The organism is Enterobacter cloacae complex sp. P47BA, assembly GCF_014930485.1.
GTDB lineage: Bacteria > Pseudomonadota > Gammaproteobacteria > Enterobacterales > Enterobacteriaceae > Enterobacter > Enterobacter bugandensis.
Genome location: NZ_JADBRF010000001.1, coordinates 457574 through 686179, shown reverse-complemented (window position 1 = coordinate 686179; position 228606 = coordinate 457574). Strand labels below are relative to the sequence as shown.

The following is a 228606-nucleotide window of genomic DNA, read 5'->3' as shown; positions in this document are numbered from 1 at the left end:
CTGCATCAAGCCAATGAACTGCCCGGGTCACGTTCAGATCTTCAACCAGGGTCTGAAATCCTACCGCGACCTGCCGCTGCGTATGGCGGAGTTCGGTAGCTGCCATCGCAACGAGCCATCGGGTGCGCTGCACGGTCTGATGCGCGTGCGTGGCTTTACGCAGGATGATGCGCATATCTTCTGTACTGAAGATCAGGTTCGTGATGAAGTTAACGCCTGTATTCGTATGGTCTACGATATGTACAGCACCTTTGGCTTCGAGAAGATCGTGGTCAAACTCTCAACGCGTCCGGAAAAACGTATCGGTAGCGATGAGACCTGGGATCGCGCAGAAGCGGATCTCGCCGTAGCGCTGGAAGAGAACGGTATTCCGTTCGAATACCAGCTGGGCGAGGGCGCATTCTACGGTCCGAAAATTGAATTTACCCTGTATGACTGCCTCGATCGCGCATGGCAGTGCGGTACTGTACAGCTGGACTTCTCCCTGCCGCAGCGTTTAAGCGCCTCTTATGTTGGCGAAGACAACGAGCGTCAGGTACCGGTCATGATTCACCGTGCTATTCTCGGTTCTCTGGAGCGCTTCATCGGCATCCTGACCGAAGAGTTCGCGGGCTTCTTCCCAACCTGGCTTGCGCCAGTGCAGGTCGTGGTGATGAACATTACCGATTCTCAGGCAGATTACGTTAAAGAATTGACGCAGAAACTACAAAATGCGGGCATTCGCGTAAAAGCAGACTTGAGAAATGAGAAGATTGGCTTTAAAATCCGCGAGCACACTTTACGTCGTGTCCCGTATATGTTGGTCTGTGGTGATAAAGAGGTGGAAGCAGGCAAAGTTGCCGTTCGCACCCGCCGTGGTAAAGACCTGGGCAGCCTGGACGTAAGTGAAGTGATTGAGAAGCTGCAACAAGAGATTCGCAGCCGCAGTCTTCAACAACTGGAGGAATAAGGTATTAAAGGCGGAAAACGAGTTCAAACGGCACGTCCGAATCGTATCAATGGCGAGATTCGCGCCCAGGAAGTTCGCTTAACAGGTCTGGAAGGCGAGCAGCTGGGGATTGTGAGTCTGAGAGAAGCGATCGAAAAGGCTGAAGAAGCTGGAGTAGATTTAGTTGAAATCAGCCCTAACGCCGAACCGCCAGTTTGTCGTATCATGGACTACGGCAAGTTCCTTTATGAAAAGAGTAAGTCTTCTAAGGAACAGAAGAAGAAGCAAAAAGTTATCCAGGTTAAGGAAATCAAATTCCGTCCTGGTACCGACGATGGCGATTATCAGGTAAAACTCCGCAGCCTGATTCGCTTTCTGGAAGATGGCGATAAGGCCAAGATCACGCTGCGTTTCCGCGGTCGTGAGATGGCCCACCAACAGATTGGTATGGAAGTGCTTAACCGCGTCCGTGAAGATCTGAGTGAACTGGCAGTAGTCGAATCCTTCCCTACGAAGATCGAAGGCCGCCAGATGATCATGGTGCTCGCTCCTAAGAAGAAACAGTAAGGCCTTCAAGCAGCAAAATCTGTGGAGCCTTCGGGTTTCATAGGTTTTGTTCGCCTATGTTTCGTTTATTTAACAATGCGAAGTGGAAGTTATTAAGATGCCAAAAATTAAGACCGTACGCGGTGCTGCTAAGCGCTTCAAAAAAACCGGTGGTGGTGGATTTAAGCGTAAGCACGCAAACCTGCGTCATATTCTGACCAAAAAATCTACTAAGCGTAAACGTCACCTGCGTCCAAAAGGCCTTGTTTCTAAAGGCGATCTGGGTCTGGTTATCGCGTGCCTGCCGTACGCATAAGCCGTTAACGTTTAATTTTTTACTAAGAATATAGATACAGGAGAGCACATATGGCTCGCGTAAAACGTGGTGTAATTGCACGTGCACGTCACAAGAAAATTTTGAAACAAGCTAAAGGCTACTACGGTGCGCGTTCACGCGTATACCGCGTTGCCTTCCAGGCTGTTATCAAAGCAGGTCAGTACGCTTACCGTGACCGTCGTCAGCGTAAGCGTCAGTTCCGTCAACTGTGGATTGCGCGTATCAACGCAGCAGCACGTCAGAACGGTATTTCTTACAGCAAATTCATCAACGGCCTGAAAAAAGCCTCTGTTGAAATCGACCGTAAGATCCTGGCTGACATCGCAGTATTCGACAAAGTAGCGTTCACCGCTCTGGTCGAAAAAGCGAAAGCAGCACTGGCATAAGCCAGTTGAGAGAGGGGGCCTGGCTCCCTCTTTTCATTTAACACCATCAGAAGATTGACATTTATCCGTGCAGGCTTTTCAATAAGGTCTTACCGGTTTTTACCCAACAAGGTAACGCAAGCATGAATGCTGCTATTTTCCGCTTCTTCTTTTACTTTAGCACCTGACTCCAGGAGGCTAGCGCGTGAAAGATGAAACGAAAAACAGCGCCAGATAAGCCTCCCGATGGAGGCTTTTTTTGTGCCTGAATTTGAGAGAATAACTCCACCAAATCGGTGTCTGCACCGACATAATGAGGAAAATCATGTCACATCTCGCAGAGCTGGTTGCCAATGCAACAGCCGCCATTAATCAGGCCTCAGATGTTGCCGCGTTAGACAATGTCCGCGTCGAATATCTTGGGAAGAAAGGGCACCTGACCCTTCAAATGACAACCCTGCGTGAACTGCCGCCAGAAGAACGCCCGGCAGCGGGTGCGGTGATTAACGAAGCCAAAGAGCAGGTTCAGCAGGCGCTGAACGCGCGTAAGGCCGAGCTGGAGAGCGCGGTACTAAACGCGCGTCTTGCGGCAGAAACCATCGACGTTTCTCTGCCGGGTCGCCGTATTGAAAACGGTGGTCTGCATCCGGTTACCCGTACTATCGATCGTATTGAAAGTTTCTTCGGTGAGCTCGGCTTTACCGTGGCGACTGGCCCGGAAATCGAAGATGATTACCACAACTTCGACGCCCTGAACATTCCTGGCCATCATCCGGCACGCGCTGACCACGACACTTTCTGGTTTGACGCGACGCGTCTGCTGCGTACCCAGACCTCTGGCGTTCAGATCCGTACCATGAAGGATCAGGAACCACCAATCCGCATCATCGCGCCGGGCCGCGTGTATCGTAACGACTACGATCAGACCCACACCCCAATGTTCCACCAGATGGAAGGTCTGATTGTTGATAAAAACATCAGCTTCACCAACCTGAAGGGCACGCTGCACGATTTCCTGAACAACTTCTTTGAGGAAGATCTGCAGGTTCGTTTCCGTCCGTCCTACTTCCCGTTCACTGAACCGTCTGCGGAAGTTGACGTGATGGGTAAAAACGGCAAATGGCTGGAAGTGCTGGGCTGCGGCATGGTGCATCCAAACGTGCTGCGCAACGTGGGTATCGATCCGGAAGTATACTCCGGCTTTGCCTTCGGCATGGGCATGGAGCGTTTGACCATGTTGCGCTACGGCGTGACCGACTTACGTGCATTCTTCGAAAACGATCTGCGTTTCCTCAAACAGTTTAAATAAGGGCAGGACAGAACAATGAAATTCAGTGAACTGTGGTTACGCGAATGGGTTAACACCACGCTGGACAGCGAAGCGCTTTCCAACCAGATCACCATGGCGGGCCTGGAAGTTGACGGCGTTGAGCCGGTTTCCGGTGCCTTCAACGGCGTCGTGGTGGGTGAAGTAGTCGAGTGCGGCCAGCACCCTAACGCTGACAAACTGCGCGTGACAAAAGTGAACGTAGGCGGCGACCGTCTGCTGGACATCGTCTGCGGTGCGCCAAACTGCCGTCAGGGCCTGAAGGTGGCCGTGGCGACCGTCGGTGCCGTACTGCCGGGTGATTTCAAAATCAAAGCGGCCAAGCTGCGCGGTGAGCCGTCTGAAGGCATGCTGTGCTCCTTCTCCGAGCTGGGTATTTCCGACGACCACAACGGCATCATCGAGCTGCCGCTGGATGCGCCAGTGGGCACCGATATCCGTGAATACCTGAAGCTTGATGACAATACTATCGAAATCAGCGTCACGCCAAACCGTGCCGACTGCTTAGGTATTATCGGCGTGGCGCGCGACGTGGCCGTACTGAACCAGACCGAACTCAACGCGCCGGAGATTGTGCCGGTTGAAGCGACCATCAGTGACGTGCTGCCGATTCAGGTTGACGCTGCTGATGCCTGCCCGCGCTACCTCGGTCGCGTGGTAAAAGGCATTAACGTTAAAGCGCCAACCCCGCTTTGGATGAAAGAGAAACTGCGCCGCTGCGGTATCCGCTCAATCGACGCCGTGGTTGACGTCACTAACTACGTTCTGCTGGAGCTGGGCCAGCCGATGCACGCGTTCGATAAAGATCGTATCGACGGCGGCATCGTTGTGCGCATGGCGAAAGAGGGGGAAACCCTGGTGCTGCTGGATGGCACAGAAGCCAAACTGAACGCCGATACCCTTGTGATTGCTGACCACAGCAAAGCGCTGGCGATGGGCGGTATCTTTGGTGGCGAACACTCTGGCGTCAACGACGAAACGCAAAACGTCCTGCTGGAATGTGCGTTCTTCAGCCCGCTCTCCATCACCGGCCGCGCGCGCCGTCATGGCCTGCACACCGACGCGTCTCACCGCTACGAGCGCGGCGTTGACCCGGCGCTGCAGTACAAAGCGATGGAGCGTGCAACCCGCCTGCTGATCGACATCTGCGGCGGCGAAGCGGGCCCGGTTATCGACGTCACCAACGAAGCGACCCTGCCGAAGCGTGCGACCATTACCCTGCGCCGCAGCAAGCTGGATCGCCTGATTGGTCACCACGTTGCCGACGCGCAGGTGACCGACATCCTGACGCGCCTGGGCTGCGAAGTGACCGAAGGTCAGGACGAGTGGAAGGCCGTTGCGCCATCCTGGCGTTTCGACATGGAAATTGAAGAAGATCTGGTGGAAGAAGTGGCCCGTGTTTACGGCTACAACAACATCCCTGACGAGCCTGTGCAGGCGGGTCTGGTGATGGGTACCCACCGTGAAGCCGACCTGTCCCTGAAGCGTGTGAAAACCATGCTGAACGACAAAGGCTATCAGGAAGTGATCACCTACAGCTTCGTTGATCCTAAGCTGCAGCAGCTGATCCACCCGGGTCAGGAAGCGCTGATCCTGCCAAGCCCAATCTCCAGCGAAATGTCCGCGATGCGTCTGTCCCTGTGGACGGGCCTGCTGGGGACTATCGTTTACAACCAGAACCGCCAGCAAAACCGCGTGCGCATTTTCGAAAGCGGTTTGCGCTTTGTGCCGGATAATCAGGCAAATTTAGGCATCCGTCAGGATCTCATGCTGGCTGGTGCCATCAGCGGTAACCGCTACGAAGAGCACTGGGACCTGGCAAAAGGCACGGTTGATTTCTACGATATGAAGGGCGATCTGGAAGCGATTCTGGATCTGACCGGTAAATTATCTGAAATTGAATTCCGCGCGGAAGCGATTCCTGCGCTCCATCCGGGCCAGAGCGCGGCGATTTATTTAGACGGCAAACGCGTTGGTTTCATTGGCGTTGTCCACCCGGAGCTGGAGCGTAAGCTGGACCTGAACGGCCGTACCATCGTGTTCGAGCTGGAGTGGAGCCCGGTTGCAGACCGCGTCATTCCTCAGGCGCAGGACGTCTCCCGCTTCCCGGCGAACCGCCGTGATATCGCGGTTGTGGTCGCTGAAAACGTGCCCGCAGCAGATATTTTGGCCGAATGTAAGAAAGTTGGCGTAAATCAGGTAGTTGGCGTAAACTTATTTGACGTGTACCGCGGCAAGGGCGTAGCAGAAGGTTTCAAGAGCCTCGCTATCAGTCTTATCCTTCAGGATACCAGCCGTACACTCGAAGAAGAGGAGATTGCCGCTACCGTCGCCAAATGTGTAGAGGCATTAAAAGAGCGATTCCAGGCATCATTGAGGGATTGAACCTATGGCGCTTACAAAAGCTGAAATGTCAGAATATCTGTTTGATAAGCTTGGGCTTAGCAAACGGGATGCCAAAGAGCTGGTAGAGCTGTTTTTCGAAGAGATCCGTCGTGCTCTGGAAAATGGTGAGCAGGTAAAACTCTCCGGTTTTGGCAATTTTGATTTGCGAGACAAAAACCAACGTCCGGGCCGTAACCCGAAGACGGGGGAAGATATTCCCATTACAGCCCGCCGCGTGGTGACCTTCAGACCCGGCCAGAAGTTAAAGAGCCGCGTCGAAAACGCAACGCCTAAAGCAGAGTAATATGAACTAACCAAAAAGGCCGCCCATGCGGCCTTTTTTCTTTGCGCTCTCCGGCAAACACGCCGTAAAATCAAATACATCACTCGCTAACAAACCGTACACATGCTTGATTATGCTCATCGCCAGCACCGTTCCGATCGGCGTCGCCTGCTTCTGCTGGCGCTGCTGCTTATTCTTGCCGCGGGTATTAGCCTCTGCGCAGGCGACAGCTGGATCGGGCCTGAAAGCTGGCTGGGGCCTGACGGGCAGCTCTTCGTCTGGCAAATTCGCCTGCCGCGCACCGTCGCGGTGATCCTGGTCGGCGCCGCGCTGGCGCTGTCTGGCACCATTATGCAGGCGCTGTTCGAAAACCCGCTGGCGGAGCCCGGCCTGCTGGGGGTGTCGAACGGTGCAGGCGTCGGGCTGATTGCGGCGGTGATGCTGGGCGGGGGAGAACTCTCCGGCTGGAGCATTAGCCTGAGCGCCATTCTCGGCGCACTGCTAATCACAGTCATTCTTCTTCGCTTTGCCAGACGGCACCTGTCGACCAGCCGGCTGCTGCTTGCCGGCGTGGCGCTGGGGATCATCTGTAGCGCGCTGATGACCTGGGCGGTCTACTTCTCGACCTCCTTTGACCTGCGTCAGCTCATGTACTGGATGATGGGCGGCTTTGGCGGCGTCGACTGGCACCAGGGCTGGCTAATGGCGCTGCTGGTGCCGGTCATCGCGTGGGCTGCGCTGCAGGCCCAGCCGCTGAATCGGCTCGCGCTGGGGGAAATCTCTGCCCGCCAGCTCGGCATGCCGATTGGTTTCTGGCGTAACGTACTGGTCATTGCCATTGGCTGGCTGGTAGGCGTGAGCGTGGCCCTGGCGGGGGCGATTGGCTTTATCGGGCTGGTCATTCCGCACATGCTGCGTCTTTGCGGCTTCACGGATCATCGAACCTTGCTTCCGGCCTCGGCGGTTGCCGGGGCAGCCACGCTGCTGGTGGCCGACATCATCGCCCGTCTCGCCCTGACGGCCGCAGAATTGCCTGTTGGCGTGGTGACCGCAACGCTGGGCGCGCCAGTCTTTATCTGGCTACTATTAAAAGCTGGACGTTAAATCGACAACCTGAGGAAATGCTATGCAGTCAGATATCCTGAATACCGAAGTGACCACCATTGATGGGGATAACACCACGCTGGAAAGCTACAAAGGCAAGGTGTTGCTCATCGTCAACGTGGCATCGAAATGCGGCCTGACGCCGCAGTACGAGCAACTGGAGAATATTCAGAAGGCCTGGGAGAAAGACGGTTTTACCGTGCTGGGCTTCCCGTGCAACCAGTTCCTGGGCCAGGAGCCGGGCAGCGAAGAAGAGATCAAAACCTTCTGCAGCACCACTTATGGCGTGACGTTCCCGATGTTCAGCAAAATTGACGTCAACGGTGAAGACCGCCATCCGCTGTATGCGAAGCTGATTGCCGCCGCGCCGAAGGCCGTTGCGCCGGAAGAGAGCGGTTTTTACGAGCGCATGGCCAGCAAAGGCCGCGCGCCGCTCTATCCGGACGATATTCTGTGGAACTTCGAAAAATTCCTGATTGGCCGTGACGGCCAGGTCGTTCAGCGTTTTTCGCCGGATATGACGCCTGAGGACCCGATCGTCATGGAATCTATTAAGCTGGCGCTGGCGAAATAATGTCGCTGCTGATGCAGCTCACGGACGTTGCCGAGAAGGGGCGTCTGGAGCCGGTAACCTGCGACATCAATTCGGGTGAAATCCTGCATCTCGTCGGGCCAAACGGCGCGGGTAAAAGCACGCTGCTGGCGCGGATGGCGGGGCTGGCCACCGGGCCAGGGCAGATTACGCTGCTGGAACATGCTTTGGTCGACTGGTCACCCGCCTCGCTGGCCCACCGGCGCAGCTACCTGGTGCAGCAGCAGGTACCGCCTTTTGCGATGCCGGTCTGGCATTATCTGATGCTGCATCTGCACGACAAACAGCATACGGCACTGCTGGAGGAAGTGGCTGCGGCGTTAGGGCTGGAAGATAAACTGTCCCGGCATGCCAGCCAGCTTTCCGGGGGGGAATGGCAGCGGGTGCGTCTGGCGGCGGTCATTCTGCAGATCCATCCCGCGAGCAATCCTCACGGGAGGATGCTGCTGCTGGATGAACCGATGAGCGGTCTGGATGTTGCCCAGCAGGCGGCGCTGGATAGCCTGCTAAGCGCTCTGAGCAGAAAAGGTATCGCCGTAGTGGTGAGCAGCCACGATCTTAACCATACGTTACGTCACGCCCATCGCGTGTGGCTCCTGTCGCGCGGCAGGATGATCGCCAGCGGTACGCGGGATCGGGTCCTTACGCCGCCAAATCTTGCCCGCGCCTACAACATGTCGTTCCGCAGGCTGGATATAGAGGGACATAAGATGCTGATTTCTACCGGGCAGGAGTAACCGTTTCTTGCCTGCGAACACAATTGCACGCTAAATTACCAAAAGAACAATAAAAGCAGAGGATTCGTCTGAAAATGCGATTCTGGTTTCTCTTCGTGGCGGCACTCTTTCTTGCGGGATGCAGCAGCCATCGTGCACCGCCGCCTAATCCGCGGCTATCGGATTCTATCACCGTTATTGCCAGCCTTAACGATCAGCTGAGCAACTGGCGCGGCACGCCTTACCGCTACGGCGGCATGAGCCGCGGCGGGGTGGACTGCTCTGGCTTTGTCCTGATGACGTTTCGTGACAAGTTTGATTTACAGCTTCCGCGAGACACGCGCAAGCAGGCGGAAATAGGCACTGAAATTGATAAAGACGATCTCCTTCCCGGTGACCTGGTCTTTTTCAAAACCGGCTCGGGAGAAAGCGGACTGCATGTTGGGATATATGATACAGACAACCAGTTTATTCATGCTTCTACCAGCCGCGGCGTGATGCGCTCTTCTCTCGATAACGTGTACTGGCGTAAAAATTTCTGGCAGGCGCGACGTATTTAGAGTGCCCGAACACGTTTCTTATGTCGGCATGGTAACTATTAAACCATGCCGTTTTTCTCAAATAAGCTGATTAAAGTTAAATTTACCTAAATTAGCAACATCCTTATGTGTCTGTTTTATCTAAAACTGGCTATTATTCAGTAACCAGGATAAGATTATTTTAGATTCAGGGATAAATCTGAAAATTAATACGGAACTAATGAAATTAAACTTATTAAAATCAAGACAGTGGAATTGTGTCAGCAATTGCTCCAGGATGTCCTCTCTCATCTTTAATGCGGGGCGAGTGCAATGATTATTACGCTAGATAATGCTTACCAGTCTGAACTGATGCTTCTGCCTGCCCGTAATAGCGCAGGTGAGCTAAAAGGTTTAGAAATACTGGTTAACTTTACTGGCGTCGGCACCGATGTGAGGATCCCCACTGAGCTCGTTATCCCTCGGCTTTCAGCGGCAGAGGAGTTAGCGCTGTTTAACGAAAAACTGCAATTGCTTGATACCTGTAAACTGTTTTTTATTCAGCATCAGTTAATTGCATGGATCAATATTACACCAGCAATTGTTGAGTTTTTATTAAGTAATGGGAATGCTGTTTCAATTCTTGAGCGTTATCCGTTTCTTGAGTTTACTGTTAATGAGAACTATCCAGGTTTAAATAACGGAAAGGACGATCTGCAGCTGGCAAGAATGGCGATCCATTTTCCGCTGGTGCTGGCAAACTTTGGAGCCGGTGCTGCATCGCTCAAGGCCGTCTATGATGGATTATTTAAACGGGTTATTCTTGATAAAGGATTCATCCAGCAGCGTGCTTCTGAGCTTTCTTTCGAGCCTTTTATGCGCGCGATCCTCTGGCAAATAACGCCGCACTGCCAGTCGGTGATCGTCTCCGGCATTGACGACCACGGTTTGCTGCAGCGCGTTCTGTCCTTCAATTTTGGTGCCATGCAGGGTGCGCTCTGGCCAGCCGTCTCGGCGGAGCACGTCACGACGCTCGTTCAGCAGCGATAACCCTGCCTTTCGCCCGTGTTTAAGTCTGGGTAAACCCTCTACACTAAAGGCAGGAGGACTTATGACCCTGTCTTTTACTGCTCACTGGCATGACGAGTTGCCTGGCTTTTACACCGCACTCAAACCAACACCGTTACATAACTCACATCTTATCTGGCATAACGAACGGCTGGCCGATGAGCTGGCCATTCCGCCCGATCTGTTTCAGCGTTCAGACAGTGCTGGCGTCTGGGGAGGTGAAACGCTTCTTCCCGGTATGCAGCCTCTGGCTCAGGTCTATAGCGGACACCAGTTTGGCGTCTGGGCGGGGCAGCTGGGTGACGGCAGGGGGATCCTGCTCGGCGAACAACGGCTTCCCAACGGGGAGACGGTTGACTGGCATCTGAAAGGCGCAGGTCTTACCCCTTACTCACGGATGGGCGACGGGCGCGCGGTATTGCGGTCAACGATACGCGAAAGTCTAGCATCCGAAGCGATGCATGCGCTGGGGATTCCCACCACCCGCGCGCTGTCGATCGTCACCAGCGACACGCCGGTGACGCGCGAAACGGTGGAAAAGGGGGCGATGCTGATGCGCATAGCGCAAAGCCATCTCCGCTTTGGTCATTTTGAGCACTTTTACTATCGCCGCGAGCCGGACAAGGTTCGCCAGCTCGCGGACTTCGCCATTCGCCACCACTGGGCGCATCTGCAGGATGAGGCGGATAAATACGTTCTCTGGTTCCGGGACGTGGTTGCCCGTACCGCCACGATGATTGCGCGCTGGCAAACGGTAGGCTTTGCTCACGGGGTCATGAACACGGACAATATGTCGATTCTCGGCCTGACCTTTGATTACGGTCCGTTTGGTTTCCTCGACGATTATCAGCCGGGGTATATCTGCAACCATTCTGACTATCAGGGGCGTTACAGCTTTGATAATCAGCCGGCGGTTGGGCTGTGGAACCTCCAGCGTCTTGCGCAAACTTTGTCGCCGTTTATTGACGTCGATGCCCTGAATGACGCGCTCGACAGCTATCAGGACCTTTTGCTGTGGGAATACGGCACCCTGATGCGTAACAAGCTGGGGCTGATGACCCAGGAGAAAGGCGACAACGACATCCTCAACGGCCTGTTTGCCCTGATGGCGCGTGAAGGGAGCGATTACACCCGCACCTTTAGAATGCTGAGCCAGACGGAGCAGCACAGCGCCGCCTCGCCGCTGCGCGACGAGTTTATTGACCGTCAGGCGTTTGACGACTGGTTTGCACAGTACCGCACGCGGCTGCAGCAGGAGCAGGTAGACGACGCTACCCGTCAGGCGCAGATGAACGCAGCGAATCCCGCGATGGTATTACGCAACTGGCTGGCGCAGCGGGCGATTGAGCAGGCAGAGCAGGGTGAGTACGACGAGTTACACCGGCTGCATCTGGCGTTGCGCACGCCGTTTGCCGACCGGGATGATGACTACGTCAGCCGCCCGCCCGACTGGGGCAAGCGGCTGGAGGTCAGCTGCTCAAGCTAGCGATTTTAGCCGGGCGGCGACGTTGCCTTACCCGGCCTGTTCATCACTGAGCAACCCAGCCGCCATCCATATTCCACGCAGCGCCGCGAACGTTCACGGCGCCGTCGCTGCACAAAAACAGCGCCAGCTCGCCCAGCTGTTCCGGGGTAACAAACTCCCCTGAAGGCTGTTTCTCCGCCAGAAGCTGTTCGCGAGCCTGCTCCGGCGGTACGCCGTCCGCGATACGTTTGTCGATTTGCTGCTGCACCAGCGGGGTCAGTACCCAGCCGGGGCAAATAGTATTGGCGGTAATACCCGTGCGGGCGGTTTCCAGCGCCAGGGATTTGGTAAAGCCCACCACGCCGTGCTTGGCCGCAACGTAGGCCGATTTCTCTTTCGACGCGACCAGCCCGTGAACGGAGGCGATATTGATGACGCGCCCCCAGTTTTTATCCCGCATGGTCGGCAGCGCCAGCCGGCTGGTGTGAAACACCGCGGAAAGATTAATGGCGATAATGTCGTTCCATTTCTCCACCGGGAAGGCGTCAACCGGCGCAACGTGCTGGATCCCGGCGTTATTCACAAGAATGTCTACGCCGCCAAACTGCGATTCGGCGTAGCGCATCATGGCCTCAATCTGCAATACGTCCCGCAGATCCGCATCGTGATAGCCCGGCTTTTTGCCCAGTTGCGCAATCTCTTCCCGTGCCGATGCGCTGTCGCCGAAGCCGTTGAGGATCAGCTGCGCGCCCGCCTTCGCCAGCACGCGGGCGATCCCCAGACCAATGCCGCTGGTCGAGCCGGTTACCAGGGCGGTTTTACCGTTCAGATTCATTTTTCTCTCCTTACACAATGCCGGTCAGATAGAACACGGCAATGACAAAAAGTACTGCCAGACTTTTAATGATGGTGATAGCGAAAATGCCGCCGTAGGCCTGGCGATGGCTCAGGCCGGTGATAGCCAGCAGGGTAATCACCGCGCCGTTATGGGGAAGGGTATCCATCCCGCCGCTCGCCATCGAGGCCACGCGGTGCAGCACCTCAAGCGGGATATTGGCCGCATGGGCGGCGGCGACAAACGAGTCGGACATGGCGGCAAGGGCAATACTCATCCCGCCGGACGCCGAACCGGTGATCCCCGCGAGCACGGTCACGCTGATGGCCTCATTTAGCAGCGGATTCGGAATGGCCGCCAGCGCTTTGGATAACACCAGGAACCCAGGCAGCGCCGCGATAACCGCGCCGAAACCGTATTCCGAGGCGGTATTCATCGCCGCCAGAATGGCTCCGCTCACCGCCGTTCGGCTGCCTTCAGCCAGACGCCCCCGGATATTGCGAAAGCCAAAAATCAGCACCAGCACGATACCGGCGATCAGCGCCGCCTCCACGGCCCAGATGGCGGTGATCTTGCCCACCTCGGTCACAATCGGTTTCGCCAGGCCGGGCAGGGTAAGCTCGTGACTCACGCCGTACCAGCCGGGGATCCAGCGGGTAAACAGCAGGTTCAGTATGCCCACCACCAGCAGCGGGGAGATAGCAATCAGCGGATGCGGGAGATTAATGTTATCCGGCGTCTCGGGTTCATTTTTCAGATCCGTGCCGTAACCTTCATTATTATTGAGCGCCTTCCGGCGCTGGCGCTCCAGCCAGAGCAGGCCAAAGACGATAATAAACAGAGAGCCGATAAGCCCCAGCCACGGGGCCGCCCAGGCGTTCGTGCCGAAGAAGCTGGTGGGGATGATATTCTGGATCTGCGGCGTGCCGGGCAGGGCGTCCATGGTAAACGAGAATGCCCCCAGCGCCACGGTGGCCGGGATCAGCCGCTTAGGGATGCCGCTCTGGCGAAACAGCTCGGCGGCAAACGGGTACACCGCAAACGCCACCACGAACAGCGAAACGCCGCCGTAGGTTAACAGCGCGCATACCAGGACAATCACCGGGATGGCGTGTCGACGCCCGAGGATCTGGATTGCGGCGGCGACGATGGAGCGTGAGAAGCCGGAAAGTTCAATCAGCTTGCCAAACACCGCCCCCAGCAGGAACACCGGGAAGTAGAGCTTGACGAAGCCCACCATCTTTTCCATAAACAGGCCGGTAAACGTCGGGCCGACGGCACCCGGATCGGTCAGCAGCACGGCACCGAGCGCCGCGATCGGCGCAAACAAAATAACGCTGTATCCGCGGTAGGCCGCCAGCATCAGCAGTGCCAGCGCCGCCAGGGCTATTAACACACTCATTATGACTCCTCACTTTACTTATTATTCGGGTACCAACGAGAGGTTTAACGCTCGACGGTCATGGCAATGCCTTGTCCGCCGCCTACGCACAGGGTGACGAGCCCTTTTTTAACGTCACGGCGCTGCATTTCGTACAGCAGGGTCACGAGGATTCGGCAGCCGGAAGCACCAATCGGATGGCCCAGGGCGATGGCACCGCCGTTAACGTTGACCTTGCGCTCATCCCAGCCGAGCTGCTGGCCCACCGCCAGCGCCTGGGCGGCAAAGGCTTCATTGGCTTCAATGAGGTCCACCTCGTCGAGCGTCCAGCCCGCCCGCGCCAGCGCCGTCCGGCAGGCGCTGACCGGGCCCATGCCCATTACTGACGGGTCAACGCCCGTCACGGCGTAACTCACGATGCGGCCAAGGACAGGCAATCCGCTCTCCCGCGCCTTTTCCTCGCTCATCAGCAGCACCGCGGCGGCACCGTCGTTGAGCGTGGAGGCATTCCCCGCCGTGACGGTGCCTTCCTCGTGCAAAAAGGCGGGACGCAACTGCGCAAGCTGCTCTGCGGTAGTGCCTGGTCGGGGCTGTTCGTCACGATCAATAACCAGCGGCGGCTTTTTACCCTGTTTCACCGTCACCGGGGCTATCTCGGCGTCAAGCCGGCCGGACTCAATGGCGGACGCCGCTTTTTGCTGCGAGCGGGCGGCGAAGGCGTCCTGCTGCTCGCGGGAAATGTCATACTCGCGGGCGACGTTTTCAGCGGTGATCCCCATGTGGTAATCGTTGAATGCGTCCCACAGGCCGTCGGTAATCATGCTGTCCTTGAGGCCCGCATGCCCGAAACGCAGCCCGGCACGTGCGCCGTCCAGCAGATATGGGGCGTTGCTCATGCTCTCCTGACCGCCGGCGATAACCACCTCCGCGTCGCCGCAGCGGATCGCCTGGGCGGCGAGCTGGACCGCTTTTAAGCCCGCGCCGCACACCAGGTTGACGGTGGTCGCCGGCGTGCTGACGGGCAATCCGGCGCCGATGGCCGTCTGGCGGGCGGGGTTTTGCCCGCATCCGGCCGTCAGCACCTGTCCGAAAATCATTTCATCTACCTGTTCGGCGCTGAGACCACTGTTCTCCAGCAGGTGCCGTACCGTGACGGCCCCAAGCTCAACCGCAGCAAGGGACGAGAGCGATCCGCGAAAACTGCCAATGGGGGTTCGCGTTGCCCCGACAATCATGACCTTTTTCATGCTGACCCCTCAGGTGAAGCGCATCTCGCGCACGTCGTCCGCCACAATGATTTTCCCTGCCGTTTTACGCACGATCTCGTCAATACTGACGCCCGGGGCGTATTCCCGCAGGATGAACGCGCCGTCCTGAATTTCCAGCAGCGCGAGATCGGTCAGGACCCGACGGATACAGCCCGCGCCCGTGAGCGGCAGCGTGCAGCGCGGCAGCAGCTTCGACTCACCGCTCTTTGAGGCGTGGGTCATCACCACAATGATGTTCTGCGCCCCGGCAACGAGATCCATCGCGCCGCCCATGCCCTTCACCATCTTCCCGGGGATCATCCACGAGGCGATGTTGCCCTCCACGTCCACTTCAAATGCGCCCAGCACGGTCAGGTCCACGTGGCCGCCGCGGATCATGGCAAACGACTGGGCCGAGTCGAAAATGGCCGCGCCGGTCCGCGCGGTCACGGTCTGTTTACCGGCGTTGATCATGTCGGCGTCAAGGCTCTGCTCGTCGGGAAAAGCCCCCATCCCCAGCAGGCCGTTTTCCGACTGCAGCATCACGTCCATCCCGTCCGGAATGTAGTTCGCCACCAGGGTAGGGATGCCGATCCCCAGGTTGACGTAATAACCGTCGCGCAGCTCGCGGGCGACGCGCATGGCCATCTGTTCACGGGTTAACATCGTCACACTCCTTGCGCGCGCAAGGTGCGCTGCTCAATGCGTTTTTCAAACTGGCCGACAATCAGCCTGTCGACGTAAATTCCCGGGGTGTGAATGGCCGACGGGGGCAGTTCACCCGGCGGAACAATCTCTTCCACCTCCACCACCGTGATCCGGCCCGCCGTTGCCATCAGCGGATTAAAGTTTTGCGCGGTATGGCGATAGATGACGTTGCCGTACCAGTCCGCTTTCCACCCCTTGATCAGCGCGAAGTCACCGACGATCGCCTCCTCCAGGATGTAGTGCTTCCCCGCGAACTGGCGCACGTCCTTGCCGGTCGCCACGGGCGTGCCGTAGCCGGTGGCCGTATAAAACGCCGGAATACCGGCCCCGCCCGCGCGCACCTTTTCCGCCAGCGTGCCCTGCGGCGTAAGCTCAATTTCCAGCTCGCCGCTCAGCACCTGCTGCTCAAACAGCACGTTCTCGCCGACGTAAGAGGCCACCACTTTGCGAACCTGCCGCGTTTCGAGCAGTATCCCCAGGCCGAATCCATCCACGCCGCAGTTGTTTGACACCACGGTCAAATCTCTCACCTGGCGGCGTCGGACCTCCGCAATCAGGTTCTCCGGAATGCCGCACAGGCCGAAGCCGCCCGCCAGCAAGGTCATTCCGTCCGTCAGCCCGTCCAGCGCCTGCGCATAGCTGCCGACGCGCTTATCCAGTCCTGCCATAGTCATCCCTCCCGTTAACCGTGCCGGTATCATTAGGGGCGGCGACTCATTTGTTAATTTTGAATTTGTGACCCACTCATTTGGTTTTCTTATTAATTTCCTGTTAACTAATTCTTTTCAATTAGTTAACAGGATGAAAAATGAGAATGAGTGTCAAACAGTTACGCGCGTTTTTAGCGGTAGCTCACACTCTCAATTTCGCGCACGCCAGCGAACGCTTAAATCTCTCCCAGCCGGCCCTGAGCCTGACGATTAAAAGTCTGGAAGACACGCTCGGCGGCCCGCTGCTGCAGCGGAGCACGCGCAAGGTTGCCCTCACGCAGGAAGGAGAGACGTTTCTGCCGATGGCGCGGCAACTCCTTGCCGACTGGGATAATGTGGAGGAGGCGATGCACCAGTGCTTTACCCTGCAGCGCGGCAAAATCTCGGTCGCGGCGATGCCGTCATTTGCCGCCAACGTTTTACCGGAGGTGCTCAAGGCGTTTCGCGATCGTCACGCCGGGATCAACGTCACCGTGCATGACGTCATTAACGAGCAGGTGATTGAGATGGTGCGGGAAGGGCGGGTTGAGATGGGGATCGCCTTTGAGCCAGCCCCCACGCACAACCTGCTGTTTACACCGCTGGGGCTCGACAGATTTGTCGCCATTGTGCCGAAGGACTCCGCGCTGGCGGGCAAAAAGCGGCTGGCCTGGGAAGAGCTACTGACGCTGGATTTTATTACCCTGCAGCGCCCGTCGGCGGTACGTCTGATGATGGAGGAGGAGCTGGCCCGAAGCGGCAGAAAGCTGGACGTGGCGCTGGAGAGTCATCAGCTGGTGACGGTAGGTCGCATGGTCGCCAGCGGGCTGGGCGGCAGTGCCGTACCGGCGCTCTGCGAAGCGCAGATGACGGCGCTGGGCGCGGTCTGTATACCGCTGGATAACCCGCCCATTGAAAAGTGCATCGGAGCAATCCATCCGGGGCACACGCAGCTCTCTAAAGCGGCGCATGCCCTGCTGGAAACGCTGAAGGATTTTTACCAGCCCGCTCACGGGGCGAGAAATACCTGCGGTACGGGGTGATCCGGATGGCTGCCGACGCGCACCTGCGCGCCGTACCAGCGCGCCAGCGTCCCGGCCTGCAGCACGTCCTCCGGTGTGCCACTGGAGACCAGCCTGCCGTTGTGCAACAGCAGAATGCGATCCGCCCACAGCGCCGCCAGATTGAGATCGTGCAGCACCACGCACACGTGGAGATGACCCCGACGGGTCAGGGATCTCATCAGGCGCAGCAGATGCTGCTGGTGGTAGAGATCCAGCGCGGAGGTGGGCTCATCAAGAAACAGCCAGCCGCGCGGGGCTCCGTCGCACCAGAGCTGGGCCAGCGCGCGGGCGAGCTGGATCCGCTGCTGCTCGCCGCCGGAGAGCGTCGAATAGCGTCTGCCCGCCAGCGGTAGACAGCCCGTTATCGCCATCACTTCCTCAACTACCGACGCTTCAGGGGAGCGAGTCCAGGGCGCGCGTCCCATACCGACCACCGCGTCCACCGGCCAGTCGAATCCGGGCTGAGTATTCTGGCGCATCACCGCCCGGTAGCGCGCGAGGGTATCTGGCGGCCAGTCCGCAAGCGGCGTCCCGGCCAGAGTGCAGCGTCCGCTTGCGGGCTTGAGATAGCCGGTAAGCAGCCGCAATAACGTCGATTTCCCGGCACCGTTGGGGCCAATCAGGGCGACCAGCTCACCCTGAGAGAGGGTAAGCGACACATCGTCGATCAGCGTCCGCTGCCCGGCGTGAAAGAAGATTTTCTCTGCACAATAGCGTTCAGCCATGCGTACCTCCGCGACGAAAGATAAGCCACAGGAACCACGGCGCGCCGAGAAGGCTGGTCAATAACCCGACGGGCATCTCCGCCGGAGAGACCAGGGTGCGCGCCAGCGTGTCGGCAACCAGCAGCAGCAGCGCACCGGCCAGCACCGAGCCGGGTACGACGGCCCGGTGGTCGGCCCCCAGCCACATGCGCATCAGGTGCGGCACCACAAGGCCAATAAAGCCGATCACGCCGCTGACGGCTACCGCCGCGGCAACCAGCAGGGCGCTGCACAGCAGCAGGATCCGCTGTACCATCGCGACATCCACCCCGAGATAGTGCGCCTCTTCATCGCCCAGCTGCAGCAGGTTGAGCGGGGCGGCCAGCCGCCAGATAATCAGCACCGCGGGCACCATCAGCGACGTTACCGCCAGCAGGGTGGACCACTGCGCCTGCCCGAGGCTGCCCATTCCCCAGAGGGAAAGCTGGCGAAGCTGGGCATCGTTGCTGAGCCATGAGAGCACCCCGACGGTCGCGCCGCACAGGGCGTTGATGGCGATCCCCACCAGCAGCAGGCGGGACAGGGAGCCGTGACGCTGCTGGCTGAGCAGGAAGATAATGACGGTTGCGGCCAGCGCGCCGAGGAACGCCGCGAGCATCGGGGCATACAGCATCAGCAGGGCAGGTAACGCGGCGGGAATGACCACCCACAGCGCCACCGCCAGCGCCGCGCCGCTGCTGATCCCCAGCAGACCCGGGTCCGCCAGCGGGTTGCGGAACAGCCCCTGCATCACACAGCCGGCCAGCGCCAGCGCTCCGCCAATCACCAGCGCCAGCAGTACGCGGGGCAGGCGAATGGTAAGCCAGATCTGACGCATGGCCTCATCGCTGCCGCTCCACAGCAGGCTGACCGGCAGGTGCAGTGCCCCAAACCCGGTCGCGGTGAGCGTCATGATGCTCAGGATAGCGGCCAGCATCCACAACGACAAGGCGATCCGCCGGGACATCAGGGCAGTTGCTCCGCTTTGGCGCGCAGCTGCTGGATGGCATCCGGCGTTCGCACGCTGAAGCCCAGCAGCGCCATATCATCAATCGCCAGCACCTGCCTGTTCCGTCCCGCCGGGGTTTGCGCCAGACCGGGCAGCTTCCACAGGTTTTCTTCGCCGCCCAGCGCGTTCACGCCGTCCTGCGAAATCACCACCAGATCGGGCTGGCTGGCAATGACCCCTTCCTGAGACAGCGGCTGATAGCGGGTGAATCCCTGCATCGCATTCTGCAGCCCGGCTGCACGGATGGCGGCGTCTGCGCCGGTCTGCTGCCCGGCGGCCATTGCGGTCATTCCCCCGTGGTTGAGGATAAACAGCACCCGCTTGTTGAGGGGCGCGGAGGGCAGGGCCGCCAGCGCCTGACGCAGCGTGTGGCGCAGGGCTTCCCCCTCGGCTTCACGGTGCGTAGCGTTGGCAATCACCCGAACCTTTTCGTCAATGACGCTCAGGTCGTTGCGGCCGGGAACGGTTACTACCCTGACGTGACTTTGTTCGACCTGCTTCAACGCCAGAGACGGCTGCGCCTGGTCGCTGGCCAGCACCAGCGTGGGGCGCATGGACAAAATGCCTTCGGCGTTAAGCTGGCGTAAATATCCCACGTCAGGCAGATCGTTTGCCGCCTGCGGCCACTGACTGGTGCTGTCGCGCGCGACCAGCGAAGACTGCGCGCCAAGCGCGTAGACAATCTCCGTCACGTCGCCGCCAAGGGCGACAATTTTCTCCTGCGCGGCGGCAAACGCCACCAGAGGCAGGGCGCTCAGCAGGGCTAACCACGTTTTCATGCGGCCAGCCCTTTTGGCGTCAGGGCGTCAATCTGGCTGCGCCACTGGCTCTGCTCCGGCTCACCTTCGGTACGCTGGCCGTAAAGCTGGGCGATTTGCGTGCCGTCGGCGGCAAACAGCTCCAGGCTCGTGACGTGGCCGTCAGCCGTGGGCTTGCGCGTCACCCAGCTCTCTGCAATCGTCTCCTCCAGCAGATGCAGGGTAAAGGCAGGGTTAAAGACGTTCAGCCAGCCTTTCATCGGCACGACTTTTTCCACCGCGCCGGTGAAGATCTGCACGCAGCCGCGGTTGCCGACGAAGACCATGATTTCGTTGCCGTCCCGGCGAGCCGCTTCCAGCAGCTGTGCCAGCGCGCTGTTCTCCACCTTACAGGCCAGGTCGTCGCCCACCAGGCGAAACGCCTGCTGACGGCTGAGATTGTGGCGCTTGAGCAGGCTGAAGAACTGATGCACGTCGGTCATGGCGCGCCACTCCTTGTCCACGAGCGCGGCATCCGCGTTTTCGGCGTGAGCCGGGACATCCCCAGCGCTCAGCTCAAGCGGCGGGTTATCGGCAAAGATAAAGCGGGTCAGCACGTCGCCCCAGGCGGCGAGGTCGGTGTTGTCCGTGGTGTAGACCTTCAGCACCGCATCGCCCTGACGATCGAAGAACTGAATGCTCTGTCGCTCGCCGCGGGCGGTGGTTTCGCTGAGGTGAAACGCGCTCGCCCACTGGTTGAGGAACAGGCGCAGATCCAGCGCGCGCGGGTTCAGCACCAGCCCGGCGTGGCCGTTCAGGTGCTGGTTGGTGAAGCTGCCCACCTGCTCGTGAACAGCATACTCGTTGCGGCAGATGCACTTGGTTTCACCCACGGCTTCCAGCGCGCCCAGAATATCGCGGATTTCGCCGCGCAGTCGCCAGGCGTCATGGCCCACGCGGGAAAAGGCCAGCTCCGCTTCGCTGATGTTCATTAACCCTGCGATGTCTCGCGCATACTTACCCGGATTTTCTTCTTTTAGCTCAAGCCAGCGTGCGTAGTGATGCATTGTCTTATCCTTCTGAAGAGTGGCCCCGAAGGGAATTACCACTGATAGCTTACGAAAATCTTGCCGTTACGACCGTCCTGCGGAATACCCTGCGGAGACCAGTACTCCTTATCGAAGGCGTTGCCGAGCACCAGCGTGGTGGTGACGGCCTTGAGCTGCTCCTGGCCCTTATAGCTGACGTAGAAATCGTTAACCGCATAGCCCGGCTGTTTGCTGTAGCTGCTGCTGACGTGGGTTGAGCGATCGGCAAAGGTGCCGATCCAGCCCACGGAGAAACCGCTTTGCGCCACCGGAACGTCCAGCTTGCTGGTGACGGTGTCCGGGTTGATGCTGGAGATGTACTCCCCGGTATCGGTATCTTTCCCGCGGGTGCGGTTATAGGCCACGTCGAGGCTAAACAGATCGGCCGAGTATTTTGCCATCACGTCCCAGCCCCAGATTTTGGCGTTCGGAACGTTGTACGACATGGTGGTCGCGGCGGCAAAATTGACGGTGGTGGAGATGTAGTCTTTGGCTTTGGTATCGAAATAGCTGGCCTTAAACTCCAGCGCGTCGTTGGCAAGCAGCAGATCGTCAAAGCGCAGGCCAAAACCAAACTCCTGCGTTTCGTTGGTTTCCGGGCGCAGGTTCGGGTTCGGCACCCAGTAGTTGGTGTAGAAGCGGCCAATGGAGAAGTGTTTGGCGTCATTATACATCTCACCCATGGTCGGCGCGCGGAAGGCCTGCGCGTAAGATCCGAACAGCATCAGCCAGTCGGTGGGGCTGACGGTTAACCCGGCGCGGGAGGACCATTTATCGGCATCGACATCGTCGTAGCCATTGCTGCTGCCGCGGTAGTTGTCATAGCGCGTGCCACCCAGAAGGGTGACGGGCAGATCGCGCAGGGTGATTTCATCCTGCAGCCAGCCGGAGCTGAAGTCGATTTTCGCCTCCGTGAAGCCGGTCGTGGACCCGCCCGGACGCTGCTCCTGACGATAATATTCTCCGCCGTAGGTCAGCAGGTGAGAGGCAAAAGAGTCGCTGAACAGGCGGGTTCGGTTTTCCACCTTGCCGCCTTTGGTGGTCTGCTTGCGGAACTCGCCGGTGCTGTCGATGTTCTGGGCATTAATGCGCGCTTCGGACCAGTAAACCTTCGCATCGGCGTTCAGCCAGTCGTATCCTTCCGGCGCAATGTGGTAGCCAACCTGCGCATCGCGCTGGATGGTGGAGCGGTCGGTCATCGGGTTGCTGCTATTGGCATCAGAGGTTTGCGGGTTTTTCGGCTCCTGCGCGGCGTTGTTGTAGTAGCGCAGGGCGCCGCTCAGCGTCTGGGCCTGGTCGATTTTCCAGCTGCCTTTCGCCAGCATGTTATTGATGGATTCGTCGTTCGGCGCCGTCGCACCGTCGCTCTGGCGGATATCGCCGCGGTCGCGGCTGGACCACGATACCAGGCCGTCCAGGGTATCGGTACGACCATAGGCGCTGGCCCCCAGGCCGAGGCTGTGGTCCCCCGTTGCGCCGGTACCAAACACGCGATAACCGCTGTTTTTGCCCGGTTCCAGCAGATCTTTGGCGTCGACGGTGTCATAGGAGATGACACCACCCAGCGCGCCGCTGCCGTAGAGCAGCGCAGACGGACCGCGCACCACTTCAATACGTTTAATCAGCGCCGGATCGAGGAACGTGCTGTTGAGGTGCCCGGTGTCGGTACCCTGGCGCACGCCGTCGACCAGCACCAGAACACCGCGGCGGTCATAGCCGCGAAGGTTAACGTCCTGACCGTTGGTGCGACCGGTGCCGTCCAGCGTCAGACCGGGCACGTTGCGCAGCAGGTCGGCGGCAGAGCTGGCGGTCTGTTTTTCCGGGGCGGTGGCGTCAACCACGCTCACCATCATCGGGGCTTCGAAGGCGCTACGGGCGTTGCCTGTGGCGGTGACGGTTATTTCATCTGCGGCAGCAAACGCGGCGCCAGGCAGGGTGCTGACAATCGCCAGCGCCAGAAGGGACGGGCGTAAACGTGCGTTATGCAGGTGTAGCATAGCAACTCTCCATAAAGTATCGAAAGCGCTGGCTGCCTGGGGATCACCTGGGTGGCTGGCGAAAGTTTTGGTTTATTTTGTGAGGATCAATTTTCCGGCATTCGTCTGGCGTAGCAGATACTGCTGGCCGTCATGCTCGATAATCACCCGGCCCTCATCACCCAGCAGCGTTTTGCTGTCGATGCGGCGATCGGTGGAAGCAGGGGATGGCGCTGTGTGTGTTTTTACTGGCGTTGCCGCGCTGTTATCGGTCGGTGACATAATGTTCATAAATAACAATCAATGTAACAATGATAATCATTATCAATAAACTGCAAATTCACGGCAAGCGTTTTTGTGAAAATTGTGTGACGGGATCAAATTCAGGGGGAGGCGATGCGGCCTGATGCCCTCACCCCAACCCTCTCCCACGGGGAGAGGAAGAAGGGCGCGAACCGTAGGTCGGGTAAGCGCAGCGCCACCCGACAATAACATCAGAAGCGAGAATCAACCGCCGCTGCCAGCTTCTCCAGCAGCAGCTCGCTGTCTTCCCAGCTCAGGCACGGGTCGGTGATCGACTGACCGTATACCATCTGCTGGCCGGCAACGATTTTCTGCGTGCCTTCTTTGATAAAGCTTTCGGCCATGATCCCGGCAACGGCGGTCGAGCCGCTGCGGATCTGCTGACAGACCTCATCGCAGACGTCAAGCTGGCGGCGATGCTGCTTCTGGCAGTTGCCGTGGCTGAAATCTACCACCAGATGTTCCGGCAGGTCGAATTCGGCCAGCGTTTCACAGGCGGCAGCGATGTCTTGTGCATGGTAATTAGGCTTCTTCCCGCCGCGCATAATGATATGCCCATACGGGTTACCGCTGGTCTGGTAGATGGTCATATGGCCGTTCTTGTCCGGCGACAGGAACATATGGCTGGCACGCGAGGCGCGGATCGCATCGACCGCAATCCGCGTGTTGCCGTCGGTCCCGTTTTTGAAGCCGACCGGACAGGAGAGGGCTGAGGCCATCTCGCGGTGGATTTGGCTTTCGGTAGTGCGCGCGCCAATCGCGCCCCAGCTGATCAGATCGGCGATAAACTGCCCGGTCACCATGTCGAGAAACTCGGTGGCCGTCGGCACGCCCAGCTCGTTGACCTGCAACAGCAGCTTGCGCGCCAGCTCGATGCCGTGGTTTACGCGATAGCTGCCGTTAAGGTCAGGGTCGGAAATCAGCCCCTTCCAGCCCACCACGGTACGCGGTTTTTCAAAGTAGGTGCGCATCACAATCTCCAGGCGATGCTGGTATTTTTTCCGCAGCCCCTGAAGTCGTTTTGCATAATCCATCGCGGCATCCAGATCGTGGATGGAGCAGGGCCCAATCACCACCAGAAGACGCTTGTCTTCACCATTGAGGATTTTTTCAATGCGGCGGCGGGAGGCCGTCACATGTTCCGCGACCGCGGCGGAAACGGGGTGCCGCTCGGCCAGTTCAGCCGGGGTGACCAGGCTGTCTATGCGCGCCGTGCGGAGTTCATCGGTTTTATTCATGACTTGTCTCAGAAAATTTTTGCTTCATCGGCAGACTACCGGGAAGTGATGGGCATCACATTAAACCAATCCCTGCTGATTTCAAGTTCGGGGCGACACCGCCCCGCTGTTGAAAAGGATGATACATGAATCTGAGCCAATGTACTAGCGTATTAGTACATGCGGCGATTAAGCCCCATGATGTCGAGAATTTTGGTGGCGATCTCTTCTACCGAATAGTTCGTGCTGTTCAGCCACGGGATCTGGTTTTTGCGGTACAGGGCTTCCACTTCGGAGACCTCCATGCGGCACTGGCGCATCGAGGCGTAGCGGCTGTTCTCGCGGCGCTCTTCGCGGATCGCCGCGAGACGTTCCGGGTTAATCGTCAGGCCGAACAGCTTGTGCTGCAGCGGCTTGAGCGCAGCAGGCAGCACCAGGTTATCCATATCGTCGGCAATAAAGGGGTAGTTTGCGGCGCGGATGCCGAACTGCATCGCCAGATAGAGGCTGGTCGGCGTTTTGCCGCAGCGCGACACGCCGAGCAAAATCACCTGCGCCTGGTCGAGGTTGCGCAGCGAGATCCCGTCGTCGTGCGCCAGGGTGTAGTCGATGGCGGCAATACGCGCGTCATATTTGGTCAGGTTGCCGGGGTTCAGCCCGTGGGTGCGGTGCGCGATAGGCGTCGGGTCAAGCTTAAGCTCGCTCTGGAGCGGGGCCACCAGCGCCTGCACGATATCCTGGCAAAAGCCTTCACTTTGCAAAATGATGTGGCGAATCTCAGGAATAACGATGGAGTAGAACACCAGCGGGCGCACGCCGGTCTGCTGGAAGATGGCGTCAATCTGGTCCTTCACCGCTTTGGCACGGCTCTCATTTTCCACAAACGGCAGCGTGATGCTGTTAATCGAAACGGGGAATTGCGACATCACCGCGTGGCCCAGCACCTCGGCGGTGATCGCCGTACCATCAGAAATATAAAAAACGTGACGATCGACAGCATTATCCATTTTACCCACCCTGAATATCGGACCTAATTGTCTGAAAGCATAAATTAAAAAAGTTAATTGCACAGCAAAGAAGTTATCTGAATTTAAAATGAAATGATGTTTTTGATTTTCCTGAAAAGCGGATTTCATTTTTCAAATAGCGACTTTATTTTTGTGGTTTCTGGCTGAATATAGAGGAATCATCGGGTTAATCGTTGATGGGAAACTATCCGAAAAGTTGAAAATTTAAATTGCTTACACGATTCACCGTTTTTTTAGCGCAAATAATTATGCCAGTATAAATACGTAGTCAGGTGTTACTTACTCCGATCAAATATCACAAAAGGATTGTTTCGATGTCCAACAATGGCTCGTCACCGCTGGTGCTTTGGTATAACCAACTCGGCATGAATGATGTAGACAGAGTTGGGGGCAAAAATGCCTCCCTGGGTGAAATGATTACAAATCTGTCCGGTATGGGTGTCTCCGTACCAAACGGGTTTGCCACGACCGCCGACGCGTTTAACCTGTTTTTAGACCAGAGCGGTGTAAACCAGCGCATTTACGACCTGCTGGATAAAACGGATATTGATGACGTCACCGAGCTTGCCAAAGCCGGGGCGCAGATCCGCCAGTGGATCATCGACACACCTTTCCAGCCGGAACTGGAAAAAGCTATCCATGACGCGTACAACCAGCTCTCCGCTGACGATGCGCAGGCCTCCTTTGCCGTACGTTCTTCCGCGACCGCAGAAGACATGCCGGACGCGTCGTTTGCCGGACAGCAGGAAACCTTCCTGAACGTTCAGGGCTACGATGCGGTGCTGGTGGCGGTGAAGCACGTATTTGCTTCCCTGTTCAACGACCGCGCCATCTCCTATCGCGTGCACCAGGGCTATGACCATCGCGGCGTGGCGCTCTCCGCGGGCGTGCAGCGCATGGTGCGCTCGGACGTGGGTTCCTCCGGCGTGATGTTCTCCATTGATACCGAATCCGGCTTCGACCAGGTGGTGTTCATCACCTCCGCGTGGGGCCTGGGTGAGATGGTCGTGCAGGGCGCGGTGAACCCTGACGAATTCTACGTACACAAGCCTACGCTTGCCGCTGGCCGTCCGGCGGTGGTGCGCCGCACCATGGGCTCGAAAAAAATCCGCATGATTTATGCCCCAACCCAGGAGCATGGCAAGCAGGTTAAGATTGAAGATGTGCCGCAGGAGCAGCGCGACCGCTTCTCCCTGACCGACGCCGAAGTGCAGGAGCTGGCGAAGCAGGCGGTGCAAATTGAGAAACACTATGGCCGTCCGATGGATATCGAATGGGCGAAAGACGGGAACACCGGCAAGCTGTTTATCGTTCAGGCGCGCCCGGAAACCGTTCGCTCTCGCGGCCAGGTGATGGAGCGTTATACGCTGCACGCGCAGGGTAAAATCGTGGCGGAAGGCCGCGCCATCGGTCACCGCATCGGTGCCGGTCCGGTCAAAGTGATCCACGACATCAGCGAGATGAACCGTATTGAGCCAGGCGACGTGCTGGTGACCGACATGACCGACCCGGACTGGGAACCGATCATGAAGAAAGCGTCGGCCATCGTCACCAACCGCGGCGGCCGTACCTGCCACGCGGCGATCATTGCCCGCGAGCTGGGGATCCCGGCGGTTGTCGGCTGCGGTGATGCCACCGAGCGCATGAAGGACGGACAGAACGTGACCGTCTCCTGTGCCGAAGGCGACACCGGCTACGTCTACGCAGATATCCTCGACTTCAGCGTGAAGAGCTCCAGCGTGGATACCATGCCGGATCTGCCGCTGAAGATCATGATGAACGTCGGTAACCCGGACCGCGCGTTTGACTTCGCCTGCCTGCCGAACGAAGGCGTTGGCCTGGCGCGTCTGGAATTCATCATTAACCGCATGATCGGCGTTCACCCGCGCGCGCTGCTGGAGTTTGACGACCAGGACGCGAAGCTGCAGAACGAAATCCGCGAGATGATGAAAGGCTACGACTCGCCGAAAGAGTTCTACGTCGGCCGTCTGACCGAAGGGATCGCCACGCTGGGTGCAGCGTTCTACCCGAAACGCGTGATCGTGCGTCTGTCTGACTTTAAGTCTAACGAATACGCTAACCTTGTGGGCGGCGAGCGCTACGAGCCGGAAGAAGAGAACCCGATGCTGGGCTTCCGCGGGGCCGGACGCTACGTGTCCGACAGCTTCCGCGACTGCTTCGCGCTGGAGTGCGAGGCGGTGAAACGCGTGCGCAACGACATGGGGCTGACCAACGTCGAAATTATGATCCCGTTCGTGCGTACCGTGGATCAGGCGAAAGCGGTGGTGGACGAGCTGGCGCGTCAGGGCCTGAAGCGCGGCGAAAACGGTCTGAAGATCATCATGATGTGTGAGATCCCGTCCAACGCCCTGCTGGCCGAGCAGTTCCTGGAGCACTTCGACGGCTTCTCTATCGGCTCGAACGACATGACTCAGCTGACGCTGGGCCTGGACCGCGACTCCGGCGTGGTTTCCGAACTGTTCGACGAGCGTAACGACGCGGTGAAAGCGCTGCTTTCCATGTCCATCCGCGCGGCGAAGAAGCAGGGTAAATACGTCGGGATTTGCGGTCAGGGTCCATCCGACCATGAAGACTTTGCTGCCTGGCTGATGGAAGAGGGGATTGACAGCCTCTCCCTGAACCCGGACACGGTAGTGCAAACCTGGCTGAGCCTGGCGGAACTGAACAAGTAACGGCAACACGATCGCAAAAAGGCGAGGATTTTATTCCTCGCCTTTTTTATTTCACCTCTAATTTGCTCCCCATCACAAATAATCTAAAAAACCAAATATCATAATTTGTCTGTTAATTAAGACAATTGTTAGTGCGCAACGCGTTGCTAATACTTGAGCCTTACTGCGCATTTCCCTTCAGATGATGCGCAACTGGTTGAAATACGTTTTAACCTGATAAAAAGGCAAATAACAATGACACTCTCCTCTGTATTGCGTACTAAAGATAAAATAGGTTATGGCTTAGGTGATATGGCCAGCGCGCTGGTCTGGCAAACGGCAACGTTATTTCTCGCTTATTTCTATACGGACGTTTTTGGGCTTCCCGCCGCAATCATGGGCACCATGTTTTTAGTGGTACGCGTGGTTGATGCGTTTGTCGACCCGTGCATTGGCGCGCTGGTGGATCGCACCCAGACGCGTCACGGTCGTTTCCGTCCCTGGCTGCTGTGGTTCGCCATTCCGTTTGGCGTAAGCTGCCTTATCACTTTCTATGTACCGGACGTGGGACCGACGGCGAAAATCGTTTATGCCTGCGTGACCTACGCGATTTTAAGTCTGATTTACTCCGCCATTAACGTGCCTTACTGCGCCATGCCGGGCGCGCTGACGCTGGATCCGCGGGAGCGTCACTCCCTGCAGTCCTGGCGTTTTGGCCTGTCATTTATTGGCGGGTTGATCGTAACGGTTATCGCTCTGCCGCTGGTCTCATTGTTGGGCCAGGGCAACGTGCAGAAAGGCTATTTCTTTGCCATGAGCCTGATGGGGCTGCTGGGAATTGTGCTGTTCTTTTGCTGTTTCCTGATGACCCGCGAGCGTTATTCCCCGCGCAATGATACCTCCGGCTCCATGTTCACCGATTTAAAACTGCTGGCCGGTAACAGCCAGTGGCGCATTGTGTTTGTGTTTAATATTTTGCTGTTAACGGCGGTGGTGACGCGCGGCTCTGCCACCATGTATTACGTCAACTATGTACTGTTGCGCCCGGAGCTGGTTTTTGCCTTTATTGTTTCTGGCATGGTGGCCTCGCTAAGCGGCGCGTTATTATCTGAACGCCTGCTGGGGAAATTTGACCGCGTGCGCGCCTATCAGTGGACGATAATGTCCTTCGTCATTTTCGGCGCGCTGATTTTCTTCCTGCCGCCTTCGCAGGTGTGGCTAATCTTTGGCCTTAACATCGTCTTTAGCTTTATTCAAAACCTCACCACGCCGCTCCAGTGGACCATGTTCTCTGATGTGGTCGACTACGAAGAGCATCGTAGCGGCCGCCGTCTGGACGGGCTGGTCTTCTCTACCGCACTGTTCGCCATCAAGTTTGGCCTTGCGCTGGGCGGGGCGGTGGTCGGCTGGGTGCTCGGCATGGTGGATTACGCCCCGGGCCAGGCAGCCCAGGCGCCGCACGTGCTCTCCACCATCAACGCGCTGTTCACCCTTATTCCGTGCGCGCTGTTCCTCTGCATGGTGGCGCTGCTTTCCATCTACAAGCTCAACAGCCGGCTGGTGGATTCCATCGCCCGGGAGCTGGCCAGCAAGCGTGAGGTAAGACCCGACGCGGGGCAGCTCAGCCCGGCAACCCCTTCCGCACTACAGGAGTAAAATATGACTGCTATCTATAAGGACGCGGGACGTCCCGTGCACGAGCGCGTCGCTGATTTACTGGCGCGCATGACCCCGGAAGAGAAGTTCGCCCAGATGCACGCCTACTGGCTGATCCTCGATGAAAACGGCAACCACCGGGAGCGCAGCGATTTGAGCGACGAATTCGCCGGCGTCAGCGAGCAGGCGGCGCTGAGCGAACGGCTAAAACTGGGCGTCGGGCAGATCACCCGTCCGCTCGGCACCCACATCGTTGACGCGAAAACCGGGGTGCGCGCGGCTAACCGCCTGCAGCGCATGATGATGGAAGAGACGCGGCTTGGCATTCCGGCGTTGTTCCACGAGGAGTGCCTGGTGGGGCTGCTGTGCAAAGACGCCACGCTGTTCCCGTCCTCGCTCAACTACGGCTCGACCTGGGACCCGGAGCTGGTGCAGCGCGCGGCAGAGCAGATCGGGAAAGAGGCGCGTTCCGTCGGTTGCCAGCAGGGGCTGGCCCCGGTGCTGGACGTTTCCCGCGACGTGCGCTGGGGGCGTACCGAAGAGACCTTCGGCGAAGATCCCTGGCTGGTGGGCGTGATGGCAACCGCCTGGGTGAAAGGGTTACAGGGCGACAAGCGCGATCTGCTGGCGACGCTCAAGCATTACGTGGGCCACTCGTTCAGCGAAGGGGCGCGCAACCACGCCCCGGTGCATCTTGGCTTTAGCGAGCTGAACGACACCTTCCTGCTACCGTTTGAAATGGCGGTCAAGCTGGCAAATGCCGGTTCGGTCATGCCCGCCTACCACGACATCGATAACCAGCCGGGGCACAGCGACAGCTTCCTGTTGACCACCGTCCTGCGCGAACAGTGGGGCTTCGACGGCATTATTGTGGCGGACTACGGCGGCGTCAGCCTGCTGCACCAGCACCACGGGATTTCCCACGACGCAGCGGAGTCCGCCGCGCTTGCGTTTAACGCCGGGCTGGACGTTGAGCTGCCGAAAGATGACTGCGCACGCCATCTGGAGGAAGCGGTAGAGCGCGGGCTGATCTCTATGGCGAAAGTCGATGAGATCGTGGCGCGTACGCTGACCGAAAAATTCCGTCTCGGCCTGTTTGAGAACCCGTATGCCGATGAAAACGGCATCGATCTGCAAAATGAGAGGACCCGCCAGGTGGCGCGGGAGGTGGCGACAAAATCGGTGACGCTGCTGGAAAACAACGGCATTCTGCCGCTGAACGGTAAACCCCGCGTGGCGGTGGTGGGGCCGACGGCAGACGATCCGCTGGCGTTACTCAGCGGGTATAGCTTCCCGGTGCATCTGATCATCAGCGATATGGTTGAGGAAACCTCGCAGGTGACGACCCCGCGCGCGGCGCTGGAGCAGTACCTGGGGGCATCGAACGTGCGCTACGCGAAAGGGTGCCACATTATTGAAAAACGGATGGCGGGCGCGCCGGTCTTCCCGGGCGACAGCGGCGGCAAGCCAATGCAGCAGTCTCCGGTGTCGCAAAGTACCGCACTTATCCCCGAGGCGGTCAGCGCCGCACAGGAGAGTGACGTGGTGGTGGCCTGCGTGGGCGATCTCGCCGGGCTGTTCCAGAGCGGCACCGTGGGGGAAGGCTCCGATACCGACTCCCTGAATCTGCCGGGCGTGCAGCAACAGCTGCTGGAGGCGCTGGTGGCGACGGGCAAACCGGTGATCGTCGTGATGACCGGCGGGCGTCCGTACAACCTTCAGGGGCTGGAGGAGAAGATTGCCGCGCTGATGATGGCCTGGGCGCCGGGACAGGAAGGGGGCTGGGCGATTGCCGATGTGTTAACCGGTCGCGCGGAGCCGCAGGGCCGGCTGGTGGTCAGCGTGCCGAAAAGCGCCGGGGCGATGCCGTTCTACTATAACCACAAGCTGAAAAGCGGCGGCACGCCGTTCGCGTTCCATTTCGGTGCGCGTTACCCGTTTGGTTTCGGCCTCGGCTGGACGCAGTTTAGCTGGGGCACTGCCCGCGTCGCTGAAAGCAGCGTGCCGGTCGACGGTGAGGTGACGCTAAGCGTGGATATCACCAATACCGGCGAGCGCAGCGGCAGCGAGGTGGTGCAGGTCTACGTGCGGGACAAGGTCGCCACCCAGGTGCGCCCGCTTCAGGAGCTTAAGGCCTTCCAGCGCGTCAATCTCTCACCGGGTGAAACCGCCACGCTCACCTTCACGCTGCCGGTTGAGATGTTCAACTTTACCCGCCGGGACGGGAAACGCATCGTCGAGCCGGGCGAGTTTGAACTGCAGGTTGGCGCATCGTCGGCGGATATCCACCAGGCGGTGACGGTCAATGTGACGGGGGAAACGCGGGTGCTGCCTGCTGAGTGGCGGATGCTCAGTACCTGTAAGGTTAAGCGCGCGTAGTCAGGATAAAAAAAAGCCCATCGTGGGAGATGGGCAAAGACTACACACAGCAATTCGTTGTTTCACTCAGGGGATTTCCATGCTTATAAATCAAGGTGTTGATTTATAACCGTGAGCTAATAGTAGGCATTGTAATTTTTAGCGTCGATCGGATTCGTCTCAATAGTTAAAGAGACGTAAAGATTTCTTGCGGCTAAATGCAGAAACGGCGGGTCAGACCAGTGCATAATGAATAAATACTTTAGCAGGGCTTAAGTATTTGAGGGGGGAGGCCGGGAAGGGGTACCCTCCTTTCTGAGGCACCCTAAAACTTCTCCGGAAGTTTCACAATATTCATCAACACGCCCCTGTTCATCTCGATATACCCGCCTTCTTTTAACGAGGCAAGAATGCGCATGATCCCGCTACGCGAGAGGTGGGTTTTATCGCGGATATAGCGCTCGGCAGTGATGTTTTCTCGCACGGCAGGGGATTCGCTGAGGAGTTCGTTGAGCTGAGCCCGCACGATATCGTAAGCGGAGGGGGCCGACAGCTGTTCACTGGAGTGAAAAAGTTTACCTGCGACCACCATCATATGTTTCGCCAGCGGTTCCCAGAGATGATGGGTGTTAACGGTCGCCTGTACCGCGTCCATGTTAAGAATCGCAATATCGCAGGGAACCAGCGTTTTAATATAACCGTCCATCTGCATTTGCCAGAGGTTGCCGATGCCGACCAAAGAGGGACCCGTGATGGTGCTCATCACAAGATCGTCACTCTGACGGTGGACGGTTACGCGTCCCGTAAGAATAAGGTAGCAAAAACGCTCGCCCCTGATTTGCATGCCCAAACGACGGCGGGGAAGGATGTGTTTTACTTCTGCATCCTGTTTGAGGTAATCCACCAGCAAATGAGCAAAATCTGAAGTGCGAAGGATCCGCGATTGAGATGTCTCTGTGGCCATACGTTACCCATCTATAGCATGCTGCGTTTTGAGGCAAGTATAGTCCTGTCTTAGATCTTGCTCGTCTGAAGTCCGGGAATTCATTCAATATTTTAGCGGTAAGTGATGAAGAGTAACCAGAATACCCCGGTTAAGCTCAATATAACCCGCTTCACGCAACTCTGCGAGAATACGCATAATACCGCTACGCGACAGATAGGTTCGACTTTTGATGTAATTCGCTGCCGTAATGCTGGTGCGGATGCGCTCTGATTCGTTCATCAACTCCTGAAGCTGAAAGCGGATGATCTCGTAGGAGGACATCTGCGAGATTAGCGTGCAATGCTCATAGACGCGTGAAGCGGTATAAACCAGCAGCTTACACAGGCTTTCCCATAGTCCAAAGCTTTCAATCAAAAGGTTAAAACGTTCCAGCGGTAGTCGGCTTATGACCGCATTTTCATTAACGCGGATATAAAGATTTTCTGACTGGGCGAACTGATTGCTCACGCCCAGAATAAAGGGAGCCTGCTCTGAATTAAGCACCATGGCATCTCCCCGACGGTTTAACGTGACGCTCCCTTCGTGAAGAATATAGCACGTTCGTTTACTGCCGGAATAATAACGTAATATTTCACCTTTATTTGCCTTGAAGCTTGTACCGAAAGGGGATGTTTGTTCAATAATAGTATTAATAGACAGGACGGGCTTTACCGCTTGCGCAGATGTAACTTCCGGCGTTGAGCCGGTTGTGATTTTTGTATTCATAATTATTTGCTCCAGACGATCTTTGTATGGGTAAAGATACGTACCGGATTATCGTTCTGCTTTTCAGAGAAGGAAATATGAGCGTGGTGCCATTGTAGACTGATTTTTTAACATGTTAGCAATATTCATGTTGAGGTAAAATAGTGAATATTTGCGGTGTTAATAATGTGTTAATTTTAAAGTCTACGGTTGGTCTAAAAACCGATTGTGCTCAAAATCCAAATTCTATAAATTTCGCTACAGCAAGTGAGGGAGTGTAAACAATTTTATCTAATGAGATTGTTTTATCATTACGCACTGCACACTGAAAATGAAATAACGGGCGCAAAAATATATAGCCATCGCGCTGTCTGGATGTTGCTGTCTGTATTTCATGACCTGATATTATTACTAAGGAATTAACTTCATGAAAAAGAATATTATCGTTGCTGCTTTTACTGCGACTGTCGCATTATCCATGTCTAATGCTTTTGCAGCGGCAGGTACCGTAAACTTTACCGGTGAAATTCTGGACGCAGCGTGCACCGTTGACGTGGGTTCGCAGAACCAGACCGTTGAACTGGGTAAATATAATAAATCTGAATTCTCTGCTGCCGGTGATACCACTGCGGCCAAGAAATTCAATATCGTGCTGAAAGATTGCCCGGATACCATCACCGCTGCACACGTTGCATTCGATGGTAAGCCAGACGCTACGGATTCTAATCTGCTGGCGATCGACAGCTCTGTTTCTGGTGCAGCAACTGGCGTGGCTATCAACCTGATGACCGCTGACAAAGCTGACCTGGGCCTGCACGGCGACAACGGCTACCGTTATACCCTGACCACTGATGACAACACGCTGGATTTCTACGCGCAGTATAAATCCACGTCTGACACTGTGACTGCGGGTCCGGCTAACTCTGTTGCCAACTTCTCTGTGGTTTACAACTAATTTCCCCCCGGAAAATAAGGGCCAGTTATCTGGCCCTTCATCGTGAGATTATTTATGAACTTGATTAGCAAAGTATTTATTGCCTGCACCGCTATGGCTATGGGTTGTTCCGCCGCCAGCGCCGGCGTGGTTATTGGTGGCACACGTGTAATTTATGATGGCAATAAAAAGGAAGCCTCTCTGAGCGTCAATAACCCGGACAGTACGCCGTATTTAATACAGTCATGGGTCGAGGTGCCAGGTAATGGCGCTGAGAAAGCGCCTTTTATTATTACCCCACCGTTATACCGTCTGGATAAAGGCCAGCAGAACGTTGAGCGTATTTTAGTGGCAGGTGCGCTGCCACAAGATAAAGAAAGTCTTTACTGGCTGAATATTAAGGCGATTCCGTCTGCACCGGCAAAAGATAATACCCTGCAAATCGCCGTCAAAACCCGCATTAAACTGATTTATCGACCGGCGGCATTAAAAGGGCAGTTGCCTGAAGAGCAGGCCGATAAATTAACCTGGCAGCGCAGCGGTAATCAGATACAGGTGAATAACCCCACCAGTCTGGTGATGAATTTCAATGAAATAACGGTGAATGGCAAAAAGCTGGATGACGTCAGCTATGTCCTGCCGGGAAGCTCAGCGCGCTTTGCCTTGCCTCAGGGCGTCAGCGGCGGTGCGGTGACATTCAAGGTGATTAACGACTATGGCGGTACCGGCGAAGCCCATAAAGCCAGCATTTAATAAATAAAGGAATAAAGGATTAACAGGCTAATGGTTCAAAAAACGTTATTTCGTCCTGCCCGACTGGCGCTTTTCATCGCTGCGGTTATTGGGGGGTACAGTGGTGTGGTTCAGGCACGAGACTATTTTAACCCTGAACTCTTGGAGCTGGATAATCCGGGCGCAGGAAAAGCGGATCTGGCGGCCTTCGAGTCGGGCTCTCAGGCACCGGGTAAATACCATGTTGATGTGGTACTCGACGAGCAGCAGGTGGACACCCTTGACCTTCAGTTCAACGCGGTGAAACAGGGAGAAGACGGGGATGAACGTCTCCAGCCCTGCCTGAGCGTTGAGCAGTTGAAAAGCTGGGGGGTCAAAACCGAACTGTTTCCTGACCTGAATAAAGGCGGGGAGTGCGTCAACCTGGCGGCGATCCCCCAGGCCTCGGCGGACTTTGAGTTCGGCGCACAGCGCCTGGTGCTGACTATTCCGCAGGCGGCTGTGGCGATGCAGGCCCGCGGGTACGTGCCGCCGGAACAGTGGGATAACGGTATCGCCGCGCTGATGCTCAACTACAGCCTGAGCGGGGCCAACAGCTGGGCGCGTCAGGGAAGCGGGACTGACAGCAGCAGCCAGTACGCGAACCTGCGTCCGGGGCTCAATATCGGCCCGTGGCGGTTTCGCAATTACTCCACCTGGAGTCGCGACAATGACGGCAAGGATAAATGGGATACGGTCTACACCTACGCCCAGCGGGCCGTTGTACCGCTAAAAGCCCAGTTCACCGCCGGCGACAGTTCCGCGCCTGCTGATGTGTTTGACAGCATGCCGTTCCGCGGCGTGCAGCTGGCCTCTGACGACGATATGCTCCCGGATTCGCTGAAAGGCTATGCGCCGGTGGTGCGCGGGATTGCCCGCACCAACGCCCGGGTGGTGGTACGCCAGAATGGCTATCAGATTTACCAGAGCTATGTTGCTCCGGGGGCGTTTGAAATTATCGATATGTACCCGACCGGTGGCGCGGGCGATCTTGATGTCACGGTTAAAGAAGCCGACGGCAGTGAACAGCATTTTACCGTGCCGTTTGCCTCTTTGCCGGTATTGCAGCGTGAAGGTCGCCTGAAGTTTTCAGCGACGGGCGGGCAATATCGCTCGTATGACGGGTCTGTGGACAAGACGCCGTTCGGACAAATGACCGGCATTTACGGTCTGCCGTACGGCTTTACGATCTATGGCGGCTTTCAGGAGTCGAGTAAATACCAGTCTATTGCGGCCGGTGTCGGTAAAAATATGGGGGACCTGGGCGCGGTTTCTACCGACGTGACCCAGGCGTGGTCGACTCCGTACAAACAGGCGAAAGAGAGCGGCCAGTCGTGGCGTATCCGTTACAGCAAAAACTTTGCTGAAACAGGGACAAACTTCGCGATTGCGGGTTACCGCTACTCGACGGCGGGCTACTACGGGATGCAGGAAGTGCTGGATTCGTACGGCGACAGCAGCGCCCTCAGCGACCGCCGCCGCAACCGCGCCGAGATGACCGTCAGCCAGAATCTGGGAGCCAATTTTGGATCGCTGTCGCTGAGCGCCGTAAAAGAGGACTACTGGAATTCCGGCCAGAGCATGGAATCTTACAGCGCCGGGTACAACAACTACTGGGGCGGCATCAGCTACGGGCTGACCTATACCTACAGCAAGAACGGCAGCGCGGGCAGCTACGGCAGTAAAACCAGCTACGACAAAGATCAGATCCTGGCGCTCAACGTCAGCATCCCGCTGGAAAAATTCCTGCCGCAGACGTGGGCCAACTACAGCATGAACAGCAGCAAGAACAGCGGAACAACGCATTCTGTAGGCATCAACGGCATGGCGCTGGAAAACAACGCGCTCAGCTGGAACGTGCAGCAGGGCTACGGCACAGACGGCGTGGGCTACACCGGCAACATGAACGGCGACTATAAAGGCACCTACGGTGAAGTGACGGCGGGTTATGCCTACGACAAGAGCAGCGACCGGCTGAACTACGGGCTGCAGGGCGGCATCCTGGCTCATGCCGACGGCGTAACCCTGTCGCAGCCGCTGGGCGAAACCAACGTGCTGGTGAAGGCACCGGGTGCGAAGGGCGTGGGCATTCATAACCAGACAGGCGCCAAAACCGACTGGCGCGGCTATACCGCCGTCAGTAACGTACAGCCATTCCGCAAGAATGACGTAACGCTGAATACTGAAACGCTGCCGGACGATGTAGAGCTGGAACTAACCACCAAAACGGTGGTTCCGACGCGCGGTGCGGTGGTTAAAGCGGATTATGTGGCAAATGTCGGGATGCGGGTATTAATGACGCTGACTCAAGCTAATGGTAAGCCGGTGCCGTTTGGGGCGATTGCAACCCTTGAAGGAAATAAAGAACAAAGTTTCATTGTTGGGGACGGCGGACAAGTTTATTTATCAGTAGCTTCGCAATCAGGATATTTAAATGTGCGGTGGGGCGATTCTAAAATGAGTTCTTGTACTAGTCATTTTCATATAAATGAAAAAAACACTAATGGTGTGATACTTTCAAGCGAGCGTTGTAATTAATGATAAGTTATGTAGTTGAAGGTGTTTGATATGAAAATTATATATTTATTCGCTTTTTTAATGTGCAATATTGCATCTTCTTATGCAAATACATGTTCTAATTTAATAGGAAGCACTTCTATAAATATCGGTAATATTATTGTTCAACGTGATGCAGTTGTGGGGAGTGCCATTTCGAACGAAATTTATGGTTCTAATGCTCAAACATATAGTTGCCGTACAACAGATTACGGTGGGGACCGTGCCGGAGTAAAAAACTCGTATTCTAGTTACGTTCGTTCAGGCCCCTCAGGAGAAAGAATTTATTCCACCACCCTGTCAGGGTTAGGGATCAGTATCGGTGTTAAGCAATCAGGTGTAGAGCTTTCCACTGGCACAACATATGCCGGTGAAGGAGTCATAGGCGTTCCAGGGTCATATGCTTCACTAGTAGATGCTTGGATTGGCCCAGGGTTTGGAACGTCAAATATTAATACCTATCAGAACTATACTCAGCAACCCAAAATAAGATTATGGAAAACTGCAAACATGATATCAGGCCCGATTTCTGGTCAGGTTGCAGCATTGATTGCTAATAGCAGTAGCAATCTATCTGGGCAATGGGCCACTGAAATACCAATCACTGTATCGGGTAACATAACAGTTGTTGCATGTTCAATAGCAACACCAAATTTAACATTTCCGATAGGGAATATATTGGCCTCAAGTTTTGGAACGGCAGTAGGCACAACGCCTTCGGGTGCACAAAACACCCAGAATCTGGGCCTAAATTGTGATGCAAATGCAAATATCAACGTCACCTTACAAGGCACCCAAAACCCGGATGTCAGCACTACCAGCGTATTAGCACTCAGCGGTCAGGGTAATGCTGATGTCGCAAAAGGCGTTGGCGTGCAGCTCTTATATAACGGCGCGCCGTTAGTATTGAATAATCGGATTGTACTAAAACGATCAGCAGGTGGTCAGGAAACTTTTCCGATTACTGCACGTTATTATCAGACCAAAACAGCGGTCACCACGGGCAAAGCCAATGCCTCTGCCACCCTGGATTTAACATATCAGTAAAAGAGTAATAAAAATGAATATAAAAAATACATTTAACGTCAGCGCAATCATGACCGGCGCATTACTGAGTTGCTCAGCTCTGGCGGGCGATCCTGTGACCCTGAATATCACCGGTAATATTATTGCCTCACCGTGTGAAATCAGCAGTGATAGCGTGACTAAAACGATTGATCTGGGCGGCGGCTCGCCTATTCAGGCCTCCACGCTGCAAACGGCGGGGGCATCAACAAGCTGGATACCCTTTACAATTGGGCTGGTTAATTGCCCGGCGGGAACCACTAAAGCCACTATTCAATTTCATGGTACGCCAGATCCTGATAATCCTGCAGACATGTATAAAAATACGGGTTCTGCCAGCTATGTAGCGGTGCAGCTTCAGGGTTCAGGAGGCGATCAGTTTGGCGACGGAAAATCCTTTACCGGGACCATCGCCAATAATGCCTATACCTATAATCTCCGGACAAGGGCCTATACAAAAAATGGTGGGGTTACGCCAGGTACAATTAGTGCCGTCGTAACGGCAACATTCACTTATCAGTAGCCCAATACGTTCATTTTATGAACCCGGTTTTCGCAACCAGCATGGCGGTGGGCTTAATTCAGGTCGCACCGTCTATGTGCTGGTAATGAACCTCGATGTTACCTGGCAATAATACCTGACCAATCAACAATGCTACAGGATGCTATATGCCTTATCGTTTGCCGCCCGAGAGCGCGGTGCGCGGAATACGCTTTCAGCCTATTTACTCCCTGGCGGATGACACCATTCATGCGTGGGAAGTTCTTAGCTTACTGCATCAGGATTTACAGCATGAACGTTATTTTTCGTCACAGCCGGATGACGTCATCCTGAATATTCTTTGCTGGCAGCTGCTCATCGTTGCCAATATGAAGAACAGACGGCGCTACTATTTCAATATCTCTGCCCGGCTGCTTAGCCAGCCTCGGGTGGTGGAGCGTATCGCCAGATTATTACGTCCGGGTATTGTCATCGAAATTCAGGACCCGCAGGCACTGGTTTCCCTTTCCGCCTCAGAGCGAGAAAGTCTTTATCAGAATAAGGATAAAATTCAGTCTGCCGGTGCGGAAGTCTGGATTGATGATTTATTGCCAGAACATCTTCCCAGCCTGCAGAATAAACTGGCGCTCTTTGATGGTGTGAAAATCGATAAAAGCGTACTGCATTACACTGCGCACGAACCGGAGGTCTTCCCGGCGTTCATTGCATGGTGCATGTCGCGGGTAAAATCCGTTCTGGTCGAAGGGGTAGAAAACAGTCTGCATTTTAAGACCGCGGCCAGCGCCGGTTGTCATTATTTACAGGGGTTTATGTGGCCAGAAGAGCGGTATTCATTACGCTATATGTCGGTGGGCAATGATTAATATTTTGATAAAAGAGACCGATTCACTTTTTATCCTCGGTATGCAGGCTTTTTTTACTGATTTTTTTGCGCGCCGCTTGAACAAGGCCGTAACGTTCCTGCCTGATTATAGCCAGGAAAATATTGCTCTTGCCGAGGTCATCGTTCTCTCATTTCGTAAAGGTGAGCGGTACACCTGTTTTCCTGAACTGCGGGTACGAACGAAGGGGATTATTATCGGTCTTGTTGATGAAAAGGAAACTCACGAACAGTCGCCATCGTGTTTTGCTGATATCTTCTACATTAACCGGCACAGCTCAATGGAGGAATGGACAGATAAAATGGATACCGTCTGGAAAAAGTGGCGAATGTCGCCGACCCCTTTAGCTTATCCTTCCTGCCTGTGGTGCAAAAATCGTCAGATGTCTAATCATCAATTGCGCATTATGGCCCATATTTACCAGGGTAAAACGGTGAAGTGGATATCCAGCTATCTTGGCATTAGCACTAAAACGATTTTTTCTCAAAAATATCTGGTTAGGCATAAATTCAATTTACGCAATGATATTGAGCTGATTGAATTTTTAAACGTGTTAGCAGAAAAAGAGCTGAACTCATCACGCTTCAGCCTGCTGATCAGGCGCTAGTATCACCGGGTGGCACGTACCACCCGGCAGCACGGCTTACTGCGTGTTCTTCTCTTCCAGCTCTTCCAGCTCGCTCAGAATCACGTCCGGGTCGGTACCAGGCGGCGGCACTTCATGAACCCAGGCGGAGAACAGACGCCAGGTAACGGCAAGCAGCACCGGGCCAATGAACAGACCGATCATCCCGAAAGCAATTAACCCGCCGATAACCCCGGAGAGGATCAGGATCAGCGGCAGGTCTGCGCCCATGCGGATGAGGATGGGGCGAATCACGTTATCCATGGTGCCAACCACGCAGCTCCAGACCAGCAGAACCGTTCCCCACGTGGTATCACCCGTCCAGTAAAGCCAGATAATGCTCGGAACCAGTACCAGCAGCGGCCCCAGTTGCGCAAGGCAGGTCATCAGCATGACTACGGTAAAGACGGTGGCGTACGGTACGCCGGAAATCGCCAGGCCGATACCGCCCAGCACCGCCTGCACCAGCGCCGTCACCACGACGCCCAGGGCGACCGCGCGCACGGCCTGCGCGGCCAGCAGCACCGCGGCGTCACCGCGTTTTCCCGCCAGGCGGGTGGCAAAGTGACGAACGCCTAAAGCCACCTGCTCACCGCGCCAGTAAAGCAGGGCGCTGAAGACCAGCATCAGGGTACAGTGCATCATAAACCGGCCGATATGTGCGGCCTGACCGACAAACCAGGTGGTGGTGGTGCCAATATACGGACGCACTTTCGCCATCAGCGCGCTGCCGCCCATCTCCAGCAGGCTATGCCAGCCGCTGTAAAGCTTAGCGCCCACGACCGGAATGCTGTTCAGCCAGCCGAGGTCCGGCAGCGTCAGGTCGCCGCTTGTCACGGCGCGGATCACCGGGCCGCTGGAGTCGACAAGGCTGTTTACCAGCAGCGCAACTGGAATAATAAACAGCAGGAACAGCAGCAGCGTCATCACCAGCACGGCCAGCCCGCGGCGGCCAAACAGCAGTTTCTGCAAGCGCAGCAGCAAAGGCCACGTGGCGACGACAACGGTCGCAGCCCAGGCGAAGCCGAGAATAAAAGGTTGAACAATCCACAGACACGCAATAATCATGAGGGCCAGGAACAGCACCGACAGCAGAATTTGCGCAACATCCCTGGGCTGGCGAAGATTGACCATAAATGAAACTTTCCTTAAAAGAACGCCAGTACCACTGGCGGGAATGGAAAACCGCGTCTCTCTTATCATTAGCGATCGCAGCGGTTTTTGACAGGCGAATTCTGCCTGTAATTCAGCAGAGATTATAAGAAAAAAATGTGATAAAACTTTTAAGATACACGCAAACGATTCCCACAACTCTAATTAGGGTCGACAGTAATGATCCCACAGATTTCTCAGGCACCTGGCGTCGTTCAGCTGGTGCTTAATTTTTTGCAGGCACTGGAGCAACAGGGTTTTACAGGTGATACCGCCACGAACTATGCCGACAGGCTGACGATGGCAACCGATAACAGTATCTACCAGCTTCTTCCCGATGCCGTGGTTTTCCCGCGTTCAACGGCCGACGTGGCGCTTATCGCCCGGCTGGCAACGCAGGAGCGGTTTGCCTCGCTGGTCTTCACGCCGCGCGGCGGCGGCACCGGAACTAACGGTCAGGCGCTGAACCAGGGCATCATTATTGATATGTCGCGCTATATGAACCGCATCATTGAGATCAACCCCGAAGAGGGGTGGGTGCGGGTCGAAGCGGGCGTTATCAAAGATCAGCTTAACCAGTACCTCAAGCCTTACGGTTACTTTTTTGCCCCGGAGCTTTCCACCAGTAACCGCGCGACCCTCGGCGGGATGATCAACACGGATGCCTCCGGTCAGGGCTCGCTGGTCTACGGCAAAACCTCCGATCACGTGCTGGGCGTGCGGGCAGTATTGTTAGGCGGAGATATCCTTGATACCCAGCCGATGCCGGTCGAACTGGCGGAAACGCTGGGTAAAGATAACACCACCAGCGGGCGCATCTACCGCACCGTGCTGGAGCGCTGCCGCGACAACCGCCAGCTTATTCTCGACAAATTCCCTAAACTGAACCGCTTCTTAACGGGCTACGACCTGCGCCACGTGTTTAACGACGACCTGACGCAGTTTGATTTAACCCGCGTGCTGACCGGCTCCGAAGGAACGCTGGCGTTTATTACCGAGGCGCGGCTGGATATCACCCGCCTGCCGAAGGTGCGTCGCCTGGTGAACGTCAAATATGACTCCTTCGACTCCGCGCTGCGCAATGCGCCGTTTATGGTGGAAGCGCAGGCGCTGTCGGTGGAAACCGTCGACTCTAATGTGCTGAATCTGGCGCGGGAAGATATCGTCTGGCACTCCGTGCGCGAGCTGATTACCGACGTGCCGGACAAAGAGATGCTTGGCCTCAACATCGTGGAATTTGCCGGTGATGACGCGGAGCTGATTGAAAGCCAGGTGACGACGCTCTGCCAGCGCCTGGATGAGCTGATTGCTCATGGCGAAGGCGGCGTGATTGGCTGGCAGCTTTGTCACGATCTGGCCGGGATTGAGCGTATCTATGCGATGCGTAAAAAAGCCGTGGGTCTGCTCGGCAATGCGAAAGGGGCGGCGAAGCCGATTCCCTTTGCCGAAGATACCTGCGTGCCGCCTGAGCATCTGGCGGATTATATCGTCGAGTTTCGCGCCCTGCTGGACAGCTACGGCCTGAGCTACGGCATGTTCGGCCACGTCGATGCCGGGGTGCTTCACGTGCGTCCGGCGCTGGACATGTGCGACCCGCAGCAGGAGATCCTGATGAAGCAGATCTCCGACGACGTCGTAGCCTTGACCGCCAAATACGGCGGTCTGCTGTGGGGGGAGCACGGGAAAGGATTCCGCGCGGAATACAGCCCGGCGTTCTTCGGGGAGCAGCTTTACGCGGAGCTGCGCAAGGTTAAAGCGGCGTTCGACCCGGATAACCGCCTCAATCCGGGGAAAATCTGCCCGCCTGAAGGGGTGGACGCGCCGATGCTCCAGGTGGATGCCGTTAAGCGCGGTACGTATGACAGACAGATCCCGATTGCGGTGCGCTCGTCCTGGCGCGGCGCGATGGAGTGTAACGGCAACGGCCTGTGCTTTAACTTTGACGTGAAAAGTCCGATGTGCCCGTCAATGAAAATCACCAGCAACCGCATTCACTCGCCGAAAGGGCGTGCGACGCTGGTGCGCGAGTGGCTGCGTCTGCTGGCGGACCGCGGCGTCGATCCCCTGAAGCTGGAGCAGGAGCTGCCGGAAAAACGGGCCAGCCTGCGCTCGCTGATTGAGCGCACCCGCAACAGCTGGCATGCCAATAAGGGCGAGTATGATTTCTCCCATGAGGTGAAAGAGGCGATGTCCGGCTGTCTGGCCTGTAAAGCCTGCTCTACCCAGTGCCCGATTAAAATCGACGTGCCGGAATTCCGCTCGCGCTTCCTGCAGCTCTACCACACCCGCTATCTGCGCCCGGTGCGCGATCATCTGGTGGCGACGGTGGAAAGCTACGCGCCGCTGATGGCGCGCGCGCCGAAGACCTTTAACTTCTTTATCAACCAGCCGCTGGTGCGCAAGCTCTCAGAAAAACATATCGGCATGGTCGATCTGCCGTTGCTGTCGGTGCCGTCGCTGCAGCGCCAGCTCGTCGGTCACCGCTCGGCGAACATGACCCTGGAACAGCTCGAAGCGCTTACTCCTGAGCAAAAAGCGAATGTGGTGCTGGTGGTCCAGGATCCGTTCACCAGCTACTACGACGCGCAGGTGGTCACTGATTTTATCCGCCTGGTTGAAAAACTGGGCTATCAGCCTGTAGTGCTGCCGTTCTCGCCAAACGGCAAGGCCCAGCACATTAAAGGCTTCCTGAACCGCTTTGCGAAAACGGCGCAAAAAACCGCTGATTTTCTCAACCGGATCGCCGAACTTGGGATGCCGATGGTCGGCGTCGATCCGGCGCTGGTGCTTTGCTATCGCGATGAATACAAGCAGACGCTGGGTGATAAGCGCGGCGATTTCCACGTCATGCTGGTGCACGAGTGGCTGCCGGCAGCCCTGGAAGAGAAGGCCATTCAGGAGGCTGGCGGTGAACCGTGGTATCTGTTCGGACACTGTACGGAAGTGACGGCGCTGCCCGGCGCCCCGGCGCAATGGGCGTCTATTTTTGCGCGTTTCGGCGCGAAGCTGGAGAGCGTCAGCGTGGGCTGTTGCGGCATGGCGGGCACCTACGGCCACGAGGTGAAAAACCACGCCAACTCGCTCGGCATCTATGAGCTGTCGTGGCATCAGGCGATGCAGCGATTGCCAAGAAACCGCTGCCTGGCGACGGGCTACTCCTGCCGCAGCCAGGTGAAACGGGTTGAGGGTAACGGCGTACGCCACCCATTACAGGCTTTACTGGAGATAATTGGATGATCTGGAAACGTGCCGTCACGCTGCAGGCGCTAAACGCCATGGGCGAGGGGAATATGGTGGGGCTACTGGATATCCAGTTCACCCGCATTGGGGAAGACGATCTGGAGGCGACGATGCCTGTCGATAGTCGCACCCATCAGCCGTTTGGCCTGTTGCACGGCGGGGCTTCCGTCGTGCTGGCGGAAACCCTGGGCTCCGTCGCGGGATATCTCTGCACCGAAGGCGAACAGAAGGTGGTCGGGCTTGAGGTGAATGCCAACCACATTCGCTCGGTGCGCAGCGGGCGCGTGCGCGGTATCTGCCGCGCGCTGCACGCCGGTAGTCGCCACCAGGTGTGGCAGATTGATATTCTCGACGAGCAGGATCGCCTGTGCTGCTCGTCGCGTCTGACGACGGCGGTCGTGTAAAGTTTTCAGATGAATTGCCTTTGGTCAAAAACTAGCCAGAATGTTGTGATATACTGGTCAGGATTTGTACATAAGCGAGGACATCATGGATACTGAAATAACCCCAACACAGCTGGCAATTGAATATTTACGTCGCGATAAGAGCAACCTGTCTCCGGCGCAGTACCTGAAAAAGCTGAAACAGCTTGAGCTGGAGTTCACGGATCTGCTGGCGCTCTCTTCGAATGAACTGAAAGAAGAGATCTACTTTGCCTGGCGGTTGGGCGTTCACGTCCATTGAGTGAGTGTTGTTGAACAGGCCGCGAGTGCGGCCTTTTTTGTGTCTGGAATTCAGTATCGGGCGGGAAGCTTGTTGATCCTGATGAGACGGCCTTCTTCTATTTCAATAAAGCCGCCGGTTTTTAAATCCGCCAGAATACGCATTACGCCGCTGCGGGAGAGCTGGGTTTTCTCCCTGATATACCTTTCCGCCGTCACGCTTTCGCGATAGCTTTCATCTTCATCCATCAGCTTTATCAACTGCTGGCGAATCATCTCGTACGCCGTCGGTGCGCCCTGCGGCATGACGTTGTTATACAGACGGTTGTATACAAACATAAGCTGTTTTGAGAGCAGCCCCCACAGCGCTTTTTCTTTAATAATCTCATTCACGCGCTCGGTGGTGAGCGTGCCGATCAGGCACGGGGTAACGGTCTTGAGATAATCATTGAAATAGATATCAGTGAGATTCGCGAGGCCGAAGAGGGCGGGGCTGCGGGCCGTAGAGAGCATCATATCGTCGCTTCTTCTGTAGATGGCGATCGTCCCCTCAAGAATTAAATAGCACATTCCCTGACCGTTGATTTGAAGGTCAAGCCGCTCGCCGCGAACGGTTCTTCGTGTTGTACATTCAGGCAGTAAATAAGAAATAAGCTCTTGTGCGTAGGGCGAGCCACGGTGAGACGTTTCTGGACGGGACATGGTAGCCGGTAACCTTAAAAATAACCTGGCTAATTATAGCGTTTCTCGCCGGGACAGGCACGGTGGCAATCAATATTTGCGTGGCAGATGGTGAATTTCAAGCAGCACGCCGCGCTCCATGGTGATGTACTTCCCGTTCCGCAGTTCCGCCAGGATTCGCATAATTCCGCTGCGCGAAAGATACGTCCGGCTTTTGATGTAGGCCGCTGCCGTTGTATTTTGCCGTACGGCGTCCGGCTCCTGCATCAGTTCAACAAGCTGGAAGCGGATGATATCGTAAGCGGACATTTGCGATATTTGTGCGCAATGCTCGTACACACGCGAGGCGGTATAAATAAGCAGCCTGGAGAAGTGTTCCCATAAATCGTGCTGCGACACAATTTGATTGAAACTCTCCAGCGACACGCGTGCGATCTCGGCGGTCTCCAGCGCCCGGACGTACAGGTGCTCAGAGGAAAACTGGCTGCTGACGCCCAGAATAAACGGCGCAGATTCAGAATTTAACACAATGCCGTCGCCGCGACGATGAAGCGCTACGCTGCCCTGAATAAGCATAAAGCACTGTCGGACATCATCTTTATAATAATGCACCGTCTCCCCCCGGCTGATGATCATTCTGCTGGCCGCGGGCAACACGTGCTTAATCAGCGCGTCTATGTGGGCGAAAGGCTTTAAATCCAGAACGGAGAGCTGGTAATTATCCAGTGGGGTAGACAAGCGTGTATTCATTAAGATACCTCACATCGACTTCGTATGTGATCAAATTTTGATCTGCGAAAAGAATTATCTTAAAAATGAAGAGCTCAGGGAATATTCCGACGAGGTCTAAAAGTAGACCCTCCTGTCCTTGAGGACTAACCTGCTGAATAAAAACAAAAAGCCGGCCGAGTCTAATAATAGACCTTCATTATAAAAGATGAGATTTTCCTGTAGTAGATGTTGATTTTTCGTTAAATCAGAGTCCAGAGCTAGACCATCTAAAAGTTGTATTCATTAAAATGATTATATAAATTTTAACCAGTCAGTCAGGAAGGCCTTAAGCCATCCAGCGAAAAATAAAAGAACCCTTAGCGATTCTTTTATCGGTCTTCTGCTGCTTGAATTTCAATAATAAATAAAGTTATCCCGTGAACAGGAAAATGAACATTATGAAAAAGAGTATTATTTTAGCGATGGTTGCGACGGGTTCAGCATTAATGATGGGCAATGTTCTCGCCGCCGCAGGAACCGTTAATTTTAATGGTAACATCCTGGATTCAGCCTGCGACGTGGCGGTTGCTTCTCAAAACCAGGTGGTCGTATTAGGCGATTATTATAAAACAGAATTCCCGACGACGGGTTCCAGAACGGCGGCAACGAAATTCGATATTATTCTGAAGAACTGCCCGGTTACGGTCACCAGTGCTAAAGTTCGTTTTGACGGTACGCCCGATCTGTCTAATGCCGATCTGCTGGCGATTGATACATCTGTCGCCGGGGCGGCAACGGGTGTTGCCATTAATTTGATGACCGCTGATAAAGACGATCTGCCATTGCACGGCAGCAACGGCTACAACTATGTACTGAGCAGCACTGCTGACAATACGCTGAATTTCTACGCACAGTATATTTCAACGGCGGCATCGGTAACGGCCGGTCCTGCCAACTCCGTCGCTAACTTCTCCGTTGTTTACAACTAGTCATTAAGCAGAACAAGAGTCAGCTCCGCGAGGCGCTGCGCGGGGGGCATAAACTGCCCCCTTGTTTTAAGAGGTCCAAAATGAATTTTATTAGCAAAACCCTGCTGAGTGCGGCGGTTATTACTGTATCTGTTTCGCACGCTTATGCCGGGGTTATTATTGGTGGCACTCGCGTAATTTTTGATGGCGGGAAAAAAGAGGCATCCATCAGTGTAAACAATGCGGATACCGCCCCTTATTTAATCCAGTCCTGGGTCGACATGCCAGAGGGTAATGCTAATAAAGCACCTTTTATCGTCACGCCACCTTTGTACAGACTGAACGGCGGCCAGCAAAATATTGAACGGATTTTACTCTCCGGCTCACTGCCGCAGGATAAAGAAAGCCTCTTCTGGTTAAATATTAAAGCGATACCTTCAGCGAGCAAACAGGCAAACTCGTTACAAATTGCCGTTAAAACACGTATTAAGCTTATTTATCGCCCGACAAGCCTGAAGGCGTCAACACCGGAAGAACAGGCGAATAAATTAACCTGGTCCCGGAGCGGAAACAACCTTCAGGTCACAAATCCTACACCGTATGTGATCAACTTTAATGAAATAAGCGTCGGCGGTAAAAAGCTGGAGGATGTTTCCTGGGTGGCACCTGGCGCAGTGGCAGCATTTCGCTTACCGCCAGGCGTTAATGGCAATCAGATCGTATTTAAAGTGATTAACGATTATGGCAGCCCGGGAATAATACATCAGGCCAGCTTTTAGTTCCTGAGAAAAGTGGCATCCGCAATATCGAGTCAGGTTTATGATGATGGCAACAAGCAATATAAAAATGCAGCCCGCGCGTCTGGCAATGTGTATTGCCTTTGCGCTGGCGAATGCAGTCCCCGTGGTTAATGCCCGTGATTCCTTTAACGCCGAACTGGTGGAGCTGGATAATCCGGGAATGGCTAAAGCCGATTTATCTGCATTTGAATCAGGTTCGCAGGCACCTGGGAAATATCATGTTGACATCATCCTCGACGACCAGCTTATTGAGACCAGCGATATTGATTTTGTTGCCGGGAAAGATGGGCTGGAAAACGATAGCCTGCAGCCCTGCCTGAGCATGGATCAGCTAAAAAAATGGGGCGTTAAAACGGCGCTGTTCCCCAACCTGGTGGTTGAAAGCACCTCCTGCGTCAACCTCCAGGCAATTCCTCAAGCCACTGCGGATTTTCAGTTTGGCGCACAGCGGCTTGTTATCAGCATTCCCCAGGCCGCGATCGACCTGCCTGCGAGAGGGTATGTCCCGCCAGAACAGTGGGACGAGGGGATCGCCGCTGCGATGCTCAACTACAGCCTGAGCGGAGCCAACAGCTGGGCGAAACAGAGCGAGAGTAAAAACAGCAGCAGTCAGTATGCCAACTTACGTCCAGGCCTCAACGTTGGGCCATGGCGACTGCGCAACTACACCACCTGGTCGCGTGATGAGAACGGTCAGGACAAATGGGATACCGTCTACACCTATGCACAGCGGGCCATTATTCCGCTCAAGGCGGAGCTCACGCTGGGCGATAGCTCCGCGCCCGCCGACGTGTTCGACAGTATACCGTTTCGCGGCGGACAGCTGGCTTCCGATGACGACATGCTCCCGGATTCGCTCAAAGGCTACGCGCCCGTCGTGCGTGGGATTGCGCGTACGAACGCTCAGGTCATTGTTCGCCAGAATGGCTATCAGATTTACCAGACCTATGTCGCGCCCGGCGCCTTTGAAATTACCGATATGTATCCCACCGGCGGGGCAGGCGATCTGGACGTCACCATTAAGGAAGCTGACGGCAGCGAGCAGCATTTCACCCTGCCTTATGCCTCATTACCGGTTTTGCAGCGCGAAGGGCGCCTTAAGTATGCGGTGACCGGAGGGCAGTATCGTTCTTACAGCAGCAGCGTGGATAAGACCCCGTTTGGCCAAATCACGGGGATTTATGGTCTGCCATATGGCCTCACGCTCTATGGCGGGCTGCAGGAGTCGAGCAAATATCAGTCGATCGCCACCGGGATCGGGAAAAACATGGGGGATTTCGGCGCGATTTCGGCGGACATGACCCAGGCCTGGTCAACCCCGCAGGGGGAAGAAAAATCCAACGGGCAGTCCTGGCGTGCGCGTTACAGCAAGAACTTTATCGGGACAGGGACCCAATTTTCGATTGCGGGCTACCGCTATTCGACCAGCGGTTACTACGGCATGCAGGAGATCCTTGATTCCTGGGGAGACAGCTCTGCGCTCCAGGACCGTCGTCGTAACCGTGCCGAGCTCACGATGAGCCAGACGTTGGGCAGCAATCTTGGCTCGCTGACGCTGAGCGCGGTCCGTGAAGATTACTGGAATTCGGGCAAAAGGATGGCGTCTTACAGCCTGGGTTACAACAACTACTGGCACAACATTAGCTACGGACTCACCTGGACTTACAGTAAAAACGGCAGCGCGGGCTCATATGACGGCAATAAACGCGACGACAACGATCAGCTGCTGGCCTTTAACGTCAGCATTCCGCTTGAAAAATTCCTGCCGCAGACCTGGGCTAACTATAGCGTGAGCGCCAGCAAGAATAACGGCACCACGCAGAACATTGGTCTGAACGGCGTGGCGCTGGAAAACCATGGGCTGAACTGGAACGTGCAGCAAGGGTATGGGTCGGACGGCGTTGGCTATACGGGCAACATGAACGGGGATTACAGGGGCACGTACGGCGAAGTGACGGCGGGCTATAGCTACGACAAAAACAGCGATCGTCTTAACTATGGTTTGCAGGGGGGCATTCTTGCTCACAGAGAGGGGATTACGCTTTCTCAGCCTCTGGGGGAGACCAATGTTCTGATTAGCGCACCGGGCGCGCATGACGTAGATATCCGTAATCAGCCGGGGGCAAAAACAGATTTCCGGGGATATACGGTGGTCAGTAACCTTTCCGCGTACCGTAAAAATGACATCACGCTTGCCCCGGAAAGTATGCCGGATGACGTTGAGCTGGATATTAATACCCGCACGGTAACGCCGACGCGCGGTGCGATCGTCCTGGCCGACTATAAGGCGAAAGTGGGAAGGCGGGCATTATTCACGTTAATGCATAACGGCCATTTTGTTCCCTTTGGCGCAATCGTGAGCCTGAAAGGCAGCGACAACAGCAGCTTTATTGTTGGCGACAAAGGGCAAGTCTATCTCACTGGCCTGGATTCGGAGGGGACAGTATTCGTTACGTGGGGAGTGGAAAGCGATCGGCAGTGCCGCGCGCCGTTCCGGCTTTCGCCGCAATCTTCGGCAGGCGGAATTACTGAAATTAACGTCACTTGTATTTAGGGTTTTTAAAATGCGCATACTTAACATCCTGTTCCTGCTGTGTATCACCGCTGCCTGGAATAGTGCCCATGCAGGAACCTGCACAACGATTACGCCACAGGAATCCACTTTGTCCATCGGCACAATTACGGTGCAGCGTGATGTCGCGGTTGGCACGGTATTATTTTCAAAAAATGCGTCGGTCACCGGGTCCTATTTAAGCGGCTGTACCAATCCGTTAATGCTCGGGTTTAGCATGCGGTACCTTAATGCAACGCCGAGTACTTACGGTAATCACGTTTATAACACCAATGTAAGCGGTATTGGCGTGCGCTTTTCATCAGGTAATTATTTTGAAAACCCGACCTATACCTTTTCTTATAACGCGCAGACAAGTTATGTCGAATGGTGGGGCGGTAAAATAGAACTTGTCGTTACCGGCCCCGTTGCCTCTGGCTCGCTGACGCCCGGCGTACTGGGTGTCGTTATGCTGCATGGGAGCGATGGTGTGTATCGCGATAGCCTTACGACGACGCTTCTGGACGGGACCATCAACGTGCTGGCCTGCAGCATAACGACGCCTCAGCTGACGTTTCCCATCGGCGATATTTCTGCCGCGACGTTTGGCTCAACGGTCGGAACCACGCCGACGGGCGCTCAGAATACGCAAAACCTGGGTCTGAACTGCGGCCCGGGGGCAAACGTCAACGTTTCGCTCAGCGGCATTCAGAACCCGGACGTAGCAACAACGAGCGTGCTCGCGCTGACAGGGCAGGGTAATACCGGCACGGCGAAAGGGGTTGGCGTTCAGCTGCTCTATAACGGTACGCCTCTCTCGTTAAATACCCGTCTGCCGTTAAATGCCGCCGCGGGTGGGCAGCAGGCATTTCCATTAACAGCGCGTTATTACCAGACCCAAACGACGGTTGAACCCGGTACTGCCAATGCGTCTGCAACCTTAAATTTGACGTATCAGTAAAGGATAAATGATGAATATTCTGCGCACGGCAGCGCTTGCCGCCATATTAGTAAGCTGCAATACCTTTGCGACGGACAGCGTTAGCGTCAGCGTTACCGGAAATATTGTGGCCTCTCCCTGTATCTTTAATGGGGGAAATAACAGTCTGGATATCAACCTTGGCAATATTCAGGCATCCAATATGGCTACGCCGGGGTCATCGTCCGATCCTGTGCCGTTTAACCTGCTGTTTACCCAGTGTCCGACAGGGACGCGCAGCGTGACGGTCTCCTTTACCGGAAACCCCGATCCGGTCGCCGGGGCGGATTACTACATGAACAGCGGTTCGGCCACGAACGTCGCGATTGCGATGAGTGAGGCCGCAACGGGTGCAATGAAGGGAACCGGAACAAGTATTACACAAACTATTGCAGCAGACAGAACCGCAACGATGGCCATGCTGGCATCGGTCAGATCTTCCACGGGCGGCGCAACGCCGGGGAGCATCAGTGCCGTCGTCGTCATGACGATGCAGTACAACTAATCAGTCCATGGGTTGATATTTCTTAATGATTGACGGATGTCGGTAACGGTAATGTTGAATATTCTGATAAAAGAGACAGATTCATTTTTTCGAGATGGCCTAAAGCGTTTTCTGGGGGAGTTCTTCTTACATAATTTCAGACACCAGCTTCATTTTGAGGTTGAACTTACGCCGGAAAATGTCAGCGTTGCGGATATCATTTTTCTCTCTTTATGCCAGGGGGAAACGTTAACCTGTTATCCCGAGCTACAGGCGCGGAAAAAAGGGATTGTGATCGGCCTGGTTGATGATGAGCAGCGTTTCTCGGCATTTCCCTCCTGTTTTCAGGATATGATTTTTATCTCTCGCCGGGCCTCGCTCGATCGGATCGGTGAGGCGCTCTTTATCGCATGGTATCGCACGCAATTACCGGGCTATCGCTGGAAGAATAAAAGCTGCTACGAATGCCAGCACAAAATATTATCGCCGCAGCAGATTCGCGTTATGGTCAATTTTTACCGCGGGTTATCGGTAGGGCAGATTGCGAATAAACTAAACACCAGTGATAAAACCATTTTTACGCATAAATATCTGCTGATGCAGAAATTCGATCTGCGCAGCGATTTTGAACTTATGGCCTTGATTCACCGGATGGTAGAGAAAAATGCCTGTCCGAACCGGCTGCGTGACTATCTGATTAACAGCTTATAACCAGCAATAACGCGAAAGCGTGGCGCTGTTGCCGGGTGGTGCTGACGCCACCCGGCAGGTGCATCAGACGTTCACGGCATTGATCAACCGCGTTTTCATCGTCTGGTAAGACGACGCAGCAAATTCCTCCGCCCAGCGCTGATCCTCAATGGCCTCCAGCTGCACCGCACAATATTTTGTTTCCGGGGTTTTCGAGATGGGGTCGAGATTATCCTGCGTCAGCTCGTTGCAGGCCCCGATCCACCACTGATAGGTCATATAGACAGCGCCCGCGTTGATGCGCTCGCTAATGCTGGCGCGGGTGATCACTTTACCCCGGCGCGAACGTACCCAGACCAGTTGACCGTCGCTAATACCTAGTCTGTCCGCATCGGCAGGATTCACCTGCACCCGTCCCGGCTCATCGGCGAGGCTTTGCAGCGCGGCGCAGTTACCCGTCATCGAGCGGCAGGAGTAGTGCCCAACTTCGCGTACCGTGCAGAGTACCAGCGGATAATCATCATCGGGCGTTTCGGCCGGCGCGCGCCACGGTGCGGCAAAGAGCTGCCCTTTACCGCTCGGGGTATCGAACTGATTATCTTTGTACAGGTACGGCGTGCCGGGGTGATCGAGCGTCGGGCACGGCCACTGCACGTGGCCCATCTCGCCCATTTTTTCATACGTCACGCCGTAGAAGAGCGGGCACAGCTCGCGCATTTCATCCCAGATCTGCTGGTTATCGTCGTAATGCATCGGATAGCCCATCTCGGTGGCGAGCAGGCTGACGATCTCCCAGTCGCGCTTCACGTTGCCTTTGGCCTCAATAGCCTGGCCAAAACGCTGGAAACCCCGGTCGGCACAGGTAAAGACGCCGCCGTGTTCGCCCCATGAGGTGGCAGGGAGCAGAACGTCCGCCACTTCCGCCGTTTTGGTCATAAAGATGTCCTGAACCACGACAAAATCGAGCGCCTCGAAACCGCTGCGGACCAGGCCGAGATCGGCTTCCGTCTGCAGCGGATCTTCCCCCATGATGTAATAGGCTTTGACCTTGCCTTCCAGCGCAAGGTGAGGCACCTCGGTAATGCGCGTCCCGACGCGATCGTCCATGTTATTCACGTCGATCCCCCAGGCATCGGCGAACTTCTGCCGGATAGCCGGATCGGTCACATCCTGATAGCCGGGGAACATATTCGGCAGAACGCCCATATCGCAGGCGCCCTGAACATTGTTTTGTCCGCGCACGGGACCGACACCGACGGCAGGGCGGCCGAGGTTGCCGGTCAGCAGTGCCAGGCTGGAAAGCCCTTTGACGACATCGACGGCCTGGCCAAACTGGGTCACGCCCATTCCCCACATTACGGTGGCGGAAGGGGCCGCCGCGAAGGTGCGCATTGCCTGACGAACGTCGCGGGCGGGGATGCCGGTGAGGTGTTCTACGCGCTCAGGGGCATACTCTTTCACCGTCTGCCGATAGGCCTCAAGTCCTTCGGTAAACCGCGCGACGTAGTTCTTGTCGTACAGCTCTTCTTCCAGAAGCACATAGCCAAAGGCGTTCACCAGCGCCATGTTGCTACCGTTCTTCAATTGCAGATGCTGATCGGCAATGCGCGCCGTTTCGATGCGGCGCGGGTCGCAGACGATGATTTTCGCGCCGTTTTCACGGGCTTTTAGCACGCGCCGGGCGACGATAGGGTGGGAGTCTGCGCAGTTATAGCCAAATACCAGCAGGCATTTGGAGTGTTCAATATCGTTGATAGAGTTGCTCATTGCACCGTTGCCGAGGGTCTCCTGAAGTCCGGCGACGGAAGGACCGTGACAAACGCGCGCGCAGCAGTCGACGTTGTTGGTGTGCAGCACCGCGCGGGCAAATTTTTGCATCACGTAGTTGGTTTCATTCCCGGTACCGCGCGACGACCCGGTGGTCATAATCGAACGCGGGCCGAACTGGGCTTTAATGCTGCTGAGCTTCCGGGCGGTGTAGCGGATCGCCTCTTCCCAGGTCACGGGAGTGAATGTCTCTCCCTTGCGGTAGCGGATCATCGGCTGGGTCAGGCGTGGGGTGAGCAGGCGGGTATCGTTAAGAAAGTCCCAGCCGTAAAATCCTTTCAGGCATAGCGTGCCCTGGTTTGTGGCCCCCTCTGCCGCTTCGGCACGAATGATACGGTTATTCTCAACGACAAGGTTTAGTTTGCAGCCTGCACCACAGTAAGGGCAGACGCTGGCGATTTTTTTCATCAATAACAGACCTGTTAAGAAATGAAGCAAAATGACTGGTAAGCCCAGTCCCGTAACAGGGAGTAAGCAGAAACCATGCCATCTTTATAACGCTTCTTTACAGGGGGTTATGAAGAGAGGGGGGTGTCATCGTCAGCCTGTTCGACAATTCTGACGATGACACGATCGCTGAATGCAGGGCGTTTAAACGTCATCCATGGTGTGGCCCACCACGATTTCCAGCGTCTTGCGAATAACATCCGCCTGCACAACGTCTCTGGTCGCTTCCAGCGTCTGAATGAGCCACAGGATGATCGCTTTATTGGAAATATGACCTTCAGAGGCCAGAACACAGCGTACTGCAGTAGAAAAAATAGCGGACTCTTCAGCAAAACGATCGCCTGCGTGGCGGAAATATTCCGCCAGCGCACTGTCTAAAAAAGCAGAGTGGTATTCGGGTTGAAGCTGAATATTTTGTCTCATTTGTTCTCACCGTAGCTGTTAAAATGCAGTCAATGTATTTTTTTGGGATCGGACGGCTTTCCCTTTCCAAACAACGACACAACATTGCCTCTGTTATCATTGAGAGGTCCCTCTCTGCTTATTCGTCCTTGCGCGGTTCTGCGACGTTTTAATCCGAGGCTTTTTGATCCGATATCGGCAATCGCCTTCGCCAGTGTCTCCCGCCGCCGGGGATTCTTTTCATGAGTTTTCATCTGCCGCAGACGCTGAACCAGAGCTTCAGTTGTAACGGGGCCACGCTCTCTCAAAAGAGAAAGAACGGCTTCGCCAATCAGCTGATCGGCCAGTTTGTCTGCGTCACTGCGGTTCATCACGTTATCGTTCGAAGAGCAAGCCAAGCAGCATATGGTAATGCTGTTCCTCTTCGGGGCCCTCGGCCCTTTCAAGGCGACTTAACAGTTTGGTACAGAGCGATTTGCGATTGAGATTTCGCCCGTCGCTAAGGATCTCAACAACGACCTGACCCAGCGTTTCCTGTTGGGTGGGAAGCGTGGCTTTTTCGAAGTACTGTGCGATCGCTGCTGCGGAATCTGCGACGTAACCTTTCTGCTGCATGTTTCGCTCCTGTAAAATTTTGTAATCAGTAACGTTACATTTAAGGTATACACTTTTTCTAAATCTGTACATTAAAAATGTACAGATTTTTAATAAAATCAGGATATATTTGATAAATGCTCTATTTTTCAATTGCTTGTTTGTTGTTCATGAAACGGTAATGCTACAGAATATATTGTACAAAACGCACGGCCGCTGTTAAGTTGTACAACACTTGTGAGAGTGCCATTAACGGGCGTAAATGATTGAGATGTAAATTATTTGTGAGGCAATTAATGTGCTATAAGAGAAGTCTCTCCACATGTTTTTGTGATCAAAACCCTTAACCCCCAGGAATCGCATGCTTACAACCATCATTTACCGCAGTCATATCTGCGAGGACGTTCCAGTGAAAGCACTGGAAGCTATGGTCGCTGCTGCAAATAATAAAAACCGGCAAGCCAACGTCACGGGGATCTTGCTGTTTAACGGCACACATTTTTTTCAGTTGCTTGAGGGGCCAGTGGAGCATGTTTCTGCTATTTATGAGGAGATCTGCAACGACCCGCGACACCATAACGTAGTCGAGCTGATGCGCGATCACGGCCCCGTCCGGCGTTTTGGCAAGGTGGGGATGGAGCTTTTTGATTTGCGCCAGTTCGACAGGAACGAGGTGCTGCAACAGGTGCTGAACAAGGGAACAACACGCTATCAGCTGACTTACAATGACCGTCCGCTGCAGTTTTTCCGTACCTTTGTCGAGGCCACGGAAAAAGCGAACTATTTTGAACTGCCGCCTGCGGATTCCTGGGAGTTCGTTCGCGAAGAAACACGCTTGTCAGCGCAACCCGAGGTGGTCGCGAAAGGAGCGGATTGCAGCTTTGCTTTCCAGCCGATAGTTGATCCGTTTATGCAGCAGGTTGTCTCCTGGGAGGCGCTTCTGCGCACCCCGTCCGGCGACTCGCCGGGGGCCTATTTCGCCAGCCTTACGCATGATGAAGTTTACGCGTCTGATTTGCAGAGCAAGCAGGTGGCGCTCTCGATGGCCAGCGCGCTAGGGTTACAGGATCAGACGTTATCCCTTAACCTGCTGCCTATGACGCTGGTTAACATTCCCAATGCGGTGGACTTTCTGCTCACCGCAATTGAAGCAAACGGTTTTGTACCTGAACAGATCGTGGTGGAGTTCACCGAGAGCGAAGCCATTTCACGTTTTGAAGAATTCACGGATTCAGTCAGACAGCTAAAAAGTGCAGGCATCAGCGTGACGATCGATCACTTTGGTGCCGGCTTTGCGGGACTACAGCTACTGGCCCAATTCCAGCCCGACAGAATTAAGATTAATCGCGATCTCGTCGCGAACGTGCACAAAAGTGGCCCTCGACAGGCCATTATTCAGGCGATTATCAAATGCTGTTCCTCGCTTGAAATTCAGTTCTGCGCGGTCGGCGTGGAGAAGGCAGAAGAGTGGATGTGGCTGGAATCTGCGGGGATTTCCCAGTTCCAGGGGCATCTTTTTGCCAGCCCCCGGCATGGCGGAATTCCGGCGATTGCATGGCCGGAGAAGAAATTCGATTTTTGATAAAGCTGTACAAAATTCGGCAGACTTAGCTGTACGAGAAGCAAATTTTAGACAACAATGTATTAACAGGTGAAGGGAGAACTACCCCTTTCACCTGTGCAAAATGCGGTCTTAGTTATACAAATGGTTTGTACAATCTGATAAGGTTGGTGTAGTTAGGTATGGAAGTTCTGAGCGTGAGGGAGTTAATGGCCTATTACAGTATCGGCGAAGTGGCCGAACGATGCGGTATCAACCCCGTTACGCTGCGTGCCTGGCAGCGACGTTATGGATTGTTGAAGCCGCAGCGCAGCGAAGGGGGTCATCGTCAGTTTGACGATGAAGATATCCTGCGTATTGAAGAGATCAAACGCCTGATGAAAAGCGGCGTTTCGGTCGGAAAAGTAAAAGCTTTGCTGGAAAATAAAGAAGTCCTGACTCAGGGTAATTGGGTCTCGTTCCAGGAAGAGATGATGACCGTTTTGCGTTATGCCAGCCCGGCAAAGCTGCGTGCCAAAATCGGCGAATTCCGCCGCAATCACGCCATGGATGCGCTGATTGATAACATCATTTCCCCCGTCCGCCAGCGAATGAATCAGGATCAAAATACTGTACGCCACATGGCGAGCATGCTTGACGGCGTCCTGATTGAATTCGCGGTTCTAAGCCTGGCGGAGTCGCGCAAGAAAGCGGGTAAAGATGCGTTGCTTATCGGCTGGGAATGCGATGACCGCACCCATCTTTGGCTTGAAGCCGCGCGGCTGGCGCAGCAAGGCTGGCACATTGACGTGCTGGCGGACCCGATTGATTCTCCGCGTCCTGAACTTTTCCCGGGGCAAAAAATCTTCGTCTGGACGGGAAAAACGCCAACACCGCGTCAGCAGGAACAGCTGGATCACTGGCGTGAGCAGGGTTTTAGCGTTTCATTTCACCAATAATAATCAGAGGCCTTGAGGGCCTTTTATTGTTTTAGACACTTCCAGAACAAAAGCTATCTCAAAAATAGGCATTTCCGATACATATTTTACTTTTCCTCTCTTCACTGTTTTCTCCAACAGATAATCCATTAATTTTCAAAGTATTGAACAATTAAATCCATCCCGCCCGCATCTTCTGACAGGGTCTATGCTTAATAAAAGTAGACAAAAAGGGCGGTTTAGCCGAATGCCCCTGCTGACAGAGGGTTGAAGTGATAATCGTTATCACTAACATGGTGTTATGCCCTGATGGCTAATCAGATGAGGTGGACCTATGGAACTGCATTCAGAAACCTTCAATCCTGCCGATTTCGCCTGGCGAGGATTAACGCTCACGCCTGCGGCGGCGGCGCATATCCACGAGCTGGTGGCAAAAAATCCCGACATTCTCGGCGTGCGCTTAGGCGTTAAGCAGACCGGCTGCGCGGGCTTTGGCTACGTGCTGGATACCGTCACCGCACCGGAAAAGGATGACCTGGTGTTTGAAACCGATGGCGCAAAGCTGTACGTCGCGCTGCAGGCTATGCCGTTTATCGATGGAACCGAAGTGGATTACGTGCGGGAAGGTTTAAACCAGTTATTCAAATTTCATAACCCGAAAGCCCAGAACGAATGCGGCTGCGGCGAAAGCTTTGGGGTATAGGCGGTACTATGTCTCGTAATACTGAAGCAACGAGTGATGTAAACACCTGGAGCGGCGGACACCTCAACTATAAAGAGGGTTTTTTCACGCAACTGCAGACCGACGAGCTGGCGAAAGGCATTAATGAAGATGTGGTGCGCGCCATTTCGGCCAAACGTAACGAGCCCGAGTGGATGCTCGAATTTCGCCTGAGCGCGTTCCGCGCCTGGCTGGAGATGGAAGAGCCGCACTGGCTGAAAGCCCACTACGACAAGCTGAACTACCAGGATTACAGCTACTACTCCGCCCCCTCCTGCGGCAGCTGTGACGATACCTGCGCCTCGCAGCCCGGCGCGGTCCAGCAAACCGGTGCCGAGAACAGCTTCCTGAGCAAAGAGGTTGAAGAGGCGTTTAATCAGCTGGGCGTGCCCGTGCGCGAGGGGAGAGAGGTGGCGGTAGACGCCATTTTCGACTCCGTCTCGGTGGCGACCACCTACCGTGAAAAGCTGGCCGAGCAGGGGATCATTTTCTGCTCCTTTGGCGAAGCCATTCATGACCATCCCGATCTGGTGAAAAAGTACATCGGCACCGTGGTACCGAGCAACGATAACTTCTTCGCCGCGCTGAACGCCGCGGTAGCCTCTGACGGCACCTTTATCTACGTGCCTAAAGGCGTGCGCTGCCCGATGGAGCTCTCCACCTATTTCCGCATCAACGCCGAAAAAACCGGACAGTTTGAACGCACCATTCTGGTAGCGGACGAAGGCAGCTACGTCAGCTATATCGAAGGGTGCTCCGCCCCGGTGCGCGACAGCTACCAGCTGCACGCGGCGGTGGTAGAGGTCATCATTCACAAAGACGCCGAGGTGAAATACTCCACGGTGCAGAACTGGTTCCCCGGCGACGGCAATACCGGCGGTATCCTGAACTTCGTCACCAAGCGCGCGCTATGCGAAGGCGAAAACAGCAAAATGTCCTGGACGCAGTCGGAAACCGGCTCCGCTATTACCTGGAAATACCCGAGCTGTATTCTGCGCGGGGATAACTCCATCGGTGAGTTTTACTCGGTGGCGCTGACCAGCGGGCATCAGCAGGCCGATACCGGCACCAAGATGATCCACATTGGGAAAAACACCAAATCGACGATTATCTCGAAGGGGATCTCCGCCGGGCATAGCCAGAACAGCTATCGCGGGCTGGTGAAAATCATGCCGACGGCCACCAACGCGCGTAACTTCACCCAGTGTGATTCAATGCTGATCGGTGCCGACTGCGGGGCGCATACCTTCCCGTACGTCGAGTGTCGCAACAACACGGCTCAGCTGGAGCACGAGGCGACCACGTCGCGCATTGGGGAAGATCAGCTCTTCTACTGCCTGCAACGCGGCATCAGCGAAGAAGATGCCATTTCGATGATTGTGAACGGCTTCTGTAAGGACGTGTTCTCTGAACTGCCGCTGGAATTCGCCGTTGAAGCACAAAAACTCCTCGCCATTAGTCTTGAACACAGCGTCGGTTAAGGAAAGCACATGTTAAGCATTAAAGATTTACAGGTTAGCGTGGAAGAGAAAGCGATCCTGCGCGGTCTCAATTTTGACGTCAAGCCGGGTGAAGTTCACGCCATCATGGGGCCAAACGGCTCCGGGAAAAGTACGCTTTCAGCGACGCTGGCGGGACGTGAAGATTACGAAGTAACAGGCGGCTCGGTCGAATTTAACGGCAAAGATCTGCTGGAGATGTCGCCGGAAGACCGCGCGGGCGAGGGCATCTTTATGGCCTTCCAGTACCCGGTGGAAATTCCGGGCGTCAGCAACCAGTTTTTCCTCCAGACGGCGCTGAATGCGGTGCGCAAGTATCGCGGCCAGGAGGCGCTGGATCGCTTCGACTTCCAGGATCTAATGGAAGAGAAGATCAAACTGCTGAAAATGCCGGAAGACCTGCTGACCCGCTCGGTCAACGTCGGCTTTTCCGGCGGCGAGAAAAAGCGTAACGATATCCTGCAGATGGCGGTGCTGGAGCCCGAGCTGTGCATTCTGGATGAGACCGACTCCGGTCTGGATATCGACGCCCTGAAGATTGTCGCCGACGGGGTGAATTCCCTGCGCGACGGCAAGCGCTCGTTCATTATCGTCACCCACTACCAGCGCATTCTGGACTACATCAAGCCGGACTACGTCCACGTGCTTTACCAGGGACGTATTGTGAAATCCGGTGATTTTACGCTGGTTAAACAACTGGAGGAGCAGGGTTATGGCTGGCTTACCGAACAGCAGTAATGCGCTCCAGCAGTGGCACCGGCTGTTTGAGGAGCAGGGTAATACGCGCTCCGAGCAGGCGCAGCAGCACCTGCAGCAGATGCTGCGCCTCGGCCTGCCGACGCGGAAGCATGAGAACTGGAAATACACCCCGCTCGACGGCCTGCTGAACGGCGAGTTTGTGACGCGTCTGGCGGAGATTGACCCGGCCCGGCGCGACGCTCTGGCGCTGACGGTGGATGCGGTGCGTCTGGTCTTTGTCGACGGCGTCTGGCGTCCAGAACTGAGTGATGACGCCCGGGATAGCGGGTTCGATATCGTCATTAACGACGACCGCCAGAGCCTGAGCGCCCCGGTTCAGCCGGAAGTTTTCCTCCACCTGACCGAGAGCCTGGCCCGCAGCGTGACGCATATTCAGGTCAAGCGTAACCAGCGTCCGGCAAAACCGCTGCTGCTGATGCACATCACACAGGGCGTGGAGGGCGATGAGATCAACACCGCGCACTATCGCCATCACCTTGAGCTGGCGGAGGGGGCGGAGGCCACGGTAATCGAACATTACGTCAGCCTCAACGAGACCCGCCATTTTACCGGGTCGCGGCTGACGATGAACGTTGCCGCCAATGCGCAGCTTCACCATATTAAGCTGGCGTTTGAGAATCCGCAGAGCCACCATTTTGCCCATAACGATCTTCTGCTGGGCCAGGATGCCGCGGCGTACAGCCACAGCTTCCTGCTCGGTGGCGCGGTGCTGCGCCACAACACTAGCACGAAGCTTAACGGTGAAAACACTACGCTGCGCATCAATAGCCTGGCGATGCCGGTGAAGGCAGAAGTGTGCGACACGCGCACCTGGCTTGAGCACAACAAAGGCTACTGCAACAGCCGCCAGCTGCACAAAACCATCGTCAGCGATAAAGGGCGGGCGGTGTTTAACGGCCTGATTAACGTGGCCCAGCACGCCATCAAAACCGACGGGCAGATGACCAACAACAATCTGCTGCTGGGGCGCCTGGCGGAAGTGGACACCAAGCCGCAGCTGGAGATCTACGCCGACGACGTAAAATGTAGCCACGGCGCGACGGTCGGTCGGATCGACGACGAGCAGATGTTCTACCTGCGCTCGCGCGGCATCGACCAGCAGGCGGCGCAGAAAATGATCATCTACGCCTTTGCGGCGGAGCTTACGGAAGCGCTGCACGATGGCGTATTGAAGCAGCAGGTGCTGGCCCGCATTGGTCAGCGTCTGCCCGGAGGCGAAGCATGAGTTTTCCCGTAGAGAAAGTGCGGGCCGATTTCCCGGTTCTGACCCGTGAAGTGAACGGCCTGCCGCTGGCCTATCTCGACAGCGCGGCCAGCGCGCAGAAGCCGAATCAGGTGGTGGATGCGGAAGCCGAGTTCTACCGCCACGGCTACGCCGCCGTGCATCGCGGTATTCATACCCTGAGCGCCGAGGCGACCCAGCGCATGGAAAACGTGCGCACGCAAATTGCAGCCTTCCTCAATGCACGCCTGCCGGAAGAGCTGGTATTTGTGCGCGGCACAACCGAGGGGATTAACCTTGTCGCCAACAGCTGGGGCAACGCCCAGGTGCGCGCGGGGGATAACATCATCATCACCCAGATGGAGCACCACGCCAATATTGTGCCGTGGCAGATGCTCTGCGAGCGTGTCGGCGCGCAGCTGCGGGTCGTTCCGTTGAACGACGACGGCACGCTACAGCTGGAGCAGCTTGACGCCCTGCTGGACGATAAAACGCGGCTGGTGGCGGTCACCCAGGTCTCTAACGTGCTGGGCACCGAAAACCCGGTGACAGAGATTATCGCAAAAGCCCATCAGGCCGGCGCGAAGGTGCTGATTGACGGCGCGCAGGCGGTGATGCACCACGCGGTGGACGTGCAGGCGCTGGACTGCGATTTCTACGTATTCTCCGGGCATAAGCTCTATGGCCCGACCGGGATTGGCGTGCTGTATGTGAAAGAGGACATCCTGCAGGCGATGCCGCCGTGGGAAGGGGGCGGATCGATGATCGCCACCGTCAGCCTGACGGAAGGGACGACCTACGCCCGTGCGCCCTGGCGTTTCGAGGCGGGCACCCCCAACACTGGCGGGATTATCGGCCTGGGGGCGGCGGTGTCTTACGTCTCCGCAATCGGCCTCGACGCCATTCAGGAGTACGAACAGCTGCTGATGCACTACGCGCTGCAGGAGCTTGCCAGCGTGCCGGACCTTACCCTGTATGGCCCGGCTGACCGACAGGGCGTAATTGCCTTTAACCTGGGGAAACACCACGCATATGACGTGGGCAGCTTCCTCGATAATTACGGCGTGGCCGTCCGTACCGGCCACCACTGCGCCATGCCGCTGATGGCTTTTTACCAGGTGCCGGCAATGTGCCGCGCATCGCTGGTGATGTATAACACAATGGAAGAGGTCGACAGGCTGGTGGCGGGGCTTAAGCGCATTCACCAGCTGCTGGGCTAAGAAGAGGCAAAAGATGGCAGAACTGCCGGACAGAGACAAATTGCTGCGCAACTTTGGGCGCTGTGCAAACTGGGAAGAGAAGTACCTTTATATCATCGAGCTGGGGCAGCGTCTGCCGCCGCTCGGTGAAGAGGCGCATAACCCGGAAAACATTATTCAGGGCTGCCAGAGCCAGGTGTGGATTGTGATGGAGCAGTCTGACGACGGCACTATTGAATTGCACGGCGACAGCGATGCGGCCATTGTAAAAGGGCTTATTGCGGTCGTCTTTATTCTTTACCACCGGATGTCGGCGCAGGATATCGTCGCGTTTGATGTCCGCCCGTGGTTTGAAAAAATGGCCCTGACCCAACACCTCACCCCGTCCCGCTCCCAGGGGCTGGAAGCGATGATTCGCGCCATTCGCGCCAAAGCTGCAATCCTTAGCTAGACTTACAGAACAGCATTCATTCTGTTTCGCGAGGTGGTTCCCGCCTCGCTGGTTTTTCAGCTTTCTGGCATCCTGCCAGTGAATAAGGAATCTCAGCATGAAGCGCGCGTCTCTAATAACTCTATTACTCCTCAGTTCGCTCGGTACGTTTAATTCGGCCCGCGCGATGGACTATCCGTTGCCGCCCGCAGGCAGCCGTCTGATTGGGCAAAATCAAACCTACACGATACAGGAAGGGGATAATAAGCTTCAGACTATCGCCCGTCGGTTTAATACGGCGGCGCAGGTGATCCTTGAAACGAACAATACCATTGCGCCAGTAAACCCGGCGCCGGGTACCGTTATCACGATCCCGTCGCAGATGTTGCTGCCGGATACCCCGCGCGAAGGCATTGTGGTTAATCTGGCCGAGCTTCGGCTCTACTACTTCCCGCCGGGAGAAAATATTGTCCAGGTCTTCCCGCTCGGCATCGGACAGCTGGGGCTGGAAACGCCGGTTAGCACCACCCGCGTCAGCCAAAAAATCCCTAATCCAACCTGGACGCCTACGGCGGGCATCAGAGCGCGTTCCCTGGCCCAGGGAATTAAATTGCCTCCCGTCGTCCCGGCGGGGCCAAATAACCCGCTGGGGCGCTATGCGCTGCGTCTGGGAATTGGTAATGGGGAATATCTTATTCACGGCACCAGCGCGCCGGACAGCGTAGGTCTGCGCGTCAGTTCCGGCTGCATGCGAATGAACGCCCCGGATATTAAAGCCCTGTTTGAACAGGTGCGGGTCGGCACGCGGGTTCAGATCATCAACGAGCCGGTGAAATTCTCGGTTGAGCCGGACGGTAAACGTTATATTGAGGTCCACCGTCCGCTGGCGCAGGTGGAGGGCGAGAACCCGCAGATTTCGCCCATTACCCACTCGGCAGACTTTGCCACCTTTGTTTCTCAGGCCGGAAGCGATAAGGCGTTAATTGATAAAGCCCTGGCGCGCCGTGCCGGGATCCCGGTTGTCGTATCCGCGGGTAGCGGCCCGTCGGCCAGCAATAGCGTGTTGTCAGTGCAGAACAGCCGGGTGTCTGCTGCGGTAGCAGAAGAGGAAGGGGAAAAGGTAACGCAGTAGCAGTTTGACGCAGGCAAAAAAAATGGCGCACAATGTGCGCCATTTTATTAACAGGTACTATTACTTACGGTATTTAGTAGCCTGGTTGTCCAGACGCTGGTTAGCGCGAGCTGCGTCGTCTTTAGCAGCCTGAACGTCGGAACGCATTGCGTTCACGTCGTTGCTCAGCTGGTCAACTTTAGCGTTCAGAGTCTGAACGTCAGAAGACAGCTGATCGATTTTAGCGTTGCTGGAGCAACCAGCCAGCAGAGTAGAACCCAGGATTACCGCGCCCAGTACCAGTTTAGTACGATTCATTATTAATACCCTCTAGATTGAGTTAATCTCCATGTAGCGTTACAAGTATTACACAAACTTTTTTGGGTTGAGAATATTTTTTTGATGGGAATACGCCTATTTTTGATCGTTCGCTCAAAGAAGCATCGAATCAGTGCGTTTTGAGTAAAAAGCTATGTAAAAAAAGGCATTTTTCATCGGATTCATCTTAGATAAATCGCATTTAAATAGAAAAACCCGATTTGCTTTTTGAATGAATTTGGCTAATGCCGGGAATAAAAAAAGCGCCCATTGGGCGCTTTTTTTCAAATTTAATTCGTTCGTGAATTATTACAGCACGTGAACGGAGGCAGTATTGGTTGTTCCGCTTGGTACCAGAGCACCAGAAACCATTACAACCACGTCGCCCTTCTGCGCCAGACCGCTTTCCAGAGCCATTGCTTTACCCTGAATGTAGAAATCGTCAGTAGAGGCGATCTCTTTGACCAGGTGCGCAACCACGCCTTTGCTCAGCACCAGCTGACGTGCGGTGGTTTCGTTGGTGGTCAGGGCCAGGATGGTGGCATCCGGGAAGTATTTACGCACTGCGCGCGCAGATTTACCGCCCTGGGTCGCAACAACAATCAGTGGCGCTTCCAGTTTCTCAGCGGTTTCTACCGCACCGCGGCATACTGCTTCAGTGATGCGCAGCTTGCGGCTGTCGTTGTTGAAGTCCAGACGGCTGGTCATCACGCGGTCAGTACGTTCGCAGATGGTCGCCATGATGCCGACCGCTTCCAGAGGGTATTTCCCTTTCGCGGATTCACCGGACAGCATGACTGCATCGGTACCGTCGAGGATGGCGTTCGCCACGTCGCCTGCTTCAGCGCGGGTAGGGCGTGGGTTTTTGATCATGGAATCCAGCATCTGCGTGGCGGTGATAACCACTTTACGCGCGCGAACACATTTCTCGATCATCATCTTCTGCGCGAAGATCACTTCTTCAACCGGGATTTCAACGCCCAGGTCGCCACGAGCAACCATGATGCCGTCAGACGCTTCGAGGATTTCGTCGAAGTTGTTCAGTCCTTCCTGGTTTTCGATTTTGGAGATGATCTGGATCTTCTCGCCGCCGTGGGCTTTCAGGTGCTCACGAATTTCAACCACGTCGGAACGCTTACGGATGAAAGATGCCGCAACGAAATCAACGCCTTGTTCGCAGCCGAAGATCAGGTCCTGCTTGTCTTTCTCCGCCAGTGCTGGCAGCGCGATAGAAACGCCCGGCAGGTTAACGCCTTTGTTTTCGCCCAGGTCGCCGTTGTTCAGCACTTTACAGATAACTTTGTTGCCTTCGATAGCGGTGACTTCCATACCGATCAGACCATCGTCGACCAGCACGGTGTTACCCACGGACAGATCGCTGGTGAAGCCTTCATAGGTGACCGCAACGATTTCGCTGTTACCAACAACGGATTTGTCGGTAGTGAAGGTGAAGGTCTGGCCCGCTTTCAGAGAGACGTCGTTACCGCCTTCCAGTTTGATGGTACGGATTTCCGGACCTTTGGTGTCGAGCAGGATCGCCGCTTTTTTACCGGTCTTGCTCATCACGTTGCGCAAGTTCTGGATACGCTGACCGTGTTCTGCGTAGTCACCGTGGGAAAAGTTCAGACGCATCACGTTCATGCCGGCGTCCAGCATTTTGCTCAGCATCTCTTCGGATTCGGTTTTCGGGCCGATAGTACAAACAATTTTCGTCTTTTTCATGACAGTCTTAGTCTTTAAGTTGGGAAGGATATGGAAATCTCGCTCCGGGGGCGCACCGCCGCGGAGTCAAACCTGTGTTGCAAAAGAGTATATGACACGCACTAAGGATAGGAGACATCAAATGAGCGTGCAGAAGAAAGTGTGCCTGAGTGACAGCCCAACGAAGGAGAGGAGAAGTTGTACGTTGTTTTTTGTATTCCAAGCGCTGAAACCATTCACCAGGGATTTGGCGCGCATTATACGCTAATTTTAAGATAAAAGGAAAATGGAAACGGTGTTTCAGAATTAATCAATGCCGTTTCACATAATATTGTTATCAAGGCGTTAAGCCATGATGACAACTTTTGGCGGCAGGTGAGCGACCTGCCGCCGTTTGCTTATTTTTGCAGCGCCTGGCTGAGGTCGGCAATCAGGTCTTTTGGATCTTCAATGCCTACCGAGAGGCGGATCAGCTGCGGCACAATGCCGTTTGCCAGCCGTTGTTCAAGCGGAATCGAGGCGTGCGTCATGCTGTAAGGCTGGCTCACGAGACTCTCCACCCCGCCCAGGCTTTCCGCAAGAGTGAACAGCTTCAGGTTGCGAATCACCTCGGTGGCGCGTTGCGCATCGCCTTTTACCACGACGGAAATCATCCCGCCCGGCAGGGCCATCTGGGTGCGGGCAAGCTGGTACTGCGGATGCGATTCCAAGCCGGGATAGAACACTTTTTCGACAAGAGGATGCTGCGCCAGCCATTGCGCAATCTCCAGCGCGTTGGTGCTGTGCTTTTCGACCCTCAGCGCAAGCGTGCGGATACCGCGCAGGGTCAGGAAGCTGCTAAACGGATCCAGGACGCCACCGACCGCATTTTGCAGATAGCCAAGCTGGTCCGCCAGCGCCGGATTCTCTCCCACCACCGCCAGCCCGGCCACCACGTCAGAGTGCCCGTTAAGGTATTTGGTGGCGGAGTGCACCACGATATCGAAACCGGACGCCAGCGGGCGGTGGATCACCGGCGATGCGAACGTGTTATCCGCCACGCTGATGACGTTATGACGACGGGCGATCGCCGCAATGGCCGTCAGATCCGCCAGCTTCAGCAGCGGGTTGGTCGGCGTTTCGACCCACACCATGCGGGTCTCCGGGCGAATGGCGGCCTCAAGCCCGGCTAAGTCGTCCGGCTTAACCCAGCTGACCTGCAGGCCCGTACTGCGTTTGCGCACGTTTTCAATCAGGCGATACGTCCCGCCGTAAACGTCATCAATGGCGACGATATGGCTGTCTTTATCCAGCAGTTCGAGCACCGTGGAGATGGCCGCCAGACCGGAAGCAAAGGCGTAGCCGCGCGTGCCGCCCTCCAGTTCGGCGATGGCGGTTTCCAGCGCATGGCGCGTTGGGTTGCCGCTGCGGGAATACTCATAGCCGGTATGCTCGCCGGGTGACGGTTGCGCAAACGTCGACGTGGCGTAAATCGGCGGCATGACGGCGCCGTGCGGGTCGTTGAATGCGCCGCTGTGGACGCTCAGGGTTGCCAGGTTTTTCATCGTTTCATCCTTTATTGCTGTAGACGATTGCGCCACGCGGTCAGGACGTCGCTGCGCGTAATCAGACCGAGAAAACGGTCATTGTCGTTAATGACGGCTACCAGACCTCGGTCGAAGATGGCGTGCAGGGCGCTCTCCGGGGCACGTTTATCGAGAAATTCCACCTGACGGGTCATGGCCGCCGTGACCGGCAGGGCAAAGCGGTCGCCGTCGCCGCCGATATGCCGCAGCAGATCCCACTCGTCGATAATGCCCACCACCTTGCCGTTCTCCAGGACCGGCAGCTGAGAGATGTCATACAGGCGCATGCGTGCCAGCACGGTGGAAAGCGTATCGTCCGGCGCGGCGGTGACGGTAGCGCCTTCATCATGGCGCAGGGCAATGTAGTCGGAGAGATCGCCCGCCTGAGGGCGCGTGATAAGCCCCTGCTGGCGCATCCAGTCGTCGTTAAACATCTTCGAGAGATACTTATTGCCACTGTCGCAGGCGAAGGTCACCACGCGCTTCGGCGTGGTCTGCGCCTGGCAATACTTCAGCGCCGCCGCCAGCAGCGTGCCGCTGGAGGAGCCCGCCAGAATGCCTTCCGTCTTCAGCAGCTCGCGCGCGGTGGCGAAGGCTTCGCGGTCGGTGATGCGCCAGGCGCGATTCACCCCTTCAATGTGGGCCAGCGGGGGAATAAAGTCTTCGCCAATGCCTTCGACCAGCCAGGAGCCCGCGTCGTGGTAGCGTCCGGTTTCCACCTGGTCAGCCAGCACCGACCCGGCGGGGTCAGCCAGGACAAACTCCGTGTGCGGAGAGTGCTCGGCGAACCACGCCTGCAGGCCACCGAGCGTACCACCTGAGCCGACGCCGACCACGATGGCGTCAATTCTGCCGTCAAGCTGCTCGTACAGCTCCGGTGCCGTGGTGGTGCGGTGCGCCAGCGGGTTGGCTTCGTTATTGAACTGGTCGATGTAAAACGCGCCCGGCAGCTCGTTAGCCAGACGCCGGGCGTAATCCTGGTAATAGGCGGGATGGCCCTTGTTGACGTCGGAGCGGGTCAGCACCACCTGGGCACCCAGCGCGCGCAGGTGGAAAATCTTTTCGCGGCTCATTTTGTCGGGCACTACGAGGATCAGCGAGTAGCCTTTCTGGGCGGCGATCAGCGCCAGGCCGAGGCCGGTATTGCCCGCCGTGGCCTCAATAATCGTGCCGCCCGGCTGCAGCTGGCCGGTACGTTCCGCTTCGTTAATCATCGACAGCGCAACGCGGTCTTTAATCGAGCCGCCGGGGTTCTGGTTCTCCAGCTTCAGAAACAGTGAGCAGGGACCGGTATCAAGCTTATGCAGCTGGATCAGCGGCGTGCGGCCAATCAGTTCGGTGACGGAGTGGTAAATCGTCATGATGTTTTCCTTTCGGTATGTCATGACGGGATGATAGGGCTGTGAAATTTTCTCAATAAAGAACCATTCACTGCCGTTTAGAACGGAAAGGAATATAAATGCCATTTTTGGATGGCAGGACAGCAAGACGTAAAGTTGTCTGGATGTGGGGATGGCTATATCGGGATAAAATGCTGCAAAAATGACCGTTTTTTGCGCGCGTCCGCCAGCAGATATGCATCCGGCAGATAATCATTGCTGAAATTGGTCTAAATACTTCCCACCCGGTAAATCCGCTGTTTATTTCCGAAAGTTATAACACATTCTTTTTTGTTCATTTAAAAGCTGATAACGCCTGTTTACTATCTTTTGGACATCCATACTGCTAAACCGCCGAGGGCGGCACGGATAACGAATAAGAATGATTGTACTGAGCAATATTTCGAAGGTTTTTGACAACGGAAAGGTCGCGCTGACCGCCGTTGATAACGTCAATTTGACGATAGAGCAGGGACAGATTTACGGCATTATCGGTTACAGCGGCGCCGGGAAAAGCACGCTGATTCGCCTGCTGAACGGTCTGGAGAAACCCAGCGCCGGGAGCGTCACCATTAACGGGCAGGATATCTCCGCCGCAAAAGGTGAAGCACTGCGCCAGGCGCGTCTGAAGATCAGCATGGTGTTTCAGCACTTCAACCTGCTGTGGTCGCGCACGGTGAGTGAGAACATTGCTTTCTCTATGCAAATTGCCGGTGTGCCAAAAGCGAAGATTAAGGCGCGCGTCGCCGAACTGGTGGAGCTGGTTGGCCTGAAGGGACGCGAAAATGCGTATCCGTCGCAGCTGAGCGGCGGGCAAAAGCAGCGCGTGGGGATTGCGCGCGCGCTGGCCAACGACCCCGACGTGCTGCTCTGCGATGAGGCTACGTCCGCGCTCGACCCGCAGACCACCGATCAGATCCTCGATCTGCTGCTGGACATTAACCGCCGCTTCAAACTCACCATCGTACTGATCACGCACGAAATGCACGTGGTGCGCAAAATCTGCGACCGCGTGGCGGTGATGGAAAATGGCAAAGTGGTGGAAGAGGGCGACGTGCTGAGCGTCTTTACCCATCCACAGCAGCCGATTACGCAGCAGTTTGTCCGCCAGGTGAGCCAGTACGCCGAGGAAGAGACCTTCAATACTGAACTCGCAAACGATCTGGAAGGTACGGTGATCAGGCTGACCTTTACCGGACACAGCACGCACAAGCCGATTGTCGGGGAACTCACCCTGCGCTACGGCCTGCCGTTTAACATCCTGCACGGAAAAATGACCCAGACCGCCCACGGTGTTTTCGGGCAGCTCTGGGTCCACGTGGCGGCATCCGATGAACAACTGAACAATATCCTCGCCGACCTGCAGCACAGCGATATTGAAGGCGAGGTAATTAAACATGTCTGAGAATCTCTTTCCGCATCTCAAGTGGGATCAGCTCTGGGCTGCAACGCTGGAGACGCTGTACATGACCGCGCTGTCCGGCGTGGCGACCTTTGTGCTGGGCATCGTGCTGGGGCTGGCGCTGTTTTTAACCGCGCGCGGTGGCTTGTTCCACAACCGCACGGTCTACAGCGTCATTTCGATAGTGGTGAACGTGTTCCGCTCTATTCCGTTCATCATTCTCATCGTTCTGCTGATCCCGTTCACCAAGACCGTCGTCGGCACCATCCTTGGCGCTAACGCAGCGCTTCCGGCCCTGATTGTCGGCGCCGCGCCGTTCTACGCGCGTCTGGTGGAGATCGCCCTGCGCGAAGTGGACAAAGGGGTCATTGAAGCAACGCGCTCGATGGGCGCACGACTGAGCACGCTCGTGTTTCGGGTTTTACTGCCGGAATCATCACCTGCACTGGTATCAGGTATTACGGTGACGCTGATTGCGCTGGTGAGCTACAGCGCCATGGCGGGGGTGATTGGCGCCGGTGGTTTGGGAAATCTGGCTTATCTGGAAGGATTCCAGCGCAACCATGGTGACGTCACGCTGGTGGCAACGGTGACCATTTTAATCATCGTTTTCATTATCCAGTTCTGCGGCGATGTCATTACTTCACTGTTAGATAAACGCTAATAAATACACACAGGAACCACATCATGAAAAAGACACTGACGCTGATCGCCGCCGCAACCCTGAGCGCCCTGAGCTTCGCCTCCTGGGCCGATACCCTGACCGTGGGCGCATCTAACACGCCGCACGCCGAAATTCTGGAGCAGGCCAAGCCAATTCTGGCGAAGCAGGGTATCGACCTGGAGATTAAACCGTTCCAGGACTACATTCTGCCGAACACCGCGCTGGCGGGTCATGACATCGACGCGAACTATTTCCAGCACATTCCTTACCTGAACAGCGTGCTGAAAGATCATGCGGGCGATAAAGACTACGATTTTGTCAGTGCGGGCGCGATCCACATTGAGCCAATCGGCATCTACTCAAAAAAATACAAATCCCTGAAGGACCTGCCAGAAGGCGGCAAGATCATCATGCGTGATGCGGTTTCCGAGGAAGGCCGTATTCTCTCCATCTTCGAAAAAGAGGGCGTGATCAAGCTGAAGCCGGGCATCGACAAAGTGACGGCGCGCATCAGCGATATCGTTGAGAACCCGAAAAAACTGAAGTTCACGCCGAACGTGGAAGCGTCCCTGCTGCCGCAGATGTACAACAACGACGAAGGCGACGCGGTGGTGATTAACGCCAACTATGCGATAGACGCCGGTCTGGACCCGGTTCACGACCCGATTGCGGTCGAGAGCGGTGAAAACAACCCGTACGCCAACATCATTACCGTGCATCGCGGCGACGAGAAAAAGAAAGACATCGTCGCGCTGGTGAACGTGCTGCACTCCAAAGAGATTCAGGACTGGATCCGCACCAAATACAAAGGCGCGGTCATTCCCGTGAACAACTAATTATTTGATTTTCCAGATGAAGCCCGGCGAGATCCTCGCCGGGCTTCTTTTTTGTATCCGGCGGGAGAATCATTTAAGCTCAACGTTTAACAGGCAATGGAGTGATGACGATGGGTAACGTGACCAAAGATGAAGCGCTGTACCAGGAGATGTGCCGGGTGGTCGGAAGGGTGGTGCTGGAGATGCGTGATTTAGGGCAGGAGCCGAAGCATATTGTCATTGCGGGCGTGCTGCGCACGGCGCTGGCGAACCAGCGCATCAAGCGCAGCGCACTGACAACCGAAGCGATGGAAACGGTGGTTAAGGCGCTGGCCGGCTAACGCGCCAGCGTTTCGCGACCTGTTCAAGCGAGCAGCAGAGCAGGTAATAGACCGCGCCCGTAAAGATAAAGATGGCCGCCGGGTAGATTTGCACCCGGTTGTTGACCTGTCCCGCCACCGTGGTTAGCTCCGGGACGTTGACGATGAATGCCAGCGACGTATCCTTCAGCAGGCTGATAAAAATTCCCACCAGCGACGGCAAAATATTTCTCAGCGTCTGCGGCAGCAGCACGCGCCACAGGGTTTGCTGTGTGCTGAACCCCTGAGACAGCGCGGCCTCGTTTTGACCCGCAGGGAGCGCCCTGAGCCCGGCAAAAACCGAATGCATCACCGATGCCGCCGTAAACCAGGCCAGCGCCAGCGTCACGGTCAGCGCCCCCGGCAGATCCCCGCCGGTGATCAGCGGCAACAGGTACCACATCCAGAAAATCACAAAAATCAGGGGAATACCGCGAATCAACTCCGCCCACAGAAAAAGCCCCCTGCGCACCAGCCCAGGATAGCGCCAGGCGAGGCACGCCAGCGCCACGCCGCCGGGAAGCGCAAGCAGGGCGGCCCCTGCGGCCATCAGCAGCGAAAGCAGTACGCCGCCGGGTTCACCCGCTGCCGTTCGTCCCCACAGCAGATAATCCAGGTTTTCGACAATAACGTTAAATCCTGCAATCATCTTTCTTCCTCCCTGAATGCGGACCGACGCGCACCAGCACCATCCCCATGACAATGCCGGTAAGCAAATAGAGCACCGTACCGACGATAAACGCCTCCATGGCGTGGGCGTTGTAACTTTCAATCTGCCGGACCTGGTAGGTTAGCTCAGCGAAGCCAATCCCGCTGGCGAGCGAGGAGAGCTTCATCAAGTTGAGGTACTGGCCGACAACGGGCTGCCAGGCGTTGGCGAGCCCCTGCGGCAGAAGGATGTAGCGAAATAAACGCCACGAGGAGAACCCTTGCGCCAGCGCCGCTTCCTGCTGTCCGGCAGGAACAGAACGCAGTCCCGATGCCGCTTCCTCAATTAAAAATGCCGAGGTAAAGACGCCCAACCCCCAGGCAGAACATAAAAACTCAGGGGTAAACCACCAGACGTCGCCGGGCAGAATTGACCAGCTGTGATCCGCATTCACCGCGTCTCGAAAGCCCTGCGGTAACCCGTTCCAGGCGGCGAAATACCAGAACAGCAGCTGCACCAACAGCGGCGTATTGCGAAACAGCGATACCCAGCCGCTGACGACCGCATTCCCGATGCGTCCACCGGAAAGACGCAGGAGCAAAAAGGTCGGTGCAAGCAGGCTGGCGATCAGGCCCCCCGCCAGCGTCACCCACAGGGTGGTGAGAAATCCGGAGAGTATCCACTGCAGAGGCTGTCCGGCCAGCACGCCCTGCCAGTCGAGGGCGGGCATCAGAGGTGCTCCTGGTGCAGCGGGTTCAGCACTTTTTGCAGGAAACGCTGCGCCCGGGGATGCGACGGTTGACTGAAAAATTGCCCCGGCGGCGCGGTTTCAAGAATCTGCCCGCCGTCGATAAAGACAATCCGGTCGGCAATTTCCCGGGCGAACTGCATCTCATGAGTCACGACAATCATGGTGATCCCGCTATGGGCAAGGGCTTTCATGACGAATAACACTTCGCCAATCATCTCCGGATCGAGCGCCGACGTCGGCTCGTCGAAGAGGATGATCTGCGGCGACGAGGCCAGGGCGCGGGCAATCGCCACGCGCTGCTGCTGGCCGCCGGAAAGCTCAGCGGGGAAGTGGTGAGCCTTTTCCTGCATTCCGACCTTCTCCAGCAGCGCCAGCGCGCGCTCCTGAGCTGGCTGCGGCTTCCAGCCGTGCACATGCTGCAGTGCCAGGGTGATGTTCTGGCTGGCGGTGAGGTGGGCATACAGATTGAACTGCTGAAACACAAATCCAACGCGGCTGCGCAGCTGACGCAGTCTGCTGCCGGAAAGCTGCCCGGTCGGCTTGCTGTCGACCAGGATTTCCCCGCCGCTCAGGGTTTCAAGCTGATTGATAAGACGGATCAGCGTTGATTTACCCGAACCGGAAGGGCCGAGAATAGCAACCACTTCACCGGGCGTGATGGTGAGGTTAATGTCGCGTAAAACCTGATGGTCGCCGTAGCGTTTGTCCACGTGACGAAACTCAACGCTGGCCTGTTCCAGATGTGAAAAATCCGCGGCACCGGCCGCGGAGTGGGAAAATAAACCTGAGAGCATAATTACCTGGCTTCTATTTTAAAAGCGCGAGGCTGTGGAGCGGGCGTGTTTGGGCCAAACCAGACGTCATAGATCTTTGCCGCCTGACCGTTCTTCTCGAGATTAACCAGCTCATCGTTGACGGCTTTCAGCAGCGCCGTTTCACCTTTCTTCACCCCGACGCCAATTTCTTCTTTACTGAGCAGATCGGGCAGGATTTTGAAGTTCGCTTTATCCGGAGCCTGTGCCAGCAGGCCTGCAAGAATTGTGCTGTCCTGGGTAATGGCCTGTACGTTGCCGTTGCGCAGCGCCGTCAGCGCCAGAGGAATGTCGTCATAAGCCAGCACGCGGGACTGCGGGAAACGCTGGTGGAGCGCCTGTTCACCCGTGGTGCCTTTGACCGCGCCAATGCGTGCCCGGCTGTATTCATCCAGCTTATCGGGCGATTTGGCGGGAACCAGGAACTGTTGTCCGGTCACGAAATAGGGGGTGGAGAAATCAATCACCTGCGCGCGTTCCGGGGTGATGGTGATATCCGCTACGATCAGATCTGCTTTACCGGACTGAAGCAGCGGAATTCGGTTGGCCGGATTGGTGGCAACCAGTTCAAGCTTCACGCCGAGTGATTTTGCCAGTGCTTTGGCAAAGTCCACGTCGTAACCCACGATCTCGTGCGTTTTTGCATCAATTGAGCCAAACGGTGGGTTGGCGTCAAACGTGGCGACTTTCACCACCCCTGCGGCCTTAATATCTTCCAGCCGATCGGCCAGCGCCTGCGCTGAAAACAGGCTCCCGGCGGCCAGTAATCCCAGAACTGCCGTCCCTTTTTTAAACCTTTTCATCTTTGCTGCCATAGTCATCGTTCGTCCCGTTGTTTTTGTTTTGCACCGTTACGCTCCCATAAGCAAAAGCTATCGCCAAATAAGAAAATGTTCTTTGCTCTATACAAAAAAGCATTAGTGAACAGTGTGTTACCGGCAGGTAAATGTAAGGAGCTATTTGCACGTCCTGCACATCGACTGCCGGAATTGATATTTCCGCGGCCAGGAAACGCGTGCTTAACTCAAGGCTGGTGAAGCGAGAGGGGTAAAGGCAATGAAAAAATGGATCGGCACGCTACGGCGGTTTTTTGCGACCCGGCCAGCGAATGCGGAGAACAGCGCGCAGCGTGTTCTGGAGTCAATACTGCCTGTTGCCAGCCTGTATGGCGTGGACGTCGCTAACATCGACCCGGAGTGGTTCCATGATAAAACGTCACGCTGAACTTCGCCGCACGCGCGAAACGTACTGGAATGAGCTGTGCGTGATCCGTGTAAAGCAGGGATGAACGGAAAAATACGCGGGCAAATCCTCGGTAAACCCTGGCCGTTTTGATACCAATATCTCCTTTCTCAGAAGGAGATGATAATGAAACGGACAGTATTAATCCCGGCACTTTCTGCCACCGCACTACTGATTACCATGCAGGCGGCGCACGCTGATTTATGAACGGCTGGACGGAAGACGCCGCGCGTTTTACCAGTTTGAGACGGCGTCTTCCCCGCAAAGCCTGATCCTGATGCTGACCGGCTTTAGCAAAACGCCGGAGATCTGATTACGCCCGCGTTTTTTTGTTCTCATCAACGTTAACTGGTAATGTCGACAGCCTGAATGACGGGCCAGTTAACGCGATGAGCATAAAAAAGATGATAAAGCGCAGCATCGCTGCGTGGGTGGTGGTCTGCCTGATAAGCGGCGTGCTGCTGTATGCGGAACAGATACGCCGCCAGTTCTGGGAGCGCGATCGAGAGTTTACGGCGCTGTATTCGGGGATCGGCGCCGTGCTGACGCAAAACGAGTCGGTACTTCCGCTTCTCACCGGCGATGAAGACCTCACCGCGTTACGCAAAAAATTCCCCCACATTAAGGCTCTGGAAAAAACCACCGGTCGCGCGCTGGATGCCGCCCGCGTGGAGCCTTTTCGCGGCGTTCAGTACTGGCTATACAACCCGTGGCGGCAGATCCGCATCCTGATCGACTTAAGCGCGCTGCTTGCGCCGAGCCATAGCTTTGCTGAGCTGCATCTGAATCTCTCGAATGACGATCGTCCGCGGTCAACGGGCGCTTTCTGGCACTGGCAGCGCACCTTCCCGCAGCATACTCAGCCCTTTATTCTCACTGCCGCGGCAGATCCGGACTGGTTCAGGGTCTCCTGGCTGGCGTATCCGCTGCTGTTTCTGACGTGGGGGATAGTGATTGCGGGCGCGGGAACCGTGCTCTGGCAGCGCAAACAGCGCCAGCAGGCCGAACAGCGTGCGCTCTATTATCAGCACGCCAGGCTTAACACGCTGGGAGAGATCACCGCGGGCATTGTCCATGAAATCAATCAGCCGCTGACCGCCGTGCAAACCTGGATCCAGGGGGCGCAGCGACAGCAGCAGGATAATCCGCAGGCCGTGTCGCAGGCGCTCGCGGCCGCGCTGCTGCAAACGCAGCGTATCAGCGCCTTGCTGACCCGGTTTCGCGAGCATGTGGTACAGGAAAAGGTGACCCTGCGCGAAACCGATCTGGTGCAGTGCTGGCAGCAGGTGGAGAATTTACTGGAGCACGAGCGTAAATCCCGGCGTATCGCGGTTATCCATGCGTTTGCTGTGGATGCTACGACCGTAATGGCGGACCGACTCTGGCTGGAGCAGATCCTGCATAATCTGCTCAGCAATGCGATTCAGGCGCAGCAGGAGAGCGCGGACGGCTGGGTGCGAATCGACAGTCAGAAAAATGAGAAGGGCATTCTGGTTACCCTGACCGACGGCGGGCCCGGGTTTAGCCCGGATGCCCTGCAGAACGCATTTATGCCATTCTTTAGCGGACGCCCCGGCGGAATTGGGCTGGGAATGACGTTAACGGAAACGCTGATGACGCGCATGAACGGCTCGATCGCCCTGGGCAATGCCCCGCAGGGTGGGGCGCAGATCCGCTTGCAGCTGGCAGCAGAAAAGGAGTTAAAACATGGATAAGGTGGTCTGGCTCATTGATGACGACGAGTCCATCAGAGAATCCCTGTCGTTTTTACTGTCGGGGATGGGCTGGCAGGTTAAGACGTTTGCGAGCGTCGAGGCTTTTACTCAGGCGCAGAGCGGTGAATCGGCGCTTGTCGGCTGTCTGCTGCTGGATATGCGCATGCCGGGCAAAGGCGGGCTGGCGTGGCTGGAAGAGGGCGAATGGCCGTGGCCGCTGCTGCCGGTCGTTGTCATGACCGGACACGGAACGATCGACGCCTGCCGTCGCGCGTTTCGCAACGGCGTATTTGAGTTTTTCACCAAGCCGTTAGACGCCGATAAGCTCATCGAAACGGTTGGGCTGGCCTTTGAGGAGAGCCAGCGACGGTCTGCTGCCTGGCAGGATATTTCGCAGATCAAAGCACGCTTTGAACAGCTAACCGCGCGGGAGCACGAGGTACTGACCGTACTGATGGAAGGGTGCAGTAATAAAGAGGTGGCAGCACGCCTGAATCTTTCCCCGAGAACCGTGGAAGCGCACCGTGCGGCGGCGTTTGCCAAGCTCGGCGTCACCAGTCTGGTACAGGCGAGCCGGGCGTACGACAAATTGCAATCCGTATAACTACCAGGTGGAGTGCGTAATCAACCGAATTACGTTTCATCGCGCCGTTAAGTAACCTCCGGGATGTCTAACAACACGCGAGGAAGTGCGATGAAAAAAGTCATGATGGTTGCGGCACTGGTCGCAGGTAGCGTAAGTCTGGCCGCACAGGCCGAGACGCTGACCCAAAAAAATCTCTCTCTGACGCAGGCTAACGCACTGGCAACATCCGCCATTCAGTCCTGTGCAGCGAAAAATTACCAGGTCGCGGTCACGGTGGTTGACCGTGCGGGCGTGGTAAAAGCGGTGCAGCGTATGGATAACGCCGGTCCTCACACGGTTAAAGCCAGCGAAATGAAAGCGTTTACGGCGCTCAGCGCAAAGAATGCGTCAGGCAAAGTGATGGAAGCGGCGCAGAGCAATGCGGGCGCACAGAACATGCGTGATATTCCTGGCTACCTGCTGCTGGCAGGTGGTCTGCCGGTAAAAGAAGGCGATGAGGTGATTGGGGCGATCGGCATCGGCGGCGCACCGGGCGGTCATCTTGATGAAGCCTGCGCTCAGGCGGCCATTGACGGGCTGAAAAAGTAATATAAAAAAAGCACCGGTTTACCGGTGCTTTTTTTATCAAATCTTGCAGGCATCACCGCAGTCGTCGTCGGCAACAATCGCCTGCGCTTTTTTATCCGCGTCGTCCAGACGTTCCGCGTTACGCTCTTCCGCTTCATCCAGACCGTTAAAAACTAAGTTATCGAGATCAATTTCCATGTTGCACCTGCTCTCTTCGGTTTTTGATACTGGCACAGTATAGGGTAAAAAACGTCGGCAATGTACCTCGCAGCACATAAGGATAATCCCTGCCATACTCAGTGCTTTATCACCGAGGAGCGCTCATGATTACACTCTGTAAAACCTGCGGTACCTCCTATGATGGAAAGCCGGAGAGATGTCCGATTTGCGAGGATGAACGCCAGTATGTCCCGGTCAGCGGTCAGGCGTGGATTGATTACGCGACGGTGACGGCCACGCACGTGAATAAATGGCAGCAGCTGGAGCCCGCGCTGTTCAGTATCAAAACGGTTCCCGCTTTTGCGATTAACCAGAGGGCGCTGCTTCTGCGCACCCCGCACGGCAATATTCTTTGGGACTGCATTGCCAACCTTGATCCCGCAACCCAAACGCTCATCACCGCGCTCGGTGGCCTTCACGCCATTGCGATATCGCATCCGCACTATTACACCACGATGCAGGAGTGGGCCGCGGCTTTCAATGCGCCGGTCTACCTGCACGCCAGCGACCGCGAATGGGTGATGCGCAACAGCCCGGCGATTCATTTCTGGGAGGGGGAGGCGCTGGAGATTTGGCCGTCCGTCACGCTGCTACGTCTCGGCGGCCATTTTGCGGGCGGAACGGTACTGCACTGGCAGGAGGGCGAGGGCGTTTTGCTGGCGGGGGATATTTTGCAGGTCACCCCGGGGAAAGATGCGGTGTCGTTTATGTGGAGCTACCCGAATATGCTCCCGCTGCCTGCCCGTACGGTTGAGGACGTTACCCGGCGCCTGGCGGGAAAATCGTTCGCTCGTCTTTACGGCGCGTTCGAAGGGCAAAACATCCCGGCGAACGCGGACGACATCGTGCAGCGGTCGGGCCAGAAATATATTGCTTGTCTCAGGTAAAGTACGGTGGGTAAACTTTACGAGTGTGATCGCGATCATACCTAAACGAAAACAGATAAAAGAGAAATTGCTATGCAACATATCATTGAAGGTTTTCTCAGCTTTCAAAAAGAGATTTTCCCGCAACGTAAAGAGCTCTTTCGCAGTTTAGCGTCCAGCCAGAATCCCAAAGCGCTGTTCATCTCCTGCTCCGACAGCCGTCTGGTTCCTGAACTGGTCACCCAGCAAGAGCCGGGACAGCTTTTTGTCATTCGTAATGCTGGCAACATTGTCCCGCCTTTCGGGCCGGAGCCGGGCGGCGTATCTGCAACTATCGAGTACGCGGTGGTGGCGCTGGGCGTGACGGATATCGTGATCTGCGGCCACTCCAACTGCGGCGCGATGAAGGCGATTGCCGATAACGCCAACCTGGAGCCAATGCCAGCCGTATCGCACTGGCTGCGCTATTCCGACGCGGCGAAAGCCGTGGTAGAGAAGAAAAGCTGGGACAAGCCGATCGATAAAGTGAATGCGATGGTGCAGGAGAACGTGTTTGCGCAACTGAGCAACATCAAGACCCATCCGTCCGTCGCGGTGGGCCTGCGTAATAATTCGCTTCGTCTGCACGGTTGGGTGTATGACATTGAAAGCGGCAAAATCCTTGCCCTGGATAAGAACACCAAAACGTTCGTATCGCTGTCGGAAAACCCAGAGGTCTTCTTCGAGTAATTACCGATAGCAGGGCATGGAAGCCCTGTCAGTTCTCCACGTACGGTAACCGACGCCGTCTCCCCGAGGCAGGTTTTTCAGCCGCCTTCGCCATCGCCTCTGCAATTTCCGCACACTCCGCCAGCCCCTGAACGAAGGGACTATCGTGCATCAGCCACGGTATCGCACCGAAAGCAATGCGCCCGCGAACCGTTTCAGGCGCTTTAAGCGTGTAATCCTCACCAATGTCGGGTATCTCGTCGCCTGTATCTGCCAGCTGTTTACGCAGCGTCGGGAAAGGCAAGTCCTTTGTTTTGAGCGGCTTTTGTCCGCGCGCGTCAATAAACACGTCGAAACGATAAACGCTCTCTTTGGTGGTAATTACCGTCCGATCGCTGCCGGTATCGAGCGTGTAATCATCGCCGAGCGCCGCCACGCTAATGATGCCGGCCTCGCGAAGCGCAAGCAGCCTGCGGATAGACTGCGGCGGGATGGCGGCATAGTTGTCGATAAACACGCGGGCGAGGCCCTGCTTAAAGCGCTCTCTGTCGTCGTCGTTGAGGTGGGGCACAATCTCCTGAACCACCTCATGCAGTCGAAGGACGGTATAGCGCCAGGCCACGGTGCGCCGTTCGCGTTTGTTGCGTTCAACCTCGCTGAGGTTCTCTTCCGCCCAGGTAAAGGGGCCGTGCCGTTTACGGTCCTCAAACCATGCCTCACGTAGGCTGTCGGCATCCTGGTTACGCAGAGAAATTTTCTCGCACCACGCCGGGTCGGCGAGCTCGAGCTCTTTCACCATCAGGGAAAATATGCGGTCAAGCAGGCCGTCCGATCCTTTGGCTATCTCGCGTTCAACCACGAATTCGGTCAATACCGACAGCGGTTCGTAAGGGATTGGACAGTAAAAATCGGCTTCCGGCAGAATGCCCGTGCGGGACATCAGCGTAATGTTTAACCCTTCGCTGCCCTTGTCGAGGAGGAATTTACCGTCACGAAACTCACCGTGCTGCATTACCACCGCCATAGCCGCGTCCAGACCGCTCAACGACGTTCCCATAATGCCCACGCGGCAAGGGGGAATGCTGGCGTCCATCAACCCTGACCACGGGCTGGGGAAGAACGTGCGCGTGGCTTCCTCCTCATCTGGCCAGACGTGGCCGGTGGCGATAACCGCCAGGTCGAACCGATCGGGCAAAGTGGTGTCGTTGACGGAAAGCGTTACGCCGGTTGTCGAGGGGATGATGTCCGTTACCTTCGCGGATTCATGGACCGTAACCTGGAACCCCAGCTTTTTTGCCTCTTTCACGATTGAACGCAAGCTGTCGCGAAAATACTCTCCCAACAGGAGTCGGGGCAGGAACTGCCGGTCATGCAGGCTGGCTTTATCAACCTTAAAGCGCGCCAGATGGGTGTCGCTCTGTTCCTTGAGCCAGTCGAGGTAGGTCATAAAAATGGGCGGAATTTCTATGCTCGCAATGTTCGCCAGCATCAGCCGGGAATTATTGTCGTCGTTATAGGGCATGCCCACGCCGGCTTCATCGGCCTGTTCGAAGACGGATACGGAGAGCGGGGTGCTGTTATTAAGCAGATGATAAAAGGTGTAAATCCCTGTGGGGCCGGAGCCGATAATCGCGATATTCTTCATTGACGCGCTTCCTGTATTTATTCCATAAGAAAAGCGTAGCAGGAGAATAATGATGAAAATAAGCGATTAAGAAAATTCAGGGTAAAAGGAGAGAATTTGCACCATTTCAGGACTGAAATGGTGCGTCCGAGTGGACTCGAACCACCGACCCCCACCATGTCAAGGTGGTGCTCTAACCAACTGAGCTACGGACGCAGAATGGTGCGTTCAATTGGACTCGAACCAACGACCCCCACCATGTCAAGGTGGTGCTCTAACCAACTGAGCTATGAACGCAACGTGTTGTCGGTGACAACGGGGACGAATATTAGCGGCACAGCATCAAGGAGGCAAGAGGGAAAACGCATTTTTCTCTCTGATTTCACGCGATTGCTTCATTACCGCGCAAAGTGAAGAGAAAGTAGCCGCCAGCTGGCGGCTACTGCGTAGTTAACGCGCAGCGCGCTGCAAAATTACCGTTGACGGCTGGCGCTGCAGGAAGCGCATGCGCATCATCATCATGATCGCCGCCGACGTCAGTCCGATGATAAAGCCCATCCAGAATCCGGCTGGCCCCATGCGATCAACGACCAGATCGGTCAGCGCCAACATGTAGCCAGTAGGCAGACCCAGCACCCAGTAGGCGATAAAGGTAATAAAGAAGATCGAACGCGTGTCTTTATATCCGCGCAATACGCCGCTGCCAATCACCTGAATGGAGTCAGAAATCTGGTAAATCGCGGCCAGCAGCATCAGGTGCGATGCCAGCGTGACGACCTCCGGATTATCGTTATAGAGCAGGGCAATTTGCTCGCGCAGCGCCACCGTAAAAAGCGCCGTGCAAATGGCCATGCAGACGCCAACGCCTAATCCGGTGCGCGCGGCGGTTTGCGCATCAAGCGTCGAGCCTTGCCCCAGGCGGAAGCCCACGCGGATCGTCACTGCCGCGGCCAGCGACATGGGCAGAACAAACATCAGAGAGCTGAAGTTCAGCGCGATCTGGTGCCCGGCGACGTCCACAATGCCCAGCGGGGAGACCAGCAGGGCAACCACGGCAAAGAGCGTCACCTCAAAGAACAGGGCCAGCGCAATCGGCAAGCCTAGCTGCACCAGGCGCGTCATGATGCTCCAGTCCGGCGTACTGTATCTGTTCTCGTTACGAATATCGCGCATTGAACGGGCGCGTTTCACATAAGCGATCATACTGAAGAACATTACCCAGTAAACCGCAGCCGTCGCCACGCCGCAACCGACGCCGCCCAGCTCCGGCATGCCGAAATGGCCGTAGATAAAGATGTAGTTCACCGGAATATTCACCAGCAGGCCGATAAAGCCCATCACCATGCCGGGCTTGGTTTTCGCCAGCCCTTCACACTGGTTACGGGCGACCTGGAAAAAGAGGTAGCCGGGCGCACCCCAGAGCAGGGCGCGCAGATAGCCCACCGCTTTGTCTGCCAGCGCCGGGTCAATATTGTGCATGGCGCGGATGATATGACCCGCGTTCCAGAGCACGACCATAATCAGCACGGAGACAAACCCTGCCAGCCAGAAACCCTGGCGGACCTGATGGGCAATACGCTCGCGACGACCCGAGCCATTAAGCTGAGCGATAACCGGGGTGAGGGCGAGCAGCAGACCGTGGCCGAACAGGATGGCCGGCAGCCAGATTGACGTGCCGATGGCAACGGCCGCCATATCGGTGGCGCTGTAGCCACCCGCCATTACCGTATCCACAAATCCCATTGCGGTCTGGGCCACCTGCGCGACGATCACTGGTATAGCCAGTGCCAATAGCTGGCGCGCTTCATTCATGTACTTCTGCACGTGAACACCTTTATTTTGTAGTTATATGAGAGACTAAAAAAGCCGCCGAAACGGGCAGCAAGAAGAAAATGCAGGGGGGTGCCAGCTATTGTAGCGGGCTTTAGCTATTTATCTAGTGAAAAAATCGCCAGAAAATGCGCTCCGCTGGCAACCTGTTTTTCCAACTGTTATTGTGGTGGGATTAAACGGTGTCACCACCGTCCGGAAAAAACAGGAGTTGTAAGCATGTTTACTGGTATTGTGCAGGGCACCGCCAAAGTGGTGTCCATTGATGAAAAACCTAATTTTCGTACTCATGTTGTAGAGCTGCCGGAATATATGCTCGACGGCATAGAGACCGGCGCCTCGATTGCCCATAACGGCTGCTGCCTGACGGTGACCGAAATTAATGGCAACCAGATTAGCTTTGATTTAATGAAAGAGACGCTGCGTATTACCAACCTGGGTGAACTGGTGGTGGGGGATACCGTCAACGTTGAGCGCGCGGCGAAGTTCAGCGACGAGATTGGCGGCCATCTGATGTCCGGGCATATCATGACCACCGCCGAAGTGGCGAAAATCGTCACATCAGAAAATAACCGTCAAATCTGGTTTAAAGTGCAGGACCCGTCATTAATGAAATACATCCTCTATAAAGGGTTTATTGGCATTGATGGGATTAGTCTGACGGTGGGAGAAGTGACTCCGACGCGTTTTTGCGTGCATTTAATTCCCGAGACGCTGCAGCGCACCACGCTGGGTTCGAAAAAACTGGGGCATCGCGTGAATATCGAAATCGATCCGCAAACCCAGGCGGTTGTAGATACCGTTGAGCGCGTGCTGGCCGCAAAAGAAGCCGCAATAATTAAAGCTGTAGAAGAAGAATAAAAAATAACCCCGGCTGACCGGGGTTATTTTCTAGCGTGCGACCCGCAAGCCGTGTTCAATCCCACGGCTGAAAACAACCTGCCAGAGCTGAATATCTCGCGCGCGAAACGCCCCCGCGCAGGCATTCAGATAATAGCTAAACATCCGCTTAAATCGTTCAGAATAGTTGTCCGCAATTTCAGGCCAGGCTTCCTGAAAACGTGCATGCCACGCCATTAACGTGGTGTCGTAATCCGCGCCGAAGTTATGCCAGTCTTCCATCACGAAGTGGGATTCGCTGGCGTTGGCAATCTGGCGTACGGACGGTAAACAGCCATTCGGAAAGATGTATTTGTTGATCCACGGGTCAACGTTATTGTCGGTCCGCTTAGAGCCGATGGTGTGCAGCAGGAAAATACCGTCCGGTTTCAGATTACGGTCCACCACCTCGAAATAGGTGTCGTAATTTTTCGGCCCGACGTGCTCGAACATGCCCACGGAAACGACCCGGTCAAACTGTTCGTTCAGATCCCGGTAATCCTGCAGGCGGATATCCACATCAAGCCCCAGGCAGCGCTCCTGCGCCATTTTTTGCTGTTCAGCGGAAATGGTGACGCCGACCACGCTGACGCCGTAGTGCTTCGCCATAAAATACGCCAGCCCGCCCCAGCCGCAGCCAATATCCAGCACGCGCATACCGGGCTGCAACTGCAATTTCTCGCTAATCAGGCGCAGCTTGGCCTGCTGAGCCTCTTCAAGCGTCGACGCCTCTTTCCAGTAGGCGCAGGAGTATTGCATGAAGGGGTCCAGCATGCGGCTGAACAGATCGTTGCCGAGATCGTAATGCTCTTTGCCGACGATCCAGGCACGCTTTTTACTTTGCAGGTTAAAGAGACGGGCAGAGGCGACACGCAGGGTGTCTTTAAGATTACGGGGGAGTTGTTTTTCCAGACCAGCACGCAGCACGCTGGCGAAAAAAGTATCCAGCCGTTCGCATTCCCACCAGCCGTCCATATAGCTTTCCCCCAGGCCTAGCGACCCCTCGCGCAACACGCGTTTAAAAAAATCGGGATGTTTAACCTGAGGATCCGATGGGGATGATCCGTTGATAGTGATGCCTGCCCGACCTAACAGTTCACTGACGATCCGGGACCAGTTATCGTCCGGAACGCTGACTTCTTCTATACACGATGAACTCATAGCTTCTCCATCACCCTACTGTGATCAGAACCTTAAAACAGCGTAGACGCTTTTTTGGTTTGTGAGAAATCTCACGGTAAATACCGCGAGGCTAGTATCCGACGTAGAACAGAGGAAGGGAGATAACCCTTGCCGAAATGCCTTCCATGGTAAAACGGGAGCACTCCGGCTCCCGTTAACACATAATATTTATCGTATTTAATCGAACCAAATTTAGTATAGGCCTCAAAATTTGGTGATTCAATAGAAAATTCTTAGCAACCTAATCACTGAAAATTAACATAGTTTCTGGCGCGATTAGGCATGCGAGGTTTCTACCTGCGTGCTCTCATCCTGCGCGGAAGCCTGCATGCGATAGCCTATGACGGCCAGCGCAACGGTAGCCAGCATCACGCTGGTTGTCGTCAGCAGCGGCGTGGCAATCAGCGCGGAGACCACCAGGCTTGCCAGGAAGCACAGCCCCAGCTGCAGGGTGTTCTGCAGCGCAGCCGCGCGGCCTGTCGCCTGCGGGAACGGACGCAGCGCCTGCGCCACAACGATAGGGTAGATCGCCCCGTTCGCGATGGCCATCACGCAGAATGGAATCAATATTTCGGCCAGACCCGCGCCCGGAATAAAGCCAACGGCCCAGGTGCCGATGACGCTCAGCGCATAGAGCACCAGCAGCCACGGCAGCATCTGATGGCCTTCCCATTTTTGCAGCGCCGCGCGACAGCCGTACCCGCCCACCAGGAACGCGATGGTCTGCGGAACGTAGCTCAGGCCAATGGCCGCCGGGCTATAGCCCATATCGTGCAGAATAAACGGCGAACCGGTCAGCCACGCGAAGAAGCTCGCCGAGCAGGCGGCATAGATCAGAACGTTGCCGCGATACGCTTTCGCGCTCAGCAGGGAGGTGAAGGTAATCGGCTTCGCGTCTGCGTGCGCCTCTTTCTTATGCGCGGGCTTGAGGGTGAACGCCGGCAGCATCAGCACCAGCGTGATGGCAAACAGCGTGGCAAAGATGGCCTGCCAGTCAAAGTGCGCGAGGATCCAGCTGCCCAGCAGCGGGGCGAGGGCCGGAGAGAGCCCCACCAGCGGCATGATGGTGGCGAAAATACGGTTAGTGCGGTTCGCCGGATAGTAGTCGGTGACCAGCGCTTGCCAGGTGACGGCCGCGGCACAGACGCCGACCGCCTGAACAAACCGCAGCACCAGCAGCCAGGAGGCATCGCGCACCCATAGCATCCCCAGGCAGCCCACGGCAAAAATGGCCAGCCCCAGCAGCAGCACCGGTTTACGCCCAAAGCGATCCGAAAGCGGTCCCCAGAGCAGCTGCGCGAAGGCAAAACCGGCCAGGAACAGGCTCAGGCTGGCGCTGATGGCGGCAGCAGGGGTTTGCAAATCTTCCTGCATGGCGGCAAACGCCGGCAGGTACATATCGGTGGCCAAAAAGCCCAGCACGCTTAAGCCGCCGAGCCAGACTAAAAAACCTTTCCTGGGTTGCACTGTTTTATTCTCCTGAGGAGGCAGGTATACGTTGGCGCTGAGTGTAGGGAGTGCAAAGCCGCTTGTGAAACGCTAATATTTGGCGGGTGCATTCAAATTTTTTGCAGGCAGAAAATGTGGTCAGATTATTCTCTTGAAGTGGTCGATGCTGTCGCGCGTAACGGCAGCTTTAGCGGAGCGGCGCAGGAGTTGCACCGCGTCCCTTCAGCCATCAGCTATACGGTGCGACAGCTTGAGGAGTGGCTGGCGGTACCGCTGTTTGAACGGCGGCATCGTGATGTTGAATTAACGCCCGCAGGGGCGTGGTTTTTAAAGGAAGGGCGTTCTGTTATCAAAAAAATGCAGATCACCCGCGAGCAGTGCCAGCAGATCGCGAACGGCTGGCGGGGGCACCTTTCCATTGCGGTGGATAACATCGTTAAGCCCGAGCGCACCCGGCAGATGATTGTCGATTTTTATCGGCATTTCTCTGACGTAGAACTGCGGGTCTCGCAGGAGGTGTTCAACGGCGTCTGGGATGCGCTGGCGGACGGCAGGGTAGAGATGGCGATTGGCGCGACCCAGGCGATCCCGGTCGGGGGACGTTACGCCTTTCGCGATATGGGGATGCTGAGCTGGAAATGCGTGGTGGCAAGCGATCATCCCCTGGCGGCGACGGAAGGGCCGTTGAGCGACGATACGCTGCGCAGTTGGCCGTCGCTGGTGCTGGAGGATACCTCCCGCTCGCTGCCGAAGCGAATTACCTGGCTGCTGGACAACCAGCGGCGGGTTGTCGCCCCTGACTGGGGATCGTCGGCGACGTGCCTCAGCGCCGGGCTCTGCGTAGGCATGGTGCCCGCCCATTTTGCACGTCCGCGAATCGACACCGGTGAGTGGGTTGAGCTGACGCTGGAGAATCCGTTCCCGGATGCGGCCTGCTGCCTCACCTGGCAACAAAATGATGTCTCGCCGGCGATGGCCTGGCTGCTGGACTATCTGGGGGACAGCGAAACGCTTAACCGGGAGTGGCTGCGGGAGCCAGACTGACTGGCTCCGCAATGAGATTAACGACGGTAGTCGCGGAACGGGCCATCCGCAACGGAACGGCGTTCGATGAGGCGAGGGTGAACTTCAATGGACTGTGACTCTTCACGCTTGTTGACGATCCTGTCCAGCAGCATATTGAAGGCGGTTTCACCCAGTGAATCTTTCGGCTGGTGAATGGTGGTTAACGCTGGCGTGAAGAAGCGCGCGTTGCGCACGTTGTCATACCCGATCACGGAGATGTCCTGCGGAACGCGCAGACCCAGCTCGTCGGCCGCGCATAGGGCGCCCATCGCCATGATATCGCCCCCGCAGAAAACGGCGGTTGGACGGTGAGGCTGGGAGACGATCTGCTGCATCGCGCGGTAGCCTGATTCCGGCTCAAAGTCGCCCTGCACGATCCAGTTTTCCGGCACGGTGATTAGCGCTTCTTCCATCGCTTTCATAAAACCGGCCAGGCGGCCCGCACCGGTGTTGCGTTCCAGCGGACCCGGGATCACGCCAATCTCGCGGTGGCCGCGTTCGATCAGATAACGGCCCGCCATGTAACCGCCTTCAAAGGCGTTATCGATAACGGAGTCGGTGAAGTCGGCGCGCGCTTCGCCCCAGTCCATCACCACCATAGGGATATGGCGATACTCTTCCAGCATCGAAAGCACGGATTCCGGGTACTCTGAACACATCACCAGCAGGCCGTCCACGCGCTTTTGCGCCATCATCGACAGGTAGGCGCGCTGTTTTTCAATGCTGTTCCAGGCGTTGCCTAGAATCAGGGTATAGCCTTTCTGGAAGCAGTTTTTTTCTACCGCTTCAATGATCTCGGCAAAATAGGCCGCTTCGCTGCTGGTCGCCAGCAGACCAATAGACTTGGTGTGATTAACCTTGAGGCTGCGCGCAACCGCGCTTGGCGAGTAGTGCAGCTCTTTGATCGCTGCCCAGACGGCGTTGCGCGTCTCTTCCGCCACAAAACGGGTTTTGTTAATTACATGTGATACGGTTGTAGTGGAAACGTTTGCGCGTTTTGCTACGTCTTTAATTGTTGCCATTAAATGTCACTCCAGACCATATCCTAAACTCCTGAAAAACTTGAAGGTAAACGTTTGCCTTCTCTCACCCTTATCACGCAATTTTGAATTGCGGCACGCCGGGAAAACGACACGGGACGTCAGGAGGGGGTCAATGGCCGGTACGCTAATAAATTTAGCGTGGAATTTTGGCCTATCTTGATGAAAAGGGGAAGAGGTAAAGTGTTTATCAGCTTAAATCCAGGAAGATTTTTGACGTAAACTGTGCAAAAATGAGCAAGCTCACTTTTCGTGGGGGGATTAAAAGGAGAAAAATTGATGAGTTCCGATCTGAAGTTTTCGCTGTTCACCACCGTTATTGTGCTGGCGCTGATTGTGGCGGCTGGCCTGACGGCTGCGCTGCATTGATTTACGCGGGGGGAGAGCCTTCTCCCTCCCGAACGCTCCGATTGTTACTTCTCTGGCAAAAATCTTTTGCCATTTTGTTAACTTCTCATTTTTTGTGATTGATGTCATGCTTTCCGCTTCTTTGTTCTGTGTCACCACATGACACGGCATCCGGAGTTGACGCATGAAAATCAATTTTCCCCTGCTGGCCCTGGCGATTGGCGCTTTTGGGATTGGCACCACTGAATTCTCCCCGATGGGGTTACTGCCCGTTATCGCCCGGGGCGTGGACGTCTCGATCCCGGCCGCCGGGATGTTAATCAGCGCCTACGCCATCGGCGTGATGGTAGGAGCGCCGCTGATGACGCTTCTGCTTTCGCACCGTGCGCGCCGCAATGCGCTGATTTTCCTGATGGCAATTTTCACCCTGGGCAACGTGCTTTCGGCCATTTCGCCGGATTACACCACTCTGATGCTGTCGCGCATTCTGACCAGTCTCAACCACGGTGCTTTCTTTGGTCTGGGCTCGGTCGTGGCCGCAAGCGTGGTGCCAAAACACAAGCAGGCCAGCGCCGTGGCCACCATGTTTATGGGGCTGACTATCGCTAACATCGGCGGTGTTCCCGCGGCAACCTGGCTGGGCGAGGTCATTGGCTGGCGGATGTCCTTCCTGGCGACGGCCGGACTGGGCGTGGTCGCGATGGTGGCGTTGTTCTTCTCCCTGCCAAAAGGCAGAGCGGGTGAACGCCCTGATGTACGCAGAGAGCTGTCGGTGCTGATGCGCCCGCAGGTACTCTCCGCGCTGCTGACCACCGTGCTGGGGGCAGGAGCGATGTTTACCCTCTACACCTACATTTCGCCGGTCTTACACGACATTACCCACGCAACGCCACTCTTTGTTACCGCGATGCTGGTGCTGATTGGCGTGGGCTTCTCGATTGGCAACTATCTCGGCGGGAAATTTGCCGACCGTTCCGTGAGCGGCACGCTGAAGGGCTTTTTAACCCTGCTGATTGTCATTATGGTCGCGATCCCGTGGCTGGCGCAGAATGAATTCGGTGCGGCGATTGCGATGGTTGTCTGGGGCGCTGCCACCTTTGCCGTGGTGCCGCCGCTGCAGATGCGCGTGATGCGTGTTGCCCATGAGGCGCCGGGTCTCTCGTCTTCCGTGAATATCGGGGCGTTCAATCTTGGCAATGCGCTGGGCGCCGCCGCCGGAGGCGCCGTGATTTCAGGCGGTCTGGGGTACAGTTTTGTGCCGGTGATGGGGGCGATTATTGCCGCGCTCGGCCTGCTGCTGGTGATGATGTCCGGCCGTAAACAGCCTGAAGCGGTTTGCACGGCTGAATAAGCAAAAACGCAGAAGGGTTACCCCTTCTGCGTGTCTCTTACGCGGCGAAGTTCTTCGCGACAAAGTCCCAGTTAACCAGAGCCCAGAAGTGCTCCAGGTAGTTCGGGCGCGCATTGCGGTAATCAATGTAGTAAGCATGTTCCCACACGTCTACGGTCATCAGCGGCGTAGCGCTGGTGGTCAGCGGGGTGCCCGCGTTAGACGTGGACACGATAGCCAGTTTGCCATCCGCCTCTTTTACCAGCCACGTCCAGCCAGAACCGAAGTTCTTGATGGCGGCATCGGTAAACTTCGCTTTAAACTCAGCAAAGCTGCCAAAGGCGGCGTTGATGGCGGCTGCCAGTTCACCGGCAGGTTCGCCACCGGCATTCGGCGCCAGGCAGTGCCAGTAGAAAGTGTGGTTCCACACCTGAGCCGCGTTGTTAAAAACGCCACCCTCTGAGCTGCGAACGATCTCTTCCAGCGTTTTGCCTTCAAAATCGGTTCCCTTGATGAGGTTGTTCAGGTTAGTGACGTACGTCTGATGATGCTTGCCGTAGTGGTATTCCAGGGTTTCCGCTGAAATGTGCGGTGCCAGGGCGTCTTTTGCATACGGTAGTGCAGGTAATTCGAACGACATTGCTTCTCTCCTTATTGTATTTTGTGTTGCCAATAACCCTACAGACAACAAGGACAGGATAGCAAATTGAAAGGGTATGCAAAAGAGGAACTTACCCTGCCGCAGATGCGGCAGGGCAGGGATTAACGAATGGTTTTTGGCGTCATGACGCGACGCGCGCCGACGTAATGACGTACCCAGTAATCTTCGCTGAGCGAGGTGATTTGAATGTCCTGACCGCTGCGCGGAGACTGGATGAATTTCCCGTTGCCGACGTAGACGCCCACGTGGTCAGCCGTACCGCGACCCTGCGTGCGGAAGAAGACCAGGTCGCCGTTTTCCAGCTCACCCCGGTTAACCGGTGACGCATCGCGCAGGTGATACATCTCATTGGCGGTACGTGGAATACGGAATTTAACCAGATCTTTATAGGCGTAATAGACGAGGCCGCTGCAGTCGAAACCGGTACGCGGCGAACTGCCGCCCCAACGATAAGGTTTGCCAATCTGCCCCATCAGTTTATTCATCGCGGTTTTTTGCGCTTTTTGCACACGCACTTTATGCACATCCGCCAGCTTTGTTACCTTCGTGCATTTTGCTTTATGGCCTTTACGGGTAATGCATTTTTCTGTAACGAGGTTAGCGGCGGTCTGCGAAGCTTTATTTTTGGCGGTGCGGGTAGTGCGGGAAGATTTTGTTTTCGTCTTGCTGGAAGCGGTTTGTTTAGTCTGAGCGGTGGTTTTTTTCTTGTCGTTCTTGTTGCTGGTTTTTTTCTTACGTTCTGTGGCTTTCACCAGATGGCTTTTTTGTACAGCAGATTGCCGCGCCTGCTGAGAGGCGTTTGCCGCTGGCGTTAACATGAGTGATGTAAACAGTAAAGCACAGAGCGTGATCGAGATTTTAGTTATCCGCGCCACTGGGCAGTCCCCTGATATATGCAGGTCATCAATAATACCCGCGTGTGATTTACAAAGCCCGTCGATTCTAATCCATAAAAACCCGAGAAGTTAATAGCATTTTTCAATCTAAAAACGTGTTTCGTTAGCAAGTGCAAAAAAATTCATCGTTCTGACGCACAATTGTTCACTCCCTAAGCAAAACCCTGACGGGCGAAGGGGTAAACACCATTTGCAATGCAACTTTTGTGGAGTCGGGGTAAAATACATAAACGTGACGAAAATGTTATTTTCCGATGCCAGCCTGACCCGCTACAATGTCAGACTACTGCCGTAACAGAAGTTAAAGGAAGCAAGACATGAGCACCACTATTGAAAAAATCCAGCGCCAGATCGCTGAAAACCCGATTCTGCTGTATATGAAAGGTTCTCCGAAGCTGCCAAGCTGCGGCTTCTCCGCGCAAGCGGTTCAGGCGCTGTCAGCCTGTGGTGAGCGTTTTGCTTACGTTGATATCCTGCAGAACCCGGACATCCGCGCTGAGCTGCCAAAATACGCTAACTGGCCGACCTTCCCGCAGCTGTGGGTAGACGGCGAGCTGGTGGGCGGCTGCGATATCCTGATTGAGATGTATCAGCGCGGCGAACTGCAGCAGCTGATCAAAGAGACGGCGGCGAAGTACAAAACGGAAGAGCCGGACGCTGAATAATTTTCTGCGTTAATAAAAAAGCGACCTGAAGAGGTCGCTTTTTTTTATTCTTCACTGTCGCCCATCGGCAGCGGCCAGCCGCCCAGACGCTTCCAGCGGTTGACGATCTCACAGAACAGCTCTGCGGTGCGCTCCGTATCGTATAAGGCGGAGTGCGCCTGGGTACCGTCAAACGGTATACCCGCCGTAATGCAGGCTTTGGATAAAACCGTTTGTCCCAGCGCCAGGCCGCTTAGCGCGGCGGTGTCGAAGGTCACGAACGGGTGGAAAGGGTTGCGTTTGAGCGATGCGCGTTCGGCTGCGGCCATGGTAAAGCTGTGATCGAAGGTCGCGTTATGGGCTACCATGATGGCGCGGCTGCAGTTGCTCTCTTTCATGCCTTTACGAACCATTTTAAAAATGGCGTGCAGCGCATCATATTCACTGACTGCACCACGCAGCGGGTTATGCGGATCGATACCGTTAAACGCCAGCGCCTCCGGCTGTAAGTTTGCCCCTTCGAAAGGTTCAATGTGGAAATGCAGCGTGGTGTCCGGTGTAAGCCAGCCCTGTTCATCCATCTTCAGCGTGATGGCGGCAATTTCGAGCAGCGCATCGGTTTTAGCGTTAAATCCGGCTGTTTCTACATCAATGACAACGGGATAAAAACCACGAAAACGGTCGCACAGACCGCTAAATTGAGCGTTATCGGACATCAGGGTCTCTTACAAGGGGAAAAAGCAGTGCGCATTATGGCAAATTTTGCAGGGTGATGCAGTAAAACTACGGGCGCATGTTGCGCCCTGAGGGATCAGTTGCCCAGACCGCGACCCGCGTCTTTGGCTTCAATCAGCTCGATCTTGTAACCGTCCGGATCTTCTACAAAGGCAATAACGGTGGTGCCGCCTTTTACCGGGCCGGCTTCGCGCGTGACGTTACCGCCGTTGCTGCGAATGCGTTCACACGCCTCGGCCGCGTTGTCCACTTCCAGCGCGATATGGCCGTAGGCGGTGCCCAGCTCATAGCTGTCCACGCCCCAGTTGTAGGTCAGTTCAATGACCGCTTCATCCGTTTCCGGGCCGTAACCCACGAACGCCAGCGAGTATTTGTATTCCGGGTTTTCGCTGGTGCGCAGCAGCTTCATGCCCAGGACGTCAGTGTAGAAATCGATAGAACGTTGCAGATCGCCAACGCGCAGCATGGTGTGAAGTAGGCGCATAATTTCCTCATTAACCAATGGAATAGACTATTTTTTTGAACAGAAACGATGTTTTAGTATAGCGGCGAAGTGTCGCCGCTATCAATGAACAATGGCGAGATTACAGTGAAGGGTAGTCGGTATAGCCTTCCGCGCCGCCGCCGTAGAAGCTCTCAGGACGCTGCGGGTTCAGGGCCGCTTTCTGCTGCAGTCGAGCAACCAGATCCGGGTTGGCAATATAGTCACGGCCAAACGCCACGGCGTCGATCAGCCCTTTATTAATCAGGTCTTCAGCTTTCTCAGGGGTATAAGCGCCCGCACCGATGATCACCCCGTGGAAGCGTTCGCGCACTTTCTGACGGAAGGCTTCCGTATAAGGCTTACCGCCGGCCCAGTCCGGCTCGGACATGTGCAGATAGGCAATGCCGCGTTTCGCCAGCTCTTCAATCAGATAGAGCGCGTCCGCTTCTTCATTCGGACCGTTGTCGACGTTCTGGAACGTACCGATTGGGGAGACGCGGATACCGATACGGTCCGGGCTCCACTCCTGACAAACGGCGTCAACCACTTCCAGCACCAGGCGGGCGCGGTTTTCGACGCTGCCGCCGTACTGGTCGGTACGATGGTTAGACGACGGTGACAGGAACTGGTGCAGCAGGTAACCGTGCGCGGAGTGCAGCTCAACCAGGTCAAAACCGGCTTCGCGGGCGTTGGCCACGGCCTGACGGAAATCGTTCACGATACCCGGGATCTCATCCAGCTCCAGCGCGCGTGGCGTAGAGGTGTCGACGCGGATCGCGTTGCCGTTTTCATCGCGCAGGGAGGTGCGGGTGTTCGCGTTCAGGGCAGACGCTGAAACCGGCGCCTGACCGCCAGGCTGAATGCTGCTGTGGGAGATACGACCGGTATGCCACAGCTGGACCGCAATGCGACCGTCTTCAGCGTGAACGCCCGCGGTGATTTTCTGCCATGCGGCGATCTGCTCCGGGCTGTGCAGCCCCGGCGCACCCGCATATCCCTTGGCCTGAGCAGAAATCTGCGTGGCTTCAGTGATGATCAGGCCAGAGCTGGCGCGCTGACGATAGTATTCACCCATCAGTGGGGTTGGGATATCACCCGGCTCAATGCTGCGCAGACGGGTAAGCGGAGCCATAAACACGCGGTTTGGCGCGGTGACGGCACCCACTTTTAAGGGGGTAAATAATTTTTCAGCTGACATAACGACTCCTGAGTAGACCAGTCGACTAGTAATAACGTAAATAAAAACGCCTGCTAAGCGCCAGGCGCAGTAATCGTACTTATCACATGTGCCAGCGCGCTTTCGAGCGGCACGGCACTGCGAGAAATTTTAGCCTGCAGGTTGGCGCCTAACCAGAGGGAGTAGAGCACCTGAGCCTGCGTTAAGGGATCCCCGGGGAAGGCGAGCGTATTTTCTTCGCGCCCCTTCGCCAGCGCCTGCGCCAGCAGGGCGATAACGCCGCTGGCGCCTTTATCCATTGCAGTGCGCATATCTTCTGAGAGATCGCACACTTCGGCAGAGAGTTTAACCGTCAGGCATCCGCTGATAATGCCCTGCTGACAGAACTGGTTCAGCGTTTCCTGGTAGTAGTTCAGAACACGATCCCGATAGTTACCTTCCCCCGTGGCGAAGTGGGTCGCGAGGCGTTGGTGGTAAGCAGCATAGTGCCGCTCCAGCATCGCCACGCCAAAGGCCTCTTTGGACCGAAAGTAGTGATAGAACGACCCTTTCGGTACCTCAGCGGTTTTTAATAGCTCGCTCAACCCCATACCGGTGAAGCTGCGGTGCATGCACAGCCGCTCGCCGGTCGCCAGGAGATGTTCGCGCGTGTCGTGTTCAGTATTTCTGCTCATGGATTCACTCTAATAGACCGTTCGGTCTAATGCAAGCGCTGTTACCGGCGACACGCATTCAGAATGTCCAACTGTTGCTGATAAACGCTTGATTTAACATCCATCATGCCCAGCACCGTCGAGAATAAATTGTCCTGCGAAACCGCATTTTTTGCTGCGTGGTCGCGTAAACACTGCGCGTTGATGCCAAAGTTTTTCGCATAGTCCGGGGACAGCCAGAACATAAACGGAATGTGCGTCTGCTGCTCCGGCGCCAGCATGTATGGCGTGCCGTGCAGATAAATACCGCTTTCACCGAGCGATTCCCCGTGATCCGAGAGGTAAATCAGCGCGGTGTTCATGTTCGCCTGACGGGCTTTCAGCGCATCAATGGTTTTGCTGACCATGCTGTCGGTATACAGGATGGTATTGTCATAGGTGTTCATCAGCGCCTGATGGTCGCAATCCTGAATTTCGTTGGTGTCGCAGGTGGGGGTAAATTTACGGAAATTATCCGGGTAACGGCGATAGTACGCCGGGCCGTGGCTGCCCATCAGGTGGATAACCAGCACCGTGTCCTGCTTCAGACCGTCCAGCACGTTGTCCAGGCGGTAGAAATTCACGTCATCAATACAGGACTGGTCTTTGCAGAACTGATCCAGCTTCCACTGCGTCATGTCGGTATGGGGAATACGATCGCAGGCACCTTTACAGCCACCGTCGTTGTCGCGCCACAGGAGGTTGATACCCGCATGGTTGAGCACGTCGAGCAGCCCTTCCTGATGGTGCGCCAGGTCAGCATCGTATTTGCTGCGCGTCATACCGGAGAACATGCACGGAACGGATACGGCGGTTTCAGTGCCGCACGAGGAGGCCTGCGGGAAGTTAATCACATCCTGCTTTTTCAGCTCGGGGTTGGTTTCACGCCCGTAGCCATTGAGGGAGTAGTTCGCCGCGCGCGACGCTTCGCCGATGACCAGCACCAGAACGGTTTTCTTCTGCTGACCCGTAATCAGCGCGCCTTTGTGCGCATCTTCGCCAATCCGCACCAGCGTTTGATCGCCGGCAAACCAGCGCATCTTGCTGTATTTCACCACGGCGCTGACGTAGTTCGCCGGAGTGACCATTTTGACGATGCTTTTGTTATTGCGGAACAGCGACGCGTAATCTTTATAAAACACCGCGGCGATAAGAATAATCACCAGCAGGGCACCGAGCATCGCGGCAACACGCGTCAGCAGGGCGTACCACCATTTGCCGGTACGAATGCGGGTCAGCGCCAGCACCAGGGATGGAACAAGACCGGCTATGACAATCCACAGAATCATCTGCGGGGTCACCAGCGCGGTGGCTTCCTGGGAGTTAGTTTCGAACACGTTCACAATCATGTTCTGATCGATGACCGCACCGTAGGTAAACATAAAGTAAGTTGCCGCAGCGCACCCGACAGTTAAGACGATCATCAGCGGCTTACGGATATACGGGATATTGAGCAGGCTAAATACAATGACCCAGCCACAAAACAGCACCACCGGCACGGATGCGGCGAAGAGAATATCGTGCAGATGCGCAGGGGCAATAATGGCCCAGCTGCGCTGGATAAACAGCCCGTTAAGCAGAGTAAAAAAGAGTGCACAGCCCAGAGTAAATTTTATGTCGTTACATTGTAACTTTTTACTTAACCACATCGATCGTAAAACCTGTCATTGTCATGATGTGGCGAGTATAGAGAGGGAAGATTAGTGAAACCTTAATGCCACAAAACTGTGGTAAAGCCCTTGCACGCGGCGCTTTTAGCGTCTTCACTGTAGGTGAGAGAGGTAAACCGGAGGTGAGTGTGGCAGAGCAACTGGAGTTTTTCCCCATCCAGAGCCCGTGCCGGGGGATTTGTCAGTCAGATGAACGCGGTTATTGCCGCGGGTGCATGCGTACCCGTGACGAGCGTTTTAACTGGCAAAACTTCAGCGACACGCAAAAGCAGGATGTGCTGCGCCTCTGCAGACAGCGACTTCTGCGCAAAATCCGCGCAAACAAAGCCTCTGAGACCGAAGAACCTCAGCAACCTTCACTGTTTTAATGCGGTAATTGCGTATACTCAAGACATCACGTCCTTGAGGAAAATGTTATGGTTCAGCGTATTACCCTTGCCCCCCAGGGGCCAGAATTCTCCCGTTTTGTGATGGGCTACTGGCGCCTGATGGACTGGAATATGTCCCCCCTCCAGCTGGCAAGCTTTATTGAAGAGCATATCGATTTAGGGGTAACAACCGTCGATCATGCGGATATTTACGGTGGCTATCAGTGTGAAGCCGCCTTTGGCGAGGCGCTCAAGCTGGTTCCGGCACTCCGGGAGCGCATGGAGATCGTTACTAAATGCGGTATTGCCACCACGGCCAAACCGGAGCATGCCCTCGGCCACTACATCACCGACAGCGCCCATATCATCAAGAGCGCCGAGCAGTCGCTGGTCAATCTGGCAACCGATCGTATCGACCTGCTGCTGATTCACCGTCCGGACCCGCTCATGGATGCCGACGAGGTGGCGGAAGCCTTCCTGAGTCTGCATCAGAGTGGGAAGGTGCGTCACTTCGGCGTCTCCAACTTTACCCCGGCCCAGTTTGCGCTGCTTCAGTCTCGTCTGCCGTTTACGCTCGCCACTAACCAGGTTGAGATCTCCCCGGTGCATCAGCCGCTGCTGCTGGATGGTACGCTCGACCAGCTGCAGCAGCTGCGCATTCGCCCGATGGCCTGGTCGTGCCTCGGCGGTGGACGCCTGTTTAATGATGATGCGTTCCAGCCGCTGCGCAATGAGCTGGAAACCATCGCCCGCGAGCTGAACGCCCAGAGCATAGAGCAGGTGGTTTACGCCTGGATCCTGCGTCTGCCGTCAAAACCGCTGCCGATTATTGGCTCCGGGAAAATTGAACGCGTCCGTTCCGCGCTGGCCGCCGAAGAGCTGCAGATGACCCGCCAGCAGTGGTTCCGCATCCGCAAGGCCGCGCTGGGTTACGACGTGCCTTAAACCGCAAGAAGGTGACTTTCCGGTGAAATCTGTGCCCCTGGTATACACTTAAGGGGCAAAAAATAACCAGCGGAGGTCATATGAAGCGTTTTACTCTGGCATTGGTCACGCTGGTTGTTTGCGCAGGGGCGCAGGCAGCCAGCGACGAAGTAGAAATGAATCTCGTCACCTCACAGGGTGTGGGTCAGTCCATCGGGACGGTGAAAATCACCGAGACCGATAAAGGGCTGGAATTTGCACCCGATCTTAAAGCGCTCCCGCCGGGCGAACACGGCTTCCATGTTCATGCCAAAGGGAGCTGTCAGCCAGCCATGAAAGAGGGTAAACCGTCGGCAGCGGAAGCAGCAGGGGGCCACCTTGACCCGCAAAATTCAGGTAAACATGAAGGGCCTGAAGGTATGGGACACCTGGGCGACTTGCCGGTGCTGGTGGTAAACAATGACGGTAAAGCCACGGATCCGGTCGTGGCCCCGCGGCTGAAAAAGCTGGATGAGGTTAAAGGCAAAGCGCTGATGATCCATGTGGGCGGCGATAACATGTCCGATCAGCCTAAACCGCTTGGCGGCGGCGGGGCGCGCTATGCCTGCGGCGTAATCTGATCCCCAATCGTTCCTGGCGGAGGCGCCTGTTCCAGCTGCGACAGCGAGCAGTGCAGGCGCCAGATTATCGAGGCCAAATCGCGGGCTGCGGGAAGATGATGCCGGGCAAGGGTGTCGCAGATCCGCTGCAGTTCAGCCAGCATGGCCTCCAGAGGCCGCTGCTGAACGCCGCGCTCGCTCATCACATCGCGTAGCAGAGAGATACACACATCACGTACCTGCGACAGCGGATCGGAGCGCGTTTCCCATGCGCGAAGCTGCCAGACCACGTGCGAGCAGTTCAACAGCACCACCCCCCAGCGCAGCAGCCAGCGTCGGGACAGCGCGTCCTGGCTATTATTTAACTGGCTGACGTGGTGATAAACCAGCGATTCATACTCGCTTTCTTGCAGATGCGGCTTGCGGCTGAGCTGGTCGACAAACCCTCTGCGCAATTCACGGATATGTCGACGGCTTTTGCGTGCGTCAGAGCCGGGACGCAACACCGCGAAGGCCAGCCACGCCAGCCCGACGCCAAGAATCTTTGCCAGGTTGTCATTCAGAAAAGCGGCGTAATCATAAACCGGCGGATTCGTCACGGAGATAAACGAGCCCATAAAGACAATCAGCTGCCCCCACAGACCCGCCAGTTTCGGCATTTGCAGCTTAAGGAGCTGCATCGTAGTTAACAGCGGAAACAGGAACAGCAGAAACTGCCAGAGATCGCTTATCTGTACCATCAGGCCAAACTTCACCACAAAACTGAACAGTGATAGCAAAACAAGCGTTCGCAGCAGCAGCGTAAGCGAGTTAAACGGCGAGGCCGCGACGGAGTAAAGCACGCAGCTGATAGCGGCAAGCGTTAACGCCGCCGAGCCTGACTCCCACTGCGTGGTAATGCTCCACGCCCCCACCAGCATCAGTGCGCTGAAGGTGCGAAAACCGCTCCACAGCGCTTCCAGATAATCGGTGTGACGTGCGAGAGCCGGGCTGCCGGGAACGGCGAACTCCGTGACCGGGGTAGCATTCTCTACCGCCTTAATCCAGCGGCTGCTGCGCAGGTATAGCCGACAAAAGTAATTCAGCCGCTGCCAGAAGGCGCGATGGCGGTAATCATATTCATCCACCGGAGCGAGCGGGGCGATGATCTTCGCGACGGTATAGATGTCCGCATCCGGTCGCGCGAGCGCCGCGAGCAGGGTTTCGATTACCGCGCGGGTGTTTTCTGGCGGTGCCGGCCAGTTGAGCAGCATTCGGCGCAGGCTGGAGATAGCGCTGGTCATGCGCAGCTGCTGGTGCAGCAAATAGTTAAGCAGCGTGTTCTGACGGCGAAAACGGTAATGGCTCCAGAACGCCTGAATTCGCAACAGATTCATGGTCAGGATCTGCCCGATAACCTTTTCATGCGCGAGGCGGATGTCATCGCTGGTATCCGGTTGCCACAGCAGGCTCGCATGTTCCAGCAGCCGGGTATGCATGGTTTTCAGCGCTGTGATAAGCGCGGTCCCGTCGGAGGTGCTGGGCAGGACCATCATCATAAATCCGCCGCAGAGGATCCCGACAATGACTTCGCAGACGCGCGCCTGTGCGATATCCCATAGCTCGGTGGTGTCGAGCACGTTGACGACCGGGAAGGCGATAATAGCGGCGGTATAGCCCGCCAGCTGGAAAGCATAGGCCACGTTATTGGTGAAATGGGCGCAGGCCCATGTACAGCATCCCAGCCATGCCGCCATGCTCAGCAGGAACAGCCACGGATCGTTCAGCGTGTGGCCCGCGATAATTAACGCCGCGGTGGCACCCAGCAGGCTGCCTGCGATACGGCCAAGGCTTTTGCTGATCACTCCGCCAACGGTCGGGAAACTCACCACCGCCGCGGAGGTCATCGCCCAGTAGGGTTCGTCCAGGTTCAGGTAATAGGCGACGGTCAGCGCCAGGCACATGGCAATGCCGTTACGCAGCGCGTAGCGCCACTGGGGGCGCGTCGCTTTCATCCACGGCGTGTTTTGCCAGGAGAGCGCCTGCAGCTTCATTAACGGGTTCCGATAGAGACAGTGCAGGTGGTGCCGGAAACCAGCGTGATGTCCTCGGGTAAACGGTCAAACTCCACGCGCACAGGCACGCGTTGAGCAAGGCGCACCCACGGTACGTTCGGCTTGATGTCCGGCACCAGCCCGGAATCCGTTTCAACGCTTTGATCATAAATGGCGCGGCCAATGCTGGAAACGTGACCCTGTAACTTTTGCGGGCCACTATACAGCGTTATGGCGGCGGGTGCGCCTTCACGGATATGACGAAGCTTGGTCTCTTCGAAATAGCCCACTACGTAGAACGAGTGGCTGTCGACGAGAGCAAAAACCGGCTGACCGGCGGTGGCATAATTTCCCACCCGGGCGGAGAGGTTGGTCACCCATCCGTCGACGGGGGCGGTGACCACGGTTTGGGTTAACTCCCACTGCGCCTGCTTCAGCGTGGCCTCAGCCACGTTGACGCTTGCCTGCATGGCCTTGACGTTAATATTGGCGGTATCTAAATCTTCCGCGGAGATGTAGTTTTTCGACAGGTGACGGCGGCGATTGGCCTCATTATTAGCCTTTGCAAGGTCAGACTGGGCTTTTGCCAGCTGCGCCTGGGCGTTCAGAATCGCAATGTGATACGGGGTGTCATCGATGCGGAATAACACCTCTCCCTTTTTAACGTACTGGTTATCCTTAACCAGCAGCGTTGTGATACTTCCCGACACCTGGGGGGTGATGCTGACCTGCTCAGCGCGAACTTTGCCATCACGGGTCCAGGGGGACTGCATATAATAATTCCACAACCACCATCCAGCAGCCAGGGCGAGGACAAGAACGAACAGGGTGGAAAAGTACTTCAGCGTTTTCAGAGGCATATTCACCACACGATCAGAACAGCAAGGCCCAGGCATACGGAGAGGGCAAACAGGGAGAGATCCATCAGCATGGGGTGCCAGATTTCGCCGGAGTACATCCAGTCGCGAAGCAGGCGATGCGCGATGAGCCAGAGAACAAAGCCCACCAGCACGGCTTTAAACAGAGGAGGAAAGTAGACTGACGCACCGAAGATCAGGTCCTGAAGGGGTAAACCTTCTGAGCGATGAAAAAAGATCACAGGCAGAAATCCTTTGCAGTGAACAGAATGCCGCGTTGGCTTGTCTGAGTATGAAGAAGCATCATAATTCAGTGTAAGTCATACTTTTGAGTCCGATGAATGCAGTATTGCATTTGTTTTGCCAATACAAATGCTGCACACTATTCTAAAATCAGTATAATAACTTAGCAAGCTAATTATAAGGAGATGAAATTGGAATCGCCATTAGGTTCTGATCTGGCAAGGTTGGTACGCGTCTGGCGTGCTCTGATTGACCATCGCCTGAAACCTCTGGAACTGACGCAGACGCATTGGGTCACGTTGCACAACATTCATCAGCTGCCGCCTGACCAGTCGCAAATTCAACTGGCTAAAGCGATAGGCATTGAGCAACCGTCGCTGGTGCGCACGCTTGACCAACTGGAAGAGAAGGGACTGATCTCCCGGCAAACCTGCGCCAGCGATCGTCGCGCCAAGCGCATTAAGCTGACGGAGAAAGCGGCGCCTATCATCACTGAGATGGAAGCGGTGATCACCAAAACGCGCGGTGAAATCCTTTCAGGCGTTTCACCGACGGAGCTGGAAATGCTCATCAGCCTCATTGCGCGCCTTGAGCAAAACATTCACGAGCTACAGTCTCGCGACTGACCAGACAACAAGGCCTTGCATCTGCAAGGCCTTGTTTTTACTTAAAGACAACGACGCGGTTACGGCCCGTCTCTTTCGCTTCATACATCGCCTTATCGGCACTTTCCACGCACGCTTCTGCGCTTACCGACGAAGAGGTTGCCGTAAACACCCCCATGCTGATGGTAATCGGCTCTGGTAACTGACCCTCGCTGCTAATTTTATCAAAACCGCTTAGCTTCAACCGAATGCGCTCCGCCACCTGATATGCGTCTTCTGCGGAGGTGTTTGCCAGCATCAGGACAAACTCTTCGCCGCCGATTCGCGCTGCGATATCCTGCGGACGTACGGAGTCCATCAGCAGATTGGCGACAAACTGCAGGACTTTATCTCCCTGCAGGTGACCGTAGTTGTCGTTGATACGCTTGAAACGATCGAGATCGCTGACGATAACCGAAACCGGGCGGCTGGGTTTGGCGATGCCCAGCGCCTGGTTTAACGATTCATAAAAATAGCTGCGGTTATAAAGGCGCGTGAGCGGATCGCGAATCGAATTTTGATACGACTGCTGATACTTCAAATGGGAGTCACGATACAACCTGAAGACATCATAGAGCAGCACAAAAATAATAATCAGCGTCGCGACGGTTTCAAATAAACGGGCACGATACCAGGATATATCTTCTGCATGTCCGCCTACCAACAGCATAGCGAGCGTGACGACATAGCAGACACACAGAAAATTACCGCCTACCCAGAACAGATTACGCACGCGCGTAATAAACATCAGCGTGGCTAGTGTCACGACCCAGAGAACGATTAATGAAATATTAATGCTGTGGCTCCAGAGAACCATAAACTGCCGCGTTTCATTATCAACCAGATCGAGGGATAAAAACGGGGAATGGCTGGAATACATCCAGGCCAGAATCACCATACATGCGGTAAAAAGAAATGAACCGCTAACGATGATGATATGCGCCAGCCGTGAAAGGGGCAGATTGCGCGTGGGATAAAGTAATGCCGAAACGATCATCAGCACCGCCATTAAGAGGTGGCGGAACATATAGTAGATCATTGCATCGTTGTAGTTCACAACGTTGAATTGATAGAGATCCAGCCACGCCGGAAAGCTGGTCAATGTTCCGACCATCAGCAAGGCCGAACCGGCAAAGGCAAATGAGATGGCAATCAGATAGAGCCGCCGCTTATCACACCAGTATTTCATTGCCATAAAACAGGCAATAAACAGGTGAAACACGAGTAAAAAAATGGTGAGTGTGGGGAACAAAAGAGGCGAAAAGGACGGAACACAGTCAACCAGTTTTGAAAATAAAGCCTGTAATATTCCGATGAAGACAAAGCAACCGAAACAGAACGAGATATAACGACCTTTTACAGAACGACTATTCGCAAGCATATAAAGTTATACAAATTAAAATAATTATGAAGAGATGATTGCGAAGAGTTTAATCAATTAGCACGCTAAATACTTTGCGCAGAAACAATATATGGCGCGTTTAATAATGTGTGGGATGAATGTATTCTGTAAATATATTTGTGAGAGTGATATATATTGTAAATGGATGTGGCCTGATGACCACATCCATTTTTAATTAACGCGGAGAAACGGTAACCTGGCTGCCGTTGCTCGCCAGCACGACGCGTTGACCCGCAGAGAAGCGGGTATTGCCCTGCTTCTGAACAACCATAATGGTGCTGCCGTCGTCTTTACGAATTTCCAGCTCTACGCCCTGGGTTTTGTTCATCGCGCCCTGAACGCCCTGACCCGCGACACCACCCGCTACAGCGCCCGCTGCGGTTGCCAGAGAACGGCCCGTGCCGCCTCCAACGGTATTACCCAGGAAACCACCCAGTACAGCACCGCCGATTGCGCCCATCACGTTGTTTTCATCACCACCCTGAATTTGTACAGGACGGGCGTTAACAACGGTACCGTAAGTCACGCTCTGAACCTGTTTTGCTTCAGAAGCGCTGTAAACGTCGCCAGACAGCGAGCTGTCGTTCACACAGCCAGCCAGGGTTAAACCAATCAGCGAAACGCCCAGTACACGTACAATCATTTGAATCTCCTGTTCACCAAAAACGCCCATCTGGAGGCATCCGTTATGGCTAAATTATATGGCATAAAGAGCCATAGTTCATATCTTTGCACTAACAATAAGAAAATTGTACTTGAATTTGACTTAACGAGACATAAACAGGAGCCACTCGCCATACCGGCAAGACATTGTTAAAAAATATTATCGTCGGATGGCAAAGGAGCGCTGTTTATGGTTGAGTGGATATCCTTAGCCCACGCAACGTAAGGAAAGCGCATGAAATCGGGTCGCTACATTGGTGTGATGTCGGGCACCAGTCTGGATGGGGTAGATGTCGTTCTGGCCGCCATTGACGAACATATGGTGGCACAGCAGGCGAGCCTGACCTGGCCAATCCCCCTTTCGCTGAAAGAGGATATTCTGAGCATCTGTCAGGGGCAGCCGTTAACCCTCTCCCAGCTTGGTCAACTTGATGTTCGGCTGGGGGCGCTGTTTGCGGATGCGGTGCAGGCGTTAATGCAAAAAGAACACCTTCGTCCCCAGGATGTGGTCGCCATCGGATGTCACGGACAAACCGTCTGGCATGAGCCGACTGGCGACGCGCCGCATACGTTGCAAATCGGCGATAACAACCAGATTGTGGCGAAAACGGGCGTAACGGTCGTCGGGGATTTTCGGCGCCGCGATATTGCGCTTGGCGGCCAGGGCGCGCCGCTGGTGCCCGCCTTCCATCAGGCGTTGCTGGCGCACCCTACAGAACGCCGCATGGTGCTCAACATAGGCGGGATTGCTAACCTCTCGATGCTTATTCCGGGGCAGCCCGTTCGCGGCTACGATACCGGCCCGGGGAATATGTTAATGGATGCCTGGATCTGGCGGCAGTGCGGTCAACCGTATGATAAAAACGCCGAGTGGGCGAGCGAGGGTAAAGTGGTTCTCCCGCTGCTGCAGTCCATGCTCAGCGACCCTTATTTTGCCTTACCGGCGCCGAAAAGCACGGGACGAGAATACTTCAACTTTGGCTGGCTCGAGCGCCAGCTTGCGCTGTTCCCGGCACTCGCCCCGCAGGATGTCCAGGCGACGCTTGCCGAATTAACGGCCGTGTCGATCTCTGAGCAAGTGCTGCTCAGCGGCGGCTGCGAACGCCTGCTGGTGTGCGGCGGGGGAAGCCGAAACCCGCTGGTGATGGCGCGTCTTGCCGGGCTGCTGCCGGGCACTGAGGTGACCACGACGGACGAGGCCGGCATCAGCGGAGATGATATGGAAGCGCTGGCTTTCGCCTGGCTTGCCTGGCGCACCATCGCCGGGCTGCCAGGGAATTTGCCGTCGGTAACCGGCGCGCGTGAGGCCAGCGTCCTCGGGGCGATTTTCCCTGCAAATCCTCGTCATAATCAGAGTTAACTGAAATTCAGCGCGGCGCCTCGTCGTTAGAATGGAATAAAACAGGGGGGCAGCCATGCCCTCCAGGACCAGGAAAGTCTTCGGAATACGCCCATGAAAAAACTTCTTCTTATTGCCGCGCCTTTATTGCTGTCAGGATGCAGCGTCTACAATCAGTTCCTTGAGCGCATGCAGACCGATACGCTGGAGTATCGCTGCGATGAAAAACCGCTGACCGTGAAGCTGAATAACCCGCGTCAGGAAGCCAGCTTCGTTTACGATAACAAGCTGCTAACCCTTAAACAGGGTATCTCGGCCTCCGGGGCGCGTTATTCGGACGGCATCTATGTCTTCTGGTCGAAAGGCGACAGCGCCACGGTCTACAAACGCGACCGCATTGTGCTGAACAACTGCCAGCTTGAAAATCCGAAGCGTTGAGATTTTTACAGGGGCGGCGCACAATAGCGCCACCCAATCTCAAGATCAGCTAACGCCATGTCAGATAACGACGAACTGCAGCAAATTGCGCATCTGCGCCGTGAATACACCAAAGGCGGCCTGCGTCGCCAGGATCTTCCCGCTGAACCCCTCGTGCTTTTTGAGCGCTGGCTGAAACAGGCCTGCGACGCGAAGCTGGCCGACCCAACGGCCATGGTCGTCGCGACGGTAGATGAAAACGGTCAACCGTATCAGCGCATCGTCTTGCTTAAGCATTACGACGAGAAAGGGCTGGTGTTCTATACCAATCTGGGCAGCCGCAAGGCGCACCACTTAGAAAACAACCCGCGCATCAGCCTGCTGTTCCCGTGGCATATGCTTGAGCGTCAGGTGATGGTCACCGGGAAAGCGGAACGTCTCTCGACCCTTGAGGTGGTGAAGTATTTCCACAGCCGCCCGCGCGACAGCCAGATTGGTGCCTGGGTGTCAAAACAGTCCAGCCGGATCTCTGCCCGCGGCGTGCTGGAAAGTAAATTCCTGGAGCTGAAACAGAAGTTCCAGCAGGGGGAAATTCCGCTGCCCAGCTTCTGGGGCGGCTTCCGCATTCCGATTGAGCAGATGGAATTCTGGCAGGGCGGTGAGCATCGCCTGCATGACCGCTTTTTATACCAGCGCGAGAATGGCGGCTGGAAAATCGACAGACTGGCCCCGTAATCCCCGAAATTTGTTGATTTAAGCGCTAGCGCACACCGCGCTTGCGCTTTATTCTATGGTCCTTTCGCATCAGGCGAAAAGTCGTGTACCGGCAAAGGTGCAGTCGTTTATACATGGAGAATTTGATGGCAAGCAGTAACTTGATTAAACAATTGCAAGAGCGGGGCCTCGTGGCCCAGGTGACGGACGAGGAAGCGTTAGCAGAGCGACTGGCGCAAGGCCCGATCGCGCTCTATTGCGGCTTCGATCCCACCGCTGACAGCTTGCATTTGGGGCATCTTGTTCCATTGTTATGCCTGAAACGCTTCCAGATGGCGGGCCATAAGCCTGTTGCCCTGGTGGGCGGCGCGACCGGTCTGATTGGTGACCCGAGCTTTAAAGCCGCGGAGCGTAAGCTGAACACCGAAGATACCGTGCAGGAGTGGGTGGATAAGATCCGCAAACAGGTTGCACCGTTCCTCGACTTCAACTGTGGTGATAACTCTGCCATTGCTGCTAACAACTACGACTGGTTTGGCGGCATGAACGTGCTGACCTTCCTGCGTGACATCGGCAAGCACTTCTCTGTTAACCAGATGATTAACAAAGAAGCGGTTAAGCAGCGTCTGAACCGTGACGATCAGGGTATCTCCTTTACCGAGTTCTCCTACAACCTGCTGCAGGGCTATGACTTTGCCTGCCTGAACAAGCTGCACGGCGTCTCTCTACAGATCGGCGGCTCTGACCAGTGGGGGAACATCACCTCCGGTATCGACCTGACCCGTCGTCTGCATCAGAACCAGGTCTTCGGCCTGACCGTTCCACTGATCACCAAAGCAGACGGCACCAAATTCGGTAAAACCGAAGGCGGCGCGGTGTGGCTCGATCCGAAGAAAACCAGCCCGTACAAATTCTATCAGTTCTGGATCAACACGGCGGACGCAGATGTTTACCGCTTCCTGAAGTTCTTCACCTTCATGGACATTGCAGAGATCAATGCGCTGGAAGAGGAAGATAAGAACAGCGGTAAAGCGCCGCGTGCCCAGTACGTGCTGGCGGACGAAGTGACCAAACTGGTTCATGGTGAAGAGGGCCTGGCCGCGGCAAAACGCATCACCGCAAGCCTGTTCAACGGTACGCTGAGCGATCTGAGCGAAGCGGACTTCGAACAGCTGGCGCAGGACGGCGTGCCGATGGTTGAGATGGAAAAAGGAGCTGACCTGATGCAGGCGCTGGTGGACTCTGAGCTCCAGCCTTCCCGTGGTCAGGCGCGTAAAACCATCGCCTCCAACGCTATCACCATCAACGGTGAAAAGCAGGCTGATCCGGAATACACCTTCGTTGACGGCGATCGTCTGTATGGCCGCTACACGCTGCTGCGCCGCGGTAAGAAAAACTACTGTCTGGTCTGCTGGAAGTAAGTAAAAGTCTCGAGGGGCGTGGGAAACCACGCCCTTTTTGTTTGTTCAGGGTTTGGTAAGAAAAAGATGAAGAACATCCTCGCCATTCAGTCCCACGTTGTGTTTGGACATGCTGGCAATAGCGCAGCGGAATTCCCGATGCGCCGCCTCGGCGCCAACGTCTGGCCTCTCAATACCGTGCAGTTCTCTAACCACACGCAATACGGCAAATGGACCGGCTGCGTGATGCCGCCTTCGCATCTCACAGAGGTTGTGCAGGGTATTGCGGATATCGACCAGCTCAAGCGCTGCGACGCCGTTCTGAGCGGCTACCTCGGCTCAGCGGAGCAGGGGGAACACATCCTCGGCATCGTCCGTCAGGTGAAAGCGGCAAACCCGGCGGCAAAATATTTCTGCGACCCCGTCATGGGACACCCGGAGAAAGGCTGCATCGTGGCGCCTGGCGTAGCGGAATTTCACGTTCGCCATGCGCTGCCCGCCAGCGATATCATTGCGCCCAACCTGATTGAGCTGGAGATCCTCTGCGAGCATCCGGTTAACAGCGTAGAAGAGGCTGTACGCGCGTCTCGCGAGCTGATAGCCCAGGGGCCGGAGATTGTGCTGGTAAAACATCTCGCCCGCGCAGGGCTGACTCAGGAGCGTTTTGAGATGCTGCTGGTGACGAAAGATGACGCATGGCATATCAGCCGTCCGCTGGTGGATTTCGGCACGCGTCAGCCGGTGGGCGTGGGTGATGTGACCAGCGGACTGCTGCTGGTGAAACTGTTGCAGGGTGCAACGGTGAGAGACGCGCTGGAGCACGTGACGGCAGCAGTGTACGAAATTATGATTGCGACGAAAGAGATGCAGGAATATGAACTGCAGGTGGTCGCGGCACAGGATCGTATCGCGAAGCCGGAGCACTATTTCAGCGCCACACGGCTATAATCGTCCAGAGTTCGTAGGCCGGGTGAGCGTCAGCGCCACCCGGCAACACAGACGCCTCGCTTAATTCAACCCTTCCGCTTTTAGCGCCGCGGCCACCGCTGGACGCTCCGCCACGCGCGCCATATACGATGCGATGTGGTCCAACCCTTCCAGGTTCAGCTTAACCGCACGCGCCCAGCGCAGTACGGTAAACAGGTACGCGTCGGCAATGGTGAAGCGTGAACCACAAATCCACTGATCGTCTTTCAGCGATTCGTTAACATACTGCAGCTTTTTCTCCAGCAGAGCTCGCACGGTCGGCTTGTACTCTTCCGGCGTATCCGGGCGGAAGAGGGGGGTAAAACCTTTGTGCAGCTCGGTGGCGATATAGTTCAACCACTCCAGCGTTTTATAACGTGCGACGCTGCCGGTAGGGGCAAGGAGCTGGCGATCCGGTACGTTGTCCGCCAGGAACTGCATAATCGCCACGCCTTCGGTCAGCAGAGTTCCGTCATCCAACAGCAGGGCCGGAACTTGCCCTTTTGGGTTAATCGCAAAAAAGTCATCCCCGTTTTCCAGTCGCTTTTTCATCAGATCAACGCCATCCAGCGTGAAATCTTTGCCGCTCTCGCGCAGGGTGATATGGGAAGCAAGAGAGCACGCGCCCGGTTTGTAGAACAGTTTCATCGGTAACTCCTTTTTGCTGAGGTTTCAGCTATGTTAGTGCGCGAAGGGACAAAAAAAAAGCCGCTAATCTCTTAGCGGCTTCTGTTCTGTCGTTTCTCTCAGATATCACGCGGTAGCGGTTTTGTTCGCTTCCGCCGTCTTGTCGTCGTCCTGAGTCATTCGATTCAGTTTCGGGGCGGTCAGCAGCATCAGCGCCGCGATAACCGCCGTAGCGATACCAATCTGCATGAACACGGTACCGTAGACGTTCAGGGAGAGCAGCGGATCGGTCACGTTTTCTGGCACAGCCATCAGGTTCGCGATCTTACCGGCGATGATCGCCGCACCGGCAGTGGTCAGGAACCAGCTACCCATAATGAAGCCCATCAGACGCTGTGGAACCAGCTGTGCAACCATCGCCAGACCCAGACCGGAGATCATCAGTTCGCCGATAGACTGCAGCGCGTAGCTCAGGATCAGCCAGTTAACGGACACGATACCGGCGTCGGACGCAAACTTAGTCCCCAGCGGCAGCACCAGGAACGCACCAGAACAGAGCACCATACCCACCGCGAACTTGTGCGGCATTGGCAGACGATCGCCCATCTTGTTATAGATTGCGGCCAGAATCGGGGAACCGATCATGATCCAGAAGGGGTTCAGCGCCTGGAACTGCTCGGGTTCGAATGCGATACCCAGGATAGAGTGCTCAACGTTACGAATAGCGAAGAAGTTCAGAGAGGTTGGCATCTGGCTGTACAGCACGAAGAAGATAATCGCTTCCAGCATCAGAATGAACGCCACAATCATCTTACGACGGGCTGCACCCTTCATAGCGAACGCTTCTTTTGCGAAGATGACCACGATGCCCAGCGCAACGACGCCCAGAACGGCACGAGCGATACCCTGGTTGTGCAGCAGCCAGGTGGCGATCGCCGCCAGGACGACAACGCCCACGATGGTAGCCAGCAGCTTGCCCATGTGGACAGGCTCGAAGTCTGGTTTTGAACCGTAGTCTTTCACCCAGTTGCGGCAGAACAGGAAGTTTACCACGGTGATCAGCATACCCACGAAGCTCAGCGCAAACGCCACGCTCCAGCCGAATTTCGCGGCCAGCCATGGGGTTGCCAGCATGGAAAAGAAGGAACCGATGTTGATAGACATGTAGTACATGGTAAATGCACCGTCCAGACGCGGGTCATCTTTGCTGTAGCAGGTAGAGAGCAGAGAAGACGGGTTCGCTTTGAACAGACCGTTACCCACGGCGATCGTAGCCATGCCCATATACACGACAGCGGCATCATGCCCTGACCATGCTACCAGTCCATAGCCAATCGCCAGAACAATGGCGCCCAGCATAATGACGCGCTTAGTACCCAGAACTTTATCACCCAGCCAGCCGCCGATAGCAACCAGACCGTAGACGAGGGCACTGAAGGAGGAGAACAGCGTGATGGAATCGGCTTCGGACATACCCAGCTGTTTTACCAGGTAAACCGCCATGATCCCTTGCAGGCCGTAGTAACCAAAACGCTCCCATAACTCGATAGAGAAGATGAGATAAAACGCTTTAGGTTGTTTAAAAGCGTTCAGACTCACGCTTTCATCTGTTGGTTTATTGTTTGCAGTCGACACATATACCTCTTTTTTTACATCCCATATTAACGGGGGTGTTCATAGCGTGATGGCCGTAGTCCATACGCCTTATAGTTATATTGGGAGGAGAAACGGCGGGTAATGTTCACTATCCTGCCCCATCTGGCAATACGTTTGTAATAATCTGTTACATATATCTGAGATGGTATAATCGTCGGTTCATGCAAATGTTATTCAGCGTTAAATTTTATAAGGTGAGTAAAGGTAGTTTTTTCGACTGCTTATGACCGGTACGGACCGGTGAATGGCGATATGTTCTGCTATTTGCCGCTTCTGGCAGTGATATAGCCCATAATCTGAAAAATCACTGGTCTTATCGTCGGTAAAAAAAGAAGGGTGTCTTGTCAGACAAAGGGTTTAGGTCGATTTTGACAACAAAAATACAACATGAAGTTATCAGGGTGATCGCGATCACAGATGTATAGAAATTTTTGGCTATGAAAAAACTATTAACCTGTTTAAGCGTTAAAGAACCGAAGAAGTGACAGGTCAGAGGAAACGAAAGGCGGACAAATAACGGTCAAAAGAAGCGTGCACCATCACCCTTCTTTTGATGTGGTAATAACGTTCAGGAATACACTTTTTCTTTGTATTCGCAGAGATCTTCGATAATGCAGGAGCCGCAGCGAGGTTTACGCGCAATACACGTGTAACGACCGTGCAAAATCAGCCAGTGGTGGCAGTCAACCTTGAATTCGGCAGGAACCACTTTTAACAGCTTCTCTTCTACCTGCTCGACATTTTTCCCTGGGGCGAAGTTGGTCCGGTTTGAGACGCGGAATATATGCGTATCAACGGCGATGGTCGGCCAGCCAAACGCGGTATTGAGCACAACGTTCGCGGTTTTACGCCCCACGCCCGGCAAGGCTTCCAGCGCGGCGCGATCTTCCGGTACTTCGCCTCCGTGCTGTTCCAGCAGGATCCGACAGGTCTTAATTACGTTCTCGGCTTTGCTGTTAAACAGGCCGATGGTTTTGATATAGGACTTCACACCTTCCACGCCCAGCTCCAGCATGGCCTTCGGCGTATTGGCGACCGGATAGAGCAGGGCAGTGGCTTTATTGACGCTCACGTCGGTCGCCTGCGCAGAGAGCAACACCGCGATCAGCAGCTCAAACGGGGAGGTAAAATTCAGCTCCGTCGTCGGGTGCGGGTTCTCGTCCCGCAGACGGGTCAGGATCGCAATGCGCTTTTCTTTATTCATGAGGCCTTCTCGGGTGTCCCTTCCAGAACGCTGCGCTCAGCCGCGCGGCGCTTACGTTTCTCATCAATCAGGTATTTTATTGCCAGCATCATGCCGAGGCCAATAAACGCGCCGGGCGGCAGCATCGCCAGCAGGAACGGCGTATCGGTGTGAAACACCTCAACGCGCAGCGCTTTAGCCCAGCCGCCCAGCAGCGCATCTGCGCCGTCGAACAGCGTACCGTTGCCGAGGATTTCACGCAGCGAGCCCAGCACGAACATGGCGCACGTGGCGCCCATGCCAATGGAAAAACCATCCAGCGCCGACATGGCCGGGCTGTTTTTCACCGCGAACGCTTCCGCACGCCCGACCACAATACAGTTGGTGACGATAAGAGGAATGAAGATCCCGAGCGACTGGTACAGACCAAACGCGTAGGCGTTAATCAGCATCTGGACAATACTGACCACCGACGCAATGATCATGACGTAAATCGGAATACGAATTTCCGACGGCGTCCAGCGTCGCAGGGCAGAGATGGAGAGGTTGGTCAGGGTCAATACCAGCGTGGTTGCCAGACCCAGACCGAGCGCGTTGGTGGCGGTGGATGTCACCGCCAGCAGGGGGCACATACCCAGAAGCTGTACCAGCGCGGAGTTGTTCTTCCACAATCCCTGGACAATAACCTCTTTAACCTGGCTCATGATTACTCCTCACAGGCCGGAAGATTGTTGATCTGCGCGGGCAGCGTTTCAGCGTACAGCCCGGCTCGTTTTACGGCGTTTACCACCGCCCGCGGGGTGATGGTCGCCCCGGTGAACTGGTCAAACTCGCCGCCGTCTTTCTTCACCGCAAACGCGGTGTCATCTTCACCATGGATCACTTTACCGGCAAAGTGCAAAATCCAGTCGCTCAGACGGGTTTCAATTTTGTCGCCAAGACCCGGCGTTTCATGATGTTCCGTCACGCGGGTGCCCAGGATGGTACCGGAGAAATCGCTGCCCACGAGCAGCTGAATGGCGCCGGAATAGCCGTCAGGCGCGGTTGCTTCCATCACCGCGCCGACCGGTTTATCCCCTTTGCGGGCGATAAAGAGGCGGTGCGGGCCTTTCCCAAGCTGCGGCGCGTCTACCACAAAGCAGCTTTTTTGCAGGTCATTATCGTAGAAATCGGACGGGATCACCTGATCGAACAGCGCCTTTTGCTGCTTCGAGGCCTGTTCTTCGATGGTCGTTTTGGTCAACGCATTAACCAGTGCCGTCAGCCCCGTCAGGACCGCGGCGAAGACAGCCAGCGTGACGCCGTGTTTTTGCATCGTTTTTAACATGGCGAAACCCTTAGCGATGGCCGTACACGCGCGGACGCGTGTAATAGTCGATGAGCGGAACGGTAATGTTGGCGAGCAGGACGGCAAAGGCCACGCCGTCCGGGTAGCCGCCGAAGCTGCGGATGAGCCAAACCAGCAGGCCAGCCAGCGCGCCGAAGATCAGGCGTCCGCGGTTAGTCGTTGAGGCCGTCACCGGATCCGTCAGGATAAAGAAGGCACCCAGCATGGTCGCGCCGGAGAGCAGGTGCATCTGCGGGCTGGCCAGGGATTCAGGAGAGAATACCCAGCCCAGCGTGGCGCAGACCGCCAGCGTTACCAGGAAGCTGACCGGAATATGCCAGCGGATGGCCTTCTGCTGCAACAGGAACAGGCCGCCCAGCAGATACGCCAGGTTGACCCACTGCCAGCCCGCGCCCGCCAGCACGCCGCTGTAGATGGCGGACTTCATGATTTGCTCAACGCTGTGCCCGGCGTGCAGGGACGTTTTAAACGTATCGAGCGGCGTCGCCTGGCTGATACCGTCCACGCCCATACGCAGCGCGTTCATATCAGCACCCAGCGCCGTATGGCCGGTAAAGATCACCTGCAGAGCATCCATAAAGCCGGGCACCGTGGCTGCAATCTCGTGCGGTGGCAGCCAGCTGGTCATCTGTACCGGGAAGGAGATCAGCAGCACTACGTAGCCAATCATCGCCGGGTTAAACGGGTTATGACCGAGGCCGCCATAGAGCTGTTTGGCAATAATCACGGCAAACACGGTGCCGAGCACCACCATCCACCACGGGGCAAGCGGGGGAATGCTGATGGCCAGCAGCAGGCCGGTCAGCAGCGCGGAGTTGTCGGCCAGGATGCGGGAAACCGCCATCTTGCGCAGCTTCAGCACGAGGGCTTCCGCCGCGACGGCGCTGGCGCATCCAAGAGCTATCTGGAACAGGGTTCCCCAGCCGAAAAACCAGCACTGAACGGCAATGCCCGGCAGCGCCGCCAGGCAGACCAGCATCATGATGCGCGAGGTCTGGCGCTGATTGTGGGTGTAAGGGGAACTTGCGATTCTGAAAACCATTTAATCCTCGTTTACGGCTTGCTGTGCGGCTTTCTTTGCCTGAACGCGCGCAATGGCGGCGGCGACGGCGGCCTTGCGCGGGTCATCGTTGGCGGCCTGCGGCTGCTCTTCCTGCTGTGCTGCTTTGCGCGCTTTGGCGCGGGCAATCGCCGCTTCAACGGCGGCTTTACGTGGGTCGACCGGTGCTTCAGGTTCTGCGGCTGGCGCCTGCTGCGCTGCTTTGCGCGCTTTGGCGCGGGCAATCGCCGCTTCAACGGCAGCTTTACGCGGATCGACCGGTTCCTGTTCAACCACCACAGGCTGCTCCCCGGCCTTGCGCGCTTTGGCACGGGCAATCGCCGCTTCGACGGCGGCTTTGCGTGGATCGATTTCAGCTTCCGGCTGCGCCGCTTGCGCTTTTTCCGCCTGACGGGCGCGGGCCGCAGCTTTACGCGCTTCGCGGGCGGCAATCGCTTCGCTGTTATCCGGTTTTTCACCGGCCTGGATCACCAGCGTCTGGGCGGCACTGGCTTTTTTCTCGCGAACGCGCGCCAGTGCGGCGTTGATTGCATCCTGATCTTTCCCGGCAGGCTGAACGGCGGCCTGCTTATGTCGCTCCTGACGAGCCATCTTCTCACGTTCGAGACGCGCCTGACGCGCTTCGAAACGTGCCTTGGCTTCCGCGGCGCGTTTTTCTTCCATGGAGATGGCATAAATCTCGGCCTTCTCCTGGCGGAAGTACTGCACCAGCGGAATGTTGCTTGGGCAGACCCAGGCGCAGGCGCCGCATTCGATGCAGTCGGCCAGGTTATGGGCTTTCGCCTTGTCGTGCAGCTGGCCTTTGCTGTACCAGTACAGCTGCTGCGGGAGGAGATCCGCCGGGCAGGCATCGGCACAGGCGCTGCAGCGGATGCAGCCTTTCTCTTCCTGCTCCTCCCCCATTTCGGTTGGGGAAGGGGCGAGCAGGCAGTTGGTGATTTTCACTACCGGAACGTCGAGCCACGGCAGGGTAAAGCCCATCAGCGGACCGCCCATGATCACCATCTGGTCGCTGGCCGGGCAAAATTCAGCCTGTTCCAGCAGATGGCGCACCGGCGTGCCGAGGCGCGCCCAGACGTTACCCGGACGAGAGACAGACTCTCCGGTCAGCGTTACCACGCGCTCGGTCAACGGCTCGCCGTCAATCACCGCACGCTTGACGGCGTAAGCGGTGCCGACGTTTTGCATCAGCACGCCGATATCCGATGAGCGTCCGCCGTGCGGGACCTGCTTGCCGGTGAGGATTTGCGTCAACTGCTTTGCGCCGCCAGAGGGGTACTTGGTCGGAATAACGCGCAGGGCGATATCATGGCTACCGGCCAGCACGGCGCGCAGCATTGAAATAGCCTGCGGTTTATTGTCTTCGATACCGATCAGCACTTCCCGCGGCTGCAGAATGTGCGCAAGGATGCGGATGCCTTCCACCACCTGGGCGGCGCAATCCTGCATCAGACGATCGTCGGCGGTGATGTACGGCTCGCATTCGGCGGCGTTGATAATCAGCGTCTGAATCTTATCGCCACCGCCGCGCAGCTTGACGCCGGTCGGGAAGCCCGCGCCGCCAAGCCCGGCGACGCCGAACTGATGAATACGCTCGATGAGCGCTTCGCGGCTCTGGCTGCGGTAGTCGCTCCAGCCGTCACGGTCAATCCAGCGATCTTCGCCGTCGGCTTCAATAATCACGCTCAGTTCTGACAGCGCGGACGGATGCGCCACCGTATGAGGGGCAATAGCCACCACTTTCCCGGAAGTAGGGGCGTGTACCGGCAGCATACGTCCGCGTCCGAAGGTCAGCGGCTGACCGCGCAGCACCGTATCGCCTTCTTTCACGCACAGCTCGCCCTCAGCGCCAATATGCTGCTTGAGCGGCATGACGTAACGCGTCGCCAGCGGAATTTGACGCAGCGGCGTGCCGTTGGACTGGGTTTTCATCTCTGGCGGATGGATACCGCCGTCAAAGTCCCAGATCTTCTCTTTTCTGAAAGCAGAAAATAACTTAAGCATGTTGTTCCACAGGAATATTGCGAACCGGAATGGTTTGAAGATCCCACTTCCAGCTTTCGGTAGTCGTTTCAACCGGGCGCAGCTCTATACATTGCGTCGGGCAGGGGGCCACGCAGAGGTTACAGCCGGTGCAGAGATCCGCCACAACGGTGTGCATGGCGCGCGTTGCGCCAACAATGGCGTCGACCGGACAGGCCTGAATACATTTGGTGCAGCCGATGCAGTTTGCTTCGTCGATCACCGCGAGGGCACGGACCGGCTCCTGGACTTCCGCATCGCCATCAACGGGCTGCGGATCGACGTTAAGCAGGGCGGCAATTTTCAGCATCACCGCTTCGCCGCCGGGCGCACAGCGGTTAATTTTTTCACCCTGAATGCCTACCGCTTCAGCGTAAGGGCGGCAGCCCGGGTAGCCGCACTGTCCACACTGACTTTGCGGCAAAAGCTCATCAATTTTTTCAACAACAGGATCGTCCTCTACCGCGAAACGGCGGGAGGCGTAGCCCAGGATAAGGCCAAACACCAACCCCAGGACGCTGATAGAGGCGATGGCAATCCAGATAGCACTCATTACAACTTCACCAGACCACTAAAGCCCATAAAGGCCAGAGACATTAAACCCGCGGTCACCAGCGCAATGGCATTACCGCGAAATGGCGCAGGGATATCCGCTGCTGCCAGACGTTCGCGAATCGACGCGAACAGCACCATAACGAATGAGAAACCGACAGCGGCGGAGAAACCGTACAGCGCCGACTGCATGAAGTTATGGCCAAGGTTGATGTTCAGCAGCGCCACGCCAAGCACCGCGCAGTTGGTGGTGATCAGCGGCAGGAAGATACCCAGCAGGCGATAGAGCGCCGGGCTGGTTTTACGCACCACCATTTCGGTAAATTGCACCACCACCGCAATGACCAGAATAAACGCCAGCGTGCGGAGATAGATTAACCCCAGCGGAATGAGGATCCAGGTGTCAATCAACCACGCGCAGATAGACGCCAGCGTCATGACGAAGGTCGTCGCAAGCCCCATGCCCATCGCCGTTTCCAGCTTTTTGGACACGCCCATAAACGGGCACAGACCAAGGAACTTCACCAGAACGAAGTTGTTAACGAGCACGGTGCCGACAAAGAGCAGTAAGTAATCGGTCATTATTTAGCCTGAAATAAAAAAGCCGCCTATTATCGGACAAACCGGGGCAGGCGACAACAGGTTATCTGTAAGGTTATTACGGGTTCACGAAGGTGTTTTTCACACGCGATGAACGTTTGAAATAGGGCACCAGCAGCGCCGCAGCCAGTAACGGGAAAAGCAGCTGGCGGACAGCAAGCGCGTCTGATACGGGCGAAAAAGCAAATGCCTTCACCGCCAGCAGAACCGAAATGAGCAGCCAGATAATGTAGTGCTTAGGCACACTCTTGCGGCGCTTAAAGAAGGCGATAGTCAGCCACAGGGTGTAGTACCACATCCCAATCGCGAAAACGAACGACACAAACCACATCGCTATATTCAGCACGCTTTGCGACATCAGGGTCTGAATAGCGTGAGGGGTAATCAATGCGGTGGTATAAAGCAGCAGCGCAAGCGATGCGCTTAATAAGGCAACCAGCAGCCATGCCAGTGGGGCGATTAACCAGCCTCCGATGCGTTCTCCAGGCGTTGCGGTCATGAACTCTCCCATTATCTGCGCGAAATGTTGTACAGCCAGTTTGCAGGGCGGAGAGTATATAACATTTCGCGCGGATGGCTACTTTCTTATAAAACGTAACGCCATACGGACTTCGGCACCTCGCCGACGTTGAACAAGCGTCCGCCGGAGACCAGCTCCGCACGGCGATGGTCAGCGGCGCGATACATATTGATAATGTCCTGATTATCCGACAGGGTGTAGTTCAGATGGTCAAACAGTTTTTCCAGGCTCTCAAGCGAATTGATCTTGCGAAATTTTAATAAATAGTCCTGAACTGTCATATTAATAATTTTCCATATAAAAGTGAGTAATACCAGTTAAGGTAATTCGGTCGAATAATAAACGGATTAATACAGACGTAAACAGCCCACTCAGATAACGCGACGAAATTAGGAGTTTTCTTTGCTGAAATTCAGGCACCGAAGGTGATGCCTGGAAGAGAAGGTTAACCGCGTTCACCAGGGCTGGCAATACGAAACTGACACATTATGTCACTCTTTAAAGCAGCAACCGGTTACTTAGGATGGGTGACGGCAGCAGGCTCCGGCGGCTGGTAGTTATCAATATGGCTGGCTACGCCGAGCAAAATGACCGAAACCCCAAGAACAATCCATCCCGCTAATTCAATGATTCGATTAATAATTGATGCCATGATTCACTGTTGTAATTTATCCATAAATACAGGTCGCAAATGTTACAGCGCTGTTTCTCTGACGGCAAGCGCTTTGGGAACGATTCCCTTAAACAAAATCAGAAGGTTAATACTATGTAACAAAAATAGCCGGTACAGCCTGCTATTTTAAGCGCCATGGCTCATTATTAATGAGGGCAATGCCAGAAAGGCCAGTATGAAATAAGAAACGCAAAAGGAGGACAACACGATGAGTGATAACATCCGCGTCGGGCTTATAGGCTACGGGTACGCGAGCAAAACGTTTCATGCGCCTCTGATAGCCGGAACGCCGGGAATGGCGCTGGCGGCGGTATCCAGCAGCGACGCCGCCAAAGTCCACGCTGACTGGCCCGCAGTGCCGGTTGTCTCCGAGCCTAAACACCTTTTCAACGATCCGAATATCGATTTAATTGTTATTCCCACCCCGAACGACACGCACTTCCCGCTGGCGAAAGCCGCGCTGGAAGCCGGGAAGCACGTCGTTGTTGACAAACCCTTCACCGTGACGTTGTCACAGGCGCGTGAGCTGGAGGCGCTGGCAAAAAGCCTGGGCAGAGTGCTGTCCGTTTTCCATAACCGCAGGTGGGACAGCGACTTCCTGACGGTTAAAACGCTTCTTGGGGAAGGCACGCTAGGAGAGATCGTTTTTTTTGAATCGCATTTTGACCGCTTCCGTCCGCAGGTGAGAAACCGCTGGCGCGAGCAGGCCGGTCCGGGCAGCGGCATCTGGTACGATTTAGCCCCGCATCTGCTGGACCAGGCCGTGAATCTGTTTGGGCTGCCGGTGAGCATGACAGTCGATCTGGCCCAGCTCAGGCCCGGGGCGCAGACAACCGATTACTTCCACGCGGTGTTGAGTTACCCGCAGCGGCGGATTGTGCTGCACGGCACGATGGTCGCGGCCGCGGAATCTGCCCGCTATATCATCCACGGCACGCGCGGGAGCTACGTGAAGTTTGGCCTCGATCCGCAGGAAGATCGCCTCAAAAACGGTGAACGTCTGCCGCAGGAAGACTGGGGCTATGATATGCGCGATGGCGTCGTGACACGGACGGAAGGTGAGGAGCTGGTTGAGGAAACCTTGTTAACGATCCCGGGTAACTATCCGGCTTATTATGCTGCCATCCGCGATGCGCTTAATGGAACGGGGGAGAACCCGGTTCCGGCCAGCCAGGCGATTCAGATTATGGAGCTGATTGAGCTGGGGATTGAATCTGCCAAACATCGCGCCACGCTCTGTCTGGCATAAGTTTTAAATGCTTTTGTATGCCGGGTAAGGCGTAGAAGCCACCCGGCAAAGGGTTTACGCGGTTGCCACCTTATCCCGCAGCGCCTGCTTCTCTGCAGGCGTAAGGAAGGCGATCTCCAGCCCGTTGATCTGCGCCTGACGGATCTGCTCGCGGCTCAGGCCCGCCTGCGGGGCGGCAATGTTGTACTCGTGGATGATATCCACGCCCTGAACCGCCGGATCGTCCGTGTTCAGCGAGGCCAGCACGCCGTGCTCAAGGAACGTTTTCAGCGGGTGCTGCGCCAGCGTTGCTACGGTGCTGGTCTGAATGTTGGACGTCAGGCACGACTCAATGCCGATGCGCTGCTCCGCCAGGAAATCCATCAGCGCGCGGTCTTCTACCGCCTTCACGCCGTGGCCGATACGCTCGGCGCCCAGCTCACGGATGGCCTGCCAGATGCTTTCCGGGCCAGCCGCTTCACCTGCATGCACCGTAATGTGCCAGCCGGCATCGCGCGCGCGGTTGAAGTGGGAGAGGAACAGACTGCCCGGGAAGCCCAGCTCGTCACCGGCGAGATCGACGGCGGTGATGGCATCGCGATGGGCCAGCAGCGCTTCCAGCTCCTGCAGGCAGGCGGCTTCGCCGAACGTGCGGCTCATAATGCCGATCAGGCGGGCCTGAACGTCGAAGGTTTTACACCCTTCACGGACGCCTTCAATGACGGCCTCCACCACGCCTGCAACGGGCAGGCTGTGGGTCATCGCCATATAGCCCGGCGAGAAGCGCAGCTCGACGTAGTGCAGGCCGTTACGGGCCGCGTCTTCAATGTTCTCAAACGCCACGCGGCGGCAGGCATCCAGCGAGGCCAGCATCTTCACGCCCCAGTCGAGTTTGCTCAGGAAGCTGACCAGGTCTGGTTCATTGGAGGTAACCTGTACGTGTGGGATCAACGACTCAAGCGTCTGAGCGGGAAGCGTTAAGTTGAACTGGCGGCCAAGATCGAGGATGGTTTGGGCACGAATGTTACCGTCAAGGTGACGATGAATATCAGTTAAGGGCAGGCGTGTATCAATCATGGTCGCACTCTTTTCGGGTTAAAGTGCGCCATATTATAAAAACAAAACGGGGTAAAAAGCTATTTGCGCAAGGGAATATTCCGTTGCGCAAACAAATTACAGGAGCGTATTGATCCCGGCGATGAGGCGCTGAACCCCTTGCTCCAGCTTGCTACGCGGGCAGCCCGCATTTAAGCGCACGAAGCCATTTCCCTCTTCCCCGTAGGTATATCCCGGCATAATGGCGACCTTTTGCTGAGCGATCAGCACTTTTTGCAGTGCCCTGTCGTCAATGTTCAGCGGGCGCAGGTCAATCCAGGCCAGATAGGTTGCTTCCGGCGGCTGCCAGTTCAGTTTCGGAAAAGCACTGTTTAATTCCTGTGCGATATACAACAGATTCTCTTCCAGATAACGACGCAAGGCATCCAGCCACGGCTCTCCCTGCTGATAGGCGGCGATATGGGCCGTCAGCGCCAGCACGGAAGGGGAAGAGAGCCCATCCCGTCCTTTTAGCGCACTGAGATAGCCGTTACGGCTCTCTTCATCGCCGATCAGGCCATAAGCCCCCGTCAGCGCCGGAATGTTAAAGCTTTTCGAACCGGAGGTCAGAAGCGTCCATTTGCTCCGCGCCACTGCGGTCCACGGCGTGTGACGATGTTCTCCCCACACCATGTCCATATGGATTTCATCGCTGATAACCGCCACGTCATAGCGCTCGCAGAGTTCCGCCATCTGCGTCAATTCATCCCGCGTCCAGACCTTGCCGGTCGGATTCTGCGGGCTGCACAGCAGCAAAATTTTGTTTTCCGGTTTCGCCAGCACCGCTTCGAGGGCTGCCATATTGCCCTGCCAGCCAGCGGCCTGTTTTTCCATTTCAACCGCCACAACACGACGCCCGTTACCCTCTATGGCTTTGTAAAAGGCATCGTATGCCGGGGTGTGAACCACCACGCCGTCGCCGGGTTTTGACCAGAGGCGAATCAGTTCCGAGACCATGTAGATGACGGAGGGGCCATAAACCACGCTTTCGGTATCAATTCGGATGTTAAAGCGCTGCTGGAACCAGTGTGCGACGGCGGCGAGAAACTCGTCGTTTTTCCAGCGGCTATAGCCAAACACGCCGTGATGAATGCGCTGTTGCAGCGCGTCGATTATGCAGGGGGCGGTGGCGAAATCCATATCCGAGATGGTGAAGGGCAGCAGATCCGCCGCGCCAAAGCGGTCGGCGACATAGTCCCACTGCGTACACCAGGTGCCGTGTCGATCCACGACGGTTGAGAAATCAAACATGCTTTAATCCTTAACGTAAAACCCCCTCATGGTGAGGGGGCTGAGGCATCAGGCTTCTACTGTTCGCATCAGGGTCGCCAGCTCATCTTTCACTGACTGTACCTGCGGGCCGATAACCACCTGCAAATTGTGCTGGTTTAACTGTACCACACCGATGGCCCGGTTGGCCTTGAGGGCGTTGGTATCCACTTTTGACATATCCGCCACCGACAAACGCAGGCGGGTAATGCAGTTATCCAGCGAGGTGATGTTATCCGCACCGCCCAGCGCCGCCAGAATGGCAGGGGTGTTATAGCCGGATTTGCCCACGGTACCGGCAACCGCCTGCTCAACGCTGGGGGCCGTATCAATATCGCGTCCTGGCGTTTTCAGGTTAAAGCGGGTGATGGCGAAGCGGAAGATCCCGTAGTACACCGCAAACCAGATTGCCGCCACGACAGGGACCAGATACCACTTAGTCGACAGGCCGTGCAGGATCCCGAACACCACGAAGTCGATCACGTTGCCGTCAGTGTTGCCGATGGTAACGCCCAGCACCGCCATCACGGTGAAGCCCAGACCGGTCAGCACCGCGTGGATGAGATACAGCACCGGCGCAACAAACAGGAACAGGAATTCGATAGGCTCGGTGGTGCCGCCCACGACGCAGGCAATCACGCCGGAGATCAGCAGCCCTTTAATTTTATGTCGGTTTTCCGGGCGCGCGCAGTGGTACATCGCCAGCGCGGCACCCGGCAGGCCGCCGAGGAAGGCCGGCATTTTACCCTGAGACAGGAAGCGGGTGGCGCTTTCAGAGAAGCCGTGGGTAGTCGGACAGCTCAGCTGCGCCTGGAAGATGGTCAGCGCACCGCTCACGTCGTGACCGCACACCTCCATGGTACCGCCCGCTTCGGTGAAGCGAATCAGGGCCACCAGGATATGCTGCAGGCCGAACGGCAGCAGCAGACGCTCGCCGGTGCCGAAGATCATCGGACCAAAATCTCCCGCGCCGTTGATGATGCGGCCAATGCCGTTGATGCCCATCGCAAAGACCGGCCAGATCAGCGGAATGATCAGGCCGAACAGACCCATAACTACCAGGGTGACAATCGGCACGAAGCGGGTACCGCCGAAGAAGGCCAGGGCATCCGGCAGGCGGATATTGTGGAAGCGCTCGTGCAGCATCCAGATAATGACCCCGGCGATCACCGCTCCGAGGATCCCGGTATCAATAGACTGGATGCCAATCACGCTCTGAATGTTGTTGGCCTTCAGCACGGCAGCATCGGTCGTCGGCAGAATGCCTTTCGCGGTCAGCCAGAAGTTAACCGCCAGGTTCATCACGGCGTAACCCACAAACCCGGCAAAGGCCGCGACGCCTTTATTCTCGCGGGCCAGGCCCAGCGGGATGGCGATGCAGAACATCACGGGCAGGAAGCTAAACGCGAAGGAGCCGACCTTACTCATCCAGATAAAGATCGCCTGCAGCACGGGAGTACCGAGGAACGGGATCAGCGTGATGACGTCTTTACTGCTCAGCGAGCTGCCGATCCCGAGCATGATCCCGCAGAACGAGAGGAGCGCCACGGGCAGCATAAAGGTTTTACCCAGTTGCTGGAAAAACTCCCACAGCGATATTTTTTGTGCTGTTTTCGCCGTCATAAAACGACTCCTTTATTGTTAAAATCAGTTTGCCTGCTTCAATGCTGCGAGAAGATAAAACGTTTTATCAAAGTTTAGTGCGCGCTAAATCACATTCTCAGGCTTTGACTGGTAGTATAAAGATAACGTATTGATAAAACGTTTTACCGATCTCATTTCAGGGAGTCACGCTGACACATGGCTGTAGCGAAAAAAGTCACCATCAACGATGTCGCGCTGGCGGCGGGGGTTTCCGTCAGCACCGTTTCTCTCGTGCTCAGTGGTAAAGGGCGCATCTCGCCCGCAACCGGCCAGAGGGTGAACGAGGCGGTTGAACAGCTGGGCTTTGTGCGTAACCGTCAGGCGTCGGCGCTGCGCGGCGGGCAAAGCGGGGTGATTGGCCTGATTGTCCGCGACCTGACGTCACCTTTCTATGCGGAGCTGACCGCCGGGTTAACCGAAGCGCTGGAAGCGCAGGGGCGGATGGTCTTTCTGCTGCACGGCGGGCGCGAGGCCGGGCAGCTTCTCTCCCGTCTCGATATGCTGCTGACCCAGGGGGTTGACGGAGTGATCGTCGCCGGAGCGTCGGGCGTGGGTAGCGAACTGTGCGAGCGTGCCGCCGAAAAAGGCGTGCCGCTGGTGTTCGCCTCGCGCGCCAGCTATCTGGACGAGGCCGATACGCTGCGCCCGGATAACATGCAGGCCGCGCAAATGTTGACCGAACATCTTATTCGCCGCGGGCATCAGCGCATTGCCTGGCTGGGAGGGAAAAGCTCCTCCCTGACGCGCGCCGAGCGGGTCGGCGGTTACTGCGCGACGCTGATTAAATACGGCCTACCGTTCCACAGCGAATGGGTCGTGGAGTGTGAATCTAGCCAGAAGAAAGCGGCGGAAGCGATAGGCGCGCTGCTGCGAAGCAATCCGACGATCAGCGCCGTGATTTGCTACAACGATGTGATTGCCATGGGGGCCTGGTTTGGCCTGATCCGCGCCGGGCGTCAGAGCGGCGAGGGCGGGGTGGAAACCTTCTTCGGCCATCAGGTGGCGTTAGGGGCGTTTGCCGACGTTGGTGAAAACGCGCTGGACGATCTCCCCATCGTCTGGGCTACCACCCCTGCGCGGGAGATGGGCTACACGCTGGCAGACAGAATTATGCAGCGCATCGACAACACGGACGTCCAGTCCGGGCACCAGATTGTGGCGGCGCGGCTGGTGACGGTGAAATAATTCAGCTCTGCTGCGTAAGCGGGTTGAGCGTCAGATGTGTCTCCAGGGCTTCTACAAATTTTCGTACTTTTGCCGGGATCAGCCGGGAGGTCGGGTAAACCGCCCAAATGGCCAGCGATTCCGGCTGAGCATCTTCCAGGACGATCCGCACGAGTTTACCCTCAGCAATGGCAGGCTCTACGTACCAGCGAGATAAATTTGCGATGCCGAGTCCCCCCAGACAAGCCTCGAAAATCGCCTCAATAGAGTTAGCCGAGAATCGGCCTGACACCTTTTGTTTGTAGCGCTGTTCACCCTTCTCAAACGACCAGTGTGTCGTATCTGATGTGGCCAGGCAGCTATGTCCAGCCAGATCGTTAAGCAATTTCGGTGAACCGTACGCGGCGAGATACTCCGCGCTGGCGCAAAGCTCGCGGGGGTTATCACAGATGCGGTGTGCGACTAACCGGTTATCGCGCAGCGGTGCAATGCGTAACGCCACGTCTATGCCTTTCCCGACAATATCAATTTGCTCATCGGTTGCCAGCAGGTCGACCTGCAGGGCAGGATGTTGCTGCATAAACAGCGCCAACATCGGTGCAACGATCTTGCGTCCAAACGCCGCTGAGGCGGTAATGCGAAGGCGTCCGGACAGGTGCGTACCATCAGGAAACAGATCGGCCAGCGCGTTATTTTTATCTTCCAGCAACGCCTGCGCATGCGGCAAAAAAACGTCACCATCGCTGGTGGGTGAAAGGGATCGCGTGGTGCGATGCACCAGCCTGACCCCCAGCTCAGCCTCAAGATTGTTAAGAGAGCGTGACGCCGCCATGGCGCTCATTGAGAGCCGACGCGCGGCGCCCGCCAGGCTACCCGCCTTAATGGCTTCGACAAACACTTCTACGTCTTCCAGTTTCATTGTTTCGTTTTTCGTTATGCTGACTTATCAAAGGACATATCTACAGTATTTATCGTTACGCTGCCATAGTCTCTTCACAACCTGAAAAATATCAATCTGGAGTGAAGATGAAAAAGTTGAAAACGGTTCTGGCATTCAGCAGCCTGTTATTGGTAAGTGCCGCCTGGGCTGACGCACCTGCACAGGTGAAGCAGCAGGTCCCAGGCTATTATCGTCTGGCGGTAGGGGAATATGAGGTCACGGCGCTGTTCGACGGCTATAACGACCTTTCGCCGTCATTACTCCACGGTCTTTCAGACGACAAGGTTCGTAAACTGCTGGCTCAGCATAAAATCGATGCCGACCGCATGCCGACCGCCTTTAACGCTTTCCTGGTTAATACCGGTAAACATCTGGTCATGATTGACAGCGGAGCGGGGCACTGCGTGCCGGAAACGGCCGGCCAGCTGGTTAACAATATGAAAGCATCAGGCTATCGTCCCGAGCAGGTTGATACCATTTTCCTGACTCACCTGCATCTTGACCACGTGTGTGGCCTGAGCGATGCAGACGGTAAAGCGTTGTTCCCCAATGCCACCGTCTACGTACCGCAGGGGGAGGCCGACTACTGGCTTGATCCTGCAAAAGAAGCGAGCGCGCCGGCTAATGCGAAAGAGTATTTTGCTATCGCCCGAAAAGCACTGTCTGATTATAAAGCCTCCGGACATCTTAAAACCTTCGTTCCGCCAGCTTCGCCGATCCCGGAAGTCCAGACGGCCTATGCCGTTGGCCATACGCCCGGCAGTACCGTTTATCGCTTTGCGTCGCAGGGGACGGCTATTAACTTCATTGGGGATCTGATTCATGCGCCAGCCGTCCAGTTCCCGCATCCTGAAGTGTCTATTCGCTTTGATGTCGATTCGAAAAAAGCCATCTCGTCCCGGGCGCAGGAATTTAACGCCCTGGCGAAAGACGGCGAGTGGATGGCCGCTGCGCATCTGCCTTTCCCCGGTATTGGGCATATCACCGCCTGGCAGCAGGGCTATAGCTGGAACCCTGTAAATTACGGTCCTTATCAACGTGCGGCCAACGTGCCTCTGCTGAAATAAAGTGAGGTTATGAATATGAAAAGTTACACCGTAACGGCAAACGGCATTCGCCAGTTTGTGGCTGAAGAGGGTGAAGGCGCGCCGGTTATTCTTCTGCACGGTTTTCCTGAAACAAACTATGCCTGGCGCTACCAGATACCTGTATTGTCCCGGCACTACCGCGTCATCGCGCCGGATTTGCGAGGATATGGCGAAACGGATAAACCGGCTTCTGGCTATGATAAACGGAACATGGCCCGGGATATCCGGGAGCTAATGCGTGCGCTGGGGTTACAGAAGGTGGTGCTGGTGGGGCACGATCGCGGGGCGCGCGTCGCGACGCGGTTCGCAAAAGATTACCCTGAGCTGGTGGATCGTCTGGTGGTCATGGATAACGTGCCAACGCGTATCGTGGCGCGCGATTTGAATGCGTCCATCGCCCGCGCATACTGGTTCTTCCTGTTCCATCTGGTGCCCGATCTGCCGGAAGCGCTGATTGCAGGACGTGAAAATATCTGGCTGCGCCACTTTTTCTCGGACTGGACCTACGATCCGTCAACCATCAGCGGCGAGGCGTTTGACACCTATGTTCGCGCGTATCAGGCGCCCGGAGCCGTGCGAGGCGCGATGGCTGACTATCGCGCCAACGCGGAAGACGTGGCGCAGGATCTTGCCGACGCTGACGTGAAAATCGCCTGTCCGGTAATGTCGCTGTGGGGCAATGATTTTCACGCGGTCGGCAAGCTCTTCGATATGCAAAGCGTCTGGGCTGAAATGGCGGATAACCTGCGGGCGCAGGGTATCGACGAGTGCGGCCATCTTCCTCAGGAGGAACAGCCTGAGAAAGTTAACGCCTTGCTGCTGGATTTCCTGCAGGGATGGAAAGGATAAGGGCAATAAAAAACCCCTCTTGCGAGGGGTTTTGACGTTTACTGCTGCGGTGCCGCCGGTACGGCTGGCGCTGCGGGTTCAGCCGGTTCCGGCATTCCCAGCGTCGGCATACCAAACATGCCAACAAACTCTTCCAGCGGCATTTTGTCGCCGTTCAGCGTTACCTGGCCGTTGGCATATTGCAGGCTGGTGGAAATGGTGTTGTCTTCCACTTTGGTGATGCGGAACATCTGACCCATCGCCGCCAGACCTTTCACCTGCTGGTTCGCCAGCTTGCCGGCATCTTCATCGCCGTAGCCTTCCAGCTTCGCAATCTGGGTCATAAACTCGGTCGCCATATCCATCGGGATGGTCAGCTTGCTGTCGAGCGACTTCACGCTGCGATCCACTTCCTGCGCCAGCGTCTGCGGTTCACCCGTGGCGGCTGCAGGATCTTTCAGGAACAGCGACAGGTTAAAGCTGGTTTCGCCTTTGCTGTTTTTCCAGCTCAGCGGCGCAACGGTGACCACCGGCTGGCCTTTCAGCAGGATTGGCAGGTTATTGAACAGTACCGCCATCGCCTGCTGCTGGTACACTTCCGGGTTCTGCTGCAGCGCGGCGTCGGTCAGCAGCGCCTGGCTCTCTTTGCTGTATTTCTGGCTAAATTCGTGCCATGCCTGGCCGTCGATATTGCCGATCTTCAGCGACAGCTTGCCGGTGCCCAGATCCTGATTCTGCACTTTCAGGCTCTTCAGCGTGTAATCCAGCTGGGTATTGATGCTCTTACCGTCTTTGGATACGTCGGATTGACCGTTAACGTCCATGCCTTCCAGCACTGCCATCTCTTTTCCTTCAATTGCGATAGCAATTTTATCCACGGAGAGCTTCTGATCGCCGATACGCTCTTTAAAGTCGGTCATACGGCTGTTGCCGTCGGCTTTCAGGTTGTTGAAGGTGAGCTGAACTTTTTGGTTATATTCGTTCACGGCGTTGACCAGGCCGCTTTCCGCTTCACCCGTCATGGAGAAGACGTTGCCGTCCCGATCCGCATCAAGTTTGAAATGGCCACCGCTGAAGGCGACTTTTTCGTTCTCTTTCTCGTAGTTCAGCGGTTTCAGCGCGATATCAGAACTGGTATCACCGGAGTAGCTAATACGGGTGTTAATGTCGAAAGGTGATTCATTCTTCGCCAGGTCAAACAGCGGTTTGGTGACGTCGTTATTCACCAGTACGGTATGAACGGACGCCATGGACGGGATCAGGTTAAACGACTTTAGCTGCGCCAGCGGCAGCGGACCGTGGCTTACCACTTCATCCAGCACCACGCTCTGTCCCGGCTTCAGCCAGCCGTTTGCCGCACCGGCCACCGGCTTCACCACCAGCTGCATGCGGCTGGTGAACACGCCGCGCTGATAGTTCTGGTAGCTCAGCTCCAGACCCGCCTCCGGCGCGCTGCGCTTAATTTCTCCGTTAGCCTGCGCCACCATCTCAGCCAGACGGCCTTCCAGCTGTTTCCCGGTAAACCAGGAGGCACCCGTCCAGACCACGCCTAACGCTACAATCACTCCAACCGCTACGACCGATTTTTTCATTGCGACTATCCCTAAAATGAAACCAGGCGGTAAAAACCGCCCGGAGATATTAAGCCTTCAACTAGCTTAGCAAGAGTTGTTAAAAAATTCAGTAAGTGCTTAAAGCTTATTAAAAACGCGCGCCAGGCGACCGGTGCCGCTCACGCTGACCGGGGACTCATTGGCTGCAACGAATGCTGACTCGCCAGGCTGGAGAACCAGACGTTGCTCGCCTTTGCGCAGCGTTGCTTCGCCCTCGACGCAGAACAGGATCGCCGCGCTCTCCTGTGCGATTGTCGTTTCCGTCTGATTGAGGTCGTGCAGGGAGAACGCAAAATCCTCAACCGGAATCGGGAAGTCCAGCTCTGCGCCGTTTTTCACCGGCTGAGTCAGCAGCTCCGCGGCAGGCTTCGCCACAAACTTCACGTTGGCAACCAGCTCAGGGATGTCGATATATTTCGGCGTCAGGCCCGCGCGCAGCACGTTGTCAGAGTTGGCCATCACCTCCAGCGCTACGCCCTGCAGGTAGGCGTGCGGGGTTTCCGCGAACAGGAACATCGCTTCGCCCGGGTTCAGCTTCACCACGTTCAGCAGCAGAGGGGAGAACAGGCCGCTGTCGTCAGGGTAAAACTCGGAAATCAGGCGGATGGTCTCCCACGGTTCCCCTTGCTGGCTGTTCAGGGCCGCTTTCAGCACCGCCAGCGCGTGAGATTTCTCTTCACCCTGCATATTCAGCAGGCTGGCAAACAGCTGGCTGAGCGCGTCCGCGTTTGGGTTTTCAAGGAAGTGGGCAATAGCCTTGTTGGCACCCGCGACCGGCTGCAGCAGGGAGATAATCTCTGAAAACTCGCGGAACGCGTTCATCGCCAGGAACGGCGTCAGCGCAAAAACCAGCTCCGGCTTGTGGTTAGGATCTTTGTAGTTACGCTCGGCGGCGTCCAGCGGGATGCCCGCCGCGTTCTCTTTGGCAAAGCCGATTTCAGACGCTTTTTTGTTCGGGTGAACCTGGATGGAGAGCGGCTGGTCGGCGCACAGCACCTTAAACAGGAACGGCAGTTCGCCAAAGCGCTGAGCCACCTTGTCGCCCAGCAGTGCGGCTTTATCGGCATCAATCACGTCACGCAGGCTGCGTATCTGGCCGCTGGCGTCTTCAATTTTTGAGCTGCTCTTCGGGTGCGCCCCCATCCACAGTTCCGCCATCGGCAGGTTGTTCGGGTTCGCGATACCGTAGAGATCCGTTAACGCAGTTTTACTTCCCCAGGCGTAGTTTTGCACTGAGTTAATGAGTTTTTGCATTATCAAGCCCTGATTCAAATGTGGAATTAACTCCGGGTATTAAAGCAATAAACCACGTGGAAGTAACCTGTGGATGTAAAAAGTCGTACTAGTCTCAGTTTTTGTTAAAAAATTGTGTAGGATAAGCTGACTCGCTTTTAAGCCGGGCAGCGGAACATCTGCCCTGAATAAACAGACCGAAGCAGTAAGTGAGAGAACAATGTCGAATAAACCCTTCCATTATCAGGATCCTTTCCCCCTCAGTAAGGATCAAACCGAGTATTACCTGTTAACCCGCGATCACGTCTCCGTCTCTGAGTTTGAAGGACAAGAGATCCTCAAGGTGGATCCGCAGGCGCTGACGCTGCTGGCGCAGCACGCTTTCCACGATGCCTCCTTTATGCTCCGCCCCGCGCATCAGCAGCAGGTTGCCGATATTCTGAGCGACCCGGAAGCCAGCGAAAACGACAAGTACGTTGCCCTGCAGTTCCTGCGTAACTCCGATATCGCGGCGAAAGGCATTCTGCCCACCTGCCAGGACACCGGCACGGCGATCATCGTCGGTAAAAAAGGCCAGCGCGTCTGGACCGGCGGCGGTGACGAAGCGGCGCTGGCTCACGGCGTCTACAACACCTACACCGAAGACAACCTGCGCTACTCGCAAAACGCGGCGCTGGATATGTACAAAGAGGTCAACACCGGCACTAACCTGCCTGCACAGATTGACCTCTACAGCGTTGACGGTGACGAGTACAAATTCCTCTGCATCGCCAAAGGCGGCGGTTCAGCCAACAAAACCTATCTCTACCAGGAAACCAAAGCGCTGCTCACTCCGGGCAAGCTGAAAAATTACCTGGTTGAGAAGATGCGTACCCTCGGCACCGCGGCGTGCCCGCCGTACCATATCGCCTTCGTGATTGGCGGAACCTCAGCTGAAAGCACGCTGAAGACCGTCAAGCTGGCCTCGACCAAATACTACGACGGCCTGCCTACTGAAGGTAACGAGCACGGTCAGGCGTTCCGCGACGTGCAGCTTGAGCAGGAGCTGCTGGAAGAGGCGCGTAATCTGGGGCTCGGGGCGCAGTTTGGCGGTAAGTACTTCGCCCACGACGTGCGCGTGATCCGTCTTCCGCGTCACGGTGCATCCTGTCCGGTCGGGATGGGCGTCTCCTGCTCTGCGGATCGCAACATCAAGGCCAAGATCAACCGCGAAGGCGTGTGGATCGAAAAACTGGAAAACAACCCGGGTAAATATATTCCGGAAGCGCTGCGCAAAGCGGGTGAGGGGGAAGCGGTTCGCGTTGACCTGAACCGTCCGATGAAAGAGATTCTGGCGCAGCTGTCTCAGTATCCGGTCTCGACCCGCCTGTCGCTGAACGGCACGATCATCGTGGGCCGCGACATTGCGCACGCGAAGCTGAAAGAGCGTCTGGACAACGGCGAAGGGCTGCCGCAGTACATTAAAGATCACCCGATCTACTACGCGGGCCCGGCGAAAACGCCTGAAGGCTATGCCTCCGGCTCGTTAGGCCCAACCACGGCAGGGCGTATGGACTCGTACGTTGATCAGCTGCAGGCCAACGGCGGCAGCATGATCATGCTCGCTAAAGGCAACCGCAGCCAGCAGGTGACGGACGCCTGCCACAAGCACGGCGGCTTCTACCTCGGCAGCATCGGCGGCCCGGCGGCGGTTCTGGCGCAGGGCAGCATCAAGAGCCTGGAGTGCGTGGAATACCCGGAGCTGGGTATGGAAGCGATCTGGAAAATCGAAGTGGAAGACTTCCCGGCGTTTATCCTGGTGGATGACAAAGGCAACGACTTCTTCAAGCAGATCCAGTCGTCCCAGTGTTCGGCGTGCGTGAAGTAAATTGAAAAAAACGGGTGGCGCCGCCGCCACCCGACATCAAAAAGAGCGCACAAAGCGCCATACCGTTTCTCAGAAGTCATCAATACTTATCCCTTAAGCATGTGAGCAATCCCTCTTTTGTTATCAAGGAGAAAGTAATGACCACGGTACGCCATGAGAAAGACTCGATGGGCGCCATCGACGTCCCGGCCAACAAGCTATGGGGCGCGCAAACCCAGCGTTCGCTGGAGCACTTCCGTATTTCGACCGAAAAAATGCCCGTCTCGCTGATTCAGGCGCTGGCGCTGACCAAACGCGCCGCCGCGAAAGTGAACCAGGATTTGGGCCTGCTGGACACCGATAAAGCCACCGCCATTATCAACGCCGCAGACGAAGTGCTGGCGGGCAAGCATCCTGACGAATTTCCCCTCGCTATCTGGCAGACCGGTTCCGGTACCCAGAGCAACATGAACATGAACGAAGTGCTGGCGAACCGGGCGAGCGAGCTGCTGGGCGGCGTGCGCGGCATGGAACGTAAGGTCCACCCGAACGATGACGTCAACAAAAGCCAGAGCTCTAACGACGTTTTCCCGACGGCGATGCACGTGGCGGCGGTAATCGCCATTCGCGAGCAACTTATCCCGCAGCTCAACGTGCTCAAATCCACGCTTAACGAGAAAGCGCAGGCCTTCCGCGACATCGTCAAGATTGGCCGTACGCACCTGCAGGACGCCACGCCTTTGACGCTCGGCCAGGAGATTTCCGGCTGGGTGGCGATGCTGGAACACAATCTGAAGCATATCGAGAACAGCCTGCCGCACCTGGCGGAGCTGGCGCTCGGTGGGACGGCGGTCGGTACCGGGTTAAATACCCATCCAGAATACGCGGTGCGCGTGGCGGAGGAGCTTGCTGCCATCACCGGACAGCCGTTCGTCACGGCGCCCAATAAGTTCGAAGCGCTGGCGACCTGCGATGCGCTGGTCCATACCCACGGCGCGCTGAAGGGGCTGGCGGCCTCGCTGATGAAAATTGCTAACGACGTGCGCTGGCTGGCCTCAGGTCCGCGCTGCGGCATCGGTGAAATCAGCATCCCGGAAAACGAGCCGGGCAGCTCAATCATGCCGGGTAAAGTGAACCCGACCCAGTGCGAAGCCATGACCATGCTCTGCTGCCAGGTTATGGGCAACGACGTGGCCGTCAACATGGGCGGTGCGTCCGGCAACTTCGAGCTGAACGTCTATCGCCCGATGGTGATCCACAACGTGCTGCAATCTGTTCGTCTGCTGGCGGACGGGATGGAGAGCTTTAACGAGCATTGCGCGGTGGGGATTGAGCCCAATCGTGAACGCATCAGCCAGCTGCTCAATGAATCTCTGATGCTGGTCACCGCGCTCAATACCCATATTGGCTACGACAAGGCCGCCGAGATCGCCAAAAAAGCGCATAAAGAGGGGCTGACGCTGAAAGCCTCCGCCCTGGCGCTGGGCTATCTCACGGAGGCGGAGTTTGACGCCTGGGTTCGCCCGGAAGCGATGGTCGGTAGCCTGAAATAATCATCCCGCCACGTACAGGTGCAGCCGAGGAATAATCAGCTGTAGCGGCTGCGCCTGAGGTCTGTAACGGTGCTGAACATTGTCAGCATCGTAATTCAGCAGTTCCCCGATATCGGGTACTACCGCGCCCTGATCGGCATCGTAAAGCGCAATCAGCGGCGTCGGGCAGGCATACTGTACCTGCTTTTGCTGACCGGAATACCAGACGCGAGCGATAGGCTGCACCTTCACCGGGCGCTTTATCTTCAGGCGCGCATCCGCCGGCAGCGAGGCGATGCTGTGGTACTCCTGCTCCAGGCGCTCAATCCACTGCTCCCGCGACCACGGCGCGACGGTGCGCGGCGTCTTCAGGCTTTTTTCCAGCTGGGCCAGAATCTCATCCCGGGTGAAGTTTTTAATGATGTGCTTATTCGCCCAGCCGAAGCGCAGCGTAGCGGGGTGACGCAGTACCGTCAGCGTCCGATAGGCATTCAGGGTAATCAGCCCCGGAAGCTGTCGGTGCACCCACTCAAACCGCGCGGCAGGCGCGAGGCCGGACTCTTCGGTGATGATCTTTTCAAAGGCCGCTTTCAGGGTGTTGATATGCGCAATCTGGCTTTCCAGCGCTTCGCGCGCTGTCGCATCGGTTTGCAGGCAGATGACCCCCGGCAGGCGTACGGCGGCCTTGCTGCTGCGGTTTTCTGACTGCTGCTGAATAAACAGGCGACGATAGTGTTTTAGCGCCAGCTCAAGGGCCGCGCTGCCGATGTGCTGTTCGACCTCGATGGTGTCCAGCGGATCGTGCTCGGCTCCCTTAGCCACTTCCGGCAGGGTAAAGACGCGCGCGGCCAGCAGGCGACAGGCCTGCAAACGCTCTGTCAGGGTCAGGAGTTCGTGTTCTATTTCCCGAAACGTGCCGTTAAGCCGTTCGATGAGATCGTAGTTCGCCATAAACACTCTCATTAGTTACAACATACTTATCATATAGCACAGCACGCCGGGTCAGGCCAGCGTGCTGTTGAGGTCAGGCAGGAGCGGGAAGGGCGATGTTATGGTACACCGGCCAGCTAAAGCAGAAGCGCGCGCCGCCGAGCTCGCTCTCCTCGCAATGCACCGTGCCGCCCATCGCCTGCGCGATAGAGTAGACAATCGCCAACCCCAGGCCGCATCCGCCGGTGGCGCGATCGCGGCTGGGATCGAGGCGGACAAACGGTTCAAACACGGTCTCTCGCGCTTCCGGGGCAATTCCCGGTCCGTCGTCCTCCACCGTCAGGCTGGCCCGGTTGCCCTGCAAATCCAGGCCAATCTGGAGCGTACTTTCGCTGTAGCGCATGGCGTTGTTCATCAGGTTGTCCAGCACGCGCTCCATCAGGCGCATATCGAGCGCGCCGTAGTCACCCGGCGTGACGCGCGTCAACAGCGTGCGCTGCGGGTTTACGCTCTGAACGTCATCAATGTGGGTTTGCAGCCAGGCGGGCAGATCCGGCGTGGTGAGGTTCAGCTCGTTTTGCGGGCGGTCGAGACGCGCGTAGGTCAGCAGCTCCTCAATCAGCGCTTCAAGCTGGCCAATGTCGCGGTTAAGCGCCTGATTCTCTGCCTCGGTCAGATTCTCGCTCATCTCCAGACGGTAGCGCAGGCGAACCAGCGGCGTGCGCAGCTCGTGCGCAATTCCGTCGATCAGCTGCTTCTTACTGGCGATCAGGGCGTTGATGTTATCGGCCATCTGGTTAAAGGCCACGCCCAGACGCTCAAAGCTGGAACCGCTGTCGAAGTGAATGCGTTCAGTAAAATGCCCCTCGCCAAAACGCTGCGCGGCGGATTCCAGCTTCAGCATGTCCTGCCAGTGGGGCCGCATCCAGATAAAGACCGGAAATGCGAGCGAAATGGCGATAAAGGCCATCAGCGCCATGTCCAGCAGGCGCATCTGGTGCAGATAATAGAGATAGGGCACCGGCCCGACGGCCAGCACATAATGGCTGCGCGGAATGCGCTGGATAAACGTGTATTTCTCATCCAGCGCGACGATGTCACCGTCGCGCAGACGCTGCATGGCGGGCGGATCCAGCTCAAAATCTTTTAACGGCTCAATGCGTAAATCGAATGACAGATTGAGATCCAGCTCTTTCAGGGTTTTCGCCCAGTCGTGTGGCGGGATCTCTCTTAGCTCGCTGCGCATCAAATAGAGCGAGCTTTTCATCAGATCGTCCAGCGACTGCCGGCCCGCACGTTCGGCGGTGAATTTATAAACCAGACCGACCAGCATGGTCATCACCAGGAAGCAGACAAACAGTAAAAGATAAAACTGCACAAACAGCTTTTTCATTGGATCTCACCGAAGAAACGCTTTGTGCAGAATATACATGAAATCCCATCGATATTTTCATGTCTGTGAAGCGTGTTACATGGCATTCGCGCTGTTTTTTACCCTGCCGATGAGTGTTTCCGTTATGGCCAGACCTTCCGCAATGTGCGGATCGATCACGGCAGTCCCAAATTCGTTAATCAAATCCAGGAGTATTTCGTAAAACTGGATGAGTTCAAGGAGGTCAATGAGCGCTTTTTGATCGGCACGTGAGGGTAAGGCATGGCTAGCTGCTGCCTGATTAACTATCCATTCAAGATTGGTTTTAATGGCTTCTACTTCAGAGTAGCTATACATATCTCATAGGCTTAAATCCTCATTTCAAGATTTCATGGGAGAGAATGTGCTGAAAAGGTGTGGGCTTATAGCCGGCCCGGCGCGACTTAAAGGAGAGAACGTGTGAATAATAATTATGGATTAGTTCGCGCGCTTATCAAGTTAACTGTTGCGCAAACGTGAAAATTAACGCGCGAAAGAAAGGGCTTAGACGCCTGATGCCTTCATTTCGCGCATGTTATCTTTTATCAGGTTTCCCAGGCGTGTGGGGCAAACAGATAACCCTTGTTACGCACGGTTTTAATGCGGTAGGGCTCGGTGGCGTTATCCTGCAGTTTTTTGCGTAATCGCGAAATCGCCACATCAACGCTGCGATCCATACCGTCATAGCTCACGCCACGGAGGTTTTTCAGCAGCGCGTCGCGGTCCATGATTTGCCCGGCATGCGTGGCCAGCTCCCACAGCAGGTCAAAGTCTGCGGTAGAAAGGGCGATAAGCTCGCCGGAAAGCAGGACCTGGCGGTTAACCGGGTCAATAGACAGCGTACCGAAGCGCAACGCTTTGTGCGGCGTCAGGGACGGCGCGGGCGCTTCGCGTTCGATGCTGGCGTGCTGGCGCAAATGCAGGCGCAGGCGGGCCAGCAGGACGGCAGGCGGTGTGGTTTTCAGAATGTAATCATTGGCGCCCATCTCCAGCGACAGAATATGGTTCATATCGCTGTCCAGTGAGGTAAGCAGAACGATAGGACCGTCCCAGCGGGCGCGCAGGTCCCGGCAGAGCGTCATGCCGTCTTTGCCTGGCAGCATAATGTCCAGCAGCACTAAATCCGGGTTTTCACGGACGACCACCTCTTCGGCACGATCGCCGCGAGGCTCGACAATGACTTCCATATCATGTTTACCCAGATAGGCGGCGATCAATTGCCCGACTTCGGGTTCGTCTTCAACATATACAATCTTATTCATACAGCGTCTGTTTTCGTGAAAAAAGCCAAAATACACCGCGGAACCTTAACCTTCCATTAATCTTTCAAAATTAACGCCGCTTCCGTTATTCTGATGTTTCTTGTTATTTGATTGTTATAGGGAAAAATATGGGGCTGGTGATCAAAGCCGCGCTGGGGGCGCTGGTGGTATTACTGATTGGCATTCTGGCAAAAACCAAAAACTACTATATTGCCGGGCTGATCCCGCTGTTCCCGACCTTTGCGCTGATTGCCCACTATATTGTGGCTTCTGAACGGGGCACGGAGGCGTTACGTACGACCATCGTGTTTGGCATGTGGTCGATCATCCCGTATTTTCTCTACCTGCTTTCCCTGTGGTATTTCACCGGTTTTCTGCGGCTTCCCCTGGCGCTGGGCGGGGCAGTGGTCTGCTGGGGGCTCAGCGCCTGGGTGTTAATATTCTTCTGGAGCCGCTTTCACTAGCGCAGCGGGCGACCGCCGTCCACGGCAAAGGTTCTGCCGGTGACGTAGCAGCTGGTGAGCAGATAATCTACAAGGTCGATCACCTCTTTCTCGCCTGGGGCAATTTTCATCAGCGACTTATTCAGCGCCTGCTGGCGGTATTCCGCATCATCGTGTTCGTTAAACAAAATCATCGCCGGGGCGATGGCGTTCACCTTTACCTCGGGCGCGAGCTTGCGGGCAAAGGAGCGCGTCATGTTATCCAGCGCGGCTTTGCTGGCCGCGTAGGCGATATGCTTGTCGCTGCCGCGCTCCACCACATAATCGGTAAAGTGAATAATGTCGCCCGCCGCATGCCCGTGGCCGCGCAGCAGATCCTGCAGCGCGTGGTTAAGCAGATAAGGGGCGTTAACGTGGATCTGCAGCATGGCGGAGAGCGTATCGCTGAGGGACGTGCCGGGCTTCTCGGCACACCATGCGCTGGCGTTATGGATCACGGCGCGCAACCCCGTCGCGGAGGATTTAACCTGTTCGGCAAAGGCCAGAATGCCTTCGTCGGTGGAAAAATCAGCCTGAATACAGACCGCTCCGGCTTTGCGCAGCCCCTCAATCGACGGGTATTCCGTACGGTAGCTGACAATGACCGGATGGCGAAGGTTGAGAAAGTGATGGGCGAGGGCGAGGCCGATACGGCGGCCTCCACCGGTGATCAGTATTGGGCGAAGCGGTGCATTTCCCATCGTATTCTCCTTTACAGTTCAACAATGGGAAAGACAGTGCTATCCCATTAACATCCAGGTTGCCGGTACGGCAGCAACCAGTAACAGCCCGATTAAGGCCATTTCACGGCGTTTCAGCGCGTTCTCCAGCTGATGCGTGCGGCGGGCATAGATAAACACCAGCAGACCCGGCGCATACAGCACAACCGACAGCAGCAGATGCATCGGCCCGGAAGCATACAACAACCACAGGCCGTAAATACAGGCCCCTACGCCCACAACATAGTGCGCCGGACGCGTGGCGATTTTTAACAAATACGCACCCACTAAGAAATAGGGTACCAGAATCATCTCCGAGGCGATGGTCAGCAGGGTGTTATAGTCTGAACCTGTGAGCCAGATCAGCACCAGACAGACCTGAACGCTGATGTTGGTCAGCCAGAGTGAGGCTGATGGCGCATTATTTTGGTTTTGACGAGCAAACAGGCGGGGAAACGCTTTATGCGTCGCGGCCAGGAACGGCACTTCAGCCGCCATGATGGTCCAGCTCAGATAAGCGCCGCAGACGGAGACGATCAGCCCTGCGGCAATCACCACGTCGCCCCACGGGCCGAGCATTTTCACCATCAGGCCTGCCATGGACGGGTTACGCATTTCGGCCAGTTCAGGACGCGCCACCACGCCCAGCGAAAGCAGGGTCACCAGCAGATACACGCCCAGCGCCGCCAGGACGGCCAGTAGCGTGGCGCGGCCCACATCGCGCTTATTACGCGCGCGGGCAGAAACCACGACGGCACCCTCAACGCCGATAAATACCCACAGGGTAATCAGCATCGTGTTTTTCACCTGCTCCCAGACCGGAACGCCCAGCGCAATGCCGCTGAAATCAAGCGAAAACACGTCGAGACGGAACGCAATGAAGGCCAGCACGATAAACAGGCCAAGCGGCACCAGCTTCGCCAGCGTCGCCACCAGGTTGATGCTGGCGGCGGTCTGGACACCGCGCAAAATCAGCCAGTGAACAATCCACAGCAGCACCGAGGCGCCGACGATAGACTGCCAGGTATTGCCGTCGCCAAACAGGCGCAGCTCAGGGGAATCGGTAAAGAAACTGAGCGCCGAGAAGACAATCACCAGATAAGAGACGTTGGCGATGACCGCGCACAGCCAGTAGCCCCAGGCGGAACAGAAGCCGATCAGCTCGCCGAAACCTTCACGTGCATAGGTGAAAATGCCGCCGTCCAGATCCGGGCGAATGCGCGTCAGCAACAGCATGGCAAACGCCAGCAGCAATATCCCGACACCGGTAATGCCCCAGCCAATAAGCAGGGCGGCAGGGCTTGCGACGGCCGCCATGTTCTGCGGTAAACTGAATACGCCCGCGCCCAGCATTGAGCTCAATACAAGTGCAGTTAAAGCACTCAGGCCAAGTTTCTTTTCCATTGGCTTCCTGTTATTAAAAGTCCCAATCCAGAATAATTATTTCGCTAAGGCGCATAAAAATGGTGGATCACACTAAGGCGCGGGATTTTACGGAGTGTAACGAAAGCATGCAATGATGTGTGGCAGAATTTCAAAAAAAGTAACAAAAAAGGCGGCATTGCGCCGCCTTTCATCAACGGTTTTGTTACTTGTACAGATCGGCGCTGATGGTCACGTTGTTACCACGTTCCTGCCACTGGCGGGTGATGTGGTAATACTTCGCCCCTTTCTTCGCCGCACGCTTCGCGACCTGATAAGAGACTTCCGTCATATTGCCGTAGTTGCCGGTAAACTTGATGCTGTCGAACGGCACCATCTGCGCGGCAGTGGCTTTGTTCAGCTCTTCAATTTTGGTGCCGTCCGGCAGCGTCACGGAGTAACGGCCACCTTTCGTGGACTGCGTTTCAAAGAAACGGCCCACTTCAGCGCTTGGCGCCGCAGAGGTCGCTACGCCCGGAATTTCAACTTTCTTCGCTTCTTCGCCGCCTTTGGCTATCGCCGCGCGACCCGCTTCAGAATCCGCAGGGATGGCATCCGGGCTCTGCAGAACGCGTTTTTTCGCATCTTCTTTGTAGATGAATGCGGTAATGCGCTGGTTGCCGCCCTGGTTAGCATCCACCTGACGCACGATATAGAAAGAGTAGGCACCTTTCTCTTTCGCGGCTTTGGTGATGGCATCGTTCACTTCTGGCTGGCTGCGATAGAAGCCCTGAACGGTAACGGTGTCGTAAGGTTCCAGCTCAATGGCCTGGTCTTTCGGCAGCTCAACGATACCGTTGATCACGCGATTTTTCGGCGCGTCAGCCTTTGGTGCATTACCTTTATACAGCGCAATGGTCACGCGCTGGTTACCGCTGTTGCCGTAATCGGACTGGTCAACTACGTAAAACGAGGCCGCCCCGTTTTTATCCGCGGCTTTTGATGCGGCGGCGACGGCATCGCCAATAGAATTATAACGACCCACAATGACCGTATGGTCAAAAGGTTTTAACGCTGCCGCTTGCTCTGGCGTTAACTCTGTTGCGGCATTCGCAGACAGGGCGGTCGCACAGAGAAGTGCGGACGCCAGGAGTGTGTTCTTAAGCTTCATAAAAATAATCCTTCGCCTTGCGCAAACCATGTACTGGTATTGTTGTTTATTTGAGACGGCCCCGATTATGGCATTTAAAACCCGTCGCTGTCTGCGCCATTTTTCACTGCCTGTGCTCACTCAATTACCGAATTCGATAACATTTAGTGATATGTTGAAAAAACAGGCGTTTGACAAGCAAAACTGATAAAGCATACGACTTTCACAAGTTAATTTAATGTTAATAACTTGTTCTCTTATGGCGCTATATCATGTTTTTACCGCTTCGCTTGCGCGATTTATCGGTTCTGGCGATGAATTTAAGGTAAATATCACTGTCAGTGACGCCGATCGCTTATTTTTCACAGATAAAGTAAGAAATAGTGTTTTCTGGCGGTAGATCACAAGCGCTATTTTCAGTAGGTTATAGACAGTTTGTTACTGTTTTATTTTGCGGGGTTACTCATTTCTCGTCGCTATCATGCTGGCGAAAATTGATAGAAACCGCGGGCATTTATCGACAAACCATCATCAAAAACCGATGGAAGGGAAAACTATGCGTATTGGGGTACCAAAAGAACGGTTAGCCAATGAAACCCGCGTAGCGGCAACACCGAAAACGGTGGAGCAACTGCTTAAGCTGGGTTTTACCGTCGCGGTTGAAAGCGGCGCAGGCAAGCTGGCGAGTTTCGATGACGAAGCCTTTATTCAGGCTGGCGCGGAAGTGGTGGACGGTGCTGAAGTCTGGCAGTCGCCCGTGATTCTGAAGGTCAACGCGCCGGAAGAGAGTGAGATTGCGCTGCTGAATCCAGGCACCACGCTGGTGAGCTTCGTCTGGCCTGCACAAAATCCTGAACTGATGGAGAAGCTGGCGGCCCGTGGCGTGACCGTGATGGCGATGGACTCCGTGCCGCGTATTTCGCGCGCGCAGTCGCTGGATGCGCTGAGCTCCATGGCAAACATTGCCGGCTACCGCGCCATTGTTGAAGCAGCCCACGAATTTGGACGCTTCTTTACCGGCCAGATCACCGCGGCGGGGAAAGTCCCACCGGCGAAAGTGATGGTGATTGGCGCGGGCGTGGCGGGTCTTGCCGCAATCGGTGCGGCAAACAGCCTGGGCGCTATCGTGCGCGCGTTCGACACCCGTCCCGAAGTGAAGGAACAGGTTCAGAGCATGGGGGCCGAATTCCTTGAGCTGGACTTTAAGGAAGAAGCGGGCAGCGGTGATGGTTACGCGAAGGTGATGTCCGAAGCCTTTATCAAAGCCGAAATGGAACTCTTCGCCGCGCAGGCGAAAGACGTCGACATTATTGTTACCACCGCGCTTATTCCGGGTAAACCGGCGCCGAAGCTGATCACCCGCGAGATGGTCGACTCCATGAAGCCGGGCAGCGTGATTGTCGACCTGGCGGCGCAAAACGGCGGTAACTGCGAGTATACCGTTGCCAATCAGGTGACCACGACCGCTAACGGCGTGAAGGTGATCGGCTATACCGACCTGCCTGGCCGCCTGCCAACCCAGTCGTCTCAGCTGTACGGCACGAACCTCGTTAACCTGCTGAAGCTGCTCTGCAAAGAGAAAGACGGCAACATCACCGTCGATTTTGACGATGTGGTGGTGCGCGGCGTCACCGTCGTTCGCGAAGGTGAAATTACCTGGCCTGCGCCGCCTATTCAGGTTTCAGCCCAGCCCCAGGCTGCGCCAAAAGCGGCACCCGAGCCAAAAGAACCGGCAAAACCGGCTTCTCCGTGGCGCAAATACGCCATCATGGCGCTGGTCATTATTCTGTTCGGCTGGCTGGCTGACGTCGCGCCGAAAGAGTTCCTCGGCCACTTTACCGTCTTCGCACTCTCGTGCGTTGTGGGTTACTACGTGGTGTGGAACGTCTCCCATGCGCTGCATACGCCGCTGATGTCGGTGACCAACGCTATCTCCGGGATCATTGTGGTAGGGGCGTTGCTGCAGATTGGACACGGCGGCTGGATCAGCTTCCTGAGCTTTATCGCGGTGCTGATCGCCAGTATCAATATTTTCGGTGGTTTCACCGTGACTCAGCGCATGCTGAAAATGTTTCGTAAAGGCTAAGGGGTAGCATATGTCTGGAGGATTAGTGACAGCCGCATACATTGTTGCTGCAATCCTGTTTATTTTCAGTCTGGCGGGGCTTTCCAAACACGAAACGTCTCAGCAGGGAAATAACTTTGGTATCGCCGGGATGGCGATTGCGCTGATTGCCACCATCTTCGGGCCGGATACCGGCAACGTGGCGTGGATCCTGGTGGCGATGATCATCGGCGGCGCGATTGGTATTCGCCTGGCGAAGCGTGTTGAAATGACCGAGATGCCGGAGCTGGTGGCGATTCTGCACAGCTTCGTGGGCCTGGCGGCGGTGCTGGTGGGCTTCAACAGCTACCTGTATCACGAACCGGGCATGGAGCCGATTCTGGTCAACATTCATCTGACCGAAGTGTTCCTCGGTATCTTCATCGGTGCAGTAACCTTCACCGGTTCTATCGTCGCTTTCGGCAAGCTGCGCGGTAAGATCTCTTCTAAACCGCTGATGCTGCCTAACCGTCACAAGCTGAACCTGGCGGCGCTGGTGGTGTCGTTTGTGCTCCTGGTGGTCTTCGTGCGTACCGAAAGCGTGGGCCTGCAGGTACTGGCGTTGTTGGTGATGACCATCATCGCGCTGGCGTTTGGCTGGCACCTGGTGGCGTCCATCGGCGGTGCGGATATGCCGGTGGTTGTCTCGATGCTGAACTCCTACTCCGGTTGGGCTGCGGCGGCTGCGGGCTTTATGCTGAGCAACGACCTGCTGATCGTCACCGGTGCGCTGGTCGGTTCTTCCGGTGCCATCCTGTCTTACATCATGTGTAAGGCGATGAACCGTTCATTCATCAGCGTTATCGCCGGTGGCTTCGGTTCTGACGGTTCTTCTACCGGCTCTGACGAAGAAGTGGGTGAACACCGTGAGATCAGCGCGGAAGACACCGCGGAAATGCTGAAAAACTCGCATTCTGTGATCATCACCCCAGGCTACGGTATGGCGGTGGCGCAGGCGCAATATCCGGTGGCGGAAATCACCGAGAAGCTGCGCGCGCGCGGTATCAAAGTTCGCTTTGGTATTCACCCGGTGGCGGGACGTCTGCCGGGCCACATGAACGTACTGCTGGCGGAAGCGAAGGTGCCATACGACATCGTGCTGGAGATGGACGAGATCAACGATGATTTCGCCGACACCGACACCGTGCTGGTTATTGGTGCTAACGACACCGTTAACCCGGCGGCACAGGACGATCCGCGCAGCCCAATCGCCGGGATGCCGGTTCTGGAAGTGTGGAAGGCGCAGAATGTCATTGTCTTCAAACGCTCGATGAACACCGGCTATGCTGGCGTGCAGAACCCGCTGTTCTTCAAAGAGAATACCCATATGCTGTTTGGCGACGCCAAAGCCAGCGTGGATGCGATTCTGAAAGCGCTGTAATTCGCTTTCTCCTGACAAACCGCCTTTCGGGGCGGTTTTCCTATTTCTGCGGCCAGCGTTTCTCCTCTGTCTATACTTTACCCTTTGTGTAATACGAGGAGGTGTAATGCAATTTCTGTCCCGCTTCGACATCATCGCGCTGATGATGACGCCGACATTCTGGATAGGCGCCGCCACGGTTGTCTTTGTGACGCTGCTGGTGTACTGGCTGCTAACGCGCCTGATCGCATTCGTTAAGAAAGGCATCACCACCTGGGGCGACAAGCACCCGACCACCAACCGAATGCGTTTTATCCTGACCGATATGCTTAACCGCACCAGCCGCTTCCTGCTGTTTGTGGTGGCGCTGCTCTTCAGCCTGCGTTTCGTTGACTTACCGGATCATCTCTTTGGCACCGTGAGCCACGCCTGGTTTCTGGTTTTCGCCATCCAGGTGGCGCTGTGGATGGATCAGGGGGTGGTGTCGTGGCTTCGTCACGTCATGCTGGCGCCCGGAAGCCATAAAAACCCGGTCACGCTGGTGATCACGGGGCTTATTCTCCGTGCCATCGTCTGGTCAGTGATGCTGCTGTCTATCCTTGCTAATGCGGGCGTCAACATCACTGCTCTGGTTGCCAGCCTTGGGGTAGGGGGTATTGCCATCGCCCTCGCCGTACAAACGATCCTCAGCGACGTGTTTGCCTCGCTCTCTATCGGCTTTGATAAGCCGTTTGAAATTGGCGATTTTGTGGTGTTCAACGACGTGGCGGGGACGGTAGAGCACATTGGCCTGAAAACGACCCGCATCCGCAGCCTGAGCGGGGAGCAGATCGTCTGCGGTAACGCCATTTTGCTTCAGCAGACGCTTCACAACTACAAACGCATGCAGACGCGTCGCATCGTCTTTACCTTTGGCGTTGCCAGCGACACGCCGCCCGATAAGTTGCGCTACGTGGGGGATATGGTCAGGCAGATCATTACCGATGTCGGCGAGACAAAATTCGATCGTGCCCATTTTCTGGGATTCGACCGCGACCGCCTGACGTTTGAAGTCGTCCATATTGTTAATACCGCGGATTACAATAAATACATGGACATCCAGCAGGAGATCAATATCCGTATTCTTGAAGGGCTGAACGCCCAGGAGATTAAGCTGGCGCTGCCCAGCATGGTATTGCACGCGCCGTGGATGCAGGATGAGTCAGGTGAACAGCCGAAGCCGGTAATGGAGAGCTGATGAGAAAAGCCCGCCGGAGCGGCGGGCTTTGATGTTTACGTCAATCGTCTTCCGGGTCGTCCAGCTCAATCGGCGTCTGATACTCATCCGGCTTGATGACCAGCAGGTCGCAGCGCAGATGGTCGATCACCTGTTCGGCGGTATTGCCGAGGAAGGCAGCAGAGATACCGGTCCGGCCAATGGTGCCCAGCACCACAATCCCGGCCTGCAGATGTTCGGCTAAATCCGGGATCACCTCTTCAGGCAGCCCTTTTTCCACGTGCGTCATGTTCTCGTCAATGCTGAACTTCTGGCGCAGCGCTTTCATCGCCAGCAGGTGCTGACCGCGGATCGCGTCGTTATAGACGCTAGGGTCAAATTCCGGCAGCTCAATGGCGATATTGATCGGGGTAACCGGATAGGCGCCCACCAGATGCACTTCGGTATGGTTAACCTGATCGGCAAGCTGGATGGTCTCCTTCACCAGCTTCTCGTTGAGCGAATTGTGATAATCCTCTTCGCTCGCGAGATTCACCGCCACAACGGCTTTCCCGCCTTCAGGCCACGGCTGGTCTTTCACCATCCAGACCGGGCAAGGGCATTTACGCAACAAATGCCAGTCGGTCGGAGTGAAGATGACGGACTCCAGCTTGTCGTGCTGGTGCGCCATCTTCAGCAGCAGGTCGTGCCCACCGGCAACCACTTCCTGGATAATGGCCTCAAAAGGTCGGTTATGCCAGACCACTTTAATATCAATAGGCACTCCCGCTTCCAGGTAATACTTCGCCTGTTCACGGATCCACGCGGTACGCTGGCTGATGACGCCCTGACGCATAGCGGTGCGCTCGTCAGGCGACAGAAGGGTGGTCATCTCATACGAGAAGTCATAGATCGGCAAAAACGCTTTGATTTTGCCACCAATCCGTTGATGTAAATACACAGCACGTCGTAATGCCGGCTGATCGTCCTGATTCGGATCGATAGCTACCAGCATGTTTTGATACTTGGCCATACAGGTCTCCTTACTACTGTCACCACAGTCTGTAATTAAAAGAGTAACCTATATATCCTGAATGAAACAGAGGGGAGCTTTTGCCAGATCAATAATTCATGAAAATTTATCAGAGGAAAAGCACGGTGGATGTCACCGCGATAAACGCAATGAACAGCAGCACCATCACCGCTATCGCAAAGGTCGTGGAATCCTGAACGTAGGTTTTTTCCTCCCCCTTCATCGGACCAATAAGCATGATCCAGATGAAGATAAAGGTCACTGAGGCGATCACGACTGAAACGAAAAACAAACTTTCTCTCAATTCATAACCTCAACGACAACCTTTCAGGCGCTGTGTGGGGACGTGCTACGGTGAAAATGTCTTAAAGCGGAAGCGATGATACCAGACCAATAAATCACGTGAATTTATCAGTCTGGTTATCAACATGCGGAGAGTTACGCCACGTTGCGGGCGTGTCCGGCAAGAACGGCCAGCGCTTCGCCGTTTTCGATAGTGATGTATTTACCCTTAACGGCCAGCATTCCGCTCTTCTGGAAACGACCCAGCAGACGGCTGATGGTCTCAACGGTCAGGCCCAGGTAGTTACCGATATCGCCACGGGTCATGGTCAGACGGAACTCACGCGGCGAAAAACCGCGCTCGGCGAAGCGGCGGGAGAGGTTGTAGATAAACGCGGCCAGGCGCTCTTCTGCATTCTTTTTAGAAAGCAGCAGAATCATGTCCTGATCGCCTTTGATCTCACCGCTCATCAGACGCATCATCTGCTGACGCAGGTTAGGCATCTTACCGGACAGATCGTCCAGGGTTTCAAACGGAATTTCGCAAACCATTGAGGTTTCGAGTGCCTGAGCAAAGCTCGGGTGGTGACCAGTACCGATGGCATCAAAGCCCACCAGATCTCCTGCCAGGTGGAAGCCGGTGATCTGCTCGTCACCCTGTTCGGTGATGGTGTAGCTCTTGATGGTGCCAGAGCGGATAGCATAGAGCGATTTCAGTTCGTCTCCCGCTTTAAACAGCGTCTGCCCTTTCTGAATCGGCTTTTTGCGCTCGATGATGTTATCAAGCTGATCGAGTTCATGCTCATTCAGGGTAAACGGGATACAGAGCTGGCTGATGCTGCAATCCTGGCAATGGATAGCACAACCGCCAGACTGAATGCGTCGTATAATTCGCTTTTCCGGGATCATAGGTTTGCTCAAGCCTTAATTGATATTGGTCAATTTTAACATCTTTTTGGTAAGTACGTAAGCCTGACAAACCCTCAATAAGGACAAGAGACGGCAACGTGTTGCCATCTTCTTGAAATTCCACAGCTTGATTATGGATTTTTAGCCTAACCGGTAGAAAATTAAGCACAAAAAGCCTGGGATCTACAGCAAGAGATACCCTTCGTGACGCAGTAACCACTCCTTGCGCTGCACGCCGCCGGCATAGCCGGTCATGGTGCCGTTACGGCCAATGACCCGATGGCAGGGCACCACAATGCTGACCGGATTAGAGCCATTGGCGGCACCCACCGCGCGTGCGGCGCCTGCGCGGCCTAGCTGCTCCGCGAGCTGGCCGTAATGCATGACCTGCCCGCACGGAATCGACCGCAGCGCCTGCCACACTTCGCGCTGAAAAGGGGTACCTGCCGTGGCGGTTGGCAGAGTGTCAATGATGCTGAGATCGCCTTCAAAATACGCCGCCAGCTTGTCGCTCAGCCCGCCCGGGTTGGTGGCGCTGATGCGTTCATAACCTTGTGCGCGGTAATGAATATCAAGCAGTTCCTCCATGCGGTCGCTGTGCTCTTCCCACTCAACGGCGCGCAGGCAGAACTGCTCGTCCGCGATCACCCACAGCGGCCCGAGCGGCGTCGCAATTTTATCTTCGAGTAATCTCAGCATTTTCAATCCTTTAATTTAGCCTCGGGTATATCCCCGGCCCAATCGGCAGGCCGACAAGATACCATGCCACCAGCATCACCAGCCATACCCCTAAAAAGATAAGCGGGTAGGGTAAAACCAGCGAATAGTAGGTACCCAGTCTGGCCTCGGGCTTATAGCGCTGCAGGAAGCCTAAAAACAGCGGAACGAAAGGTGAGACGGGCGCCAGCGGGATCACCGAGGAGTCCGCGATGCGGAACAGGATCTGGGCAAACGCCGGGTGGAACCCGAGCATCATAAACATCGGCACGAAGATCGGCGCCAGAATTGACCAGATGGCGGAACCGCTGGCAATAAACATGCACAGCAGGGATGACAGCAGCGCCAGCCCGACAAACGCCGGTACGCCGCTTAATCCGGCAGCCTCCAGCGCGTCGGTCAGGCCCACGGCCATAAACTTTCCCATGTTGCTCCAGTTAAACATCGCCACGAACTGCGCCAGCGGGAATACCATCACGATAAAGCCCGCCATCTCTTTCATCGGCTCGATCATCAGCTGCGGCAGATCGCCCTGACGGCGGATTTTGCCGGTAGCGATACCGTAGGCGAGCGAAACGACAAAGAAGAAGAGAATAATCAGCGGCACGATGCCCTGAATAAACGGCGACGGCAGGACGGTATGCTTAACCGGATCGCGCAGTATGCCGTTTTCCGGCACCACCATCAGCGCCACCAGCGCGATAAACGCCAGCGAGACCAGCCCGGCCACGCGCAGGCCGAAGCGCTGCTCTTTGCTTAGCGTCTCCAGCTTTTCATCGCTACGGCCTTCCCATTTGCCCAGACGCGGTTCGACGATCTTATCGGTAATCAGCCCGCCGACAATCGTCAGGACAATCACCGAGCTGGCCATAAAGTACCAGTTGTCGATCACGCTGACGTGCATGGCCGCATCAATGGTTTTCGCTGCCTCCGTGCTGATGCCCGAGAGCAGCACGTCGGTGGTGACGATCAGCAGGTTGGCGGTAAAGCCGCAGCCCACGCCCGCAATGGCCGACAGCAGACCCGCCACGGGATGGCGCCCGACGGCGAGGAAGATCAGCGCCCCCATCGGCGGCATAATCACCAGCGCGGCATCGGATGAAATGTGGCTAAAGAAGGCGATAAACAGCACCATGTAGCTGGCGTAGCGCGCGCTGACGTGGGACGCCATTTTTACCATCAGTGCGGGTAACAAGCCCACGCGTTCAGCCAGCCCGGCGCCCAGCACCAGCGCCAGAATGGCACCCAGCGGAGCGAAACCGCTGAAGTTTTTGATCACGTTCGGTAAAAACCAGTGCAGCCCGTCAACGCTGAGCAGGTTTTTCACCGCCACCAGGCTGCCGTCTGCCGGGCTGCGCACGCTGACGTCAAAGGCCGAGAGCACGGCGGTGGCAACCATCAAAATCACAATCAGATAGATAAACAGCAGGAAAGGGTGCGGCACTTTATTGCCGATCCTTTCAACCCAGCCATAGAGCTTACCGGATGGGGAATGCGAAGGTATGGATGACATACTCATGGGCGTTCCTCGGGAGTGTTGTGTTGTTGTGTTGTGTTTTTTTATTTTAAAGGTGACGGTGTCACGCCCGGTGGGATCGGACACGCGTACGGTTTTTCTTCTATTTGATGTTCGAACTCTTCACGGCATGTTTTCAGCAGGTCTGCATCCTGCAGCAGATTGAGCGCGGTTGCGCCCATCACTTTCCCGGCCAGCAGCATGCCTTTGTGGGCGATGGAGGTTCGTCCTTGCGCCACCAGTTGCCAGGTGTGCAGCGGCGTGCCGACGGTAAAGCAGGGGCTGAAGCACTGGGCGACCGGCATTTTCCAGCTGACGTCACCCACGTCCGTTGAACCCGCCAGCACGTTATCGGTGATGGCATAGGGCGCGACTTCATCCACCAGCAGCGTCTCCTGATGGCGGCGGGCAAAGGCTTTGCCTGCTTCTCCCCCCGTGGCGGCAATATTTTTCAGGCTGTTCTGCAGATCGTTTGGCGTCAGCGTGGCGCGGATTTCGCGGGCAAAGTCGCGCTCTTCATCGGTCCACTCCGGCGTGCCGTAGTGCTGCAACGCGCGGTACATCGCAGCCTCAAGCGTGTGGTTCGGCAGGTAGCTGGAGCAGGCCTTATCAAAGCGGCATTCCACGGTGGTTTCGGTCATCATCGCCGCGCCCTGGGCAATTTTCTCGATGCGCTCATAGATCTGCTGCGCGTCGGCCATCTCCGGGGCGCGGATCAGGTACAGCACTTCAGCCTGCGCCTGCACCACGTTGGGCGAAATCCCGCCGGTGTCGGTGATGGCGTAATGGACGCGCGCTTTCTCTATGATGTGCTCGTTAAGGAAGTTGGTGCCGGTGGTCATCAGCGTCACGGCGTCCAGCGCGCTGCGCCCTAAATGGGGCGAGTTGGCCGCATGCGCCGCCACGCCGTGAAAACGCCAGGCCGCCTGAATGTTGGCCAGCGTGCTGACGTTAAACATCCCGGCAAAGGCCTCCGGGTGCCAGGTGACGGCGGCATCAACGTCATCAAACAGACCTTCACGTACCATAAAGGTTTTCCCGGAGCCGCCTTCCTCACCGGGACAGCCGTAAAAACGCACCGTTCCGCTGCCGCCGTGCTGCTCCAGCCAGCTTTTTACCGCCACCGCGCCCGCAAGCGCCGCGGTACCCAGCAGGTTATGCCCGCAGCCGTGGCCGTTCGCCCCCGGCGTGGCGGATTGCGCCGTCGCGCAGTGCGCCTGCTGGCTTAGCCCGGCCAGCGCGTCGTACTCGCCCAGCAGAGCGATAACCGGTTTTCCGCTGCCGAAGCTGGCGATAAACGCGTTTGGGATACCGCCAGCCTCGCGGGTCAGCGTAAAGCCCTCGGCTTCCAGCTCGTCAGCGAGCCGTCTGGAGGACCAGACCTCTTCAAAGCGGGTTTCGGGATGATCCCAAATCGCGTCGGCAATATCCGTTAGCGTCTGACATCGCGTGTCGATGGCATCGGCAATAAAAGCGTAGTTCTCCTGCATTACACACCTCGCGTCCACGGGAAATTGAGCGCAGTTCGCGCCAGCGTTTCAATGGCGACAGCCATGACCTGCTCATCGAAGTCGAATTTTTCGTTGTGATGTCCGGCGCTCAAATCTGTGCCGAACACCATATACGACGCCATGCCGCCGTTCAGCTGCACGCGGGCCATCATCAGCGTGGCGTCTTCAGAGCCTGCTGGCGCTTTCACCTTATCGATTGCGTGCACAATTCCCGATACCTGGCTCGCCTGTTCACGCAGGTAATCAACCCAGGCCGGCGTCGGCGCGCTGGAGGTGGCGGCCCCCATCAGGCGCATCTCCGCGCTCACGCCATAGAGCGCGGCCGCGCCGGTAATGACAGTCTTCGCGCGTTCAAAGACATACTGGTTTATTGCTTCGTTTTCGCCGCGGGTTTCAACCTTAATCAGTGCATTTGCGGGCACCACGTTGCGGCCGCTACCCGCCTGCATCACGCCGACGTTGACGCGGGAAGCGCCTTCGCTGTGCGGGGCGATGCTGTGCAGGGCGAGGGCGGCCTGCGCGGCGGCAAGCAGGGCGTTACGTCCATCCTCCGGTTTGCCGCCCGCGTGTGCGGCAACGCCGGTAAAGTTCACGTCGAACTTGGTGGTTGCCATAAAGTTATCGCTGCCGCAGATCGCCGTTCCGGCGGGGACGCCGGTACCAATATGGATGGCGGTAAAATAGTCCACGCCGTCCAGCGCCCCGGCGGCGACCATGGCGCGCGCGCCGCGGGTGCCTTCCTCGGCAGGCTGGAAAATCAGCTTGACGGTACCGTTGAGCTGCGCTTCGTTCTGCTTAAGCACCTTTGCCAGCCCCAGGCCAATGGTGGTGTGGCCGTCGTGCGCGCAGGCGTGCATCATTCCCGCGTTGCAGGAGGCAAAACCGTCGCGGAACGGGCGATGGCTGTCGTCGAGCGCTTCGCTTAAATCAAGGGCATCCATGTCGACGCGAAACGCCAGCGTCGGGCCCGGTCGTCCGGTATTCAGGGTCGCCACAATGCCGGTAAATCCGCCTTCAAACGGTGCCAGCCATTTCTCAGGCGCCCCCTGTGACCGCGCACGGGCAAACTCTCGCGAAAGGGTGGCGTCATCGGGCAGCCCCATACGGCTTTCGGCATCGATCACGTCGCGACCCATCGCCAGTTCGTAGCCCAGGGAGTCAAGGATTTCCGCAACCTTTGCGGCGGTACGGAACTCTACCCAGCCGGATTCCGCAAAATGGTGAAAATCGCGACGCCATGCGATCAGCTGGGGGGCTAATGTCTGGATGTACTGCGCCAGTGTGTCCATATCTGTTCCTGTCATCATTAAAAAATGTGAACTGCTTCACGCTGTGATAGTTTTTACTTATCACTAACCGTTTTTTCACAGTTTTAACCGTTCAGGAATTACCCTCGCACATCCCTTTCCATTAAAGTAGATGACAGTTTCTTTACTCTGATAAACAACGGTTATCGGTTGGGCTATGTCATTTCAGATTAAATTTCATCAAATCCGGGCGTTTGTTGAAGTGGCGCGTCAGGGCAGCATTCGCGGTGCCAGCCGGACGCTGAATCTCTCGCAGCCGGCGCTGACCAAATCCATCAAAGAGCTGGAGGAGGGCATGGCGGCGCAGCTTTTTGTTCGCCGGAGTAAAGGCGTTGCGCTGACCGAGTGCGGGGAAGGGTTTTACCAGCGCGCCAGGCTGATTCTGGAAGAGCTGCGTGCGGCGCAGGATGACATTCGCCAGCGGCAGGGGGATCTGGCCGGGCAGATCAATATCGGGATGGGGGCCAGTGTGTCACGCAGCCTGATGCCCGCCGTCATCACCCGTTTTCACGCCCAGCACCCGCAGGTTAAAGTGCGAATTATGGAAGGGCAGCTGGTGTCGATGATCAATGAATTACGCCAGGGCGAACTGGACTTCACCATCAACACCTATTATCAGGGGCCTTACGACCATGAATTTACGTTTGAAAAACTCTTCGAAAAACCGTTTGCGGTATTTTGCCGGGAAGGGCATCCGGCGACAGGGGCAACATCCATTAACGATCTGCTGCATTATAACTGGACAATGCCAACGCCGCGGGGAAGTTATTATAAGCAATTAGAAGATCTATTTAGCCACCGCTCGCAAATACCGCGGATTGGCGTAGTGTGCGAAACCTTTTCTTCCTGCATTAGCCTTGTTGCGCAAAGTGATTTTTTAAGTATTCTTCCACAGGAGTTAGGCTGTGATCCGCTGCTGGCGCACCGTCTGGTCATTCTGCCGGTTGCCGAGTCGCTTCCAAAAGCCGCATATTATTTAATTCAGCGCCGGGATTCTCGTCAAACTCCGCTTGCCGAATCATTAATTACGCAATTCAGAAGGGAAGCGAGAAAAATAGTTTCAGGGTGAATGTCGCATAATAAAAAAACAGAGTCTGCCCGACATCAGACAGACCCTATAGTACACACAGCAGTGCGTCCTTTCGCAAGTCCTGGGTATTATATCCATGAGGCAGGTAAATTTAGTTATAACACCTTTCCCGAAAAATGAAAGGAAGGTGAATGACTGATTTCACGAAAATTTAACGCAAATCACCTATTTTACTGTTGCTGGGGTTTTAGTTAAGTCAGGTTTAAGTACATTTTATAATGCCTATATATATTCATCGGGTTAATATTTATCTCGTGCCTCATCTTCTAAGGGTTATTGAGACACCTGCCTGGCGCAGGTATAGTACAAACCCAGATGTAGCCGGAGGATTTCCATGAACCCTGACGACAAATCCCTTTTTCTTGACGCCATGGAGGATGTCCAGCCCCTGAAACGCTGCACCGATATCCACTGGCAGCAAAGCCGTAATACCCGGGCTCGCCAGGACATCGATACCGAACAGCTCGACAACTTTCTGACCCTGGGTTTCCTTGAGCTATTGCCGCTTGACGAGCCGCTGGCGTTCCAGCGCGAAGGCGTCCAGCAGGGCGTTATTGATAAGCTGCGTTCGGGTAAATACTCCCGACAGGCCAGCTTAAATCTGTTGCGTCAGCCCGCTGAACGCTGCCGCCAGATGCTGTATTCCTTTATTCGCCAGGCCAGTCGTGACGGATTACGTAACCTCATCATCATCCACGGGAAAGGGCGCGAGCAAAATTCGCATCCTAATGTGGTGCGTAGCTATCTGGCACGCTGGTTAACCGAGTTCGAGGAAGTGCAGGCGTTCTGCGTGGCGCTGCCGCATCATGGCGGCAGCGGGGCTTGCTATGTTTCCCTGCGAAAATCCGACGACGCGAAGCAGGAGAACTGGGAACGGCACGCCAAGCGCAGCCGTTAGCGGGCGATATCTTCGCCCGCCTGAGGCTTAGAAGGTTTCCCAGTTACTGTCGGGGGTGGCGTTAGCCGTTGCCGGACGCAGCAGCTGCGGCGTTTTAACGTTGGCCGGGCGTGGGGCGGTGGCGTTTGCTTTACCGTTCAGACGAAACGCGGCCACGGCCTGACGCAGCTGTTCGGACTGATCTTCCAGCGCCGCTGCCGCCGTGGCGGACTGCTGCACCAGCGCGGCGTTTTGCTGCGTCACGCTGTCCATCTGCGACACGGCCAGGCTCACCTGCTCAATGCCGCGGCTCTGCTCATCCGATGCGGACGAAATCTCGCCCATGATATCGGTGACGCGGGTGACGGCGGCGACAATCTCCTTCATAGTCGCGCCCGCTTCGCTGACCTGCTCAGAACCGGTGTTCACCCGGCTGACTGAGTTCTCAATAAGCCCTTTGATCTCTTTCGCCGCCTGCGCGCTGCGGCTGGCCAGCGTACGAACTTCACCGGCGACAACCGCAAACCCGCGGCCTTGCTCGCCTGCGCGCGCGGCTTCCACCGCGGCGTTAAGCGCCAGAATGTTGGTCTGGAACGCAATGCTGTCAATCACGCCGGTAATATGAGCGATTTGCTGCGAACTGTCGGCAATTTCGTTCATGGTGCGCACCACGTTATCCACGACGTGGCCGCCGCGAGCCGCTGTTTCAGAGGCATTCTTCGCCAGCAGCGTCGCCTGACGGGCGTTATCGGAGTTCTGTTTAACCGTTGCGGTCAGCTCTTCCATGCTGGCGGCTGTCTCTTCGAGCGAGGAGGCCTGCTCTTCGGTGCGGGCGGAGAGATCGTTGCTCCCAGCGGCAATTTCACCCGCGCCGGTGTAGATGGAGTCGGTGCTGCCGCGTACGGCGCTGACGGTCGTCACCAGCGACTGCTGCATCTCGTGCAGGCCAGCCGCCAGTTGACCCATCTCATTGCGGCCAGAGAGGGTGATATCCTGCGTCAGATCGCCTCCCGCAATGGCGCGAATATGGTTCATGATGGCGTTGAGCGGTTTTAACAGCAGGTGCTGTAAACCCTGCCAGATCACCACCAGCACGGCGATAACGGCCAGGAAAATGGCTGCCAGCGTCCACTGCATCTGCGTGAAGCTGCTTTGGTTCTCTTCGGTTGCCGCCTTCAGCAGCGTGTTGTTCTCGGCGCGCCAGCGGTTATAGACCGCTTCCATGTCGTCCTGGGCCTGCTGAGCGTCCAGATCGCCATAGGCCTGGTAGTTGTCGGCACGCAGATACTCAATCGACAAACGCATCACCTCGTGCATCTGATTCCATGACTTCTGCATCTCGTCGGTTAACGCCGCATTCTGGCCGTTAACCTGCGGCATTTTCTGCCATTCTTTGTTATAGGCTTCAGCTTTAGCCAGCGAGTCGCCTGCGGTGCCGAGCAGTTTGTTGATCGCGGCAAGGGATGCCGGGTCGCGCTGGTTCTTCAGGTAGCGGATTGCCACGCGGGTGACGGTAACGCGCGTTTTCACCAGCGTGTTCACGCTGTCGCTCAGGCTTTCCTGCTGGGCATTCAGCACGCCGGAGTTCTGGAAGTTATGGCGATCGTTGCTGACGGCAGAGTAGAACAACCCTCCCGTGACAACTTGCAGCAGACAGAATATGGTGAGGGCAAAGATAATTCCGGTAATCACGTGCAGATTTTTCAGCATAGCGGTCGTCCGTTAGAAAAGATGCAGAGGTACACCCATACTATCGTCGTATAGAATTTAAACTTTAATTTAACTCGCGCTTAACTTAGGGCTTCGGTCAGGAACCTGTTGTAAATCCGGATCATTTTATGAGGAAGGTTAACATGAGCAGCATTGATAAAAGCGGGACGTACGCGCTCGGAACGCGAACGGTTAAACGACTGGGCTACGGGGCAATGCAGCTTGCCGGGCCGGGCGTATTTGGCCCGCCGAAGGATAAACAGGCCGCGCTGGACGTGCTGCGCGAAGCCGTGGCGGCGGGTGTGAATCATATCGATACCAGCGATTTTTACGGCCCGCATGTGACGAACCAGCTGATCCGCGAGGCGCTTCATCCTTACCGGGACGATCTTACCCTCGTCACCAAGATCGGTGCCCGTCGCGATGACAAAGGGGCCTGGCTGCCGGCCTTTTCCGCGCAGGAGCTGACCCAGGCGGTGCATGACAACCTGCGCAACCTGAAGCTGGATGTGCTGGACGTGGTGAACCTGCGGATCATGTTTAGCGCACACGGCCCGGCAGAAGGATCGATTGCTGAACCGCTTTCCACTCTCGCAGAATTACAGCAGCAGGGGCTGGTACGCCACATTGGTCTGAGCAACGTCACGGCCACGCAGGTGGCGGAAGCGCGGAAGATGGTGCAGGTCGTCTGCGTGCAGAACATGTACAACATTGTGAACCGCGGCGACGATGCGCTGGTGGATTTACTGGCGCAGCAGGGGATTGCGTATGTGCCGTTCTTCCCGTTGGGAGGCTTCACGCCACTGCAGTCCACCGGCCTGCAGGCCGTCGCGGATTCCCTGGGCGCAACGGCGATGCAGGTTGCGCTGGCATGGCTACTGCAACGGTCGCCGAACATTCTGCTGATCCCCGGCACGTCATCCGTGGCGCATCTGCGGCAAAACCTCGCGGCGGGAGAGGTGCAATTGCCGCCTGAAGCACTTGAAAAACTGAATGCGCTGATGGGTTAATCACAGCATGGGCAAAGCCGGAAGGACACTTCCAGGCTTTGCCTGCTCAGACTCCGCATTGACTTTTCTGTCTGTGAAGCGCTAACGCTTCTGCCACAATTTCCTGCTTGCTTTTTCGCGTCTCAAAGGCGGTGATTCTGATGTATTCCATCAGGTCAGGCTCAATGCGGGCGCTCAACATCCTGAGATCGGCCTCCTTTGCTAAACCGCGGGCAACTCGCTTGTCGGGATAGTCACGGGCTGGCATAGAAAACGTCCTCCAAAAATCTTGATAATTCGTGCCCTAAAATATGCGTTATTCTGATGTTTAAGTCAATTAATAGTGTTTCTATAGTGATTTAATGATCTTTTTTCACATGAAGTGATTTTAAAGTGTTGGTTAGTGACTTTTTTATGACTTTTGGTTGGCCCGTCTGCGATCGCCAGCAGGAGAGGTTGCTAAATTAAATCCGCTCAAACTTCAACGCGTTTGCGGTCTTTGTCGGAAATGACCTTGATCCTGTGCCGTAATCCGTAATACTGTGTTTATATACAGTATCTGGCGGGAAAGGCATTTATGGACACTCTCTTTTCTTATCATCCAAAGCAACTTATTGAATTACCTTTATATCTTGAGCGTGTTGCCTGTGGCTTTCCAAGCCCTGCGCAGGATTATGTGGAGGATCGTCTCGATCTTAACCGGCTGGCGGTCAGGCACCCCAGTGCGACCTACTTTATCAAAGTGAGCGGGGACTCCATGATCGGCGCAGGGATTAGCGACGGCGATCTGCTGGTGGTAGACCGCTCGTTAAATGCCGAGCACGGGGACATTGTTGTGGCGTCGGTCGGCGGCGAATTTACGGTGAAAGAGCTACAGACCCGCCCGGTTCTGCGGCTGCTGCCGCGTAATGCCCGCTATCAGCCGATCGCCTTTCAGTCCGAAGAGGAGCTGCAAATCTTCGGTGTCGTCACTCATACGCTCAAAACGCATAAACATGTTCGCGCTGGTTGATGTGAATAGCTTCTATGCCTCCTGCGAGAGGGTGTTTCGCCCCGATCTGGTGGGTAAGCCCATCGTGGTGGTGTCCAATAACGACGGCTGTATTATTTCGCTGTCGCGGGAGGCAAAGCAGTTCGGCATAAAAATGGGGGAGCCCTATTTTAAATTCAAAGAGAAGGGGTATCCGTCGCGGGTTTACGTCTTTAGCTCCAACTATGCGCTGTATGCCGATCTCAGCAGCCGGGTGATGCAGACGCTGACCGATCTCGCGCCGGCCATTGAGATCTACTCCATCGATGAAGCATTTGTGAACGTTTCGGGTGTCAGCAACTGCATCTCGCTGGAAGCATTCGGTCATCAGATGCGTACGCAGGTCTTTAAAAACACAGGCTTAAGTGTGGGCGTCGGGATTGCGCCGACTAAAACGCTGGCGAAGCTGGCCAACTATGCGGCGAAGCGGTGGTCAGCCACCGGTGGCGTGGTCGATCTCTCGGATCGTGGACGGCAGCGTAAGCTGCTGGCAAAGGTTCCGGTGGAGGAGGTGTGGGGCGTAGGACGACGCATCACGAAAAAGCTTAACGCGATGGGGATAACCACGGCGCTGGAGCTGGCGGAAGCGTCATCCTGGGTCATCCGCAAACATTTTAACGTGGTAATGGAGCGCACGGCGCTTGAGCTTCGAGGTGAGCCCTGCCTCGATCTGGAGGAGTTTACTCCCACGAAGCAGCAAATTATCTGTAGTCGTTCGTTTGGACACCGTATTACGCAGTACGAGGAGATGCATCAGGCCATTTGCGCCTATGCAGAACGTGCTGCGGAAAAACTGCGTGGCGAGCATCAGTATTGCCGCTTTATCAGCGTGTTTGTGCGCACCAGCCCACACGCGGACAACGAAATTTATTACGGCAATCAGGCTTCCGTCACCCTGATGACGCCCACCAATGATTCGCGCGATATCATCCGTGCCGCCACTGAGGCGCTGGGGCGTATCTGGCTTGACGGATATCGCTATATGAAAGCGGGGGTGATGCTGGCAGACTTTTTCAGCAGCGGCGTTGCCCAGCTGAATTTGTTTGACGATAACCGCCCGAGCGCCAACAGCGCGGCGCTGATGGAAACCATCGATAGCTTAAATCATTCCGGCAAAGGGAAAATATGGTTTGCCGGGCAGGGGATTGAGAAAGCCTGGGCGATGAAGCGCGAGATGCTGTCACCGGCCTATACGACGCGGTACGCGGATTTACCGGTGGCGAGGTAAAAGGCGGCTATGTGTGACAAAGAGCCGAAGACGGTTTACGGACGCCGCTCCTGTGCAGCGTCCATAGCATCAGGGTTAAGGGCTTACTCAACCGTTAACGCATCGACAACCTTGTCGCTTCTCTATCCACACCGCCATCTCTCCCGCAAGGTGCGGGCCTTCACCGAGTGGCTGGAAAGTTTAGTGTAAAACCGCCACCGGAGAAGAGCCGCCAGTTCATGACACCGCGCACCAGTCTGTTCCATGGCATTCAGCAGGCGAGGCGTGGGTTCGTTTGCGCAGTTTAGCCGCAGCAGCTGACGGAGGATGAGATCCCCCGGATCCTGAGGAACCGTTTTGCGCTGACTACTGTGTAATCTGCCGGGGAACGATTGAGCCTCAGCTCACCTTTCTTCTGCGGCTTTGCGCTGAGTCCCCCACTGTAACAGCAGGCTAAACGACGCGGGTAATACGGTCAGCGTTACCAGCGTCGCGACCAGCAGCCCGCCGATAATCGCATAGGCCATTGGCCCCCAGAATACCTGATGAGAGATCGGGATCATGCCCAGAATGGCGGCGCAGGCGGTCAGACAGATGGGTCTGGCCCGATGCTCCGCGGCCGCCACAATCGCGGCATCGTTTGCCATCCCCTGAGCAAGATTACTGTCTACCTCGCTAATCAGTATCACCGCGTTACGCACGATCATCCCCGCCAGGGCGATGACGCCCAGCAGCGCGACAAATCCCATCGGCGTGCCGCCGGGTAGCATAGCCAGCACGATCCCCGGTAAACCAAACGGGGCCATCAGAAGCGCCAGCAGCATCCGGGAATATCGGCGCAACTGAAGCATCAGCAGCATCAACATGATGACAAGCGTCACCGGAAGAACGCTAAAAACGGAGCTGTTCCCCTTATCTGATTCGGCAACCGCGCCGCCTTCTTCTATGCTGTAACCGGCAGGCAGCTCCGCGCGCAGCGTGTCGATCGCCGGACGCAGCGCCGCCGATACCGCTTCGGCCCTCAGCCCCGGCGCGAGGTCAGTTTGCACCGTAATAAAAGGCAACCGCTGTCGACGCCAGATGACCGGATCGTCCACGCTCCAGACCAGCGTCGCGACGGCGCTGAGCGGAATTTTTTTACCGTCATTCCCCTGAACGGTCAGCGAGGAGAGGGTGGCGGTGCTGTGACGTTCATTGTCCGTGGCCCGCAGTACCACGTCGACAAGGCGATCGTTATCCCTGACCGAGGTGACAACGCTGCCGGACCAGAGGGTATTCAAGGTGCGGGCGAGAGCTTCTGACGATATTCCTGCCGCCCTGGCCGCCGTCTGATTCACCTTCAGAGTAATGATCCTCTCTGGCTCTCCGGCCGTCTGGTTAACCTCGCGCGACAGCGGCGATTGGCCAATCGCGTCGGCCAGACGGTTCGCAAGCGCCCGGACCTGCAGATAATCAGGCCCGCTCACCCGGTATTTGATTGGCCAGCCGACGGGCGGCCCAAGCTCCAGGGGCGACACGCGCGTGATGATGTCGCTAAACTGTGCCGCCAGCAGCCTGTTCAACTGCCCATGCAGACGATCCCGCGCCTGAAGATCCTTCGCCACCACCACAATCTGGGCGATGTTTTCATTTTCCAGCAGCACGTCCATCGGCAGGTAAAAACGGATGGCTCCTGACCCGACGTACGTCGAGTAGCGCTCGATATTGCTGTTGCCGGCCAGCGCGTGTTCCAGCTTTTCCACCTCTCTTAACGTTTCGGGCTGCGACGCGTTGGCCGGAAGCGTCAGGCTGACCAGCAGCTCAGGCCGGTCCGACGCGGGGAAGAACTCACCCTGCATAAACGTCGTGCCGTACACGGACAGCCCCAGCGCGGAAAGCGCAATCAGCACGGTGGCGAGCCGGTGGCGTAGCGCCAGCCCTAAAAGCCGCCCGTACCCGCGCGCGATCCTTCCAGGGCCTGCCGCGCGATGTCTGACCTTCTCCGGCAGCAGCCACGTGCCCGTCAGCGGCGAAAACAGGATCGCGACAACCCAGGAGCAGAGCAGGGCAATCAGCACTACCGCAAACAGGGAAAAACAATATTCACCGGCGCTGGAGGCCGCAAAACCAACGGGAATAAACCCGGCAATCATCACCAGGGTTCCGGTGAGCATCGGGAAGGCCGTCGTTTTGAATGCATGGGTGGCCGCATGCCGACGGGAATCCCCGGCTTCCAGTCGGGACACCATCGTTTCGACGGCGATCATGGCGTCATCCACCAGCAGACCCAGCGCAATGATCAGCGCCCCAAGCGAGATACGCTGAAGCCCGATGCCGGCGAGCATCATGCCGGCAAACGTCATGGCGAGCACCAGCGGAATGGCCGCAGCCACCACCAGCCCAGCCCGCAAACCCAGCGAGACAAATGAAACCGCCAGCACGATAACAACAGCTTCAATAAGCACCCGGACAAAACCACTTACCGCGTCACTGACCACCGCCGACTGATCGGCAACTTTCACCATCTCAATACCGTGCGGCAGCCCGGCGCTGAGGACTGTCATTCTGGCGTTCAGCGCGGCGCCAAAACGCAGCATGTTGCCCGTTGGCGCCATTGACACCGCCAGCCCGATGGCCGGTTTGCCGTTTACCCGGTACGCGGGGGCCGGCGGCTCGGCGGCTTCCCGGGTGACGGTGGCGATATCGGTCAGCGGAATATAGCGATTGTTAATGTGCAGCGTGACGGCGCGTAAACTCTCTTCGGACGTGAGCGCCCCGCTGACCTTGAGCGCGATGTTCTCCTGCCCGGTACGCATAACGCCAGCCGGGACAACCGCGTTTTGTGCCCGCAGCGCATCGGCGACCGCCTGAATATCCAGTCCCATACCCGCCAGACGGGCCGGAGAAAAGGCGAGAACCATCTGATCCTGCTGTTCGCCCAGCAGGGTGGTTTTGCCGATATCTGGCAAGGAGGCGAGCTCACGACGTATTGTCTCAACGCGATCCCGCACTTCCCGTAAGGTGTAGCCGTCGGGAATAAAGCCGTAAATCGTGCCGAACGTATCGTCAAATTCGTCGTTCACGGCCGTGCCCTGAACGCCTTCCGGTAAAGACGGCGCGATGTCCTGCATTTTTTTGCGGATCTGATACCAAATGTCCTGCACCATTTGCGGCGGGGTATTGTCACGGAGATTCACATGGATAACCACGCTCCCGGCGCGGGTTTCACTTTCGAGATAATCGAGCCAGGGCGTTTCCTGCAGCTTTTTTTCAAGCGTATCGGTCAGCAGACGGGTGGTGTCCGTTACGGACGCGCCCGGCCACTGCGCGGAGACGACCGCCGTTTTAATGGTAAAAACCGGATCTTCATTACGCGGCAGTTTTTCATAGCAGAACACGCCCATCGCCACGATCAGCAGCATGAAGAAACTGACCATCTGCTGATGGTTAAGCGCCCATGCGGACAGGTTAAATTTCGCTTCCGGTTTCATGTTCATGGCTGAACCTCCCCGGGTACCACCGGCTCTCCGGAACGGAGTTTGCTCACGCCAGCCGTAATCACCCGGTCGCCTGGCTCAAGGCCGGAGGCGATAATCACCGAGGAGGCCGTATAGCAGGCAGGCACCACCGCGCGCAGCTGCGCCTGCGAATGCGGGTTGATCACGAACACCGCCGGTCTATCTCCTGTTCGGCTCAGCGCCGATGCGGGAATGACGTAACCTCGCGGTCCAGTCGAGGGCAGGGTGACGGTGACGCTGGCACCCAGCGCTATCGCCGCTGGCGGGTTTATCAGGGTGGCTCTGACGCGCCAGGTGCGGGTCTGAGGATCGGCCTGCGGGGTGATATCCCGCAGCACGGCAGATGCCTGTACCGACGGGTCGCTGAGCAGGGAAACCCGCAATTCCGCCTTATCCAGCGGCGGTATCGCATCGGGCGTGGCGATATCAAACGCTACGTCGCGGGCTTCGCCGGTTGCCAGCGTAAGCACCGTCTGTCCCGCGCTGACAACCTGGCCCGCAGAGGCGCTGACCTCGGTGATCGTGCCGGTTTGTGGAGCGATAAGGCGCGTCCAGCCAAGGCTTTCGCGGGCGTTACGCCACGCGGCCTCGCTGCTTTTTAATCGCGCGCGGGCGACAAGCCAGTCCGCGCGGGCGCTGTCGAGTTGCGTGCGGGCTATTGCGCCCGTCGGCATGAGCTTTTGCATTCGGCTGACGTTAAGCGCGGCAACCTGCGCTGAGGCTGTGGCCCCTTCATAGTCAGCCGTTGCGCTGTCGAGCTGATTTTGTCCGGTGGTATTTTCAAGTGTGGCCAGCAGCTGTCCGGCATTAACCCGATCGCCAATATCAACGCTGCGCGTCAGTATTCGCCCCCCGGTTTGAAAGCTCAGCGTCGTTTCATCGTGGGCATGGATCTCACCGGTCCTTTCCAGCGCGGGGAGGGTTTGGGCTGTACGTACGACGACGTAGCGCACCGTACGCACTGGGGCAGGCTTATTTTCCTGTTTGTCACCGCAGCCGGTGAGCGGAAAAATCACCAGCGCGAGCAGGACCAGAGGGAGAAAATTTACCCAGGGAAGAGTGCGCGCCACGCCGTACAGATGGTGCAGGCAGTGGCGGAGGGAGAGAACAAATTCGTCTGACATAACGCCGCTCCATAAAGATGAGGGCGTTATTAAATGCGCGCTACGTCGAGAAAGATTCGATGTTCTGTCAAGGGTTTGTCAAGAGTGGATATTTTCATTACCGGACGGCTGACAGGGTAACAAAATACGCACAGCAAGGCCGCCCGTTTCCGGTAATGAGGCCTCGATCGTGCCCCCATGTGCCTGACAAATCGCCCGGGCGATAGACAAACCGAGGCCGCTGCCGCCGGAATGCCGCGCGCGGGACTGCTCCTCACGGCTAAAGCGCTTAAACATGTCCGGTAAGAACTGGGGGGATACGCCCGGTCCGTCATCGTGAAATTCAATGGCGTAATGCCCGCTGGCGTAGTGCAGCGCCACCTCAAGATGGCCGCCTTCGCGCCCGTAGCGTAGTGCATTTTCCATAAGGATAGTAAATACCTGCCCCATGCGGAACGCATCGCCTCTGAACGGGCACGTACGCGGGTTACGCAGCGTAATCGTAAAATGATGCGCTTCGGCCTGCGGCATGATCCAGGCCGCCCGCTCCTGAATAAGCTCATCCAGAGAAAAGGTCTGCTCTTCCAGCACCAGATTTCCCGCGTCCGCTAACGAGAGAAGGTGAAGCTCATCGGTCAGGCGATTAAGATGCTGAAGCTGTTTCATCACCATTCCCAGCTGCACCGGGCTGGCATCAAACACACCGTCCAACATGCCCTGCAGACGACCAATGGCGGCCGTCAGGGGCGAGCGCAGCTCGTGCGCCATCGCGACGTGCGAGGCGCGGAGCTCTTTTTCATAGCGGGCGAGTTGCCCAGTCATGGAGTTAAAGTCGTTTGCAAAGCTGACCATTTCCGCTGGCGCATCCTTGACCAGTTCAGCCTGACGGCCAAACTGCCCGTCGGCGACATCTTTGGCGGCATCGCGAAGACGGCTGAACTGCAGCGCCAGCGGTCGGGCGTGTTTTAACCCCATCACCACAATAAACGGGATCATCACCAGCACCAGCAGGGCCACCGTAACCCAGTCCGCAGAGGCGATGGATGGCGTGGAATAACTCAGCCCCCACCAGGTATCCACAATGCTGTGAAAGCGGGCCGGATCGGCCTGTGGGTTCTGGCTGAGCGTCAGAAATTCCTGCCGGACCGCCGCTGGCATTCTGCCCATTATCCAGTAGTTCTGTACCGCATAACGTAGCCACATGCAGGTGGCAATGACGATCACGCTGCCGATGGCCAGTGCCAGGATACGCGCGCAAATCCAGCGCCAGAGAGAGGAGTGCCGGTTTTTTATCATGGTTGTCTGAACCTGTATCCCACGCCGCGAACGTTAATCAACACGCCGGAAATACCCGCCGCTTCGAGTTTTTTACGCAGGTTATAAATATGGGTGTCCACCACGCGCTCCAGCGCCTCGCTTTCCGGCAGACAGTGTTCCAGCAGGTACTGACGGGAAAAGGGGCGTGCGGGAGAGCGCAGCAGCGTTGCCAGAAGCGAGAATTCCGTTGGCGTAAGATCGAGCATCACGGGCGCGTCGCCGCTGTTATCCACGCTCGCCACAATGGCGGCCACATCCACCTCCAGCGTTTGCCAGCGAAGGATCTCGTCGTCTGTCTCTTTTTTACTGCTGCGTCGCAGCACCGCCTGTACGCGAGCCACGACTTCTCCCGGATGATAGGGTTTCACAACATAATCATCGGCACCGTACCGCAGGGCACCAATGCGATCGGGGGTGTCGCCCATGGCGGTGACCATGATCACCGGTACATCGCTTTTACGACGCAGTCCGGCCAGCACTTCGGTGCCGTTAAGCCCGGGCAGCATCACGTCCAGCAGGATGAGGTCGGGTTTCCACCGCTGCGCCATATCCAGCCCGGAAAGACCGTCTCCGGTAATGGTGACATCGTAATTTTCACGACGTAAATAGGCTTCAAGCACGCCAGCCGCATCGGCGTCATCTTCAATAATCAGCACTCTTCTGGACAACATCCGTTCACCTTGACCGTTTCTTAACACTATCCCGACGATTCATTGATTTAGCCAAACCATACTGCGCCAACATTGTGTGGCAGACCCTGAATCAGCAGACGCCAGCGTCTGCGTGGAGAACAGTATGATAGCGATAAAAAAAGGCCTGTATATGACCGTTCCGCTTCTGATGGCCGTTGCCTCAGGTGTGCAGGCGGATGATGACGCCGCTTCCGGCTCTTTAACCGTCGGGCTGGGCGGTCACTATGCCCCCCGTTATTCAGGCTCAGACAAGCAGGTGTGGCAGGTGGTTCCTGTGCTGCAGGGGCGCAAGGGTGCTTTCTTTATTGATGCACAAAAAGGAGTGGGATATGACCTGCAAAACGACAGCGGTTGGTACCTGGAACATACGCTGGGTTACGACCTCGGGAGGGCAGAGAAAAATTCTGGCTGGCGTGAGGGCGCAAACAATCTGAAGGGGATGGGGGACATTGATGCCACCCTGAATACCGGCCTGGCCGTCGGCTGGCAGGCTGCGTCCTGGCTAAGCGTTGAGGGTAAGGCGACGCTACCGTTAACGGACTGCCAGGGCGTAAGTTATCAGGCGTCCGTTACGTTGATTCCCCTGCAAAACAGCGAGGACACGATCGCCCTTCAGTCTGCGGCTCTGTTTGGCGACAGCCGTTATCTGAATACCTGGTATGGGGTCAGCGAGCAGCAGAGCCGCCGCACCGGCTATCACCGCTATTCAGCGCCGGGGGGATTTTATGGCGTCGACACCAGCCTGACCTGGAGCCATCAGTTCGATGCTCACTGGGGAACGGTCCTGAGCGCGGACTATACCTGGCTTGGCGACCATGCGAATGAAAGCACAATAGTGATGCGGCGCAATGAGAGGGCTGCAACCGCCGCTATCACCTGGACATTTTAAAATCGCGGAGCACGAGCGGACGAGAAGATTATTTCTTCTTATCCATCATCGCTTTTAAATCGGCAAACGGGTTAAACGTGGCGACACCCACGTCTTTTTGCGCGTCTTCACCGGCGACCACGGTGGTGCCGTACTGATCCGCTTCGGTGTATTTCGAATGTTCGTGATCGTGGCAAAACAGGCACAACAGCTCCCAGTTGCTGCCATCTTCCGGGTTGTTAGTATGGTCATGATCGATATGGTGAACCGTCAATTCACGCAGGTTGGAATAGACGAACTCCCGCGAGCAGCGTCCGCAGACCCAGGGATAGATTTTTAATGCTTTCTCGCGATAGCCGCTTTCCAGTCGCGCGTAGTTTTTAGGGATCAGAGCCATTGCCGGTTTTACCTGCCATGAAAAAAGTGGGGAATATTATATCCATTATGGAGCGGAATGACGAACCCCTCTATTCCGTCAATTTATTTGATGCATTCCGTTAAATAAACGGCATTTATTCTTACCGGGTAATGCGTAAAGTGGACAGAACGCAACGCATTATCAGGACACAGGGTTATGAAAAAGATCGGTTTTTTATCGTTTGGTCACTGGACGCCTTCTCCGCAGTCCGGCACGCGCTCGGCGGCAGACACGCTGCTGCAGTCCATCGACCTGGCCGTGGCCGCTGAAGAGCTGGGCGCAGACGGCGCCTATTTCCGCGTGCACCACTTCGCTCGTCAGCTTAGCTCGCCGTTCCCTCTGCTGGCGGCAATAGGCGCGAAAACGAAAACCATTGAAATCGGTACGGGCGTGATTGATATGCGCTATGAAAACCCGATGTATATGGCCGAGGATGCGGGCGCGGCAGATCTGATCTCCGGCGGCCGTTTGCAGCTTGGCATCAGCCGCGGCTCCCCGGAGCAGGTCATTGATGGCTGGCGTCATTTCGGCTATGTCCCGCAGGAAGGGGAAAACGAAGCGGACATGGCGCGCCGTCATACCGAGGTGCTGCTTGAGGTGCTGCGCGGCGAAGGGTTTGCAAAGCCGAATCCACAGCCGATGTTCCCCAATCCGCCTGGGCTGCTGCGCCTGGAACCGTATTCTGAAGGGCTGCGGGAGCGCATCTGGTGGGGCGCCGGTTCAAATGCGACGGCGGTATGGGCCGCTAAGCTCGGCATGAACCTGCAAAGCTCAACCCTGAAAGACGACGAAACCGGTGAGCCGTTCCATATTCAGCAGGCAAAACAGATCCGCGCCTATCGTCAGGCCTGGAAAGAGGCAGGGCATGCGCGCGAGCCGCGCGTCTCGGTCAGCCGCAGTATTTTTGCCCTGATGGACGACCGCGACCGGATGTATTTCGGCGCCAGCCGCAACGACAGCGATAGCGTGGGGTATCTTGATGAAAAAACGCGCGCGATCTTCGGGCGCAGCTATGCCGCGGAGCCTGACAGGCTGATTGAACAGCTAAAGAAGGACGAGGCGATTGCCGAGGCTGATACGTTATTACTGACCGTACCGAACCAGCTCGGTGTGGATTACAATGCGCACGTGATTGAGTCCATTCTCAAACATGTCGCACCGGCAATGGGCTGGCGCGATTAAGTATTCCGCCGTCAGCCGTGAGATCGTAATGGAAAATCTGGCCCTCTGGTATCGCCGTTTTGGCGAGCCAGAATCTGTTCTGCAACCTGAAACCGCGCCGCCGGGCGCGCTTGCGCCGGGACACCTCCGCGTGCAAATGCTGTATGCGCCGGTGAACGCGTCCGATCTCATTCCCATTACCGGCGCTTACCGCCACAGAACCCCGCTGCCCGCCGTCGCGGGGTATGAAGGCGTCGGCGTTGTCATTCAGGCGCCCGCGTCTTTTGCGCATCTGCAGGGTAAACGCGTTCTGCCGCTGCGCGGGCAGGGCACCTGGCAGCGCTATGCGGATTGCCCGGCAGAGTATGCGATCCCCGTGCCGGATGATGTCGATTCACGCCTGGCCGCGCGGGCCTATATCAACCCGCTGGCGGCGCAGATGATGTTGAGCCACTATCCACCGCAGGGAAAGCGGGTGCTGCTCACAGCCGCCGGTTCGGATTGCGCCATTCTGCTCGGGCAGTGGGCGCGTCTGGCGGGGGCAGAGGCGGTGTACGGTATTCATCGTTCGCCCGTTCACGCTGAACGGCTGGCGGCGATGGGGATCGTTCCTGTCGCACAGCATGACATGCAGCGGATCCTCTCCGTTGCCGCGCGTGCCGACGTCGTTTACGATGCAACCGGCGGGGCGCTGGCGGAAGCGATCCTGAGCGTACTGCCGGAGCAGGGCATATTTGTCTGCTACGGGCTGCTCTCCGGGCAGACCTTCCGCCAGCAGCGGCCCCTGCCGCGCGTGGCGTGGTTCCATATTCGTAACTATCTGGATGGGCTCAGCGCAGAGGCGTGGCGCGCGGAGTTCGATCAAATCTGGCCCCGGATGCGCGCCAGCGCGTACAGCCCCGGAACGGTGTACCCTCTGACGGACTGGCAGAGGGCGCTCAGGGCTTACCGTGAAGGAGGAAGGGCAAGCAAGCCCCTCATGTCGATGGCGGAATGACGGCTATTGATGGCTCATATCGCTCAGCAGCACGGCGATGCTTTGCCCGCCCGCCGTCTGTTCCAGACCAATCTTCACGATGATGGTCAGCGGAACGGAGAGCAGCATGCCTACGGGACCGAGCAGCCAGCCCCAGAAAATCAGGGACAAAAAGACGACCAGCGTCGAAAGCCCCAGCCCACGCCCCATCATTCGCGGTTCAAGAATATTCCCGAACACCAGGTTAATCGCCAGATAGCCGGCCAGCAGAATCAGCGCATCATAAAATCCGCTGAACACCAGCACCTGAAGAATAGGGGGGATTGCCGCCAGCACGGAGCCGATGTTAGGAATGTAATTGAGCGCAAATGCCAGTAACCCCCAGACGAACGCAAAGCGGACGTCCAGCGCCACCAGCATTCCCCAGACCACCACCCCGGTGACCAGGCTGATGACGGTTTTCAGTACCAGATAGCGTGAAACGCTGTCCAGCGCGCGCTGAATAGCGCCCATTCCTTCAACCGGACGAACCATGATTTGCTGTAACTTTGCGGGCAGCTGTGGCACCTCCAGCAGCATGAACACCACCGTTAAAAACAGCAGGAAAATCGAGGTCATGGCATTGGAAAGCTGCGTCAGCAGGCCTGTGACGATGGTCATGGCCGCATTAGGGTCGATATATTTAAGAAGCTCCTCAACCGAGACTTCTATTCCCGCGCGCTGAAGCCAGGGCTCAAGCTGCAGCAGCGGTATCGCCAGCGAGGAACGGTATTTCGGCAGCGTTCGCGCCAGTTCGTTCAACGAGGTACCCAGATACGCAACCAGTAACACCATGGCGAAAATAATGACGCTAATTAGCAGGGTAATTGCCAGCACGCGCGGGATGCGCAGCCGCGTCATGCGCCGGACCAGTGGGTTAAGGATCACCGCAACAAACAGGGCCAGAATAAAGGGCACAATGATGTCGGCGGCAAAACGAACGCCCGTGAGTATGATCACCAGCATGCCCAGCATGATGACAATTTTTAACCCGTTGAGGGTAATAATGGGTTTAGCCATGGTGACTCCAAAAAACGCTTTTTATTTATAATAGAGGGTAAACGTCCTGCAATAAACTAACCAAAATCAAACGGGATGGGTAAAGAATTGAAAAGACTTTGAGTAAAATCTTCAGTTATGGTACAAATTTGGCGTGTTCAACTACCGAGGACAATTTTCATCCGCAAAGACGAGAAGCAACAACGCGGATAATTGTAATTTTATGGACAATTTGTTCAGGACCTATTCTTCAAACAACGCTGCTCTATTTTCTACCTCCTTCTGCCTGATTGCTGGTGAGCAACACTGGCGTACCGCACTATAGTCACCTCTTCTGCCTGAGCTGGCGCTACGCGCTTAGCTATCTGATTTAATTTCATATTTTTTTGGTTTGCTGCATGCGGCGGGCCACGATGGATTATATTCTCAAGCAGGAGAAAAACATGTTTTACTGGATCTTATTAGCCCTGGCTATCCTCGCTGAAATTACCGGCACGCTGTCAATGAAATGGGCAAGCGTCAGCGAGGGCAATACCGGTTTTATTTTAATGCTGGTGATGATATCCCTTTCCTATATTTTCCTCTCATTTGCGGTGAAGAAAATTGCGCTGGGTGTGGCCTATGCGCTGTGGGAAGGGATCGGTATTTTATTGATTACGCTGTTCAGCGTTCTGATATTCGACGAAACATTAACAACAATGAAGGTCGCCGGGTTAACGACGCTGGTCGCGGGTATCGTGCTGATTAAATCAGGTACCCGTAAACCGACAAAACAGCAGAAGGAGCAGAACCATGCAACAGTTTGAATGGGTTCATGCGGCCTGGCTGGGCTTCGCCATCGTGCTGGAAATTCTGGCGAACGTTCTGCTGAAATTTTCTGACGGTTTTCGCCGTAAGGTTTATGGCCTGATGTCGATTGCCGCAGTGCTGGGGGCATTTAGCGCTCTGTCACAGGCGGTCAAAGGTATCGATCTGTCCGTGGCCTATGCGTTGTGGGGCGGTTTTGGTATCGCCGCCACCCTGGCCGCAGGGTGGGTGCTTTTCGGGCAGCGTTTAAATAATAAAGGCTGGATAGGGCTGATCTTGCTGCTGGCGGGCATGATCATGATAAAACTCGCCTGATCAATCGGTAACCCTGATTCACAGACAGCCGCGCTGGCTTACTCTTTAGCCAGCGCTTCCAGCTTATCGCGAAAACCGGTGACGGATAAGGCCCGGTTATCGGCTCGCCAGCGGTCTTTCGCCGCCGGGGCGGAGCTTTGAACCCCAATCAACTGCCAGCCGTTATCGGTTTTCAGCATCAGCGGTGAACCGCTGTCGCCAGGCAACGTATCGCACTGATGGGAAAGCACGCTGGTCTGCGCCCAGCCCGTCACGATACAGTCCGTGTGGGTGTAAAGCGCATCGAGATGATCGACCGGGTAGCCTGACTGCGTTACCTTGCGGTCGGCGGCTTTCAGCGCGGCGGTGAGCGCCGCTTTATCGCCGTCAAATAACGGCAGCGGCGTAATGCCCGAAGGCGGGTAGCGCAAAATAATCAGGCCAAAATCCCACGAGGCTGCCGCGGGCGGCACAATCCAGCCGTCGCCATCCGGTTTAAGACGCTTCCCAAGAGAAGCATCAACCCGGCCTTCAATGCCGTGGATTTCATAGCGCCAGATCCCTTTTTGCGACACAAATCGTAAGACAACCGCTTTGTCTGGCTTACCGTTGGGTGGCGTCAACAGGCAGTGGCCCGCCGTCAGCGCTAATTGCGGGGTGATTAACGTCGCGGTACACAGGTTGCCGCTGGCGGTTTCCAGTTGGCCTATAGCGTCCCAGGGAGCCTGGGTAGGATCGGTGACGCGAGTACGATCGTCATGACCGAAAAAAAGCGTCTTTAGCTCTTTCGCGCTAATGGCGTTATCACCGCCATCATCCGCCTGTGAAAATCCAGAAAAAAGGCCAAACGTTCCCAGCAACAACACAACAGATTTACGCATATCACACTCTGGTGGGGGTAATTATGATTATTAAAAGTGAACCCTATGAAAATACTATAGACGGGACGGCGCTAAAGTGGGAGTAAAATCAGCGTGCTACAGTCAGGAAAGATAAAAGCGGCTGGCGATGAGCGCGCATAAAATAAGCAGGATAAGAATCAGCTCAAACCGATAGCGTCGCAGCATACGCCCTCCGGATAAAAAAAACGGCGCAGAACCTTTTCCGGTTCAGCGCCGGTTTACCAACGTGCCCCGCAGGGCACGGTTAAGCTTGTACGCTTACGCAGCTGGCTGTGCAGCTGGTTTAGCAGCTTCGTGTTTTACTGCTTTTTTGTGATGCTTTTTCGCAGCCTGGGCTTTCTGCTCTACGGCTGGTTTAGCGGCTTTCTTGTGGTGCTTTTTCGCAGCCTGAGCCTTCTGCTCTACGGCTGGTTTAGCGGCTTTTTTGTGGTGCTTTTTAGCTGCCTGCGCTTTTTGCTCTGCAGCCGGTTTAGCGGCTTTGTGGTGTTTCTTGTGATGCACGGTTTTTGCTGGCGCCGCGGTGGTCGTTGCAGCAGGCGCCGCAGCAGCTGGTGCAGCAGTGGTTTCAGCAGCAAACGCAGCAGAAGACAGACCCATAGCAGCGGCAACAACCAGAGCTAATACTTTTTTCATGTTCATACCCTCGAATTTGGTTTTTCATTTAACCCCACTGCGGGGCCGTTGAAATAACTATATCCCTGTAAATTCGGGGTTTCCGTGAGTGATTGGTATCGGCGTGTAACCATATGTACAAGGCCGGGGAAGAATCCCCGGCCTTATCATTACAGGTAGCGTGAGGTCAGGTGTTCGCGGAAGTAGCGGATATTCAGATCTTCCCCCGTCGCCTGGGTGATTAACTGCGACGTGCTAAAGCGGCTACCGTGCTGCCAGATGTTCTGACGCAGCCACTCAAAGAGGGCGGAAAAATCCCCTTCAGCGATGGAGGACGCCAGTCCCGGAAGCGCGGTCTTTGCAGCATGGAACAGCTGCGCGGCATACATCGCGCCCAGCGTGTACGACGGGAAGTAACCAAACCCGCCGTCGGTCCAGTGGATATCCTGCATGCAGCCGTTGCGGTAGTTGTCTTTGGTAGACAACCCGAGCCAGGCCTGCATTTTCTCATCCCACAGGGCGGGGATATCGTCCACCTCGATCTCGCCGTTGATCAGCGCGCGCTCAATCTCATAGCGCAGCACCACGTGTGCCGGGTAGCTCACTTCGTCGGCATCGACGCGGATATAGCCTGGCTTCACGCGCTGGTTCCAGGCGATAAAGTTCTCTTCGCTAAACGCCGCCTGACTGCCAAAGCGGGCGTGAACGGCAGGGAGGAGGTGCTTAAGGAAGGCTTCGCTGCGTCCCAACTGCATCTCAAAGAACAGGCTCTGGGATTCGTGGATCGCGGTTGAGCGGGCCAGGGCAATAGGCTGGCCTGCCCACGCGCGCGGCAGGTTTTGTTCGTAGCGCGCGTGTCCGGTTTCGTGGATCACGCCAAACAGCGCGCTGAGCAGCTCGTCTTCATCATAGCGCGTGGTGATGCGCACGTCTTCCGGTACGCCGCCGCAGAACGGGTGCGCGCTCACGTCCAGGCGACCGCCGTTGAAATCGAAGCCGAGCATCTTCATGGCTTCCAGACCCAGTTCGCGCTGGGTTGCCGTCGGGAAGGGGCCCTGCGGCGGAACGAACGACCGCTGAGCCTGTTTCTCCACCGCGCTTGCCAGCAGGTCTGGCAGCCAGGTTTTCATATCACCAAACAGCACGTCCAGGCGCGCGCTGGTCATGTCCGGTTCAAAAATATCCAGCAGCGCGTCGTACGGCGTACAGCCTTTGGCTTCTGCGCGCAGGCGGGCTTCTTCACGGCTGAGTTTCACCACTTCTTTCAGGTTGGCGGAAAAGCCCTGCCAGTCGTTCGCGGGACGCTGCGTACGCCAGGCGTGCTCGCACCTGCTGCCCGCCAGGGATTTGGCTTCCACCAGCGATTCCGGCAGCAGGGTAGCCTGCTGATACTGTCGCGTCATTTCACGCAGGTTGGCCTGTTCGACGTCATTCAGATCTTCCCCTGCTGCGGCCGCTAACAGGTCGCCGACTTTTTTATCGGTCAGGATCTGATGTTGCAGGACGCTCATCTCTGCCAGCGCTTCACCGCGCGCGGCGCTGCCGCCTGGCGGCATCATGGTGAACATGTCCCAGCTGGCGATGGAGGAGAGATGCGAGAAGCGAGAGAGGCGCTGGAAGGTTTTCACAAGTGACTGATAGGCGGATGTTTTTTGCAATTCTTATTTCCTCTTGCCAGGGATGTGTTTCAGGGAGCATACAATGAAACCGAGCAAATTCCCCAACATTTCCCACACGGAGGAAATCTATGCCGATCTCCTCCGTTGAAACCGTCTCCGGAATGCCGGGAGACGGTTTTCGGTGGGCACTCAGGACTTATCGCGCATAACCTGTTGCAGGATCGCCAGCGCCTGGTTGAACTGAGCATCCGGAATGGTCAGCGGATAAAGGAAGCGGATCACGTTGCCGTACTGGCCGCAGATCAATAACAGCAGGCCCTGGGCGAGCGCCTTTTGCTGTATCGCCTGCGCGATGGCGGCCGAAGGCTCACGGCTCTCGGGATCAAAAAACTCCGCCGCAATCATCGATCCTCTCCCCCTTATCGCCACGAGCGCAGGGAAGGTGCCCTGAATCTCCTCCAGCGTGGCTTTCAGTCGATCCCCCAGATGACAGGCGCGGGCGCACAGTGACTCGTTGTCGATAATCTTCAGCACCGCGTGCGCGGCGGCCACCGCAAGCGGGTTGCCTGCATAGGTCCCCCCCAGACCGCCGGGAGCCGGCGCGTCCATGATTTCGGCGCGACCCACCACGCCAGACAGCGGCATTCCGCCTGCCAGGCTTTTCGCCATCGTCATCAGGTCGGGCTTGTCCGCGTAGTGTTCCATGGCAAACAGTTTACCCGTACGGGCGAAGCCGCTCTGCACTTCGTCGGCAATCATCACGATCCCGTGCTCATCACAGATTCGGCGGATGGCGGCCACCAGCTCTGGCGGGGCGACGTTGAATCCGCCTTCACCCTGAATGGGTTCAAAAATAATCGCCGCCACCTGTTTCGCCTCAATATCCGCTTTGAACAGGCGTTCTATCGCCGTGATGGCATCCTGCGTCGTGATGCCGTGCAGCTCGGAGGGATACGGCACGTGATAAACCGACCCCGGGAAGGGGCCAAATCCCAGCTTATAAGGCGCGACCTTGCCGGTTAAGGCCATGGTCATATAGGTTCGGCCGTGAAAGCCTCCGCCGAAGGCAATCACGCCCGGTCTGCCGGTGTGGGCCCGGGCGATTTTAATGGCGTTTTCCACCGCTTCTGCGCCCGTGGTGAAGAACGCCGTTTTGGCCGGGCTCTGGACCGGGGCCAGCTCGTTAAGTTTTTCAGCTAATGAAACGTAGCTTTCATACGGCACAATCTGGTAGGCCGTGTGGGTGAACTGGTGAAGCTGTTTTTCCACCGCGGCCACCAGTTCAGGATGACGATGGCCGGTATTCAGCACCGCGATCCCCGCGGCGAAATCAATATAGTCGTTGCCTTCCACGTCGGTGAGGGTGGCATTCTCCGCCGTGCGGGCAAAGAAATTACACATTACGCCTACGCCGCGCGGGGTGGCAGAAAGTCTGCGCTGATGAAATTCCTGGTTACTCATGTCAGATACCCTTTTGTCGAAACGATCATACGCCAAGACGATCGCGCAGGCTGTAGTACGCCGCGCCCATCGCCGTGAATGGAATCCGCAGGCTGCGGCCGCCCGGGAAGGGGTAGTGCGGGAGGTTGGCAAACGCATCAAAGCGCTCAGCGTCACCGCGCAACAGTTCCGAGATCAGCCGTCCGGCCAGGTGGGTGCAGGTCACGCCGTGGCCGCTGTAGCCCTGCATGTAATAGATGTTCTTGTCCAGACGGCCAAACTGCGGCATCCGCGACAGGGTCAGCAGGAAGTTGCCCGTCCAGCGGTAGTCGATTTTGACGCCTGCCAGCTGAGGAAAGGTTTTCAGCAGCTTTGGCATCACCAGGCGTTCGACATCGTCCGGATCGCGCGCGCCATAGACGACGCCACCGCCGTACAGCAGGCGGTTGTCTGCGGTGAGGCGGTAGTAATCCAGCAGATAATTGCAATCTTCCACGCAGTAGTTATTGGGGATCAGCGTGCGGGCGACCTCCTCCGGCAGCGGGGCGGTGGTCACCACCTGGGTGCCGCAGGGCATGCTGCGTTTTGCCAGCTCCGGTTCTATCTTATCGCCCAGATAGGCATTCCCGGCGACGATCACGTAGCGGGCCGTGACCTGGCCATGCTGCGTGCTTACTACTGCCGGGCTGGTGTGCTGAATGGCGGTCACCGGAGACTGTTCATATACACGCCCACCGTTCAGGCGAATGGCGTCCGCTTCGCCGATCGCCAGGTTCAGCGGATGAATGTGCCCCCCGCTGCGGTCCAGCAGCGCACCGGTATAGCGGTCGCTGTCGACTTCCCGGCGGATGGCGCTGGCGTCCAGCAGCTCCAGCTGGGTGTTGCCGTAACGTTCCCAGTTGGCCTTTTGCTCCTCCAGCGTCTCCAGCTGCTTATGGTTTAGCGCCACAAACAGCCCGCCGGGACGATAGTCGCACTGGATCTGATAGCGCTGGATACGCTCCCGGATGATCTCCCCGCCTTCAAACATCATGCTCCCGAGCACTTTCGCAGCATCGGGTCCGTAGTTTTTCTCGATCACGTCGATATCGCGGCTGTAGGAGTTAACCAGCTGGCCGCCGTTGCGTCCGCTGGCGCCGAAGCCGATGCGCGCCCCTTCAAGGAGCACCACGTCGTAGCCCATTTCGGCGAGATGCAGCGCGGAGGAGAGGCCGGTATAGCCGCCGCCCACCACGCACACGTCACAGCTGATCGACTCGTTCAGCGTCGGGAAAGGTTCATAAGCATTCGCGCTGGCCGCGTAGTAGCTGGTGGTATGTTCGGTCATGATTGAGGCTCCAGGGCAATCCAGATGGTTTTCAGTTCGGTAAATTTTTCCAGCGCGTGCAGGGACTTATCGCGACCGTTGCCGCTCTGCTTATAGCCGCCAAAGGGGACGGTCATGTCGCCGTCGTTATAGTTATTGACGAAGACCGAGCCGGCTTTCAGGCGGCGGCTCATGCGGTGCGCCCGGGAAAGATCGCGGGTCCATACCGCCGCGCCAAGCCCGTATTCACTGTCGTTGGCCAGCGTTAAGGCTTCCTCTTCGGTTTTAAAACGGGTGACGACCAGCACCGGCCCGAAAATTTCTTCCCGGCACAGCGGGGAGGCAGGGTCGAGGTCGACAAAAATGGTTGGACCGACTGCGGTAGGCCATGATTGTTCCCGCCCGTCCAGCAGCAGCGTACCTTTCCGGGTTCCTTCGCGAATAAACGTGTGGACGGTATCGGCGTGCGCAGCGTCGATGAGCATGCCCATCGTGCTGTCAGGGTCGAGCGGATCGCCCGGCTGCCAGTGACGGGCCTGCGCTTTCAGCCTTGCCAGGAAATCATCGGCGATGCTGTCTTCGAGCAGCAGGCGGGTACCGGCGATACAGACTTGCCCCTGGTTATAAAAAATCCCGGCGGCGGTCGCGCTCACGGCCTTGTCCAGGTCCGGACAGTCGGCAAAAATAATGTTGGCGCTCTTGCCGCCAGCCTCCAGCCAGACGCGCTTCATGTTGCTTTCTCCCGCGTCCTTCAAGAGCTGCTTGCCGGTACGGGTAGAGCCGGTAAACGTCAGCACCTCGACCTCCGGGTGCAGTGCCAGCGCCTGGCCCGCTTCGTGGCCGTAACCGCTTATCACATTCAGCACGCCGTCCGGCAGGCCCGCCTCTTTCGCCAGCCCGGCCAGGCGCAGGGCGGTGAGCGGTGATTTCTCCGACGGTTTCAATACCACGCTATTGCCCGCGATCAGCGCCGGGCCCAGCTTCCAGCAGGCCAGCAGCAGCGGGAAGTTCCAGGGAACGATGGCCGCGACAACCCCGATCGGTTCGCGCACGATCATCGCCAGCTCGCCCGGACCCGTAGGCGCCACTTCGCCGTAGACTTTATCCGCCGCTTCGGCGTACCAGCGAATGGCGCGCGCCGCGCCGGGAATATCGTCGCGCAGGCTGTGGCGGATGGGTTTCCCGGTGTCCAGCGTTTCCAGTAAGGCCAGCTCTTCGCCGTGGCGTTCCATTAAATCGGCGAGCTTATTCAGCACGGCCTTGCGCTGGGCCGGAGACGCCTGCGACCAGTCGCCGCGCTCAAATACCTCACGTGCGGCCTGAACCGCGCGGTCCACGTCCGCCTGCTTGCCCCGGGCCACGTTCGCCAGCGTCTGTTGGGTAGCGGGATTGACAGTTTCAAACGTGGCATTATCGGCGGCGTCACAATAGGCACCGTTAATAAATAACCGGGTCTCAATGGCGCTGTTTTTTGCTTTATCCTGCCAGTAAGTCAGGTGCTGAAAATGCATATTCACTCCTTTCTTTCGCAATCAGATAAATAAAGGCATGGCCGTTTCAGGCAATACGAAGCCGTGGGGCATCCCGGGAATTAACCCGTTGAATGCCGACATTGATCGTTTTTATTTGTCCCGGCGTAAGTGCGCTTACGCCGGGACTGAGTGGTAATTAGAACGTGGTGGGGGTGTGGGCACTGATAATGCGGCAGATGCCTGCCGAGGTATTGCTGAAGCTGTGCGGTATGCCGGTATTGATGGCATAGCTCTGCCCCGCAACCAGGTGATAAGGCTGGCCATTAATGGTCAGCACTATTTCACCTTCCAGTATCGTACCGATCTCCTCACCCTGATGTTTGATCCTCTCTCCGGTCGTGGTTCCAGGCTGGTAAGTTTCAAAAATCATCGCCAGCGTACGGTTCGGATTTCCGTTATGAACCAGCTTCATCGAAACTCCCTGACTGCCTATTTCGATAAGGTCTTCCTGATTAATAACCACCTGCGGTTCATCAGGTTTTTCCGGTTCCGAAAAGAATTCCGAGAGCGACAGCCCATAGACTTTCAGCAGCTTTTGCAGCGTACTGATGGCAGGACTCACTTTGTCCTGCTCAATGGTGCTGATGGCACTGTGTGTTAACCCAGACAGTTCGGCGGCACGCCGCTGCGAGAGACCCAATTGCTGGCGGATCTCAGACAGACGTTTCCCTGGCGCCAGTCCGTCATCGCTCATAGTTGCATTTCCTTTACGGTAGTGGTCAAAGCCGTTGCTTCTCGGCAATGTGGCTTTGACAGGCGGTGATAAAACCATCAAACAACATACGTGAGAGGGCGTACTCGCTGCTGTTCCATTCGGGGTGCCATTGCACGCCGAGGGCAAAAGGGTGGTCATGAACGCTGACCGCTTCGACCAGCCCGTCCGTCGAACGGGCCTCCACGCGGAGCCGTGGTCCTAACGTTCGTGCACCTTGCCCGTGTAACGAGTTTACCCAAAATGTGTTACAGCCTGGTATTAATTGAGACAGCAGTCCTCCCTCCTGAACCTGAACCTCATGAGAAGGGGCGTATTGTAGCTCAACCGGCAGTTCAGGATCTTCCCGGTGTTCAAGCAGGTCGTTCTGCTCAAACAGGCGGCGATACAGCGTTCCTCCCGTCGCAACAACCAGTTCCTGCAGCCCCCGGCAGATGGCGAAAATGGGGATGCGCCTTTCGAGCGCGGCGGCAATCAGCGCCATACTCAGAAGATCTCGCCCGGGATCGGCGTCAGGCTCATCGCCGTTTTCACCATAAAGGTGCGGCTGCACGTTACTTGGGCTGCCCGGCAGGTAAATCCCGTCCAGGGTTGGCAGCAGAGCGGTAAGTAGCTCTGGCTCTGCCAGCGCATGGGGTAAGGCAATCGGTAAGCCCCCCGCGTTAATAATGGCATTCAGGTACTTTTCTTGCAGGGTCTGGGTCTCATGACCCTTAAGCCTGTTTCTGCACATCACTACGCCAATAACTGGCTTGTTCATTATATTTTCCATGATCGCCCTCACAAAGTGGACTAAATTTAGGCCATTCTCGCCTGTGAAACGGCCTTTTCGTTCAATATTTTCTCAATCTAGCAACGGGATCTGCCTTTTGCAAACTTAATTTAACATTTGACAAACAATTTGTTTGCATACAGATTCGATAGAGTGGACATTATATTTGACAGTCCAGAGCAGCGAACGCAAATCCCAAAAACGGTGGTAAATCATGGAAACCAATATCGTAGAAGTTGAGAACTTTGTGCAGCACACGGATGAGAGGCGGGGCAGCGCCTTTACGCAGGAAGTGAAGCGCTATTTAGAAAAGTATCCTGACACCCAGTTTATTGATGTCCTCCTGACCGACCTGAACGGCTGTTTTCGCGGCAAGCGCATCCCGGTTGCCGGACTGAGCAAGCTTGAAAAAGGCTGCTATTTCCCGGCATCGGTTTTCGCCATGGACATTCTGGGTAACGTCGTGGAAGAGGCGGGCCTGGGGCAGGAGCTCGGCGAGCCGGACTGTATCTGCGTGCCGGTACCGGGTACCCTGACGCCGTCCGCCGCCGACCCGGAATACATTGGTCAGGTGCAGCTCACCATGGTCGATGAAGATGGCGCTCCCTTTGACGTTGAGCCGCGGAACGTACTCAACCGACTCTGGCAGCAGCTGCGCCAGCGCGGTCTGTTCCCCGTGGTAGCGGTAGAGCTGGAGTTCTATTTACTTGACCGTAAGCGCGATGCCGACGGCTATCTGCAGCCACCCTGCGCGCCGGGTACCGACGTACGTAACACGCAGAGTCAGGTCTACTCGGTTGATAACCTGAACCACTTTGCTGACGTGCTGAACGACATTGACGAACTGGCGCAGCTGCAGCTGATCCCCGCCGACGGGGCCGTGGCTGAGGCCTCCCCGGGCCAGTTTGAGATAAACCTGCACCATACGGAAAACGTGCTTGATGCCTGCGATGATGCGCTGGCGCTTAAGCGTCTCGTCAGGCAGATGGCGGAAAAGCATAAGATGCACGCCACGTTTATGGCAAAGCCGTATGAAGAGCATGCGGGCAGCGGGATGCATATCCACATCAGCATGCAAAACAACCGAGGCGAAAACGTGCTCGCAGACGCCAGCGGCGAGGATTCCGCGCTGCTGAAACGCGCGCTGGCCGGAATGATCGATCTGATGCCTGCATCCATGGCGCTGCTGGCACCGAACGTCAACTCTTACCGCCGTTTCCAGCCGGGAATGTACGTGCCGACGCAGGCGTCATGGGGACACAACAATCGCACCGTCGCCCTGCGTATCCCCTGCGGCGATCGCCATAATCATCGGGTCGAGTACCGGGTGGCGGGAGCAGACGCGAACCCGTATCTGGTGATGGCGGCGATTTTTGCCGGTATTTTACATGGGCTGGATAACGATTTGCCCCTGCAGGAAGAAGTGGAAGGCAACGGTCTGGAGCAGGACGGACTGCCGTTCCCGATTCGTCAGAGCGATGCGCTGTGGGAATTCATGCAAAACGATCATCTTCGCGAGCGGCTGGGCGAACGTTTCTGCCACGTCTATCACGCCTGCAAAAATGATGAATTACTGCAGTTTGAACGCCTGATTACCGAAACAGAAATTGAGTGGATGCTGAAAAACGCCTGATGACGTGCCCCGGTTAGGGGCCGCTTTGTTTCATCGCATACGTATCACCAAACGGCCTGCGCGGAGCCTGGCCGAAACGTTCGCTGGCACGCCAGCTATCTCCCGGGAGTCGCGTTATGGAGCGCAGGCGGCACAGGGACTTTCTTAACGACACTGTGTGACGAGGTAGGAAATGATGCAGATGTTCAACTATCCGCAGGGCGAAGGGGGCCAGTCAGGCGCCTGCTGTGAGTGCGAGCGAGAGACGCTGCGCTGGTACGATCGCGTATGTTCTTTACAACTTCCCCCTTTGCTAAGCAGGTTTGCGTTACGGTCAACGCGATTGCAAACCACGGTAAGCATGGGGGGGATGGTTTATGGCGACTAACACCTCTCTTGACTCGCCGCGCATGGCCGGAAGAACCCGGCTGCGCAGTTCCCTCAAGCTCTGGCAGGTGGTCATGATGGGGCTGGCTTACCTCACTCCCATGACCGTGTTTGATACCTTCGGCATTGTGTCCGGTATCAGCAACGGACACGTGCCCGCCTCGTATCTCCTGGCGCTGGCGGGCGTCATGTTTACCGCCATCAGCTACGGCAAACTGGTGCGACAGTTCCCGGAAGCGGGCTCTGCTTATACCTACACGCAGAAATCGATCGGCCCCCACTTAGGCTTTATGGTCGGCTGGTCATCGCTGCTGGACTATCTCTTCCTGCCGATGATCAACGTGCTGCTGGCGAAGATCTACCTTTCCGCGTTGTTCCCTGAAGTCCCGCCCTGGGTCTGGGTGGTGGGGTTTGTAACGATCCTGACGCTGGCGAACCTGAAAAGCGTTAACCTGGTCGCCAACTTTAACACCCTGTTTGTGCTGGTGCAGGTCGCCATCATGGTGGTGTTTGTCATACTCGTAGTGCATGGCCTGCACAAGGGTGAGGGGGTTGGCACCGTCTGGTCGCTCCAGCCGTTTATCAGCGAGAACGCGCACCTGCTTCCTATCATTACCGGCGCGACTATCGTCTGCTTCTCTTTCCTCGGCTTTGACGCGGTCACCACGCTGTCGGAGGAGACGCCAAACGCGGCGCGGGTTATTCCCAAAGCCATTTTCCTGACCGCACTGTATGGCGGGCTGATATTTATTGTTGCCTCGTTTTTCATGCAGCTCTTTTTCCCGACGATCGCGCGCTTCAAGAACCCGGACGCCGCGCTGCCGGAAATTGCGCTGTACGTGGGCGGCAAGCTCTTCCAGTCGGTGTTTCTGTGTACCACGTTTGTGAATACGCTCGCTTCAGGCCTGGCCTCGCACGCCAGCGTCTCACGCTTATTGTATGTGATGGGGCGTGACAACGTCTTTCCTGAGCGGGTGTTTGGCTACGTGCATCCGAAATGGCGCACTCCGGCCCTGAACGTGATTATGGTAGGGATAGTGGCGCTGTCGGCCCTGTACTTTGATCTGGTGACCGCGACGGCGCTGATCAACTTTGGCGCGCTGGTGGCGTTTACGTTTGTTAATCTCTCGGTGTACAACCATTTCTGGCGGCGTAAGGGGCTGAACAAAACGTGGAAAGATCGGCTCCACTATTTCCTGCTGCCACTCATTGGTGCCGCAACGGTCGGCGTGCTGTGGGTAAACCTCGAAGCGACGTCCCTGACGCTTGGCCTCATCTGGGCGGCACTGGGTGTCCTTTACCTGACCTGGCTCACGCGCCGCTTCCGAAAACCGCCTCCGCAGTTTGAAGCCGGTAAGATAGAGCAGGCCTGGGATTCCTGAACGTGAAACGGCACCAGTAAGCTGGTGCCGTTTATCTGGATCGGGCATCAGCCCGCAGGATGATTATCTCAGGCATTTATGAAGGCTTGCGCCCACCAGCAGTGCGGCACAGAGCATCAGCGCGATAAATCCGCCCACGCCGTTCCAGCCGTAGTGATGCCAGAACACGCCGCCCAGCGTCCCGGCGATGCTTGAGCCCAGATAATAGCTAAACAGATACAGCGACGATGCCTGGCCTTTGGCGCGACGCGCGCGCGGGCCAATCCAGCTGCTGGCGACGGAGTGAGCGGCGAAGAAGCCTGCGGAGAAGAGCAGCATCCCGGCAAAGATAAGCCACAGGGAAGAGAAAAGCGTCAGCAGCAGGCCGAGCAGCATCACCGCGGTAAACACCAGCATCACCGGCCCGCGGCCAAAGCGTGCCGTCATCGCCCCGGCTTTCGGCGAACTCCACGTACCGGTGAGATAGGCCACGGAAAGCAAACCCACAACGGCCTGATTCAGATGCCACGGCGAGAGCATCAGGCGGTAGCCAATATAGTTAAACAGCGTCACGAAGGAACCCATCAGCAGGAATCCCATCAGAAACAGTCGCGGTAAACCTTTGTCACGCCAGTGAAGGCGGAAGTTGATAAACAGCGTTTTCGGGCGCAGAGACGTCGGGCGAAAATGGCGCGATTCTGGCAGGATTTTCCAGAACATCAGGGCCGATGCCAGCGCAAAACACCCGATCACCGCCAGCGCAATGCGCCAGCTAAAGAAGTCCGTGAATACCCCGCTCAGCAGACGCCCGCTCATCCCGCCAATCGAGTTCCCGCTGATGTACAGCCCCATCGAAAAGGCAACGAAGCTCGGATGGATCTCCTCGCTGAGATAGGTCATCCCGACTGCCGCCACGCCGCTGAGCGAGAGCCCGATCAGCGCGCGCATCATCAAAATGCCGTGCCAGCTGGTCATCATTGTCGAGAGTAACGTACAGACCGAGGCCAGCATCAGGGCGGTTACCATCACCTGTTTACGGCCAATGGCGTCGGAGAGCGGGCCGGTAAAAAGCAGGCCAATTGCCAGCATCCCGGTTGAAATGGAAAGCGAAACGCTGCTGCTGGCAGGCGATACGCCAAACTCGTGGGAGAGAACGGGCAGAATCGGCTGAACGCAGTAGAGCAGGGCAAACGTTGCCAGACCGGCGGAAAAGAGCGCCAGCGTGACACGCATAAACTGGGGGGTACCACGTTTGATGAACTGAACCGGCTGCGATGCTACAGGCAAATCATTAATATCTCTGGCCGGCTCGATATCAATGGTAGATGTACGACTCACACAGTTTCCTTGCTTAAACATCCCCGTGATTTCTGGTGACGGGTATGACCACACGTTTAGGGTAGGAAAATGTAAATATTCTGTCTAATATATTAATAATCTCAAATGATACTTTAGAAATATGAATATCGAGCTGCGTCATCTTCGCTACTTTGTCGCCGTCGCCGAAGAGCTGCATTTTGGCCGCGCGGCGGCACGGCTGAACATTTCTCAGCCGCCTTTAAGCCAGCAGATTCAAATCCTCGAACAGCAGGTCGGGGCGCGTCTTCTGGCCCGCACCAACCGCAGCGTGAGCCTGACGGCAGCGGGTAAGCAGTTTCTGATCGACAGCCGACAAATTCTGAGCATGGTCGATGACGCCGCAGCCCGGGCGGAACGGCTCTATCTTGGGGAAGCCGGAGAGCTGCGGATCGGGTTTACCTCGTCCGCGCCGTTTATCAGCGCCGTCTCGCAGACGCTTTCGTCATTCCGCCGTCATTTTCCGGACGTGCATATTCAGACGCGCGAAATTAATACCCGCGAGCAGATTGCGCCGCTTAACGAAGGTGCGCTCGATCTGGGGCTGATGCGTAATACCCAGCTGCCGGACACGCTGGCGTGGGAGGTTATCCTGCGCGAACCGCTGATGGCCATGATCCCGAACGATCACCCGCTGGCGTCGCGTCCGGCGGTTTCGCTGGCGGAGCTGGCAAAAGAGCCGTTTGTCTTTTTTGACCCGCAGGTCGGGACGGGCCTGTATGACGATATTCTGGGGCTGATGCGCCGCTACGATCTGGCGCCGGTCATTACCCAGGAAGTGGGAGAGGCGATGACCATTATCGGCCTGGTCGCCGCCGGGCTGGGCGTGTCGATACTCCCGGCCTCCTTTAAGCGGGTACAGCTGCGCGAGATGCGCTGGGTTGCTATCGCCGAGGAGGATGCCGTTTCGGAGATGTGGCTGGTGTGGTCAAAACATCGCGAACAGAGTCATGCTGCCCAGCGCTTCAAACAGCGGTTAATCCAGGCTTCCGCGGTCTGATATTTCCCTGGAAAACGGGTAAAAATGTGCAGTAAATCACAAGGCTAAGTAAATATTTGACGACACCCATGGAAGTGCTTCACCATAGCCAACAGTTTATTTCGAAGCTCGAAAATAAGGGAGTACGAGGTGGTTGCTGATAGTCAGCCAGGGCATATTGATCAGATTAAGCAGACCAACGCTGGCGCGGTGTATCGCCTGATTGATCAGCTTGGTCCGGTTTCGCGTATCGATCTGTCGCGCCTGGCACAGCTGGCACCTGCCAGTATCACCAAAATTGTCCGCGAAATGCTGGAAGCGCACCTGGTCCAGGAGACGGAAATTCAGGAGCCGGGCAGCCGTGGTCGTCCGGCGGTCGGCCTGGTGGTCGAGACGGAAGCCTGGCACTACCTCTCGCTGCGCATCAGCCGCGGAGAGATCTTCCTTGCACTACGCGATCTCAGCAGCAAGCTGGTGGTGGAAGACCGCCTTGAGCTGCCGCTCAACGCCGAGGAACCGCTTCTCGATGCGATTGTCTCCCATATCGATCGTTTCTTTATTCGCCATCAGCAGCGGCTTGAACGCTTAACGGCGATTGCCATCACCATGCCCGGCATTATTGATACCGAAAATGGTATTGTTCACCGCATGCCGTTTTACGACGATGTTAAAGAGATGCCGCTGGGCGAAGTGCTGGAAAACCATACCGGCGTGCCGGTCTATATTCAGCACGACATCAGCGCCTGGACGATGGCGGAAGCGCTGTTTGGCGCGTCGCGCGGTGCGCGGGATGTCATTCAGGTGGTCATCGACCATAACGTCGGGGCGGGGGTGATCACCGACGGACGGCTTCTCCACGCCGGGAGCAGCAGCCTGGTGGAAATTGGTCATACCCAGGTCGACCCGTACGGTAAACGCTGCTACTGCGGGAACCATGGCTGTCTGGAGACGATCGCCAGCGTGGAAAGCGTGCTCGAACTGGCGCAGGTCAGGCTCAGTCAGTCCATGAGCTCCTCGCTTCACGGCCAACCCTTAACGGTGGATTCCCTTTGCGCCGCCGCGCGTCAGGGGGATCTGCTGGCGAAGGACATTATTACCGGGGTGGGTAATAACGTAGGCCGCATTCTGGCGATTATGGTGAACCTCTTCAATCCGCAAAAAATCCTGATCGGCTCACCGCTCAGCCAGGCGGCGGAGATCCTTTTTCCGGCGATTACGGCCTGTATTCAGCAGCAGTCGCTTCCCGCCTACAGCAGAAATATTGCGGTAGAAAGTACCCAGTTTTCCAACCAGGGCACAATGGCCGGCGCGGCGCTGGTCAAAGATGCCATGTACAACGGCTCGCTGCTTATCCGCCTGTTACAGGGTTAACTCTTTTCCGCAGATGTAAGAAAAATTGCGCTATCTCAAGCCGGGTAGCGCACGCATCCCGTAGACTTCCTCCACTGAATTATTTACCTGGTTGATATTTTCGAAGCATACCCAAGAGGTGGAGTGAGTCATGCTTAAGCGTTTCTTTGTTACTGGTACAGATACCTCTGTCGGCAAGACCGTTGTATCCCGCGCATTGCTGCAGGCTCTGACAGCAAGCGGTAAACGCGTCGCTGGGTACAAACCGGTCGCAAAAGGGAGTAAAGAGACGCCAGAGGGATTGCGAAATAAAGACGCCCTGGTGCTGCAAAGCGTCTCGTCACTGGAACTGCCTTACCACGCGGTCAATCCCATTGCGTTAAGCGAAGATGAAAGCAGCGTGGCGCACAGCGGCCCGATCAATTATTCCCTGTTATCCGACGGGCTGGCGAACCTGAGTGAGCAGGTCGATCACGTAGTCGTCGAAGGAACGGGCGGCTGGCGCAGCCTGATGAATGATTTACGCCCGCTGTCTGAATGGGTCGTGCAGGAACAGCTGCCGGTAGTGATGGTAGTGGGGATCCAGGAAGGGTGTATCAACCACGCGCTGCTGACGGCGCAGGCGATTGCCAATGACGGCCTGCCGCTGGCTGGCTGGGTGGCAAACCGTATTAATCCAGGCCTCGCGCACTACGCGGAGATCATCGACGTACTGAGCACCAAACTGCCTGGCCCGCTGGTGGGCGAGCTGCCTTATCTGCCTCGCGCCGAGCAGCGCGAGCTAGCGCAGTACATCGATCTCTCTGCCCTCGGTGGCGTGTTGACCGTAGATCGAGTCGTGGCGTAACGTCCGCGACAGTACGGACGCTATCACGCAGGCGACCAGTAAACCGGGCAGTAAAAAATACTGCCCGGTCATTTCACAGACCATCAGCGCCGACATAATGGGCGCATGCGTGGTCGCAGCGAGCAGCGTTGCCATCCCGGCCAGCCCCAGCAACATGGCCGTCTCAGAACCCGGCAGCCACAGCGCGAAAAGCTGCGCGAACAGCATCCCCGTAGCCATACCGACAAACAGCGTAGGCGTAAATACCCCGCCCGGCGCACCCGAACCGCTGCTTGCGAGCACCGCCAGCAATTTACAGATGAACACGCCGGCAATCACCGACAGCAGCGGCGGGGCGAGCAGAAAAGCCTGAACCACGCTGTAGCCGTTTCCCCAAACTTTCGGCGTCAAAAGAGAAAGCAGCCCAACAATCAAGCCGCCGAGCGCCAGCTGCCACGGCGGCGAAAGCCTGAGGCGCAGGAAAAGCCCGTGGCTGAACGCCATTAGCCACATCAGCAGCGGTCCGCAGAGACCTGCCAGCAGCCCCATCGCGACCAGCAGGGCATAATCGGCCGCGGTGAGAATGCCGCTTAAATGGACCGCGTAGAGCGTGCCGGCACTCGGTGCCATGAGTTGCGTCGTAAGAAGCGCCACCACCGCCGCAATCACCACGGGGCCGAGCGAGGCCAGCATCAGCGTGCCAAACAGAATCTCTGCAATGAACAGGCTTCCCGCTAACGGAGCATGGTAGGCGCTGGCCATCCCGGCGGCGGCGCCACAGGCGAGCCAAAGCTTCCATTCCGATTTGGGCGTAAAGCGCCGGGCAAAAAAGGAGGCGGCGAGGGCGGCAAGCAGGATCATCGCCCCTTCGCGCCCGATGGCGCTTCCGCTGGCCACGACCAGCAGTGAGGCAAGGGACTTCACCAGGCTGGCGCCGTAATCAAACTGACCGTCGCCGGTCTCCAGCGCTTCCATATAATCGGTAGGGGCATGAGGCCGCTGGGCGGTCAACCGTTGCCATCCCCATAGCAACAGCCCGGCAGCCAGCCCGCCCAGCGCGGGCGTCAGCGCGCGCCGCCAGGGCGAGAGCGACGCGGCGGCATTCACCAGGCTGCCGCTATCGTTGCTCAGAAGCAGCCACTCCAGCAGGTACATGCTGTGGCGGAACACCGCAACGGCCAGCGCGGCCAGCACGCCGGTGACGGTGGCAATCAGCAGTCGGCGAAACATTGCTCGGATGTCGGGGTACGTATGAAGACGTTGCATGGGTCGCGAATAAACGGGGACGATGTCCTATTGTGGTTGCAACTCAACCAGTATGCAAATGAGCTTTTATAAGGTGTTCTATATATATTATTTATTTTTCTTTGTCATTTATTTGATTATTAAATATTAACCAAAAGTGCTGAATAAATTTGGTGAACTCGTATTCATAGTAAAATTGCTTTTTTATTTACAGGAAGGAAAAGGAAATTCTTTATGAGTAACGAACTCACTAATTACCGGAGCGTAATGCATGGGTTACCGTACCGATAATTATGGCCGGGGGCAGGCGCTGACAGGAGATAAAACCTCTACCGGGGCAACCTGTATTGGATCCCTGCCGTACTGCACCGAACACGGGCGAGGGGTCGTCAGGGTTGGTGATAAAACCACGCCGTGTAAAAACTGCGGAACTGCTGTCGATCGCTCTAACGTCAGGTGTGGATGCCCGCCGGGAACAAATTTTATCATCGCTCCCATTGGCGACTGGCTGGGTAGTGGTCCATCACCAGAACAAATCGTCAGGGAAAGGCACGCTGTGATGCTGGCCGAACGCAGGGCAGAGCAGGAGAGGGAAGAGAAACACAGGGAGGAGGAAAGGGAGCGAAACCGGGTATTTGCAAAATCCTGCCTCCGTGGCGAGGGCTGCAATGATGCAGGCGACCAGCGTGAACCTCACACCAATTTTGCTGATATGGCATTTTTTCAGGCCATGCCCGCCAGCGACCCCGTGACCGATTCAGACACCCCGCAGCACGCACAGACCGCCAGAAAGAAAAAGCCAGAAGATATCCCCAAACCGAATAAGCGCAGCGCCTTGTATCGTTGGTGGAACGGTAACCATGAGGAGATGGATTATCAGGCTGCGGTGGCTGCCGCGTCTGCTGCTGCACGGGCGCAGACGGCCACGGCAGGCGCAAGCCTGCTGGAGCTGATAAGCGGCAGGGCACTGACTTACGGCACCTGGGCGGTGCGTGGTGCTGTTGCCGGACCCGGTGCACCCGTGGCCGGACTGCTGGTGGGGATGATGCCCGGCAGGCTGAACGACGGCGAACAGGATTTTATCGACCGTATGCGCCTGGAGCAGATGCATGAAGCCCCGAGCCGGGTGCGCTATACGTGGGAGAAGGACAGCAGAGGGAACCCGGTTCCGCATGGCTGGCACACACCACCTGGCCGGGACAGTGTGCGTGTCAGAAAAATGGAGTACGACACCAGCGCGCAGGCGTACACCTTCACCACGGAAGAAGATCCGCACATCACCATTATCTGGACGCCTGACCGAACGGTCGAGGAAAAGCCGTGGAATACCGGCAACCAGGCGCGTCCGGTGTTGCCGAAACCGGTGATAGTTGACCCGCTGCCGGATAACACCGGCATAACGGCGACCACCAGCCCGGCACCGGAGGAAAAGCATTTCGCGGATTACATTCTGATCCTGCCGTTCCCTGACCTGCCGCCGATTTATATCTACCTGAGCAAACCACCGGTGGAGTTTCTGGAGGTTGAGCTATACAGTGACTTCAAACGCCGTTCTCGGCAGGGGGTTTACGAGGCGGATCACATGCCGTCGGCTGCGGCTGTTAAGGCCTATCTCCGTAGGGAGTATCCATATTTAAAAGAAACGGAAATTCAGGAATTTTCATTGCAGGTGGCGGCTATCGTTGTCCCTAAAGATGTGCATCAGAAAATCAGTGAAACTTATGGCGGACGTAATACCCTGACACAGATTGATCTAGACTCACAGAACTTACGGGCAGCAGCTGATCGTAATCTGGATACCATTAAGCCATCGTTAAAAAAGCAGGGTGCCACTGAAGAACAAATAGAAACTGCCAGAACCAAAATGCACGCGCTGAACGGCCAGCAAGGATTATACAAATGACAGTAAATGTAGTAGCACTTATCCATAATCTGGGCAAAAGCTATAAAGAGTTAGTTAATAATGGGTTAATCACCTACAAAAGTGATCCTAAAGGGGCTGCAGGCGATCCTGTGTTACTTTTACCAATGGTGAACGAAGGCGTTTTTTTAGCCTTTATTCGAGAAGGGAGAATACTGAAAGAAATTACGTTGTCTATTCAGCGTGATGACGTAAAGGGATGGGTCTTCCCGAATGAACTCCCTATACCGTTGCAGCAGAACATGTCTCGCGCATGGATTCATCAGTCATTTGGTGAGCCCGAAGGCTTGGTTACCCCAAGAATGATAATGAATCGTTCTTTCGGGTGGGTTGAAAAATACACCGTTGAAGATTTTCATACGCCAATCACAATGCAGATTAATTACGATCTTGACGAAATGGTGAAAGCAGTAGCATTTATTCTCACTTCTGAAATTCGCTGGTAAACCCAACATAAGCCAAACACAAGCCCCGTGAAGGGGCTTTTCTACGCTGTATCCAAAAACTAAGTAAATATAATTCTCAGCTCTCACTATGAATATTCAGCGCCCGGCGCGTACGCCCTGAGCTCAGGTATTCGGCAATATAATCCTGAGAAATCTCGCCGTTGTAGCGCCCGTCCTCATCCACGATCGGCATCCAGCTGGTGTTGCTCTCATACAGGCGTGACAGCACCACGCGCAGGTTGTCTTCGGCTTTGCCGGTCATGCGGAACGGATGCAGGATGTCGGCGCAGGTCCCGCTGGCGTTACGCGCTTCGCGACGCTTCACAAAGCCCAGCGGCTTGCCGTGCTCGTCAACCACGGTAATCGCGCGAATATCATTATCGTCCATGGTGGCAAACGCGTCAGTAAGCGGGGTAGAGCCTCGCACCGTAATAGTAGGCTGCTGGTCGGTGACATCTCCCGCCGAGACCAGCAGCAGGCGCTTCAGCGTGCGGTCCTGACCGACAAACGAGCCGACAAATTCGTTCGCCGGTTTCGCCAGCAGCTCGTCCGGGCTGGCGCACTGGACGATTTTCCCCTGTCGGAAGACCGCAATGCGGTCGCCGAGCTTCAGGGCTTCGTCGATATCGTGGCTCACCAGCATGACGGTTTTTTTCAGCTTGCGCTGCATCTCGAGGAACTGGTTCTGGATCACCTCACGGTTGATCGGGTCCACCGCACCGAAGGGTTCATCCATCAGCAGTACCGGAGGATCCGCCGCCAGGGCGCGAATAACGCCAATACGCTGCTGCTGGCCGCCGGACATCTCGCGCGGATAACGGTGGAGGAACTTGTGCGGATCCATTGCCACCATATCCATCAGCTCTTCGGCGCGGGCTTTGCAGCGCGCTTTATCCCAGCCCAGCATGCGCGGCACGACGGTGATGTTCTCTTCGATGGTCATGTTCGGGAACAGGCCAATCTGCTGGATCACGTAGCCGATGTTGCGGCGCAGGGTGACGGTGTCCATTCCGTTGGTGTCCTCGCCGTTGATCAGGATCGTCCCGCTGCTTGGGGTGATGAGGCGGTTAATCATCTTCAGGGTGGTGGTCTTTCCGCAGCCGGACGGGCCGAGCAGGACGCACATTTCCCCTTCGGGCACATTCAGGTTGACGTTATCGACGGCCTTAAAGGTCTGGCCGTGCTTCTGTGAAAATTGTTTGGTGAGGTTTTCCAGTTTTATCATTATCGAATCCCCTTTGGAGTCAGAACCACCTGCAGACGGTGCAGCAGCCAGTCGAGCACAATCGCTAAAAGACAGATCATCAGCGCGCCCGCAATCAACATACGAATATCGCTTCCGCCGATGCCGTTAAGCAGCAGCAGGCCAAGTCCGCCCGCGCCAATCACGGCGGCAATCGCCATCACGCCGATGTTCATCACCACGGCGGTGCGGATCCCGCCGAAAATCACCGGCAGCGCCATCGGAATTTCCACCCAGCGCAGACGCTGCCAGAACGTCATGCCGATGCCGCGTCCGGCTTCGCGCAGGCCCGGCGGCAGGCTGTCGAGCGCCGTGTGGGTGTTACGCACGATCGGCAGCAGCGAGTAGAGAAACACCGCCGTGATTGCAGGCAGGGCGCCAATCCCCTGACCGATCAGCGAAAACAGCGGGATCATCAGGCCAAACAGGGCAATGGACGGGATGGTCAACACGATGGTGGCAATCCCCAGCACCGGCGTCGCCAGCCATTTGTGGCGCACAATCAGAATGCCCAGCGGGACGCCAATGATAATCGCTAAGCCCACGGCCAGCGCCACCAGCCACAGATGCTGCAGCGTCAGGGTTAACAGATAGTCCCAGTTGTCCAGAATGTAGTGAACGGTATCCATAGCGCCTCCTACAGCAGCTGTTTGCTACGCAGGAAATCGCGGGCGACCTGCTGCGGTGACTGATGGTCAATATCCACCTTCTTGTTCAGCTCGGTGATAACGTCGTTGTTGAGCTGGGCCGAGAGGGTATTGAGCGCCTCTTCCAGACCGGGATTGGCCTCCAGGGTGTCCTTGCGCACCACCGGGGTGACCGCGTAGCTCGGGAAGAAGCCTTTATCATCTTCCAGCACTTTGAGATCAAAGCCCTTCACGCGCCCGTCGGTGGTGTAAACCAGCCCGGCGTCGACGAAGCCATCGCGCACGGCGTTATAGACCAGACCCGGGTCCATCTGGCGGATTTGCGGACGGTCCAGATCCATCTTATAGGCCTCCTGCAGTGGCTTCATACCGTCGCTGCGCCCGGCAAATTCAAGGTCTAAGCCCAGCAGCCAGTTTTTGTCCGGGTTGGTTTTGCGAACCTGTTCAATTTTCGCCACCATCTCCGACATGGTGTTGATATGCTCCGCCTCGGCGCGCTTGCGCTGCATGGCAAAGGCATAGGTGTTGTTCATATCGGCGGGTTTGAGCCATACCAGACCGTGCTTCGCATCCAGGCGCTTTACCGTCTCCCAGGACTCCTGCGGCGACATGCGCTTGTTGATGTGGTTGAAGATGATCAGCGACGTGCCGGTGTACTCCCAGGTCATATCAATCTGCTTGTTGATCATCGCGTTGCGGGAGATCACCGTGGCGATATTGGTTTTTGGCTGAACCTGAAAACCTTTCTTTTGCAGGTACTGTACGGTCATCGCCGAGAGAATGTGCTGCTCGGTAAAGCTCTTGGTCGCCAGAATCAGCGGGGCTGCCATCGCCTGGCCGGTGAACAGCGCCGCGGCACACAGCGCCGCCAGGCTGGATATCAGTCTCATAAAAGCTCCTTGTTATTGTTATCGAGCGAGATGGGGACTCATCACGCGACCCAGCGCCGCCAGCAGGGTGTCGAGGATCAGGGCGAACAGGGCGGTGGCCGCCGCGCCGAGGATCAGGGTCGGGAAATCGTTCAGGTAAATGCCCGGGAAAATCAGCTCGCCGTAGCTGCTGGCGCCAATCAGGAACGCCAGCGGCGCGGTACCAACGTTAATGGCGGTGGCGATGCGGATCCCCGAGAGCATAACCGGCCAGGCGTTGGGCAGCTCAACCTGGCGCAGGCGCTGCCATTTGGTCATCCCAATCCCGTTTGCCGCTTCCAGCAGCGACGACGGGACCGAGCACAGCCCGGCGTAGGTATTGCGCACAATCGGCAGCAGCGAGGCGAGGAACAGGGCGATGATGGCGGGTGTATCGCCGATACCAATCACCACCATCGCCAGCGCCAGCACGGCCAGCGGCGGCAGGGTGTTGCCGACATTAAAGATTTGCATCACGTATTCGGCGACGCCCCGCGCGGCCGGACGGCTCAGCAGAATACCGGCCGGAATGCCCACCAGCAGGGCAAAAAACATCGACGAGAAAACCAGAATCATGTGCTGTTGCCCGAGGTAGACCAGGTCAACCTGGCGCGCCTTGATTGTCTCAAGCCCGATTCCCCAGACGAGGAGGGCGAGGACCACGAGAATAGCGCCGACAAACAGCAGCGAGCGTTTGAATAATGGGTGCATTGCGGTGTGTCTCCCTGTGCGCATGCGTTATAGCAACCACCGGTTGCCTGTTGTTATGCCATGTTTCGGCAGGGGTAATTGACCTATAGCAAGCGTTTGGGAAGGGTTCCAGCGAAGGGGGGAAATCAGTAACCCTATGAAATTAGTGACAACCTTAATTAAAGCCTTATGGCGTAAGGGCTGGTTGCGTGCCGGACAGAATAGTCCTAAAGCGAATTTTCAATAGTGACAGTGTCACATATTAAAGGGCGCCCTTACGCCGAGAGTCGTTCGTTATTTAAATAGAGGCACGAACCCGGCGAACGCGAACCGAGATGCTAATGATAGAAAAAATGGCAACAATCGCGAGCAGCAGCCCAAGCGCCAGCATGGCGTTAAACCCAATCCATCTGAACAGCAGCAGCCCAGCAATCCCTCCGCTCATAAACGAGAAAATGGTGGTTAAGTGAGTTTTCAGCTGACTTTTTTGTGCCGCGGTATCCTTCGAGTAATCCCTGCGAAGCATCGCCACCAGCACGGAGGCCAGTGATATGCCTGCATCCGTTAGCGTGCCGGTAATGTGCGTCGATCTCACCCGCCCTCCGGAGAGCTGCGTGGAGGTTGAATTATGAATGCCCATCAGGCCGCACAGAACAATAATAATCTCGCGGTTGCTCGTGAGGGCGTGGAAATACATCTCGTAGAGAGAGATGCCGGTCAATAATACCCCCTCGACGAAAAGGATTTGGCAAAAAACCAGCCTGATATTGTGGATAATGCCCCAGAGTACAATAAGACGAGCAAGGATGGCGCCGGTGACAAAAGAGAGAATAATCGAGCCAAAGAAAATCATATCGCTCAGATCGGTGGAGGAGACTTCGCTGGATAATTGTGAGGTGTTGCCGGTCATGTGTGAGGGGAAAAAGCCAAATGCCCCAAGGGCGATGGCGTTAAGCAAACCTGCTGAGGTCGCCAGCCAGAGGGCAAGCCGACGATCCTCCTTATGCGTTCGTTCTTTCTTGAGTTTAATCAGCAAGAATACCTCCGGGTTGAGCTTTGCCTGAATAGTCAGGCTAGCAAAGCGGTGCAACGGGCTGTCCAGGATATGGCTTAATTATTATTCCCTCTGACGGCATTCAGGGTTTAGTAATTAAATAAAATATCCTTGCTCAAGGTGTGGGCGTAAATAATTTATATCATGCCGTTATTGCCGTGACGCAAAAACGCCGGGCGCTGGTTGAGGCGCTCATACCAGGCCTCAATCGCCGGCACGTGGGGCTTGTCAAACGGCGTCATCTTCCACCGATTCACCGACAGCCCAAGCACCACGTCGGCAAGGGTAAACGTCTCGCCTGCCGCAAAGGCCCCGGTGCGCTGCAGTTGGTTTTCCAGAATGGTGATGCAGTGGTTCCACTCTTTTATTCCCGCCGCAATGCGCGCAGGGTCGTTAAAGTCCGGGTTTTTTCGTCCCAGCGCCGGGAAGACATAGCGCCAGGCGTTGTTGAATTCTGTTGCCTGCCAGTCCATCCAGCGCTCAACGTTGGCGCAGGCCTGCGGCTCTGCAGGCAGCAGATCGTGACGTCCGGCCTTGCGCACCAGATAGCGGCAGATGGCGTTGGACTCCCACAGCACGAAATCGTCGTCCATCAGCACCGGCACCATGGCGTTGGGGTTCAGCGCGCGGAATTCATCCGTTTCTGTTGAGGCAAAACCGCTGCCGTAGTCTTCCTGCAGGTAAGGTATGCCCGCTTCTTCACAGGTCCAGAGCACTTTACGAACGTTGATGGAGGTGGTTTTACCGAGGATGTTAATCATGACGCCGTTTCTCTTCAGGGGGATTAATCATTTAAAAACAATACACCCTTTGCGCGAAGAGGGAGGGATAATATTGAGTGAGGAGTGCGCTGTACGGGCAGATCAGCGCGTTTTAAGCGGAAACGTTACGTCTTCAGGGGCGTAATGGCGGTTATTCCGCGCCGTTTTCTCCAGAGGCGCCTGCTTGCTTAATGCATGGAAAAAATTTAGGCTAACATCAGAGATATGCTTGCTCATTAAAGGCTTAGAAATGGAAAAAATAACCCCTGAATATACGTCCGTTGACTTATCTCGTTGGGCAAGGAAGGAACATTTTGAGATTTTTCAGGGGTTCGCTCAGTCGACGTTTAACCAGACGGTTTTAATCGATATTACTGCGCTGTTAAAACATATCAAAGCGGTCGGCTGGAAATTTTACCCGACTATTATTTTTCTCATTTCGAAAATCGTCAACAGTCATCCGGAGTTCCGTATGGCCATGAGAGACAATGAGCTTATTATATGGAATGAAGTTCATCCAAATTATACCATTTTCCATAATGAAACAGAGACCTTTTCATCATTATGGAGCCATTATGATGGCAATATTCAGCACTTCCAGAAGACCTATGCTGAAGACATTGCGCGCTACGGTAATAATTTTTCTTATTGGCCTAAAGAAGAATCCCGGGAAAATATCTTTTTCATATCGGGTATTCCCTGGGTGAGCTTTACCAGCTTTAACGTCAACGTTGCGCACATGAAGAACTTTTTTGCCCCTATGTTTACGCTTGGAAAATACTATGAACAAGATGGCAAAGTATTATTGCCCCTTGCCGTTCAGGTTCATCATTCCGTGTGCGATGGTTTCCATGTGGCAAGACTGTACAATGAATTACAAGAGATGATTGATGCCTTGCCGCAATCCGGCGCGTGACGTTAATAAAAAAGCCGCAAGCAGCATACTGCTTGCGGCGTCAGGCTCGGTGACGATGTGGCAATCAGGCAGCTTTTACCGCTCTGATTTTTTTACTGTCAGCCGCAGGGGCATCGAGAGCAGGGAGCTTGCTGGTGCGCAGAATATGCTGCACGGTCTCTTTCTGCTCGGCGAGATACAGACCAAGATTTTCAGCCTGCGTTTCATCCATCTGCATTCCGCTTTGCAACAGCCAGTCGGTGAACGCGTCTGCCATATCGAGCAGCTTGTCGTGAGCGTCAGCCTCTTTCTTACTGGCAAATGTCATTTTCTCTTCACCTTTTCTTACGACAACATATTTTATTTCAACAGCCATCACGCACCTCTCATACTGTATTTATATACAGTATAACAGCTTCGGGATGATGTTGCAGTAAAAAGTGAGCTACTGGTGCATCGGCTGCGTTTCACGGCCGCCGATACTGCGTCGCCATGCGCCAGGTGCCTGACCGAATTGGCGCTTAAAGCTGCGGTTGAACGACTGCTGAGAGTCAAACCCGAGCGCGATTGCCACGTTCAGGATGGGCTCATCGCTGTGGGCTAAGCGCTCAACCGATTTTTGCAGCTTTTGCGCGCGAATATAGCCGGCGAGGGGATAGCCCGTGTGCTCTTTAAACAGGCGCTGGAGGTGCCATTTCGAGTAGCCGGAGCGCCTGGAGACGGTCTCAATGTCCAGGCGACTGTCGAGGTTGTTATCAATCCAGTCGAGTAAATCATGCATAAATGCGCCAGTGTTCATCAGGTTTCCCCCACGCAGCGATAGAAAGGTATCTTTGTCTGTTGCATTTTAAGGTGGCCTGGTTTCGCAATAATTGCAAGTTTTATTGTTGCATTTAAATCCTTGCCCGAAACGGGCCTTTTATCGCCGCCTCAAATAGCACATAAAGTGCAACAATTATTCTTGCACTTAGTTAGGCGCATTCCTACAATCGCCGCGATAGTGTATTCGAAACTGTTACAGTTTTGTGGCGATGAACGACACAAATGGCCTTAAGCCAGCCCGGACAAAGGAAGTGGCGCGGCGCCTCCCGCTGCGTCTTGCCCGGCGGCTACAATTACCGGAATAAAAATAATGAGCCTGCAAAAAACCTGGGGAAACTATCATCTGAATGCGCTGGGAGCGATGATGCTCTCCGTGCTGCTCGTCGGATGTGATGACAGCGTCGCGCAAAATGCCGCGCCGCCCGCGCCCGCCGTTAATGCTGCAGACGTGGTTGTGAAATCCATTAGCCAGTGGGATAGCTTTAACGGCCGGATTGAAGCCGTGGAAAGCGTGCAGCTTCGTCCCCGTGTCTCTGGCTACATCGACAAAGTGAATTTCACCGACGGCCAGGAGGTGAAAAAGGGCGAGGTGCTGTTCACGATTGATGACCGAACCTATCGCGCCGCGCTGGAGCAGGCGCAGGCGACGCTGGAGAGAGCCAAAACGCAGGCCAGCCTGGCGCGAAGCGAGGCTAACCGTACCGATAAACTCATCAATACCAACCTGGTATCACGTGAAGAGTGGGAGCAGCGCCGTTCGGCCGCCATTCAGGCGCAGGCCGATATTCGCGCGGCCCAGGCTGCGGTAGACGCCGCGCAGCTCAATCTCGACTTCACCAAAGTGACGGCTCCTATTGATGGCCGCGCCAGCCGGGCGTTAATCACCAGCGGCAATCTGGTCTCCGCGGGCGACAGCGCCAGCGTGCTCACCACCCTGGTCTCGCAGAAGACGGTTTACGTCTACTTTGACGTGGATGAGTCAACCTATCTTCACTATCAAAATCTCGCCCGCAACGGGCAGGGGGCGTCCAGCCACAATACGGCGCTACCGGTTGAGATCGGCCTTGCCGGCGAGGAGGGCTACCCCCATCAGGGTAAAGTGGATTTCCTTGATAATCAGCTCACGCCGAGTACCGGTACGATCCGCATGCGCGCGCTGCTGGATAACGCGCAGCGTCAGTTCACGCCGGGACTCTTTGCCCGCGTGCGCCTGCCGGGCAGCGCGGAATTCCAGGCCATGCTTATTGACGACAAAGCGGTACTGACTGACCAGGATCGCAAGTATGTCTATATCGTGGATAAAGAGGGTAAAGCGCAGCGTCGCGATATTACGCCGGGGCGTCTGGCCGACGGCTTACGCATCGTGCAGCAGGGGCTGAAACCTGGCGATAAGGTCATCGTTGACGGTCTACAGAAAGTGTTCATGCCGGGTATGCCGGTGAACGCGAAAACCGTCGCCATGACCGCCAGCACCGCCCTCAACTGATCACTTGACCTGAGAATCCTTCCCATGGACTTTTCCCGCTTTTTCATCGACAGGCCGATTTTCGCTGCCGTACTGTCGATTCTGATTTTTATCACAGGATTAATCGCCATCCCGCTTCTGCCGGTGAGTGAATATCCTGACGTCGTACCGCCAAGCGTGCAGGTGCGCGCGGAGTATCCGGGTGCCAACCCGAAAGTGATTGCCGAGACCGTGGCGACGCCGCTGGAAGAGGCGATCAACGGCGTCGAGAACATGATGTACATGAAATCCGTTGCCGGCTCGGACGGCGTGCTGGTTACTACCGTCACGTTCCGTCCGGGTACCGATCCGGATCAGGCGCAGGTGCAGGTGCAAAACCGCGTAGCGCAGGCCGAGGCGCGTCTGCCGGAAGACGTGCGGCGCCTGGGCATCACGACACAGAAGCAGTCGCCAACGCTGACGCTGGTGGTGCATCTATTCTCGCCCAACGGCAAGTATGATTCACTGTATATGCGCAACTACGCCACGCTGAAGGTGAAGGACGAGCTGGCGCGTCTGCCCGGCGTCGGCCAGATTCAGATTTTCGGCTCCGGTGAATACGCGATGCGCATCTGGCTGGATCCGAACAAGGTCGCGGCCCGCGGGCTGACCGCCTCGGACGTGGTCACGGCAATGCAGGAGCAGAACGTGCAGGTTTCCGCCGGGCAGCTTGGCGCCGAGCCGCTGCCGAAAGAGAGCGATTTCCTGATCTCCATTAACGCCCAGGGTCGTCTGCATACCGAAGAAGAGTTTGGCAACATTGTCCTGAAAACGTCGGAGGACGGTTCGGTCGTCCGCCTGCGCGACGTGGCGCGTATCGAGATGGGTTCCGGCAGCTATGCGCTGCGTTCCCAGCTTAACAATAAAGACGCGGTCGGGATTGGTATCTTCCAGTCACCGGGGGCGAACGCCATCGATTTGTCTAACGCGGTGCGCGCCAAAATGGACGAGCTGTCCACCCGTTTCCCGGAAGATATGAAGTGGGCGGCACCTTACGATCCGACGGTTTTCGTGCGCGACTCCATCCGTGCGGTGGTGCAAACCCTGCTGGAAGCGGTGGTGCTGGTTGTACTGGTGGTGATCCTGTTCCTGCAAACCTGGCGCGCGTCGATCATTCCGCTGATCGCGGTGCCGGTGTCGGTGGTGGGGACGTTCAGCATTCTCTATCTGCTGGGCTTTTCGCTTAACACCCTGAGTTTATTCGGGCTGGTGCTGGCGATTGGTATCGTGGTGGACGATGCCATCGTGGTGGTGGAAAACGTCGAGCGAAACATTGAAGAGGGGCTTGCGCCGCTTGCGGCGGCGCATCAGGCGATGCGTGAAGTTTCCGGGCCCATTATCGCGATTGCGCTGGTGCTGTGCGCGGTGTTCGTGCCGATGGCGTTCCTCTCCGGCGTAACCGGTCAGTTCTACAAGCAGTTTGCGGTGACGATAGCGATTTCCACGGTGATCTCCGCCATCAACTCGCTAACGCTCTCTCCGGCGCTGGCCGCGCTGCTGTTAAAACCGCACGGTGCGCCGAAAGACTTCCCGACCCGGCTTATCGATCGCCTGTTCGGCTGGATTTTCCGTCCGTTTAACCGCTTTTTCCATCGTAGCTCTAACGGCTATCAGGGGCTGGTGGGCAAAACGCTTGGCCGACGCGGCGCGGTGTTTGTGGTGTATCTGCTGCTGCTGTGTGCCGCGGGCGTCATGTTTAAAGCGGTACCCGGCGGGTTTATTCCGACACAGGATAAGCTCTACCTGATTGGCGGCGTGAAGATGCCGGAAGGCTCGTCGCTGGCGCGCACCGACGCGGTGATCCGCAAAATGAGCGAAATCGGCATGAATACCGAAGGCGTGGACTACGCGGTGGCTTTCCCGGGGCTGAACGCGCTGCAGTTTACCAACACGCCGAATACCGGGACGGTGTTTTTTGGCCTGAAGCCGTTTGACCAGCGCAAGCACTCTGCGGCGGAAATTAACGCGGAGATCAACGCGAAAATCGCGCAAATCCAGCAGGGCTTTGGTTTCTCCATACTGCCGCCGCCGATTCTGGGGCTGGGTCAGGGGTCAGGCTACTCGCTGTATATTCAGGATCGCGCGGGTCTGGGCTATGGCGCGCTGCAAAACGCGGTGAACACCATGTCCGGTGCGATTATGCAGACGCCGGGAATGCACTTCCCGATCTCAACCTATCAGGCTAACGTTCCGCAGCTGGACGTGCAGGTTGACCGCGATAAGGCGAAAGCGCAGGGCGTGTCGCTGACCGATCTGTTCGGTACGCTGCAAACCTATCTGGGCTCGTCGTACGTGAACGACTTCAACCAGTTCGGGCGCACCTGGCGCGTGATGGCGCAGGCAGACGGGCAGTTCCGCGACAGCGTGGAAGATATTGCGAATTTACGCACCCGGAATAGCCAGGGCGAAATGGTGCCAATTGGCAGTATGGTGAAAATCACGACCACCTACGGACCGGATCCGGTGATCCGCTACAATGGCTACCCGGCGGCGGATCTGATTGGCGATGCCGACCCGCGCGTGCTCTCGTCCGCGCAGGCGATGACGCAGCTGGACGCGATGTCTAAGCAGATCCTGCCGAACGGAATGAACATTGAATGGACGGATCTGAGCTTCCAGCAGGCCACGCAGGGCAATACGGCGCTGATCGTCTTCCCGGTCGCGGTACTGCTGGCGTTCCTGGTGCTGGCGGCGCTGTATGAAAGCTGGACGCTGCCGCTGGCGGTGATCCTCATCGTTCCGATGACCATGCTTTCCGCGCTGTTTGGCGTCTGGCTGACCGGGGGCGATAACAACGTCTTCGTGCAGGTGGGGCTGGTGGTGCTGATGGGGCTGGCCTGTAAAAACGCGATTCTTATCGTGGAGTTTGCCCGCGAGCTGGAAATTCAGGGTAAAGGCATCATGGAAGCAGCGCTGGAAGCGTGCCGCCTGCGTTTACGTCCGATTGTGATGACATCCATCGCCTTTATCGCCGGGACCATTCCGCTGATCCTCGGCCACGGCGCGGGCGCAGAAGTGCGCGGCGTCACCGGGATTACGGTCTTCTCCGGGATGCTGGGCGTGACGCTGTTTGGTCTGTTCCTGACGCCGGTCTTTTACGTGACGCTGCGTAAGTTCGTGACGCGCGGCAAAGTGGAAAGAGAGGTTCTGCCTGCGTAGGGATATCGCAGATAACAAAAAACCGCACTCACTATGAGTGCGGTTTTTTTTTTGCGTAAATTACTGGGCTTTTTTGTACTGGGCAATCAGTTCAGGTAAAGGATCGCACCCGCTGGTATCGGCTTTTTTGACCTCGTCCAGCGCGCTTGCCACGGTGTGGCGCGCTAATACCGCGAGCGAGGCCTGCTCTGCTTCTTCGGAAATAGATTTGAAGTACCAGCAGGCGTTCGCGCTGACCACGCAGCGGGCCGGCACGTCCGGGCGCGACGCCCAGAGTTTTTTATCTTCGGTGACTGAAAGGTAGATATCGCGCAGGGTAATCTCTTCCGGCGGACGTCCAAGATGAATTGAGCCGTTGCGGCCAAGCGTTGAGACGATAATGCCGTCACGCGTGAGTGGAACCATCAATTTGCGGATAAAGCTCGGGTTGGCTTCCAGGCCGTAGGCCAGAATCGCACTCGTCGAACGTTCACCTAGTTGCTCCGCCATCGCTACGCTGAGAACCATCTGCAAAGCTGTCGGGAAGCGGTAATCTAACATTTCTCTTTCCTGGGTTGCGGTGAATCTTATTCTTTTTGGCACCGCAGAGGTGAATAAGCAATAAACAACAATATAACAAATACGGTAATTTTTTTGAAGCAATCTGCGGCATTTGCGATCAAACACCCTGTTCCGGTTTAGCTATACGTGCGGTTCGGGAAGTCAACCGTCACCAGGAGGCCACCTTCTGCGGAAGTACTCAGGTTTACGCTGCTGCCGTGCTGCTGTGCAACGGCTTTGACAATGGCAAGCCCCAGTCCGCTCCCGCTTTGCAGCTGATTGGGATCGCGGAAAAACCGGTCGAATACGCGCTCGCGCAATTCAACCGGGATACCCGGCCCCCGATCGGAGACGCGTAGCTGGGCTGAATTATCTGCTGAGCGTACCTCTACCTGAATCCGCCCGCCCTCAGGACTGTACTTCACGGCGTTTTCAATGAGATTGTCTATAAGCGACATCAAACGCTCCCTGACGCCAGCGATCCAGATTTCATCCTCAGCGAAGAATTCCAGCTCAATCTTGCGCCCGGACGCTAGCGGCTCCAGCGCAGCCATCCGCTCTTGTATGAGCGTGGTTAGCGGCACGGGCTCCATCGCGGTGTCAATGCGCGCTTCACTGTGCATCATCAGCAGCAGCTGGTTGACGAGACGGGCCGCCCGGCTATTGCTGCGCACAATCCCTGCGAGCAGCTGCCGCTGGCTCTCGCTGCTCACCCAGGACTGCAGCGCCTCCACGTTGATGCGCATCGCGGCCAGCGGCGTACGCAGTTCATGCGCGGCGTCCGCAATGAAAACCCGTTCGCGTTCCGCGCTTTCCCGCACTCTGGCAAGAAAGTCATTAATCGCGTCCACCATCTGGCGGAGTTCCTTATGCCCGGGAACAGCCTTTAAAGGGGAGAGATCGTCAGGCGAACGTAATGAGATCTCATTAACCACCTTGCTCCAGGGGCGCATCGCAATGCGGATTGACAGCCACGCAGGAAACAGAAGAAAAGGAATGCACACCAGCAGCGGCATAATGTAGTAGCCCCGCGAGTTCAGGTAGATAAAGAAATTCCAGCTTCCGGCAGGGGTGAAAAGGGTAACCTCCACGTCGGAGTGAGGGGATTTAAGCGTGCGGCTCGTCCAGGCGTGACCTTCACTCTGAACGCGCTGCATTTCGCCCAGTCTGGTGTTTTTTACCCCCGTAGGTGCACCATCAGAAGAGAAAATAACCTCGTTGTTTTTGCGAACGATCAGGTTAATCGACAGCTCCGGATCTTCACCGCCGCCATAGCCTTCCCGCAACGCTTTGCTGAATGCTTCCAGGACATCATTACGATCCTGCGGGCGCTCGTCACTGAGATCAACCAGAGTAAAAATGGTTTCGTAAGTCTTACTTCCCGTGAGTATCGGAGGGCTACGCAGGTCTTCCAATAAAATAAAGGTTAAAAAAAGACACCACAGCAGGGTAAGCAGCAGCATCTGGGCGATGATAATTCGCCGTACCAGCGTTGGGCGCCTCAGTTGGTGCCAGACATTTCGCATTAATCTGTCACCTTCTGGATAGCGACGGTATCAATGACATACCCGACGCCCCGCACCGTTCGTACATAGCCGTCACCAATTTTTCGCCGCAAATTCCCCATATGCACGTCGAGCGCATTGCTGAGATTTTCCTTCGCGCCAAATATCCTCTCTTCCAGGAACCGCCGCGTGATCACCCGGTCAGCGCGCAGCATCAACGTTTCAAGCAGCGCATATTCACTGGCCGTCAACTCAACGTGACGCGCATTCACCGTTACGCGACGCGTCGGGATATGAAGCGATAAGCTACTGATTTCTATCGCTTCATTTTCAAAACCGTAGCTGCGTCGCGCAAGGGCTCTGACTCGCGCCAGCAGTTCGGCGAGAACGAAGGGTTTGACAAGATAGTCGTCTGCGCCAGCATCCAGCCCGCACAGGCGATCCTGCAGGGTACCTCGCGCCGTCAGGATAATGACGGGGATCCCCTTAAGCTGCTGGCGCAAACGCGTCATCAGGCTCATGCCGTCGCCGTCGGGCAGCCCCAGGTCGAGCAGAATAAGTTCCGGCACGCCGACCTCAAGCTGATGCAGCGCATCCTCTTTACGGCGAACCCATATGACATCAAATCCTTGATCTGAAAGGGCGATACGTACGCCATTGCCGAGATCCAGGTCGTCTTCGATTAGTAAGATTTTCACATTGGTAACTGTATCAACAGTGAATGAAGAACAACTTAAGAAAAAAACGGTAGCAGGAAATCCGTCCGGTCGACAGCGCCCGCACGCGCTTCAGCCTTTCTTCATTTTCGGCTCATAAGAACCTCAGGGTGAGTATTCAGAATGAGTGCTCTGGCGTGTAAACCGCTTGCATTGCAATCATTTGAATCCAAAGGACTTCTTCAATGAGTAACATCGAACTGCGTCATTCTTTCCCCTATTTACTTCCGAGCCGCAGACTTAAAAACATCGTGCCGGGCGTTATTCTGGCGTTACTGGCTACCCCGGTACTGGCGGCAGAGCAGAAACAGGGCAATGTCTTAACCCTGGGGGGAGGCGTGGACGTCGCGCCACGCTACTCGGGTTCGGATAAAAGCCGGGTCTCGGCAGCTCAGGTAGTAGATTATTCCATGGCAAATGGTTTCTTTATCAGCACCACGCGGGGTATCGGTTACGGAAACAACATTGGCAACCTGGATTACAACGCCGCAGTGAGCTACCGAACAGGCCGTAAAGATAAAGACGTGAGCAGTGATTCGATCAGCTCCGGCAGCGACTACCTGCGGGGGATGGGCGATATCAAAGGTTCCGCTATCGTGGTGCCGGGGCTGGGGTATAAGGTGACCGACTGGCTCAATCTGCAGCTGCAGGCTGAGATCCCGGTTTCTGAGAGAGACAACGGTGAGGCGGTACATTTCGGCATTTCCAGCCCGCTCTACACATCGTCGAAAAATGCGGTGACGCTGGGGCTGACGGGCAGCTGGGGTTCCGGCAAGTACATGCAAACGTACTATGGGGTTAATGCTGCCCAGTCCGCCGCATCGGGGTTTGCCCGACATGACGCCGGAGCGGGAATTTACGCCTGGTCGATGAACCTTGACTGGACCTACAGGCTCACCTCGCGCTGGAGCGTTCTCACCTCCGCGGGCGTAACGCAGCTGACGGGGGATGCGGGTGATAGCCCGATAGTGCAACGTAAAACGTCGCCAACGGGAAGCCTGAAGGTGACGTACAGTTTCTGATTGCGGGTTGCTTATAGATATGAGCGCGCAATAGCGACGAATTTGAGCCGCCCCGGAAAGATGATGGGGCGGTAGTTTTTAAATGATGTTTAACAGCAGTCAGAATAATGAGTTGACTGACGCTTTATCAAAAACTGAGAGGCATCGACCTGACTCCGGAGCATTTGGAAACCATAACCTCACTGAGAAGTGTGCCAATATTACGTGGCTATAATCCCTGTCCGGAGAATAAAGTGCTCGGAAAATTATTGTTAAAGTACATGCCAGGGTTACAAAATTTGTTAGCCTACGATAAAAGCTGGCTAAAACATGATGTTAAAGCTGGATTATCCGTTGCGGCTGTAGCGCTACCCGTTGCTATTGCTTATGCTGAATTGGCGGGTGTTGGGGCAATAGTGGGGCTCTATTCCTGCGTTTTACCGATGATAGCTTATGCACTGTTTGGTTCTTCACGTCAGCTTATTGTTGGCCCTGATGCAACGACCTGCGCCGTGATTGCAGCCGTCGTGTTTCCTCTTTCTGCAGGCAATCCTGAACTGCACTGGCAACTGACGATCGTCATGACATTGATGATGGGCGGGTGGTGCCTGCTTGCCAGTAAATTCCATCTGGGTGCACTTGCCGATCTCCTTTCTCATCCCATTCTTACAGGGTTGCTTAATGGCGTAGCCGTGACGATTATTGTCGGGCAATTAGGCAAGGTTTTGGGGATCAAGCTCGATGAAGCGCAGGTTATTGAGAAAATACTGGCCTTGCCAGGCCGACTTTTAGACAGCCATGTATTAACAATAGGGATATCACTTTTAACGTTAATTATTTTAATGGTTATCAAAACGTATCGCAGCAACTGGCCAGCACCTCTGATTGCCATTGTGATAACAACGATACTGGTATGGGGAACATCTGCGCAACAGTATGGTATTGCCACGATTGGGGGGGATGGCTTCCAGCCTGGTTTACCCGTCGTTAACTGGGGTGCGTTCCAGCCCGGTCCGATGCGAGAATTAGTGATCCCGGCGCTGAACCTGGCTTTAGTGAGTTTTGTCAGTCTGATGCTGACCGCTCGCAGTTTCGCCGCGAAAAATGGCTATGAAATTAATGCTGATGCAGAGTTCCGGGCACTGGGTATTGCGAACATTATGTCTGGGCTATCTCAGGGATTTGCCATCAGTGGAGCCGATTCCCGGACCGCGGTTAATGATTCCGTTGGGGGGAAAAGTCAGCTGGTTTCCATAGTCGCAGCCTTACTGATAGGTTTAGTGGTGGTATTTTTCACGCAGCCATTACAATTTATTCCGGTATCTGCATTAGGTATTGTTCTAATGTATGCATCGTGGTCATTAATTGATTTACGTGGGTTATGGAACCTGAGGCGAAGAAATAAACAGGCATTTCGCCTGGCCTTCTTCACGTTTGGCTGTGTTTTAATCATCGGTGTAATTCAGGGGATCGGCCTTGCGGTGTTGCTTGGCCTGTTACAGTTCCTGCGTACGGTATTTCGTCCCTCTGAGCACTTACTGGGGACTGACGAAAATGGAATGATCCACTCATTAGGGAATACAACCGATATTAAAATGGTCCCGGGCGTGCTGATGTATCGATTTAACTCACCGTTGACCTATTTTAATGTGGCTTATTTTAAGCGTCGGGTATTGAACCTGGTTGATGGTGCAGCATTACAACCTAAATGGGTGGTTATTGATGCCGTGGCTTGCTTCACCTATTCAGATATCAGTGTCCTGGCAACCATTAATGAGTTAAAGCGTGACCTGAAAGCCCGACAGATTATGTTAATCCTTGCGGGCAGGAAAACGGAATTAACACGTTGGTTTAAAGAAAGTCGGCCAACAATGAATGATGATGACATGATTCTGGCGCCAGATCTCTATTTGGCACTCCGGTTCATTCAAAGCAAAGAGAGTGTGAGTGAATCAGGTGGTGATGCACAACCAAACCCTGGTTAAAGGCTTGCTCGCCACCCGCGAGCAAGCCATATCCCTTAGCGGTACAGCGTCTTTTCCGCAACCGGAACAACCAACGCCGATCGCCAGTCCGTCAGCGTCAGCTGCGCAAGCCTGCCGAGCGCGATATAGAACGGATGCCCGGCGTTGTCGACAAACACCGACAGAAAGCGGGTGCTCCACGGCAGCAGATGCCACGCCAGAAGCCGATCGCACTCCGACTCGCGGCCATTCTCGGCCAGCCATGCCGCCAGCAGCAGCAGGGTGCCGAAATGATCTTCCGGTTCATTTTGCTGCATCTGAAACGCGATATTGTTTTCCCGCATCCACTGGCGCAGCGCGAGGGTCGAATCGCCAAACAGCACGGATTCACGGTCCAGCCAGACGGAACCCCACGGCGGAGCGGGCAGGGCATAAGGACCAATAAACAGCCGTTGCCAGGCATCCGTCAGCGGCTCATCGGAAGATGAAGCAAAGGTTTCGGCAACGGGCAGCAGCGTTTCCGTCGGCAGGGGCCAGTCCTCTATCCATTCGCCAGCGGTAAGTGCCTGCACCAGCGGGGCTGTCTGCTCGCTGTCTGGGGCGAAGTAAAATAGCGCGCCCAGTACGCGGGCGCTGAACGCGAACGAGTCACGGTGTGAGGCGTCTTTCATTAAACCTTCCTTGCTCGCGCGGTTATGTCCGCGCGACGTGATTAACCATTAATACAGACCAAAGCATAAACCAGGGTCATAGAATTCACCTTTTACACCTTCTCAATCTGCACCAGATTGGTGTGCTGCGGGTTGCCTTTTGCCAGCGGTGACGGGCGGTGCGTGGTCAGGGTGTTGATACACGAGCCGTGGTCGATACGATCGCCATTCATATTGGCATCGTGCCAGGCTCCCTGGCCCATGGCGCTTACGCCTGGCATGATGCGCGGCGTGACTTTCGCTTCTATTCTCACCTCACCGCGATCGTTAAAGACGCGCACCGTATCGCCGTTTTTAATGCCACGTTTCGCGGCATCAACGGGATTCAGCCAGACCTCCTGGCGGCAGGCCGCTTGCAGCACGTCGACGTTACCGTAGCTCGAGTGGGTGCGGGCTTTAAAATGGAAGCCAAACAGCTGCAGCGGGAACTGCGCGCGCTCGGGCGCATCCCAGCCGTCAAAGGTGGATGCGTAGACGGGCAGCGGGCTGATGGTCTCATCTTTTGCCAGCTCCCAGGTCGCCGCAATATCCGCCAGCTTGCTGGAATAAATTTCAATCTTGCCTGAGGGCGTTTTCAGCGGGTTGGCTTCCGGGTTCTCGCGGAATTTTTTATAGGCCACAAAGTGTCCGTTCGGATCTTTGCGCTTATAGATGCCCATTTTTTTCAGCTCGTCATAGGACGGCAGCGTGGGATCTTTTGCGAGCATTTTGGCATACAGATACTGCAGCCACTCTTCCTGCGTTCGCCCTTCGGTAAATTTCTGATGGATATCCGGTCCGAGGCGTTTCGCCACTTCGCTCATGATCCAGTAGATAGGCTTGCGCTCAAACTTCGGCGCGGTCACGGGCTGGAGAAAAATCAGGTAACCCATGTTCCCGGCGTAATCGTTAGGGATAATGTCTTCCTGCTCGACGGTCATTAAATCTGGCAGCAGGATATCGGCGTATTTCGCCGATGAGGTCATAAAGTTGTCGATCACCACGATGGTTTCGCACTTGCTTTCGTCCTGCAGAATATCGTGGGTTTTATTGATATCGGAGTGCTGGTTAATAATGGTGTTGCCCGCATAGTTCCAGATGAACTTAATCGGTACGTCCAGCTTATCTTTACCGCGCACCCCGTCGCGCAGAGCGGTCATTTCCGGGCCACGGGCGATGGCGTCCGTCCAGCTGAAGCAGGAAATTTGCGTTTTGACCGGGTTTTCCGGCAGCGGCATACGTTCGATAGTGATGGTGTAGGTCGACTCACGGGCGCCGCTGTTGCCGCCGTTGATCCCCACGTTGCCGGTCAGAATCGGCAGCATCGCGATGGCGCGGGAGGTCAGTTCACCGTTCGCCTGACGCTGTGGTCCCCAGCCCTGGCAGATATAGGCCGGCTTCGCGGATCCAATCTCGCGGGCCAGTTTAATGATGCGGTCTGCAGGAATGCCGGTGATGCGCGAGGCCCACTCCGGCGTTTTCGCCGTGTTGTCCTCACCCTGGCCGAGAATGTACGCTTTATAGTGACCATTCGCGGGGGCACCTTCCGGCAGCGTTTTTTCGTCGTAGCCAACGCAGTATTTGTCCAGGAACGGCTGGTCCACCAGGTTTTCGTCGATCAATACCCAGGCAATCCCCGCCACCAGGGCGGCATCGGTACCCGGACGGATCGGGATCCACTCGTCTTCGCGTCCGGCTGCCGTATCGGTGTAGCGCGGGTCGATGACAATCATACGTGCGTTAGAACGCTCGCGGGCCTGCTCCAGATAGTAAGTAATCCCGCCGCCGCTCATGCGCGTTTCCGCCGGGTTATTGCCGAACATCACCACCAGTTTGGTATTTTCGATATCCGAGGTGCTGTTGCCGTCGTTGCTGCCGTAGGTATAAGGCATCGCGCAGGCGATTTGCGCCGTGCTGTAGGTGCCGTAGTGGCTCAGGAAACCGCCGTAGCAGTTCATCAGGCGCGCCACCAGCGAAGCGTAAGGGGAGGAGCGGGTGATATTGCCGCCGACAATCCCGGAGGAGTAATTAATATACACCGCTTCGTTGCCGTACTTGCTGACCACGTCTTTCAGGCTGGTGGTGATGGCGTTCAGCGCTTCGTCCCAGCTGATGCGCTCGAACTTGCCTTCACCCCGCTTACCCACGCGTTTCATCGGGTAGTTCAGACGGTCAGGGTGGTTGATGCGGCGGCGAATGGAGCGCCCGCGCAGGCAGGCCCGCACCTGGTGATTGCCGTAGATATCCTCACCGGTGTTATCCGTTTCGACCCAGTACACTTCGTCATCGCGGACGTGCAGACGCAGCGCACAGCGGCTGCCGCAGTTGACCGAACAGGCGCCCCAGACCACTTTATCTTCTGCCGGTTTCATTGCATTTTGTACCGCGGCTGCGGCGCTTTTCAGTCCAAAAGGCAACGAAATTCCGCCAGCGGCAAGCGCCAGAGAACCTATCGCCGTAGATTTCACGAGTGTTCGACGGCTAATCCCGCCGTGATGTTCGATATCGGACATGGCTCACCCCACCATTGAGATTACATATTATTTTTCCCGAAACGATAACCGGGCTAATGATGGGGTGAGTGTTACTTATTTGGAGGTATTAAATATTAATCCTTGTCAAATCAAAGGGGATTGACGGTGATTTACTGAGGTTCAGCCGGCGCATTATCCTGATTGCCGGACGCCGCCCCGCTGCCCGTACGGGTGTACAAAATTTTAAAGGTGTCGTTGGCACAGTGGCCCACCACCTGAGCGTCCGGCTGGTCAGCCTGATCGTTCGGCACAATGTTCAGCGTAAAACCTGACTCCGGCACGCCGTTGTTGATGATCTTCTGCTGAATGTCGCTTTTCACGCGCTCGCAGGAGTCCGGTGCCGCCAGCGCGGCCGTTGAGGCACTCATTAACAGCAGGGCGGTAATCCAGGGTAACCGTTTCATCTGTAGCTCCTTTTCTCTGTGTAGAGATTAATTTTAGCAGGCTTCGTGTAAACAACTGTATTTGCTAATATGATTGGGAATAATCTCTCTGTATTGGTAAAGAATGTGAAGAAATATGCAGCGATAACGCTCCTGGCAGCTACTCTCGCAGGGTGTGATAACAACTCCGCGCCGCTGTCGTTTACGCCCGAGATGGCGAGTTTTTCGAACGAATTCGATTTCGACCCTCTTCGCGGCCCGGTCAAGGATTTTACCCAGACGCTGTTCAACGAGAAGGGTGAAGTGTCCAAACGGGTCACCGGCACCGTGTCGGCGGAAGGGTGTTTCGATACGCTGGAGCTGCACGACCTGGAGGCTAATACGGGCGTAGCGCTGGTCCTGGATGCCAACTACTACATCGATGCAGAAACCCAGCAGCGTAAGGTGAAGCTGCAGGGCAAATGCCAGCTGGCCGAACTGCCGTCAGCCGGGGTGACGTGGGATACCGACGACAACGGCTTCGTGGTGGCCGCACATGGTAAAGAGATGGAGGTGAAGTACCGCTACGATGCGGATGGCTACCCGCTGGGCAAAACCACCGTCTCCGGGGATCAGCATTTATCGGTACAGTCGACGCCGTCTAAGGATCTGCGCAAAAGAATGGATTACTCGGCCGTGAGCCTGTTAAACGATAAGCCGCTGGGCAACGTGACGCAGAGCTGCGACTACGATCGCCACAATAATCCGGTGAGCTGCGATCTGACGATCACGGACGACAGCGTCAAACCCGCCGTTGAGCGCAAGTACACCATCAAAAACACGATTGAGTATTATTGAGAATGAAACCGCGCAGGCTACTGCGCGGTTGGTTTCAGCAGGCTGGCACCTGACGGCTTGTGACCGGCCAGATGCTGATGCTGGAAAATGCACATGCGGATGGTATTGCGGTATTCACCGTTGATAAAGAACTCATGAATCAGCTCGCCTTCTACCATAAAGCCCAGCTTGCGGTAGATATGGATCGCTTTTTCGTTCTCTTTATCCACGATCAGATAAAGCTTGTAGAGATTCAGGACGTTGAATCCGTAATCCATCGCCAGCTTCGCCGCCCGGGAGGCCAGGCCTTTCCCCTGGTGCTCCGGCGAAATAATGATCTGGAACTCCGCCCGGCGGTGAACGTGGTTGATCTCAACCAGCTCCACCAGCCCGGCTTTGTCGCCTTCACACTCCACCACAAAACGACGTTCGCTCTGATCGTGAATGTGCTTGTCGTAAAGATCCGACAGCTCGACAAAGGCCTCGTACGGCTCTTCGAACCAGTAGCGCATCACGCTGGCGTTATTGTCAAGCTGGTGGACAAAGCGCAGGTCTTCACGCTCCAGCGGCCGGAGTTTTACGTCACAGGGCGCCGACATTATGGGGCTACCGTACGACCAGTGCGGCGATCCAGGCAGCGCAAGGTGTTCGGCTCCCAGTAGGCATTGACGTTCGCACTTTGCTGACACTTATCGCGTGCGTCAAAGGCGACATCTTCTTTGTCCCACTCTTTTTCAGCACGTTTGTTGACCTTCTGACGAAGGCTGCGGGTGTCATTCCATTGTTCTTTGTCCATCGCGGCGTTCTGGCGGCTTTGCGCGCTGTCACCAGACTCAATAATGAGCTTGCTGGTTTCCGCTGTCGCAGAGGCGGCAAAGGCGAACGATGACAGCGCCAGCAGGGCTGTCAGACAAAGGCGTTTGCTTAATGTAGTCATAGCGTTTCCTTTTAAATGGGTGCAGATGAGCAAGTTTCCCCGTTCAGATTCTACACCAAAGAGCAATAACGGCATACCCGCGGAGCAAGTATGGAAAAGTAAAGGGCATCATCAGGTATGATGGTTAAATAAATCCTCACCTGACGTGAAATATGCTCAAAACGACGCTGCTTTTTTTTGCCACCGCGCTATGCGAAATCATCGGTTGCTTCCTGCCCTGGCTCTGGCTGAAGAAGGGGGGAAGCGCACTGCTGCTGATCCCGGCGGGCGTCGCGCTGGCTCTGTTTGTCTGGCTGTTAACGCTGCATCCGGCGGCCAGTGGGCGCGTTTACGCGGCTTACGGCGGCGTCTATGTCTGCACGGCGCTGCTGTGGCTGCGCGTGGTGGACGGCGTCAAACTCAGCGCATATGACTGGGCCGGGGCGCTGATTGCCCTGTGCGGTATGCTGATTATTGTGGCGGGATGGGGCCGTGCTTGAGCCCCCCGGGTTTTGTGATCGTTAGCTGATTTTATGATCATTATACTTGTATGGTAGTAGGGTTGATGGGTAAATTTCCAGCATCACAACGAACGATGTAAGGAAAGGAATTATGAAGATTGTCGCGGCTGACGTGTTTGTTACCTGCCCGGGGCGGAACTTTGTCACCCTTAAAATCACTACCGATGAAGGGATCGTTGGCCTCGGTGACGCCACGCTGAACGGGCGTGAGCTCTCCGTTGCTTCCTACCTGAAAGATCATCTCTGCCCGCAGCTGATTGGCCGCGACGCGCACCGTATCGAAGATATCTGGCAATTCTTCTATAAGGGCGCCTACTGGCGCCGCGGGCCGGTCACCATGTCGGCTATCTCCGCCGTGGATATGGCGCTCTGGGACATCAAAGCCAAAGCGGCCAATATGCCGCTCTACCAGCTGCTGGGCGGAGCATCCCGTGAGGGCGTAATGGTCTACTGCCACACCACCGGGCACACCATTGACGACGTGCTGGAAGATTACGCCCGCCATAAGGAGATGGGCTTTAAGGCGATCCGCGTCCAGTGCGGCGTGCCGGGCATGAAAACCACCTACGGCATGGCTAAAGGGAAGGGGTTGGCCTACGAGCCCGCCACCAAAGGCGACTGGCCGGAAGAGCAGTTCTGGTCCACCGAGAAATACCTCGATTTCACGCCAAAACTGTTTGACGCGGTGCGCAGTAAATTTGGCTTCAATGAGCATCTCCTGCACGACATGCACCACCGCCTGACGCCCATCGAAGCGGCGCGCTTCGGCAAGAGTATCGAAGCGTTCCGCATGTTCTGGATGGAAGACCCAACGCCTGCGGAAAACCAGGAGTGCTTCCGCCTGATCCGCCAGCATACCGTCACGCCAATTGCGGTGGGCGAGGTGTTCAACAGCATCTGGGACTGCAAGCAGCTTATCGAAGAGCAGCTTATCGACTATATCCGCACCACTATTACCCATGCGGGGGGGATCACCGGGATGCGCCGCATCGCGGACTTCGCGTCGCTCTATCAGGTGCGTACCGGCTCGCACGGTCCGTCCGATCTGTCGCCGATCTGCCACGCGGCCGCGCTGCATTTCGACCTGTGGGTGCCGAACTTCGGCGTGCAGGAATATATGGGATACTCCGAACAGATGCTGGAAGTCTTCCCGCACAGCTGGCGCTTTGATAACGGCTATATGCATCCGGGCGAGAAGCCGGGGCTGGGCATTGAGTTTGATGAAAAGCTGGCGGCGAAATACCCGTACGATCCGGCCTATCTGCCGGTGGCCCGTCTCGAAGACGGCACGCTGTGGAACTGGTAACCGAGGAGCAAACGATGAAAAGCGTAGTGATTCAACAGCCGAACCAGCTGGTAATTGAAGAGCGTCCCCGCCCGGAGCCAGGCGCAGGGGAAGTCCGCGTCAAAATCAAGCTGGCCGGGATCTGCGGGTCAGACAGCCACATCTACCGCGGGCATAATCCGTTTGCAAAATATCCGCGCGTGATTGGCCACGAGTTTTTTGGCGTGATTGACGCTGTGGGCGAGGGCGTCGACAGCGCACGACTGGGTCAGCGCGTTTCGGTTGATCCGGTGATCAGTTGCGGACACTGCTACCCGTGTTCCGTCGGGAAACCGAACGTCTGCACCTCGCTGGTGGTATTGGGCGTCCATCGCGACGGGGGCTTCAGCGAATATGCGGCAGTGCCCGCTAAAAATGCCTGGCCCCTCCCGGATGCGATCCCGGATAAACACGCCGTCATGGTTGAACCCTTCACCATTGCCGCCAACGTGACGGGGCAGGCTAGCCCTACCGAAGAGGACGTTGTGCTGATCTACGGCGCAGGGCCAATGGGACTGGTCAGCGTGCAGGCGCTGAAGGGCGTTTATAAGGTGAAGCAGGTTATCGTCGTCGACCGTATAGAAGAGCGGCTGGCGATGGCCCAGCGCAGCGGCGCGGACTGGGTCTTTAATAACGGCGAAAAGTCGCTGCAGGCCGCGCTGGACGAAAAAGGCATCAAGCCGACGCTGATTATTGATGCCGCCTGTCATCCGTCGATTTTGCAGGAGGCGGTCACCCTGGCTTCCCCGGCGGCGCGCATCTTGCTGATGGGCTTCTCCAGCGAGCCGAGCCAGATAGTCCAGCAGGGGATTACCGGTAAAGAGCTGGCGATCTTCTCCTCGCGCCTCAATGCCAACAAATTCCCGGTCGTCATCGACTGGCTTGAAAAAGGGCTGATCGACCCGGAAAAACTGATCACCCATACCTTTGACTATCACCATGTAACAGACGCCATCGAACTGTTTGAAAAAGACCAGCGGCAGTGCTGCAAGGTTTTACTGACGTTCGGGCAATAACCCTACACGCGGTTAAGAGCCCGCGAAGACGGGCTCTCAGTGGTACGCATCTTACCTTTTAGAGATAGCCATTATGACGCAAGCACAACCTCAAAGAACCACCTCAGATCTGGTGAAAGCCGCCGTCTCCGGCTGGCTGGGCACCGCGCTGGAGTTTATGGATTTCCAGCTCTACTCGCTGGGGGCGGCGCTGGTATTTCATGAAATCTTCTTCCCGGAACAGTCGGCCGCGATGGCGCTGATTCTGGCGATGGGAACCTACGGCGCGGGCTACATCGCGCGTATCGTCGGGGCATTTATCTTCGGCAGAATGGGCGACAGCATTGGTCGTAAAAAGGTGCTGTTTATCACCATCACCATGATGGGGATCTGCACCACGCTGATTGGCGTGCTGCCGACCTACGCGCAGATCGGCATTTTTGCGCCCGTACTGCTGGTGACGCTGCGTATCATTCAGGGGCTGGGCGCCGGGGCGGAGATATCTGGCGCTGGCACGATGCTCGCGGAGTACGCTCCGAAGGGGAAACGCGGCATTATCTCCTCGCTGGTGGCGATGGGGACTAACTGCGGGACGCTGAGCGCCACGGCGATCTGGGCCATTATGTTCTTCGCCCTCGATCGTGAACAGCTGCTCGCCTGGGGCTGGCGCGTGCCGTTCCTTGCCAGCGTCGTGGTGATGATCTTTGCCATCTGGCTGCGAATGAACCTCAAGGAGAGCCCGGTCTTTGAGAAAGTAAACGATGCAGAAACCGTGCAGCCGGACACCTCGCTGGGTTCAATGGTGAAAAGTAAATCCTTCTGGCTGGCGACCGGCCTGCGTTTCGGTCAGGCGGGCAACTCGGGGCTGATCCAGACCTTCCTCGCGGGTTATCTGGTCCAGACGCTGCTGTTCGATAAAGCGATTCCCACCGACGCGCTGATGATAAGTTCTATTCTCGGGTTTATCTCCATCCCGCTGCTGGGCTGGCTTTCCGACAAAGTGGGGCGCAGGCTGCCGTACATTATCCTCAATATCTCCGCCATTATTCTGGCGTACCCGATGCTGTCGATTATCGTCGATAAGAGCTATGCGCCGGGGACAATCATGCTCTCGATCATCGTTATCCATAATTTCGCCGTGCTGGGGCTGTTTGCGCTGGAAAATATCACCATGGCGGAGATGTTTGGCTCGCGAAATCGCTTTACCCGTATGGCTATCTCGAAAGAGGCGGGCGGTCTGGTGGCGGTGGGCTTTGGCCCGGTACTGGCGGGGATTTTCTGCAATATGACGGGTTCCTGGTGGCCGATTGTAGCCATGCTGGTGGCCTATTCCGTGATTGGGCTGGTTTCGGCGTTCCTGATGCCGGAAGTCCGCGACCGCGACCTCAGCGCGGCTGAAGATGCCGCCGAGGCCGCGCCGAAAGAGCGCGTGAGTTACGGCGCGGTCTCCACGCGACGCTAGCGGTTTATATCTTTCGTGATTTATCACACAACTTTTTGTTTATGTCACACCACCTGAGCAAAAGTTAATATAAATCAAAAACTCAAACGGCAGTATCAGTATGGTTGATGGCAGTAATTTTTTACCCCGACTGCCATTCTAGTTGGTGTAGTCAGCAGGCGCTGCCGCTCTGGACTGGGGGCGGCAGCGATCCACAGCTTTCTAATTAGCGAGTCTTAATCATGGAAAACACCTTATTAAAGGCCAACGCGACGCTGCCTCAGTACGATCGCGACAGCCTTAAAGCACGCATTGTACATTTAGGCTTCGGCGCATTTCACCGCGCGCATCAGGCGGTGTATGCGGACATCCTCGCGGCTGAACACGGCAGCGACTGGGGTTACTGTGAGGTTAACCTGATTGGCGGCGAGCAGCAGATTGCCGATCTGAACGCGCAGGATAATCTCTATACCGTGGCGGAGATGTCTGCCGATGCGTGGACCTCCCGCGTGGTGGGCGTGGTCAAAAAGGCTCTGCACGCGCAGGTCGACGGGCTGGAAAGCGTGCTGGCGGCAATGTGTGAACCGCAGGTGGCGATTGTCTCGCTGACCATCACCGAAAAAGGCTACTGCCACTCTCCGGCAACCGGGCAACTGATGCTCGATCATCCGTTTATCGTCGCCGACCTGCAAAACCCGCATCAGCCGAAATCCGCGCCGGGCGTGGTGGTGGAAGCGCTGGCGCGCCGTAAAGCGGCGGGGCTGCCCGCGTTTAGCGTGATGTCCTGCGACAATATGCCGGAGAACGGTCACGTGATGCGCAATGTCACCTGCGCGTACGCCCGGGCGGTAGACGGTGAGCTGGCGGACTGGATCGAGGCTAACGTCACCTTCCCGTCAACCATGGTGGACCGCATCGTACCGGCGGTCACACCCGATACGCTGGATAAAATCGCGCAGCTGACCGGCGTACGCGATCCGGCGGCGGTGGCCTGCGAGCCGTTCCGCCAGTGGGTTATCGAGGATAACTTTGTGGCCGGGCGTCCTGAATGGGAAAAAGCCGGAGCCGAACTGGTTTCAGACGTGATCCCGTTTGAAGAGATGAAGCTACGCATGCTCAACGGCAGCCACTCTTTCCTGGCGTACCTCGGCTATCTGGCCGGTTATCAGCACATCAATGAGTGTATGGAAGACGAACACTATCGCGTCGCCGCGCACGCGCTGATGCTCAACGAGCAGGCGCCGACCCTGAAAGTGAAGGGCGTCGATTTAGAACGCTACGCTGACCTGCTGATCGCCCGTTACAGTAACCCGGCCCTGCGCCACCGTACCTGGCAAATTGCGATGGACGGCAGCCAGAAGCTTCCGCAGCGGATGCTGGATCCCGCGCGCTGGCACCTGGTGCACCAGACGCCTTTCCCACTGCTGGCGCTGGGCGTGGCTGGGTGGATGCGCTATGTCGGCGGCGTGGACGAGCAGGGTAACGCTATCGACGTGAGCGATCCGCAGCTGGCGGTGATTCAGGCGGCGGTGAAGGGAAGTGCCGAAGGGGAAAACCGGGTTAACGCGCTGCTCGGCATTGAGGCCATTTTTGGGAAAGAGTTGCCGCGAGAAAAAGCCTTCACAGATGCCGTGATGAGCGCGTATCAGACGCTGCTGCAGAAGGGGGCTAAGACCACGGTGGCGGAGTACGTGTCGCACCTGTAATTCAACACATGCCGCCGTTCGCGGCGGCATGTCGGCGCACAATTTAGTGCATACCCAGACGAATCAGTTCAATTGGTTCGAACTTACCTTCGCATCCTTCCACTTCCACCGTTTTGCCACGGCGCACCTGCGCGGCATCCAGCCCGTCGCTGTGGATCGCCTTAATCACGCCGGTTTTGCCGGTGCCGCTAATCATGACGCGGCTGCCGGTGGTGATTGCATTGCGGTTACGGTCGTATGTCATCATGGTATTTTCTCCTCTCTAAACTATCCGTTACGGCGCTATTTCAGGTTTTGCCGTTCACGGGGCACTATAAATACGCCTGTCTGCCAGTCATGTTTTTGTTTTTGATCAAACTCACACTTTTTTCTTTATTACATGGGGCGTTGACGCTTCACGACAGCAATTTACAAAGCAGACCGTTATTTTCACTTATTGATAGTTTCTACGGGGAAGCGTTGAGGATTGGTTTATATTCCCGATGCCATTCTGGTTGCAGGAAATAACCCTTCATCGGAATAAGGAGTCAGGCTTATGTATAAGAAGATTTTGATGCCTGTTGACGTGTTTGAAATGGATTTAAGCGACAAAGCGGTTCGCCACGCGGCTAACCTCGCGAAGGCCGAGGGCGCGTCGATTACCCTGGTCAATATTCTGCCTGCCAGCAGTCGGTCTCTGCTGCGCGGATTCAACGCCGATATTAAAAAGTTTGAAGAGTATATGAGCGCAGAATCCGGGAAGAAAATGAACGAGTTAAAACGACTGTTCGATATCTCCCCGGAGAATATTCACACTCTGGTTCGTTTTGGCAGCGTCCGCGATGAAATTATCAAGCTGAGCAAAGAAGGGGAATATGACGTGATTGTCATCGGGTCAAAAAATCCGGGCATCACCACCCATCTGCTGGGGTCAAATGCGGAATCTATTCTGCGCTACGCCACAATTCCGGTGTTAGTCGTTCGCTAATTACGGCGCCGCCCGCGAAAAGGGCGGCAAATATCACTCTTCGCTAAACCACTCGCTATTTTCCTGACGAATAAGCTGCACGGATTCGCCTATCTCCTGCAGATGCAGGGTCATCGCTTTTTCCACGCCGTCCGGGTCGCGTTTTTCCAGCGCGCTGAAAATATCGTGATGCTGGCGGAGCAGCATTTCCGGCGGGGAGACGTGATCGAGGCTCATGTAGCGCACCCGGTCAATGGTGGCCTTGATATTCTCGATGGTATCCCAGGCCAGCTGGCAGTCTGCAATTTGCGCCAGCTTCTGGTGAAACTCATCATCAAGCTGGAAGAAATCGTTGAGCTGTTTACGGTCAATTGCAATGCGCTGCTGATGCAGGTTTTGCTCCAGCAGGTAACACTGGTTGTCATTAATGAGCGTCGCGGCACGGCGCACCACCGCGCATTCAATCGCCTGGCGTACGAAACAGCCGTTGCGCACCTGTGAGAGTGAAATTTTGTTCACGTAGCTGCCGCGCTGCGGGCGGATCTGAATCAGACCGTTCTCCGCAAGCTTAATAAACGCTTCACGCACCGGCTGACGGGACACGTCAAAACGCACGGAGACCTCTTTTTCAGAAAGCGGCGTTCCCGGTGGGATCAGGCAATGGACAATATCACGTCGCAAAATGCGATAGATTTGCTGGTTTACGGGCTGGGTGGGATTGAGTTGCGATTCAGCGGCCATGAGTTGTCATTTCTCAGAGAGTTAGCCCGAACATACTACCATTCTTTTATGACCCGAAACAGACCCGGCCCGCGGGCCGGGAAGGGCTTATTTAGCCACGATGGACGCTAAGTCCGGCAAAACTCTGGCTGACCGGCATCATTTCCACGGTATTGATGTTGACGTGTTTTGGCAGCGTTGCGACCCACCAGAC

General features: G+C 56.1%; 224 protein-coding genes, 2 tRNA genes, 1 other RNA gene and 1 other annotated feature (2 of these 228 only partly in view). Of the genes, 106 read left to right on the top strand and 121 right to left on the bottom strand.

Going from position 1 to position 228606, the window contains the following annotated elements; all coding sequences use genetic code 11:
• From thrS to selO, 14 genes are all read left to right on the top strand, one after another.
• On the top strand, positions 1-949 hold the final stretch of the coding sequence (gene thrS / locus IM299_RS03245; RefSeq protein WP_193357042.1) for a threonine--tRNA ligase. 980 nt of this gene lie to the left of the window's left edge; the window shows 949 of its 1929 coding nt (coding positions 981-1929); its start codon lies off the left edge, out of view; it ends in the stop codon at positions 947-949.
• 3 nt (positions 950-952) lie between these two features.
• The gene (gene infC, locus IM299_RS03240; RefSeq protein WP_059287945.1) at positions 953-1495 is read left to right on the top strand and encodes a translation initiation factor IF-3; all 543 of its coding nucleotides are present in this window, start codon (positions 953-955) and stop codon (positions 1493-1495) included.
• A gap of 97 nt (positions 1496-1592) precedes the next feature.
• On the top strand, positions 1593-1790 hold the full coding sequence (gene rpmI / locus IM299_RS03235; protein ID WP_003030583.1) for a 50S ribosomal protein L35: 198 nt from the start codon (positions 1593-1595) through the stop codon (positions 1788-1790).
• Positions 1791-1840: 50 nt separating this feature from the next.
• Positions 1841-2197, top strand: a complete 357-nt coding sequence (rplT, locus tag IM299_RS03230) for a 50S ribosomal protein L20 (RefSeq protein WP_000124850.1) — start codon at positions 1841-1843, stop codon at positions 2195-2197.
• Positions 2198-2314: 117 nt separating this feature from the next.
• Positions 2315-2439: a sequence feature (Phe leader region), on the top strand.
• Positions 2320-2364: a pheST operon leader peptide PheM gene (pheM, locus tag IM299_RS03225; protein WP_001386830.1), complete on the top strand. Its 45-nt coding sequence runs from the start codon at positions 2320-2322 to the stop codon at positions 2362-2364. Its footprint overlaps the feature before it by 45 nt.
• 62 nt (positions 2440-2501) lie before the next feature.
• Complete coding sequence (pheS, locus tag IM299_RS03220; RefSeq protein WP_193357041.1) at positions 2502-3485, top strand: phenylalanine--tRNA ligase subunit alpha; 984 nt, start codon at positions 2502-2504, stop codon at positions 3483-3485.
• A gap of 15 nt (positions 3486-3500) precedes the next feature.
• On the top strand, positions 3501-5888 hold the full coding sequence (gene pheT / locus IM299_RS03215; protein ID WP_045630140.1) for a phenylalanine--tRNA ligase subunit beta: 2388 nt from the start codon (positions 3501-3503) through the stop codon (positions 5886-5888).
• 4 nt (positions 5889-5892) lie between these two features.
• Complete coding sequence (gene ihfA / locus IM299_RS03210) at positions 5893-6192, top strand: integration host factor subunit alpha (RefSeq protein ID WP_003857805.1); 300 nt, start codon at positions 5893-5895, stop codon at positions 6190-6192.
• Positions 6193-6294: 102 nt separating this feature from the next.
• A complete protein-coding gene (btuC, locus tag IM299_RS03205) occupies positions 6295-7275 on the top strand; it encodes a vitamin B12 ABC transporter permease BtuC (protein ID WP_048956211.1) in 981 nt (326 codons plus the stop codon).
• Between the two features lie 22 nt (positions 7276-7297).
• Positions 7298-7849 carry a glutathione peroxidase gene (locus IM299_RS03200; RefSeq protein ID WP_028012818.1) on the top strand — a complete coding sequence of 184 codons (552 nt, stop codon included), beginning with the start codon at positions 7298-7300 and terminating at the stop codon, positions 7847-7849.
• The gene (gene btuD, locus IM299_RS03195; protein ID WP_193357040.1) at positions 7849-8604 is read left to right on the top strand and encodes a vitamin B12 ABC transporter ATP-binding protein BtuD; all 756 of its coding nucleotides are present in this window, start codon (positions 7849-7851) and stop codon (positions 8602-8604) included. Before IM299_RS03200 ends, btuD begins: the two co-directional genes overlap by 1 nt.
• Before the next feature lie 74 nt (positions 8605-8678).
• Positions 8679-9143: a C40 family peptidase gene (locus IM299_RS03190; RefSeq protein ID WP_028012820.1), complete on the top strand. Its 465-nt coding sequence runs from the start codon at positions 8679-8681 to the stop codon at positions 9141-9143.
• 291 nt (positions 9144-9434) lie between these two features.
• A complete protein-coding gene (locus IM299_RS03185) occupies positions 9435-10151 on the top strand; it encodes an EAL domain-containing protein (RefSeq protein WP_028012821.1) in 717 nt (238 codons plus the stop codon).
• 61 nt (positions 10152-10212) lie between these two features.
• The gene (gene selO / locus IM299_RS03180; protein ID WP_193357039.1) at positions 10213-11655 is read left to right on the top strand and encodes a protein adenylyltransferase SelO; all 1443 of its coding nucleotides are present in this window, start codon (positions 10213-10215) and stop codon (positions 11653-11655) included.
• A gap of 43 nt (positions 11656-11698) precedes the next feature.
• Here selO and IM299_RS03175 read toward each other — a convergent pair whose 3' ends face one another.
• The 5 genes from IM299_RS03175 to IM299_RS03155 are packed head-to-tail and all read right to left on the bottom strand — an operon-like array spanning position 11699 to position 16473.
• A complete protein-coding gene (locus IM299_RS03175; RefSeq protein ID WP_048959435.1) occupies positions 11699-12469 on the bottom strand; it encodes a 3-hydroxybutyrate dehydrogenase in 771 nt (256 codons plus the stop codon).
• Positions 12470-12479: 10 nt separating this feature from the next.
• Complete coding sequence (locus tag IM299_RS03170; protein WP_204311615.1) at positions 12480-13874, bottom strand: GntP family permease; 1395 nt, start codon at positions 13872-13874, stop codon at positions 12480-12482.
• A gap of 41 nt (positions 13875-13915) precedes the next feature.
• Complete coding sequence (locus IM299_RS03165) at positions 13916-15097, bottom strand: acetyl-CoA C-acetyltransferase (RefSeq protein ID WP_193357038.1); 1182 nt, start codon at positions 15095-15097, stop codon at positions 13916-13918.
• A 9-nt stretch (positions 15098-15106) separates the two neighbouring features.
• A complete protein-coding gene (locus IM299_RS03160) occupies positions 15107-15763 on the bottom strand; it encodes a CoA transferase subunit B (RefSeq protein WP_088205307.1) in 657 nt (218 codons plus the stop codon).
• Between the two features lie 2 nt (positions 15764-15765).
• Positions 15766-16473 (bottom strand): CoA transferase subunit A, encoded by a 708-nt coding sequence (locus IM299_RS03155; RefSeq protein WP_193357037.1) that lies wholly within the window; start codon positions 16471-16473, stop codon positions 15766-15768.
• A 140-nt stretch (positions 16474-16613) separates the two neighbouring features.
• On the opposite strand from IM299_RS03155, the gene IM299_RS03150 reads away from it, so the two are divergent.
• Positions 16614-17537: a LysR family transcriptional regulator gene (locus tag IM299_RS03150; RefSeq protein ID WP_193357036.1), complete on the top strand. Its 924-nt coding sequence runs from the start codon at positions 16614-16616 to the stop codon at positions 17535-17537.
• Here IM299_RS03150 and IM299_RS03145 read toward each other — a convergent pair.
• From IM299_RS03145 to IM299_RS03110, 8 genes are all read right to left on the bottom strand, one after another.
• The gene (locus IM299_RS03145) at positions 17504-18283 is read right to left on the bottom strand and encodes a heme ABC transporter ATP-binding protein (protein WP_041910427.1); all 780 of its coding nucleotides are present in this window, start codon (positions 18281-18283) and stop codon (positions 17504-17506) included. The two genes, IM299_RS03150 and IM299_RS03145, sit on opposite strands and share 34 nt — an antisense overlap.
• Positions 18276-19268 carry an iron ABC transporter permease gene (locus tag IM299_RS03140; RefSeq protein ID WP_193357035.1) on the bottom strand — a complete coding sequence of 331 codons (993 nt, stop codon included), beginning with the start codon at positions 19266-19268 and terminating at the stop codon, positions 18276-18278. The genes IM299_RS03145 and IM299_RS03140 overlap by 8 nt, the downstream gene beginning before the upstream one ends.
• Positions 19268-20089 (bottom strand): hemin ABC transporter substrate-binding protein, encoded by an 822-nt coding sequence (locus tag IM299_RS03135; protein WP_028012830.1) that lies wholly within the window; start codon positions 20087-20089, stop codon positions 19268-19270. The genes IM299_RS03140 and IM299_RS03135 overlap by 1 nt, the downstream gene beginning before the upstream one ends.
• On the bottom strand, positions 20086-21114 hold the full coding sequence (gene chuS, locus IM299_RS03130) for a hematinate-forming heme oxygenase ChuS (protein WP_048956224.1): 1029 nt from the start codon (positions 21112-21114) through the stop codon (positions 20086-20088). Before chuS ends, IM299_RS03135 begins: the two co-directional genes overlap by 4 nt.
• 35 nt (positions 21115-21149) lie before the next feature.
• Positions 21150-23132 carry a TonB-dependent hemoglobin/transferrin/lactoferrin family receptor gene (locus IM299_RS03125; protein ID WP_193357034.1) on the bottom strand — a complete coding sequence of 661 codons (1983 nt, stop codon included), beginning with the start codon at positions 23130-23132 and terminating at the stop codon, positions 21150-21152.
• A 72-nt stretch (positions 23133-23204) separates the two neighbouring features.
• Positions 23205-23393, bottom strand: coding sequence for a hemin uptake protein HemP (hemP, locus tag IM299_RS03120; RefSeq protein ID WP_193031202.1), 189 nt, complete (start codon positions 23391-23393; stop codon positions 23205-23207).
• Between the two features lie 212 nt (positions 23394-23605).
• Positions 23606-24652, bottom strand: coding sequence for a 3-deoxy-7-phosphoheptulonate synthase AroH (gene aroH, locus IM299_RS03115; RefSeq protein WP_193357033.1), 1047 nt, complete (start codon positions 24650-24652; stop codon positions 23606-23608).
• Positions 24653-24804: 152 nt separating this feature from the next.
• Positions 24805-25638, bottom strand: coding sequence for a pyruvate, water dikinase regulatory protein (locus IM299_RS03110; protein WP_028012835.1), 834 nt, complete (start codon positions 25636-25638; stop codon positions 24805-24807).
• 335 nt (positions 25639-25973) lie between these two features.
• Here IM299_RS03110 and ppsA point away from each other — a divergent pair, with 335 nt between their 5' ends.
• The 3 genes from ppsA to IM299_RS03095 all read left to right on the top strand — a co-directional run bounded on the left by ppsA (position 25974) and on the right by IM299_RS03095 (position 32366).
• A complete protein-coding gene (gene ppsA / locus IM299_RS03105) occupies positions 25974-28352 on the top strand; it encodes a phosphoenolpyruvate synthase (protein WP_153656021.1) in 2379 nt (792 codons plus the stop codon).
• Between the two features lie 234 nt (positions 28353-28586).
• Positions 28587-29987: an MFS transporter gene (locus IM299_RS03100; protein WP_193357032.1), complete on the top strand. Its 1401-nt coding sequence runs from the start codon at positions 28587-28589 to the stop codon at positions 29985-29987.
• Positions 29988-29990: 3 nt separating this feature from the next.
• Positions 29991-32366 (top strand): glycoside hydrolase family 3 N-terminal domain-containing protein, encoded by a 2376-nt coding sequence (locus IM299_RS03095; protein ID WP_193357031.1) that lies wholly within the window; start codon positions 29991-29993, stop codon positions 32364-32366.
• Between the two features lie 5 nt (positions 32367-32371).
• On the opposite strand, the gene rprA is transcribed toward IM299_RS03095, so the two are convergent.
• The 3 genes from rprA to IM299_RS03080 all read right to left on the bottom strand — a co-directional run bounded on the left by rprA (position 32372) and on the right by IM299_RS03080 (position 34056).
• Positions 32372-32479: antisense sRNA RprA (gene rprA / locus IM299_RS03090), an RNA gene on the bottom strand.
• Positions 32480-32670: 191 nt separating this feature from the next.
• Complete coding sequence (locus IM299_RS03085) at positions 32671-33108, bottom strand: helix-turn-helix domain-containing protein (RefSeq protein ID WP_193357030.1); 438 nt, start codon at positions 33106-33108, stop codon at positions 32671-32673.
• 285 nt (positions 33109-33393) lie between these two features.
• A complete protein-coding gene (locus tag IM299_RS03080; protein ID WP_048956234.1) occupies positions 33394-34056 on the bottom strand; it encodes a helix-turn-helix domain-containing protein in 663 nt (220 codons plus the stop codon).
• Positions 34057-34462: 406 nt separating this feature from the next.
• Between IM299_RS03080 and IM299_RS03075 the strand changes: the two genes are divergently transcribed.
• From IM299_RS03075 to IM299_RS03045, 7 genes are all read left to right on the top strand, one after another.
• On the top strand, positions 34463-34990 hold the full coding sequence (locus tag IM299_RS03075; protein ID WP_048956235.1) for a fimbrial protein: 528 nt from the start codon (positions 34463-34465) through the stop codon (positions 34988-34990).
• Positions 34991-35044: 54 nt separating this feature from the next.
• On the top strand, positions 35045-35722 hold the full coding sequence (locus tag IM299_RS03070) for a molecular chaperone (RefSeq protein ID WP_048956236.1): 678 nt from the start codon (positions 35045-35047) through the stop codon (positions 35720-35722).
• A 30-nt stretch (positions 35723-35752) separates the two neighbouring features.
• Positions 35753-38278, top strand: a complete 2526-nt coding sequence (locus tag IM299_RS03065) for a fimbria/pilus outer membrane usher protein (RefSeq protein WP_193357029.1) — start codon at positions 35753-35755, stop codon at positions 38276-38278.
• Positions 38279-38308: 30 nt separating this feature from the next.
• On the top strand, positions 38309-39343 hold the full coding sequence (locus tag IM299_RS03060; protein WP_074135934.1) for a fimbrial protein: 1035 nt from the start codon (positions 38309-38311) through the stop codon (positions 39341-39343).
• Between the two features lie 13 nt (positions 39344-39356).
• Positions 39357-39884, top strand: a complete 528-nt coding sequence (locus IM299_RS03055) for a fimbrial protein (RefSeq protein WP_193357028.1) — start codon at positions 39357-39359, stop codon at positions 39882-39884.
• A gap of 146 nt (positions 39885-40030) precedes the next feature.
• Positions 40031-40726, top strand: coding sequence for an EAL domain-containing protein (locus IM299_RS03050; RefSeq protein ID WP_048956240.1), 696 nt, complete (start codon positions 40031-40033; stop codon positions 40724-40726).
• Positions 40719-41351 carry a LuxR C-terminal-related transcriptional regulator gene (locus IM299_RS03045; RefSeq protein ID WP_048956241.1) on the top strand — a complete coding sequence of 211 codons (633 nt, stop codon included), beginning with the start codon at positions 40719-40721 and terminating at the stop codon, positions 41349-41351. Before IM299_RS03050 ends, IM299_RS03045 begins: the two co-directional genes overlap by 8 nt.
• Positions 41352-41387: 36 nt before the next feature.
• Here the strand turns inward: IM299_RS03045 and ydiK are convergent, their stop codons facing one another.
• Positions 41388-42503, bottom strand: coding sequence for an AI-2E family transporter YdiK (gene ydiK / locus IM299_RS03040; protein ID WP_048956243.1), 1116 nt, complete (start codon positions 42501-42503; stop codon positions 41388-41390).
• Between the two features lie 198 nt (positions 42504-42701).
• Here ydiK and IM299_RS03035 point away from each other — a divergent pair, with 198 nt between their 5' ends.
• From IM299_RS03035 to IM299_RS03025, 3 genes are all read left to right on the top strand, one after another.
• Positions 42702-45758, top strand: coding sequence for an FAD-binding and (Fe-S)-binding domain-containing protein (locus tag IM299_RS03035; RefSeq protein WP_193357027.1), 3057 nt, complete (start codon positions 42702-42704; stop codon positions 45756-45758).
• A complete protein-coding gene (menI, locus tag IM299_RS03030) occupies positions 45755-46165 on the top strand; it encodes a 1,4-dihydroxy-2-naphthoyl-CoA hydrolase (RefSeq protein WP_028012841.1) in 411 nt (136 codons plus the stop codon). The genes IM299_RS03035 and menI overlap by 4 nt, the downstream gene beginning before the upstream one ends.
• Before the next feature lie 85 nt (positions 46166-46250).
• On the top strand, positions 46251-46445 hold the full coding sequence (locus tag IM299_RS03025; protein ID WP_003857766.1) for a YdiH family protein: 195 nt from the start codon (positions 46251-46253) through the stop codon (positions 46443-46445).
• Positions 46446-46495: 50 nt separating this feature from the next.
• Here IM299_RS03025 and IM299_RS03020 read toward each other — a convergent pair whose 3' ends face one another.
• Together IM299_RS03020 and IM299_RS03015 are read right to left on the bottom strand one after the other, a co-directional pair.
• Positions 46496-47125 carry a helix-turn-helix domain-containing protein gene (locus IM299_RS03020; protein ID WP_048956247.1) on the bottom strand — a complete coding sequence of 210 codons (630 nt, stop codon included), beginning with the start codon at positions 47123-47125 and terminating at the stop codon, positions 46496-46498.
• A gap of 69 nt (positions 47126-47194) precedes the next feature.
• Positions 47195-47854, bottom strand: a complete 660-nt coding sequence (locus IM299_RS03015; protein ID WP_193357026.1) for a helix-turn-helix domain-containing protein — start codon at positions 47852-47854, stop codon at positions 47195-47197.
• A 419-nt stretch (positions 47855-48273) separates the two neighbouring features.
• Between IM299_RS03015 and IM299_RS03010 the strand changes: the two genes are divergently transcribed.
• The 6 genes from IM299_RS03010 (at position 48274) to IM299_RS02985 (ending at position 54308) form a co-directional block, all read left to right on the top strand.
• Positions 48274-48804 (top strand): fimbrial protein, encoded by a 531-nt coding sequence (locus tag IM299_RS03010; RefSeq protein WP_193357025.1) that lies wholly within the window; start codon positions 48274-48276, stop codon positions 48802-48804.
• A gap of 80 nt (positions 48805-48884) precedes the next feature.
• Positions 48885-49562: a molecular chaperone gene (locus IM299_RS03005; RefSeq protein WP_126345701.1), complete on the top strand. Its 678-nt coding sequence runs from the start codon at positions 48885-48887 to the stop codon at positions 49560-49562.
• A 46-nt stretch (positions 49563-49608) separates the two neighbouring features.
• Positions 49609-52137 (top strand): fimbria/pilus outer membrane usher protein, encoded by a 2529-nt coding sequence (locus IM299_RS03000; protein WP_193357062.1) that lies wholly within the window; start codon positions 49609-49611, stop codon positions 52135-52137.
• 10 nt (positions 52138-52147) lie between these two features.
• Positions 52148-53095, top strand: a complete 948-nt coding sequence (locus tag IM299_RS02995) for a fimbrial protein (protein WP_193357024.1) — start codon at positions 52148-52150, stop codon at positions 53093-53095.
• Between the two features lie 10 nt (positions 53096-53105).
• Positions 53106-53618 (top strand): fimbrial protein, encoded by a 513-nt coding sequence (locus IM299_RS02990; protein WP_075202918.1) that lies wholly within the window; start codon positions 53106-53108, stop codon positions 53616-53618.
• A gap of 51 nt (positions 53619-53669) precedes the next feature.
• Positions 53670-54308, top strand: coding sequence for a LuxR C-terminal-related transcriptional regulator (locus IM299_RS02985; RefSeq protein ID WP_153656014.1), 639 nt, complete (start codon positions 53670-53672; stop codon positions 54306-54308).
• 63 nt (positions 54309-54371) lie between these two features.
• On the opposite strand, the gene fdhF is transcribed toward IM299_RS02985, so the two are convergent.
• The 4 genes from fdhF to ycgZ form a co-directional block, all read right to left on the bottom strand.
• The gene (gene fdhF / locus IM299_RS02980; RefSeq protein ID WP_193357023.1) at positions 54372-56522 is read right to left on the bottom strand and encodes a formate dehydrogenase subunit alpha; all 2151 of its coding nucleotides are present in this window, start codon (positions 56520-56522) and stop codon (positions 54372-54374) included.
• A gap of 183 nt (positions 56523-56705) precedes the next feature.
• Positions 56706-56984, bottom strand: coding sequence for a biofilm development regulator YmgB/AriR family protein (locus tag IM299_RS02975; RefSeq protein WP_193357022.1), 279 nt, complete (start codon positions 56982-56984; stop codon positions 56706-56708).
• A 29-nt stretch (positions 56985-57013) separates the two neighbouring features.
• Positions 57014-57334, bottom strand: a complete 321-nt coding sequence (locus tag IM299_RS02970; protein ID WP_193357021.1) for a hypothetical protein — start codon at positions 57332-57334, stop codon at positions 57014-57016.
• A 4-nt stretch (positions 57335-57338) separates the two neighbouring features.
• Positions 57339-57578 (bottom strand): regulatory protein YcgZ, encoded by a 240-nt coding sequence (gene ycgZ / locus IM299_RS02965; RefSeq protein ID WP_028012861.1) that lies wholly within the window; start codon positions 57576-57578, stop codon positions 57339-57341.
• A gap of 340 nt (positions 57579-57918) precedes the next feature.
• On the opposite strand from ycgZ, the gene IM299_RS02960 reads away from it, so the two are divergent.
• From IM299_RS02960 to IM299_RS02920, 9 genes are all read left to right on the top strand, one after another.
• Positions 57919-59139, top strand: a complete 1221-nt coding sequence (locus IM299_RS02960; protein ID WP_193357020.1) for a diguanylate phosphodiesterase — start codon at positions 57919-57921, stop codon at positions 59137-59139.
• A 188-nt stretch (positions 59140-59327) separates the two neighbouring features.
• A complete protein-coding gene (locus tag IM299_RS02955) occupies positions 59328-60056 on the top strand; it encodes a MerR family transcriptional regulator (protein WP_059355055.1) in 729 nt (242 codons plus the stop codon).
• Between the two features lie 313 nt (positions 60057-60369).
• A complete protein-coding gene (gene sufA / locus IM299_RS02950) occupies positions 60370-60738 on the top strand; it encodes a Fe-S cluster assembly scaffold SufA (protein WP_041910386.1) in 369 nt (122 codons plus the stop codon).
• 8 nt (positions 60739-60746) lie between these two features.
• A complete protein-coding gene (gene sufB / locus IM299_RS02945) occupies positions 60747-62237 on the top strand; it encodes a Fe-S cluster assembly protein SufB (protein ID WP_028012865.1) in 1491 nt (496 codons plus the stop codon).
• Positions 62238-62246: 9 nt separating this feature from the next.
• Entirely contained in the window at positions 62247-62993 is a 747-nt protein-coding gene (sufC, locus tag IM299_RS02940; protein WP_041910384.1) for a Fe-S cluster assembly ATPase SufC, read from the top strand.
• Complete coding sequence (sufD, locus tag IM299_RS02935) at positions 62968-64239, top strand: Fe-S cluster assembly protein SufD (protein WP_193357019.1); 1272 nt, start codon at positions 62968-62970, stop codon at positions 64237-64239. The genes sufC and sufD overlap by 26 nt, the downstream gene beginning before the upstream one ends.
• On the top strand, positions 64236-65456 hold the full coding sequence (gene sufS, locus IM299_RS02930) for a cysteine desulfurase SufS (protein WP_028012868.1): 1221 nt from the start codon (positions 64236-64238) through the stop codon (positions 65454-65456). Before sufD ends, sufS begins: the two co-directional genes overlap by 4 nt.
• Positions 65457-65469: 13 nt before the next feature.
• Positions 65470-65886 (top strand): cysteine desulfuration protein SufE, encoded by a 417-nt coding sequence (gene sufE / locus IM299_RS02925; RefSeq protein ID WP_193357018.1) that lies wholly within the window; start codon positions 65470-65472, stop codon positions 65884-65886.
• Between the two features lie 97 nt (positions 65887-65983).
• Positions 65984-66997: a L,D-transpeptidase family protein gene (locus IM299_RS02920; protein WP_028012870.1), complete on the top strand. Its 1014-nt coding sequence runs from the start codon at positions 65984-65986 to the stop codon at positions 66995-66997.
• Positions 66998-67057: 60 nt separating this feature from the next.
• Here the strand turns inward: IM299_RS02920 and lpp are convergent, their stop codons facing one another.
• From lpp to IM299_RS02900, 4 genes are all read right to left on the bottom strand, one after another.
• Positions 67058-67294 (bottom strand): murein lipoprotein Lpp, encoded by a 237-nt coding sequence (gene lpp / locus IM299_RS02915; RefSeq protein WP_001082307.1) that lies wholly within the window; start codon positions 67292-67294, stop codon positions 67058-67060.
• 309 nt (positions 67295-67603) lie between these two features.
• Positions 67604-69016: a pyruvate kinase PykF gene (gene pykF, locus IM299_RS02910; protein ID WP_014883536.1), complete on the bottom strand. Its 1413-nt coding sequence runs from the start codon at positions 69014-69016 to the stop codon at positions 67604-67606.
• Positions 69017-69393: 377 nt separating this feature from the next.
• Positions 69394-70539, bottom strand: coding sequence for a PLP-dependent aspartate aminotransferase family protein (locus IM299_RS02905; RefSeq protein ID WP_193357017.1), 1146 nt, complete (start codon positions 70537-70539; stop codon positions 69394-69396).
• An 11-nt stretch (positions 70540-70550) separates the two neighbouring features.
• Positions 70551-71921, bottom strand: a complete 1371-nt coding sequence (locus IM299_RS02900; RefSeq protein ID WP_193357016.1) for a cystathionine beta-synthase — start codon at positions 71919-71921, stop codon at positions 70551-70553.
• 400 nt (positions 71922-72321) lie between these two features.
• Here IM299_RS02900 and IM299_RS02895 point away from each other — a divergent pair, with 400 nt between their 5' ends.
• The 4 genes from IM299_RS02895 to fumD all read left to right on the top strand — a co-directional run bounded on the left by IM299_RS02895 (position 72322) and on the right by fumD (position 75161).
• Positions 72322-73344: a methionine ABC transporter ATP-binding protein gene (locus IM299_RS02895; protein WP_060572909.1), complete on the top strand. Its 1023-nt coding sequence runs from the start codon at positions 72322-72324 to the stop codon at positions 73342-73344.
• Positions 73337-74005 (top strand): methionine ABC transporter permease, encoded by a 669-nt coding sequence (locus IM299_RS02890; protein ID WP_028012874.1) that lies wholly within the window; start codon positions 73337-73339, stop codon positions 74003-74005. The genes IM299_RS02895 and IM299_RS02890 overlap by 8 nt, the downstream gene beginning before the upstream one ends.
• 23 nt (positions 74006-74028) lie before the next feature.
• A complete protein-coding gene (locus IM299_RS02885; RefSeq protein WP_028012875.1) occupies positions 74029-74841 on the top strand; it encodes a MetQ/NlpA family ABC transporter substrate-binding protein in 813 nt (270 codons plus the stop codon).
• 110 nt (positions 74842-74951) lie between these two features.
• Positions 74952-75161, top strand: a complete 210-nt coding sequence (gene fumD, locus IM299_RS02880) for a fumarate hydratase FumD (RefSeq protein WP_193357061.1) — start codon at positions 74952-74954, stop codon at positions 75159-75161.
• On the opposite strand, the gene IM299_RS02875 is transcribed toward fumD, so the two are convergent.
• From IM299_RS02875 to IM299_RS02860, 4 genes are read right to left on the bottom strand one after another with little or no spacing between them, the layout of a single operon-like run.
• On the bottom strand, positions 75142-75828 hold the full coding sequence (locus IM299_RS02875; protein WP_049138909.1) for an amino acid ABC transporter permease: 687 nt from the start codon (positions 75826-75828) through the stop codon (positions 75142-75144). The genes fumD and IM299_RS02875 overlap by 20 nt on opposite strands.
• Positions 75812-76558, bottom strand: coding sequence for an amino acid ABC transporter permease (locus IM299_RS02870; protein WP_048960377.1), 747 nt, complete (start codon positions 76556-76558; stop codon positions 75812-75814). Before IM299_RS02870 ends, IM299_RS02875 begins: the two co-directional genes overlap by 17 nt.
• Positions 76558-77373 (bottom strand): amino acid ABC transporter ATP-binding protein, encoded by an 816-nt coding sequence (locus IM299_RS02865; RefSeq protein ID WP_193357015.1) that lies wholly within the window; start codon positions 77371-77373, stop codon positions 76558-76560. Before IM299_RS02865 ends, IM299_RS02870 begins: the two co-directional genes overlap by 1 nt.
• A gap of 2 nt (positions 77374-77375) precedes the next feature.
• A complete protein-coding gene (locus IM299_RS02860) occupies positions 77376-78206 on the bottom strand; it encodes an ABC transporter substrate-binding protein (protein ID WP_071993779.1) in 831 nt (276 codons plus the stop codon).
• A gap of 241 nt (positions 78207-78447) precedes the next feature.
• Here IM299_RS02860 and IM299_RS02855 point away from each other — a divergent pair, with 241 nt between their 5' ends.
• The 4 genes from IM299_RS02855 (at position 78448) to IM299_RS02840 (ending at position 81522) form a co-directional block, all read left to right on the top strand.
• Complete coding sequence (locus IM299_RS02855; RefSeq protein ID WP_032644868.1) at positions 78448-78615, top strand: hypothetical protein; 168 nt, start codon at positions 78448-78450, stop codon at positions 78613-78615.
• 422 nt (positions 78616-79037) lie between these two features.
• A complete protein-coding gene (locus tag IM299_RS02850) occupies positions 79038-80348 on the top strand; it encodes a sensor histidine kinase (protein ID WP_227013013.1) in 1311 nt (436 codons plus the stop codon).
• Complete coding sequence (locus IM299_RS02845) at positions 80341-80952, top strand: response regulator transcription factor (protein ID WP_047368399.1); 612 nt, start codon at positions 80341-80343, stop codon at positions 80950-80952. Before IM299_RS02850 ends, IM299_RS02845 begins: the two co-directional genes overlap by 8 nt.
• 90 nt (positions 80953-81042) lie before the next feature.
• Positions 81043-81522, top strand: coding sequence for a heme-binding protein (locus IM299_RS02840; protein ID WP_047368400.1), 480 nt, complete (start codon positions 81043-81045; stop codon positions 81520-81522).
• 36 nt (positions 81523-81558) lie between these two features.
• On the opposite strand, the gene IM299_RS02835 is transcribed toward IM299_RS02840, so the two are convergent.
• A complete protein-coding gene (locus IM299_RS02835) occupies positions 81559-81699 on the bottom strand; it encodes a hypothetical protein (RefSeq protein ID WP_003857665.1) in 141 nt (46 codons plus the stop codon).
• 125 nt (positions 81700-81824) lie between these two features.
• On the opposite strand from IM299_RS02835, the gene IM299_RS02830 reads away from it, so the two are divergent.
• On the top strand, positions 81825-82607 hold the full coding sequence (locus tag IM299_RS02830; RefSeq protein WP_193357013.1) for an MBL fold metallo-hydrolase: 783 nt from the start codon (positions 81825-81827) through the stop codon (positions 82605-82607).
• Between the two features lie 72 nt (positions 82608-82679).
• Entirely contained in the window at positions 82680-83315 is a 636-nt protein-coding gene (locus tag IM299_RS02825) for a carbonic anhydrase (RefSeq protein WP_028012884.1), read from the top strand.
• 28 nt (positions 83316-83343) lie between these two features.
• On the opposite strand, the gene IM299_RS02820 is transcribed toward IM299_RS02825, so the two are convergent.
• From IM299_RS02820 to mdtK, 4 genes are all read right to left on the bottom strand, one after another.
• Positions 83344-84939, bottom strand: a complete 1596-nt coding sequence (locus IM299_RS02820; protein ID WP_193357012.1) for an FAD-NAD(P)-binding protein — start codon at positions 84937-84939, stop codon at positions 83344-83346.
• A gap of 118 nt (positions 84940-85057) precedes the next feature.
• Positions 85058-85134, bottom strand: a tRNA-Val gene (locus IM299_RS02815).
• Positions 85135-85138: 4 nt separating this feature from the next.
• Positions 85139-85215 (bottom strand) — tRNA-Val (locus tag IM299_RS02810).
• 153 nt (positions 85216-85368) lie between these two features.
• A complete protein-coding gene (mdtK, locus tag IM299_RS02805; protein WP_193357011.1) occupies positions 85369-86742 on the bottom strand; it encodes an MdtK family multidrug efflux MATE transporter in 1374 nt (457 codons plus the stop codon).
• 225 nt (positions 86743-86967) lie between these two features.
• On the opposite strand from mdtK, the gene IM299_RS02800 reads away from it, so the two are divergent.
• Positions 86968-87609, top strand: coding sequence for a riboflavin synthase subunit alpha (locus tag IM299_RS02800; RefSeq protein WP_193357010.1), 642 nt, complete (start codon positions 86968-86970; stop codon positions 87607-87609).
• 30 nt (positions 87610-87639) lie between these two features.
• Here IM299_RS02800 and cfa read toward each other — a convergent pair whose 3' ends face one another.
• On the bottom strand, positions 87640-88788 hold the full coding sequence (gene cfa / locus IM299_RS02795) for a cyclopropane fatty acyl phospholipid synthase (RefSeq protein ID WP_028012888.1): 1149 nt from the start codon (positions 88786-88788) through the stop codon (positions 87640-87642).
• Positions 88789-89085: 297 nt separating this feature from the next.
• Positions 89086-90276, bottom strand: a complete 1191-nt coding sequence (gene punC / locus IM299_RS02790; protein ID WP_193357009.1) for a purine nucleoside transporter PunC — start codon at positions 90274-90276, stop codon at positions 89086-89088.
• Between the two features lie 114 nt (positions 90277-90390).
• Here punC and punR point away from each other — a divergent pair, with 114 nt between their 5' ends.
• Positions 90391-91302: a DNA-binding transcriptional activator PunR gene (punR, locus tag IM299_RS02785; RefSeq protein WP_028012890.1), complete on the top strand. Its 912-nt coding sequence runs from the start codon at positions 90391-90393 to the stop codon at positions 91300-91302.
• 17 nt (positions 91303-91319) lie between these two features.
• Here punR and purR read toward each other — a convergent pair whose 3' ends face one another.
• A complete protein-coding gene (gene purR / locus IM299_RS02780; protein WP_008500597.1) occupies positions 91320-92345 on the bottom strand; it encodes an HTH-type transcriptional repressor PurR in 1026 nt (341 codons plus the stop codon).
• A 297-nt stretch (positions 92346-92642) separates the two neighbouring features.
• Here purR and IM299_RS02775 point away from each other — a divergent pair, with 297 nt between their 5' ends.
• On the top strand, positions 92643-92732 hold the full coding sequence (locus IM299_RS02775; RefSeq protein ID WP_020688313.1) for a YnhF family membrane protein: 90 nt from the start codon (positions 92643-92645) through the stop codon (positions 92730-92732).
• 163 nt (positions 92733-92895) lie between these two features.
• A complete protein-coding gene (locus tag IM299_RS02770; RefSeq protein ID WP_193357008.1) occupies positions 92896-94062 on the top strand; it encodes an MFS transporter in 1167 nt (388 codons plus the stop codon).
• A gap of 37 nt (positions 94063-94099) precedes the next feature.
• Here the strand turns inward: IM299_RS02770 and sodB are convergent, their stop codons facing one another.
• Positions 94100-94681 carry a superoxide dismutase [Fe] gene (sodB, locus tag IM299_RS02765; protein WP_028012892.1) on the bottom strand — a complete coding sequence of 194 codons (582 nt, stop codon included), beginning with the start codon at positions 94679-94681 and terminating at the stop codon, positions 94100-94102.
• A 122-nt stretch (positions 94682-94803) separates the two neighbouring features.
• Positions 94804-95577: a C40 family peptidase gene (locus tag IM299_RS02760; RefSeq protein WP_193357007.1), complete on the bottom strand. Its 774-nt coding sequence runs from the start codon at positions 95575-95577 to the stop codon at positions 94804-94806.
• 338 nt (positions 95578-95915) lie between these two features.
• On the opposite strand from IM299_RS02760, the gene grxD reads away from it, so the two are divergent.
• Positions 95916-96263: a monothiol glutaredoxin 4 gene (gene grxD, locus IM299_RS02755; protein WP_003832760.1), complete on the top strand. Its 348-nt coding sequence runs from the start codon at positions 95916-95918 to the stop codon at positions 96261-96263.
• Positions 96264-96307: 44 nt separating this feature from the next.
• On the opposite strand, the gene rnt is transcribed toward grxD, so the two are convergent.
• The 5 genes from rnt to eptA form a co-directional block, all read right to left on the bottom strand.
• Positions 96308-96958, bottom strand: coding sequence for a ribonuclease T (rnt, locus tag IM299_RS02750; RefSeq protein ID WP_028012894.1), 651 nt, complete (start codon positions 96956-96958; stop codon positions 96308-96310).
• A gap of 95 nt (positions 96959-97053) precedes the next feature.
• The gene (gene gloA / locus IM299_RS02745; RefSeq protein ID WP_193357006.1) at positions 97054-97461 is read right to left on the bottom strand and encodes a lactoylglutathione lyase; all 408 of its coding nucleotides are present in this window, start codon (positions 97459-97461) and stop codon (positions 97054-97056) included.
• Positions 97462-97561: 100 nt separating this feature from the next.
• Positions 97562-98659: an alkene reductase gene (locus IM299_RS02740; protein ID WP_028012895.1), complete on the bottom strand. Its 1098-nt coding sequence runs from the start codon at positions 98657-98659 to the stop codon at positions 97562-97564.
• Between the two features lie 53 nt (positions 98660-98712).
• On the bottom strand, positions 98713-99312 hold the full coding sequence (locus tag IM299_RS02735) for a TetR/AcrR family transcriptional regulator (RefSeq protein WP_193357005.1): 600 nt from the start codon (positions 99310-99312) through the stop codon (positions 98713-98715).
• Positions 99313-99353: 41 nt separating this feature from the next.
• On the bottom strand, positions 99354-100979 hold the full coding sequence (gene eptA, locus IM299_RS02730; protein ID WP_048960364.1) for a phosphoethanolamine transferase EptA: 1626 nt from the start codon (positions 100977-100979) through the stop codon (positions 99354-99356).
• A 149-nt stretch (positions 100980-101128) separates the two neighbouring features.
• Between eptA and IM299_RS02725 the strand changes: the two genes are divergently transcribed.
• The 3 genes from IM299_RS02725 (at position 101129) to sodC (ending at position 102912) form a co-directional block, all read left to right on the top strand.
• On the top strand, positions 101129-101368 hold the full coding sequence (locus IM299_RS02725; RefSeq protein ID WP_028012898.1) for a DUF1289 domain-containing protein: 240 nt from the start codon (positions 101129-101131) through the stop codon (positions 101366-101368).
• A 48-nt stretch (positions 101369-101416) separates the two neighbouring features.
• Positions 101417-102313 carry an aldo/keto reductase family oxidoreductase gene (locus IM299_RS02720; RefSeq protein WP_028012899.1) on the top strand — a complete coding sequence of 299 codons (897 nt, stop codon included), beginning with the start codon at positions 101417-101419 and terminating at the stop codon, positions 102311-102313.
• Positions 102314-102393: 80 nt separating this feature from the next.
• Complete coding sequence (gene sodC / locus IM299_RS02715) at positions 102394-102912, top strand: superoxide dismutase [Cu-Zn] SodC (RefSeq protein ID WP_028012900.1); 519 nt, start codon at positions 102394-102396, stop codon at positions 102910-102912.
• On the opposite strand, the gene IM299_RS02710 is transcribed toward sodC, so the two are convergent.
• The 3 genes from IM299_RS02710 to IM299_RS02700 are packed head-to-tail and all read right to left on the bottom strand — an operon-like array spanning position 102891 to position 106023.
• Entirely contained in the window at positions 102891-104924 is a 2034-nt protein-coding gene (locus IM299_RS02710) for an FUSC family protein (RefSeq protein ID WP_193357003.1), read from the bottom strand. The genes sodC and IM299_RS02710 overlap by 22 nt on opposite strands.
• A complete protein-coding gene (locus IM299_RS02705) occupies positions 104924-105784 on the bottom strand; it encodes an HlyD family secretion protein (RefSeq protein ID WP_045261497.1) in 861 nt (286 codons plus the stop codon). Before IM299_RS02705 ends, IM299_RS02710 begins: the two co-directional genes overlap by 1 nt.
• Positions 105785-105786: 2 nt before the next feature.
• The gene (locus IM299_RS02700) at positions 105787-106023 is read right to left on the bottom strand and encodes a DUF1656 domain-containing protein (protein WP_028012903.1); all 237 of its coding nucleotides are present in this window, start codon (positions 106021-106023) and stop codon (positions 105787-105789) included.
• Positions 106024-106209: 186 nt separating this feature from the next.
• Between IM299_RS02700 and slyA the strand changes: the two genes are divergently transcribed.
• Positions 106210-106650, top strand: a complete 441-nt coding sequence (slyA, locus tag IM299_RS02695; protein ID WP_028012904.1) for a transcriptional regulator SlyA — start codon at positions 106210-106212, stop codon at positions 106648-106650.
• Between the two features lie 37 nt (positions 106651-106687).
• Here slyA and IM299_RS02690 read toward each other — a convergent pair whose 3' ends face one another.
• Positions 106688-108049 carry a GGDEF domain-containing protein gene (locus tag IM299_RS02690; RefSeq protein WP_193357002.1) on the bottom strand — a complete coding sequence of 454 codons (1362 nt, stop codon included), beginning with the start codon at positions 108047-108049 and terminating at the stop codon, positions 106688-106690.
• Between the two features lie 196 nt (positions 108050-108245).
• Positions 108246-108713 (bottom strand): outer membrane lipoprotein SlyB, encoded by a 468-nt coding sequence (gene slyB / locus IM299_RS02685; RefSeq protein WP_028012906.1) that lies wholly within the window; start codon positions 108711-108713, stop codon positions 108246-108248.
• 255 nt (positions 108714-108968) lie between these two features.
• Between slyB and anmK the strand changes: the two genes are divergently transcribed.
• The 5 genes from anmK to pdxY all read left to right on the top strand — a co-directional run bounded on the left by anmK (position 108969) and on the right by pdxY (position 113551).
• A complete protein-coding gene (gene anmK, locus IM299_RS02680; protein WP_193357000.1) occupies positions 108969-110093 on the top strand; it encodes an anhydro-N-acetylmuramic acid kinase in 1125 nt (374 codons plus the stop codon).
• Positions 110094-110186: 93 nt separating this feature from the next.
• Positions 110187-110510: a C-type lysozyme inhibitor gene (gene mliC / locus IM299_RS02675; protein ID WP_028012908.1), complete on the top strand. Its 324-nt coding sequence runs from the start codon at positions 110187-110189 to the stop codon at positions 110508-110510.
• A gap of 57 nt (positions 110511-110567) precedes the next feature.
• A complete protein-coding gene (gene pdxH, locus IM299_RS02670; protein ID WP_028012909.1) occupies positions 110568-111224 on the top strand; it encodes a pyridoxamine 5'-phosphate oxidase in 657 nt (218 codons plus the stop codon).
• Positions 111225-111349: 125 nt separating this feature from the next.
• Complete coding sequence (gene tyrS / locus IM299_RS02665) at positions 111350-112624, top strand: tyrosine--tRNA ligase (protein WP_028012910.1); 1275 nt, start codon at positions 111350-111352, stop codon at positions 112622-112624.
• Positions 112625-112690: 66 nt separating this feature from the next.
• Positions 112691-113551: a pyridoxal kinase PdxY gene (pdxY, locus tag IM299_RS02660; protein ID WP_041910326.1), complete on the top strand. Its 861-nt coding sequence runs from the start codon at positions 112691-112693 to the stop codon at positions 113549-113551.
• Between the two features lie 60 nt (positions 113552-113611).
• Here the strand turns inward: pdxY and gstA are convergent, their stop codons facing one another.
• The 12 genes from gstA to blr all read right to left on the bottom strand — a co-directional run bounded on the left by gstA (position 113612) and on the right by blr (position 123777).
• Entirely contained in the window at positions 113612-114217 is a 606-nt protein-coding gene (gene gstA / locus IM299_RS02655) for a glutathione transferase GstA (RefSeq protein ID WP_028012912.1), read from the bottom strand.
• Positions 114218-114322: 105 nt separating this feature from the next.
• Complete coding sequence (dtpA, locus tag IM299_RS02650; protein WP_028012913.1) at positions 114323-115831, bottom strand: dipeptide/tripeptide permease DtpA; 1509 nt, start codon at positions 115829-115831, stop codon at positions 114323-114325.
• A 589-nt stretch (positions 115832-116420) separates the two neighbouring features.
• Positions 116421-117056 carry an endonuclease III gene (gene nth, locus IM299_RS02645; RefSeq protein ID WP_042719087.1) on the bottom strand — a complete coding sequence of 212 codons (636 nt, stop codon included), beginning with the start codon at positions 117054-117056 and terminating at the stop codon, positions 116421-116423.
• A complete protein-coding gene (locus IM299_RS02640; protein WP_023617347.1) occupies positions 117053-117739 on the bottom strand; it encodes an electron transport complex subunit E in 687 nt (228 codons plus the stop codon). The genes nth and IM299_RS02640 overlap by 4 nt, the downstream gene beginning before the upstream one ends.
• Positions 117740-117741: 2 nt before the next feature.
• Positions 117742-118362, bottom strand: a complete 621-nt coding sequence (gene rsxG, locus IM299_RS02635; protein WP_045261492.1) for an electron transport complex subunit RsxG — start codon at positions 118360-118362, stop codon at positions 117742-117744.
• A 10-nt stretch (positions 118363-118372) separates the two neighbouring features.
• Positions 118373-119425, bottom strand: a complete 1053-nt coding sequence (gene rsxD, locus IM299_RS02630) for an electron transport complex subunit RsxD (protein WP_028012916.1) — start codon at positions 119423-119425, stop codon at positions 118373-118375.
• A complete protein-coding gene (gene rsxC / locus IM299_RS02625; protein WP_047368415.1) occupies positions 119426-121447 on the bottom strand; it encodes an electron transport complex subunit RsxC in 2022 nt (673 codons plus the stop codon).
• Positions 121440-122018, bottom strand: a complete 579-nt coding sequence (gene rsxB / locus IM299_RS02620; protein ID WP_032640037.1) for an electron transport complex subunit RsxB — start codon at positions 122016-122018, stop codon at positions 121440-121442. The genes rsxC and rsxB overlap by 8 nt, the downstream gene beginning before the upstream one ends.
• Complete coding sequence (gene rsxA, locus IM299_RS02615; RefSeq protein ID WP_028012919.1) at positions 122018-122599, bottom strand: electron transport complex subunit RsxA; 582 nt, start codon at positions 122597-122599, stop codon at positions 122018-122020. The genes rsxB and rsxA overlap by 1 nt, the downstream gene beginning before the upstream one ends.
• A 76-nt stretch (positions 122600-122675) precedes the next feature.
• Positions 122676-123116, bottom strand: coding sequence for a DUF2569 domain-containing protein (locus tag IM299_RS02610; RefSeq protein WP_193050151.1), 441 nt, complete (start codon positions 123114-123116; stop codon positions 122676-122678).
• A gap of 86 nt (positions 123117-123202) precedes the next feature.
• On the bottom strand, positions 123203-123418 hold the full coding sequence (gene ydgT, locus IM299_RS02605; protein WP_013096896.1) for a transcription modulator YdgT: 216 nt from the start codon (positions 123416-123418) through the stop codon (positions 123203-123205).
• A 233-nt stretch (positions 123419-123651) separates the two neighbouring features.
• Positions 123652-123777: a division septum protein Blr gene (gene blr / locus IM299_RS02600; protein ID WP_168733269.1), complete on the bottom strand. Its 126-nt coding sequence runs from the start codon at positions 123775-123777 to the stop codon at positions 123652-123654.
• A 241-nt stretch (positions 123778-124018) separates the two neighbouring features.
• Here blr and IM299_RS02595 point away from each other — a divergent pair, with 241 nt between their 5' ends.
• Complete coding sequence (locus IM299_RS02595; RefSeq protein ID WP_048956290.1) at positions 124019-125059, top strand: oxidoreductase; 1041 nt, start codon at positions 124019-124021, stop codon at positions 125057-125059.
• A 54-nt stretch (positions 125060-125113) separates the two neighbouring features.
• Here IM299_RS02595 and add read toward each other — a convergent pair whose 3' ends face one another.
• The 3 genes from add to malX form a co-directional block, all read right to left on the bottom strand.
• The gene (gene add, locus IM299_RS02590) at positions 125114-126115 is read right to left on the bottom strand and encodes an adenosine deaminase (protein WP_028012921.1); all 1002 of its coding nucleotides are present in this window, start codon (positions 126113-126115) and stop codon (positions 125114-125116) included.
• A 96-nt stretch (positions 126116-126211) separates the two neighbouring features.
• Positions 126212-127384, bottom strand: coding sequence for a MalY/PatB family protein (locus IM299_RS02585; protein ID WP_193356998.1), 1173 nt, complete (start codon positions 127382-127384; stop codon positions 126212-126214).
• A gap of 48 nt (positions 127385-127432) precedes the next feature.
• Positions 127433-129025 carry a maltose/glucose-specific PTS transporter subunit IIBC gene (gene malX / locus IM299_RS02580; protein ID WP_193356996.1) on the bottom strand — a complete coding sequence of 531 codons (1593 nt, stop codon included), beginning with the start codon at positions 129023-129025 and terminating at the stop codon, positions 127433-127435.
• A gap of 177 nt (positions 129026-129202) precedes the next feature.
• Here malX and IM299_RS02575 point away from each other — a divergent pair, with 177 nt between their 5' ends.
• Positions 129203-130231, top strand: a complete 1029-nt coding sequence (locus IM299_RS02575) for a Mal regulon transcriptional regulator MalI (RefSeq protein WP_028012924.1) — start codon at positions 129203-129205, stop codon at positions 130229-130231.
• A gap of 1 nt (position 130232) precedes the next feature.
• Here the strand turns inward: IM299_RS02575 and IM299_RS02570 are convergent, their stop codons facing one another.
• Complete coding sequence (locus IM299_RS02570; protein ID WP_041910312.1) at positions 130233-131129, bottom strand: LysR family transcriptional regulator; 897 nt, start codon at positions 131127-131129, stop codon at positions 130233-130235.
• Between the two features lie 107 nt (positions 131130-131236).
• Here IM299_RS02570 and IM299_RS02565 point away from each other — a divergent pair, with 107 nt between their 5' ends.
• Positions 131237-132217, top strand: coding sequence for an MBL fold metallo-hydrolase (locus tag IM299_RS02565; protein ID WP_100170400.1), 981 nt, complete (start codon positions 131237-131239; stop codon positions 132215-132217).
• 15 nt (positions 132218-132232) lie between these two features.
• Positions 132233-133087: an alpha/beta fold hydrolase gene (locus tag IM299_RS02560; protein WP_041910308.1), complete on the top strand. Its 855-nt coding sequence runs from the start codon at positions 132233-132235 to the stop codon at positions 133085-133087.
• Between the two features lie 38 nt (positions 133088-133125).
• Here IM299_RS02560 and IM299_RS02555 read toward each other — a convergent pair whose 3' ends face one another.
• Complete coding sequence (locus IM299_RS02555; RefSeq protein WP_047365362.1) at positions 133126-134658, bottom strand: YdgA family protein; 1533 nt, start codon at positions 134656-134658, stop codon at positions 133126-133128.
• Between the two features lie 99 nt (positions 134659-134757).
• Positions 134758-135933: a mannose-6-phosphate isomerase gene (manA, locus tag IM299_RS02550; RefSeq protein WP_126817434.1), complete on the bottom strand. Its 1176-nt coding sequence runs from the start codon at positions 135931-135933 to the stop codon at positions 134758-134760.
• A 199-nt stretch (positions 135934-136132) separates the two neighbouring features.
• On the opposite strand from manA, the gene fumA reads away from it, so the two are divergent.
• Positions 136133-137779 (top strand): class I fumarate hydratase FumA, encoded by a 1647-nt coding sequence (gene fumA / locus IM299_RS02545; protein WP_028012930.1) that lies wholly within the window; start codon positions 136133-136135, stop codon positions 137777-137779.
• A gap of 137 nt (positions 137780-137916) precedes the next feature.
• On the top strand, positions 137917-139311 hold the full coding sequence (gene fumC, locus IM299_RS02540; protein WP_193356995.1) for a class II fumarate hydratase: 1395 nt from the start codon (positions 137917-137919) through the stop codon (positions 139309-139311).
• Here the strand turns inward: fumC and tus are convergent, their stop codons facing one another.
• The 4 genes from tus to rstA form a co-directional block, all read right to left on the bottom strand.
• Positions 139312-140241, bottom strand: a complete 930-nt coding sequence (tus, locus tag IM299_RS02535; protein ID WP_193356994.1) for a DNA replication terminus site-binding protein — start codon at positions 140239-140241, stop codon at positions 139312-139314.
• Positions 140242-140314: 73 nt separating this feature from the next.
• A complete protein-coding gene (rstB, locus tag IM299_RS02530) occupies positions 140315-141613 on the bottom strand; it encodes a two-component system sensor histidine kinase RstB (RefSeq protein WP_163332409.1) in 1299 nt (432 codons plus the stop codon).
• Positions 141614-141688: 75 nt separating this feature from the next.
• Entirely contained in the window at positions 141689-141949 is a 261-nt protein-coding gene (locus IM299_RS02525; protein ID WP_041910295.1) for a hypothetical protein, read from the bottom strand.
• A 227-nt stretch (positions 141950-142176) separates the two neighbouring features.
• Positions 142177-142893 carry a two-component system response regulator RstA gene (gene rstA / locus IM299_RS02520; RefSeq protein WP_193356992.1) on the bottom strand — a complete coding sequence of 239 codons (717 nt, stop codon included), beginning with the start codon at positions 142891-142893 and terminating at the stop codon, positions 142177-142179.
• Between the two features lie 128 nt (positions 142894-143021).
• Between rstA and IM299_RS02515 the strand changes: the two genes are divergently transcribed.
• Positions 143022-143357, top strand: a complete 336-nt coding sequence (locus tag IM299_RS02515; protein ID WP_014883596.1) for a GlpM family protein — start codon at positions 143022-143024, stop codon at positions 143355-143357.
• Here IM299_RS02515 and folM read toward each other — a convergent pair.
• From folM to ydgH, 3 genes are all read right to left on the bottom strand, one after another.
• Complete coding sequence (gene folM / locus IM299_RS02510; protein ID WP_048956306.1) at positions 143354-144076, bottom strand: dihydromonapterin reductase; 723 nt, start codon at positions 144074-144076, stop codon at positions 143354-143356. The two genes, IM299_RS02515 and folM, sit on opposite strands and share 4 nt — an antisense overlap.
• Positions 144077-144115: 39 nt before the next feature.
• Positions 144116-145498: an amino acid permease gene (locus IM299_RS02505; protein ID WP_193356990.1), complete on the bottom strand. Its 1383-nt coding sequence runs from the start codon at positions 145496-145498 to the stop codon at positions 144116-144118.
• A gap of 184 nt (positions 145499-145682) precedes the next feature.
• Positions 145683-146627, bottom strand: a complete 945-nt coding sequence (gene ydgH, locus IM299_RS02500; protein ID WP_193356989.1) for a DUF1471 family protein YdgH — start codon at positions 146625-146627, stop codon at positions 145683-145685.
• 535 nt (positions 146628-147162) lie between these two features.
• On the opposite strand from ydgH, the gene pntA reads away from it, so the two are divergent.
• From pntA to IM299_RS02485, 3 genes are all read left to right on the top strand, one after another.
• Positions 147163-148692, top strand: a complete 1530-nt coding sequence (gene pntA, locus IM299_RS02495) for a Re/Si-specific NAD(P)(+) transhydrogenase subunit alpha (protein ID WP_028012942.1) — start codon at positions 147163-147165, stop codon at positions 148690-148692.
• Between the two features lie 10 nt (positions 148693-148702).
• The gene (gene pntB / locus IM299_RS02490; RefSeq protein WP_013096868.1) at positions 148703-150091 is read left to right on the top strand and encodes a Re/Si-specific NAD(P)(+) transhydrogenase subunit beta; all 1389 of its coding nucleotides are present in this window, start codon (positions 148703-148705) and stop codon (positions 150089-150091) included.
• Between the two features lie 106 nt (positions 150092-150197).
• Positions 150198-151307: a mechanosensitive ion channel family protein gene (locus tag IM299_RS02485; protein WP_045261475.1), complete on the top strand. Its 1110-nt coding sequence runs from the start codon at positions 150198-150200 to the stop codon at positions 151305-151307.
• A gap of 40 nt (positions 151308-151347) precedes the next feature.
• On the opposite strand, the gene uspE is transcribed toward IM299_RS02485, so the two are convergent.
• From uspE to IM299_RS02450, 7 genes are all read right to left on the bottom strand, one after another.
• The gene (gene uspE / locus IM299_RS02480; protein WP_028012944.1) at positions 151348-152298 is read right to left on the bottom strand and encodes a universal stress protein UspE; all 951 of its coding nucleotides are present in this window, start codon (positions 152296-152298) and stop codon (positions 151348-151350) included.
• A 109-nt stretch (positions 152299-152407) separates the two neighbouring features.
• Positions 152408-152590 carry a hypothetical protein gene (locus IM299_RS02475; RefSeq protein ID WP_227013011.1) on the bottom strand — a complete coding sequence of 61 codons (183 nt, stop codon included), beginning with the start codon at positions 152588-152590 and terminating at the stop codon, positions 152408-152410.
• 146 nt (positions 152591-152736) lie between these two features.
• Positions 152737-153489 carry a fumarate/nitrate reduction transcriptional regulator Fnr gene (fnr, locus tag IM299_RS02470; protein ID WP_006174991.1) on the bottom strand — a complete coding sequence of 251 codons (753 nt, stop codon included), beginning with the start codon at positions 153487-153489 and terminating at the stop codon, positions 152737-152739.
• A gap of 183 nt (positions 153490-153672) precedes the next feature.
• Positions 153673-154188 carry a methylated-DNA--[protein]-cysteine S-methyltransferase gene (ogt, locus tag IM299_RS02465; protein ID WP_028012946.1) on the bottom strand — a complete coding sequence of 172 codons (516 nt, stop codon included), beginning with the start codon at positions 154186-154188 and terminating at the stop codon, positions 153673-153675.
• A gap of 10 nt (positions 154189-154198) precedes the next feature.
• Entirely contained in the window at positions 154199-155725 is a 1527-nt protein-coding gene (gene abgT, locus IM299_RS02460) for a p-aminobenzoyl-glutamate transporter (protein ID WP_045261473.1), read from the bottom strand.
• 41 nt (positions 155726-155766) lie between these two features.
• Positions 155767-157212 (bottom strand): M20 family metallopeptidase, encoded by a 1446-nt coding sequence (locus tag IM299_RS02455; RefSeq protein WP_193356987.1) that lies wholly within the window; start codon positions 157210-157212, stop codon positions 155767-155769.
• On the bottom strand, positions 157212-158522 hold the full coding sequence (locus tag IM299_RS02450; protein WP_193356986.1) for a M20 family metallo-hydrolase: 1311 nt from the start codon (positions 158520-158522) through the stop codon (positions 157212-157214). Before IM299_RS02450 ends, IM299_RS02455 begins: the two co-directional genes overlap by 1 nt.
• A 175-nt stretch (positions 158523-158697) precedes the next feature.
• Between IM299_RS02450 and IM299_RS02445 the strand changes: the two genes are divergently transcribed.
• Together IM299_RS02445 and smrA are read left to right on the top strand one after the other, a co-directional pair.
• Positions 158698-159609 (top strand): LysR family transcriptional regulator, encoded by a 912-nt coding sequence (locus tag IM299_RS02445; protein ID WP_028012950.1) that lies wholly within the window; start codon positions 158698-158700, stop codon positions 159607-159609.
• Positions 159610-159964: 355 nt separating this feature from the next.
• Positions 159965-160528, top strand: a complete 564-nt coding sequence (gene smrA / locus IM299_RS02440) for a DNA endonuclease SmrA (RefSeq protein ID WP_045630204.1) — start codon at positions 159965-159967, stop codon at positions 160526-160528.
• A gap of 27 nt (positions 160529-160555) precedes the next feature.
• Here smrA and IM299_RS02435 read toward each other — a convergent pair whose 3' ends face one another.
• The gene (locus tag IM299_RS02435; protein WP_028012952.1) at positions 160556-162217 is read right to left on the bottom strand and encodes a methyl-accepting chemotaxis protein; all 1662 of its coding nucleotides are present in this window, start codon (positions 162215-162217) and stop codon (positions 160556-160558) included.
• Positions 162218-162360: 143 nt separating this feature from the next.
• On the opposite strand from IM299_RS02435, the gene IM299_RS02430 reads away from it, so the two are divergent.
• Positions 162361-163227, top strand: a complete 867-nt coding sequence (locus tag IM299_RS02430; protein ID WP_028012953.1) for an aldo/keto reductase family oxidoreductase — start codon at positions 162361-162363, stop codon at positions 163225-163227.
• A 46-nt stretch (positions 163228-163273) separates the two neighbouring features.
• On the opposite strand, the gene IM299_RS02425 is transcribed toward IM299_RS02430, so the two are convergent.
• Positions 163274-163474 (bottom strand): hypothetical protein, encoded by a 201-nt coding sequence (locus IM299_RS02425; protein WP_028012954.1) that lies wholly within the window; start codon positions 163472-163474, stop codon positions 163274-163276.
• A gap of 309 nt (positions 163475-163783) precedes the next feature.
• Here IM299_RS02425 and umuD point away from each other — a divergent pair, with 309 nt between their 5' ends.
• Together umuD and umuC are read left to right on the top strand one after the other, a co-directional pair.
• Complete coding sequence (gene umuD / locus IM299_RS02420) at positions 163784-164218, top strand: translesion error-prone DNA polymerase V autoproteolytic subunit (RefSeq protein ID WP_028012955.1); 435 nt, start codon at positions 163784-163786, stop codon at positions 164216-164218.
• Positions 164202-165464, top strand: a complete 1263-nt coding sequence (gene umuC / locus IM299_RS02415) for a translesion error-prone DNA polymerase V subunit UmuC (protein WP_048956317.1) — start codon at positions 164202-164204, stop codon at positions 165462-165464. The genes umuD and umuC overlap by 17 nt, the downstream gene beginning before the upstream one ends.
• Before the next feature lie 383 nt (positions 165465-165847).
• On the opposite strand, the gene IM299_RS02410 is transcribed toward umuC, so the two are convergent.
• The 4 genes from IM299_RS02410 to IM299_RS02395 all read right to left on the bottom strand — a co-directional run bounded on the left by IM299_RS02410 (position 165848) and on the right by IM299_RS02395 (position 172031).
• Positions 165848-168913 (bottom strand): efflux RND transporter permease subunit, encoded by a 3066-nt coding sequence (locus IM299_RS02410; protein WP_370567612.1) that lies wholly within the window; start codon positions 168911-168913, stop codon positions 165848-165850.
• A 2-nt stretch (positions 168914-168915) separates the two neighbouring features.
• Positions 168916-170064, bottom strand: coding sequence for an efflux RND transporter periplasmic adaptor subunit (locus tag IM299_RS02405; protein WP_192986078.1), 1149 nt, complete (start codon positions 170062-170064; stop codon positions 168916-168918).
• Positions 170065-170142: 78 nt separating this feature from the next.
• Positions 170143-171339, bottom strand: a complete 1197-nt coding sequence (locus IM299_RS02400) for a cell wall metabolism sensor histidine kinase WalK (protein WP_193356982.1) — start codon at positions 171337-171339, stop codon at positions 170143-170145.
• Positions 171336-172031 (bottom strand): response regulator, encoded by a 696-nt coding sequence (locus IM299_RS02395; RefSeq protein WP_048956323.1) that lies wholly within the window; start codon positions 172029-172031, stop codon positions 171336-171338. Before IM299_RS02395 ends, IM299_RS02400 begins: the two co-directional genes overlap by 4 nt.
• Before the next feature lie 124 nt (positions 172032-172155).
• Between IM299_RS02395 and IM299_RS02390 the strand changes: the two genes are divergently transcribed.
• Positions 172156-172941: a MipA/OmpV family protein gene (locus tag IM299_RS02390; RefSeq protein WP_193356981.1), complete on the top strand. Its 786-nt coding sequence runs from the start codon at positions 172156-172158 to the stop codon at positions 172939-172941.
• A gap of 28 nt (positions 172942-172969) precedes the next feature.
• On the opposite strand, the gene yajD is transcribed toward IM299_RS02390, so the two are convergent.
• A complete protein-coding gene (gene yajD, locus IM299_RS02385) occupies positions 172970-173317 on the bottom strand; it encodes an HNH nuclease YajD (protein WP_003857471.1) in 348 nt (115 codons plus the stop codon).
• 177 nt (positions 173318-173494) lie between these two features.
• Between yajD and IM299_RS02380 the strand changes: the two genes are divergently transcribed.
• Both IM299_RS02380 and IM299_RS02375 read left to right on the top strand, forming a co-directional pair.
• On the top strand, positions 173495-174520 hold the full coding sequence (locus tag IM299_RS02380) for an LLM class flavin-dependent oxidoreductase (protein WP_048956325.1): 1026 nt from the start codon (positions 173495-173497) through the stop codon (positions 174518-174520).
• Between the two features lie 28 nt (positions 174521-174548).
• The gene (locus tag IM299_RS02375; RefSeq protein ID WP_193356979.1) at positions 174549-175496 is read left to right on the top strand and encodes a zinc-dependent alcohol dehydrogenase family protein; all 948 of its coding nucleotides are present in this window, start codon (positions 174549-174551) and stop codon (positions 175494-175496) included.
• Positions 175497-175499: 3 nt separating this feature from the next.
• Here the strand turns inward: IM299_RS02375 and IM299_RS02370 are convergent, their stop codons facing one another.
• Positions 175500-176534, bottom strand: a complete 1035-nt coding sequence (locus IM299_RS02370; protein ID WP_041910260.1) for an AI-2E family transporter — start codon at positions 176532-176534, stop codon at positions 175500-175502.
• A gap of 422 nt (positions 176535-176956) precedes the next feature.
• Between IM299_RS02370 and mdtJ the strand changes: the two genes are divergently transcribed.
• Together mdtJ and mdtI are read left to right on the top strand one after the other, a co-directional pair.
• Positions 176957-177319 carry a multidrug/spermidine efflux SMR transporter subunit MdtJ gene (mdtJ, locus tag IM299_RS02365; RefSeq protein WP_028012965.1) on the top strand — a complete coding sequence of 121 codons (363 nt, stop codon included), beginning with the start codon at positions 176957-176959 and terminating at the stop codon, positions 177317-177319.
• The gene (gene mdtI / locus IM299_RS02360) at positions 177306-177635 is read left to right on the top strand and encodes a multidrug/spermidine efflux SMR transporter subunit MdtI (RefSeq protein WP_028012966.1); all 330 of its coding nucleotides are present in this window, start codon (positions 177306-177308) and stop codon (positions 177633-177635) included. The genes mdtJ and mdtI overlap by 14 nt, the downstream gene beginning before the upstream one ends.
• A 38-nt stretch (positions 177636-177673) precedes the next feature.
• Here mdtI and IM299_RS02355 read toward each other — a convergent pair whose 3' ends face one another.
• From IM299_RS02355 to puuD, 9 genes are all read right to left on the bottom strand, one after another.
• Positions 177674-178495, bottom strand: coding sequence for a serine protease (locus IM299_RS02355; protein ID WP_028012967.1), 822 nt, complete (start codon positions 178493-178495; stop codon positions 177674-177676).
• A 102-nt stretch (positions 178496-178597) separates the two neighbouring features.
• Positions 178598-178681 carry a hypothetical protein gene (locus tag IM299_RS23070; RefSeq protein ID WP_023617729.1) on the bottom strand — a complete coding sequence of 28 codons (84 nt, stop codon included), beginning with the start codon at positions 178679-178681 and terminating at the stop codon, positions 178598-178600.
• A 93-nt stretch (positions 178682-178774) separates the two neighbouring features.
• Entirely contained in the window at positions 178775-179149 is a 375-nt protein-coding gene (asr, locus tag IM299_RS02350; RefSeq protein ID WP_032642591.1) for an acid resistance repetitive basic protein Asr, read from the bottom strand.
• Between the two features lie 149 nt (positions 179150-179298).
• Complete coding sequence (locus IM299_RS02345; protein ID WP_045261459.1) at positions 179299-180786, bottom strand: carboxypeptidase M32; 1488 nt, start codon at positions 180784-180786, stop codon at positions 179299-179301.
• A 150-nt stretch (positions 180787-180936) separates the two neighbouring features.
• Positions 180937-182208, bottom strand: coding sequence for a 4-aminobutyrate transaminase (gene puuE, locus IM299_RS02340; RefSeq protein ID WP_041910252.1), 1272 nt, complete (start codon positions 182206-182208; stop codon positions 180937-180939).
• A 25-nt stretch (positions 182209-182233) separates the two neighbouring features.
• On the bottom strand, positions 182234-183514 hold the full coding sequence (locus IM299_RS02335; RefSeq protein ID WP_028012971.1) for an FAD-binding oxidoreductase: 1281 nt from the start codon (positions 183512-183514) through the stop codon (positions 182234-182236).
• Positions 183511-185004: an aldehyde dehydrogenase PuuC gene (gene puuC / locus IM299_RS02330; protein ID WP_193356978.1), complete on the bottom strand. Its 1494-nt coding sequence runs from the start codon at positions 185002-185004 to the stop codon at positions 183511-183513. The genes IM299_RS02335 and puuC overlap by 4 nt, the downstream gene beginning before the upstream one ends.
• 157 nt (positions 185005-185161) lie before the next feature.
• Positions 185162-185719 (bottom strand): HTH-type transcriptional regulator PuuR, encoded by a 558-nt coding sequence (gene puuR / locus IM299_RS02325; protein WP_013096835.1) that lies wholly within the window; start codon positions 185717-185719, stop codon positions 185162-185164.
• A 25-nt stretch (positions 185720-185744) separates the two neighbouring features.
• Entirely contained in the window at positions 185745-186509 is a 765-nt protein-coding gene (gene puuD, locus IM299_RS02320; RefSeq protein WP_028012974.1) for a gamma-glutamyl-gamma-aminobutyrate hydrolase, read from the bottom strand.
• A gap of 214 nt (positions 186510-186723) precedes the next feature.
• On the opposite strand from puuD, the gene IM299_RS02315 reads away from it, so the two are divergent.
• Positions 186724-188142, top strand: coding sequence for a glutamine synthetase family protein (locus IM299_RS02315; protein ID WP_024909135.1), 1419 nt, complete (start codon positions 186724-186726; stop codon positions 188140-188142).
• Between the two features lie 356 nt (positions 188143-188498).
• Positions 188499-189890, top strand: coding sequence for an APC family permease (locus tag IM299_RS02310; RefSeq protein WP_041910246.1), 1392 nt, complete (start codon positions 188499-188501; stop codon positions 189888-189890).
• 63 nt (positions 189891-189953) lie between these two features.
• On the opposite strand, the gene IM299_RS02305 is transcribed toward IM299_RS02310, so the two are convergent.
• Positions 189954-191207 (bottom strand): MFS transporter, encoded by a 1254-nt coding sequence (locus IM299_RS02305; protein WP_041912016.1) that lies wholly within the window; start codon positions 191205-191207, stop codon positions 189954-189956.
• Positions 191208-191328: 121 nt separating this feature from the next.
• Here IM299_RS02305 and IM299_RS02300 point away from each other — a divergent pair, with 121 nt between their 5' ends.
• The 3 genes from IM299_RS02300 to bioD all read left to right on the top strand — a co-directional run bounded on the left by IM299_RS02300 (position 191329) and on the right by bioD (position 194401).
• A complete protein-coding gene (locus IM299_RS02300) occupies positions 191329-192225 on the top strand; it encodes a LysR family transcriptional regulator (protein WP_028012978.1) in 897 nt (298 codons plus the stop codon).
• Positions 192226-192354: 129 nt separating this feature from the next.
• Entirely contained in the window at positions 192355-193575 is a 1221-nt protein-coding gene (mlc, locus tag IM299_RS02295) for a sugar metabolism global transcriptional regulator Mlc (RefSeq protein WP_041910244.1), read from the top strand.
• 130 nt (positions 193576-193705) lie between these two features.
• Complete coding sequence (gene bioD / locus IM299_RS02290) at positions 193706-194401, top strand: dethiobiotin synthase (protein ID WP_028012980.1); 696 nt, start codon at positions 193706-193708, stop codon at positions 194399-194401.
• Here bioD and clcB read toward each other — a convergent pair.
• Positions 194336-195646: a voltage-gated ClC-type chloride channel ClcB gene (clcB, locus tag IM299_RS02285; RefSeq protein ID WP_193356976.1), complete on the bottom strand. Its 1311-nt coding sequence runs from the start codon at positions 195644-195646 to the stop codon at positions 194336-194338. The genes bioD and clcB overlap by 66 nt on opposite strands.
• A gap of 250 nt (positions 195647-195896) precedes the next feature.
• Here clcB and IM299_RS02280 point away from each other — a divergent pair, with 250 nt between their 5' ends.
• Positions 195897-197528, top strand: a complete 1632-nt coding sequence (locus IM299_RS02280) for an S-type pyocin domain-containing protein (protein WP_193356975.1) — start codon at positions 195897-195899, stop codon at positions 197526-197528.
• A complete protein-coding gene (locus IM299_RS02275) occupies positions 197525-197992 on the top strand; it encodes a DUF6392 family protein (RefSeq protein WP_193356974.1) in 468 nt (155 codons plus the stop codon). Before IM299_RS02280 ends, IM299_RS02275 begins: the two co-directional genes overlap by 4 nt.
• 76 nt (positions 197993-198068) lie before the next feature.
• Here the strand turns inward: IM299_RS02275 and osmV are convergent, their stop codons facing one another.
• The 6 genes from osmV to IM299_RS02245 form a co-directional block, all read right to left on the bottom strand.
• Positions 198069-199217: an osmoprotectant ABC transporter ATP-binding protein OsmV gene (gene osmV / locus IM299_RS02270; protein ID WP_048956341.1), complete on the bottom strand. Its 1149-nt coding sequence runs from the start codon at positions 199215-199217 to the stop codon at positions 198069-198071.
• Positions 199217-199864, bottom strand: a complete 648-nt coding sequence (gene osmW / locus IM299_RS02265; protein WP_028012983.1) for an osmoprotectant ABC transporter permease OsmW — start codon at positions 199862-199864, stop codon at positions 199217-199219. Before osmW ends, osmV begins: the two co-directional genes overlap by 1 nt.
• A gap of 8 nt (positions 199865-199872) precedes the next feature.
• Entirely contained in the window at positions 199873-200772 is a 900-nt protein-coding gene (gene osmX, locus IM299_RS02260; RefSeq protein ID WP_041910236.1) for an osmoprotectant ABC transporter substrate-binding protein OsmX, read from the bottom strand.
• Between the two features lie 18 nt (positions 200773-200790).
• Positions 200791-201501 carry an osmoprotectant ABC transporter permease OsmY gene (gene osmY / locus IM299_RS02255; RefSeq protein ID WP_193356973.1) on the bottom strand — a complete coding sequence of 237 codons (711 nt, stop codon included), beginning with the start codon at positions 201499-201501 and terminating at the stop codon, positions 200791-200793.
• A 277-nt stretch (positions 201502-201778) separates the two neighbouring features.
• On the bottom strand, positions 201779-202516 hold the full coding sequence (locus IM299_RS02250) for a YoaK family protein (RefSeq protein WP_193356971.1): 738 nt from the start codon (positions 202514-202516) through the stop codon (positions 201779-201781).
• A 155-nt stretch (positions 202517-202671) separates the two neighbouring features.
• A complete protein-coding gene (locus IM299_RS02245; protein ID WP_048956347.1) occupies positions 202672-203295 on the bottom strand; it encodes a glutathione S-transferase family protein in 624 nt (207 codons plus the stop codon).
• Positions 203296-203545: 250 nt separating this feature from the next.
• Here IM299_RS02245 and catA point away from each other — a divergent pair, with 250 nt between their 5' ends.
• Positions 203546-204211: a type A chloramphenicol O-acetyltransferase gene (gene catA / locus IM299_RS02240; RefSeq protein ID WP_193356969.1), complete on the top strand. Its 666-nt coding sequence runs from the start codon at positions 203546-203548 to the stop codon at positions 204209-204211.
• Between the two features lie 64 nt (positions 204212-204275).
• Here catA and IM299_RS02235 read toward each other — a convergent pair whose 3' ends face one another.
• Positions 204276-204566, bottom strand: a complete 291-nt coding sequence (locus IM299_RS02235) for a YebG family protein (protein WP_028012989.1) — start codon at positions 204564-204566, stop codon at positions 204276-204278.
• Positions 204567-204635: 69 nt separating this feature from the next.
• A complete protein-coding gene (locus IM299_RS02230) occupies positions 204636-204989 on the bottom strand; it encodes a helix-turn-helix domain-containing protein (protein ID WP_028012990.1) in 354 nt (117 codons plus the stop codon).
• A gap of 333 nt (positions 204990-205322) precedes the next feature.
• On the opposite strand from IM299_RS02230, the gene IM299_RS02225 reads away from it, so the two are divergent.
• Complete coding sequence (locus IM299_RS02225) at positions 205323-206498, top strand: efflux RND transporter periplasmic adaptor subunit (protein ID WP_193356968.1); 1176 nt, start codon at positions 205323-205325, stop codon at positions 206496-206498.
• 24 nt (positions 206499-206522) lie between these two features.
• On the top strand, positions 206523-209675 hold the full coding sequence (oqxB, locus tag IM299_RS02220; RefSeq protein ID WP_028012992.1) for a multidrug efflux RND transporter permease subunit OqxB: 3153 nt from the start codon (positions 206523-206525) through the stop codon (positions 209673-209675).
• A 60-nt stretch (positions 209676-209735) separates the two neighbouring features.
• Here the strand turns inward: oqxB and IM299_RS02215 are convergent, their stop codons facing one another.
• The 3 genes from IM299_RS02215 to IM299_RS02205 form a co-directional block, all read right to left on the bottom strand.
• The gene (locus IM299_RS02215) at positions 209736-210215 is read right to left on the bottom strand and encodes an Rrf2 family transcriptional regulator (RefSeq protein ID WP_028012993.1); all 480 of its coding nucleotides are present in this window, start codon (positions 210213-210215) and stop codon (positions 209736-209738) included.
• A gap of 137 nt (positions 210216-210352) precedes the next feature.
• Positions 210353-211741, bottom strand: a complete 1389-nt coding sequence (locus IM299_RS02210; RefSeq protein ID WP_193356966.1) for a HAMP domain-containing sensor histidine kinase — start codon at positions 211739-211741, stop codon at positions 210353-210355.
• Positions 211741-212418 carry a response regulator gene (locus IM299_RS02205; RefSeq protein ID WP_193356965.1) on the bottom strand — a complete coding sequence of 226 codons (678 nt, stop codon included), beginning with the start codon at positions 212416-212418 and terminating at the stop codon, positions 211741-211743. Before IM299_RS02205 ends, IM299_RS02210 begins: the two co-directional genes overlap by 1 nt.
• A 203-nt stretch (positions 212419-212621) precedes the next feature.
• Here IM299_RS02205 and IM299_RS02200 point away from each other — a divergent pair, with 203 nt between their 5' ends.
• Together IM299_RS02200 and IM299_RS02195 are read left to right on the top strand one after the other, a co-directional pair.
• Positions 212622-213458, top strand: a complete 837-nt coding sequence (locus IM299_RS02200; RefSeq protein ID WP_048956351.1) for a MipA/OmpV family protein — start codon at positions 212622-212624, stop codon at positions 213456-213458.
• A gap of 233 nt (positions 213459-213691) precedes the next feature.
• Positions 213692-215422: a SulP family inorganic anion transporter gene (locus IM299_RS02195; RefSeq protein ID WP_048956352.1), complete on the top strand. Its 1731-nt coding sequence runs from the start codon at positions 213692-213694 to the stop codon at positions 215420-215422.
• Between the two features lie 35 nt (positions 215423-215457).
• Here IM299_RS02195 and dmsD read toward each other — a convergent pair whose 3' ends face one another.
• The 3 genes from dmsD to IM299_RS02180 form a co-directional block, all read right to left on the bottom strand.
• Entirely contained in the window at positions 215458-216072 is a 615-nt protein-coding gene (gene dmsD / locus IM299_RS02190; RefSeq protein WP_193356964.1) for a Tat proofreading chaperone DmsD, read from the bottom strand.
• Positions 216073-216164: 92 nt separating this feature from the next.
• The gene (ynfE, locus tag IM299_RS02185; RefSeq protein WP_193356963.1) at positions 216165-218603 is read right to left on the bottom strand and encodes a selenate/tellurate reductase subunit YnfE; all 2439 of its coding nucleotides are present in this window, start codon (positions 218601-218603) and stop codon (positions 216165-216167) included.
• A gap of 131 nt (positions 218604-218734) precedes the next feature.
• Positions 218735-219028 carry a DUF1161 domain-containing protein gene (locus IM299_RS02180; protein ID WP_028013000.1) on the bottom strand — a complete coding sequence of 98 codons (294 nt, stop codon included), beginning with the start codon at positions 219026-219028 and terminating at the stop codon, positions 218735-218737.
• A gap of 69 nt (positions 219029-219097) precedes the next feature.
• Between IM299_RS02180 and IM299_RS02175 the strand changes: the two genes are divergently transcribed.
• Entirely contained in the window at positions 219098-219844 is a 747-nt protein-coding gene (locus IM299_RS02175) for a YnfC family lipoprotein (RefSeq protein WP_032644870.1), read from the top strand.
• Positions 219845-219861: 17 nt separating this feature from the next.
• On the opposite strand, the gene speG is transcribed toward IM299_RS02175, so the two are convergent.
• Both speG and IM299_RS02165 read right to left on the bottom strand, forming a co-directional pair.
• Positions 219862-220422, bottom strand: a complete 561-nt coding sequence (gene speG, locus IM299_RS02170; protein ID WP_041910220.1) for a spermidine N1-acetyltransferase — start codon at positions 220420-220422, stop codon at positions 219862-219864.
• On the bottom strand, positions 220422-220760 hold the full coding sequence (locus IM299_RS02165; protein WP_008502414.1) for a DUF1283 family protein: 339 nt from the start codon (positions 220758-220760) through the stop codon (positions 220422-220424). Before IM299_RS02165 ends, speG begins: the two co-directional genes overlap by 1 nt.
• Positions 220761-220912: 152 nt before the next feature.
• Here IM299_RS02165 and IM299_RS02160 point away from each other — a divergent pair, with 152 nt between their 5' ends.
• The 5 genes from IM299_RS02160 (at position 220913) to IM299_RS02140 (ending at position 226726) form a co-directional block, all read left to right on the top strand.
• Positions 220913-221239, top strand: a complete 327-nt coding sequence (locus IM299_RS02160) for a YnfA family protein (RefSeq protein ID WP_025757996.1) — start codon at positions 220913-220915, stop codon at positions 221237-221239.
• Between the two features lie 112 nt (positions 221240-221351).
• Positions 221352-222566 carry a D-mannonate dehydratase ManD gene (gene manD / locus IM299_RS02155; protein WP_041910215.1) on the top strand — a complete coding sequence of 405 codons (1215 nt, stop codon included), beginning with the start codon at positions 221352-221354 and terminating at the stop codon, positions 222564-222566.
• Positions 222567-222580: 14 nt separating this feature from the next.
• Positions 222581-223600: a Zn-dependent oxidoreductase gene (locus tag IM299_RS02150; protein WP_193356962.1), complete on the top strand. Its 1020-nt coding sequence runs from the start codon at positions 222581-222583 to the stop codon at positions 223598-223600.
• Between the two features lie 73 nt (positions 223601-223673).
• Entirely contained in the window at positions 223674-225041 is a 1368-nt protein-coding gene (locus tag IM299_RS02145) for an MFS transporter (RefSeq protein ID WP_059353880.1), read from the top strand.
• A 221-nt stretch (positions 225042-225262) separates the two neighbouring features.
• On the top strand, positions 225263-226726 hold the full coding sequence (locus IM299_RS02140; protein WP_193356961.1) for a mannitol dehydrogenase family protein: 1464 nt from the start codon (positions 225263-225265) through the stop codon (positions 226724-226726).
• A 43-nt stretch (positions 226727-226769) separates the two neighbouring features.
• On the opposite strand, the gene ydfZ is transcribed toward IM299_RS02140, so the two are convergent.
• Positions 226770-226973, bottom strand: a complete 204-nt coding sequence (gene ydfZ, locus IM299_RS02135) for a putative selenium delivery protein YdfZ (RefSeq protein ID WP_028013008.1) — start codon at positions 226971-226973, stop codon at positions 226770-226772.
• Between the two features lie 288 nt (positions 226974-227261).
• Between ydfZ and IM299_RS02130 the strand changes: the two genes are divergently transcribed.
• Positions 227262-227693, top strand: coding sequence for a universal stress protein (locus IM299_RS02130; protein WP_041910207.1), 432 nt, complete (start codon positions 227262-227264; stop codon positions 227691-227693).
• A 33-nt stretch (positions 227694-227726) separates the two neighbouring features.
• On the opposite strand, the gene IM299_RS02125 is transcribed toward IM299_RS02130, so the two are convergent.
• Positions 227727-228413, bottom strand: coding sequence for a GntR family transcriptional regulator (locus IM299_RS02125; RefSeq protein WP_028013010.1), 687 nt, complete (start codon positions 228411-228413; stop codon positions 227727-227729).
• A gap of 91 nt (positions 228414-228504) precedes the next feature.
• A protein-coding gene (gene ydfG, locus IM299_RS02120) for a bifunctional NADP-dependent 3-hydroxy acid dehydrogenase/3-hydroxypropionate dehydrogenase YdfG (protein ID WP_028013011.1) crosses the window boundary here: on the bottom strand, positions 228505-228606 show its 3' end. Its footprint extends 645 nt past the window's final position; the window shows 102 of its 747 coding nt (coding positions 646-747); its start codon lies off the right edge, out of view; its stop codon occupies positions 228505-228507.

Excerpts from the sequence above, each read along its gene's own strand:
- IM299_RS03045 (WP_048956241.1), top strand. The coding sequence starts at position 40,719 with ATGATTAATATTTTGATAAAAGAGACCGATTCACTTTTTATCCTCGGT.
- grxD (WP_003832760.1), top strand. The coding sequence starts at position 95,916 with ATGAGCACCACTATTGAAAAAATCCAGCGCCAGATCGCTGAAAACCCG.
- pdxH (WP_028012909.1), top strand. The coding sequence starts at position 110,568 with ATGTCAGATAACGACGAACTGCAGCAAATTGCGCATCTGCGCCGTGAA.
- asr (WP_032642591.1), bottom strand. The coding sequence starts at position 179,149 with ATGAAAAAAGTATTAGCTCTGGTTGTTGCCGCTGCTATGGGTCTGTCT.
- IM299_RS02995 (WP_193357024.1), top strand. The coding sequence starts at position 52,148 with ATGCGCATACTTAACATCCTGTTCCTGCTGTGTATCACCGCTGCCTGG.
- osmX (WP_041910236.1), bottom strand. The coding sequence starts at position 200,772 with ATGAGACTGATATCCAGCCTGGCGGCGCTGTGTGCCGCGGCGCTGTTC.
- IM299_RS02920 (WP_028012870.1), top strand. The coding sequence starts at position 65,984 with ATGAAGCGCGCGTCTCTAATAACTCTATTACTCCTCAGTTCGCTCGGT.
- IM299_RS02215 (WP_028012993.1), bottom strand. The coding sequence starts at position 210,215 with ATGTTAGATTACCGCTTCCCGACAGCTTTGCAGATGGTTCTCAGCGTA.
- rstB (WP_163332409.1), bottom strand. The coding sequence starts at position 141,613 with ATGAAAAAGCTGTTTGTGCAGTTTTATCTTTTACTGTTTGTCTGCTTC.
- IM299_RS02690 (WP_193357002.1), bottom strand. The coding sequence starts at position 108,049 with ATGCTTGCGAATAGTCGTTCTGTAAAAGGTCGTTATATCTCGTTCTGT.
- IM299_RS02565 (WP_100170400.1), top strand. The coding sequence starts at position 131,237 with ATGAAAAAGTTGAAAACGGTTCTGGCATTCAGCAGCCTGTTATTGGTA.
- uspE (WP_028012944.1), bottom strand. The coding sequence starts at position 152,298 with ATGGCCAAGTATCAAAACATGCTGGTAGCTATCGATCCGAATCAGGAC.
- IM299_RS02405 (WP_192986078.1), bottom strand. The coding sequence starts at position 170,064 with ATGTCAGACGAATTTGTTCTCTCCCTCCGCCACTGCCTGCACCATCTG.
- IM299_RS02905 (WP_193357017.1), bottom strand. The coding sequence starts at position 70,539 with ATGAAAAACCTGGCAACCCTGAGCGTCCACAGCGGCGCATTCAACGAC.
- rsxA (WP_028012919.1), bottom strand. The coding sequence starts at position 122,599 with ATGACCGATTACTTACTGCTCTTTGTCGGCACCGTGCTCGTTAACAAC.
- menI (WP_028012841.1), top strand. The coding sequence starts at position 45,755 with ATGATCTGGAAACGTGCCGTCACGCTGCAGGCGCTAAACGCCATGGGC.
- btuC (WP_048956211.1), top strand. The coding sequence starts at position 6,295 with ATGCTTGATTATGCTCATCGCCAGCACCGTTCCGATCGGCGTCGCCTG.
- rsxD (WP_028012916.1), bottom strand. The coding sequence starts at position 119,425 with ATGGTTTTCAGAATCGCAAGTTCCCCTTACACCCACAATCAGCGCCAG.
- rsxB (WP_032640037.1), bottom strand. The coding sequence starts at position 122,018 with ATGAGTGCTATCTGGATTGCCATCGCCTCTATCAGCGTCCTGGGGTTG.
- oqxB (WP_028012992.1), top strand. The coding sequence starts at position 206,523 with ATGGACTTTTCCCGCTTTTTCATCGACAGGCCGATTTTCGCTGCCGTA.
- smrA (WP_045630204.1), top strand. The coding sequence starts at position 159,965 with ATGAACCCTGACGACAAATCCCTTTTTCTTGACGCCATGGAGGATGTC.
- chuS (WP_048956224.1), bottom strand. The coding sequence starts at position 21,114 with ATGCATCACTACGCACGCTGGCTTGAGCTAAAAGAAGAAAATCCGGGT.
- IM299_RS02375 (WP_193356979.1), top strand. The coding sequence starts at position 174,549 with ATGGAAAATCTGGCCCTCTGGTATCGCCGTTTTGGCGAGCCAGAATCT.
- pdxY (WP_041910326.1), top strand. The coding sequence starts at position 112,691 with ATGAAGAACATCCTCGCCATTCAGTCCCACGTTGTGTTTGGACATGCT.
- IM299_RS03190 (WP_028012820.1), top strand. The coding sequence starts at position 8,679 with ATGCGATTCTGGTTTCTCTTCGTGGCGGCACTCTTTCTTGCGGGATGC.
- hemP (WP_193031202.1), bottom strand. The coding sequence starts at position 23,393 with ATGTCACCGACCGATAACAGCGCGGCAACGCCAGTAAAAACACACACA.
- IM299_RS02430 (WP_028012953.1), top strand. The coding sequence starts at position 162,361 with ATGAGCAGCATTGATAAAAGCGGGACGTACGCGCTCGGAACGCGAACG.
- IM299_RS02455 (WP_193356987.1), bottom strand. The coding sequence starts at position 157,212 with ATGCAGGAGAACTACGCTTTTATTGCCGATGCCATCGACACGCGATGT.
- pheS (WP_193357041.1), top strand. The coding sequence starts at position 2,502 with ATGTCACATCTCGCAGAGCTGGTTGCCAATGCAACAGCCGCCATTAAT.
- IM299_RS03070 (WP_048956236.1), top strand. The coding sequence starts at position 35,045 with ATGAACTTGATTAGCAAAGTATTTATTGCCTGCACCGCTATGGCTATG.
- IM299_RS02335 (WP_028012971.1), bottom strand. The coding sequence starts at position 183,514 with ATGACCGAACATACCACCAGCTACTACGCGGCCAGCGCGAATGCTTAT.
- IM299_RS03015 (WP_193357026.1), bottom strand. The coding sequence starts at position 47,854 with ATGAATACACGCTTGTCTACCCCACTGGATAATTACCAGCTCTCCGTT.
- ogt (WP_028012946.1), bottom strand. The coding sequence starts at position 154,188 with ATGCTGAGATTACTCGAAGATAAAATTGCGACGCCGCTCGGGCCGCTG.
- gloA (WP_193357006.1), bottom strand. The coding sequence starts at position 97,461 with ATGCGCCTACTTCACACCATGCTGCGCGTTGGCGATCTGCAACGTTCT.
- rstA (WP_193356992.1), bottom strand. The coding sequence starts at position 142,893 with ATGAATAAGATTGTATATGTTGAAGACGAACCCGAAGTCGGGCAATTG.
- catA (WP_193356969.1), top strand. The coding sequence starts at position 203,546 with ATGGAAAAAATAACCCCTGAATATACGTCCGTTGACTTATCTCGTTGG.
- IM299_RS02895 (WP_060572909.1), top strand. The coding sequence starts at position 72,322 with ATGATTGTACTGAGCAATATTTCGAAGGTTTTTGACAACGGAAAGGTC.
- tyrS (WP_028012910.1), top strand. The coding sequence starts at position 111,350 with ATGGCAAGCAGTAACTTGATTAAACAATTGCAAGAGCGGGGCCTCGTG.
- mdtJ (WP_028012965.1), top strand. The coding sequence starts at position 176,957 with ATGTTTTACTGGATCTTATTAGCCCTGGCTATCCTCGCTGAAATTACC.
- fnr (WP_006174991.1), bottom strand. The coding sequence starts at position 153,489 with ATGATCCCGGAAAAGCGAATTATACGACGCATTCAGTCTGGCGGTTGT.
- IM299_RS02885 (WP_028012875.1), top strand. The coding sequence starts at position 74,029 with ATGAAAAAGACACTGACGCTGATCGCCGCCGCAACCCTGAGCGCCCTG.
- IM299_RS02310 (WP_041910246.1), top strand. The coding sequence starts at position 188,499 with ATGGCGACTAACACCTCTCTTGACTCGCCGCGCATGGCCGGAAGAACC.
- ydgH (WP_193356989.1), bottom strand. The coding sequence starts at position 146,627 with ATGAAGCTTAAGAACACACTCCTGGCGTCCGCACTTCTCTGTGCGACC.
- pntA (WP_028012942.1), top strand. The coding sequence starts at position 147,163 with ATGCGTATTGGGGTACCAAAAGAACGGTTAGCCAATGAAACCCGCGTA.
- IM299_RS02130 (WP_041910207.1), top strand. The coding sequence starts at position 227,262 with ATGTATAAGAAGATTTTGATGCCTGTTGACGTGTTTGAAATGGATTTA.
- IM299_RS02900 (WP_193357016.1), bottom strand. The coding sequence starts at position 71,921 with ATGACGATTTACCACTCCGTCACCGAACTGATTGGCCGCACGCCGCTG.
- IM299_RS02720 (WP_028012899.1), top strand. The coding sequence starts at position 101,417 with ATGGTTCAGCGTATTACCCTTGCCCCCCAGGGGCCAGAATTCTCCCGT.
- ydgT (WP_013096896.1), bottom strand. The coding sequence starts at position 123,418 with ATGACAGTTCAGGACTATTTATTAAAATTTCGCAAGATCAATTCGCTT.
- IM299_RS03150 (WP_193357036.1), top strand. The coding sequence starts at position 16,614 with ATGAGAATGAGTGTCAAACAGTTACGCGCGTTTTTAGCGGTAGCTCAC.
- IM299_RS03010 (WP_193357025.1), top strand. The coding sequence starts at position 48,274 with ATGAAAAAGAGTATTATTTTAGCGATGGTTGCGACGGGTTCAGCATTA.
- IM299_RS03035 (WP_193357027.1), top strand. The coding sequence starts at position 42,702 with ATGATCCCACAGATTTCTCAGGCACCTGGCGTCGTTCAGCTGGTGCTT.
- pykF (WP_014883536.1), bottom strand. The coding sequence starts at position 69,016 with ATGAAAAAGACGAAAATTGTTTGTACTATCGGCCCGAAAACCGAATCC.
- ydfZ (WP_028013008.1), bottom strand. The coding sequence starts at position 226,973 with ATGATGACATACGACCGTAACCGCAATGCAATCACCACCGGCAGCCGC.
- tus (WP_193356994.1), bottom strand. The coding sequence starts at position 140,241 with ATGGCGAACTACGATCTCATCGAACGGCTTAACGGCACGTTTCGGGAA.
- aroH (WP_193357033.1), bottom strand. The coding sequence starts at position 24,652 with ATGAATAAAACCGATGAACTCCGCACGGCGCGCATAGACAGCCTGGTC.
- IM299_RS03055 (WP_193357028.1), top strand. The coding sequence starts at position 39,357 with ATGAATATAAAAAATACATTTAACGTCAGCGCAATCATGACCGGCGCA.
- IM299_RS03050 (WP_048956240.1), top strand. The coding sequence starts at position 40,031 with ATGCCTTATCGTTTGCCGCCCGAGAGCGCGGTGCGCGGAATACGCTTT.
- IM299_RS02800 (WP_193357010.1), top strand. The coding sequence starts at position 86,968 with ATGTTTACTGGTATTGTGCAGGGCACCGCCAAAGTGGTGTCCATTGAT.
- IM299_RS03000 (WP_193357062.1), top strand. The coding sequence starts at position 49,609 with ATGGCAACAAGCAATATAAAAATGCAGCCCGCGCGTCTGGCAATGTGT.
- IM299_RS03025 (WP_003857766.1), top strand. The coding sequence starts at position 46,251 with ATGGATACTGAAATAACCCCAACACAGCTGGCAATTGAATATTTACGT.
- mliC (WP_028012908.1), top strand. The coding sequence starts at position 110,187 with ATGAAAAAACTTCTTCTTATTGCCGCGCCTTTATTGCTGTCAGGATGC.
- IM299_RS02125 (WP_028013010.1), bottom strand. The coding sequence starts at position 228,413 with ATGGCCGCTGAATCGCAACTCAATCCCACCCAGCCCGTAAACCAGCAA.
- IM299_RS02835 (WP_003857665.1), bottom strand. The coding sequence starts at position 81,699 with ATGGAAATTGATCTCGATAACTTAGTTTTTAACGGTCTGGATGAAGCG.
- IM299_RS02370 (WP_041910260.1), bottom strand. The coding sequence starts at position 176,534 with ATGGCTAAACCCATTATTACCCTCAACGGGTTAAAAATTGTCATCATG.
- ppsA (WP_153656021.1), top strand. The coding sequence starts at position 25,974 with ATGTCCAACAATGGCTCGTCACCGCTGGTGCTTTGGTATAACCAACTC.
- IM299_RS02210 (WP_193356966.1), bottom strand. The coding sequence starts at position 211,741 with ATGCGAAATGTCTGGCACCAACTGAGGCGCCCAACGCTGGTACGGCGA.
- bioD (WP_028012980.1), top strand. The coding sequence starts at position 193,706 with ATGCTTAAGCGTTTCTTTGTTACTGGTACAGATACCTCTGTCGGCAAG.
- IM299_RS02445 (WP_028012950.1), top strand. The coding sequence starts at position 158,698 with ATGTCATTTCAGATTAAATTTCATCAAATCCGGGCGTTTGTTGAAGTG.
- IM299_RS02890 (WP_028012874.1), top strand. The coding sequence starts at position 73,337 with ATGTCTGAGAATCTCTTTCCGCATCTCAAGTGGGATCAGCTCTGGGCT.
- IM299_RS03135 (WP_028012830.1), bottom strand. The coding sequence starts at position 20,089 with ATGAAAACGTGGTTAGCCCTGCTGAGCGCCCTGCCTCTGGTGGCGTTT.
- IM299_RS02860 (WP_071993779.1), bottom strand. The coding sequence starts at position 78,206 with ATGGCAGCAAAGATGAAAAGGTTTAAAAAAGGGACGGCAGTTCTGGGA.
- IM299_RS03125 (WP_193357034.1), bottom strand. The coding sequence starts at position 23,132 with ATGCTACACCTGCATAACGCACGTTTACGCCCGTCCCTTCTGGCGCTG.
- IM299_RS02970 (WP_193357021.1), bottom strand. The coding sequence starts at position 57,334 with ATGAACCGCAGTGACGCAGACAAACTGGCCGATCAGCTGATTGGCGAA.
- malX (WP_193356996.1), bottom strand. The coding sequence starts at position 129,025 with ATGACGGCGAAAACAGCACAAAAAATATCGCTGTGGGAGTTTTTCCAG.
- rsxC (WP_047368415.1), bottom strand. The coding sequence starts at position 121,447 with ATGCTTAAGTTATTTTCTGCTTTCAGAAAAGAGAAGATCTGGGACTTT.
- IM299_RS02180 (WP_028013000.1), bottom strand. The coding sequence starts at position 219,028 with ATGAAACGGTTACCCTGGATTACCGCCCTGCTGTTAATGAGTGCCTCA.
- fumC (WP_193356995.1), top strand. The coding sequence starts at position 137,917 with ATGACCACGGTACGCCATGAGAAAGACTCGATGGGCGCCATCGACGTC.
- IM299_RS02610 (WP_193050151.1), bottom strand. The coding sequence starts at position 123,116 with ATGACCGCAACGCCTGGAGAACGCATCGGAGGCTGGTTAATCGCCCCA.
- dmsD (WP_193356964.1), bottom strand. The coding sequence starts at position 216,072 with ATGAAAGACGCCTCACACCGTGACTCGTTCGCGTTCAGCGCCCGCGTA.
- slyA (WP_028012904.1), top strand. The coding sequence starts at position 106,210 with ATGAAATTGGAATCGCCATTAGGTTCTGATCTGGCAAGGTTGGTACGC.
- ynfE (WP_193356963.1), bottom strand. The coding sequence starts at position 218,603 with ATGTCCGATATCGAACATCACGGCGGGATTAGCCGTCGAACACTCGTG.
- IM299_RS02245 (WP_048956347.1), bottom strand. The coding sequence starts at position 203,295 with ATGATTAACATCCTCGGTAAAACCACCTCCATCAACGTTCGTAAAGTG.
- anmK (WP_193357000.1), top strand. The coding sequence starts at position 108,969 with ATGAAATCGGGTCGCTACATTGGTGTGATGTCGGGCACCAGTCTGGAT.
- osmV (WP_048956341.1), bottom strand. The coding sequence starts at position 199,217 with ATGATAAAACTGGAAAACCTCACCAAACAATTTTCACAGAAGCACGGC.
- IM299_RS02380 (WP_048956325.1), top strand. The coding sequence starts at position 173,495 with ATGAAAAAGATCGGTTTTTTATCGTTTGGTCACTGGACGCCTTCTCCG.
- IM299_RS03165 (WP_193357038.1), bottom strand. The coding sequence starts at position 15,097 with ATGAAAAAGGTCATGATTGTCGGGGCAACGCGAACCCCCATTGGCAGT.
- IM299_RS02165 (WP_008502414.1), bottom strand. The coding sequence starts at position 220,760 with ATGACTACATTAAGCAAACGCCTTTGTCTGACAGCCCTGCTGGCGCTG.
- ydiK (WP_048956243.1), bottom strand. The coding sequence starts at position 42,503 with ATGGTCAATCTTCGCCAGCCCAGGGATGTTGCGCAAATTCTGCTGTCG.
- IM299_RS02840 (WP_047368400.1), top strand. The coding sequence starts at position 81,043 with ATGAAAAAAGTCATGATGGTTGCGGCACTGGTCGCAGGTAGCGTAAGT.
- IM299_RS02145 (WP_059353880.1), top strand. The coding sequence starts at position 223,674 with ATGACGCAAGCACAACCTCAAAGAACCACCTCAGATCTGGTGAAAGCC.
- sufA (WP_041910386.1), top strand. The coding sequence starts at position 60,370 with ATGGAACTGCATTCAGAAACCTTCAATCCTGCCGATTTCGCCTGGCGA.
- IM299_RS03005 (WP_126345701.1), top strand. The coding sequence starts at position 48,885 with ATGAATTTTATTAGCAAAACCCTGCTGAGTGCGGCGGTTATTACTGTA.
- IM299_RS03175 (WP_048959435.1), bottom strand. The coding sequence starts at position 12,469 with ATGAATCTGAACGGTAAAACCGCCCTGGTAACCGGCTCGACCAGCGGC.
- IM299_RS03185 (WP_028012821.1), top strand. The coding sequence starts at position 9,435 with ATGATTATTACGCTAGATAATGCTTACCAGTCTGAACTGATGCTTCTG.
- IM299_RS02200 (WP_048956351.1), top strand. The coding sequence starts at position 212,622 with ATGAGTAACATCGAACTGCGTCATTCTTTCCCCTATTTACTTCCGAGC.
- fumA (WP_028012930.1), top strand. The coding sequence starts at position 136,133 with ATGTCGAATAAACCCTTCCATTATCAGGATCCTTTCCCCCTCAGTAAG.
- IM299_RS02505 (WP_193356990.1), bottom strand. The coding sequence starts at position 145,498 with ATGGAAAAGAAACTTGGCCTGAGTGCTTTAACTGCACTTGTATTGAGC.
- IM299_RS02390 (WP_193356981.1), top strand. The coding sequence starts at position 172,156 with ATGATAGCGATAAAAAAAGGCCTGTATATGACCGTTCCGCTTCTGATG.
- IM299_RS02975 (WP_193357022.1), bottom strand. The coding sequence starts at position 56,984 with ATGAGACAAAATATTCAGCTTCAACCCGAATACCACTCTGCTTTTTTA.
- cfa (WP_028012888.1), bottom strand. The coding sequence starts at position 88,788 with ATGAGTTCATCGTGTATAGAAGAAGTCAGCGTTCCGGACGATAACTGG.
- IM299_RS02875 (WP_049138909.1), bottom strand. The coding sequence starts at position 75,828 with ATGATTGCAGGATTTAACGTTATTGTCGAAAACCTGGATTATCTGCTG.
- slyB (WP_028012906.1), bottom strand. The coding sequence starts at position 108,713 with ATGATTGTACGTGTACTGGGCGTTTCGCTGATTGGTTTAACCCTGGCT.
- IM299_RS02140 (WP_193356961.1), top strand. The coding sequence starts at position 225,263 with ATGGAAAACACCTTATTAAAGGCCAACGCGACGCTGCCTCAGTACGAT.
- add (WP_028012921.1), bottom strand. The coding sequence starts at position 126,115 with ATGATTGATACACGCCTGCCCTTAACTGATATTCATCGTCACCTTGAC.
- IM299_RS02705 (WP_045261497.1), bottom strand. The coding sequence starts at position 105,784 with ATGCCTCTGAAAACGCTGAAGTACTTTTCCACCCTGTTCGTTCTTGTC.
- selO (WP_193357039.1), top strand. The coding sequence starts at position 10,213 with ATGACCCTGTCTTTTACTGCTCACTGGCATGACGAGTTGCCTGGCTTT.
- IM299_RS02570 (WP_041910312.1), bottom strand. The coding sequence starts at position 131,129 with ATGAAACTGGAAGACGTAGAAGTGTTTGTCGAAGCCATTAAGGCGGGT.
- IM299_RS02770 (WP_193357008.1), top strand. The coding sequence starts at position 92,896 with ATGAAAATCAATTTTCCCCTGCTGGCCCTGGCGATTGGCGCTTTTGGG.
- manD (WP_041910215.1), top strand. The coding sequence starts at position 221,352 with ATGAAGATTGTCGCGGCTGACGTGTTTGTTACCTGCCCGGGGCGGAAC.
- osmW (WP_028012983.1), bottom strand. The coding sequence starts at position 199,864 with ATGGATACCGTTCACTACATTCTGGACAACTGGGACTATCTGTTAACC.
- IM299_RS03160 (WP_088205307.1), bottom strand. The coding sequence starts at position 15,763 with ATGTTAACCCGTGAACAGATGGCCATGCGCGTCGCCCGCGAGCTGCGC.
- sodC (WP_028012900.1), top strand. The coding sequence starts at position 102,394 with ATGAAGCGTTTTACTCTGGCATTGGTCACGCTGGTTGTTTGCGCAGGG.
- IM299_RS02775 (WP_020688313.1), top strand. The coding sequence starts at position 92,643 with ATGAGTTCCGATCTGAAGTTTTCGCTGTTCACCACCGTTATTGTGCTG.
- IM299_RS02575 (WP_028012924.1), top strand. The coding sequence starts at position 129,203 with ATGGCTGTAGCGAAAAAAGTCACCATCAACGATGTCGCGCTGGCGGCG.
- umuC (WP_048956317.1), top strand. The coding sequence starts at position 164,202 with ATGTTCGCGCTGGTTGATGTGAATAGCTTCTATGCCTCCTGCGAGAGG.
- IM299_RS03155 (WP_193357037.1), bottom strand. The coding sequence starts at position 16,473 with ATGGCAGGACTGGATAAGCGCGTCGGCAGCTATGCGCAGGCGCTGGAC.
- IM299_RS02585 (WP_193356998.1), bottom strand. The coding sequence starts at position 127,384 with ATGTTTGATTTCTCAACCGTCGTGGATCGACACGGCACCTGGTGTACG.
- IM299_RS02355 (WP_028012967.1), bottom strand. The coding sequence starts at position 178,495 with ATGCGTAAATCTGTTGTGTTGTTGCTGGGAACGTTTGGCCTTTTTTCT.
- IM299_RS02275 (WP_193356974.1), top strand. The coding sequence starts at position 197,525 with ATGACAGTAAATGTAGTAGCACTTATCCATAATCTGGGCAAAAGCTAT.
- punR (WP_028012890.1), top strand. The coding sequence starts at position 90,391 with ATGTGGTCAGATTATTCTCTTGAAGTGGTCGATGCTGTCGCGCGTAAC.
- IM299_RS02825 (WP_028012884.1), top strand. The coding sequence starts at position 82,680 with ATGCAACATATCATTGAAGGTTTTCTCAGCTTTCAAAAAGAGATTTTC.
- IM299_RS02280 (WP_193356975.1), top strand. The coding sequence starts at position 195,897 with ATGGGTTACCGTACCGATAATTATGGCCGGGGGCAGGCGCTGACAGGA.
- mdtI (WP_028012966.1), top strand. The coding sequence starts at position 177,306 with ATGCAACAGTTTGAATGGGTTCATGCGGCCTGGCTGGGCTTCGCCATC.
- IM299_RS03060 (WP_074135934.1), top strand. The coding sequence starts at position 38,309 with ATGAAAATTATATATTTATTCGCTTTTTTAATGTGCAATATTGCATCT.
- puuR (WP_013096835.1), bottom strand. The coding sequence starts at position 185,719 with ATGAGCGATGACGGACTGGCGCCAGGGAAACGTCTGTCTGAGATCCGC.
- IM299_RS02855 (WP_032644868.1), top strand. The coding sequence starts at position 78,448 with ATGAAAAAATGGATCGGCACGCTACGGCGGTTTTTTGCGACCCGGCCA.
- IM299_RS02740 (WP_028012895.1), bottom strand. The coding sequence starts at position 98,659 with ATGTCAGCTGAAAAATTATTTACCCCCTTAAAAGTGGGTGCCGTCACC.
- sufE (WP_193357018.1), top strand. The coding sequence starts at position 65,470 with ATGGCAGAACTGCCGGACAGAGACAAATTGCTGCGCAACTTTGGGCGC.
- IM299_RS02555 (WP_047365362.1), bottom strand. The coding sequence starts at position 134,658 with ATGAAAAAATCGGTCGTAGCGGTTGGAGTGATTGTAGCGTTAGGCGTG.
- IM299_RS02850 (WP_227013013.1), top strand. The coding sequence starts at position 79,038 with ATGATAAAGCGCAGCATCGCTGCGTGGGTGGTGGTCTGCCTGATAAGC.
- IM299_RS03100 (WP_193357032.1), top strand. The coding sequence starts at position 28,587 with ATGACACTCTCCTCTGTATTGCGTACTAAAGATAAAATAGGTTATGGC.
- IM299_RS02410 (WP_370567612.1), bottom strand. The coding sequence starts at position 168,913 with ATGAAACCGGAAGCGAAATTTAACCTGTCCGCATGGGCGCTTAACCAT.
- IM299_RS02845 (WP_047368399.1), top strand. The coding sequence starts at position 80,341 with ATGGATAAGGTGGTCTGGCTCATTGATGACGACGAGTCCATCAGAGAA.
- IM299_RS02235 (WP_028012989.1), bottom strand. The coding sequence starts at position 204,566 with ATGGCTGTTGAAATAAAATATGTTGTCGTAAGAAAAGGTGAAGAGAAA.
- IM299_RS02865 (WP_193357015.1), bottom strand. The coding sequence starts at position 77,373 with ATGCTCTCAGGTTTATTTTCCCACTCCGCGGCCGGTGCCGCGGATTTT.
- speG (WP_041910220.1), bottom strand. The coding sequence starts at position 220,422 with ATGTCGGCGCCCTGTGACGTAAAACTCCGGCCGCTGGAGCGTGAAGAC.
- IM299_RS02710 (WP_193357003.1), bottom strand. The coding sequence starts at position 104,924 with ATGAAGCTGCAGGCGCTCTCCTGGCAAAACACGCCGTGGATGAAAGCG.
- fdhF (WP_193357023.1), bottom strand. The coding sequence starts at position 56,522 with ATGAAAAAAATCGCCAGCGTCTGCCCTTACTGTGGTGCAGGCTGCAAA.
- IM299_RS03065 (WP_193357029.1), top strand. The coding sequence starts at position 35,753 with ATGGTTCAAAAAACGTTATTTCGTCCTGCCCGACTGGCGCTTTTCATC.
- ycgZ (WP_028012861.1), bottom strand. The coding sequence starts at position 57,578 with ATGCAGCAGAAAGGTTACGTCGCAGATTCCGCAGCAGCGATCGCACAG.
- IM299_RS02395 (WP_048956323.1), bottom strand. The coding sequence starts at position 172,031 with ATGTTGTCCAGAAGAGTGCTGATTATTGAAGATGACGCCGATGCGGCT.
- IM299_RS02175 (WP_032644870.1), top strand. The coding sequence starts at position 219,098 with ATGATTGGGAATAATCTCTCTGTATTGGTAAAGAATGTGAAGAAATAT.
- IM299_RS02300 (WP_028012978.1), top strand. The coding sequence starts at position 191,329 with ATGAATATCGAGCTGCGTCATCTTCGCTACTTTGTCGCCGTCGCCGAA.
- IM299_RS23070 (WP_023617729.1), bottom strand. The coding sequence starts at position 178,681 with ATGCTGCGACGCTATCGGTTTGAGCTGATTCTTATCCTGCTTATTTTA.
- IM299_RS02225 (WP_193356968.1), top strand. The coding sequence starts at position 205,323 with ATGAGCCTGCAAAAAACCTGGGGAAACTATCATCTGAATGCGCTGGGA.
- puuC (WP_193356978.1), bottom strand. The coding sequence starts at position 185,004 with ATGCATTTTCAGCACCTGACTTACTGGCAGGATAAAGCAAAAAACAGC.
- sufD (WP_193357019.1), top strand. The coding sequence starts at position 62,968 with ATGGCTGGCTTACCGAACAGCAGTAATGCGCTCCAGCAGTGGCACCGG.
- IM299_RS02160 (WP_025757996.1), top strand. The coding sequence starts at position 220,913 with ATGCTCAAAACGACGCTGCTTTTTTTTGCCACCGCGCTATGCGAAATC.
- IM299_RS03075 (WP_048956235.1), top strand. The coding sequence starts at position 34,463 with ATGAAAAAGAATATTATCGTTGCTGCTTTTACTGCGACTGTCGCATTA.
- ihfA (WP_003857805.1), top strand. The coding sequence starts at position 5,893 with ATGGCGCTTACAAAAGCTGAAATGTCAGAATATCTGTTTGATAAGCTT.
- gstA (WP_028012912.1), bottom strand. The coding sequence starts at position 114,217 with ATGAAACTGTTCTACAAACCGGGCGCGTGCTCTCTTGCTTCCCATATC.
- IM299_RS03080 (WP_048956234.1), bottom strand. The coding sequence starts at position 34,056 with ATGAATACAAAAATCACAACCGGCTCAACGCCGGAAGTTACATCTGCG.
- rsxG (WP_045261492.1), bottom strand. The coding sequence starts at position 118,362 with ATGTTAAAAACGATGCAAAAACACGGCGTCACGCTGGCTGTCTTCGCC.
- manA (WP_126817434.1), bottom strand. The coding sequence starts at position 135,933 with ATGCAAAAACTCATTAACTCAGTGCAAAACTACGCCTGGGGAAGTAAA.
- sufS (WP_028012868.1), top strand. The coding sequence starts at position 64,236 with ATGAGTTTTCCCGTAGAGAAAGTGCGGGCCGATTTCCCGGTTCTGACC.
- nth (WP_042719087.1), bottom strand. The coding sequence starts at position 117,056 with ATGAATAAAGAAAAGCGCATTGCGATCCTGACCCGTCTGCGGGACGAG.
- IM299_RS03095 (WP_193357031.1), top strand. The coding sequence starts at position 29,991 with ATGACTGCTATCTATAAGGACGCGGGACGTCCCGTGCACGAGCGCGTC.
- IM299_RS02870 (WP_048960377.1), bottom strand. The coding sequence starts at position 76,558 with ATGCCCGCCCTCGACTGGCAGGGCGTGCTGGCCGGACAGCCTCTGCAG.
- rpmI (WP_003030583.1), top strand. The coding sequence starts at position 1,593 with ATGCCAAAAATTAAGACCGTACGCGGTGCTGCTAAGCGCTTCAAAAAA.
- IM299_RS02820 (WP_193357012.1), bottom strand. The coding sequence starts at position 84,939 with ATGAAGAATATCGCGATTATCGGCTCCGGCCCCACAGGGATTTACACC.
- IM299_RS02230 (WP_028012990.1), bottom strand. The coding sequence starts at position 204,989 with ATGAACACTGGCGCATTTATGCATGATTTACTCGACTGGATTGATAAC.
- IM299_RS02955 (WP_059355055.1), top strand. The coding sequence starts at position 59,328 with ATGGCCTATTACAGTATCGGCGAAGTGGCCGAACGATGCGGTATCAAC.
- IM299_RS02640 (WP_023617347.1), bottom strand. The coding sequence starts at position 117,739 with ATGAGCCAGGTTAAAGAGGTTATTGTCCAGGGATTGTGGAAGAACAAC.
- IM299_RS02515 (WP_014883596.1), top strand. The coding sequence starts at position 143,022 with ATGGGGCTGGTGATCAAAGCCGCGCTGGGGGCGCTGGTGGTATTACTG.
- sufC (WP_041910384.1), top strand. The coding sequence starts at position 62,247 with ATGTTAAGCATTAAAGATTTACAGGTTAGCGTGGAAGAGAAAGCGATC.
- puuD (WP_028012974.1), bottom strand. The coding sequence starts at position 186,509 with ATGGAAAATATAATGAACAAGCCAGTTATTGGCGTAGTGATGTGCAGA.
- rplT (WP_000124850.1), top strand. The coding sequence starts at position 1,841 with ATGGCTCGCGTAAAACGTGGTGTAATTGCACGTGCACGTCACAAGAAA.
- yajD (WP_003857471.1), bottom strand. The coding sequence starts at position 173,317 with ATGGCTCTGATCCCTAAAAACTACGCGCGACTGGAAAGCGGCTATCGC.
- IM299_RS02425 (WP_028012954.1), bottom strand. The coding sequence starts at position 163,474 with ATGCCAGCCCGTGACTATCCCGACAAGCGAGTTGCCCGCGGTTTAGCA.
- IM299_RS02450 (WP_193356986.1), bottom strand. The coding sequence starts at position 158,522 with ATGGACACACTGGCGCAGTACATCCAGACATTAGCCCCCCAGCTGATC.
- IM299_RS02960 (WP_193357020.1), top strand. The coding sequence starts at position 57,919 with ATGCTTACAACCATCATTTACCGCAGTCATATCTGCGAGGACGTTCCA.
- IM299_RS02435 (WP_028012952.1), bottom strand. The coding sequence starts at position 162,217 with ATGCTGAAAAATCTGCACGTGATTACCGGAATTATCTTTGCCCTCACC.
- lpp (WP_001082307.1), bottom strand. The coding sequence starts at position 67,294 with ATGAATCGTACTAAACTGGTACTGGGCGCGGTAATCCTGGGTTCTACT.
- IM299_RS02485 (WP_045261475.1), top strand. The coding sequence starts at position 150,198 with ATGCAATTTCTGTCCCGCTTCGACATCATCGCGCTGATGATGACGCCG.
- sodB (WP_028012892.1), bottom strand. The coding sequence starts at position 94,681 with ATGTCGTTCGAATTACCTGCACTACCGTATGCAAAAGACGCCCTGGCA.
- IM299_RS02525 (WP_041910295.1), bottom strand. The coding sequence starts at position 141,949 with ATGTATAGCTACTCTGAAGTAGAAGCCATTAAAACCAATCTTGAATGG.
- IM299_RS02400 (WP_193356982.1), bottom strand. The coding sequence starts at position 171,339 with ATGATAAAAAACCGGCACTCCTCTCTCTGGCGCTGGATTTGCGCGCGT.
- IM299_RS02830 (WP_193357013.1), top strand. The coding sequence starts at position 81,825 with ATGATTACACTCTGTAAAACCTGCGGTACCTCCTATGATGGAAAGCCG.
- IM299_RS03085 (WP_193357030.1), bottom strand. The coding sequence starts at position 33,108 with ATGAGCACCATCACGGGTCCCTCTTTGGTCGGCATCGGCAACCTCTGG.
- clcB (WP_193356976.1), bottom strand. The coding sequence starts at position 195,646 with ATGCAACGTCTTCATACGTACCCCGACATCCGAGCAATGTTTCGCCGA.
- IM299_RS02985 (WP_153656014.1), top strand. The coding sequence starts at position 53,670 with ATGTTGAATATTCTGATAAAAGAGACAGATTCATTTTTTCGAGATGGC.
- IM299_RS03200 (WP_028012818.1), top strand. The coding sequence starts at position 7,298 with ATGCAGTCAGATATCCTGAATACCGAAGTGACCACCATTGATGGGGAT.
- pheT (WP_045630140.1), top strand. The coding sequence starts at position 3,501 with ATGAAATTCAGTGAACTGTGGTTACGCGAATGGGTTAACACCACGCTG.
- btuD (WP_193357040.1), top strand. The coding sequence starts at position 7,849 with ATGTCGCTGCTGATGCAGCTCACGGACGTTGCCGAGAAGGGGCGTCTG.
- IM299_RS03145 (WP_041910427.1), bottom strand. The coding sequence starts at position 18,283 with ATGGCTGAACGCTATTGTGCAGAGAAAATCTTCTTTCACGCCGGGCAG.
- umuD (WP_028012955.1), top strand. The coding sequence starts at position 163,784 with ATGGACACTCTCTTTTCTTATCATCCAAAGCAACTTATTGAATTACCT.
- IM299_RS02150 (WP_193356962.1), top strand. The coding sequence starts at position 222,581 with ATGAAAAGCGTAGTGATTCAACAGCCGAACCAGCTGGTAATTGAAGAG.
- IM299_RS02595 (WP_048956290.1), top strand. The coding sequence starts at position 124,019 with ATGAGTGATAACATCCGCGTCGGGCTTATAGGCTACGGGTACGCGAGC.
- fumD (WP_193357061.1), top strand. The coding sequence starts at position 74,952 with ATGGGTAACGTGACCAAAGATGAAGCGCTGTACCAGGAGATGTGCCGG.
- IM299_RS03140 (WP_193357035.1), bottom strand. The coding sequence starts at position 19,268 with ATGTCCCGGCGGATCGCCTTGTCGTTGTGGATGCTGGCCGCTATCCTG.
- IM299_RS02315 (WP_024909135.1), top strand. The coding sequence starts at position 186,724 with ATGGAAACCAATATCGTAGAAGTTGAGAACTTTGTGCAGCACACGGAT.
- puuE (WP_041910252.1), bottom strand. The coding sequence starts at position 182,208 with ATGAGTAACCAGGAATTTCATCAGCGCAGACTTTCTGCCACCCCGCGC.
- IM299_RS02990 (WP_075202918.1), top strand. The coding sequence starts at position 53,106 with ATGAATATTCTGCGCACGGCAGCGCTTGCCGCCATATTAGTAAGCTGC.
- sufB (WP_028012865.1), top strand. The coding sequence starts at position 60,747 with ATGTCTCGTAATACTGAAGCAACGAGTGATGTAAACACCTGGAGCGGC.
- IM299_RS02735 (WP_193357005.1), bottom strand. The coding sequence starts at position 99,312 with ATGAGCAGAAATACTGAACACGACACGCGCGAACATCTCCTGGCGACC.
- IM299_RS03110 (WP_028012835.1), bottom strand. The coding sequence starts at position 25,638 with ATGGATAATGCTGTCGATCGTCACGTTTTTTATATTTCTGATGGTACG.
- folM (WP_048956306.1), bottom strand. The coding sequence starts at position 144,076 with ATGGGAAATGCACCGCTTCGCCCAATACTGATCACCGGTGGAGGCCGC.
- rnt (WP_028012894.1), bottom strand. The coding sequence starts at position 96,958 with ATGTCCGATAACGCTCAATTTAGCGGTCTGTGCGACCGTTTTCGTGGT.
- osmY (WP_193356973.1), bottom strand. The coding sequence starts at position 201,501 with ATGCACCCATTATTCAAACGCTCGCTGCTGTTTGTCGGCGCTATTCTC.
- IM299_RS02560 (WP_041910308.1), top strand. The coding sequence starts at position 132,233 with ATGAAAAGTTACACCGTAACGGCAAACGGCATTCGCCAGTTTGTGGCT.
- eptA (WP_048960364.1), bottom strand. The coding sequence starts at position 100,979 with ATGTGGTTAAGTAAAAAGTTACAATGTAACGACATAAAATTTACTCTG.
- purR (WP_008500597.1), bottom strand. The coding sequence starts at position 92,345 with ATGGCAACAATTAAAGACGTAGCAAAACGCGCAAACGTTTCCACTACA.
- pntB (WP_013096868.1), top strand. The coding sequence starts at position 148,703 with ATGTCTGGAGGATTAGTGACAGCCGCATACATTGTTGCTGCAATCCTG.
- IM299_RS03020 (WP_048956247.1), bottom strand. The coding sequence starts at position 47,125 with ATGTCCCGTCCAGAAACGTCTCACCGTGGCTCGCCCTACGCACAAGAG.
- abgT (WP_045261473.1), bottom strand. The coding sequence starts at position 155,725 with ATGAGTATGTCATCCATACCTTCGCATTCCCCATCCGGTAAGCTCTAT.